This is a genomic window from Amycolatopsis sp. NPDC004772, assembly GCF_053601215.1.
Genome location: NZ_JBSGBK010000010.1, coordinates 1 through 164,392, shown reverse-complemented (window position 1 = coordinate 164,392; position 164,392 = coordinate 1). Strand labels below are relative to the sequence as shown.

The window sequence follows — 164,392 nt, the reverse complement described above, 5'->3', positions numbered from 1 at the left end:
CGCGCCGCCCGCAGGCGACCTTCCCCAGCCGGGCCGTCCCGGCGGGCCCGGCGCGCCCACGCCGCCGGAAGGCCTGCCCCAGCCGGGCGCAGTCCCTGGCGGGCACACCGCGCCCCCGGCAGGTGATTTCTCGCAGCCGGGCGGGTTTGCCGCACCGCAGGAGGCAGGCGACCTCTCGCAACCCGGTGGGCACAGCGCATCGCAGCCTGCGGGCGACTTCTTGCAGCCGGGCGCAGCACCTGGAGGCCACACCGCGTCGGAGCCCACGGGCGACCTCCCCCAGCCGAGCCATCTCGGCGGCCACACCGCATCGCAGCCGGGCGCAACCCCCGGCAGCCACGCCGCGCCGCCCGCAGGCGACCTTCCCCAGCCGGGCCGTCCCGGCGGGCCCGGCGCGCCCACGCCGCCGGAAGGCCTGCCCCAGCCGAGCCCTCGCTTCTCCGCGCCGGGGCAGGTGCCGTGATGACCCGAGCACCCGGGCCCGGGCCTGGCCCCATGCCCCGCGCCGGTGAACCCGTCGATGTCGCCGATGCCTCGGTCGGCGAGCTGATGTCCAACGTCATGAAGGACCTCTCCACCCTGGTGCGGCAGGAAGTCGAGCTGGCCAAGGCCGAAGTCAAGGCCGAGGCGGGCAAGGCCGCGAAGGGCGCCGGGATGCTCGGCGGCGCCGGGTTCGCCGGCTACCTCGTCGTCCTGTTCCTCTCCATCGCCCTGTGGCAGGGCCTGGCGAACGTCATGGATTCCGGCTGGGCCGCGCTGATCGTCGCGGTCGTGTGGGCGATCGCCGGCGCCGTGCTCTACGCGACGGGACGGCGTGAAGTCCGCCGCGTCAACCCGAAACCCGAACGCACCGTCGAGACCCTGCAGCAGGTTCCCGACGCACTGAAAGGCGAACGACCATGACCGAACCGGAGCGGATCCGCCGCGAAATCGAGAGTACGCAACGCCATCTCAGCACCGACGTGAACGCCCTCACCGAAAAGGTGACCCCGGGCCGGATCGTCGAACGCCGGATCGGCCGGGTGCGGACGGCGGTCGGCAATGCCCGGGACCGCGTCATGGGCACGGCGTCCGACCACGCGTCGACGGTGGGTGACAAGGCCGGCTCGGTCGCCTCGGCGGCCGGGGACAAGGTGAGTTCGGCCGCCGACGCCGTCGGCGAGGCACCGCAGTCGATCCGGCGCGGCACGCAGGGCAATCCGCTGGCCGCCGGCCTGATCGCCTTCGGTGCCGGCTGGCTCGTGTCGTCGTTGCTGCCGGCGAGCGAGCCGGAGCGCCGGCTGGCCGGTCAGGCGACCGACCTCGCCCGCGAGCACGTCGCCCCGGTCGCCCAGCACGCGGCCGAGGAGCTGAAGGAAAACCTGCGCGAACCGGTCCAGCAGGCGGCCGAGTCGGTGAAGTCGGAAGCCTCCGACGCGGCGTCCACGGTGAAGGACGAAGCGCGGTCGGCGACCGGCGACGTCACCGATCGCGCCCAGGAAGCCCGGGAGAACGTGCGCTCGCAGAGCTGAGGCCGCGGGGCGCGGCCGCCCGGCCGCGCCCCACCTCCCGCGAAAGGACGGCGATGTCCCCGTTCGACCCGCCCGCCGGCGACTCGCTGATGTTCGTCGGCACGGCGACCACGGTGCTCCGGCTGGGCCCGTTCACCCTGCTCACCGACCCGAACTTCCTCCACCGCGGCCAGTGGTCCTCCTTCGGCCAGGGCCTGTTTTCCCGGCGCCGCACCGAACCCGCGCTGCAGCCCGCCGACCTCCCACCGCTGACCGCGGTCATCCTGTCCCACCTGCACGGCGACCACTTCGACCGGATCGCGTCCCGCGAACTCCCCCGCGACACCCCGATCCTGACCACCGAGCACGCGGCGACTCGCCTGCTGCGCCGCGGTTTCCACGCACCGCTCCCGCTCCCGACGTGGACGGCGGAGACCTTCTCGGACGCCGGCGCGCGGCTGACGGTGACGTCGGTGCCCGCCCGGCACGCGCCGGGCCCGATGCAGCGGGTGCTGCCGCCAGTGATGGGCAGCGTCCTGGAGTACCGCGCGACGCCGGAGGCCGAGCCGCTGCGCATCTACCTCAGCGGCGACACGGTGATCCACGACGAGCTGCGGACCATCCGCACGCACTTCCCCGACCTCGACCTCGCCGTCGTGCACCTGGGCGGCACGCGCGCCGCCTGCGGCGCCCGAAAACGCGGGTGCAGCTGCTGCAGCGAGGCGAATTCCTGACGTTGTGACCGCGGTTCACGGCCACCCGCCCGGTTCCGGTGCAGCTCGGCGAACCAGTCGGCCACGGCCAGTCCTCAAAGGACCCCGGGTTCCCGTGACATTTTTTCCGGATACACCCGCCCGGAGCAGCCGGCCGCCCCGTGACTCACCGGGCGTCCCCGGGCCCGGGACCGATCGGGCGGCCCGGACCTCGCGGCCTTCCGCCGTTCAGTGACCGTTCAGTTCGCCTGCGTGCCGGAAAGCGCTGTCTCACCACGCTTTCCCGAGATCACGCGCTGGCCGGGCGCGGACGTGGCCGCGTATGGTCGGCCGGCACGAGCTTGGGAGCGCTCCCGAATCCGGCCCCGACGAAGGAGGACAGCGTGGTTCCCCGACGCAAAACTCTGCTCTCCCTGGTGGTGACGGCCTTCGCCGCCGTGCTGCTGGGCGGCGTGTTCACCGGCGTCGCCGACGCGCACGGCTCGGCCACCGACCCGCCGTCGCGCAACTACGGCTGCTGGAACCGCTGGGGCAGCGACTTCCAGAACCCCGCGATGGCGACGAAGGACCCGATGTGCTGGCAGGCCTGGCAGGCCGACCCGAACGCGATGTGGAACTGGAACGGGCTCTACCGCGAAGGCGTCAAGGGCAACCACCAGGGCGCCATCCCCGACGGGACGCTGTGCAGCGGCGGCCGCACGCAGGCGCCCCGGTACAACGCGCTCGACACGGTCGGCGCGTGGCAGACGGCCGACAAGGATAACCGGTTCACCCTCACCATCACCGACCAGGCCCGGCACGGGGCCGACTACCTGCTGGTGTACATCACCAAGCAGGGCTTCAACCCGGCGACCCAGCCGCTCGGCTGGGGCAACCTCGAACTGGTCGCCCAGACGGGCAAGCTCGCGCCCGCCGGGCAGTACCAGGTCGCGGTGAACGCCGGCTCCCGGACGGGGCGGCACGTCGTCTACACCATCTGGCAGGCGAGCCACCTCGACCAGTCGTACTACTTCTGCAGTGACGTGAACTTCTCCGGACGCTGACCGGCCCGGGCCGCGGGACGTCCCCGCGGCCCGGTTTCCGGCGTTAGATACGTTACAGCCCCTGGTCGTAACGCAAGGCGGAAGCTCGGGATATGGAACTCACCCTGCCGGGCGGCCCGGACTGCGGGCACGCCATCGAGGTCGCGACGGCCTATTCGTCGCCGTCCCTGCTGAACCATTCGATGCGGGTCTACGCCTGGGCCGTCGCGCTCGGCGACGTCCACCACGTCGCATTCGACGCCGAGCTGCTGTTCGTCGCGGCGATGCTGCACGACGCCGGGCTCGCGGCGGAGTTCGACAGCCACACCGTGCCGTTCGAGGTGGCCGGCGGGCACGTGGCCTGGGTGTTCGCCGCCGGCGCCGGCTGGCCGCCCGCGCGCCGGGCGCGGCTGGCGGAGGTGATCGTCCGGCACATGCACGCGGAGGTCGACCCGGCCGAAGACCCGGAAGGGTTCCTCCTGTCGAGGGCCGCGGCGGCCGACATCGCCGGGCGCGACGTCGCGGATCTGCCCGCCGGCTTCCGCGCGGAGGTGCTCGACCGCTACCCGCGGCTGGACCTGGTGGCGGAGTTCCTCCGCTGCTTCGGCGACCAGGCGGCCCGCAAGCCGGAGAGCTCGGCCGCGGCCGCGATGAAGAACGACCTCGCCACCCGCATGGCCCGCAACCCGCTCGAAGGGAACTGAAGTGCAAGCCGTCACCGTCGCCGATCGCACCGCCGAACCGGCCCTCACCGAACTGCCCTACCCGCACGCCGCCGAGAACGACGTCGTCGTCCGGGTGCACGCGGCCGGGTTCACCCCCGGCGAGCTGACCTGGCCGGCCACCTGGACCGACCGCGCGGGCCGCGACCGGGCGCCGAGCGTCCCCGGCCACGAGCTGTCCGGCGTCGTCGCGGAACTGGGCTACGGCACCACGGGCCTGACCGTCGGCCAGCGCGTCTTCGGCATGGCCGACTGGGCCCGCAACGGCTCCTTGGCCGAGTACACGGCGGTGGAGGCGCGCAACCTCGCGCCGCTGCCGGCCGACGTCGACCACGTCACGGCCGCCGCCCTGCCGATCTCCGGGCTGACGGCGTGGCAGGCGCTGTTCGACCACGGGCGCCTCACGGCGGGCCGGACCGTCCTGGTTCACGGCGCGGCCGGCAGCGTCGGCTCGCTGGCGGTCCAGCTGGCGCGCGAGGCGGGCGCGCGGGTGCTCGGCACCGGCCGCGAGGCCGACCGGGACACGGTGCTCGGCCTGGGCGCGGAGGCCTACTTCGACCCGCTTTCGCCGGACATCGGCCAGGTGGACCTGGTCCTCGACGTCCTCGGAGGCGAGGTCCTGGACCGGTCGGCGGCCCTGGTGCGCGACGGCGGCACCCTGGTGACGGTGGCCGAGCCGCCGCGCGGGCCGGGCATCTTCTTCGTCGTGGAACCGGACCGGGCCCGCCTCGCGGACCTGGCCCAGCGCGTCCGTGAGGGCCGCCTCCGCCCCCGGATCGACACGGTACGCCCGCTGGTGGAAGCCCCGGCGGCGTTCGGCACGCGCGGCAGGACGATCATCCGGACGGCGTGACGTACCGATCGAACCAGCTCCTGGCGGCGCGCAACGGGCCGTCGACCGCCGGGAGGTCGGGGTACCAGGCCTTTTCCCATTCGAGTGACACCCAGCCGGACCACGAACGCAGCAGATCACCGCATTCACCGAGCGGAACGGCCCCCTCCCCCGGTGGGACGGGGGTGGGTGCTTCGCGGCTCTGCACGTCCTTGACCTGGAAGTAGCCGAGGTAGGGACCGAGCACGGTTTTGGTGACGGCGGGGCGTTCGCCGGCCCGCCAGGGGTGAACGGCATCCCAGAGGACGGCGGCGAGATCGGGCGCACCGAACCCGTCGACGAGCGTCCGGGCGGCGGCCCCGGTGGGGTGCGAATCGTGGGTTTCGACGAGCAGCTTCACCCGGGCATCCCGGAGATCATCGAGGACGGCGGCGATGCGGGGTTCGGCAGTTCCGTCCCCACCGGGGAACACCCGGATTTGCGGGGCGCCGAGGCGGTGGGCGAGGGTGATGAGGGCTTTGAGCTCGTCGATGACGGGCCGGTCAGGTCCGGGAGCGGCGACTTTCGCGTAGCCGGCCAGGCAGGAGATGGCGAGGTTTTCGCCGTCGAGGAGGGATCGGACGGAGTCGAGGGAGGAGGCGGAGAGTCCCAAGTGGACTTCTTCGTCGGGGTGGACGCGCAATTCGAGGCCGGCGCAGTGGTGGGCTTTCGCGGTGCGCGCCGCTTCGCGGAGGGGGATGCCGGGCAGGCCCAGCGTGCTCACCGCGAACTGCCACCCCATCGACGACCTCCCCGCTCGGCTGGTGGCGAGTGTAAGCGCTTTCCGCCGCGGTGGGAGCGGCCGGTGGCGGATGGCTGCGGGCCTTGGCCGCGGCTGCGACCATTCGCGCCGGGCAACGGCACCCGACCTCGCGGACAGGTCTCCGCACCCCCGCCGTTCCCCGGCTCACCACACCCCCGCCGTTCCCGAGCTCACCACACCCCCGCCGTTCGCGGGCAGGCCGGTGCCCGCGCCCGTGATCACCTCGGGCGCGGGCACCGGCTCCCGGCTTAGTGGGCCTTGTTCTGGCCGCGGGCCGCGGGGGCTCGGCCGTTCGCACCGTCGGCGGCCTTGGCCGCCTGCTGTGCCGGCTTCTCGGTCGACGCCGGCTTGGCCGGAGCCGGGGTCGCAGGCTTGGCCGGAGCCGGAGCCGCCGGCGCAGCCGAAGCCGGCTTGGCCGGGGTCGAAGCCGCAGTCGGAGCCGGAGCCGAAGCCGCCGAAGGCTTGTCCGACGGCTGCGAAGCCGGCGTAGCAGGCGTCGCCTTGTCCGCCGTCGATCCCTCCGAAGCGTTCTTCTCCGCCTCGGCGAGCGGGTTCGGCCGCCGGATCTGGACGACCGCCACGATGGCCGCCGCCACCGCCCCCAGCGCCACCAGCCACGGCCAGCGGGCTCGCTTCGAGCGCTCCCCTCGGGCCACGCTCTTGGCCTCCTGCAGCGCCACCGCCAAATCACGCTTCGCCGTCGCCACCGCCTTGCGGCGCTTGCGACCGGACTCGCCCGCCGAACTCACCACCGTCGCCACCGCTTGGGCCGCTTTGCGGCCCGGGTCGCGCAGCTTGACCGCGCGGGCCAGCACCTCGTCGCGGGCCGCGCCGGAATTGGCCAGCACGTCGCGGCGGGACGACCGGGTGCTCTTGTCGAGGTCCTTGGTCGCCGCCCGGCCGACCTTCGCGAGCTCGTCCTTGCCTTCGGCCAGCTTCCGATCGGTGATTTCGACCGCTCGCGCGGCTGCCGCCGCCCCGACCCGCGCGGCCTCCGCGGCGAGGTCCCGTACGCCGGCCGCCGCCGTCTTCACCGATCGCCCGACCGGGGCGTCGCCCTGGCTCATGTGATCACCTCTCACTCGTCGCAGCAGGCATCACCTGCTCACCTCACACCCAGGGGCTACCCAGTGAGAGCGCATCCGGAACATCAGGCCCGTTCCACGTCCAGGGGCAGGTGCCGCACGCTGACGATCACCGACGGGTTCTGGAACACCACCGGCGCGTCCGTGGCGACCGCCAGGTCCCGGTACCGCGAGAACAGCACCTCGAACGCGATCCGCCCCTCCAGCCGGGCCAGCGGCGCCCCGAAGCAGAAGTGGATGCCGTGGCCGAACGTCTGGTGCGGGTTGGGCGTCCGCCCCGGCTCGAACGCGTCCGGGCGGTCGAACACCGCCGGGTCGCGGTTGGCCGACGCCAGGTCCGCCATCACGATCGAGTTCTCCGGGATCCGGTGGCCGCCCAGCTCGACCTCGCGCGTCGTCCGGCGGCCCAGCTCCGGGAACGGCGGCAGCAGCCGGAGCACCTCCTCCAGCGCCGCCGGCACGCTCTCCGGCGCGGACCGCAGCGCCGCCGCGGCCGCCGGGTTCCGGTCGAACGTCACCACCGCGTTCCCCAGCAGCGCGGTCGTCGTGATGTGCCCGGCGATCAGCAGCAGCGCGACGAACCCGACGATCTCCTGGTCCTCGAGGCGCTCCCCGTTGAACTCCGCCTCCACCAGCCGGCTCGTCAGGCCCGGGCCGGGGTGGGCGCGGTGGTGGCGGATGTGGTCGAGGATGTAGGCGTTCATCTCGCGGATCGTCGGCGCGATCGCGTCCAGCGCGCGCTGGATGTCCGCCATGTCGGCCGACTCGCCGAGCTGGTCGCCGCTGAAGAGGACCTGGGCCCAGCGGGTGAACAGCGGGCGGTCCGCCACCGGCACCCCGAGCAGCTCCGCGATCACGATGATCGGCAGCGGGTACGCCAGCGCGTCGACGACGTCGAAGCGCGGCAACCCGGCGACCTCGTCGAGCAGCTCGCCGGTGATGGCCCGGATCCGCGGTTCGAGGCCGGCCACCACCCGCGGGGTGAACGCCTGGCTGACCAGGGTGCGCAGCTTGCGGTGGTCCGGCGGGTCCATCCCGACGAAGTTGCCCTTGCGGAACGTCTCGAAGTCCTCCTGGACCGGGGTGAGCCCGCTGAAGTCCGACGAGAACGCCGCCGGGTCGGACAGCACCCGCGAGACGCCCGCGTGGTCGAGCACCCGCCACAGCCCCCGCTCTTCGTCGTGGTGCACCGGGCCGCGTTCGCGCAGCTCGGCCGAGCGGGCCAGCAGCTCCTCGAAGGCGAACGAGACGCCGGATTCCTGGGTGGTCATGACGTTTTCTCCTCGGTCGTCGGCTGGGGTTCGGGGACGAGGGTGTCGGCGCGGGGGAACCGGCGCAGGGTGGGGCTGACCGTGACGACCAGGGTCACCAGGGCGATCCCGGCCGCGCACAGCAGCACGGCGTTCGTGCCGGGGAACGTCTGCACCACCAGGCCGCCGAACGCGGGCCCGGTCGCCGCGGACACCCCGCCGATCACGCCCATCACGCTGGTCAGGCGGCCGCGCAGCCGGTCGGGGGTGAGCAGCAGCTGGTAGGTCCCGATCGTCGTGTTGGCGGTCGGCGGGAGCAGGGCCATCGCGACGAACAGCGCGCCCAGCAGGTAGCCGCCGTGGATCACGGCCGCGAGTGGCGTCAGCAGCGTCAGCACCCAGAACACGCTCATGATCGACACGTAGGGGCTGAGCCGCCGCTGCAGGTAGGGCGCGATCAGCGACCCCACCACGCCGCCGACGCCCAGCATCGCGGCCATCACGCCGATCTCGCCCGAAGTGACGCCGCGGTCCTTGGCCAGCACGATGATGACGATGTAGTAGGCGCTGAAGAAGAAGTTCAGGCTGACCGCGCACGCCACCGTGACGCGCACGTGCCGTTCACTCCACACCCAGCGCAGCCCCTCGGCCATCTCCTTAACGAGGTGCCCGCCCTCGACCGGCGCGGCCTCGCGGCGCGGCGCCCGGACGAAGGTCAGCGCGACCAGCGAAACCAGGTGGACGAGCACGTCGAAGGCGAACGGGACGGCCCGCCCGAGGCCGTAGAGGAACCCACCGACCGCGGTGCCCGACAGTTGCCCGAGCGCGCCGCGCGCGGAGTTCATCGCCACCGCCGTCGGCAGGTGGACCGGGGGCACGACGCCGGCCAGCATCGCGCCTTCGGCCGGGCCGAACAGCGACCGGCAGCAGCCCATCACCGCCGCGACCGCGATGAGGTGGGGGACGCCCACGCTGTCCCAGAAGATCGCCGCGGCCAGGCTCCCCACCGCCAGCGCGTACACCGCCTCGCAGCCGAGCAGGATCTTCTTGCGGTCCCACCGGTCGGCCAGCGCGCCCGCGGGCAGCCCGGCGACCAGCTGGGCCATCGCGTCGACGCCGAGCACCAGCCCGGACAGCGCCGGCGAGCCGGTCACCGTCAGGACCAGCAGCGGCAACGCGATCATCGAGGCGCTGAACCCGGCTTCGGACAACGCCTGGCTGCCCCACAGCAGCTGGTAGTTGCGGTTGCGCGACAGCCGCGTGGTCACCGCCGCTCCTTCCGGCGGGCCGGGGCCTGGCTGTCGGCGGCGATCTGCCGCAGCGCCGCCGCGAAGTCGCCGGCCAGCGCTTCGGCGGTCCGCCGGTCGTGGCGGGCGGGCTGGTAGATCAGCGAGAACACCAGCTCGCCGTCCTGCACCGCGCCGACCAGGTCGAGCAGGTGCGGGTGGTGCTCGGCCGGGTCGTGGTCGCGGCCGAGCGAACCGCGGACGGCCGCGTAGAGGCTCTCGGACGTCGCCGGCCCGCCGGCCCCGTCCCATTGGCCGAGGTAGTTGAACGAGATCTGCGGGGTGCGGCCCGCCAGCCGCTCCCGGACGTCCGGTGCGCCGAGGTGGCGGAGGGCGCCGTAGCCGAACCCGTTGCCGGGCACGGCCCGCAGCTGCTTGCGGACGGATTTGACGAGCGTCCGCCAGTCCGCGCCTTCGCTGTCCTCTATGGACAGTGCCACCGGGAACAGGGTGGTGAACCAGCCGACGGTCCGGTTCAGGTCGACGCCGTCGAGGACGTCCTCCCGGCCGTGGCCTTCGAGGGCGATCGCCACGTCCGGGCGGCCGGTCCACCGGGCGAGCGCCCAGGCCAGGGCGGTGAGCAGGACGTCGTTGACGCGCGTGCGGTAGGCCGCGGGGGCCGAGCGCAGCAGGGCGTCGGTGTCGTCGGCGTTCAGCACCACGGTGACCTCGGCGGTGCCGGCGCCGGTGGCGTCGTCGTCCAACGGCAGCGCGCCCGCGGCGGGCAGGCCGGCCCAGTACTCGAGTTCGTCGTCGAAGCCGCCGCCGCGGACGTGGTCGCGCAGGCGGTGCGCCCAGTCCCGGAACGACGTCGTCCGCGGCCCGAGGTCGATCGGGACGCCCCGGGCGGCCTGGCGGTAGGCGGTGTCGAGGTCGTCGAGCAGGATGCGCCAGGAGACGGCGTCGACGACGACGTGGTGCGCGGCCAGGAACAGCCGCGGCCGCCACCCGGGATCGGCCGTCACCAGGACGGCGGCCAGCAGCGGACCGCGGGTGAGGTCGAACCCGGCGTGGACGGCGTCGGCGATCCGTTCCAGGGCGGCCGGGCGATCGGCCTCGGCGGTGAGGTCCGCGCGGCGGAGGTCCGGCACCGGCTCGACGTCGGCGTTGTGCTGGCGCCAGCCGTCTTCGGTCCGGGTGAAGCGCATCCGCAGGGCGTCGTGGTGGGTCCAGACCGCGGCGAGGGCTCGCTGGAGGGCGGCGGCGTCGAAGCCGTCGGCGAGCTCGACGAGCATCGACTGGTTGAAGTGGTGCGGGTTGACGGTGTGGGTGGCGAAGAACCAGTCCTGGATCGGGGTCAGCGGCACCGGCCCGACGACGGGGCCGTCGGCTTCGGTCGATTCGGCCACCGCGCCGGCTTCGGGCGCGAGGGCGGCGATGGTCTGGTGCAGGAAGATGTCCTTTGTGGATAGTCGAAGGCCGGCTTGGCGGGCGCGCGAGACGACCTGCATGCTGAGGATGGAGTCGCCGCCCAGCTCGAAGAAGTTGTCGGCGGTGCCGACCCGGTCCAGGCCGAGGACCTGGGCCCAGATTTCGCAGAGGGCCCGCTCGGCCGGGGTGACCGGTTCGACATGCCGGCCGGCCGGCTCGGCGGCGGAGGTGACCACGGGAAGAGCGCGGCGGTCGACCTTGCCGCTCGGGCTGAGCGGCAGGGCGGGGAGTTCGAGCAGCGCCGAGGGGACGAGGTGGCCGGGCAACGACCGGGCCAGGAACTCGCGCAACTCGGCGGCACTGACCGAACCGGCCGCCGGCTCGGTGGGCGCGGGGTGCGGCTCGAGCCCCCGCCCGGTGGGCGGCGCGGTGCGTGGCTCGATCTCGGGCGCGGTCCCCCGGCCAGGCCCCGGCGCGATCTGCGGCGCGGCCTCCGGCTCGGCTTGCCGCGCGGGGTGCGGCTCGCACTCCGGCGCGGTCCCCCGCTCGGCCCCCGGCACGATCGGCGGCGGGGTCTTCGGGTCGGTTTGCGGCGCGGCCGCCATCGCGACCCCCGCCCCGGTCACCGGCGCGGTTCCCGCCCCAGCCTCCGGCAGCGCCCCCGACCCGTTCCCCGGCCCAGGCGCCGGTGCGGCGACGAAGCAGGCGACCAGTCGCTTGTGCCCCGACTCGTCCTGCTGGACCGCCGCCACCGCGGCCGCCACTCCCGGGTGGCGGGTCAGGGCCGCCTCCACCTCTCCCAGTTCGATGCGGAAGCCGCGGACCTTGACCTGGTCGTCCGCTCGGCCGGTGAACTCCAGGTGGCCGGCCGCCGTCCAGCGGACCACGTCGCCCGTTCGGTACATGCGGTCGCCCGGTGCGGCGAACGGGTTCGCCGTGAACCGGTCGGCCGTCAAGCCCGGCCGGTCGAGGTAGCCGCGGGCCAGGCTCGGCCCGGCGACGTACAGCTCGCCGGCCACTCCGATCGGGACCGGCTGGAGGGCCGCGTCGAGGACATACACCCGGGTGTTCGGGATGGGCCGGCCGATCGGGGGCGGTGTTCCGGGGGCCAGGGGCTCGCTCCAGGTCGCGACGATCGTCGACTCGGTGGGCCCGTACGCGTTGATCATCCGCCGCCCCGGGGCCCACCGGCCGACGAGCTCGGCCGGGCAGGCGTCGCCGCCGACGACGAGGGTGCTCAGGTGCGGCAGGTCCGTTGCCGGGACCGTGGCCAGCGCGGCCGGCGGGATCAGCGTGTGGGTGATCCGGTGGGTCGCCAGGAACTCGGCGAGCGGCTCGCCGAGCAGCGGCTCGGGCGGCACCACCACGAGCGCCGCACCGGACGGCAGGGCCAAGCAGAGTTCGAGGATCGAGGCGTCGAAGCTCGGCGAGGAGTACGCGAGGACGCGATCCCCCGCCGCGACCCGCAGGTGCTCGGCCTCGGCGGCGGCGAAGGACGCCAGCCCGGCGTGGGTGACGACCACGCCCTTGGGCCGCCCGGTGGAGCCCGAGGTGTAGATGACGTACGCGGGGTGCTCGGGACGCACCGGGACCGCCTCGGCGGGCTCGCCGGCGAGCGCCGCCGGGTCGTCCAGCGAAAGCACCCGCACCCCGTCCGGGACCGGCGGGGCCAGACCGTCCAGCGTCAGGACCAGGGCCGGACGCGCGTCGGCGAGCATGAACGTGATGCGCTCGATCGGGTAAGTCGGGTCCACCGGGACGAACGCCCCGCCGGCCTTCCACACCGCCAGCTGCGCCACCACGATCTCCACCGACCGCGGCAGCGCCAGCGCCACGATCCGCTCCGGCCCGATCCCGTACCCGGCCAGCACCGACGCCAGCCGCGACGCCCGCTCCTCCAGCTCGGCGTACGTCAGGGACTCGCCCCCGAGCACCGCCGGCGCGTCCGGCGTCCGCCGGGCACAAGCCGAGATCAGTGCAGGCAACGCAACCGGCCCCACCGGGACAGCCGTGTCGTTCCACGCCTCCACGACCAGCTCGCGTTCGGCCGCCCCGATCAGCGGCAGCCGGGCCAGCGGCCGGTCCGGATCTTCGGCCACCCCCGCCAGCAGGACGCCCAGGTGCGCCGCCAGGCGATCGATCGTGGCCGCGTCGAACAGGTCCGTGTTGTACGTCAGCGCCGCCCGCAGCTCTCCCCCGTCCGGCTGGAACTCCAGGGTCAGGTCGAAGTTCGCCGCCGTCGCCGGTTGCGGGAGCTCCTCGGTCTCCAGGCCGGGCAGGTGCGCCGTCTCGCGGGGACCGTTCTGCAGCACCACCATCACCTGGAACAGCGGTGTCCGGCTCGGGTCGCGGCCCGGCTGGACCGCGTCGACGACCCGGTCGAACGGCAGGTCCTGGTGGTCGAACGCCGCCCGCACCCCGGCCGCGACGTCGTCGAGGAACGCCGTGAACGCCGCCTCCGGGCGGACTTGCGACCGCAGCACCAGCGTGTTGACGAAGAACCCGACCAGCCCCTCGAGTTCCGGCCGCTCCCGGCCGGACGTCACCGTGCCGACCGCCACGTCGTCCTGGCCGGCCCAGCGGCCGAGCAGCACCTGGCACGCCGCGACGAGCGTGGTGAACAGGGTCGTCTCCCGCTGCCGGCTCACCTGCTCGAGCCGGGCGGTCACCGCCGCCGGGACGACGATCTCGTGCGTCGCACCGCGGGTGGTGCGCACCGGCGGGCGGGGCCGGTCGGTGGGCAGCTCCAGCGGCGTCAGGTCGCGCAGGCGCTCGGTCCAGTAGTCGGTCTGGCCGGCCAGGACCCGCTCGGCGAGACGGCCGCGCTGCCAGGCCGCAAAGTCCGCGTACTGCACCGGCAACGGCGGCAGGTCCGCCGGTTCGCCGCGCAGCGCCGCCGCGTAGAACGCGCCGACCTCTTCGGCGATCAGGCCGTTCGACCAGCCGTCGGTGACGATGTGGTGCACCGCCACCGTGAGCACGTGCTCCCGCGGCGCGAGCCGGATCAGCTTCGCCCGCAGCAGCGGTCCTTCGCTCAGGTCGAAGGGCTGTCCGGCGTCGGCCCGCAGGATCTCCGCGAGCTCCTCCTCGCGGGCGTCGACGACCGGCAGCGGCACCGGCGACGGCGGGTGCACGAGCTGGACGCCGTGGCCGTCGGCCGAGCCGAACGTCGTCCGCAGCGGCTCGTGCCGGGCGACCAGCGCGGTGAACGCCGCGGCGAGCGCGTCGACGGCCAGTTCGCCGCGCAGGCGCACGGCCGAACTCGTGACGTACTCGGTGCCGCCCGGCTCGAACTCGTCGAGGAACCACAGCCGCTGCTGGGCGAAGGACTGCGGCAGCTCGCCGTCGCGCGGGACGGCCGGGATCGGGTCGGCCGCCGTCGCCCCGACCGTTTCGATCGCGGCGGCGAGCCGGGACACCGTCGGGTGGGCGAACACCGCCCGCGGCGACAGCGACACGCAGCATTCGGCCAGCAGCCGGGACACCAGCCGGATGCTGAGGATCGAATCGCCGCCCAGCTCGAAGAAGTTGTCCTGCGCCCCGACGCGCTCGACGCCGAGCAGCCGCTGCCAGATCCCGGCGACGGCCCACTGGGTCGCGGTCGACGGTTCGACGTACGGCCGCTGCGACGGCACCGGGCCCTCCGGCGCGGGCAGCGCCCGGCGGTCGACCTTCCCGTTGCGGTTCAACGGAAGCGCGGCCAGCACCAGTACCACGGCGGGCACCATGTACTCGGGCAGCGCCGCGGCGGTGTGCGCGCGGAGTTCGTCCGGATCGGCGGCGCGTCCGAGGACGACGTGCGCGATCAGCCGCCGCGTGCCGGCCGGGTCGGTGTGGATGCTCGCGACCGCCTGGGCGACCGCCGGGTGCGCGGCCAGCACGGCCTCGACCTCGGCGAGCTCGATCCGGAACCCGCGCAGCTTGACCTGGTCGTCGGACCGGCCGAGGAACACGAGTTCGCCGTCGGCGCCGCGGCGGACGACGTCGCCGGTGCGGTACATCCGCTCCCCCGGCGCGCCGAACGGGTCGGGCACGAACCGCTCGGCGGTCAGGCCGGGCCGGCCGAGGTAGCCGCGCGCCAGGCCCGCGCCGGCCAGGCACAGCTCCCCGGGGGCGCCGGCGGGCAGCGGGCGCAGCTCGGCGTCCAGCACGTACGCGCGCATGCCGTCGAGCGGGCGGCCGATCGGCACCGGCTCGGGAACCGGCTCGCCGGCCATCCGGAAGGAGGTGGCGAAGGTGGTCGTTTCGGTGGGGCCGTAGCCGTCGACCACGACGAGGCCGGGGCACGCGGCCTGGACCGCGCGCACCACGGCGGGCGGGACGACGTCGCCGCCGGTCCACACCTCGCGCAGGCCGCGCAGGCCGTCGGGGGCGTCCTGGGCGAGCAGCCGGAAGAGCCCGGCGGTCAGCCACGCCGACGTCACGCCGTGGGCGGAGATCGCGTGCCGCAACGACTCCGGCGTCAGGTCCGGCCCGTCGGGCAGGACCGTCGCGCCGCCGCCCAGCAGCGGCACCCACAGTTCGTAGGTGGAGGCGTCGAAGGCCAGCGGCGAGTGCGAAAGGACCCGCGTGTGGGCACCGCCGGCGAACCGGCCGTCCTGGGCCAGCGCGGTGATGTCGCGGTGGCGCACGGCGACGCCCTTCGGCACCCCCGTGGAACCCGAGGTGTACATGACGTAGGCCAGGTTTTCGGGTCCCACAGCGGAGTCGGGCGCGGCGGCGGACCGCTGCTCGCCGATCGTCAGCACCGGTCCACTGTGGACGGCTTCGGCGGCGGGCACCCAGGTGTCACCGGCCACCACGACCGACACCCCGGCCTCGGCGAGCACGGCCCGCAGCCGCTCGTGCGGCGCCCGGGTGTCCAGGGGCATGTAGGCCGCCCCCGCCTTGAGCACGGCGAGTTCGGCGACGACGTGGTCCACCGAGGGTTCGAGCAGCAGCCCGATCCGGTCCTCGACCGCGACGCCGAGCCCGGTCAGCCGCCCGGCCAGGTGGTTGGCCCGTTCGTCCAGCTCCCGGTACGTCAGGGTCCGGTCGGTGGCGAGCACGGCGGGGTCGCCGGGGCGGCGCGCGACCTGGTCGGCGAACAACGCGAGCACCGTGGACGGGGTCCCGGCGGCGCCCGGGCCGTGGGCGTCGGCGAGCACCCGGGCGCGTTCCGCGACCTCGACCCACGGCACGCGGGCCAGGGGCCGGTCCGGGTCCGCGGTGACGGCGTCGAGCAGCCACCCCAGCCGGTCGGTCATCGCCGTGACGGTCCGCGCATCGAAGAGCGCCGGGTCGTAGGCGAGGTCGAGCGCGAGGCCTTCGTCGAGGGACGCGCGCAGGCACAGCGGGAAGTTCGTGGCGTCGGCCGAGGCGACCTCGACGACCCGGGGCGCGCCCGCGGTGGCGGGCTCGCTGATCGGGTAGTTCTCGAACACCACCATGCTGTCGAACAGGTTCTGCCCCGCCGGGACGTCGCTGAGCGGGCGCAGCCGGGCCAGCGACACGAAGTCGTGGTCGCGGGCCTCGCTCTGGGCTGTCTGCAGCTGCCCGAGCCACCGCGCGACCGGCTGGGTGCCGTCCACCCGGACGCGGGTGGGGATGGTGTTGATGAACAGCCCGATCATGGTCTCCACGCCGGCCAGGTCGGCCGGGCGGCCGGAGACCGTGGTGCCGAAGACGACGTCCCGGTCGCCCGACAGCAGCGCCAGCAGCAGCGCCCAGCCGCCCTGCACGACGGTGTTGACGGTGAGGCCGTGGGTCCTGGCGAACTCCCGCAGCCGTAGGGTCGCGGCCGGCGGCAGCTCGATCCGGACCGAGTCGGTGGAACGGGACTGGTGGGCTTCGGCCGGCGGGCGGTCGTAGGGCAACGCCGTCGGCGCGTCGAAGCCGGCCAGGGTGCCCGCCCAGAACGCGTCGGCGGCGGCCTGGTCGCGGCCGGCCAGCCAGCCGAGGTAGTCCCGGTACGGGCGCCGGGTGACCAGGGCGGGCCGGCCGCCGGCGGACGCGGCCGCGTACTCCTCGCAGGCTTCGGCGAAGACCTGCGCGGAGCTCCAGCCGTCGAACAGGACGTGGTGGGACGTCCAGATCAGGTCGACCTCGTCGCCGGGGAGGGCGGCGATCGTCAAGCGGGTCAGCGGGGCCCGGGTCAGGTCGAATGGGACGGCCCGGTCGGCCGCCAGGGCGGCCTCCAGCGCGGCTTCCCGCTCGGCCGCGCCGAGGTCGCGCCAGTCGTGGTGGGTGACCGGCAGGGTCGCCGCCCGGGCCACCACCTGCACGGGCTCTTCGACACCGGTCCAGACGAGCCGGGTGCGCAGCACGGGTGTCCGGTCGACGACCCGCTGCCAGGCCGCGGCGAGCCCGGCCGGGTCGGCGACCCCCGCGAGCCGGATGCGGACCTGTTCGAAGTAGGCCGGGGACCCGTCGTCGACGAGGGTGTGGAACACCATCCCGGCCTGCAGCGGGGTGAGCGGGTAGACGTCCTCGACCGCCCGGCCGTCGCCGGCCACGGTGTCCAGTTCGGCGGCGCTCAGCCGGGCCAGCGGGAAGTCCGACGGCGTGCGGCCGCCGGCGCCCGGGGTGGCGCAGTGCGCGACGATCTCGCGCAACGCCGTCAGGACCTGCTCGGCAAGGCCGCGCACGGTGTCTTCGCGGTGGACGCCGGGGGCGTAGGTCCAGCCCAGTTCGAGACGGCCGCCGTCGACGATGCCGACGACGTCGAGGAGGGCGGTGCGCGGCCGCGCGGGGTCGACGTCGTCGCCGAGGTCGCCGCCCCAGCCCCGGTACAGCCCCTCGGCGTCGCCACCGGCGGTCCACTGTCCGTGGTAGTTCAGGGAAATCTGCGGCACCGGGTCGCCGTGCCGCCGCAGCGAGCCGTAGCCGAGGCCCTTGCCCGGGACGGCTCGCAGCTGCTCCTTGACGGCCTTAAGCGTCGGTCCCCAGCCGTCGGCCGCCGGGAGGCTGAGCGCGACCGGGTACTCGGCGGTGAACCAGCCGACCGTGCGGGAGAGGTCGAGGTCGTCGAAGAGCTCTTCGCGGCCGTGGCCTTCCAGGGAAACCAGGACGCGGTCCCGGCCGGTCCAGCGGGCCAGCACCCGGCCGAGCGCGCTCAGCAGGACGTCGTTGATCTGCGTGCGGTAGACCTCCGGCACCCGGCGCAGCAGGGCGTCGGTGGTCTCGGCGTCCAGGCGGACGGTGACCGTGCGGGCGCTTCCGGCGGTGTTCTCCCCCGTCGCGTCCACCGGCAGGGCGGGGTCGACGCCGTCGAGCACGCCGGTCCAGTACGGCAGCTCGGCGTCGAAGCCGTGCCCGGCGAGGCGATCCGCCCAGCGGAGGTAGCTCGCGGGGGCCGGGCCGAGGTCGACCGGCTGCCCCGCGGCCACCTGGCGGTAGGCGGTTTCGAGGTCTTCCAGCAGGATCCGCCACGACACGCCGTCGATCACCAGGTGGTGGACGACCAGCAGCAGCCGCGGTGGCTGTCCTCCGGAGGTGATCAGCACGGGCGCGACGAGCGGCCCGTCGCCGACCCGCAGGGTGGCGCGCGCTTCGGCGGCGACCACGTCCGCATCGGACGATTCGACGTGCCGCAGCGCCGGGATCTCCCGTTCCGGAGCGAACTCCTGCCGCCACCCGGAATCGGTGCGGGTGAACCGGGTGCGCAGGGCGTCGTGGCGGGCCAGCACCGCGCCCAGGGCGGTTTCGAGAGCGGGCACCGAGACGTCCGGGTCGAGCTCGGCGAGCGTGGACATGGTGAAGTGGTCGTGGTGGCCGGTTGCGAAGAACCACCGCTGGATCGGCGTGAGGGGCGCCGCACCGGTGAACCCGGCCTCGGCTGCACCGGACTCGGTGCCGGCGACGAGGGCGAGCTCGGCGATGCTCTGGTGGCGGAAGACGTCCCGGGACGTCAGCCGCAGGCCGTGCCGCCGGGCCCGGGCGACGACCTGGATGCTGAGGATCGAATCCCCGCCGAGGGCGAAGAAGTTGTCGTCCACCCCCGGCTCGCCGACGCCGAGGACGTCGGCCCAGATCTCCGCCAGCAGCCGCTCGGCGTCGGTGCGCGGGGCGGTCCGGCCTTCGGCCGGGGCCGGGTGGACGGTGGGCGCGGGCAGCGCGCGGCGGTCGACCTTGCCGCTGGTGGCCAGCGGCAGCCGTTCGAGGGGGACGAACACCGACGGCATCAGGTGCTCGGGCAGGGTTTCCTTCAGCGCCGTCCGCAGCCGCGCGGGATCCGCCGCGGAACCCGGGACGACGTAGGCGACCAGCCGGCCGTCACGGGCGACGACCACCGTGTCGGCGACGCCGGGCAGGGCTCGCAGCGCCGCCTCGACCTCACCGGGCTCGATCCGGAAGCCGCGGATCTTGACCTGGTCGTCGACGCGGCCGAGGTACTCGAGGTGACCGTCGGCGGTCCAGCGGGCACGGTCGCCGGTGGCGTACATCCGGCTGCCCGGCGGGCCGAAGGGGTCGGCGCGGAAGCGGTCCGCGGTCAGCCCGGGCCGGTTCAGGTAGCCGCGGGCCAGCTGGACGCCCGCCAGGTGCAGCTCGCCGGGCACGCCGATCGGGGCCGGACGCAGCCGGTCGTCGAGGACGTAGGCCCGCACGTTCCCGGTGGGACGGCCGATCACTTCGCGGTCGGTCTCGCCGATCCGGCAGAGGGTGGCGTCGACCGTGCACTCGGTCGGGCCGTAGAGGTTGAACGCGGTGACGCCGTCGAGGTCGCTCAGGTCGCGCCACAACGCCTCGCCGACGGCCTCCCCGCCGACCAGGAGCACGGGCGGGCAGTGACCCGCTTCCAGCAGGTGCCGGACGAACGACGGTGTCGAGTTGACCAGATCGATCTCGTGCTCGGCGACGTACCCGGCGAGCAGGACCGGGTCGAGCCGGGTGTCGCCGTCAATCACGTGCAGTTCGTGCCCGGCCGTGAGCATCAGCAGCACGGTTTCCCAGGACGCGTCGAAGGAGAACGCGGCGGTCAGCGCCACCCGCAGCCGGTCCTTCCCGGCCGCGGCGGTGAACCGATCCGCGTGGTCGACGGCGAAGTTGGCCAGGGCGCGGTGGGTGACGAGGACGCCCTTCGGCGTTCCGGTGGAGCCGGAGGTGTAGATCGCGTAGGCCGCGTGGTCCGGCGCGGGCCGGTCGGGGGGATTCGTGTCCGCTCCCTCGGCGGCAACGGGTTCGGTGAGCACGAGGGCCGGACGCGCGTCCGCCAGCAGCGCCTCCCGCCGCCGTTCGGGAAGCTCGGGGTCCAGGGGCAGGTGGACGGCACCGGCCTTGAGGACGGCGAGGATCGTGACCACGAGTTCGGCCGAGCGCGGCAAGGCGACCGCCACCAGCCGCTCGGGCCCGGCACCCCGGGCGACGAGGACCCGCGCGACCTGGTTGGCGCGGGCGTTCAGCTCCGCGAAGGTCAGCGCAGTGGTACCGCTGACGAGCGCGGTCGCGTGCGGGGTCCGGGCGGCCTGCGCCTCGAACAGCCCGACGACGGTCGTCTCCGGCTCCGGCCGGCCGGTCGCGTTCCACGTCCCGACGACCAGTTCCTCTTCGGCCGCGGGCAGGGGCAGGGTGTCGACGGGCCGGTCGGGCTCGGCCGTGACCGCGGCGAGCAGGACCGTGAGCTGCTCGGCGAACCGGCGCACGGTCGCCGCGTCGAACAGGTCGGTGTTGTAGTTCAGCAGCCCGCGCAGCCCGTCCGGGCGCTCTTCGAACTCGACGCTCAGGTCGAACCCGGCCGTGGTCATCGGCAGCGTCAGCTCGCCGGCGGTGAGGCCGGCCAGAGCAGGCAGGCGGTTGCCGGCGTTCTGCAGCGTGACCAGCACCTCGAACAGCGGGGTGCGGCTGGGGTCGCGGTCGGGGCTCAGCTCGTCGACGATCCGCTCGAACGGCACGTCCTGGTGGGCGAAGGCGTCCAGGACGGTCCGGCGGACGGTCCCGAGCAGTTCCCCGAAGCCCCGCCGTCCGTCCACTGAGGACCGCAGCACGACGGTGTTGACGAAGAGCCCGACCAGGTCCTGGACCTCCGGGTGGTCGCGACCGGAGGTGACCGTGCCGACGGCGACGTCGTCCTGGCCGGACCAGCGGCGCAGCACCAGCTGGCAGGCCGCGACCAGCGCCGTGAACAGCGTCGTGTCGCGGTCCCGGCCGAGCCGCCGCAGCCCGGTGAGGGCCTCGGCGCCGAGGGTGAACTCGTGCTCGGCGCCGTTGGCCGTCCGGGTGGCCGGACGCGGGCGGTCGGTCGGCAGGTCGAGGGGGCGCAGGCCGTCGAGCTCCCGGCGCCAGAAGCCGAGCTGCTCGTCGAGGAAGTCGCCGGTGAGGCGCTCGCGCTGCCACGCGGCGAAGTCCGCGTACTGGATCGGCAACGCCGGGAGTTCGGCGCGCTCGTCGCCGTAGAGGGTGGCCAGTTCGCCGATCAGGACACCCATCGACCAGCCGTCGGTGATGATGTGGTGCAGGGACAGCACCAGGGCGTGGTCGTCCGGAGCCACGCGGACCAGCCGGGCGCGCAGCAGCGGGCCCCGGGCGAGGTCGAACGGCCGGGCGAGGTCCTCGGCCAGCAGCCGCCGCAGCTCCTCCGGGCCGGCGACGTCGGTGACCGGCAGCGCGAGCTGCCACGGCTCCCCCACGACCTGGCGGGGACGCCCGTCGACGGCCGGGAACGTGGTGCGCAGCGACTCGTGCCGGGCGATCAGCGTGGTGAGCGCCCGGGCGAGCGCGTCGGGCCGCAGGTCGCCGCGCAGCCGCACGCCGAAGACCGTGACGTGGTCGGTGCTGCCGGGCGCGAAGTCGTCGAGGAACCACAGGCGCTGCTGGGCGAAGGACAGCGGCAGCTCGCCGTCGCGGCCCACCGGCGTGATCGCCGCGGACAGCGGCGTGGCGGACGCGGTGGGCAGCGCGGCGGCCAGGCCCGCCACCGTCGGGTGGTCGAACACCGTCCGCGGGGACACGTCGACGCCGAACGCCTCGCGCAGCGCGGAGGTGAACCGGATGCTGAGGATGGAATCCCCGCCGAGTTCGAAGAAGTTGCCGTCGGCGCCGACGCGCTCCAGGCCGAGCGTCGCGGCCAGGACCGCCGCCACCGTGCGTTCGGTTTCGGTGCGGGGTTCGGCGAACTCGGCGGGCTCTGCCGTGGCCGCGGCCGGGGCCGGCAGCGCCCGCTGGTCGAGCTTCCCGTTGCGGGTCAACGGGAGTTCGCCGAGCGTGACGAACGCCGAGGGCACCATGTAGTCCGGCAGCGACCGGCCCAGGTGCTCGCGCAGCCGCGCGGTGCTCGGCGGCGCGTCCGGTCTCGCCGGGACGACGTAGACGACCAGCCGCTTGCGGCCGGGCTCGTCCTCACGCGCCAGCACCGCCGCCGAGCCGACGTCGGGCAGGGCCAGCAGGGTCGCTTCGATCTCGCCCGGTTCGATCCGGAAGCCGCGGATCTTGACCTGCTGGTCGGCGCGGCCGTGGTAGCGCAGGGCGCCGTCGTGGGTGCGGGACACCCGGTCGCCGGATCGGTACATCCGGGACCCGGGCGCGCCGAAGGGGTCGGCCACGAACCGGGCCGCGGTCAGGCCGGGGCGGCCGAGGTAGCCGCGGGCCAGGCCGTCGCCGGCCACGTAGAGCTCGCCGGGCACCCCGGCCGGGACCGGGTTCAGGTCCGCGTCGAGGACGTACCCGCGCAGGTCGGGCAGGGCGGTGCCGATGACACCCGGAGTGTCCACCTCGGACCGAAGGTCGTGTTCGGTGACGTGCACGGTGGTTTCGGTGATGCCGTACATGTTCACCAGCCGCGGGGCGCGGTCGCCGTGGCGGGCGAACCAGCCGGCCAGCCGGCGCGTGTCGAGCGCCTCGCCGCCGAAGATGACGTACCGCAGCGCGAGCCGGGCGCCGGGGTCGTCTTCGTCGGCCCGGACGAGCTGGTAGAACGCCGACGGCGTCTGGTTGAGCACGGTGACCCGCTCGTCGGCCAGCAGGCGCAGGAACTCCCGCGGCGAGCGGGACACCGCGTGCGGCACGACGACGAGCCGGCCGCCGTGCAGCAGCGGGCCCCAGATCTCCCAGACGGAGAAGTCGAACGCGTAGGAGTGGAACAGCGTCCAGACGTCGTCGCGCCCGAAGCCGAAGCGCGCGGTCGCGGCGAACAGGCGGGTGACGTTGCGGTGCGGGATCACCACGCCCTTGGGCAGCCCGGTCGAGCCGGAGGTGTAGATGACGTAGGCGGGGTGGTCCGGCGTGCAGCGCGGCGGCGGATCGGTGTCCGGCCCCTCGGCCACGTCGACGTCGTCGGGGCCGAGGACGGCGACGGGAGCGGTGTCGGCGCACATCCGCTCGACGCGTTCGGCCGGGGTGGCCGGGTCGATCGGCAGATACGCGGCCCCGGCCTTGAGGACGGCGAGGATCGCGACGACCTGTTCCGGCGAGCGCGGCAGGCGCAGCGCGACGAACCGTTCCGGCCCGGCGCCGAGCGCGATCAGCCGGTGGGCCAGGCGGTTGGCCCGCGCGTTCAGCTCGGCGTAGGTGCAGTGCCTGCCTTCGGCGGTGAGGGCGACCGCGTCCGGGTGCGCCGCGACCTGGGCGGCGAACAGCTCGGTGAGGGTCGGCGCGGGCAGCGACGGGAGCGGCTCGATGGTGAGCCGGGCGCGGTCGGCGGCCGACAGCCACGGCAGCCGGGCGATCGGGCGGTCCGGGTCCTCGGCGAGCCCGAGCAGCAGGGTCTCCAGGCGGGCGGCCAGCGCGGTGGCCGTTTCCTCGTCGAATAGCGCCGGGTCGGTGGCCAGCTCGAAGCCGAGCTGCCGGTCGGCGTAGGCGCGCAGGGTGACCGGGAACGTCGTGGCGTCGAGCGCGGTCACCTCGCGCAGGGTGACCCCCGCCTGCGCGGCGGCGTTCTCGTCGAAGGGGTAGTTCTCGAACGCGACCATGCTGTCGAACAGGTTCTCCCCCGGCGGGACGTCGCTGAGGGCGCGCAGCTTCCCGAGCGCGAGGAAGTCGTGGCGGCGGGCCTGGTTCTGCTCGTCCTGCAGCCGCCGCAGCCACGCCAGGACCGGCTCGCCGCGGTCGATCCGCGTGCGGGTCGGGACGGTGTTGATGAACATCCCGATCATCGTCTCCACGCCCGGCAGGTCGTCGGGGCGGCCGGAGACGGTGGTGCCGAACACGACGTCGGACTCGCCGCCGGAGTGGGCCAGCAGCAGCGCCCAGGCGCCCTGCACGAGCGTGTTGACGGTGAGACCGTGGCGCCGGGCCACGGCCCGCAGCCGAGCGGTGTCCTCTGTGGACAGCGACGTCCGGATCGTGCGCGACGAGCGGGTCCGGTGGGCCTGGGCCGGGGGCCGGTCCCACGGCAGCGGGGTCGGGGCGGCGAACCCCGAAAGCACGTCACGCCAGTGGTTTTCGGCCGCGGTGACGTCCTGGGCGGCGAGCCAGCCGAGGTAGTCGCGGAACGGCCGGTGCGCCGGCACGCGCGGGACCCGGTGCTCGGTGATCGCGGCGTACTGCTCGCACACCTCGGTGAAGATCTGGGCGAGGCTCCAGCCGTCGAGCACGATGTGGTGGGAGGTCCACATCAGCAGCACGCAGTCGTGGGTGAGCGCGACGACGGCCAGCCGCATCAGCGGCGCGGTGGTGAGGTCCAGGCCGCGAGCGGCGTCTTCGGCCGAGAGCCGGTCCAGCTGTTCGGCCTGCTCGGCTTCGGAAAGGCCCCGCCAGTCGTGGCGGGTGATCGGGACGGCCGCCCGGTGCCGCACGACCTGCAGCGGTTCCTCGAGGCCGTCCCAGACCAGCTCGGTGCGCAGGACCGGGGTGCGGTCGGCGACCTGCTGCCAGGCCTGCGCGAACGCGTCGGGGTCGCGGACGCCGTCCAGGAGCATCCGGGCCTGATCGACGTAGGCATCGGCGGTGGGGTCGAGCAAGCTGTGGAACAGCATGCCCGCCTGCAGCGGAGTCAGCGGGTAGATGTCGTCGACGTCGCGGCCGTCCCCGGCCAGCCGGTCCACCCCGGCTTGGTCGAGGCGGGCCAGGGGGAAGTCCGACGGCGTGCGGCCGCCGCTGCCGGGCTGCGCGCAGTGCGCGACGATCTCCCGCAGGCCGGCCAGCATCGCCTCGGCCAGCTCGCGGACGGTGTGCTCGTCGTTGACCTGGTCGGAGTAGGACCACGTCAGCGACAGCGCGCCGGACTCCACCACCCCGGTGACGTCCAGCTGGTAGGTGCTCGCCTCCTCCGGGGCGATGTCCGCGCCCGGGCTGTCGTGCCGCCCGCGGAACAGCCCCCGGTCGCCGGCCTGGGCGTCCCATCGGCCGTGGTAGTTGAAGCAGACCTGCGGCAGCGGGAACGCCTGCAGGGCGTGGCCCGGCGCGTCCGGCTCGCCGAGGTACCGCAGCGCCTCGTAGCTCAAGCCGCGGCGCGGGACGGCCCGGAGCTGCTCCTTGACCGCCTTGAGCGTGGCGCCCCAGTCCCCCGACGGCGGCAGGTCGAGCGCCACCGGGAACTGCGTGGTGAACCAGCCGACCGTCCGGGAGAGGTCGACGCCGTCGAGGACGTCCTCGCGCCCGTGCCCCTCCAGGGCGATCAGGACTCCGGCTTCCCCGGTGCGGTCGGCGAGGGCGCGGCCGAGCGCGCTCAGCAGCACGTCGTTGACCTGGGTCCGGTAGGTCGCGGGGACGCGGTGCAGCAGCGCGTCGGTGTCTTCGGCGCCGAGGGTCACGGTCAGCGTGCGGGTGGAGCCGGTGGTGCCCGCGCCCGCGTGGTCGGCGGCCAGCTGCGCCGGGACCCGGCGGGCCACCCGCGTCCAGTGCTCGAGGTCGTCGGCGAACCCGCCGTCGCGGACGTGCTGTTCCAGCAGGTGCGCCCACTGGGTGAACGGCGTGGCGCTTGCCGCGAGCCGGATCGGGGCACCGGAGACGACCTGGCCGTAGGCGGTTTCGAGGTCGCCGAGCAGCAGCCGCAGCGACACGCCGTCGGTGACGACGTGGTGCACGGCCAGGAACAGCAGCGGCGGCCGGGTGCCGCGCAGGAGCAGCGCCGCGCCGGCGAGGGTGCCGGTGGTGAGGTCGAGGCCGGCGCGCACCTGCGCGGCCGCGGCCTCGATACCGGCGCGCTGCCCGGCGTCGCCGAGGGAGGACAGGTCCCGGATCCGCAGGACGCCGGTCGGCGGCGTCGGCGTGACCTCCTGCCGCCAGTGGCCGTCGACGGTGAAGAACCGGGTGCGCAGGGCGTCGTGGTGGGCGACGACCGCGTCGAGGGCGGTCCGCAGGGCCTGCTGGTCGACGTCGGCGGGCAGTTCGAGCAGCTGCGACATGGTGAAGTGGGCCAGGGGCCCGTGGGTGGCGAAGAACCAGTGCTGGATCGGCGTGAGCGGGGCCGGGCCGGCGACCGGTCCCGCCGCCGGGGCGAGCACCGCGGCGGTCTGCACGGCGGTGGCGAGGCCGGCGATGGTCTGGTGCAGGAAGATGTCGCGCGAGGTGAGGCGCAGGCCGGCCTGGCGTGCCTGGGCGACCACCTGGATGCTGAGGATCGAGTCGCCGCCGAGGCCGAAGAAGTTGTCCTCGACGCCGATGCGGTCGTTGCCGAGCACCTCGGACCAGATCGCCACCAGCTGGTGTTCGACGGCGGTGCGCGCGGGCACGTAGGCCTGGCCGTCCGTCGGCGCGTCCGGGGCGGGCAGCGCCCGCCGGTCGACTTTGCCCTGCGGGGTCAGCGGAATCGCGTCGATCGGGACGAACGCCGAGGGCACCAGGTAGTCGGGCAGCGTGACCCGCAGGGCGGCGCGCAGGCCGTCCGGGGTGACCTCGGCGGTGCCGACGACGTAGGCGACCAGCCGGGCGTGCCCGCCTTCGGGCCGGTTGGCGACGACGACGGCGGCGGAGACGCCGGGCAGGCGCACCAGCGCGGCCTCGACCTCGCCGGGTTCGACGCGGAAGCCGCGGATCTTCACCTGGTCGTCGAGGCGGCCCAGGTACTCCAGCTGCCCGTCGGCGGTCCAGCGCACGCGGTCGCCGGTGCGGTACATGCGCATCCCCGGCGCGCCGAAGGGGTTCGCGACGAAACTGCCGGCGGTCCGGCCCGGCCGGCCGAGGTAGCCGCGCGCGAGCTGCGCCCCGGCGAGGCACAGTTCGCCGGGCACGCCGGCGGGCACCGGCCGCAGGTCCTGGTCGACGACGTAGGCGCGGGTGTTGGCCAGGGGACGGCCCAGCACCGGGCGGGCCGTTTCGCCGACCCGGCACGAGACGGCGTCCACTGTGTACTCGGTGGGGCCGTAGAAGTTGTGCGCCACGGTGACTTCGGCGCCGGAGAGGTCCCGCCAGAGCGTGTCGTCGAGGGCTTCGCCGCCGAGCATGAGGATCTTCGGGCGGTGGCGCGGGTCGGTCAGCAGCCCGGCGGGGATCAGCCGGCGCAGGTAGGTCGGGGTGAGGTCGAGGAAGTCGATCCGGCGCTCGGCGATGTAGTCGACGAGCGCGTCCGCGTCGAGCCGGGTGTCCTCGCCGATCAGGTGCAGCTCGTGGCCGTCGGCCATGAGCAGCGGGCCTTCGAGGGAGGTGTCGAAGGAGAGCGTCGCGGTCAGCGCGACCCGCAGCCGGCGGCCGGGTGCGGCGAAATCGGTGCGGTGGTTGAAGAGCAGGTTGGTGAGGTTGCGGTGCGGGACGGCCACCCCCTTCGGGCGGCCGGTCGACCCGGAGGTGTAGATGACGTAGGCGGTGTTGTCCGGCCGCAGCGGCGCGATCCGGTCGGCGTCGGTGAGGTCGGTACCGGGGTGGTCCCGGTCCGCGACGTCCGCCGGCCCGAGGACCAGTTCGGCACCGGAGTCGCGCAGCAGCAGCTCTTTCCGGTCGGCGGGCAGGGCGGGGTCGATCGGCAGGTACACCGCCCCGGCCTTGAGCACGGCGAGGAAGGCGATGATCGCGTCGGCGGTGCGCGGGAGGGCGAGGGCCACGACGCGCTCGGGGCCGGCGCCCAGCGTGACGAGGTGGCGGGCCAGGCGGTTGGCCATCGCGTTGAGCTCGGCGAAGCTCAGCGCGATGTCCCCGGCGACGAGCGCGGTCTCGTCCGGGCTGCGCTTCGCCTGGGACTCGAACAGCTCGGTGACGGTGGCCGCGGGCACGTCCAGCGCGGTGGCGTTCCACTCGGTGAGCAGCCGGGATTCCTCGCCGGCGGTGAGCAGCGGCAGGTCGCCGACCGGGCGCCGGGCGTCGGCGGCGATCGCGGTCAGCAGCACGGTGAGGTGCTCGCCGATCGCGACGGCGGTCCGCGCGTCGAACAGGTCGGTGTTGTACTCCAGGGAGCCTTCGAGGGCGCCGCCGGCCGGCTGGAATTCGACGGTGAGGTCGAAGTTGGCGGCCCGGCGGGCCACCTCGACCGGCTCGGCCGTCAGCCCGGCGAAGTCCACCGGGCCGCCCGCGCTGCCGTGCAGCAGGACCATCGCGTCGAACAGCGGGGTGCGGCTGGCGTCGCGGTCGAGGCGCAGTGCTTCGACGAGCTTCTCGAACGGAGCTTCGGCGTGCTCGAAGGACTCCAGCACGGTCGTGCGGACCGCGTCGAGGAACGTCCCGAACGGGGCGGTGCGGTCCACAGTGGACCGGATGACGACGGTGTCGACGAAGAAGCCGACGGTCCGCTGCAGCTCGGGCCGGTTCCGGCCGGAGACCACGGTGCCGACGGCGATGTCGGTGCGCCCGGTGTAGCGGGCGAAGAGCACCTGGCAGGCCGCGACCAGGACGGTGTAGAGCGTGGTGTCGTGGGTCCGGGCCAGGTCGGCCAGCCCGGCGGCGACCTCGGCCGGGACGCGGAAGTGGTGCACGGCGCCGGCGGTGGTGCGCACGGCGGGCCGCGGCCGGTCGGCGGGCAGGTCGAGCGGTTCGACGCCGGCCAGCTGCGTCGTCCAGTAGGCGAGGTGCCGGTCGAGAGCGGGCCCGGCGAGGCGGTTGCGTTGCCACACCGCGAAATCGGCGTACTGGACGGCCGGTTCGGGCAGGTCCGCGGCCTCGCCCCGGACGGCGGCCGCGTAGAGCGCGCCGAGCTCGCCGACGAGGATGCCCATCGATTCGCCGTCGGTGACGACGTGGTGGGCGGTGATCAGCAGGACGTGGTGCTGCGGCTCGGCCCGGACCAGCAGCAGCCGCACCAGCGGCCCGCGGCGCAGGTCGAAGGAGCGGCTGTACTCGGTGCCCAGCACCTCGTCGAGGTCGGCGGGCCGCAGCGCGGGGTCGCTGGTCAGGTCGACGGTCCGGAGCGGGACGTCCAGGGTGTCGTGGATGACCTGGACGGGGGTGCCGCCGGCGTCGTCGATGGTGGTGCGCAGGGCTTCGTGGCGGGCCACCAGCTGCTGCAACGCGCCGGCGAGCGCGCCGGTGTCGAGCGGCCCGGTGAGCCGCAGCGCGACGGCGCTGTTGTATTCGGCGTCCCCGGGGCGGAACTCGTCGAGGAACCACAGCCGCTGCTGCGCGAACGACAACGGCAGGGCGTCCTCCCGCGGCGCCCGGCCGATGACATCGGTCCGCTCCGCCCGCCCGGCCAGCCGGCGCTTGAGCGTCTCCCGCAGCTCGGCGGGCAACGCATCGATGCGGCTCTTCCTCGAGGTGGTCATCGCTTTCGTTTCCTCACAACGCAGTTCGGGTGGTGGGAGTTCAGGAGGCGCGGCGGCGCCGCCGGGCGACGCGGCCGCCGGCCTGCATGGCGCTGACCGTCCCGGTGGCCGGGTCGGTCAGGAACCGGCCGCCGATGATGCGGCGGCCGGTGGCCGGCTCGCGGACCGAGAACGACCCGTCGCGCAGCAGCGCCAGTTCCGGGTACACCTCGCCGTCGACCACCAGCACCGCGTCGCCGTCCGCGCGGACGTCCACCTGGTACTCCAGGTCGCCGTTGGTGTAGTGCCCCGACAGGTCCGCCGCCGGGCGGGCGGCCCGGTCGAGGTCGCGGGGCAGCTCGTAGTCGCCCACCGGCAGGCCGTCGGCGCGCAGGGCCGCGACCAGGTCCGTCCACAGGGCCGCACCCGTGTTCCCGTTGGTGGTCAACGCGACGATCCGGCCGTGTGCGGCGTCGATCCGCAGGTGGCACGAGGTGCCGTCGGCCGTGCCGTCGTGGCCGGTCCAGTCCGCGTCGGCGCCGCGGTAACCCGCCAGGCCGAGCCCCCAGGTGTCGGCCAGGCCGAACGGCTCCGCCCCCGGGACCGGCCGGCGCATGAGCTCGGCCAGGTCCGCCGGCAGCGGGCCGTCGCCGCCGCAGAACAGGCCGCCGAACGCCGCCAGGTCCGACGCGCTCAGCGCGAGCGCCCCGGCCGCGGCCTCCGCGGGCGTCAGGGTCTGCGCCACCGGCCGGGCGCGGCCGGTCGCCGCGTGGACGGCGTGCCCGCTGACGTGCGCGCCGGTCCGGCGGCGAGCGCCCGGCTCCACGACGAACGCGGCGTCGATGCCGAGCTCGTCGAGCAGCAGTGTCTCCACCGCCTCCCACCAGCTCATCCCGGTGATGGCCTCGATCACGTACCCGGTCAGCACGTAGCCGACGTTGGAGTAGGAGAACCCCAGGCCGGGCGGCTGGACGAGCCCCGCCTCGCGGCAGGCGCGCAGGTAGCGGCGGGCCGAGCCGCCGTCGGCCGCGGCGCCGAGCGCGGCCGGCAGCCCGCCGGTGTGGCTGAGCACCTGCCCGACCGTCGGTCTGCCGACCTGCGGGCCGAGGCCGTCCAGGTGCTCGCCGAGCGGGTCGTCCGGGTCGAGGTCGCCGTCGGCGACGAGCAGCATCGCCACGGCCGCGGTGAACGCCTTGGTGATCGAGCCGGCCGGGACCTTCGCCTCGGCGGTGATCCCACCGGCCGTGACGGCGTCCGTCCGGCCGCCGTCGGTGACGACCAGCTGGGCGGCCGGCACGCCGTGCTTGTGGGCCAGCCCGGCGAGCAGCCGCTGCAGCCGGCCGTCGGCCGCGGGTACCGGCACCCGCAGGGTGGCCTGGGTGAGTGTCGTGGGTGTGGGCATGGGGTGGGGGCCTTCCGCGTCGGGTCGAAGGAGCCGGTCGTGAGTGGAAAGGCGGGTTCTAACCCGCTTTTTCACTCACGACGGGCCGCGGCAGGCTCGGCGTCGGCGGCCATCTGCCGCTGCAGGCTCAGCGGCCGCATGTCGGTCCACACCTCGTCGACGTGGTCCATGCACTCCTGGCGGCCGCCGCGGAAGCCGTCGGCACGCCAGCCCGCGGGTACCTCGTTCGCGACCGGCCACAGCGAGTACTGGCCCTCGTCGTTCACGAGTACCTGGAATTGGGCGTCGTCCTGCATGGGATTTTCCCTTCCTCTCAGCGGTGTTTTCAGTGGTCTTGGCCGGCGGCGAGCCGTTCGAGGTCCTGCAGGACCCGTTCTTCGACGAGCTCCGCCAGCGCCAGCACGGTGCCCGCGGTGAGCACGTCCTTGGGCGTGATCTCGACGTCGAAGGCGGACTTCGTCATCGACGTGATCCGCAGGCTGCGCAGCGAATCCCCGCCGAGGGCGAAGAAGTTGTCCTCGACGCCGACCCGGTCGAGGTCCAGGGCCTCGGCCCAGATGGCCGCGAGGACCTCTTCGGTCTCGGTCTCCGGAGCCGCGTACTCGCCGGCCTCCGCCGGCGCGGCCGGCGCCGGCAACGCGCGCCGGTCCAGCTTTCCGTTGGCCGTCAGGGGAAGGGCGTCGAGCCGGACGAACGCGGCGGGCACGAAGTGGGCCGGCAGCGCGGCGGCGACGTGCTCCCGCAGCCCGGCCCCCGCCTCGCCGACCACGTAGGCGATCAGCCGCTGCCCGTCCGCGACGACGGCGGCGTCGCGCACCTGCGGGTGCTTGCGCAGCACCGCCACGATCTCGCCGGGCTCGATCCGGAAACCGCGGATCTTGACCTGGTCGTCGGCGCGGCCGAGGAACTCGAGGGTACCGTCGGCGCGCCACCGCACCAGGTCGCCGGTGCGGTACATCCGCTCCCCCGGCGCCCCGAAGGGGTCGGCGAGGAACCGCGAGGCGGTGAGCCCCGGCCGGTCGAGGTACCCGCGGGCGAGCCCGGCCCCGGTGACGTACAGCTCCCCCGCGGCCCCGATCGGCACCGGCCGGAGCGCGGCGTCGAGGACGCGGACGCGGGTGTTGCGGATCGGCCGGCCGATCGGCGGGGTGGCGCCGGGTTCGAGCGGGTCGCTCCAGGTCGCCACCACCGTGGTTTCGGTGGGCCCGTAGGCGTTGATCATCCGGCGGCCCGGCGCCCAGCGGGCCACCAGGTCGGCCGGGCACGCTTCGCCGCCGACCACCAGCGTCCGGAACGCCGGCAGCGCGACGTCCGGCACGCTCGCCATGGCCACCGGCGGGACCAGCGCGTGGGTGACGCCTTCCTCGCGCAGCACCGCGGCCAGGTGCTCGCCGAGCAGCGGCCCGGGCGGCGGCACGACCAGCGCGGCCCCCGCGGGCAGCGCCATGCACAGCTCCAGCACCGACGCGTCGAAACTCGGCGAGGAGAACTGGAGCACGCGGTCGCCGGGCCGGACGTCGAAGTGGGCGATCTCGGCGCTCGCGAAGCTCGCCAGGCCGGCGTGGGTGACGACGACGCCCTTGGGCGTGCCGGTCGAGCCCGAGGTGTAGATGACGTACGCCGGGGCGGTCAGCGGCACGGACCGGCCCAGCGGGGTGGCCGGGCCGTGGGCTTCCGAGCCGTCGAGGACGAGCGCGTCGCCGACCGGCAGCGCCGTCCCCGGCTTGGTCACCACGACGACCGGCTTCGCGTCGGCGAGCATGAACGCGATCCGCTCGGCCGGGTAGTCCGGGTCGACCGGCAGGTAGGCGGCGCCGGTCTTCAGCACGGCCAGCTGGGCGACGACGATCTCCACCGAGCGCGGCAAGGCGAGCGCGACGATCCGTTCGGGACCGGCCCCGCGCGCGGCCAGCAACCGGGCCAGCCGGTCGGCGCGCACGTCGAGTTCGGCGAAGGTGAGCCGCTCCTCGCGCGAGACCACCGCGACCGCGTCCGGCGTGCGCGCCGCCTGGGCCTCGATCAGCTCGGTCAGGGTGACCGCCGGGACCTCGTGGTGGGTGTCGTTGAACGCCACCAGGACCTGGTCGCGTTCGGCGACGTCGAAGTCCCGCAGCGGCCGGGCCGGGTCTTCGGCGATCGCGTCCAGGAGGTGTTCGAGCTGCCGGGCCAGCCGTTCGACCGTCGCCGCGTCGAACAGCGCTGTGTCGTAGCCCAGGCCGAGCGACAGGCGCGGGCCGGGGGCGGCCACGACGGTGAGCGGGTAGTTGGTCGTCTCCATGGCCTGCAGCTCGCGCAGCCGCACCCCGTGCCCGGCGACATCGTCGGCCGTGACGGGGTAGTTCTCGAACACGACCAGGCTGTCGAACAGGTTCCGGCCGCCCTCGACGCCGCTCCACGCCTGCACCGCGGTCAGCGGGACGTGCTCGAACCGGCGTGATTCGGCCTGGGCGGTCTGCAGGCCGCGCAGCCAGCCGGCGACCGGGGCCGCCGGGTCGGCGGTGACCCGCACCGGCAGGGTGTTGATGAAGATGCCGGTGATGTCGTCGACTCCGGCGAGCCCGGCCGGGCGGCCGGACACGGTGGCGCCGAAGCAGACGTCGTCCTCGCCGCTGTGCCGGGCCAGCAGGAGCGCCCAGGCGCCCTGCACGACGGCGTTGACGGTGAGCCGCTCGCGCCGGGCGAACGCCGCCAGCCGGGCGGTCGCCGCCTCGCCGAGGTCGCGGCCGACCCACGTCGCCGAGCTCGATTCGTGCGTGGCCGCGGGAATCCGGTCGTAGGGCAGCGGGGTCGGCTCGGTGACGCCGGCGAGTTCGCGGCGCCAGTACTCCTCGGCACCGTCGGCGGTCTGGCCGCGCAGCCAGGTCACGTAGTCGCCGAACGGGCGGCGGTGCGGCAGAGCGGGCACGGTGCCGTCGCGCAGGGCCGCGTAGGCCGTGCAGACGTCGGAGAGCACCTGGAAGACGCTCCAGCCGTCGAGCAGGACGTGGTGGAAGGTCCAGACGAGCTGGACGGCGTCGTCCGGCAGCCGGGCCAGGGTGACCCGCAGCAGCGGCGCCGTCGCCAGGTCGAACGGCGTCTCACGGTCGTCGGCGAGCAGCTCGCGCAGGGCTTCCTCGCGGTCGCGGTCCCGCCAGTCGAGCTCGGTGACCGGCACTCGCGCGGCGCGGTGGACGACCAGGAGCGGCTCGGGGACGTCCTCCCAGACGACGCTGCCGCGCAGCACCGGTGTCCGGTCGACCACGTGCTGCCAGGCTTCGGCCAGGAACCGCGGCTCGGCCACGCCGTCGAGGACGGCGGTGACCTGTTCGAAGTAGACGCCCTGGGCTTCCTGGGACAGCCCGTGGAAGACCATGCCCGCCTGCATCGGCGTCAGCGGGTGGATGTCGGCCACGCCGCGGCCGTCGCCGGCGATCCGGTCCACCTGCCGCTGGTCCAGTGTGGACAGCGGGAAGTCGCTCGGGGTGCGGCCGCCGGCGCCGGGCTCGGCGCAGTGCGCGACGGCTTCGCCCAGCGCGGCCACCAGTTCGGCGGCCAGCCGTTCCACCGTGGCGGCGGTGTGCGTGTCGCGGTAGTAGGACCAGGTCAGTTCGAGGGTGTCCCGGTCCACCCGGCCGACGACGTCGAGCAGGTGCGCCCGGCCCGCGCCTTCGCCGACCGCCGAGTCGAGGCTGCCGGCCGCGCCGTCGAGCCGGCCCAAGTAGTTGAAGCTGATTTCGGGCTGCAGTGCGGGCGCGGTCCCGGTCAGGTACCGCAGGGCGCCGAAGCCGACGCCGCGGCGGGGCACGGCCCGCAGCTGTTCCTTGACCGACTTGAGCAGCGCGGCCCAGTCGTCGTCGATCCGCAGCGCGACCGGGTACAGCGAGGTGAACCAGCCGACCGTGCGGGACAGGTCGACGTCGTCGAACAGGTCCTCGCGGCCGTGGCCCTCCAGGTCGATCAGCACGCCGCCGCGGCCGGTCCACCGGGCCAGCACCCGGCCGAGCGCGGCCAGCAGCACGTCGTTGACCTGCGTCCGGTAGACGCCGGGGACGTCCTGCAGGAGCGCGCGGGTCAGCTCGGCGTCCAGGCGCGTGGTGACCGTGCCGGTGCCCGCTTCGGCGGCGTCGGCGTCGATCGGCAGCGACCCGTCGACGGCGAGCGCGGTGCGCCAGTAGGGCAGTTCGTCGTCGAAGCCACCGGCTTCGGCGTGGCCGGCGAGCCGGTTGGCCCAGTCGCGGAACGACGTCGTCTTCGGTGGCAGCGGCCCCCCGCGGTAGGCGGTGTCGAGGTCCTCCAGGAGGATCCGCCACGAGACGCCGTCGACGACGAGGTGGTTGACCGTCAGCAGCAGGACGGCCGGCTCCAGGAGTTCGGCGGTGAGCAGCGGCCCGCGGGTCACGTCGATCTCCGCGCCGAGGAGTTCGGCCGGTCCGGCCGGGGCATTTTGCTGGCCGGCGACGGTGAACCGCATCCGCAGGGCGTCGTGGTGCCCGGTCAGCGTGGTCAGCGCCGCGCGCAGCGTCTCGACGTCGAACGGCTCGGGCCGCTCGATCCGCACCGACTGCGTGAACCCGTTCGGGTCCCCGAAGTGGCCGGCGAAGAACCAGAGCTGGATCGGGGTCAGCGCGGCGGCGCCGGTGACCGGCCCCTGCTCGGCCACGGTCACCGCGGCCGACCCCGCCGCCACGGCCAGTGCGGCGACGGTCTGGTGCGCGAACAGGTCCCGCGGGGTGAGCGCGAGACCGTGCCGCCGGGCCCGCGAGACGACCTGGATGCTCAGGATCGAGTCGCCGCCGAGCTCGAAGAAGTTGTCCTCGACGCCGACACCGGGCACGCCGAGCACGCCGGCCCAGACTTCGGCGAGCACGCGCTCGGTCTCGGTGCGCGGCGGCACGTACCCGGCCACCGGTTCCGCGGCGGGCTCCGGGAGCGCCGGGCGATCGACCTTTCCGTTGGCGCTCAACGGAAGCGCGTCGAGCGTCACGAAGGCCGACGGCACCATGTAGTCGGGCAGGTCCCGCTGCAGCCAGGCCCGCAGGTCCGGCTTCCCGGCCGTGACGACGTAGGCGACGAGCCGCCGGTCCCGCGCGACGACCACCGTCTCGGTGACGTCCGGGTGCGCGGCCAGGGCCGTCTCGATCTCGCCCAGTTCGATCCGGAAGCCGCGGATCTTCACCTGGTCGTCGGCGCGGCCGACGAACTCCAGCACCCCGTCGCCGGTCCAGCGCACGACGTCCCCGGTGCGGTACATCCGCTCGCCGGGCGACCCGAACGGGTTGGCCACGAACCGGTCCGCGGTGAGGCCGGGCCGGCCGAGGTACCCGCGGGACACGCCGGCGCCGGCGATGAACAGCTCGCCCGTCACGCCCGGCGGGACCGGCCGCAGGCCCTCGTCCAGGACGTAGGCGGCCATGTTGTCCAGCGGCCGGCCGATCGGCATCGCGTCCGGGACCGCGTCTTCGGGGGCCAGGAAGAACCGGCTGGCGAAGGTGGTGGTCTCGGTGGGGCCGTAGCCGTCGACGACGGTCAGCCCCGGGCAGGCGTCCCGCACCTGGCGGACCGCGGCGGCGGGGACGACGTCCCCGCCGGTCCACACCTCGCCGACACCCCGCAGGCACCCGGGATCCTCCTGCGCCAGCAGCCGGAACAGCCCGGCGGTCAGCCACAGCGCACGGACGCCGTGCCGCGTGACGACCGCACGCAGCACTTCGGCGTCGACGTCGCCGGGCGGGGCGACGACCACCCGGCCGCCGTTGAGCAGCGGCACCCACACCTCGTACGTCGAGGCGTCGAACGCCTGCGGCGAGTGCAGCAGCACGGTCCGGTGGGCCTCGCCCGCGAACGAGCCGTCGGAGGCCAGGGCGACGATGTCGCGGTGGGTCACCGCCACGCCCTTCGGCTTGCCCGTCGACCCGGACGTGTACATCACGTACGCCAGGTTTCCCGGCCGCACCCGGACTTCCGGCGCACCTTCCGGACCGGGCTCGTCCACCCGGACCGTAAGTCCACTGTGGACGTCCTGATAGGACTCCCCGGCGATGACGACGGAGACGCCGGCCTCGTCGAGGACCAGGCACATCCGGCTCGCCGGGGCACGGAGGTCGACCGGGACGTAGGCGGCCCCGGCCGTGAGCACCGCGAGTTCGGCGACGACGAGGTCGGCCGACCGCTCCAGCAGCAGCCCGACCCGGTCCTCGGCCCGCACGCCGAGGGCGATCAGCCGGGCCGCGAGCCGGTCGGCGCGGGCGGCGAGCTCCGCGTAGGTGAGGTCGTCGACCGCCGGCGCGTCCGGGGTCCGGCGGACCTGGTCGGCGAACCGGCTCACGACGGTGGCCTCGGGCACCGGGTGCGCCGTGTCGTTGAACGTCCGCAGCACGCGCTCGCGGTCGTCCTCGGTGAGCAGGTCGAGCTCGCCGACCCGCGTTCCCGGGTGCGCGGCGATGCGGTCCAGGGCCAGCAGCAGCTGCCCGGCGAGCCGGTCGACGGTGGCCCGGTCGAACAGGTCCGGGTCGTGGTCGAACGACACGGCCAGGTCCTCCCCCGGCGTGACGACGACGCTGAGCGGGTAGTTGGTCGGCTGCAGTTCGCCGTCCTCGTGCAGGCCGATCCCGTGCGCGGCCACGGCTTCGGTGTCGAACGGGTAGTTCTCGAACACCAGGATGCTGTCGAACAGCGTGCTGCCGCCCGCCCAGGTCTGCAGCTGGGCCAGGGACACGAAGTCGAACCGGCGTGACCGGGCCTGGGCCGTCTGCAGGTCCCGCAGCCACTCGGCCACCGTCAGTCCATCGTGGACGGTCACCGGCGCGGGCAGGGTGTTGATGAACAGCCCGGCCATCGCTTCGACGCCCGGCAGGTCGGCCGGCCGCCCCGACACCGTGGTGCCGAAGACGACGCCGGATTCGCCGCTGTAGCGGGAAAGCACGAGCCCCCACGCGCCCTGGACGATCGTGTTGAGCGTCAGGCCGGCGCGGCGCGCCAGCTCGCGCAGCCCGCCGGCGGGCGCCGACACCCGGACCGACGCCGCGGACCGCGCGCGGTGGGCTTCCACCGGACGGCGGTCGCAGGGCAACGGCGTCGGCGTCCGGAACCCGGCGAGCTGCTCGCGCCAGTGGATTTCGGCGGCCGTGGTGTCCTGCTCACCGAGCCAGCGCAGGTACTCGCGGAACGGCGGCCGGTGCCCCGGCACGGCGGCCCCCGCGTACCGGGCGCACACCTCGCCGAACACCTGCGCGGCGCTCCAGCCGTCCAGCAGCACGTGGTGGAACGTCCACACCAGCAGCACGTCGCCGCCGGGCAGCCGCGCGAACGCCAGCCGCAGCAGCGGCGCGGCCGTCAGGTCGAAGCCCTCGGCCCGGTCCGCGTCGAGGAACCGGTCCTGCTCGCGGGCGCGCTCGTCGTCGTCCAGCGTCCTCCAGTCGAGGTGGACGACCGGGACGGTGACGTTCCGGTCGACGACCTGCACGGGTTCGTCGAGGCCCTCCCAGACGACGCGGGTGCGCAGCACCGGCGTGTCCGCGACCACCTGCTGCCACGCCCGGGCGAGGCGCTCGGGGTCGCCGATGCCGGTCAGCCGCAGGCGCACCTGGTTGAGGTAGGTCCCGGCCGCGCCGTCGACGAGGCTGTGGAAGACCATGCCCGACTGCATCGGGGTGAGCGGGTAGATGTCCTCGACCGTCCGGCCGGTGCCGGCGAGGCGGTCCACCGCGGCCTGGTCGAGCCGGGGGAGGGGGAAGTCCGACGGCGTGCGGCCGCCGGCGTCCGGCCGGGCGCAGTGCCCGACGATCCCGGTGAGCGCGGCGAGCAGGGCGTCGGCCAGCCGGCGCACGGTCGCCTCGGTGTGCACACCCGCGGAGTAGTGCCAGGTCAGTTCCAGCTCGTCGCCCACGACCGCGCCGACGACGTCGAGCTGGTGCGCCCGCGTCTGGCCGGGGTGCGCCGCGCCGCCCAGACCGCCGCCGTGGTCGAAGCGGCCCAGGTAGTTGAAGCTGATCCGGGGTTCGAGGCGCGGGGCGGTGCCGGTGAGGTAGCGCAGGGCGCCGTAGCCGAGGCCGCGGCGGGGAATCGCGCGCAGCTGTTCCTTGGTCGCCTTCAGGGCTTCGCCCCAGTCCTCGCCGGACGACGTCAGCTCGACCGGGAAGATCGAGGTGAACCAGCCGACCGTCCGCGAGAGGTCGAGGCCGGAGAACAGGTCTTCCCGCCCGTGGCCTTCGAGGTCGACGAGCACGCGGTCGCGGCCGGTCCAGTCGCGCAGGACGCGGCCGAGCGCGGTCAGCAGGACGTCGTTGACCTGCGTCCGGTACGCCCCCGGCACGTCGTGCAGCACGGCCCGGGTCGGTTCCGCGGGCAGCCGCACGACCACCGAACGGGCCGAGCCGTAGGTGTTCTCACCGGCCGCGTCGACCGGGAGGGCCGGGTCGGCGTCGATGGCCGCCCAGTGGTCGAGTTCGTCGTCGAAGAAGCCGTCGGCGGTGTGACGGGCCAGGGTGCGGGCCCAGTCGCGGAACGACGTCGTCTTGGGCGGGAGCTCGCCGCCGGCCAGGAGGGTTTCCAGGTCCTCCAGGAGGATCCGCCACGACACGCCGTCGACGACCAGGTGGTGCGCGGCCAGCGTCAGGGTCGTGCCGGACAGCTCGGCGCGCAGCAGCGGCCCGTTCTCCAGGTCGATGGTGGCGCCGAGGACGTCCTGGGCGCCGGGTGCGTGGCGCGGGCCGTCGGGGGTGAACCGCAGGCGCAGGACGTCGTGGTGCAGCTGGAGTTCGCGCAGCGCGCGCGGCAGCGCTGTGGGGTCCACGGTGTCGGGCACCTCCACCGAGACCGACTGGACGAACTGCTCCGGGTGCACCGGCCGCGGGGCGAGGTACCAGTGCTGCACCGGCGTCAGCGGCAGGTCGCCGGTCACCGGCCCGGCGTCGGCCGCGACGGGCGCGGCCGGGGTGGCGGCGAGGGCGAGCGCGGCGACGGTCGGGTGGTCGAAGACCTGGCCGGGCATCAGGCCGAGGCCGGCCCGGCGGGCCCGGGACACCACCTGGATGCTGAGGATCGAGTCGCCGCCGAGCTCGAAGAAGTTGTCGTCGGCGCCGACGCGGCCGACCCGCAGGACCTCGGCCCAGATGCCGGCGAGCAGCCGCTCGGCGTCCGTCGCGGGCTCGCGGTACCCGAGCCCGGACACGAAGCCGGGCGCGGGCAGCGCCCGGCGGTCGACCTTCCCGTTGTCGTTGAGCGGCAGGGTTTCCAGGGGCACGAACACGGCCGGGACGAGGTAGTCCGGCAGCGTCCGCAGCAGGAACTCGCGCAGGTCCGGCGTCCCGGTCGCGACGACGTAGGCGACCAGCCGCTTGGCCCCGCCGTGCACGGCCGCGACGACGACGGCTTCGGTCACGTCCGGGTGCGCGGTCAGCGCCGTCTCGATCTCGCCGAGCTCGACGCGGAAGCCGCGGATCTTCACCTGGTCGTCGGCCCGGCCGGCGAACTCCAGCACGTCGCCGGGAGCCCAGCGGACCAGGTCGCCGGTGCGGTACATCCGCGTGCCGGGCGCGCCGAAGGGGTCGGCCAGGAACCGTTCGGCGGTCAGCGCCGGCTGCCCGAGGTAGCCGCGGGCGAGACCGGTGCCGGCCAGGTACAGCTCGCCGACGGCACCCGGCGGCACCGGCCGCAGCCCGTGGTCGAGGACGTAGGCGGCCATGTCGTCCAGCGGCCGCCCGATCGGCACCACGGCGGGTACCGGCTCGTCCGGCCCCACCACGAACCGGGTGGCGAACGTCGTGGTCTCGGTGGGGCCGTAGCCGTCGACGACGGTCAGGCCCGGGCAGGCGGCCCGCACCTGGCGGATCGCCTCGGCGGGCACGACGTCCCCGCCGGTCCACACCTCGCCCGCCCCGGCCAGACAGGCCGGGTCTTCCTGGGCGAGCAGGCGGAACAGCCCGGCGGTCAGCCACACCGCGGTCACGCCGTGCGCGCCGATCTGCCGGCGCAGCACGTCGGCGTCGACGTCGCCCGGCGGCGCGACGACCACGCGGCCGCCGTTCAGCAGCGGCACCCACACCTCGTACGTCGAGGCGTCGAAGGCCGGCGGCGAGTGCATGAGCACGGACCGGTGCGCCGGGCCGGCGAACGACCGGTCCCGGGCCAGGCCGACGATGTCCCGGTGGCTGACGGCCACGCCCTTGGGTGTCCCCGTCGAGCCCGAGGTGTACATGACGTAGGCCAGGTTCGCGGGCCGGATCGGGAGGTCCGGCGCCTCGGCCGGTTCGCCGCCGAGCTCGCCGGCCGACAGGATCGGTCCACTGTGGATCTCGGTGGCGAGCGCCCGGCCGGAATCGTCGGTCACCAGGACACCGACGTCGTCGAGCAGCGCGGTCAGCCGGCTGCGGGGCGCGCGGGCGTCCAGCGGCAGGTAGGCGCCACCGGCCTTGAGCACCGCCAGTTCGGCGACGACCACGTCGGCCGAGCGGCCGAGCAGGAGGCCGACCAGGCCGTCCCGCTGCGCGCCCAGGTCGAGCAGGCGGCGGGCCAGCCGGTTCGCCCGCGTGTCGAGCTCCGCGTAGGTCAGGGTTTCTTCGCCGGTGACGGCGACCGCGTCCGGCGTGCGGCGGACCTGCTCGGCGAACAACGCGGGCACGGTCGTGTCCGGGCCCTCCTCCGGGGCGCCGGTCCCCCGGGCCAGGACGGCGCGCTGCTCGGCGTCGGTGAGCATCCGCAGCCGGGAAAGGGGCTCCTGCGGCCGGGTCGCAAGCTCGGACAGCACCGTCCGCAGGTGCCCGGCGAACCCGGCGATCGTCTCGGCGTCGAACAGCTCGGGGTCGTAGCCGAAGAGGAACTCCAGGCGCTCTTCGCCGGGGTAGGCGACAATGCTGAGCGGGTAGTTGGTCGTCTCGACGCCGCGCAGGTCGCGCAGCCCGAGTTCCGCGGTGACCGGGTAGTTCTCGAAGACGAGCAGGCTGTCGAACTCCCCGCCCCAGCTCTGCAGGCGCGCCAGGGACAGGTGGTCGAACCGCCGGGCCTCGGCCTCGGCGTCCTGGAGGCCGCGCAGCCAGTCCACCGCCGTGGCCCGCTCGTCGACGTCGGCGACCACCGGCAGGGTGGTGATGAACATGCCGGTGATTTCGCCGGCCCCGGGCAGTTCCGCGGGCCGCCCGGCGACCGTGGTGCCGAAACAGACCTCCGGCCGGCCGGTGTGCCGGGCCAGCAGCACCGCCCAGGCGCCCTGGACGAGCGTGTTGAGGGTGAGGCCGTGGCGCTGCGCGGCGGCACGCAACGGCCCGGCGGGCAGCTCGATCCGCAGCGAGGCCGTCGATTCGACCGGGTGCCCGCCGGGAGCGCGGTCGGTGCGCAGCCGGGCCGGCTCGGGCCGGCCGGAAAGCCGGGCGCGCCAATAGGTTTCCGCGGCCGGGGTGTCCTGTTCGGACAGCCACCGGACGTGGTCGCGGAACGGGCGGCGGGTCGGCAGCGGGCGCCCGGCGTGCGCCGCCGCGACGTCGGAGAGCACCTGGAAGAGGCTCCAGCCGTCGAGCAGCAGGTGGTGGAACGTCCAGACCACGCGGACCTCGGTCGCCGAGACCCGCGCGAGCAGCAGCCGCATCAGCGGGAGCTCACCCAGGTCGAGGCCGGTGTCCCGGTCGGCAGCCAGCACGGCGTCGAGGTCGGCCGGTTCGGTCGTCCAGTCGCGGTATTCGATCGGCAGGGTGACCTGCCGGTGGACCACCTGCACGGGCTCGTCGAGGCCGTCCCAGACCACCCGGCTGCGCAGGACCGGGGTCCGGTCCACCACCCGCTGCCAGGCGCGGCCCAGCGCCGCGGGGTCGGGGACGTCGCTCATCACGAACGTCACCTGCTGGAGGTAGGCGTGCCGGCCGCCGCCGGTGAGCCGGTGGAAGAGCATGCCGGCCTGGGCCGGGGTGAGCGGGTAGAGGTCCTCGACGTCGCGGCCGTCGCCGGCGAGCCGGTCCACCGCGGCCTGGTCGAGGGCGGCGAGGGGGAAGTCCGACGGCGTGCGGCCGCCGGCGTCCGGCCCGGTGCAGTGCGCGACGATCCCGGCGAGGCCGTGCACGAGGTCGTCGGCGACGGTCCGGATCGTGGCCTCGGCGTGGAGCTGGTCCGAGTAGAACCAGGTGATCTCCAGGCGGCCGTCGGTGACCCGGGCGACGACGTCGACGGCGTGCGCGCGGACGTCATCCGGGTGCTGCTCGAGTTCCAGCTGCCGCTCGAGGCCCCGGTACAGCTCGCCCTCGGCCTCGAAGCGGCCGAGGTAGTTGAAGCTGAGCCGGGGCCTCACCGCGGGAGCGGTCCCGGCGAAGTGGCGCAGGACGCCGTAGGACAGGCCGCGGGCCGGGATCGCGCGCAGCTGCTCCTTGACGGACTTGAGCACGTCCCCGGCGCCGGTGTCGGGGACGTCGAGCGCGACCGGGAACATCGACGTGAACCAGCCGACCGTGCGGGACAGGTCGACGTCGTCGAACAGGTCTTCGCGGCCGTGGCCTTCGAGGTCGACGAGCACACGGCCGGCGCCGGTCCAGCGGCGCAGGGCCCCGCCGAGGGCGGCCAGCAGCGCGTCGTTCACCTGGGTGCGGTAGACACCCGGGACGTCCTGCAGCAGGGCCCGGGTCAGCTCGGCGTCGAGCCGGGTGGTGACCGTGCGGGTGCTCGCCACGGTGCCGGTGCCGTCGGTGTCCAGGGGGATCTGGGCGCCGTCGACCGCCTGCCAGTACGGGAGGTCGGCGGCGAAGTCGTGCTCGGCGAGCCGGTTCGCCCACTCCTGGAAGGACGTCGTGCGGGCGCTCGGCGCGCGTCCGTGGTAGGCGTGGTCGAGGTCCTCGAGGAGGATCCGCCACGAGACGCCGTCCACCGCCAGGTGGTGCACGGCCAGGCGCAGGGTCGTGCCGGCCAGTTCCGCGCGCACCAGCGGGCCGTGTTCGACGTCGATTTCCGCGCCGAAGACGTCGGCCTCGCCGGGCTCGGCGTGGGTTTGCGTCCAGCCTCCGGCGGTTTTGCGGAAGCGCAGCCGCAGGGCGTCGTGGTGGGCGACAACCGTGTTCACCGCCGCGCGCAGGCGGTCCTCGTCGACGTCGTCGGCGAGGCGGACGCTGAGCTGCTGGACGAAGTGGGCCGGGTCGGCCGGGTCGGTGTCGAGGAACCAGTGCTGGATCGGGGTGACGGGCACCTCGCCGGTCGCCGCGGGCCGCTCGGCCGCGGGCTCGGCCACCCCGGCCGCCGCGGCGAGGGCGGCGATCGTCTGGTGCCGGAAGACGTCCTTGGTGGTGATCCGCAGTCCGGCCTTGGCCGCCTCGGACACGAGCCGGATGCTGAGGATCGAGTCGCCGCCGAGCTCGAAGAAGTTGTCCTCGACGCCGACTTCGGGCAGGCCGAGGGCGTCGGCCCAGATGGTCGCGAGGAGCCGTTCGGTGCCGGTGCGCGGCGCGACGCGGGTGGTGCCGCCGGTCCAGTCCGGGGCGGGCAGCGCGCGCCGGTCGAGCTTGCCGCTCGGGTTGAGCGGCAGCCGGTCGAGCGGCACGAACGCCGAGGGCACCAGGTGGGCGGGCAGCGAAGCGCCGAGGAAGTCCCGCAGGTCGGCGGGCGCTTGGGGCACGACGTAGGCGACCAGCCGCTGGTGCCCGCCGTCGGTGCGGGCGACGACGACCGCCTCGGTGACGTCCGGGTGCTTCCGCAGCGCGGCCTCGACTTCGCCGGGCTCGATCCGGAAGCCGCGGATCTTGACCTGGTCGTCGGCGCGGCCGAGGTACTCCAGTTCGCCGCCGGCGGTCCAGCGCACGACGTCGCCGGTCCGGTACATCCGGGCGCCGGGCGCGCCCGCGGGGTCGGCCACGAACCGGCTCGCCGTCAGCCCCGGCCGGCCGAGGTAGCCGCGGGCCACCCCGGCCCCGCCGAGGTGCAGTTCACCGGGGACACCGACGGGCACCGGCCGCATGCCGCGGTCCAGGACGTACGCGCGGATGCCGCCGATCGGGCGGCCGATCGGCGGCGTGCGGTCGGTGTCGTGGTACCAGGCGGTGGCGTACACAGTGGACTCGGTGGGCCCGTAGATGTTCGCGATCCGGCTGTCCGGCAACGCTTTCCGGATGTCGAGCAGTGCGTGCCGGGTCAACGCCTCGCCGGCCAGGACCACAGTGGACGGCCGCACCGTCACCGCGCCCTGGGCCAGCAGCTGCGCGAACGCCGAGGGCACGCCGCTGACCAGGCCGACCGGCCGGCCGTCCTGCTCACCCTCGCCGAGGGCCAGCACGTCCCGGACGATCTCGACGGTGGCGCCGGTCATCAGCGGCGCGAAGATCTCGAACACCGAGACGTCGAAGTTGAGCGACGTCGACGCGACCACGGTGGCCCCCGGCCGGAAGACGTCCGCGAAGTCCGTGCGCGCCCAGGCCATCAGGTTCGCGGCGCTGCGGTGGGCGACGACGACGCCCTTGGGGCGGCCGGTCGAGCCGGACGTGTGGATCACGTAGGCGGGGTGGTCGGGGTTCGTGGCGCGGTCTCGCTGGGCGGGAGCGCCCTCGAACAGGGCGGGATCGTCGAACGCGAGAGCCGGGACGGACCCGGGGCCGCGGCCGTCCGGGGTGAGCAGCAGCGCCGGGGCGGCGTCGTCGAGGATCAGTTCCTGGCGGTCGGCCGGGTAGGCGGGATCGACCGGGAGGTAGGCGGCGCCGGACTTGAGCACCCCGAGCAGCGCCACCAGGATCCGTTCCGTGCGCGGCAGGGAGACGGCGACGAACCGTTCGGGTCCGGCTCCGCGTTCGGCCAGGACCCGGGCCAGCCGGTCGGCTTGCTCGTCGAGCTCGGCGTAGGTGAGCGAGTGGCCCTCGCAGACGACCGCGACCGCGTCCGGCGTGCGGGCCGCCTGGGCCTCGAACAGCTGCGGCAGCGTGGCTTCCGGCGCGTCCAGGACCGGCCCGCGCGAGAGACCGGCCAGGTGGGCCAGCTCGGCGTCGTCCAGGATCGGCAGCTCGGCCACCGGCCGGTGCGGCTCGGCGACCACCGCTTCGGCCAGCACCCGCAGGTGCCCGGCGAAGCGGTCGATGGTGGCGGCGTCGAAGAGCGCGGTGTCGTACTCGATCGCGACACTGCGGGCCTGCGGCTGGAATTCCAGCACGAGGTCGAACCGGGCCCGGGGGCGGGGCAGATCGTGCTCGCCCAGGCGGAGGGCGCCCGCCTCCCGGGGCCGGACGAGGTCCTGCTGCAACACCAGCAGGACCTGCACCAGCGGGGTCCGGCTCGGGTCACGGGCCGGCCGCAGGTCGTCGACGACCTGGTCGAAGGGCACTTCCGCGGCGGCGAAGGCCGCCAGGGTCGTTTCCTTGACCCGGCCGAGAAAACGGTCGAACGGTTCCGCCGCGTCGACCGCGGACCGCAGGACGAGGGTGTTGACGAAGAACCCGGCGAGCCGTTCGAGCTGGTCGTGGTCGCGGCCGGAGACCGCGGTACCGACGGCGACGTCGTCCTGCCCGGTGTAGCGGGCCAGCAGCACCTGGACGAGCGCGGTCAGCGTGGTGAACAGCGTCGCGCCGGTGTCGTGGCCCAGTGCCGTGAGGTTTTCGGCGAGCTCCGCCGGCAGCTCGTACCGGCGGATCGCGCCCTCGGTGGCCCGGACGGGCGGGCGCGGCCGGTCGGTGGGCAGGTCGAGGGGTTCGAGGCCGGCGAGCTGCGTGCGCCAGTAGGCGAGCTGCCGGTCCCGCAGGCCGGCCAGCCGGTCGTGGTGCCAGCGGGCGTAGTCGCGGTAGCCGAGGTCGAGCGGGGCGGGCTTCTCCCCCGCGTAGAGCGCGGCGAACTCGTCCACGAGCAGGCCGACCGACCAGCCGTCGGTGATGATGTGGTGCTGGCACAGCAGGAGCAGGTGGTCGTCCGGGCCCCGGCGGATCAGCGTGGCCCGGGTGAGCGGCCCGGTCGTCAGGTCGAAGGCGCGGTCCAGTTCGGCCGCGAGCTGCGCGTCGAGGTCCGCTTCGGCAGCGGTTTCCCGCAAGGGGATGGTGCCCTCGTCGGCGACGACCTGGACGCCCTCGCCGTCGACGGTCCGGAACGTCGTCCGCAGCGACTCGTGCCGCGCGGCCAGCCCGTCGAGGGCGGCGCGCAGGGCGTCGCGGTCCAGCGGGCCGGTGAGGGTGAGGCCGACGCCGGCGTTGTATTCGGTGCTGCCGGGGTTCTGCTGGTCGAGCACCCAGAGGCGGCGCTGGACCGGCGAGAGCGGGACCACGGCGTCGTGGGGCGCGGGCTCGATCCGGCCGGCCGGGGCACCGTCGTCGGGCAGCAGCTCGGCGAGCTTCGCGATGGTTCGGGCGTCGAACACCACCCGCGGCGACAGGTCGGCGCCGAAGCGCGCGCGGATCCGGGCGAGCGCGCGGGCGCCGAGGATGGAGTCGCCGCCGAGTTCGAAGAAGTCCGCGTCGACGCCGACGTCCGGGACGCCCAGGACGTCGGCCCAGATTTCGGCGAGCGCGTGCTCGGCCGGGGTCCGGGGCGCGGTGTGCGTGGCGCGGACCTGGGCGGACCAGTCGGGTTCGGGCAGGGCGTCACGGTCGAGCTTGCCGTGGTGGGTCAGCGGCATCGCGTCCAGGCGGACGAAGGCGGCGGGGACCATGTACGGCGGCAGCCGGTCGGCCGCGGCGGCGCGCAGGTCGGCGGGATCGGCGTCCCCGGCGACGTAGGCGACCAGGCGTTTGACGCCGGGCTGGTCCTCGCGGGCGACGACGACCGCCTCGCGGACGTTCTCCTGCCCGAGCAGCAGTGCTTCGATTTCGCCCGGTTCGATCCGGAAGCCGCGGATCTTGACCTGGTGGTCGGCCCGCCCGACGAACTCCAGCTCACCGGTTTCCGTGTGGCGGACGACGTCCCCGGTCCGGTACATCCGCGCGCCGGGTGCGCCGAAGGGGTCGGCGACGAACCGGCTCGCGGTCAGGCCCGGCCGGTCGAGGTAGCCGCGGGCCAGGCCGGGGCCGGTGACGTAGAGCTCGCCGGTGTCGGCGGGGCGCAGCGCGTCGTCGAGGACGTACGCGGTGGCGTCCGGCAGCGGGTGGCCGATCGGGGGCGTGCCGCCGGGGACCAGCGGGTCGCTCCAGGTGGCGACGACGGTGAATTCGGTGGGGCCGTAGGAGTTGATCATCCGGCGCCCGGGCGCCCAGGTCCGGACCAGTTCGGGCGGGCAGGCGTCACCGCCGACGATCACCGTGCGGAAGTCCGGCAGCGGGTGGCCGGCCGGCAGCGTGGCCAGCGCGACCGGCGGGATGAGCGCGTGGGTGACCCGGTGCTCGGCCAGGACGTCCGCGAGCCGCTCGCCCAGCAGCGGGCCGGGCGGCGGCACGACGAGCGCGGCCCCGTGCGGCAGCGCCATGCCGAGTTCGAGGACGGAGGCGTCGAAGCTCGGCGAGGAGAACTCGAGCACCCGGTCACCGGGCCGCACGTCGTACTGCTCCCGCATGGCGGCGCAGAAGCCGGCCAGGCCGCGGTGGGTGACCAGGACGCCCTTGGGGACGCCGGTCGAGCCGGACGTGTAGATGAGGTAGGCCGGGTGGTCGAGGTGCGGCGGCTCGGTCTTTGTCTCGCCGGCTGTTTCGCTGTCGGTCTCGCTGCCGGTCTCGCTGTCGGTTTCGCTGTCGGTTTCGTCGAGGTCGAGGGTGGCTGCCGCGTGCCCGCGGCCCACGACGAGCACGGGCTGCGCGTCGGAGAGCACGAAGGCGATGCGCTCGGCGGGCTGGTCGGGGTCGACGGGCAGGAAGGCGGCCCCCGCCTTGGCGACCGCCAGCTCGGCGACGACCAGGTCGGCCGACCGGGGCAGCAGCAGCGCAACGACCTTTTCGGGGCCGGCGCCACGTCGCACCAGCACGCGCGCCAGCCGGTTCGCCCGCGCGTCGACGGTCGCGTAGGTCAAGGTGCCATCGGCGCCGGTCAGGGCCGGTGCATCGGGGGTGCGGGCGACTTGCGCCTGGAACAGCCCGGCGAGGGTACGCGCGGGCACCGATCTGTCGTCGTCGGCAGCAGGAACCGAGACGTCGTATCGCGGCATTGCGGAAACCTTTCGAGCACGGATGAGGTCAGCGCAGGGCCGTCCAGGCGCTGGCGGAAGACAGGCAGAAGGGGCCCGCGACCAGGGAAATCGGCAAAAGACTTCCGTCCGGGCAACCGGGTATTTGCCACTCGTTCAACAAATCGGCCCGGCGTGCCACACACCGGGCGAACCCGCAGGAACGAGCGCGAGACACATTGATCCTTTCCAGCGTGACAGCCGCGCGGCAACCCCCGGAAACAGTTCCGATTTCGACGGCACCCCCGCCGTGCCGATTAGGCACCGGCGACCGCCGAACGCGCGCGACAACCAGCGTTCTTGGTGCAGCAGGTCGGTCACCCGGCAGTCGAGTACCCCCAAGACCAGCCGGATTGGCATCACGCTACCCAGTGAACGCGTAGCTCGTACCGCCGAACGGAGCATTGGCGAAAATGTCCAGAAATCGCGGAGCTTTCCCCGGACAGCGAGTAGTACAGCGACAGTTTTTGTTCACTCTTCTGCCGGAAAATGTTACCTCGATTGGGAGGTTTGACTTTACAGCAGAGCGCTCACCAGCGAAGACACCGCGTCACTCGGGTGACGAAGCCGGGTGACGCCGGAAGTATGCCGGTTTCGGGAGTTGTGGTTCAGCTTACGGGACGTCACCCGATTGGCGGGTAACACGGAAGAGAGAGCCGCATCGGCGAAATGATCGATAGAAGAAGGGGCGGCGGAGGGCGGGACGCAGATCCTTGGCGGGTCCCGCCCAGTGGGCCGAGTTGACGCGGGAATACCGGGGTAGCGGATTGAGCGGAGGGTGAACGGCGTTCACCCTGCCGGGGAGGCGGCGGGGGTTGGTCGAGGCGGGCTGCCGGCGGTGATGGCGGCGAGCGGCACCGCGGGTTTGCGGGCTTGCGGGTTCGCGGGCTCGCGGCTTGCGGGCCTGCGGGCTCGCGGCATCGCGGGACTCGCGGCTTCGACCAAGCCCGGCGGCGCGGGGCTCCCACGGCGGCCGGCGACCCAATGGACGTGGGGCTGCCCGCCGCTCACGGCGACCCCGCGCCCACCGGCCGGGCCACAGCCACCCAGCACCGGCGCCGGCGCAGCCGGCACCGGTGCGCCCGGCACAGTCAGGGCCCGCGCCTCGCCCCGCACTCGCCGACCGCGCCACAGCCAGCGCAGCGCACCCCATCACCCCAACAGCCAGCACCTTGCCCCAGCCGACCCCGCCACGGCCGGCACCCAGCGGCACCGCACCTCGTTACCGGCCAGCCCCGCGCACCCTGCACCGAACCGCAAGCGGCGTCCTACGCCGCAACCCCGCATGCAGCCAAGCCGCCCCCGCCACCCAACGCCCGCCGATCCCCACCCAGCCCACCGATTCGCCGTGGCCGGCACCCACACCTGCCACCCCAGCTGCAGCGAGCGCACCCGCCCCCGGCCCGCCTCCCCCCGCCCCGACTCGCCTTCCCACCCGCGCCCATCCGCCCCGAGCCGCATTCCCGGCCGATCCTCGCCCAGCCCGCCAATCTCGCCGCAACCGGCACCCACGTCCGCCACCCCAGCTGCAGCGAGCGCCCCGCGCCCGCCCCGACTCGCCTTCCCACCCGCACTCACCCGACCGAGCCGCATTCCCGGCCGATCCCCGCCCAGCCACCGACTTCGCCCCAGCCGGCACCCACCCCTGCCACCCCAACCGCGGCGAGCGCCCCGCACCCACCCCGACCCACATTCCCACCCACGTCACCCACCCGAGCCGCATTCCCGGCCGATCCCCGCCCCCGGGCCGCAGGCACCCGACAACACCCGCCCACCCGCCCCCTTTGATCCACAACCACCGGAATTGCGCCCGGCGTGGTCACGCCATCCCCCACCGAAGCCCCACCCGGAACCACTTCACCCCCGACCCGGAAACCGCCGGACGACCCACGCTCCGCCGTCCGGAAAGGACGTCCACAATAGACCCCTCCCGGGCCATACCGGGCGAACTCAGCCTCTTCGCCCGCCGCGACCCCGCCCACCCCCGCCCACCGAAGTCGTTCTTCACCCATTGAGGCGACACCCACCCCATTCCCACCCCCGGCTCCTTGGCGCTTCGCTCCGGGCAATTACGCCGAACGGACCCGCCCCCGTTTTACCCGCGAGTTGAATTCCCTTTCGCGCCGGTTGTGGATACACTTCCCCGGGAACGCGGGCGCTTTTCGCTGTTCGCGTTCTCGAGCGCACATCCACCGGAGGAGCACCCAAGTGGCCCAGAAAGTCTCCGTCGAGATCCTCGACGACATCGACGGCAGCGCCGCCGCCCAGACCGTGCAGTTCAGCCTTGATGGCGTCACCTTCGAAATCGACCTTTCCGACCGGAACGCGGCCGCCTTGCGTGACGAACTGGCCCGCTACATCGGCGCCGGACGGCGGGTCGGCGGGCGGAAGGTGCGCGTCGCCACCGGGCAGTCGACCACCGCCTCCGATCGCGAGCGCAACCAGCGGATCCGGGCCTGGGCGAACGCGAACGGCTTCGACGTCTCCGAGCGCGGGCGGCTCTCCTCCGAAGTCGTCGCCGCCTTCGAACGGGTGCACGGGGACGACGCGGAATCGCCCGTTCCGTCGCCGCGCAAGCGCGCTCCGCGCAGGAAAGCCGCCGCCTGACTCCCGAAAACGGGAAGAAACATTTCCCGGCCCTCTCGCCGGCGCGCGCCGGAATAACCGGCCGCGCCGCGGTAATGCCTGATCGGCCCTTGTGGTCCAGACCCGCCCGCCCTACGGTCGGCGAGGTCCGGGCCGTCACGGGGAGGAGCCGAAAAGGTGCTGGGAACCGTTCTGGCGAGCGCACTTCTGCTGACCGGCGCCGCTCCGGCCGTCGCCGACGCCGGCTGGACACCGGTGCCGATCGTCTGGTCGGCGTGCCCCGATGACCCGGACAGCCCCACGCCGCCGGACGGCGAGTGCGGCACGGTCCGGGTGCCGCTGGACTGGAACTCCCCGCACGGACCGTCGATCGACCTCGCCGTGGCCCGGCACCGGGCCACGGATTCCGCACACCGCCTCGGGGTGCTGCTGGCGGATTTCGGCGGCCCCGGCTCGTCGAACACGGAACTCGCCGTGACGCCGGCCGTGTTCAGCCCGGAGATCCGGGCCCGGTTCGACGTCGTGGGCTTCGACGTGCGCGGCACCGGCCGCAGCCACTTCATCGAGTGCGAGAACACGGGCGCGCCGCGCAGCGACGAGCCGGCCGGGCCGGCCGAGTTCGCCGCGCTGCGGACCTACAGCGAGAACCGAGTCTCTGCCTGCCGCGCCCGCAACCTCCCCGTCTTCGACCACGCCGACACCGGCCTCAACGCCCAGGACATGGACGCGGTCCGCCGCGCGCTGGGCGAAGCGCGGCTCAGCTTCTTCGGCATCTCCTACGGCACGCTGCTCGGCCAGCAGTACGCCGAAAAGCACGGGGACCGGGTTCGGGCGCTGGTGCTCGACAGCACCATCGACCACAGCGCCGGCCTCACGCGGTTCCTCGGCGACCGGGCCGCCGCCGCGGACGACGCGTTCCGCCAGTTCGCCGCGTGGTGCGACCGGACGACGACCTGCGCCCTGCACGGCCAGGACGTCTTCGCCGTCTGGGAGAAAGCCCTCTCGGTGACCGCCGCGGAGCCGCTGGCGCAGAACGAGCTGCGCGACCGGGTGCTGAAGGACATGTACCGCCCCGACTACGCCGACCTGGGCGAGGTGATCGCCGAAGCCGCGGCCGGCCATCCGCCGATGACGGCCCAGTTCTCCTTCAACTACGACTCCATCCGGCTCGCCGTCATCTGCCAGGACTTCGACCTCCGGATCCGGAGTTTCGCGCAGTACTCGGTGCTGCACGCCGAAGAGCTGCGCCGCGGGCCGATCATGCGCGGCAGCACGTTGAGCCACAGCGAAGCGATGGCGTGCCTGGGCGTCCCGGGCCCGCCGTCGAACCCGCCGCACCGGCTGAGCATCCCGCGCGCGCCGCAGGTCCTCCTGCTGAACTCCCTGCACGACCCGGCGACGCCATACGCCTGGGCCCTCGCCATCCACCGCCAAGCCCCGGCGAACACCACGTTGGTGACGTACGAAGGCGCGGCCCACGGGGTCTTCGACAAGAACACCTGCACCCGGTCCGCCGTGGCACGCTACCTGCTGGCGCTGGAAGTGCCGGACCGCGACATCAGCTGCCCGGCCTGACCCCTACCCCCACAGGAGGCGTCGCCGGGCCGGTCACCAGCGGTAGTTGCGGCGCAAAGCCCGCTTCACCACTTTCCCGGTCGCGTTGCGCGGCAGCTCCTCCACGAACACGACGTCCCGCGGCACCGCGAACCGCGCCAGCCGCTCCCGTACGTGCGACCGCACCGTGTCCGCGTCCAGCTGGGCGCCCGGGACCAGGACCAGGTAAGCCGCCAGGCGCTGGCCGTACTTGGCGTCGCGGACTCCGACCACCGCCGCCTCGCGGACCTCCGGGAGGCTCAGCAGCACTTCCTCCACCGGGGCCGGGGCCACGTTCTCGCCGCCCGAGACGATCATCTCGTCTTCGCGGCCCTGGACGAACAGCAGGCCGTTCGCGTCCACGTAGCCGCGGTCGCCCGTGTCCATCAGGCCGTCGCGGACGTCCAGCTGCTCTCCGTCGGTGTACCCGTCGAACAGCAGGCGGTTGCCCACGTACAGCCGGCCCGTCGCGCCCGGTGGGACCGGGGTGCCCGCGCGGTCCAGGACGCGGATCGCCGTGCCGATCGGCGGGCGGCCCGCCGTTCCACGGGCCGCGCGAAGGTCTCCCGGGCCGGCGATCGCCGCCCACGACACCTCCGTCGAGCCGTACAGGTTGTAGAGGATGTCGCCGAACGCGTCCATGAACTCCTCGCCCAGCCGGCCCGGCAGGCCCGCGCCGGAGCTGGCGACCACGCGCAGCGACGACAGGTCGTAGCGGGCCCGGATCTTCTCCGGCAGGTCCAGCAGCCGCCGCAGCATCGTCGGCACCGCGAACAACGCCGTGCAGCGCTGCTTTTCGATCATCGACAGCGTCGCTTCGGGGTCGAACCGCCGGGGCAGCACCAGCCCGGCCCGCAGCGCCATGGCGAGCTGGAGCGCGGCCAGGCCCCAGGTGTGGAACAGCGGCGCGGCGACCAGGATCGGTTCCCCGGCCCGCAGCGGGATCTCCGAGAGCACCGCGGCGGCGTCCGCGACGTTGTTCGGCGTCGGGCGCCGGGCGCCCTTCGGCGGGCCGGACGTGCCCGAGGTGAGCACGACGAGCCGGCCGGGCTTGGCCGGCGGGGCGAGCCGGGTGGGCTCCTGCGCTTCGATCAGCCCTTCGATCGTCGGGCCGTGCCACCCGTTGCCGGGCGGCCAGGTCCACAGCTGCGGGATGTCGGACGGCAGCTGCCCGCGCAGGGCCGCGAACTCGGCGTCGGCGAGCACGAGCTGGGAGCCGTGCCGCAGGGCGAACTCCGCCGCCTGGCCCAGGGCCAGCCCGGTGTTCATCAGGGCCACGTCCGCGCCGAGCTTGCTGCAGGCGATCATCGCCTCGACCATCGCGTTGTGGTTGCGGCACATCAGGAGGACGCGCGATCCCTCGGTGATGTCGTAGCGCTTCAGCACCGCCGCCAGCCGGGTGGTGCGGTCGTCGAGCTCGCCGAAGGTCCGCTCGGAACGCTCGTCGCACAGCGCGAGGGACTCCGGCGCACGGCGGGCCACCGCCTCGTAGCCGCCGGCCAGGGTCGAGCCCCAGCGGCCCACCGCCCGCAGCTGCCGCAGCGTCCCGGCGGGCTGGGCCGGGGTGAGCACGCCGGCCTTGACGAGGATCCGGGCGAACTCCCGCTTCGTCGGGCGGGGCGGCAGCGGATCGGCCGCGGGGACGCCGCCGAGGTGGTCGCCGATCGCCGCGACCGCGTCCAGGATCCGCTGCCGGATCCGCGGGACCGCCGGCGACCGGCCGTCGAGCAGCGTGAGCAGGAGGGTGATCGCGCAGCCTTCGGGCACCGGGCGCAGCACGACGGACATCCGGTGCCGCCGGCCGGACCAGGCCAGGTGCTCGTCCCGGCGGTGGACGAAGATTTCGGCCTCGCCCTCGCCGCCGGCGCGGTACCGGTAGCGGGCGCCCCGGCCGGTCGCCTCGGAAACCGGCTCGCACGCGGTGATCCCCCGGACGAACCGCGGGTACAGGTGCGGGCTGCCCACGATCGTCCACACCGCCGCGGGCGGGTGCGGCAGGGTGACGGTGATCTCGAGGAGTTCGGGCTCCATCAGAACACGGCGGGAGGCGCCGGCACGGTGGTCATGACTCGGCTTTCTCCCTTTTGTCGATCCGGGGGTTCGGCCTTTCGGCCGCTCTGCCGAGCATCCGTTTGCGCCGGCCGTCGTGTCAACACGCGGTCGCACGATTCGATGTATTCAATCGTGTGGAGCGCGCAAAAACCAGCGAACCGCGGAGTGCTTCACAGCTTTCTCACGCCGCGGCGGATCACCACGGCGGCGGGGCGGTGCTGCCCCGGACCACCAGGGACACCGGAACCCGTTCGAGCGTCGCCGACCGGACTTCGCCGAGCAACGTCCGCACCACCCGGTCGCCGAGTTCGGCGAACGACTGCCGGACCGTGGTCAGCGGCGGCCAGAAACTGGCCGCCTCGGCCATGTCGTCGAACCCGACGACACTGACTTCGCCGGGCACCGAGCGACCGGATTCGTGCAGCGCCCGCAACAGTCCCAGCGCCATCTGGTCGTTGGCCGCGAAGACGGCGGTGACCGCCGGGTCGTGGGCCAGCACCCGGCCGAGCGTGTAGCCGGACTCGGCCGTCCAGTCCCCGACCACCGGTACCGGAACCGCGCGGTCGAACCGCGTCAGCGTCCGCCGCCACGCGCGTTCCCGGTGTTCGGCCGCGAACGAATCCGTCGGGCCCGCGATGTGCCACACGGTTTCGTGGCCGAGGGTGAGCAGGTGCTCGGTCGCCAGCACCGCGCCCTGCGCCTGATCGGTGTCCACGGTCGGATATCCGGCGCGCGCGTTGGAATCGACGACCACCACCGGGATGTCCTCCGGGAAAACGATTCCCGGCCAATCCAGGGCGTATTCCTCGACCAGCACGACCAGCCCGTCGACGGCGTGGTTCCGCAGCTCCCGGAAGGCGTCGGTGACCGCGTCGCGGCTCGGTTTGCCCAGCGGCATCAGCTTGATCGCGTACCCTTCGGCCGCGGCCGACCGCGCGACGGCGTCGAGCGTGCGGCTGTTGCCGAGCGTGGCCAGCGTCGAGGTGAGCACGCCGATCGAGCGCGCCGGGTCCGGCAGCACGACGGCCGCGCCGCCGCAGAAGTCCCCTCTGGTCCGTTCCCGCACGCCGCCCACCCCTCATCGGTCGCCCACACGACGACTCCCGTCGCTCCGAGGTCACCACAGCGACGGGCGATGTTCACCTTGACGTGGGCAACACCGCTGTTCGCGACGCTCGTCAGCCACTCGCCATCCGCCGTGAGAAGCGGCTCCGACCTGGGCATCTGCGCCGCCGGGAGGCCCTGGCGGCCGACGGCCGTCCCGGGCGGCTCGTGAACAAGATCACTAAGCGACCGCTCAGTAACAGGCTGGCACCGGGGCGAGGACCGGCCGCGAGCGGTGGTGTGGCGGGGTGACGAATCAGCGCTTTCGACGGCGACCTCTCCCCGCTGGGCCACGGCTTCCCGTTCACGCGGCCGTGCTCGCCGGCCGTGGCTAGGCTGGGTCAGCCTGACCGAACGAAGGAGTTCCGCCTCGCGAAAGGTCCCCGCCATGTCGCAGCAGGTGCAGCACGACACTTCGGCCGACGGTGGGGTGAACCGGCGCCGGGTGCTCGCCGGCCTCGCCGGTTCCGTCGCCTCCGCCTCCGTCGCCTCCTCCGGGCTGCTCGCCCCCGCGGCCGAAGGGCAGACCGCGCGCCCCGAGCGGAATCCGCGGGTCGAAGCGCTGCTCAAGCAGATGACGCTCGCCGAGAAGATCGGCCAGCTCCAGCTCGTCGGCGACGAAACCACCGCCCGCGCCGCCCTCGCCGGTGGCCGGCTCGGCGGCGTCTTCTCCGTCGTCGGGGCCGCGAAACTCAATGCCCTGCAACGCATCGCCGTCGAACAGACGCGCCTGAAGATCCCGCTCGTCTTCGGCCTCGACGTCATCCACGGGTACACCACCAACTTCCCGATCCCGCTCGCCCAGGGCGCGAGCTTCGACCCGGCCGTCGCCGGCACCGACGCCGCCGTCTCGGCCAAGGAAGCGCGCAGCAGCGGCATCCACTGGACCTACGCGCCGATGATGGACGTCACCCACGAGCCGCGGTGGGGGCGGATCGCCGAGGGATACGGCGAAGATCCCTACCTGGCCACGCAGTGCGCCGTCGCCAAGGTCCGCGGCTACCAGGGCGACGACTACTCCGCGCCGGACCGGGTGGCCGCCTGCGCCAAACACTTCGTCGCCTACGGCGGCGCCGAAGGCGGGCGGGACTACAACACCGTCGACGTCTCGCTGCAGCGGCTGCACAACCTCTACCTGCCGCCGTTCAAGGCCAGCGTCGAAGCGGGCGTCGCCACTGTCATGGCGAGCTTCAACACCATCAGCGGCGTCCCCGCGCACGGCAACGGCTACGTCCTGCACGACGTCCTCAAGGGCGCCTACGGCTTCCGCGGCTTCGTCGTCAGCGACTACACCGGTATCGAGGAACTCATCCTGCACGGCCTGGCCGGCGACGGCGCGGACGCGGCGGCGGCCGCCCTGCCCGCCGGTGTCGACATGGAGATGGTCAGCACCAACTACGCCCGCTTCGCCGAACGGCTGCTGGCCGAGCGCCGGATCACCCGCGACCAGCTCGACGACGCCGTCCGCCGGATCCTGCTCGTCAAGGTCCGGCTCGGCCTGTTCGAACGCCCGTACGTCGACGAAGCCACCGAGGTGAAAGCGCCTTCTCCGGCCGCGCTGGCCGCGTCGCGGCAGGCCGCCGGGCGGTGCATGGTGCTGCTCAAGAACGACGGGCCGGTGCTGCCGCTGGCGAAGTCCGTCGGCTCGGTCGCCGTCGTCGGGCCGCTCGGCGCGGCGACCTACGACCTCAACGGGACCTGGGCGGGCCTCGGCACCGGCGCCTCGACGACGCCGCCGGTGACCGTCGTCGACGGGATCAAGGCCGCGGCCCCCGGCGCCACCGTGACCTACAGCCCCGGCTGCACGGTCGACGGGACCGACACCGGCGGCTTCGCCGCCGCGCAGCAGGCGGCGCGCGCCGCCGACGTGACGGTCGTGGTGGTCGGCGAAACCGCCGCGATGAGCGGCGAAGCGGCGGCCCGCAGCAACATCGACCTCCCCGGCGTGCAGCAGCAGCTGGTGGCCGCGATCAAGGAGACCGGGAAGCCGTTCGTGGTCGTGCTCGTCAACGGCCGCCCGCTGACGATCCCGTACCTGCACGACAACGCCCCCGCCATCCTCGAGGCGTGGGCCCCCGGTGTGCAGGGCGGCCACGCGATCGCGGACGTCCTCTTCGGCGTGGTGAACCCGGGCGGCAAGCTGCCGGTGAGCTTCCCGCGCGCGGTGGGCCAGATCCCGATCTACTACAACCACGAAAACACCGGGCGCCCCGCCGACCCGGCCAACAAGTACACGTCGAAGTACCTGGACCTGGCGAGCGGACCGCTCTACGAGTTCGGCCACGGCCTGTCCTACACGACGTTCCGCGTCGACACCCTGCGGCTTTCGGGCACCCGCCTGCCGGCCCGCGGCGGCCGGATCGAGGTGAGCGCCACCGTCACCAACACCGGCGGCCGCGCCGGCGACGAGGTCGTCCAGCTCTACCTGCGCGACCCGGTCGCGAGCATCGTCCAGCCGGTCCGGCGGCTGCGCGGCTTCCGCCGGGTGACCCTGGCCGCGGGCGCGTCGACGACGGTGTCGTTCACCCTCACCCCGGACGACGTCGGGTTCTACGACAACACCGCCCGCTTCCGCGTCGAGCCGGGGAAGATCGAGGTCTACGTCGGCACCAGCTCGGCGGCTACGCTGTCGGGGAGCTTCACCGTGGTCTGACCCGCTCAGCCGGCCGGTGCGGGGACGGCCGGGAGGTGCAGCCACGCGCGCGTCGTGGTTTCCTTCACGGCGGCGAACACCGAGGTGTAGCTCCCGGGATCGCCGAGCTGGATGTGGCGGATGACCTCTTCGTAGAACCAGTTCGACGTGATGACCGCGATGTCTCCGTCCGAGGCCGACAGGGCGTCCTTGACCGCCCGGGAATCGAGGAGCCGGAACGCGTGGATGATCGCCGAGCCGGTGAAACCGTAGGCGTCGCGGGTGATTTCGCCCGCGTGCAGCGCCATCCGCAGCCGGATCCGCTCCTCGGCCGCGTGGGCGTCGTTGTGCGCGAGCAGGTTCTTCGCGAGTTCCTGCGGCACCCGTTCCCCGAAGACGGCCTTCGGATACGCTCCCGGGGCCAGCAGGAGCACGCCGTCGCCGAGGTCGCTCCGGTGGCAGCCCTGCCACCGGACGCCCGAGGCGGCCAGGGCCTCCTCGACCGCTCGGTACAGCCCGGACCGGACGACGACCCGGTGGAGATTGGTCCGTTCCGGAGCGTTGAAGCGTTCCACGTCGACGGCGAGGATCGTGTAGTGCATGGCGTCCGCGATGGGCTTGATCCTTCGCTCGGTGGTCGGCTGGGGGGCCGGGGTCTTCCGGTAGGGCATCTGTTCTCCAGGTGGGGCGTGGGTGTGGCCGATCAAGATCCCGGCAGCCCGGCCATGAGCACGGTCGTGACGTTGAACGGCGTGGACAGCATCTTCTGGCTCAGCATCAGATCGGCGACGCGCTGGAGGTCGCCGAGATCCACGTAGGCGGGGTAGCTGCCGACGCGGACCTCACGGGCGGTGCCGGCGTCGATGCCCAGGTACTGCTGGAACACCTGCTCGCGGACATCGCGGTTCTGCACGTCGCCGACGCCACGGGCGAGCGCCCGCTGAAAGGCGCCGATCACCTCCGGCCGGCTCGCGGCGAAACTCGCCGGAGCGACCCAGCCGGACATGGGGATCTCGAAGTTCAGGTCGAGCCCGAGATCGAGCAACTGGACCGCGCCGGCTTCGGCGGCCCTCGTCACGAACGGTTCGGCGACGACGGCGCCGTCGAGCTCGCCGCGCTGCATCGCCGGCACCATCGCCCGCATGTCCATGGTCTTCCAGTCGATGCCGGCGGGATCGCCGCCGGCCTGCCGGATCTCCGAGATCGCGAGCAGGTCCGAGATCGATCCCCGGCTCGTGACCCCGATCCTCTTGTGCGCGGCCTGGTCGGGCCGGGTGAAGGACCGGTTCGGCGCACCGACGAGCATCAGGTGGCCGGGTTTGGCGACGTAGGCCGGGGCGATGACCTTCAGGTCCGCCGCGTGGGTGGCCTGGGCCATGAACATCCCCGGGTAACTGCTGAAAGCGATGTCGAGCCGGCCCGTCCGGAGCCCGCGAACCGCCTCGGGACCGCTGGCCACGGTGGTGACCTGGACGTCCAGGCCGGCCGACCGGAAGTACCCCTGGTCGACGGATCGGTAGAAGGCGGCGACGTCGACGAGGGGCAGGACGCCCACGTGGACCGTGATCGGTGGCGGCGCCGCCGGTTGCCCGGACCCGCGGCTCCACGAGAAGCCTCCGACGACGGCCGACACGACCAGCACCACCGTCAAGACGACCGCGGCCGTCTGCCGGCGCTTGCCGGAGGCCCGGTTGCGGCCCGCGTCGAGGCCGTCCGGGCCGCGGCGTCCGGCTTTCCGGCGCGACCCCACCAGCCGCAGCGGCACCGCGACGGCGCCCGGGTGCGCGTCCGGGCCGGTGCCGCTGATGGCGAGCAGCTCCCGGCCACCGGGCCTGCGGCGACGCGCCGGGTGGCCGGACCCGGTACCACCCCGTTCCGACGGCGCGGAGCCCAGCGCCCGGCGAAGATCCGCCAGGCGCCGGTCGAGCTCGACGTCGTCGATCTCGCCGGCCGTTCGGCCGAACCATCCGAGAACCATGCTCCCCGCTCCTTCGCTCGTTCTGTCCATTGCGCTCAGTCGGCTCACGTGCTCTCAGCGGTGGGGCGTGCCGAGAGCCCGCCGGAGCCTTTCCCGGCCTTTCTTGTAACGGCGCTGCGTCATCCGCAGGCTGATTCCCAGGATCTGCGCCGTTTCCGGTAGGGAAAGTTCGTCCAGGCAGACCAGCGTCACGACTTCTTGCAGGTCGCCGGGCAGCGCGCGGAGTGCGTCGAGGGCGTCGATGATCTCGGCCCGCCGGTCCGCGAAATCCTCCTGCCGCAGGGATTGCACGGTGATCAGGCTCTCCGACGGCAGCAACACCTCCCGGCCGTCCGTCCGCGACTGGTCGATCACGAGATTGCGGGCGATCGTCAGCGCCAGCGGAACCAGGCTCGCCGCCTCGGCACCGGGGTTGCGGTCCAGGTGCTGCTGAAGCCGCAGGACGGTCTCGGCGACGATGTCGTCCGGATCCGCCCGGCGGGCGTGCGCGCAGGCATATCTCCTGATCTGTGGACCGACGAGTGCGAAAAGTTCGGTGAGGTACGGTCTCCCTTGATCGGCGGGCCGGGTTTCCCGATCACTGGTCACCCTCACTCGCTTTCGGCGAGCCGGCGACCAGTGGCCCGGAATCTCCCCGGACCGCAAGTACGCCCCCGGACCATGCGCTCCACGGGTGATTCCTGATCGATGGCGTCGACGCTCATGCTCAGGAAGACGAATCGATCACGCCACCGCGACAGATATCACCCGATCGGGTGGTATCGATTGAGTGACGGAAAAGTAATGCATTGACGCAACGTGGTCCTTCGAACTCCGCAGGAATGAGCGGATCCGGCCGCGGAATCGCCCGCGAGTTCAGCCGCCGACACCGACCGCACGGGTTTGCAAGCGTTTGCGCCATTCCCGCCGCACGTACGGGAGGCCGTTGAGGTGGACCACCGGCACCGACCCGTCGCGCCACGCGGTGGCGCCGAGCACGATCCGGTCGGTGCCGGCGTGCGGGCCCCACGGCGGCGCGCCCGGGCCGTGGCGATCGGCGCTGCGCCACACCGCGCGCTGGTGCGGCACCAGCACGGTGCGATCGCGGTCGGCCGTCAGCTCCAGTTCGGCGCCGCCGGTCACCGTCAGCGTCGGCGCCCCGGTCCGGACGTACTCGCCGTGCACGGCTTCGGTTTCGACGGCGAGCCCGAAGGCGCCCCCGGCCGCGTCGGTGCGGCCGAGCCCGTCGAACAGCTCGCGCAGCAGCCGGTAACGCTCTTCGCGCAGCTCTTCGCCGCGGTTGTCCAGCCACACCACGCCGCGGCCGGCGGCGGGGTCGATGACGAGCTTGGCCCACATCCCGCCGAAGAACCCTTCGTGACCGATCTGGCGGATGCCTTGCACGGCAGGCGAAAGGGAGCAGCCGAGGCCGTAGCGCAGGTCGACGTCCAGCCGCGGGTCCGCGTGCGGCAGGTGCATCTGGGCGAGCTCGGGGCGGGCACGCAGGTGGTGCGCCCCGAGCCGGGCCAGGTCGAGCGCGGTGGAATAGCACAGCGACGACGGCTCGTGCTTGGCCCCGGCCTTGGCGCCGTGGTCGACGCGCAGCCCGTCGCCGCCCGGAAGGTGGTGCTGGGCCAGCGGGTAGGTCATCGCCACAGCCGGGTCGTGGGTGCTGCGTGCCATGCCGAGCGGCTCGAACACGTGCTGCCGGACGACTTCGGCGAAGGGCAGGCCGGTCACCTCCTGCGCGACCAGGCCGGCCAGGCTGACGCCCAGGTTGCTGAACCCGTAGAACTCCCCCGCCCGCGCCAGCACCGGCGTCCGCGCGAAGTCGTGGCGCACCGCGGCCGCGAGCCCGCCGGGGTCCCGGCTCAGCCCGTCGTGCAGCACGGCGTCCGGGAGCAGCCCGGACCGGTGGCTCAGCAGGTGGCGCAGCGTGGTGCCGTCGCTGCCGGTCCCGGTGCGGCGGCGCAGGCCGCCCAGGTAGCCGTCGACCGGCGCGTCGAGGTCGAGGACGCCGTCGGCGGCCAGCGACACGATCATGGTGGCGGTCACGAACTTCGCGACCGAGTAGACCCGGAACACCGTGTCCGGGGTCATCGCGTGCTGGGTCTCGGCGCTGGTCACGCCGTCGGCGACGGCGATCTCGGGCCCGGCGGCGGTGAAGGTGCACACGACGACCCCGGGAACGTCGTGCTTGCGGCGGAAACGCCGCAGCGCGCGGCGGACGACTTCGGTCACGGAACTACCCCTCAGTGCACGGCGAACAGGGAACCGCGCCCGCTTTTTGAGCGCCGAGAGCGAAAGTCAGCTGGTGGCGACCAGCGTGACCCCGAGGCCGACCAGCGCGGTGCCGGTCACCCGGTCGAGGGCCTTGCGCGGGCCACTGCGGCGCATCAGGCCGGACAACCGGGCGGTGAGCAGCACGAACAGCGCCCACCACAGGACGCCCAGCGCGATATCGAGGGTGCCCAACACGAGCACCTGCGCGGCGGCCGGGCCCGCGGGGTCGAGGAACTGCGGCAGGACGCTGACGAAGAACAGCGCCGCCTTCGGGTTGAGGACGTTGGACAGGAAGGCCTGCCGGAACACCCGAGCCGGCCGGAGTTCGGTGTCCGGCTCCTCGGGCGGCGGTTCGGCTTCCTCGGTGCCGCGGCGGCGCCGCCACGACTGCCACAGCGCCTGGGCCCCGAGGAACACCAGGTAGGCGGCGCCGACGAGCTTCAGGACGGTGAACAGGACCGGGCTGTGCAGAAGAGCGGTGGACACCCCCAGCGCGGCAGCGGCCATGTGCACGCACAGGCCGCACTGCACCCCGGCCGCGGCGAGGAACCCGAAGCGCCGGGCCCGGGCGGCGGCGCGCAGGACGACCATCCAGTCCGGGCCGGGGACCACGTAGGCCACCATGACGACGCCGGCGAACGCCAGCAGCACCCCGATGCTCATGTCCCGCCCTCCCGCGGTACCGGATCCGACACGGTCCGTAATCGATTACCCACGTTCCCGGATCTCAATCGCGCGGTTCGGCGAGCGGGAACCGGTAGAGGACTTCGGGATCGTGCGCGCCACCGAGGTCGGCGCTCTCGAACAGCGTCGACACCTCCGGGGTGCCGCCGTGGTGGCGCGCGAGCTTGCGGATCAGCATGATGACCGCCCGGTTGCCGGGGTTGACGGTGGTTTCGAACCAGCGGGCCCCGGCCCGCCGGGCCCGGCCGGCCACCTCGGTCATCATCGCGAACGCCAGCCCGGGCCGGGTCAGCGCGGGATCGACGGCCGACTGCCAGGCGAAGTAGGTGTCCGGATCCCGCGGCGGCCGGTAACCGGTGACGAACCCGGCCAGCCGGCCGTCGTGCCGGGCGACCACGGAGGTTTCGGCGAAGTCCCGGCACCAGACGAGGTAGGCGTAGAGAGAGTTGACATCGAGCGGCGGAGACCGCACGACGAGCTCGTGGATCGCGGCCGCATCGGCGATCGTGGGCGGGCGCAGCTCGAAGCCGGGCAGCGCCGGGGTGCGGAGGTCGGGCGTGGTGGACACGGGGGTCACCTTTCCGGTGGTAGGGGTTCGGGCAGACCGCGCGGGCGATGGTGGTTGGCTGTGGCGACCTTCGCCGACGGCCGCCGAGACGGAGCCCATCGCGCGCAGCGGTGGCGGTGGCGAACCGCGCGAGCGGCCGCCCAGTGGGCCGCCAAGGCGGAGCCCATCGCGCGCGGCGGTGGCGGTGGCCAGCCACGCCAACGGCCGCCGAGCCGGGCCGCCCAGACGGGGCCATCGCGCGCGGCGGTGGCCAGCCACGCTCAACGGCCGCCGAGGCGAGGCTGTCGCGTGGCGGTGGCGAGCTTCGCTCAACGGCCACCGAGGCAGGCCCTCGCGCGCGGGCGGCGGTCGTGACGAGTGCCAGCCACACCAACAGCCACCGAAGCGCGCCGCCAAACGCGCGGCCGTGGCACTGGCCAGCCACGCTTATCGGCCGCCGAGGCGGGCCGTCATGCGCTTGGCCAGTCCGTCGAGGGCGTGCTCGGCATTCCAGCGGACCGCCCGGTCCAAACCGGTCGCCAAGCCCTCTTCGTGCGGCGCGTCGAGCTCGCGCTTGAGCTGCGCCAGCACCGCGCCGGGCTGGGCTCGGACGCGGCCCGAGAACGCCGTCAGCTCGGCCGTTCCGCCGTTCACCAAGCCGATCCGCTCGGCGCGGGCGGCGCCGATCCGGCCGCCGCCGAGGAGCAGTTCGCGGACCAGGCCTTCGCCGAGCAGGCGGGGCAGGCGCTGGAGCCCTCCGAGGTCCGCGACCAGCCCCAGCTCGGCCTCCGGCAGTGAGAACCAGGCGCGGGCCGAGGCGTACCGGACGTCGCACGCGCAGACCAGCTCCAGGGCCGCCCCGGTGCACTCGCCGTCGATGTCGGCGATCACCACGCGGCCGCTGCGGGCCAACCCGGTGATCGCGTCCTGCAGGCGCCTCGCGTCGGCGGCGAGCACGTTGCCGCCGCGCCGGGCCGCCCGGCGCAGCCGGGTGACGTACCAGCGCAGGTCGAGGCCGCGGGAGAACACGCCGCCGTGGCCGCGCAGGACGAGGCTGCCCGGCCGGTCGGTGGCCTCGGCGAGCGCCACGACCTCGGCCAGCTCGGTCCAGAACGGGCCGCCGAGGACGTTGCCCGCGCCGGTCCCCCGGATCGTCACCCGCAGGTCGCCGCCCGGCGGCCAGGTGACGTCCAGGGTCTGCCACTCCCGCGAGGCCGGCGCCGCGAGCGCGACGCTCACCGGACGCCCGCCCGGTCGACGATCGCGGCGAGGTCGCCGACGCGTTCGAGCGTGTCGAGGTCCTCGTCCTCGACGACGCAGCCGAACCGTTCCTCCAGCTCCGAAAGCAGGTCGACCACCTGGGCCGAGTTCAGCCCGAGGTCGTCCTCGAGCCGGGACTCGGCGGTGATCCCGGCGGGCGGTGTCCCGTCGAGATGGCGGGCGAGCAGGTCCGCCACCTCGGTCACAGCTGTCGTCATGTCGTCCTCCTCGGGAGTCAGTCGCTCGCACCGGCGGCCACGAGCACGGCACCGGTGAGGGCTTGGGCGGCTTCGTGTTCGCGCTCGGCGAGTTCGGTGAACGCCGCGCGCACGAGCGTGGGCCGGGCTCGGCCGCGCCGGGCCGACGTCGCGGCGAAGCGCAACGTCCGCGGCAGCTTTTCCCAGCACTTCACGGCTTCTTCGAGCGCCGAGCGCCGCTGTTCGCTCGTGGTCCGGAACCCCAGGTGCCGGCCGAGGCGCCGGTGGCTGCAGACGTGGTGCTGCGCCGCGGCCCAGCAGTCGTCGACGACGTCGGGGTCGCGGACCAGCGCGTCGCTGTCGGCCAGGTGCGTTCCCAAAGCGCCGAGGGCCTTGACGGTCCCGGTCACCCAGTGCGCGGGCAGCGGGTTCGGGTGCACCGGCCGGGACTTCCGACGCAGCAGCAGGTGGCGGCAGCCCGCCGGGGCCGGGTTCTCGAAGCCGAACGCGAGGGTGTTGCGCAGGTGGTGCTTCGCCGGTTCCGGTCCGTCCCGGCGCGTCAGGCGGTCCAGGTCGGGCTCGCCGATCCAGCCGGTGAACGGCTCCTGGTGCTGCCCCGACGTCATCAGGCCGGTGAACCGGTCTTCGACGTGCCAGCGGCCGTCCTCGCAGCCGTCGACCAGCAGGAAGTGCGGGGCCGCGGTCCCCTCCCGCTGCGCCGCCCAGGGCAGCTGCGTGCTGTAGCCGACGACCAGGGCGCACCCGTAGTCCCGCAGCTCCCGGTGCAGGTCGGCGCGGAACCCGGCGAAGCCGTCGTGGCCGCGGTAGGTGAGCCGGGTGCCGTCACCCATCCGGTCCAGCGGGCGGTCGTGGTGCGAGACCGCGACGAGCCCGTCCGGCCGGCGCAGGTCGACGGCCAGCCGCACGGACACGGCGATCGCGTCCGCCGCGCCCGGGGTGCCGTGGTGTTCCAGGTAGGCCGCCAGGTTGGCGGTGTAGCAGCTCAGGCCGTCGGTCATCGCCCCTCCGTTCGATCGGCGTAGGCGCAGCACAGGGCGAAAGCGCTGGCGCGGTCCCGCAGCTGCGTCCACGTGAGGTCACGCCAGCGGCCGGACGCGGCGGCCGCGGTGACGGGAATGCGCCAGGGCCGGCCCGCGATGCCCTGCCCGGTCGCCTTGACGCAGGCCTCCTGGGCGGCCCATACACGGGCGAAGTCCCGTCCGCCCGACGCCGGCTCGGCCGCCATCCGCCCGGCTTCGCCCGGGCAGCACCGCCGCAGCATCGCCGGCCCGGGCAGGCCGGCCTCCTGCACGTCGACGCCGACGTCCCGGCCGCGGGCCAGCGCCACCGCGACGACGTCGTCGGAGTGCGCCAGGCTGACGTGCAGGTCCGGGCGGCCGGGCACGACCGGTCTTCCGCGGTCCGTGCGGTCCAGCGGGTGCGCCGAACCCTCCACTTCGGACACCAGCCGCACGTACAGCGCCCGCACGGCCAGGTATTCGCGGGCCCGGCGCGGTGCCATGGCCCGGGCCTCGCGCACGGCCCAGGCCGGCACGGGCAGCTCCGCCAGCGCCGCATCGGCCGGCGTCGCCGCCAAGTGCACGCCGGGCGCCACCTCGACGCCGGTCACGACACGGCCTTGAGCTCGCGCCGGTGCACCAGCAGCGGGTCCCGGTCCTCGCGGATCTCCGTCCAGGTCGGCGCGCCGACCAGCAGGACGTGGTCCGCGTACGGCAGCTCGTCGTCGAGTTCGCAGGTCAGCGCCGCCACCCCGCCGGTCGGCAGCGGCAGCCCGTCGACCTCCCGCAGCTCGGTCGCCGAGAAGCGTTCGGTCAGCGGCAGCCGCGCGAAGTCGGCGCACAACCCGGCCTGGGCGGAGCTGAGCACGGTGATCGCGAAGCGGCCCGCCCGCCGGATCGCCGCCAGCGTCGCGCTGCGGGCCAGCAGCGAGACGACCACCAGCGGCGGACTGTCCGAAAGGGACATCAGGGCGCTGACCGTGCAGCCGGCCGGGCCGGTGCCGTCCGAAGTGGACACGATGGTGGCGCCGGTCGGCCACTGGGCCATCAGGGTCCGGAACGCGAGCCGGTCGCCCGCCACCGCGGTCACGGCCGGCCCGCCCAGGCCAGCGTGACGCCCCGGTCCAGCAGCGCGATCGCCCCGTTGGCGTCGTAGAGCCGGTCGTTCGCGTAGTTGAGGCTCGCCGAGCGCAGGTCCCGGTGGACGCGTTCCAGCGGCAGCGCGGAGTCCCGCATGTACCCGTGCCGCAGGCCGGTGAGCTCGACGAGCTCGTCGACGACGGCGGCGCAGCGTTCCGCCGCGTGCACCTTCAGGCCGTTGAGCCGCAGCTGGACGTCCGGTGCTTCGGCGTCGGGTGCGTCGGCCGCGTCGCGGATCACCTGCGCCAGCAGCGCCGCCACGGTGTCCAGGTCGAGCCGGGCCCGGGCCAGCCGCCGCCGCAACAGCTCCGACGTCGGGTCGAACGACCCCCGCGTGCGCGGGTCGCGGATCATGCCCAGCACCGAGCTGAGCGCGCCGCGCGCGGCGCCGAGCCAGCAGGCGGCCCAGCCGATGTGCCCGGCCGGCACGAACGTCCGCGTGGCCACCGTCCGGAACCCGCCGGGTTCGCCGACGAGCTGGTCCGCCGGGACGTCCCCGGTGATCCGCAGCGGAACGCTGTGCGTGCCCCGCATGCCCATCGGGTTCCAGCTGCCGCGGCCGGGCTCGGCGGTGACCTGCCCGCGGTCGGCGTAGACGAGCGAGACGTCGTCGTAGCCGGCCTCGGGCGAGGCCCGCATGGTGATCAGGAACCCGTCGGCGACCGCGCCGCCGGTGACGATCGGGGCGTCGCGGTCGATGCCGAGCCGGTCGCCGTCCGGGCGCAGCGGCGCTTCCGCGGTGAGCAGGTGCCCGCCCTTCCCGCGCTCGCTGGTGACCGAGGCGACGTAGACCTCGCCGCGGGCGATCCGCGGCAGCAGGTCCGCACGCAGCCGCGGCCCGGCGTGCGCGGCGATCGCGGCGACCTGCTGGCCGTGCATCGCCCAGATCATCGCCGTCGACAGGCACGCGCCGCCGAGTTCCGCGGCGGTCCGGGCCAGGTCGGCCAGGTCGCCGCCGAGGCCGCCGTGCTCCACCGGCACCAGCAGGCCCATCAGCCCGCTTTTCCGCAGCGCGTCGAGGGACGCGACCGGGAACGTGGCGCTGTCGTCGACCGCCCGGGCGTGCTCGGTGAGCACGTCCACGACCCCGGCCGTGCGCTCGGCGAGCGTGGGCGCGGCGGTGGCCAGCGCCGTCACCGCGCACCCGCCGTGGTGTCCTGGGCCTCCCGCACCCGGTCCAGCAGGGCGTCACGGGTGGCGAACGTGTCGTCGGTCATCGCGTCGTCGGGCAGTTCGACGCCGAATTCGTCCTCGAGGTCGAAAAGCAGGTCGATGGCGCGCATCGAGTTCAGGCCGAGGTCCTTGAGCCGGGCGTCGGCGGTCAGCTCCTGCTGCGGGGCGAGGTTCTTGAGGTACTTGCGCAGGATCGTGTCGAAGCGTGCGGTGTCCATGGTTTTTCCCTTTCGTCAGAGCGGGTTGCGGGTCACGTGCAGCCGGGACGCGGACTCGAGGCGGCCGCCGTCGACGACCGCCTCGGCGGGTGCCGGGTGGCCGAGGAACGCGAGCAGGCCCGCGGTCGGGCCGTAGGCGCCGGCGTTGGGCACGCCGACGAGGTCCCCGATGCCGGTGCTCGGCAGCCGGGCACCGCGGGCGAGGACGTCGAGCGGGGTGCACAGCGGGCCGGCCACCGTCACCGGCTCGTCCTCGACCTCGCCGGAAGCCAGCACGTCGGCCGAGATCGACGGGATCCGGCGCAGGCCGGACATGCCGCCGAGGTGGTGCACGCCGGTGTCGAGCAGGACGTACCGGGTGCCCTTGGACTCCTTGACGTCCACCACCCGGCTGAGCAGCACCCCGCAGTCGCCGACGAGGTAGCGGCCCGATTCGAAGGACACGCGGGGCGCCCCGTCCCGCCACCCGGGCAGGCGGTCGTCCAGCAGCGTCTCCAGCGCCGCCGCGAGCCCGGTGAACCGCGGCCGCTCCCCCGCCCGCGCGTACGGCAGGCCGAACCCGCCGCCGAGGTCGATTTCGCCGAGGTCGGGGAAGAGCACGGCGAGCTTCTCCGCGATGCCGATCCCGACCTCGAACTGGGCCAGCAGGTCCTTCTCCTCGGTCAGGTTGGTGCCCATGTACAGGTGCAGCCCGGTGACGCGGGCGTGCCCGAACCCGGTGAACCGCGGCGTCTCGGCCAGCACCCACGACAGGTCCGCGCCGAACTGCGACGACGTCCCGGTCATGCTGAGCCCCGCGCCGGGCACCGGCTCGTCGGCGTTGACGCGCAGCGCGCACCGGGCTTCGGTCCCGGACCGGCGCGCGAGGTCGTCGACGCGGGCGAGGTCGTCGGGCGAGTCGACCGAGAAGCGCGTGACCCCGTGGGACAAGGCGTGCGCGACCGTTTCCGGGGTCTTGGCCGGGCCGGTGAGCAGCACGGCCTCCGGCGGCACCCCGGCGCCGAGCACGGCGTCGATCTCGCCGGTCGAGCTGACTTCGGCTTCGCAGCCCAGTGCGTGCAGCAGCGCGATGATCCGCGGGTGCGGGTTGGCCTTCACCGAGTAGTACACAGTGGACGGAGACGGCAGCGCGGCAGTCAGGTCGGCGTGGGCGCGGCGGACGGCGTCGAGGTCGTAGACGAACGCGGGCGTGCCGTGCCGGTCCGCGATCTCCTCGTGCAGGGGCGTGATCACAGGGCGGCCTCCAGGGCGCGCTTGTCGATCTTGCCGTTGACGCCGTGCGGGAGCGCGTCGACGACTTCGATCCGGTCGGGGATCTTGTGCGGTTCCAGGCGTTCGGCGAGCCCTTCGCGCAGCTGCCCGGAGTCGAGGGTGCCGGTGACCGCGAGCACGGCCGGCCGGTCTCCGGCGGGCGGGAGCACGGCGGCCTCGGTGACGCCGTCGACGTCGGCCGCGGCGCCTTCCACCTCGACCGCGCTGACCCGGAAACCGTCCTGCTTGTACTGGTCGTCGTCGCGGCCTTCGAAGTACAGGTAGCCCTCTTCGTCGACGCGGCCGCGATCGCCGGTCAGCAGGGTCGCGCGGCCGTAGGCGTCCCGCGGGAAGCGGCGCGCGGTCTGCTCGGGCGCCCGCCAGTAGCCGGCCATCACGTTCGGCCCGCGGACGGCGAACTGGCCCACCTCGCCGGGCGGCAGCTCGGCGCCGTCGTCGTCGAGGACCAGGACCTCCGTGCCGGGCAGCGGCCGCCCGACCGAGCCGGGCCGGTCCAGGTACGCGTTCGGCTCCTCGATGGAGACGCGCTTGCACTCGGTCAGCCCGTACATGGCGACGACGTCGAGGCCCGGCGAGAACTCCCGCAGCCTGGCCGACAGCGCGGCCGGCAGGGCCGCGCCGGTGTTGGTGACCAGGCGCAGCGCGGCCGGGAACCGCCCGGCCCGCGCGGCCAGCCGGGCCAGGGTGGCGCCGAGGCCCGGCACGAGCGGCAGCACGGTCACCCCCTCGCGCTCCACAGTGGACAGCAGGGCCGGCCCGGCCGCGGCGTCGTCGCCCAGCACCAGGCAGGCGCCCGCCTCGGCGGCGAGGAACACCTGGTAGAGGCCGTAGTCGAAGGACAGCGGCAGGCAGCAGAACACCCGGTCCTCGGCGCGGTAGCCCAGCCGCTCCGCGATGGCGGACACCGCGAACAGCACCTGCTCGTGCGTCGAAACCACGGCCTTCGGCATGGCTGTGCTGCCCGAGGTGTAGATCAGGCTGAGGATGTCGACGCCGGTAACGGGGGACGCGGGGACCTCGGCATCGCCGGTGGCGGGAAGCTCGCTCAGCTTGTGCACCTTCGTCGTGCTGCGCGAGACGGTTTCGGCCGCGGCGTCGGCGGCCAGCACCAGCTTGGGTTCGCTGTCGGCGAGGATGTGGTCGAGGTGGAACGGCCGGATCCGGTCGCTGACGACGACGTAGGCCGCGCCCAGCCGCGAAACCGCGTAGAGCAGCGCCACCGTGTCGGGGTCGTGCGGCGCGGCGACCAGCACCCGGTCACCGCGGCCGACGCCCTGGCCGCCGAGCCAGGCGGCGAGCGTCCGCGACCGGCGGGCGAGGTCGGCGTAGGTCCAGCGCAGGTCGTCGCGAGCCAGCGCCGGGGCGTCCGGCGTGGCGGCGGCGCGCCGGTCGAGCAGTTCGTGCAGCAACCGCGGGATCACGGGCGGGCTCCTTCCGGGAGGGCGGTGCCGAGCAGCGACCGCAGGGCGGTGAGGCTTTCGAAGGCCTCGGGCACGATCTCCTCGGCCGGCACCTCGACGCCGAGGTCGTCTTCGAGGCGTTCGAGGACCGAGACGATGGCGATCGAGTCGAAGCCGGGCAGGTCGAACAGGGAATCGGCGGACAGGACGTCGGTGGCGGGAACGCCGAGCACGTCGGCGACGGTCCGGGCGAGGGTGTCGGTCATCGCGGGTCTCCCTCGAGCGTTTCGGCCAGCACGCGTTTCGCCGTCTTGCCGGTGCTGGTGGTGGGCAGGGCCGCCAGGACGTGGACCCGGGAAGGCACCATGTAGTGCGGCAGCCGGGCGCGGCAGTGGCGGAGCAGGTCCGCGGGCAGCGTCTCGTGGTCGGTGCCGGCGCGCGGGACGACCGCGGCGTGCAGGCGGTGGGTGGTGGCCGGGTCGGGCAGGGCCACGACGGCGACGCCGTCCACGCCGGGGTGCGCGGCGAGGTGGGCTTCGACGTCCCCCAGTTCGACGCGGTAGCCGCGGGTCTTCACCAGCCCGTCCGCGCGGCCCAGCAGGTGCAGCGTGCCGTCGGCGTCGCGGCGGGCGATGTCGCCGGTGCGGTAGCAGCGCAACTGTCCGGAGTGGACGATCGCGGCGCCGGTCAGGTCGGGCCGGCCGAGGTAGCCGGGGGTGACGCAGTCGCCCGCGACGACCAGCTCGCCTTCCCCCTCGCCGTCGAAGTCGACGTGCCCCTCGGTGTCGCGCAGGCCGATGACGGCGCCGGTGACCGGCCGGCCGATCGGGAGGCGGCTGTCCGGGTCCGGCGGGCCCGGGAGCCGGTGCGCGGTGACGACGTTCGTCTCGATGGGCCCGTACAGGTTGGCCGCGGCCGCGCCGGGGACCAGGGCCATCAGCTCGGCGAGCGCGGCCGTCCGGAACTCCTCGCCGGCGAACAGGAGCTGCCGCAGGTCCGGCAGGTCGCCCGCGGCGAGACCGCCGCGGCGGGCGAGGGCGGCCAGCGCGGTCGGGACGGCGTAGATGCTGGTGATGCGCCGCTCGCGCAGCAGCCGGGCCAGCGCCGCCGGGAAGAGCGCGGCCCGCTCGGGCACCAGGTGCAGGGCGGCGCCGCCGCGCAGGCCGGCGTAGAGGTCGTAGACGGGCAGGTCGAAGTGCAGCGGCGCGTGCACCGCGACCCGGTCGCGCGGGGTGAGCGGGAAGGCGGCGGCGGCCCAGTCGGTGAACGCCGCCGCGTTGCGGTGGGTGATCACGACGCCCTTGGGGGTGCCGGTCGAGCCGGAGGTGTAGAGGACATAGGCCTCGTCGTCCGGGCCTGCTGCCGCCGGCTCGCCTTCCGGCTTTCCTTGCAGTGCTTCGAAGTCGTCGAGGTCCAGGAGCGTTTCGCAGCCGGCGTCGGCGAGGACGAAGTCACGGCGGTCGGCCGGGTGGGCGGGGTCGATCGGGACGTAGGCGCGGCCGGCCCGCAGGCAGGCGAGGAAGGCGACGACGGTGCCGATCCGCTTGCGGCTCACCACGGCCACCCGGCCGGGCCGGTCGCGGAGTTGCCCGGCCAGCCCGGCGGCGGCGCGGGCGAGCTCGCCGTAGGTGATCGACGGACCGTCGTCTTCGACGATCGCCACGGCGCCGGGCGTGCGCCGGGCCTGGGCGAAGAAGTGCTGGTGGATGAGCATCAAGCGCGTCCTTCCGGGAGGTCGAGGGAGGTGCCGGCCAGCTCGGCTTCGGCGGCCAGCGCGGCTTCGAGGGCCGCGTGGACGGCCGGCGGCGCCGAGCGGCCGGCTTCGACGCGGCGGATCGCGACGTAGGTGAGTTCCTGGAGCTTCTGCCAGCGCGGGAGGACCGTTTCGTCGAAGGCGCGGGAGAAGCCGGGTGCGGGGGTGCCGGGCAGTTCCCGCAGCCAGAGGCCGTGCAGCTGCCGGTCACGGGTGATCAGCCAGCTCTGCAGGGCCAGCCGGTGCAGCGCGACCGCGTCGGGCTCCCGGTACTGCCCGGCGAAGGCGGCCGCCGTGCCGTCGGCGTGGGAGGCGAGAATGGCTTCGCAGTTGGCCCGGACCTCGCGTTCGGCGTCCAGTGGTTCGGCGGGCCCGCACGGTTCGAGCACCGCCCAGGCACCCTGGTCGAGGGCGTGGCCGAGGTCGCCGAGGACCACCTTGGTCGTGGTCGGCCGCGCGTGCCCCCACCGGGTCCGGTTTTCATAGGGATCCACGACGTGCAGGACGGATTCCCGCCCTCCTTCGACACCCTCGACGACGAATCCGTGTTCCATGTGCTCATTTCCGCAGTACGGAAGCCACGGCAGGAAAAAGGCATCCGCGGTGACGGCGACGGCGTTGCCCCGGCCGATCTCGGCCGCCCACGAATTGACGCATTCCGCCGCCGTCCCATTGGCCGTCCATTTCGGACGAAATCCGGTGAAGCGCGCCACGGACCGATCCCGCGCCCGCGGCGGCAGGTCGGGCTCGAGCACCCCGTCGATTCCGCCAACGACCCGAAACGCCCACTGGTAGGCGAAAGGAGTACGCACATCGGCCACCCCGGCGTGCGCCAGCAGCAGCGCCACGACGTCCGACACGCAGTCCATGCAGGCGGAATCGACCCGCCCCATGAGACGGGCACAGGAAACGAAGGCGTGACGATTCGACACGGATCCCCCCAGGAGGCAGCGATGGTCAATTCCATTCATTCGCCATTGGCGAAGCGGTGTGTAATAACTTTCTACCGCACCGCAAATTGCCGGGCAACGCGGCCCATTTGCCGGTCAACCGGCCGGAACCGAGGTGGATCCCCACTCCCCGGAAGCCCCAAACCCGGGCAACCGCACCAACCCGGGCGGCAAACGGAGTAATTCCGCGACGCTGTCCGGCTCAATGGAGTTCCAGAGTTCACCCGCTCGGCGGACGCTCCGCCGGAGGTGTACACGTCAGCGCTCCGACGACGTTCACGCGTCCGGCCCAGCCCTTCGGTGACCGAGCCGGCACACGCTCACGCCGACGAGCGGGCGCGTTCTCTTCCCACCGAGATCGCCGATTCGCCGGAGCAGCACTTCGGCCCGTCCTACTGGTCGAGGTCGTAGAGGTAGGCGACCCGGCCGGCGCCGTGGGGCGTTCGGCGAACCAGATCATGCCGATCTCCCGGTCACCGTGCCGCGCGGTGCAGGGGTGGCGGCCGGGGGTGGCCACGCCATCGGGCAAGAGTTCGGCGTACTCGTCGACGGATCGAACCGGACCGCCGTCATGGCCGCCTCTTCTCGCGCTACAAGCCGCGGACAACGTATCCGTACCCGCCGGCCACCTTTCCGGACACTATGTCCGGACACAGTGTCTTGACAGCACGTCCGAACGAGCCCATCCTGGTCGGGACCGACCGGGAGGCGGCTATGAATTCTGTGGAATTTCGTTGCACGACAGGAGAAGCCCGGTGAACGCGGTGCTGTGGGTGCTGCTCGGCCTGGCTTGGGTCGCGTTCGCGGGCACCACGTGGCTCTGGATCCACCTGGCACGGCAAAGCCGGCGCGGGAACTCGGCAGCCGACATGATGGCGCTCAGCCTGTCGCCCTTGTGGGCCGTCGACTTCCTGCTCGCCGTACTCGGCACGGCTGCGGGCGGCTGGCTCGCCATCCGGCTCGACGGTCTCGGCGCCCGGCTGACCGCCGGCATCGGCGCCGCGGTGCTGCTGGCCCGCATCGCGCTCGGAGCGGTGCAGACGTGGCGGGCTCGGTCGGCCGGGTGACTCGCCGCGCCAACGTCACCGCGGCAACGTCCTCATCTGCCGATGACAGCATGATCGGCTCATGCGTATTTCCCTCGCAATGGAGCGGCCTGCCGCGCCATGGTGCCCGGGTGCGGACGCGGTGGGATGGTTCCCCGTGGGTGGCGATCGTCGAGCGACGGCTGAGGCCTGCGGACGCTTCGTCACGCGTCAGGGACTGCCGCCTTCGGCCCTCCGGGCGAGTTGCTCCAGTTCGGCGGTGCACATCATGAGCGTGCGCGTCGGAAGGTGCCGGAGGTAGTGGTCCACATCGGCACCCAGCACGAATACGTGCAGTGACAGCCCGGCCTCGTGGCACGACTCGATGGCCTGGCGAAGCGCGGCCAGCACGGCCGGGTGCCGGGTTTGGTACGAGGAGGCGACCAGGTGGTTGCCGCGATCCGCCGCGAGGTAGAACTGGATCAGATCCTTGGTGCCGACGAACAGTTCACTGGCTCCCGAAGTGCGGAACTCGGCCGTCGAGTGCACGGCCGCCGGTGTTTCGAGGAAAACGCCGAGTGGCGTGTCGCCGGTCAGGCCGAGGTGCTGCCGCAGCCGCAGGAACTCTTCCTGGTCATTGATGAACGGCACGGCGAAGCCGACTCGATCCGCGTCCCAGCCGAGGCGGACCCGCAGGTAGGCGCGGAGTGCCCGGAACGCGCGCGGATAGCGATGATCCGCCAGCAGCCACCGGGTGCCGTGGAGGCCGAGCTCCGGGTTGGGCTCGTCCTCCACCGCCACCCCGGTCGTGATCCGGGCGGCATCGTCCGAACGGAGGTCGAGCAGTCTCATGACCAGGCGTTGACCAGGAAGGAGTTCCTTCACCATCGAGCACAGCTCCGAGGCGATGGCTTCGCCGTAGTGCTCGGCCTCGCGATCCCCGGCCCGAAGCGAGTCGACCGGGCTCAGATCGGCGGCGAAGCAGACGAACTCCTCGCGGATGAAGTAGCAGGTCACCTGTTCGACGCGCGGCACTATGTCATTCGTGGACCGGATGTCGGCGGCGTTGGCGATGACCACGCAGACCGACTCGAGGTCGTCGAGGCCGGCACCTGCGAGTGGCACCTGCTGCCGCGTCGTGTCGACGCCGCCGAGGATGACTGACTCGCGATCGACCCGGACGGTGACTTCGCCCACCAGCACGTCCGGCTCGAACGAATCGACGCGCAGGACGGGGATTCCCCGCGAGCGGCAAAGCGACTGCATGTGGCCGGTCCGGCCGCCTCTGGCGCAGATCACGGCGGATGAGGCGACGATGGCGTCGTAGTAGTCGGGGCCGAGTGTCTCGACCACCAGAACGGCGCCCTCGATCGGTTCCCTCGTGCGATTGCAGATGCCGCGAACGCTCGCTCGCGGCGAGCCGACGAGCAAGCGTGGTCCCGGCTCGTGCCTGGCCTCGCCTATCAACCGACGTGTTAGCAACCCGCCGAGGCGCCGTATGTGGAAAATCCCATTACCCAAGGCCGGCTTATCGAGGTCAGTCCCAACTGACGGTCTTATCGACTGAGCGTTCACGGCATGAACATCCGCTCATGCCGCTGAGCGCGACGGGCCGGGTATCGGCGTTCGAGCCGGGTAAAGAGACTGATGCCACCGAGGAAACGGTCACGAAAGTACATCTGGATCGGCAGCCTGATAGCCGGCGCTCTGATCATCGCCGCGCTGGGCAATGCCCTGCTGTCCGGGCTGTGTTCATGGTCAGCCGTCATCATGGTCATCGTGGCGGCCGTGAAGTCATCGCCGAAGCCGGCGGCACGAGTCGCTGACCGTTATTCCGCCCGGCCCGACTACGACAGCGATGCGCTGCGCCGCCGTGAGCGGACCCGGGACCGGCGCCGCGAAGAGCAAGAGTGGTACCAAGCCTGCTTCGACGCCGAGCAGAGAGCGCGAAGACCGCGGCGAGGTCTAGCGCCACATCAAGCGAGGTCGGGCGTTGGCTCTAACGTGATATCTCTCAACGACCTTCGCCGTCGATCGAGCGCAACGCCTCGAGCGGTGTACGCCCTGTTGCTTCGGCCAAGGCGGTGACGGCTGCTGCTGCCAGCGCGGTCAGATTCAACGCCGCCGTCACCGCGTTCTCTTGGACGGCGGCGTCGGTGATGTTGTAGACATCCGCGTCCTCGTCGGCAAGGTAGGCAGCCACCCCTTCGACCGCGGCCCGGCGCGTGGCTGCTCGCTTACTTCGTTCGTTGCTCGACACTTCGCAAGTATCCTTGCCGACGTCCGCTCATGCCGAATAGCGGTTGGCACCCTGGAATGGCAGCCCGAGGCCGAGGTGCTCGCGTATCTCCTCAATCCGGCACCACGCCTTGTGCTGCCGCTCCGAGCCACCACACGGCGGTAACTCGGTCACGCGGGGACGGACGCCTCCGGTCACACATACCGCAGGTCAGCGACGAAAGACGGCACGACCGGAGACGCGACCTCACCTGCTCGCCGGCCAGTGGCAGCAAGCCGTCACTCTCCGCGCCTCGCGGCTGTTGCCGTTGCCTGCGCCGAATGCTTGCAGATCGCTGCACTCGTCGGCCTGTCCGGGCGAGCGCGCTGTATTCCGTTAGGCTGAATCGAGGGTTCCGGACACGGACACTTGGAGGGGATGTGCGTCGGCGACCATCATCGGGGGCAGTAGCAGTAGCCGCCGGCACTGCCACGGCGGCGTCGCTCCTGGTCGGTGTGGTGGGCAACCTGGCCACCAACACCATCGACGACATCAGCGCTGGGTGGAAGGTCACCATCTGGATTCTGCTCGGTGTGCTGGCATCGGCGATGATCTTCGCAGCAGTCCGCAACGCCCTGAAATCCATGCCTGATCCGGCCGTTGTCGAGGTGAAGCCACCGACTCCCGTGGTCATACCACAACCGTCGCCGGCGAAGCCGCCGCCGGAAGGAGGTTTTGAGGAGTCCTGGACCGGCGAAGAGAATCCAGACACGATAGGCAAGTATGAGTGGTCTCTCCCGGCTATGCTCCTGTTCGGCGGGAGCGGTCTCATGCTTTTGGTCTCGGCCGTATACCAGTACACGACCCTTCCCACACGGCTCAGCACCGGGACCGACTGGCCGATTCTGGCACAGGCTGGGATGGGCTTCGCGTTCTTCTGGGCTCTGTCGTTCGACGAGTGGTTATCGCTCCGGTCCATGCAAAAGCGGAAACCCGTCCGCGCCCGCACGCTCCGCATCGACGACGAAGGCATCACCAGCACAGACGTGTCGGGCCCTCAGCTCATCCCATGGTCCGCGATCGAACGGGTAGCCGTCGGCTACAACACCTACAAGGAGACACACTCGGGTTACCTGCGACTGCTCACGCTCCAGGTCAGGATGGACAAGAGTGCCCGGCCGATGCTGTACCGCCCTGCCGGATGGCCGGAGAACGTCAAACTCCCAGACGTCTGCCGTGGTCCGGGCCACCCGAAAGAAGGCGACTGGGTGCCCATCTGTGTGCTCGGCCCACTTGCCGAGCCGCGCAGGCTGGACTTCACCAACGCGGTCACCACCTACACGAAAGTGCCGCTGTACAACGTGGAAGCCAGGGACTGGTAGCGGGATAAGTCCCGACTTGCTTGTCGCATGCTTCTCGGCTGTTCATGAAATCTGTGCTGGGTGAGGAGACAGCCAAGCGACGTGTTGTTGAGCCGGCCGTGGCGACCGCGTCGGCGATGATCGCGGCCGTCAGCAGTGAGCTTACGGACCCGGAGAGCCGACCCGGCTGGGTCGCCCACGAGCGACGCGGGAGGCCGCCGGGCATTTCAGTAGTGCCCCAGCTGCGCGCGGTCGCGACCAGTGCGGCGCAATGGGTGGCTCGCGAACTGGGGAACCACCCGTTCGGGCGAGCCAGGCCGACGCCTGCGCCGACCAGGAGACGAGCGTGCCCCCGAGCCGGGCGATGTGTGAGCAGGTTTCGATGACGCGGTTGTCCAGTTGATGACCGAGGTGATGCCGAGCAGGCGGCGGAGCTTCTTACCGGCTCTTTGCACGCTCGTCGTCCGCGGCCACTCGGACGTCCCGGAAGTCCAAAACGGCCGCTCGAGAGATTCGGATCAGCCGCGCGAGATCACCGTCCGCCAGCAGCAGCTCCAGCAGCAGGCGATGAAGGCGTTGAGGTCTGCGTCCTGGCGCGGCCGACCTCGTCGCAACGGTCGAGGAGCATGGTCATCACAACCAGCTCAAGGTGTACCTTCACACGGGCCAAGCTCGGGGCACGCAACGCAGCCAGTCCGACCGAGTGCGCGTCCACGGGATCGGTCTTGCAGCCGCCGACCGCGCCGTCCTGCGGGGCATCGCCGGCACTTTGCGGCCAGGCGGACGGCTGACCATGGACCTCGACAACCTCCCCGCGCTTCTCGCCGCGTATTCGCCTTCGCGGGTCGTGGCCGCCCGCGACGAAGGCAACATGCTCGTCGACCGCTACCGGCTCGACCCCGTGACCGGCCGGCTCGTGGCAGAGCGCACGATCGTCCGCCACGGCCGGCCCCGCCGGACACACTTCGTCAAGCGGCTGTTCGGCTTCCCCGAACTTCGTGACTGGCTACTCGCCTCAGGATTCGCCGCGGTGTCCTGCTACGGCGAAGACGGACGGCCGCTGACCGCGGACCACCGACGGATGATCGTCGTCGCCGCCCTACCGGCGTAGACACAGGGGCGCCATCCGTAGCCGATCAGCGGATAACAGATACACGCGATCACTACGCGCGTAGGTTCAGCGACCTCATTCGAGTACCGGGGGAAGTTGATCTCGTGTCGGAGGACGAACTGTCAGCGCTGTGGCAGCAGCAGTGGCTCGAGTACCCTCCGTTCGCCGGTGAGCTCAAGCTGGCCTATCGCGACCGATGGGCGCGTTTTCACAGCCTGCCCGAATCGCAGAACTATCCCGAAGCCGAGTACGATATCGTGCTCCATCGCTACAACACGGTCTTGGACGAACTGTTCCACGACCGAGAAGTTCGGATCATCACCACCGACTGGTCCGACTCAAGCGAACCCCCGACGCTGTCCGCACAACACGCACGCTGGAACCCAGACGCCGACCACTGGGCGTCCCTGCTCACCGACGAGGACGAAACCGACCCGGACTACATCAGGTACATCCACCTCTACGTCAGCTGCCGACCCTGGCAACCCGGCCTCGTGAACGAACTGCTCCGCGCCGCCGCCGTCTACGACACCGTCGGCGTGATGATCACCAGCCTCGCCTTGGACCGCGTACATCACCCATACGACGGAGGCGCCGACATCATGCTGTCCACCACCGCCGAACGCGACGCCCTCAAACGCCGCCACGCCGACTGGCTCTCCGATCACACTTCCGGCTACTGAGCATTCGAAGTTCGCGCGCGCCGCCGACCACACCGCGTGACGCACGCTCATGCCGCCGATCGCGCGGAATTCCGCGACGACTGCGCACCGGCGATCATCGGCCGGTGAGGCTGTGAGATGTAATGAACGTCCAGTCCCCGGCGACTTCGTCCTCGTGTCATATGGTGCGCTTCCCGGTGAGCCGGGTCCGGTCCCGGTCGACGCGACGCGCTGGGCAGCCGGACTCCCTCCCGGCACCTGGCCGGCCGGCTTCGCCACGAGCGGGAACGTCTGCCGCAACGATGTCTTCGCCCTCGCCGAACGCTGGCGTACGCAGGAAGTCTCGAGCACGCAGCTCGCGGCCGGGGTACTGGCCTGGGGACACGGGCTCCGCGGGTACGGGCCCTTCCGCACCGGCGGCATCCTCGCCCAGCCACAGGCTGGCGAGCGGCTGGAAGCCGCGCTCGCCGGCCTGCGTCCGGACGCCGTCACCCCGACCGTGCTCGAGCACTGCTACGAGCGGTTCACAACCACCTCGAAACTCTCCGGTCTCGGCGCGGCCTTCTTCACGAAGCTGCTCTACTTCACCGGCTACCACCGCGGCAAAGAAGGGATCCAGCCGCTGATCCTGGACCGGGTCGTGGCGGGCCGGCTGCCCACATCGGCGGGACCGGCCAGGAAGTACCGGACGGCGTGGTGGACCAGCACCTGGCTGGCCTACCTGCACTGGGCAGCAGACCAGGCCACCCGTCCCGAGTTCGGCGGCGAACCCGACCGCGTCGAGATGGCACTCTTCACCGGCTCCTGGACACCGTGAGCCGAGATCATGAGCTGTGACGATGGCCGGTCCGTGCGGATGAAAGCGTGAGGCGGGAACCCCGACACCTCCCGTCGAAGCGTGAGTTCCCCGGACCTGGCCCGGCTCGAACAGGCTGCCGCCCTCACCATCCGACGGGCAGAACCACACCTCTACCGGGTAGATGCACTTTGGGCCTGCTCATCGTGTTGGCAAGTCGAAGCCACCTGCCGCGGCGACGGGGTTTCCCCGTGATGGTCCACGGCTCATACCGCTGACCTCACTACCGAGACGCGCGCTCATGCCGACGACAGCGCGTTCTGGCCAACCGTGAACGGCCAGCAGTCGATGTCAGCTGAGTACCCACAGGCTGTCGACCTCCTCGGTCGGCTGCGGCCTGGCCTGGGCGGTACGTACTAACGCGAGGCGCCTGCACGTGCCAACAGCTCGGTGGTCGCCTCCCACAGGCGCTGCTCGCGGTCGCGGGCGACCGGCCGCACCTCTGTCAGCGTGGTCTTGACTACGAACGCGCCGTCACGCAGGTGTGCCCACTTGTCGTCGAGCGCCATCGCGGCCAGCAGCGGCCCCGGGCGCCGCGGCGTCGACACGCCCGGCATCCAGCGCGGTTCGATCATGTAGACCGCGCTCACCGCGAGGAACGCGAACGGCAGCAGCACGGTGCCCAAGGCAGCCGGTGCGCGGGCCTCGGCGGCTCAGGTGCGACGCAGGCCCCCGAGCACGACGCGCGCCAGCACGTCCGGGCGCAGGATCGACGTCGGCGGTTGCAGGAGCCCGATGGTGCGGATGAACGCGGCGGCGGCCACGGGGTCGTGCGCGGCGACGCGTTGCAGCCGGGCCACGTATCGGTTCAGCGTCTTGGTCGACAGCGAGCGGTGGCCGGGGATCTCCGGCAGCGCCAGGTCTCCGAGCGCGTTGAGTTGCCACACCGGGTCGATGATCTTGGCCGCGGCGCGGAAGAACCGCGTGGACAGGTCCGCGTCGCCGGTCACCAGGCACCGCCGCAGGGCCTCGGACTCCAACGCCGCGACGGTCATGCCTTGGCCGTAGATCGGATTGAAGCTGCACATCGCGTCACCGAATACGAGCAGACCCGGCGGGAACTGCCGCAGGTGCTCGTAGCGGCGGCGCAGGCTCGCCGGGAACCGGTGCGTGCGGATCTCGCTCACCGGTTCGGAGGCGGCCACGGCGTCCTGCACATCCGGTGGCGCGGACCGCTTGAGGAACGCCAGGAACCCCGCTTCGTCGGTCGGCGGGTGGTCACCTGCCATGCCCACCTGGGTGACCATCCAGTCGCCGCCCTCCTGCGCGGCGAACGCGAACCCGGTCGGCCGACCGGGCACCGGACCGACCAGCACCAGCTTGTCCTGGAACGGTGTCTCCGGCCGCACGAGCCTGCTGGCGTACATCATGTTGACGTCGATCCGGTCCTCGGCGGGCGTCGGCAGGCCGACCGACGCGAGCCACGACCGGGCCCGACCGGACCGGCCCATCGCGTCGATGACGAGGTCGGCGGCCAACACCTCCTCCGCACCGCCGCGGTCGACCCGGACACCGGTCACCCGGTCGCCCTCGAACACCGGCCCGACCACGTCGCAGCCGGGCACGATCCGCACGCCGGGACAGGTCGCCACCCGCGCCCGGACCGCGCCCTCCAGCATCGGCCGGGTCGCCTGGATGTCCGCCGCGCCGGTGTCCGAGCGCACCATCGGGTGACCCGCCAGCACGAACCGAGCGTCCACATTGAACCCCACCGGCACCGCGCCCGCCGCGACCAGCTCGGCCGAGAAACCGGGGAACATCTCGTCGAGCGCATCCTTGCCGCGCAGCAGAATGGTGTGGAAATGCCTGGCCTGCGGCACCCCCCGCCGGTGCACGACGTCGGCCGCCAGGGCATCCCGGTCGACCACCGTGATCCGATCGTAGGAGCCGACCAACGCCCGCGCCGCCAGCAGTCCACCCATGCTCGCGCCCAGCACCACCGCATGCGTCATGGGGCGACTGTGACAGGTTTCCGCAGCGGTGCGCTTATTCACCTGTGCTGACCTGCTCGGTCAAACGCCGAGCAGATCAACCACCCGGCCCACCTGGTGGTCGAACACCAGGAAGCCACGCACCAGCAGGTCCTCGCCGATCTCCGGCCCGAGATTGTCCCGCAACACGGCGACCGGCCCCCGCCACCGACGGCGGCCCTTCGCGTTGTACTCCACCAGCAACCACGGCCAGAAAATTCGATCAAGGCCTAACTAAACGTCCGCTTCTGCCGAGGGTCGGTCGACAGTAGAGCGAGTCGGCGCACACACGCCGACAGGCGGACGCCGGTACGGCTACGGTCGGTGCACCAGCTACGACTGTATTGGCCCCTCCGTCGGGCATCACCCGATCCGCCCAGGTACTGCGGAGATCAAGTCTTCGACACCGAGCCTCTGTGCGGCGAGACCACGTCGATTCCAGTCCTGGTGGTACCCCACCTCAGCTACCCAAGTGAACTGCAACGCGCCTTGCGAGCGGCGTTGACCAGCCGGCCGCAAATTGGACACAAGGTCGTCGCGCACGTCCGCCAACTTATGGATCTGCTACTGGTAGTCACAGCTCCGAAAGAACTCCCCGCACATCCGTCTTCGTCGATGCGAAATCGCTTCATCAACAGAACCGTTCATGAACTACTACCAAGATCGCGCCCGCGATCACCGACGTTCACCCAGACCCGCCCTCCGCATTCAGCTCGGTCGCCCAGGAGCGACTGTCCGGCCACGCCTGTTTCTGGCTACGACATGGCCAACGGAGCGGATGCAGACGCATTGCGCAACGCACGCTCGGACGCCACCGGCCGACGAGCCGGCCTGTCGGCGAGGGCTCGACTGATTGAACATTGAGGACAAGGAAGCAACTTCCTGTACGTTGGACGCGATTGCCCCGTCGCGGAGGATAGTTGATCGCTACGTAAACGAGCTCGACGCGAAAGGATCAGCGTTGACTGATCATCATAACAATGTTAACGGCAGCTCAATCGATGCAGTAGTACAAGCGGGCACCGTCACCGGCGGACTGCACATTCACAGCTCCCCCAGCGCGCGGCCAGTGCCTCGACAGCTACCGGCGGCACCGAGGGTGTTTGCCGGCCGAGCCAACGAGTTGGCCAAACTTAACCACATGTTGGACTACGAGTCACAGCACTCGGCGCCGACGATGGTGATCTCAGCGATCGGCGGAGCTGGCGGAATTGGCAAGACTTGGCTTGCCTTGCGCTGGGCCCACCAGAACTTAAACCGATTTCCAGACGGTCAGCTCCACGTCAATCTGCATGGATTCAACCCACGCGGACGCGCGGTTTCTACAGCGATTGCGGTGCGGGGATTTCTCGACGCGCTTGGGGTCAGACCGGCCGAGATCCCCCTGGACACCGACGCGCAAACAGCTCTCTACCGAAGCCTTGTTTCAGGAAGAAGAATGCTAATTTTTCTGGACAACGCGGCCAGCACCGCCCAGGTTGAACCCCTCCTCCCTGGTAGCCCTGCCTGCACAGTGTTGGTCACCAGCCGCAATCAGCTGCCCGGCTTGATCAGCTGCCACGGCGCTCGTCACTTACGTGTTGACACTCTATCCGCCGACGAGGCACGCGCATTACTGGATGCCCAAATCGGTCCAGAGCGAGTCGCCACCGAATCCGTCGCCGTCGACGCAATCCTCGAATTTTGCAACGGCTTCCCGCTAGCTTTGAGTATCGTATCCGGCCAAGCTTCTACTCGTCCAGATCTATCCCTTACTTCCCTAGTCGATGAACTCTGCGAACTTCGACTGGACGCGCTGACAAATGAGGACTGCACCGCAAGTTTTCCAGAAGTAATGTCATGGTCGTACCGCTCCCTTACTGGCGCGCAGGCAAATATATTCGCTTTGCTTGGAATCGCGCCCGGCCCAGACATCAGCCTGTCAGCCGCAGCAGCTCTCGCAGGAATCAGCTCGGCCAAGGCGAGGATACTGTTGCGTTCATTACAACATTTATCACTGCTAAGTCAAACGGCATCAGGCCAATATCGCATGCATGACCTCGTGCGTCTTTACGCTGCCAGCAAGACGGCCCCACAGGAAAACACAATGGTCGCTTTGCGCAGAATAACCGACTTCTACCTCCATACCGCCCACGGCGGCGATCAACTTCTTGATCCACATCGCCCAGCCATCCAACTTGATCCGCCAGCGCCGGAATGCTACCCGGTGAAATTAAAGAACTTATCAGCAGCGATAACTTGGCTTGAGTCCGAACACGCTTGCCTGCTCGCAACACAGCAATCAATCATCTCTCACGGTTGGTATCATGCCACGTGGCAGTTCGCATGGGTTTTGGATACTTTCCATTACCGCAAGGTTCGATCAAGCGATCGTATTAACATGTGGCAAATTGGCCTTGAAGCCACTTTAAGACAGGAGGACATATCAACCCAGGCTTTGGCTCAACGCTGCCTCGGTGACGCCTATGCGGTACGACAACAGATCACTAAAGCAGTGGACCATATCGAAGAGTCTTTGACTTTGGCAAATTCCATCAACGATGTCAATAATCAAGCTCATGCCCACCTGGCGCTCACCTGGACATTCGAAATGGGCGGAGCATGGCAGAAGGGTTTCGAGCACGCCACCCACGCACTAAAACTTTTTCGAAGTCTCGACTCTCCAGCTTGGGAAGCTCGAACACTTGCCGAACTTGGACTGTGCGTTCGCGAACTCGGCGAAATAAACGAAGCTTACAATTATTGCAAGGCCGCACTCATGTTACATGATGATTGCCAAGACCTTAACGGGGAAGCGTACACCTTGGGAATACTTGGCAATATCGCCTTTGAGGTAGGCCACAATGAACAGGCGGCCGGATACTTCAGAAATTCACTAACACTGCATCGGAAGCTTGCGAATACTTTTCTTGTAGCGCCGACCTTATATGGACATGGGCGTACCTTGTTAGCTCTTGGCCGTATCGATGAAGCTCGCGAATCGTGGCAAGAGGCTGTCGTTGAATTCAGGGCGCAGAATCGAATTCGCATGACCGAACGTGTCATGCGAGACCTCGACGATTTGAGTAGGATCGACCACAGACCATCGACCTCCGGCTCCGCGCATCCGGTTAGACCTTCACACTTTGCCGATTTGGAGTGAAAGGAAACTTGAAGCACCAAGCCTTCTTACAGGATGCGTCCGGTTCCTGTCTCCACAATGCCACGTTGATCCGGGAGGCAACCACGGGCTCCTCCCTCCTCGGACTCGACACCGGCGACTTGGATGTCGTGTCTTCGGCTGGCAAGGGCTGCTCACTGCCGACGTGGCACCTCCAGACGCCGCACCACCACATCGAGACAGTGACCATCATTGGCTGCTCATGGCCCTCGCCGATGAATCCCTCCTCCGACCCGGACCTTCGATCATCGCGTTGGCTCAAGCGAGCAGCTGCTGCGACAGCCGCCGGAAAGCATGTACTGACCAACGCACTCTCATGCCGCTGACCGCATAGCTACGCAGCGATCACATCACTGAGGTCTGGCTGGTCTGCCGATGAGCACAAACCGACGCCGGTTGGACCCGCGCAAGGCAGGATCAGGCGGTCACGGCTCCGGGTTCGGGCCCGACGGACGCCACCAACCCGGCGCCTGACCGGCGTTTGCTGCAGGAGAGAGGGCGTACATGGTCGGGGACCGGCGCACCGGCTGCGGCAGCCTCGACGTACGCCTTGGCGCCTTGCGCTCCGAGGTCGGGTGCGGACGCCCGCACAAGCCGGAGTGTGTCAAGGCGCTGACCGGAGTCGAGCAGGTCTCTGACCCGAGACCGCAGGAGGTCATGGCGTTCGAGCCCGCGAACCTGCTCCACCTGGAGCTCAGTCCCCCAGAACCGCCCTCGAACGCACGCTCATGCCGCCGAGCGTCACTACGCTCCCCCGATCCAAAAGAGGGCGAGATCGACGTCACGGGCCAGCCAGCTGTCATCGTGTCGGTGAGCCAAGACGAGCAGTTCATCGATCAGCTGCATGTAGCGCCCATATCGACCGGGCGACGAGGACAGGGTCTCGCCTAGCAGTTCCAAGCCACGATGGGCTCGTCTGTCGTATACGGCCATGCGGCGCGGGGCGGCGGCGACCAGCACCGCGGAGGCGAGAGCGTCTCCTGTGGCGAATCCCGGAAGCGAAGCCAACAGTCGGCGCCCCTCGCTCGCTGCGGCCGGTGCCGACACATGAGGGTCGCGGACTGCGCCCAAGACCCGCGCTGTAGTGGCGCGTACCTCGACATCCGGCACGCTCATCAGTCGGCGCGCCCATGGGGTGTCTGCGCGAAGTCGCTTCCACAGGAGAAGCGCACCAATGTCTGATTTGCCGATACTTCCCTCGGACCGAACACGCTCCGCCACCTCGAGCAGCACCTCGTCGTAGGCGGACGCCACCTGCTGCTCGTACGCGGTGCGCGCCGTAGTCAGCTGTACCCACCTCTGGTCACTAGCGCCATCAACTTCAGTCACATCGACAGCATGCTGGACCGCACCCAGCAGTTCGACAGCCCAGACCCAATCGGAATCCACGTCACCGGCCTACGTCTCCTCGCCCCGGCAACGGCGACGCGACCCCTCACCGCCGCCCGCGGACCGGAACTCCGCCCAAGTCCGATCTCGGAGGCCCCGGTCGGCTACTGCGGGCGTGCCGGGAAGTCGGCGAGGAACGTCGCGGGCACAGCACGCGGACGGCGGGGGCCCCAGCCCCCGCCGGCGAACAGGACGACGCACGAGCGGCCCGTGCCACCGACCCACCCGGACTGCGTGCGATCGAACGCCGACTGCGGAGGGCGGTGCCAGAAGCTGGCCCCACCCCGCAAGCGAGCACCTTCGCCGTTGCCGTACCGAACGACGTAGTCGAGCTTCCGCTCGGGATCGACCGATGGCCCGGGGACCGCCGCGAGGGCGGCGGCGAGGACCCCTGCCGGTTCGCTCGCGATCACTGCCTGGACCGTCACGGCTCGCCAGCCGGTGCGCCGGACCGACTCGTAGCGCATCCACCACAGCACCGCCCCCGGCACAAAGCACACCGACGCCGCGATCACCACAAACGCAACGACCGGCAAGATGCCGCTGCTGTCCGAAATCAGGAGGATCACCAGCGCGACCACCCAGGCCAGGCCGCACGCCGTCGCCCTCAGTGCGACCGCCCCCACCCGCTCCAGCTCGCGAGCCAGTTCCGCCTCCATTCACGCCAGCGTACCGACCTCGCCGAGGTGAAAGCCGCCACGAAATTCCCGGCCCAACAGCCGGACGGCCGCCGTCAGCGTACCGTCGTACCCGGTCCTCTCCAGGTGCCGCAGCGGGTACTGCGTCCCTAGAACAACGTCGCGGGCTCCACCGGCTCCGGCTCCGGCAGCGCCGCGACACCAGGCACCAACGCCCGCACCTCATCATGGAACCGACGCGCCAACTCCCGCGCCTCGTTGTTGTCCGGCGTGTGGACGAACACCGTCGGCGAGCGGCCCTCGCGCAGCCACTCCGCCACCACCTCCGTCCACGGCTGCCACCCCTCGACCGTCTCCGCCACCGCGTCGCGGCCCAGGTAACGGACGATCGGACGGTCGGTCAGCGCACGCGTCCGGCGGGGCAGGCGCGGCTTCTTCGCCCATGCCTCCTGCTCCGCCTCGCTGACCGGCGGGCTCCGGAAGAACGCCGTCGTGTCGAACGGGACCCACTCCGCGTCCGCCACCCCGAGGGCCCGCTCCAGCAGCGCTGTCGACGCCGCCTCGGTGAAGAACTCCGGGTGCCGCACCTCCACCGCACGCCTCAGACCGGGCGGCAAGCGGCGCAGGAACCGGACCAGTGCCTCGACGTCCGCGGGGGCGAACGAGCCCGGGAGCTGGGTCCACAACACCGCCCGGTCGGCGAGTGGCTCGATCGCGTCCAGGAACGCCCGCATCTCCGTCTCGACTCCGGCGAACCGGCGCTCGTGGGTGACCAGCTTGGGCAGCTTGACCACGAACCGGAAGTCCGGGCCGGTCTGCTGCGCCCACGTCTCGACGGTCGCCCGAGCCGGGGTCGCGTAGAACGTCGTGTTGCCTTCGACCGCGTTGCACCAGCCGGCGTAGGCGCGCAGCCGCTCGCGGGCCGGCACCGAGGGCGGCAACGGCCACGCCTTGTGGGTCCACATCGCGCACCCGACGTGCAGGGTCATGCGGAAAACCTACCGGGTCGGCACATCGGGATCGACCAGGCCGAGCAGCCACGCGCTCCACGCCGTGTCGGCGCGCTGCTCCGGCAACTCCAGCGCCATGGACACCGTCTGGACGAGGCCCGTCGCGAAGAACGTCCGCACCCGCAACGCATCCGCGCCCGTCAGCCGCGCGATCGTCGCCATCAACGCCAGGTGCCGGCGGCGGACCGCCTCCCGGACCGGCTCGTCCGCCGACGCCGCGTAGCCCTGCAGCACCACCAGGCCGACCGTCGGATCGCTCTGCAGGAGCCGCACATACGCCACGCCAAGTGCGGACAACGTCGGCTCGGCGCCGGCGAAGGCCGCTTCGATGCGGTCGTACGCCGCGTGCAGCACCTCGAGGAACAGCTTTCTCTTGGAGCCGAACATCTGCACGATCCGCGGGTGCGAAATCCCGGCCCGGCCGGCGATGGCCTCCAAGCGGGTGCCCGCCAGGCCGTTCGCGGCGAACTCGGCGTCGGCCGCCTCGATGATGCCCGCCCGGCGGGCCGCGGCGGGCAGCCGGGCCGGGCTCGCGTCACTCACCGAGCTGGCTCAGCACGAACTTGTTGTCGTACAGGCAGCGGTACGCGTGGATCAGCCCATCGTCGCCCAGTTCCAGCCGGTCGTCGCCGTGGAACTCGACGACCTTGCCGGTCTTGGCGAACGTCCCGGTGAAGCGCCACGCGACGAGCACCGCGCGGCGGGTCACCTCGGTGTAGAGCCCCACGCGCGCGAACGAGTAGTCCGGGTAGGCGCGCGCCATGCGCGTCACGAACCGGCGGATCGACTCCGGCCCGTGGGTGGTGTGCCCCAGCGCGGGTTCGTCGTAGACGAGGTCGTCCGCGCACAGCGCGGCGACCGCGTCGGCGTCGTGGCCGTTCCACGCCTTCTCCCACTGGGCGCTCAGCGCCTCGGCCTCGTCGGCCGTGAACGTCGTCATGCGTTCTAACTTACAAGTAAGTAAGAGCGCAGGACAAGACATCACATGTCTCCTCATCGAAACTGGTGAATCAGTCATCGTTACGCAACAACGATGCCTCCTTAGCACACATACATCATATGACTGTTAGACTGATTCCGTAGACGAGGAGGGCCATGGCGAAGTCGCTGACCGACGAAGCGATCGACCGGATCCGGGAGTTCGTCCGGTCCGGCCGGTTCCCGGCGGGCGCCAAGCTGCCCCCCGAACACGAACTGGCCACCGAGCTGGGGATCTCCCGCAGCCCCACGCGGGAGGCCGTGAAGGCGCTCGCGCTGGCCCGGGTGCTCGAAGTCCGCCGCGGCGACGGCACGTACGTCACCAGCCTCGCGCCGAGCCTGCTCCTCGAAGGCCTCGGCAACGCGGTCGCGCTCATGCAGGGCGGCAGCGTCCTCGAGCTCACCGAGGTGCGCCGGCTCCTCGAGCCCGCGGCCACCGGCCTGGCCGCCACCCGGATCACCGACGCGCAGCTGCGCACCGTCGGCGAGCTGCTCGACGCCATGCACGAAGCGGTCGAGGACGTCGAGCGCCTCACCGTCCTCGACGCCGCCTTCCACCGGGCCGTCGTCACCGCCACCGGCAACGAGACCCTCACCGCGCTGCTGGACGGGATCTCCTCCCGCACCCTGCGCGCGCGAGTCTGGCGCGGCACCGTCGAACGCGGCGCGACGCACGTGACGCTGTCGCAGCACAAGGCCATCTACGACGCGCTCGCCGACCGCGACCCCGCGGTGGCCACCGCCGCCGCGCTGATGCACGTCGACACGTCCGAACGCTGGCTGCGCGCGCACCTGGCCGAGGTCCGGGAGCTCGACGGCGGCGCGCCGTGACCGGAGCCCGGTCACGGCGCCCGGGAACCCGTCAGGCAACGGAGACCGACCAGCGGAGGTTGGGACTGCCGTCGTCGTTCCACACCTTCAACGGCGAACCCGACGGCACGTTCCCGCCGCCGTCGAGCACGAGCCCGGTGACCCGGTTGGCGAGCACGAACACGCCGCCGCCGGTGTCGGTGACCGACCACTGCTGGCTCGCCGCGCCGGTGTAGGCCGACTGCACCGGGTTGCCGCCCGCGGTGGTCGCCCCGGCCCCGTCGATCACCAAGCCGTTGGTGCGGTTGGTGAGCTTGACGAACCCCTCGCCGACGTCCTCGATCCCGAACTGCAGGTTCGGGCTGTCGTCCGGGGTCCAGATCTTCAGCTTGCTGCCCGCCGCGACCGCTCCCCCGCCGTCCACGGCCAGGCCGTTGGTGACGTTGACGATTCGGAACCACCGGGCGGGGTCGAACGCGACGCGCAGCGAGACGATGGCGGACGGCGGCACGTCCGGGGTGGCCACGGCGAACCGGCTCGGCGTCCCGGTGAAGTCGTCGGCCGGGTAGCCGAGGGCCTGGTAGCCGTCCCCGGGCCAGATCGCGGAAATCGGCGCGGCCAGCGCGCTCTTCAATCGGGCCGCGGGGTAGCTGCCGACCCCCAGTGTCGCGCTCGCCCCGCCGTAGTTCCGGTCGGCGAACACCTTGGCGCCGGACGCGGGACCCACCACCGGGATCTTGCCCGCGAACGTCAGCTTCAGCACGTACGCGGGCGAGTCGTACGGCTTCGCCGGCAGCGTGACGCGCAGGGCACCGGCGTCCTGCGAGTACTTCAGCGCACCGGGAGCGCCGAGCAGTTCGACGCGCCGCAGGCTGCTCAGGTCGATCCGCTTGCCGGACAGCGTGGTGAGCTCCGCGGTGGCGCCGGGCCAGGCCAGCACGGTCGCGTACAGCACCCGGCTCGCCTTGTCGCGGGTGAACCGGAAGTCCTTGGCCGTGCCCACCTTCGGCGAGACGAACGAGCCGCCGCCCATCTTGGTCGGGCCCTCGCCGTAGACGTCCCAGACGCGCGTCGAGTAGATCGACTCGCCGACGCGGCCGAGGTAGGTCCCGAAGTCGGCGAGCACCGCCCGCTGTTCGGCGGGGATGGTGCCTTCGAGCGTCGGGGAGATGTTGAGCAGCATGTTGCCGCCCTTGCTGACCCGGTCGATCAGCGCGTGGATCATCTGCGTGCTCGAGTAGTAGCCGATGCCCTGGGTGTAGCTCCAGCTGCTGCTGGAAATCGCATCGTCGGTGAGCCAGTACGGCGTGACGATGTCGGCCGGCCCGCCGCGCTCGTAGTCCGCGACCTCGCCGCTGGTGTTGAACCCGTGGTCGAAGTGCTTGAACGTCGAGACGACGTCCTTGCCCCACTTCTGCGCCTGGTTGTAGTAGTAGGCCAGGAATTCGAGGCGCTGCCGCTCCCCCACCGCGCACGGGCCGCTGTTGATGCAGTAGCCCGGCGAGTTCAGCGAGAAGTCCTGCCAGAGGACGTCGGGCTTCGCGCGGTCGATCACCTCTTTGAGCTTGGCCAGCCAGAGCGCGTCCTCCTCGGCGCGCGGCAGCTGGCCGTACAGCTTGCGCAGGGTCGGGGTGTTCTGCGGCGGGGCGAAGTCGTAGAAGCCGTTGTAGTTGAACGCGTGGTGCATCGCGACCAGCAGCTTCAGGCCCTGCCCGCGGATCGCGTCGGAGAACAGCTTCAGCAGGTTCAGCCGCGGCCCGCGCGCCACCGAGTTCCACTCGTTGACCCTGCTGTCCCACATCGAAAACCCGTCGTGGTGCTCGGCGACCGGCCCGGCGAACTTCGCCCCGGACGCCTTGACCACCCGCGCCCACTCCTCCGGGTCGAACTGCCCGCCCCGGGAGACCGGTTTCGGGGCGAACTGCACGTGGTTGCCGGCGGTGTCGGTGCCGCCGTCGATGAACCGGTCGTAGCCCCACACCGCCGGGTCGCCGTAGGTCGCCTTGTGGTGTTTGTTCTCGCCGCTGTCCGGGATGTACATGTTCCGGCCGTACCACTCGCTGCCGTACTCCGGTGTGGTGAAGGCGCCCCAGTGCCAGTAGATGCCGAACTTGGCGTCCTGGAACCACTCCGGCGCGGGCGGGTGCCGGTCGACCGACGGCCAGGCCGGCTCGTAGCACCGAGCGGCGGCCGCTGCCGGACCGGCCAGCGCGGGCGGGACGGCGGCCGCGGCGAGCCCGGCGGCCGCGAGGGCACCGAACTGCCGGCGCGACAACGGATTCTGGGCAGGGGGCGTCATGGCACTCTCCAGGGGTGACGGGGAGTTAACAGGAAACCAATCGGGACAACAGCTCCGGCGGGACCTCGCGGCGGAAGGCGGCGAGGTTCGCCCGCACCTGTCCGGCGCTCGTGGCGCCGACCAGGACGGAGGTGACGGCCGGGTGCGCGGCGGCGAACGCGAGCGCGCACGCGGCCAGGTCGTACCCCGCCGACGCGGCGACGTCGCGCATGCGCTGCGCGCGGCCCAGCAGGTCGGCCGGCGCCGGGGCGTAGTCGAACCAGGCACCCGGCCGGGGGTCGATGAGCAGACCGGAGTTGAACACCCCGCCGAGCACGACGTCCACCCCGCGTTCGCCGCAGAGGTCGAGCAGGCGCTCACCACCGCGGTCGAGCAAGGTGTACCGGCCGGCGAGCAGGACGACGTCGACGTCGAGCCGTTCGACGAACCGGGCGGGCATCTGCCACTGGTTCATCCCGACGCCGATCGCGGAGACCACGCCTTCGTCGCGCAGCCGGCACAGTTCCGGCCACGCCTCGGTCGCGGCCTGCTCCTCGTGGTCGTCGGGGTCGTGCAGGTAGACGACGTCGACGCGGTCGCGGCCCAGGCGGTCGAGACTGCCCTCGAGCCCCCGGCGGACGGCGTCCGCGGAGAAGTCGAAGCGGCAGCCACCGTCGATGAGCGTCCGGCCCACCTTCGTCGACACCACGAACGGGCCCGCGGGAAGCGCCCGGCCGAGCCGGCGCTCGGCCAGCCCGAAGCCGTAGTACGGCGCGGTGTCGAAGGAACGCACCCCGGCGCCGGCCGCCGCGGTGACGATCTCCGCGGCGGCTTCGGCGCCGACCTCCCCGAAGACGTTGCCCAGGCCCGCGGTGCCCAGGCCGAGGTCCGCCATCAGGTCTGCCGCTTGCCGCTGGTGATGCGGGACATCACCAGCGCGATGAGGATGATCGCGCCGTTGAGCGCACCGATCCACTGGGCGGGCACGCCGGCCAGGGTCAGCACGTTCTGGATCATGTACAGCAGCAGGATGCCGGTGAACGCGCCGAAGAGCGTGCCGCGGCCGCCGTTCAGGCTCACGCCGCCGATCACCGCGGCGGCGAACACCGTGAAGATGTAGCCGTTGCCCTGCGCCGCGGCCACCGACGCCAGCCGGCCCGAGAGCAGCAGCCCGCCGAGCGCGGCCAGCACGCTGGCGCCGATCAGGACGATCCACACGATCCGGTCGGTCCGGATGCCCGCGGCCTTCGCCGCGTCCTCGTTCCCGCCGATCGCGTAGAGGCTGCGGCCGAACCGGGTGTAGCCGAGCAGGACGATCCCGCCCGCGAACAGCAGGACGCAGATCCAGATCGACGCCGGGATCCCGGCCCACAGCGTCGTCCCGAGGTAGAGCATCGAGTCGGACATGCCGAAGAACGTCTGGCCGCCGGAGATCCCGGTGAGCAGGCCGCGCAGCACGATCAGCATGCCGAGGGTGACGACGAACCCGCTCAGCCCGAACCGGACGATCAGCAGGGCGTTGAGGGCACCGACCACGACCCCGACGAGGAGCACGATGGGGACCCCGGTCCAGGACGGCAGCAGCCCGAGCGAATGACCGCCGGTGATCGTCAGCCAGGCCGCCACGCCGGGCGCGAGCCCGAACGTCGATTCCAGCGAGAGGTCCATCTTGCCGACGACCAGGACCATCGTCTGGGCGAGCACCAGCAGGGCGATCTCGGACATCGTCTGCAGGATGTTGATCACGTTGTCGTACTGGAGGAACACCGGGTTCACCAGCTGGCCGACGACGGCGATCGCGATGATCCCGGGCACCAGCGCGAAGTCGCGCAGGCGGGCCAGGGCGATGCGCCGGGGCGCGGCGGCCGGTCCGGTCCGCGGCGGGGCGCCCACCGCGGCGGGGCTTTCAGGCATCGAGGTCGACTCCTTCCATGGCGGCCACGACCTCGCGGTCCTGCCAGCCTGCGGGCATTTCGGTGGTGAGCCGGCCGTGCACCACGACCAGCAGCCGGTCGCACAGGCGCAGGTCGTCGAGTTCGTCCGAGGCGATCAGCACCGCGGTGCCCGCCGCGGCGGCCTCCGCGACCTTGCCCAGGAGGAACTCCTTCGACCGGACGTCGACCCCGGCGGTGGGCGTGATCAGCACCAGCAGCCGGGGGTCGCCCGCTAGGGCACGGGCCATCACGACCTTCTGCTGGTTGCCTCCGGACAGCGCGGACACCGGCAGCTCCGGGCCCGGCGTCTTCACCGCCAGCCGGTCGATCATCTTCCCGGCGAGCCGGTCACGCAGGCCCGACCGGACGAAGATGCCGGGACCGAGCCGGTCCATGACGCTCATCGTCGTGTTGTCCGCAATGGACATCTCCGGCACGAAACCCTGGTGGTGCCGGTCTTCCGGGACGAATCCGACCCCGGCGGCCAGCGCGGACGGGACGTCGCCGGGCCGCGGCCGCCGGTCGGTGACGAAGACCGTGCCGGACGTGGGTTTGCGCAGCCCGGCCAGTGCCTCGGCCAGCTCGGTCTTGCCGCTGCCCCCCGACCCGGCCAGCCCGACGATCTCGCCCGGGGCGACGTCGAACGACACGTCCTCGAAGAACGGGGCGAGGCTCAGGTCGTCCACGCGGAGGACGGGTTCGTCGCCGTGCCGGACCGAGGACGCGCGTTCCTGCACCGTGACCGCGTTCTCGCCGGTCATCGCCGCGACGAGGTCGGCCTTCGGCAGCTCGGCGACCGGCGCGGTGAGGACGTGCCGGGCGTCCCGGTACACCGTCACCGTGTCGCAGATTTCGTAGACCTCCTGCAGGTGGTGGCTGATGAACAGGAAGGTGACGCCTTGCCGCTGCAGCTCGGCGACGTGCCCGAACAGCCGGGTGATGGCGGCCCCGTCGAGCTGCGCGGTCGGCTCGTCGAGGATGACGAACCGGGCGCCGAACGACAGGGCCCGCGCGATCTCCACGAACTGCCGCTGCTCCACGCTCAGCTCCCGGGCCGGCCGGTGCACGTCGACGTCCACCGACCAGCGTTCCAGCAGCTCGGCGGCCGAGCGGCGCAGCGCGGCCCAGCGGACGAACCCGCCGCGGGTCTCCTGCCGGTTGAGGAACAGGTTCTCCGCCACCGACAGCTCGGGGATGATCGTCGACCGCTGGTACACGCAGGCCACCCGGGACCGCCAGGCGTCCCGGTCGGCCAGGGCCGGGGCCGGCTCCCCGTCCAGCCGCACGGTCCCGGCATCCGGCTCGGTCAGTCCGGTGAGGACGGACACCAGGGTCGACTTGCCGGCCCCGTTGCGGCCGACCAGCGCGTGCGTCTGTCCGGGTAGGACGGTCAGGTCGGCGTGGTCGAGCGCCACGGTGGCGCCGTAGCGCTTGACCACCCCGTGCGCCTCGACGACCGGCACGGTGCTCATGTTCGCTTCCTCTCGCCAACCGGATCAGCTCTTGCTGTTGCCCCACAGGGACTGGTCGTCGACCTTGACGCTGCTCACCGGCCCGAAGGTGGCACCGTCCGCGGTGACCAGCGGTGCGGCCAGCTGGTCCTCCATCAGGCCCTCGCGGACCTGGATGATGGTGCTGTCGTGGTCGGTCTTGCCCGCGGCCGGCGTCTTCCCGTCGATGGCGTCCTTGACGTACTGCAGGGCGTACTTGGCGAACAGGTCCGCGGGCTGGGACACGGTCGCGTCCATTTCGCCGGCCCGGATCTTGGCGAGCTCCTCGGGGATACCGTCGTTGGACACGATGAACACGTGCTTCGGGTCGCTCGCCGGGACCGCCAGGCCACGCTGCTTCAGCAGCTGCAGCGTGCCGGACAGGGCGAAGCTGGACTGCATGTAGACGCCCTTGATGTCCGGGTTCGCGGTCAGCCGGGTCTGCAGCTTCTGGGCGGCGGTGTTGGCGTCCCAGTTCGTCGCCTCGCCGAACACCGTGATGCCCGGGAAGTTCTTCTTCATGCAGTCGTTGAAGGCTTCGGTGCGGTCGCGGCCGTTGATCGAGGCGAGGTCGCCCTGCAGCATCACGACCTTGCCCTGGCCGCCGAGCTTGGTGCCGAGGAACTGGCAGGCCTTCTCGCCGTACGCGCGGTTGTCGGCCCGCACGACCATGTAGACGTTGCCGTGGTCGGGCCGGGTGTCGACGGAGACGACCGGGATCTTCTTGGTCGCGAGCTGCTGCAGGGTCGGGATGATCGCCGCGGTGTCCTGCGGGGCCATCACCACGCCCTTGACGCCCTGGCTGATCATCGTCTGCACGTTGGCCGTCAGGTTGGCGACGTCGTTCTGCGAGTTGGTGGTCTTGAGGTCGAGCCCGAACTGCCCGGCGAACTGGGGCACGTACTTGATGTAGGCGTTCCAGAAGTCGGTGTCCGAGCGGGGGTAGTCGACGCCGACGACGGTCTTGCCGCCCGAAGCGGCGGTCGTGCCGCCGCCGCTGCAGCCGGCCAGTGCGGCCGCGGTCAGGACGCCGGCGGTGACGACGACGGCGGCGCGCAGGTGCGGGAACTTCATGACCTCTCCTCGTTGACAGGTTTCGGGCGGAGACGGAGGCCGGACATCCCGCCGTCCACGGCGAGATCGGTGCCGGTGGTGGCGCCGGACTGCGGGCCGGCCAGGTAGCAGATCGCCGCGGCGACCTCGTCGGCGGTGACGAGCCGGCCGGTGGGCTGGCGCGCGGCGAGCGCCGCCAGCTCGGCCTCGGGATCGTCGGCTTGCGAGAGCAGCCGGTCGATCCACGGGGTGTGCGCGGTGCCGGGGTTGACGCAGCACACGCGGATGCCTTCGGCCAGGTGGTCGGCGGCCATCGCGCGGGTGAGCGCGAGGACCGCGCCCTTCGTGGCGCTGTAGAGCGCTCGTTGCGGCAGCCCGGCGGTGGCCGCGATCGAGCAGGTGTTCACGATCGCCGCCGCGGCCGACTCCCGCAGGTGCGGCAGCGCCGCGCGGGTCACTCGCACCATGCCCACGACGTTGACGTCGAAGACGCGGTGCCACTCGGCGTCGTCGTTGTCGGAGACCGTGCCCTGCGCCCCGATCCCGGCGTTGTTGACCAGGACGTCCAGGCCGCCGAGGTGCTCGACCGCGGCGGCGACCGCGGCCCGGACCGAGCCGTCGTCCGAGACGTCGGCCCGCACCCCCGTCAACGGTTCCCCGACCCGGTCGTTGAGGTCGAGGCAGACGACCCGGGCGCCGCGCCCGGCCAGCATCCGCGCGGTGGCGAGCCCGATCCCGGACGCGCCGCCGGTCACGACCGCCCGGACGCCGTCGAACTCCCCGCCGCTCACGCGACCACCACCGCGTCCCGCTGCCAGACCGGGCCGTCGGGGAACCGGTACTGCGCCACGGATTCCGCGTGCAGCCGCGCCCCGAGACCCGGCTCGCGCGGGGCCAGGTAGCGGCCGCGCTCGATCCGCACCGGGTCGACGAAGTGCTCGTGCAGGTGGTCCACGTACTCGATGACCCGGTCCTGCTGGGTCCCGCTCACCGCGACGAAGTCGAACATCGACAGGTGCTGGACCATTTCGCACAGCCCGACCCCGCCGGCGTGCGGACACACCGGGACGCCGAACTTCGCGGCCAGCAACAGGATCGCGATGTTCTCGGTGACCCCGGCGACCCGGCTGGCGTCGAGCTGGAGGACGTCGATCGCCTCCGCCTGCAGCAGCTGCTTGAACATCACCGCGTTGTGTGTGTGCTCGCCGGTGGCCACCTTGATCGGCGCGACGGCCCGGCGGATGGCCGCGTGGCCGAGCACGTCGTCGGGCGAGGTCGGCTCCTCGATCCAGTACGGGTCGAACTCGGCGAGCGGGCGCAGCCATTCGATGGCCTGCCCGACGCCCCAGGCCTGGTTGGCGTCGATGGCGATCCGGACGTCCGGGCCGACGACGTCCCGCGCGAGCCGCAGCCGGCGGACGTCTTCGTCGAGGTCGGCCCCGACCTTGAGCTTGATCTGGGTGAAGCCGTCCTCGACCGCCTCCTTGGAGAGGGCCGCCAGCTTCTCCGGCGAGTACCCGAGCCAGCCGGGAGTCGTGGTGTAGGCGGGAAAACCGGACTCCAGGAGTTCGGCCTGGCGGGCCGCGCGGCCGGGTTCGGCGCGGCGGAGGATGTCGAGGGCTTCGTCGCGGGTCAGGGCGTCCTGGAGGTACCGGAAGTCGACGAGACCGACCAGCTCTTCCGGGGGCATCTCGGCGAGCAGGCGCCAGACCGGCTTGCCTTCGCGGCGGGCGCGCAGATCCCAGGCCGCGTTGACGATCGCGGCGGCGGCCATGTGGATCGCGCCCTTGTCCGGGCCCAGCCACCGCAGCTGGCTGTCCCCGGTGAGCCGGCGGGAGAACACGCCGAGGTCGGCGAGCGCGTCGGCCACCGGCATCCCGATGACCAGGGGCACGAGCGCCCGGACCGCGGCGACCTCGACGTCGTTGCCGCGGCCGACGGTGAAGGCGAGCCCGTAGCCCTCGTCGCCGGCACTCGTGCGGATGGTCACGTACGCCGCCGAATAGTCGGGTTCCGGGTTCATCGCGTCGGACCCGTCCAGGCTCAGCGAAGTCGGGAAGCGCACGTCCACGGCGTCGATGGCGCTGATCACTTCGGCCAACGGGGCCACCTCTCCTTCGGGGCAGACAACATATGTATGGCTACGCGTCGGCTCACGGAATGTCCAGAGTCGATCCGTAACACGGCAATAACTTGGACTCTGAGTAGTTACTGACTACTTTCCGCACTTTTACATATGATGACTGGCCGAAGCTTTGAACAAGACATCATATGTCTGCTACCGTCCCCGGCCATGCGCTTCCAACGCCTCGGCGACCCCGGCCGCGAGATCCCCGTCGTCCTCGACGCAACCGGTGCGGCGCGGGACCTGCGTGCGCTGACCCCGGACGTCGACGGCGCCTTCTTCGCCGCCGACGGCGTCGCCCGGGCCCGGACGGCGTTGCGCGAAGGCACACTGCCGCTCCTGGATTCGGCGGGCCTGCGCATCGGCGCCCCGGTGGCCCGGCCCGGCCTGCTCGTCTGCATCGGGCTGAACTACTCCGACCACGCCGCGGAAACCGGGGCCGAACCGCCCGCGGAGCCGGTGGTGTTCCTCAAGGCCACCAACACGATCGTCGGCCCGGACGACTCCGTGCTCATCCCGCGCACCAGCACGCGCACCGACTACGAGGTCGAACTCGCCGTCGTGCTCGGCGGGCGCGCGCGGTACCTGTCGTCGCCGGAGGAAGCCGACGCGGTCATCGCCGGGTACGCCGTCTCGAACGACGTCAGCGAACGCGAGTTCCAGCACGAACGCGGCGGCCAGTGGACCAAGGGCAAGTCCTGCGAGACGTTCAACCCGCTCGGCCCGTGGCTGGTCACCCCGGACGAGGCCGGCGACCCGCAGGACCTCGCCCTGCGGCTGGGCGTCAACGGGCAGCCGCGCCAGGACGGCACCACGAAGAACATGCTCTTCGACGTCCGCCACCTCGTCTGGTACCTCAGCCAGTTCATGGTGCTCGAACCGGGCGACGTCGTGAACACCGGCACGCCGGCCGGAGTCGCCTTCGGTGCCAACGACTTCCCCTATCTGTCCGAAGGGGACGAAGTCACCGTGGAGATCGACGGCCTCGGCCGCCAGCACCACCGGATCGGCCGGGCGTGACCGGCCGGCGCGTCGACGCGCACCACCACCTGTGGCAGACCTCCGTCCGCCGGCACGCGTGGCTGGACGGCGACGGCACCGCGGCCCTCCGCCGCGACTTCACCCCGGCGGACCTGCGCGCGGCCGCCGCGGGGATCGACGCGACCGTGCTCGTCCAGGTCCTGCCGGATCTCGAGGAGTCGGTCGAATTCCTCGCGATCGCGGCCGCGGAGCCGCTCATCGCCGGCGTGGTCGGCTGGCTCGACCTCACCGATTCGCCCGCTCGGGACCTCGAACGGCTGCGGTCGGCCCCGGGCGGCGAGCTGCTGACCGGTATCCGCCACCTCGTCCAGGCCGAGCCCGACCCGCGCTGGCTCGAACGCGACGACGTCCTGGCCGGGCTGGCGGCGGTGCGGGACGCCGGGCTGGCGTACGACCTGCTCGTGCTGCCCCAGCAGCTCCCGGCGGCCACCGCGGCGGTCCGGGCCCTGCCGGATCTCACCTTCGTCCTGGACCACCTCGCGAAACCGCCGATCGCGAGCGGGGACCTGGAACCCTGGGCGAGCGAGCTGGCCACCCTGGCCCGGGAACCCAACGTCGTCGCCAAGCTGTCCGGTCTGGTGACCGAAGCCGGCCGGCCGTGGCGGGCCGAGGATCTGCGGCCGTACACGGACACCGCGCTCACCGCGTTCGGCCCCGACCGGCTGATGCTCGGGTCCGACTGGCCGGTGTGCCTGCTCGCGGGCACGTACGCGGAGGTCATGGACACGGCCGAGAGCTTGCTCGACGGTTTGACAACGGCCGAGCAGGACGCCGTCCGCGGCGGGACCGCGACCCGCGTGTACGGGCTGGCGTCATGAGAGTCCGGCTCGCCTACGGGGAAACCGGCCTCGACCTGACCATCGACCCGGCGGTCACCACCGTGGTGACGCCGGTGCACCACCCGGTCACCGAGCCCGCGGACGTGCTGCTGCGCCGCGCGTTGCGCGAACCGGTCGCCGGGCCGCCGTTGCGGGAGCGGGTGCGGCCGGGGCAGACGGTCGCGATCTCCGCGTGCGACGGCACCCGGCCGCAGCCGCGCGAACTGATGATCCCCGCCATCCTCGCCGAACTCGACGGCGTCGTCCGCCTCGAGGACGTCGTCATCCTGGTCGCCACCGGCACCCACCGCGGCAACACCGACACCGAGCTGCGCGCGATGTTCGGCGACGAAGTCGTCGACACCGTCCGGATCGTCAACCACGACGCCCGCGACCGCGCGAGCCTCACCTGGCTCGGGCGTCACGGCGACGACGTCCCGGTGTGGCTGAACAGCGAGTGGGCCGCCGCGGACGTGAAGATCACCACCGGGTTCGTCGAACCGCACTTCTTCGCCGGCTTTTCGGGCGGCCCCAAGCTCGTCGCGCCGGGGCTGGCGGCCCTGGAGACCGTGCTGGTGCTGCACGACGCCCGCCGGATCGGGCACGCCAACGCCACCTGGGGCATCACCGAAGGCAACCCCGTGCACGACGACGTCCGCGCGATCGCCGCGGCCACCGGCGTCACCTTCGCCTTCGACGTCATCCTCAACCGCGACAAGGCGGTCATCGGCGCCTTCGGCGGCGACCTCCTCGAAATGCACGCGGCCGCGACCCGCGCCGCCCGCGACGTCGCCATGCGGCCGGTGCCGGCGCCGTTCGACGTCGTGGTGACCACCAACTCCGGCTACCCCCTCGACCAGAACCTCTACCAGGCCGTCAAAGGGATGTCGGCGGCCCACCGGATCACCCGGCCGGGCGGCACGATCGTCTGCGCCGCGGAGTGCCGGGACGGCTTCCCCGACCACGGCTCCTACCGGGAAGTCCTCGCTTCGGCGAGTTCCCCGGCCGCGCTGCTCGCGGAGATCGCGGCCCGCCCGGTGACCGTGCCCGACCAGTGGCAGGTGCAGATCCAGGCGAAGATCCAGGACGACTGCCGGGTCGTGGTGCACACCGACTTCCTGACCGAGGCCGACCTCGCGACGGCCCACCTGACCCGGACCACCGACATCGCGGCGACCGTGGCCGAGGCGCTCGACCGGGCCGGGCCGGGCGCGCGGGCCTGCGTCCTCCCCGAAGGTCCCCTGACCATCCCGTACCTGGCATGAGTGCGGCCGACCTCGGGTTCGCGCGCGTCGACCTCGACCGCGAACGGCGGCAAGGACTTCCGGAAGTCGTGTACGGGCCGGGGAAAACCCCGGCGCAGATCGCGGCCATCGTGCGGACGCTGATCGCGCACAACACGGGTCCGGTGCTGGTGACCCGCGTCGAAGCCGAGCCGGCCGGTGCGGTGCTCGCCGAAGTCCCCGGCGGCCGCTACTCCCCCGGCGCACGGCTCCTGGTCTGGCGCCCGGCCACCGCGACCGCGTTCACCGTCGCGGTGGCCGCGGCCGGGACGTCGGACGGCCCGGTCGCCGAGGAAGCCGCGGAAGTCGCCGCGGCCATCGGCCTCACGGTGCGGACGGTCACCGACGTCGGGGTCGCCGGCATCCACCGCCTGCTCGCCGAGCGCGACCGGCTGCACGAGGCGGACGCGATCATCGTCGTCGCGGGCATGGAGGGCGCGCTGGCTTCGGCCGTCGGCGGGCTGGTCGCCGGCCCCGTGATCGCCGTCCCGACCTCCACCGGGTACGGCGCCGGCCTCGAAGGCGTCACGGCGTTGCTGGCCATGCACGCCTCCTGCGCGGCGGGCATCACCGTCGTCAACATCGACTCCGGGTTCGGCGCGGCGATGGCCGCTTTCCGGCTCGCCCAGGTGCTGCGGAGGACCCGGTGACGATCTGCGTCATCTCGCCGTTCACCGGCTTGGCCGGGGACATGCTGCTGGCCGCCCTGGTCGACGCCGGCGCGCCGCTCGAGCGCATCCGCTCCGCCGTCGCCTCCAGCGGGCTGACCGGGTGGGAGCTGCGCGTCCAGTCCCTGCTCACCCACGGGCTGATGGCGGCCCGCGCGCTCGTCGACGTCACCGACGAGGCCACGAGCCGTTCGGCGGCCGAGCTGATCGCCATGGCCGGGCGGGTCGAGCCCGCGCCGGTCGCGGACCGGGCGGTCGCCGCGGTGCGGGCGATCGCCGAGGTCGAAGGCCGGCTGCACGGGGAAGATCCCCGGCGCGTCCACCTCCACGAACTCGGCGGGCACGACACGCTGGTCGACGTCATCGGCGTCTGCGCCGCACTGGACGCCCTGGAAGTGTCCACTGTGTACTGTGGCGCGCTGCCCCTCGGCACCGGCACCGTCCGCACCGCGCACGGGATCCTCCCCTGCCCCGCCCCCGCGACCGCGGCGCTGCTGGCGGGCGCGCGGACGGTCGGGAGCGACCTCGACGGCGAGACGGTCACGCCCACCGCGGCCGCGCTGCTGAAGGCCGTCGAGGCCCGCTTCGAGCCACCGCCGGAGTCCCGGCTGCTGGCCACCGGCTACGGCGCCGGCACCCGGTCGCTGCCGGACCGGCCGAACATCGCGGTCGTGCACCTCGGCGAGCCGGTCGGCGCCGGGCCCCGCACGCTGGTGGTGCTGGAGACGAACCTCGACGACGTCACCGGCGAAGTGCTCGGGCACGTCGTCGGCGAGCTACTGGCGGCCGGCGCGCTCGACGCGTGGATCAGCCCGGTGACCATGAAGAAGGGCCGGCCCGCCCACGTCCTGCACGTGCTCGCCGAGCCGGACCACGCCCCTCGGCTCGCGGACCTGGTGCTCGCCGAGACCGGCAGCCTCGGCGTCCGCGAATACCCGGTCCGCCGCACCGCGCTGGCCCGGGAAACCGAAACGGTCGACGTCCTCGGCATACCGGTGCGCCGCAAGCGCGGGCCACACGGCGCGAAGCCCGAGCACGACGACGTCGTGGCCGCCGCCCGCGAACTCGGGCTCCCGGCCCGGGTCGTCGCGACGATCGCCGCGGGACGCTGATGGACGGCACGCGGCTCGTCAGCCACCTGGCCGGGCTCGGCCGGCTCGCGGTCGCCTTCTCCGGCGGCGCCGACTCGGCGCTGGTCCTCGCGTCCGCCGTCCGCGCCCTCGGCCCGGCGGACGTCCTTGCCGTGACGGCGGACTCGGCCAGCCTGGCCGCGGTGGAACTGGCCGCCGCGCGGCGGATCGCGGCCGAGCTCGGGGTCCGGCACCTCACCCCGCCGACCGCCGAACTGGCCGAGCCCGGCTACGCGGCCAACGGGCGACGGCGCTGCTACTTCTGCAAGACCACCGTGCTCACCACGATCGCCGAAGTGGCGTCCGCTCACGGGTTTCCGGCGCTGGTCACCGGCACCAACGCCGACGACGCGGCCGACCCGTTCCGCCCCGGCATCCGCGCGGGCGACGAACTCGGCGTGCACACCCCGCTGCGCACCCTCGGTCTGTCCAAAGAGGACGTCCGGGCGATCGCCCGGCACTGGGGACTGGCCTGGGCGGACAAACCGGCGGCCCCCTGCCTGGCGAGCCGGGTCCGGTACGGCATCCCGATCACCACGGCCACGCTGGCCCGGGTGGAGCAGGCGGAATCGGCGGTGCGTGCGGCCCTGTCCCGGCGTGGCCTGCACTCCCACGACGTCCGGGTCCGCGACCTCGGCGGCACCGCCCGGATCGAACTCGACCCCGCCGTGGCCACCCGGCTCCACGACGACCCGCGGCTGCTCGAGGCCGTGCGGGCGCTGGGGTTCGCCGAGGCCACCGTCGCCCCCTTCCGCTCCGGCGGGCTCAACCACGAACGGGACTGACCGATGCTGCGCTACCCGCTGATCCACCCCCCGCTGCTGCGCGCCGTCGCGGCGACCGGCCACGGTTCCCGCATCCTCATCGCCGACGCCAACTACGCGCACGCGACCAACGTCTCGCCCGGCGCCGAGCTGATCCACCTGAACCTGCGGCCCGGGCTGGTCACGGTCGACGACGTCCTCGAGCCGCTGCTGACCGCGATCCCGGTCGAATCGGTGACGGCGATGCTCCCGGACGGCGGCGACGCACCCGCGTGCTGGCGGGGCTACGAACGGCTGCTCGGCCCGGAACTGCCGATGCGGCCGGTGGAAAGGTTCGAGTTCTACCGCACGTGCCGCGAGCCCGAGGTGGCCCTGTGCATCGCCACCGGCGACGACCGCCTTTACGCGAATCTCCTGCTGACCGTGGGTTTCCTGCCGCCGGCGGGGTGAGCCGCGGTCAGCCGGGGTCCGCCGCGCGGGTGGCCCGGCCGGCCAGGTCGGCGAAGGCCGCCCGCAGTTCCGGCGGCCCCACCACCTCGATCTCGCAGTCGAACCGCAGCAGGCCGGCGGCGAGCGCCGCCCACGACCAGGATCCGGTGACGAGCCGGGTCTTCCCGGGCGCGGCTTCCTCGGCCACACCGTCGCCGGCGAACGGCGCCACGCCGGCCACCGGCCGGTCGAGGACCACCTCGCCCCGGCACGGCCAGGCGTCGGTGCCGGAGCCCTTGAACCGGGCGGAAAGGAACCGCGCGACGTCGCCGCCGGGCACCTCCCGCGGGACGAACCGCGGCCCGTTCGGCACCCGCAGCGTCATCCGGTCGACGCGGTAGGTCCGCCAGTCCGCCCGGACGGCGTCCCACCCGAGCAGGTACCACCGTCCACTTCGGACGACGAGGTGGTGCGGCTGCACCCGCCGCGGCGTGCCGTCCGGCGGCCGCGACGGTGTCTCGTAGTCGAACCGGATCTCCTCGGTGGCCCGGATCGCCGAGCTCAGCGCGAGCAGGACGGCCGTGTCCACCTGGACGGTGCCGCCGCCGGCCGCGGCGATCTCCAGCACGTCGACGCGCTGCCGCAGCCGGGACGGCATCACCTGCCGCACCGTCGCCAGCGCCCGCGCGGCGGCTTCCTCGATGCCCGCCCCGGTTTGGACGGCGATCCGCAGCGCCACGGCGAGGGCGACCGCCTGCTCCTCGTCGAACAGCAGCGGCGGCATCCGGCTGCCGGCTTCGAGCCGGTAGCCGCCCTCGGGCCCCTTGACCGCCTGGACGGGATAGCCGAGTTCGCGCAGCCGGTCGACGTCCCGGCGCACGGTCCGTTCGCTGACGCCCAGCCGGCCGGCGAGCAGCGCGCCCGGCCAGTCCCGGCGGGCCTGCAGCAGGGACAGCAGCGAGAGCAGGCGACCCGAGGTCGCCGTCGAGGAAGCGACCGGCACGACTTTCATGGTGCCACGAGAAGCGGACGTTCCCTGACCGCTACTGCTGACAGCGTGGCTCTCGACGGATCACCCACGAAAAGGACCAACCATGTCGCTCAGCGCTGTCGCCCACCTCAACTTCACCGGCCAGGCCCGCGAAGCCCTGGAGTTCTACCGGTCGGTCTTCGGCGGCCAGGCCACGATCGTCACCTACGGCGACTTCGGGATGCCCGCCGAGCTGCCCGACGCGGCCAAGGTGGTGTTCGGCCAGGTCACCGCGGACACCGGCTTCAGCGTGATGGCCTACGACGTCCCGGGCACCGACGGCCCGGCGCCGGCCGCACCCGCCACTCACCGCTCGAACGGCACCACGATCACGAAGGAGAAGTTCTTCCTGTCCGTCCGCGGGACGACGGTGGACGAGGTCTCGCCGGTGTGGAAGGGCCTCGCCGAAGGAGCCACGGTGATCGAGGAGTTCGGCCCGGCCCCGTGGGCGCCGGCGTTCGGGATGCTGACCGACCGCTTCGGCGTCACCTGGATCATCGACGTCGCGGCCGAGTACCCGGCCTGATCCCGGCGGGGTGCGGCCGGCCGCACCCCGCCGGTCACCGCGACCGGAACGTCTTCCGGTACGCGCTCGGGCTGACCCGCACCGTCTGCGCGAACTGCACCCGGAAGTTGCTCGGCGAGGGGAACCCCACCTGCCCGGCGATCCGGTCGATCGTGTGGTCGGTCAGCTCCAGCAGCTCCTGGGCGTGCCGGATCCGCACCCCGGTCAGCCACTGGATCGGGCTCTGCCCGGTCTGCGCGTGGAAGTGCCGGGTCAGCGTGCGCGTGCTCATGCCCGCCGCGTCGGCGATGTCGGCCAGCGTGAGCGGGCGGTGGGCGTTCTCCTCGATCCAGCCGAGGGCCTTCTCCAGCGTCGCGGTCCGGGACGTCGGGCGGTTGCGCAGGATGTACTGCCCCTGTCCGCCCGTGCGCTGCAGCGGCGCGACCGCCAGCCGGGCGGCGTCGGCGGCGACCGCGGCGCCGTAGTCGCGCTCGACGATGTGCAGGCACATGTCCAGGCCGGCCGACGCGCCCGCGGACGTCAGGGTCTGGCCGTTGTCGACGTAGAGCGCGTCCGGGTCGACCTCGACGGCCGGGTACCGGCGGGCCAGCTCGTCGGTGGCGAGCCAGTGCGTGGTCGCCCGCCGGCCGTCGAGCAGGCCGGCCTCGGCGAGGGTGAACGCGCCGACGCAGATCGAGGCGACCCGCGTGCCGCGCGCCACCGCGGCCCGCAGGAACTCCACCACGCCGTCCGGGACCGGCCGGTCCGGGTCGTTCCGCCCGGGGACGACCACGAGGTCGGCGTGCGCCACCTCGTCGAGCCCGGTCTCGACGGTGAGCCGCAGCGGGCCGGCCCCGACCACCGGGTCCGGCCCGGCGACGACGAGCCGGTAACCGCCCCGGCCGTCCGGCAGCCGGACCCGCCCGAGCGTCTCGATCGGGGTGGCCAGATCGAACGCGATCACGTCGTCGAGGGCCAGCACCGCCACGGTGTACATGTCCCCAACGTACGCCGGGTGGCGTGATCCAGTCGTTCGGCTAGCTTCCGGCCATGCGCCGGCGGACGGTGCGTTCGAGGATGCCGAGGGTGGCCTTGAGAGCGGACGCGGGCACCACCGGGAAGGTGAGGCGCCGCTTCCACTCCTCGCCGATCTCCGACCAGTCGTAGTAGGACGTGACGCGGGTACCGCCCTCGGCCGGCTCCAGCCGGTAGCCGTAGAGGTGGCGGACGTGCGTCCCGGTCCGGCCTTCGACGGTCCAGGCGATCTCCTCGCCCGGGACGAGCTTGGTGATGACCACCTCGACGTCGTACTTGCCGAGGGGCACATCCCCGAGCGCGTCCCGGTCCATGTGCACCAGGAACCGGTCGCCCGCCTGCCGCACCGGTTCCCCTTCGGCGGCCATGAGCATGCCCGACGCGTCGATGTCCACGTGCCCTTGCGGGTCGGTCAGGACCGCGAAGACGGCGCCGGCGGGCGCCGGGACGAACCGGGAAACCTCGAGGCGTTCGGCGCCGGGGGTTTCCGCCGTGGCGGTCAGGACCGCACGGCCGAGGACGTGCCCGGCCATGGTGAAGCCGAGCACGGCCGGGGTGGCGTCGGCCGCGACACCGATCGAGGCGACGTCGAGGGCGTGCACCACGAAGAAGTAGCGGTGCGGGCCGTGGCCGGCCGGCGGGGCCGCGCCGACGAAGCGGGCTTCGCGCGTGTCGCCCGGGAGCTGGAAAGCACCTTCCGGGAGACCCGAACCCGCCGCGTCGCCGGCGCCTTCGGGCAGCTCGGTGACCGTGGCGGGGATGTCGGCGACCGCCCAGTGCCAGAACCCCGAGCCGGTCGGTGCGTCGGGATCGTAGACGGTGACGGCGTAGCTCTTCGTGCCCACCGGAGCGCCGCTCCAGGACAGCTGCGGTGAAACGTCCGGCCCGGACCGGTGCTCGGGCGGCAGGGCGGCGCTATCGGCGATCGTGGTGCTGGTGACGGTGAAGGAAGCCACCGCGGGCAGGCGGGCGAACGGGTCGTTCATCGGATCACTTGTCTCCCGGTCGGAACGTGGTCACCATCGACCATAGCACCAATAATCGATTATCTGACCGATCGTCTATGCTGACCGGGTGACCGAGACGGCCCCACCGGGGCGGCAGATGCTGTCCGAGCAGGTCCACGCGCACCTGCGGGACGCGATCATGCGCGGGCAGTACTCCCCCGGCGAAGCCCTCAAACCGCAGGACCTGGCCCAGGACCGCGGCGTGAGCCTGGCCGTCGTGCGCGAGGCGCTCGTGCGGCTGGTCGGCGAAGGCCTCGCCGACCGCCTGCCCAACCGCGGCTTCGCGGTCCCGGCGGTTTCCGACCGCCGCTGGCAGGAAGTCGCCGAGGCCCGCCGGACGGTCGAACCGCTCGTGCTGCGCCTGTCCCTCGAGCGCGGCGACCTCGCCTGGGAAGCCCGGGTCCGGGCCACGCACCACCGGCTGGCCCGCACCTCCCCCGGCGAAGGCCGCCACTACAGCGCCGAATGGGCCGAGGCCCACCGGATCTTCCACCGCACCCTGCTGGAGGGCTGCGGCAACCCGGTGCTCCTGGAGACGTTCGACCGGATGTGGACGGCGAGCGAGCTGGCCCGCCGCTGGTCGGCCCACCACACCCCGGGTCGCGACCACCTGGCCGAGCACGCCCTGCTGGAACAGGCGGCGCTGGCCCGCGACACCGACGCCGCGACCGAGGCCCTCACCCGGCACCTCACCTTGACCGCGACGGCCTTGAGGGGCGCCCCGGCGCGGGAGTGAGACCGGCTCTCAAAGGAGACTGGCGTCCATCGGGCGGACCGGGATCGCGTCGAGCGCGGCCAGTGTCTCGGCGTCGAGGGTGACGTCCGCGGCGGCGAGGTTGGCTTCGAGGTGCGTCGCGCTCGCGGTGCCCGGGATGAGGTGGACGTTCGGGGCGCGGTGCAGCAGCCACGCCAGGCCGACCTGCGCCGGCGTGCGGCCCAGGGCCTGCGCGGCCGCCTGCACCGCGGGCTCGTCGGTCACCTTCGGCAGGCCGGGGAACGCGCCGCCCAGCGGGAAAAACGGCACCCAGGCGATGTTCTCCGCGACGCACAGCTCGAGCATGTCCTCGTCCTCGCGGCCGACCAGGCTGTAGGCGTTCTGCACGCAGGCGATCCCGGCCGGGAGCGCGCGGCGCAGGACGTCCGAGGTCACCGCGCTGAGCCCGAGCGCGCCGATCTTGCCCTCGTCGCGCAGGGCCGTCAGCACGGCGAGCTGGTCGTCGAGGTCGACGAGCTGCTCGCCCTCGGCGACCAGGCCGGGCCGCCGGTCGCCGCGGCGCAGGTTGACCAGCGGGATCCGGTCGAGCCCGAGCGCGCGGAGGTTGTCCTCGACGCTCGCGCGCAGCTCTTCCGGGCGTTGCGCGAGGCGGAGCGGGATCGGGCCGCCGGGGTCCGGGTCGGCGCCGACCTTGGTGGCGATCAGCACGTCGTCACCGGATCCGAGGGCCTCACGGAGGACGTCGTTGACGAAGCCGCTGCCGTAGAACTGGGCCGTGTCGACGTGGTCGACGCCGAGGTCGATGGCGTGGCGCAGCAGGGCGACGGCCGCCGCGCGGTCGTCGTGCAGGCGCTCGAGCTGCATCGCCCCGTAGCCGACGCGGCAGACGGTGCGGCCGGCGAGCGCGCCGCGTTCGGGAGATGGCATGGGTGTCCCCGTCCTTGTGCGATGATGACTAAGCGGAGGAGCCTCCGCTAAAGCCGACCGTAGCACAACCGGAGGTGCCTCCGCTTTGCCTTCGCCCGACCCTGCCCGGCCCGTGCGTTCCGACGCGCGCCGCAACCGGGACAAGCTCGTCGCGGTCGCCCGGGCCGCCTTCGCCACCGGGCCCGTCGCCCTCGAAGCCGTCGCCCGGGAGGCCGGCGTCGGGATCGGGACGCTCTACCGGCACTTCCCGACACGCGAGGCGCTCGTCGAAGCCGTTTATGCCGCGGAACTCGACGACGTCACGGGAAGTGCACCGGCGTTGCTCGAAGCGTTCTCACCCGAGCACGCGCTTCGGGCGTGGATGGACCGGTATGCGGCGTTCGTGGCCACCAAACGGGGAATGGGAGATGCGTTCCGGGCCAGTGTCGCGTCGGGGCGGATTGCGACGCCGGCGACCCGGCAGCGAATCACCGCCGCGATCGGCTCCATCCTCGACGCCGGAGCGAAGGAGGGCACACTTCGCGCCGACGCCGATCCGGAGGATGTGACGGTGCTGCTGCTCGGGGCCTTCTTGTCCACAGTGGACGACTCCGACCCGGAGCGGACCGGGCGGCTGCTCGACCTGATCGTCGACGCGCTGCGGGCGGACCGGTGACCAGCTGCAGTGTCCGTCACGTGGATCAGGGCGGCCGACTGCAAGATCCGCCAGATCCTCCGCCTTCAACAGGAGCCGCTCCACCTCGAGCACCAGAGTGCCAATCCCGAACACACCCACAGGTCCCCCGGCACACTGCCCAGGCTCCCCGCCTTCCGCCCGGACGCGAACAGCCCGACTGCACCGATGAAGTTCCGCACCGCATCAAACACGCTACCGGCGTGCGAACAAGTTCCCCCACGGCAGCGGCGTTCCAGCCCCGACTCGGCGACACCTAGCCGATCATTTTCCTCATACTTTCAATCGTCATAGATTTTCCGTCAAGGACAACCAAGTCGCCGCGCATTCCAGAGCCAAGCTTGCCCAGCGCAAAACTACTCCTGGTAAATCGAGCTCCGTTCACTACAGCCCCGTCCAGCAGCGTATTTTGGAGATACGCACTCGACAGATCGGAACCTGTTGAGATCACTTCTCGGAAGTCAGCGATATTTTGTGCCTCAAAGACGCCATCACGATCCTTATCGCGCTTGGCAACAGACGGATCTACTTCGCCTCGACGGTTACTTACGCTCGCGAATGACCAGCCTCCACTGAAGTCGATCCCACGAAGGCAGGTATTGCGAAGATCGATCGGATACTGCATCTTCTCAGGCGGCTCACCACGCCGTGCGAGAACCGTTATTGCGGCCTGAATATCGGTGGCCGGCGCCTCGTGCTGCTCACAGCTCGAAACGGGCGCCCGCTCGCGAACATATGCAGATAATACCTGTACGATCGTTGCAAAGTCACGCGGGGAATCCAACATTAATCTCTCGAGTCCGTAGATTCCACCCAGCCTGGTCGGCGCTTCCTTAGCCCCCAGTTGCTCCATCGCGTTCTTGAACCTGTCGGCAACCTGACCTTGTTCCGCCAGCCCCAACTGAGATCGCGTGGCGTCGAGAGATTCAGCAGTGAAAAACAATGCAATTGTTGCAGCAAGGCCTGGTAACGCTATCACAAAGCGGTCCCAACTCAGTTTCGAGCGAGCCTTGTCAGTGAACGGTTTTCGCCTCGGCGGCGCCAGTCTAATACTGGCACGACGACCGATTCGTCCGGATCGACGCACTCTTCCAGTTGCCATGCAAGCCCTCATGAGTACCTAGAGAATGACATATCACTTTATGCTAGTACCATACACTACGCCTTTGAGTAAGCCACAGCGGAGATGCGCAAGGGACACCACCCGACGAGCTAGCACACAGAAGAATACACACCGCACACCAGAACCACCCTGCCAGTATTTCGACATATCAATAGCAGGGTTCATCTGCAATAAACGCGAACCGTAGCACCTGGTCCACATTGCCGCACATAAGCGCCCCGCAGGGGATGCCATGCAAATCCACTTCTTGTCGGCAAACTCTGCGTCTTCGCCACGATACCTTCAACATTGACCAAAACGTCGACAATTAGAGAACCAGACCAGACTTTTCGAATGAAGCAGTCCCTCAAAACGGTCGACTGCGCCGCGACGAACGATTCACAGCCAACCACGACACCGGCTGACACCGGGCCGGGCCTCGCGGCCCGGACCCGACACCAGCCGGGATCGACGGAGAAGTCGACGCGCTGCGGCCTCAGGAGGCTGACACGGAATAGCTGTTGGACGCGAAGTTCAAGCCACCCGAGGCCGAGGTGATCTCGAAGCCGAACTGCACCTCGCCCAGGGTCACGTCCCCGAACCAGCCGCGGGCCTTGATCCAGTTCAGCACCGCCAGCACGTCCACCGTTCCGGCGTTCGTGTTCGACGTGCGCAGGAACGAGAACACCGCGTTCGAACCGTTCGATCCCTTGTAGACGTCCCACGTGTGGCCGCCGACGCTCACCGTCGTCTGCTTGGTTCCGATCGGGCCGACCGCGCCCTGCTTGTTGACCCACAACATGATTTCGTACGCGTTGTTGTTCGCCCAGATGTCATAGGCGGTCTCGTACGCCCCGCTGCCCGGGCGGCTCACGTTGAAACTGCTGGACACCTGGCGCAGCGAACCGAGCGTCCGGCCGACGTTCTTCGCCGAGTGGGGGTACGACTTGACCCCGCCCGTGTTCGGGTGGTCGGCCCACACCCCCCAGTTGCTGTAGGAGTTCGCCCAGATCGTCTGCGGGCCGGCGCCACCGCCCCAGACGTCGTTGCGGACGGTGTAGCCGCCGTTGGACCAGGTCGCCCACTTGTCCGAAGACGACCAAGTGGCCGCTTCGGCCACGCCGGCGGTGGTGGCCACGACGGCGGCCGCGGTGAATGAGACGAGCAGGGAACGCACCACGTTGTGCATCGATTCGTCCTTTCCCGGTTGACTCTTTGTCGAATCGTTTCGACGACTATTCGCCGCTGCTGCGGCGTGAACGGGAGTGGGACGACTATCGCAGGCGAGTTGCGTACCGGTCAAGATACGGTGGGTGATTCACCGGCATTCGACCAGCATCGATCAAATCGCAGGCGACAATACTTCGATGATTTCGACCTGCGCTGATGTTTCGATTCTGTCGAATCGCGGCCCGTTTTCGCACGCCACCAGGAGTTCGCCGCGAGCATGCCATTGTCGATGCGGTTCGACAAGGTGCGCCCATCCGGCTTGACGCGTGTCAGGTTCCTGACATACCGTGGTCCATGTCAGGAACCTGACACGCAGAGAAGGAGCAGCAACCCATGCCCGTCACCGGCCCCGACTTCGTCTCGCTCCAGGCGCGCGACCTCGCCGCTTCGCAGGCGTTCTACGAGCAGTACCTCGGCCTCGTCCGCTCGCCGGCCGGGCCCCCGCACGCCGTCGTCTTCGAGACGAAGCCGATCGCGTTCGCCCTTCGGGACGTCGTGCCCGGCACCGACCTCGACTCCGCGGCGCACCCCGGTATCGGTGCCGCGATCTGGCTGCACGCCACCGATGTCCAGGCCATCCACGACGCGCTCGCCGCCGACGGGCACCCGATCGTCTCCGCGCCGATCGACGGCCCCTTCGGCCGGACGTTCACCTTCGCCGACCCCGACGGCTACCACGTCACGCTGCACGACCGCACCTGACGTGCGGTGCGCCGCCTACCGCCGCGAACGCTCTTCGGCGTCGCCGGCGAGCACCAGGTAGGCGGCGGCCGTCCACGTGTAGGCGCGGTCGCGCAGGCCGTCTCCGGTCAGCGCGTCGAAGTTCTCGGCGAACCCGGACTTCTCGCACACCGCGCGGAACCGGGCGCTGACGCGGTCGGCGAGCTCCGTGGCGCCGGCGCGGCGGAGGCCGTCCTCGATCAGCACGGTGACCGGCGCCCACACCGGGCCGCGCCAGTAGCCGTCGGCCTCGTAGAACGGGGATTCCGGCCGCTCGGTCGCCAGCCCGATGTCGGTCAGGTGCGGCTCCAGGCCGGCCACGACCCGGTCGCGGACGTCCGGCGGCAGGTGTTCGCCGAGCACGATCGGCATCAGCTCCAGCAGGCTGGCTCCGGCGTGCGCCTCCCCGGTCGCGGCCACCCGGCTGACGAACTTCGTACCGTCCCACAGCTCGCCCAGCAGGGCCGCCAGCATGCCGTCCGCTTCGGCCTCCCACCGCGCGGCCGCGCCCGGCTCCCCCTGCTCGGTGGCCAGCACGGCCAGTTCCTTCAGCTGCAGCACCAGGAACGCGGCGAGGTCGGGCGTCTGCACGAGCCGCCGCCGCGCGAACGGCGTCGCGTTGTCCCATCCGCTGTCATTGCCGTGCTCGTAGTGGGCGAACGGCCCGCCGGGCACGCGGCGGTGCTCGAGCCAGAACGTCGTCCACGCCGCCAGCTGCCCGTAGGTGCGCCCCGGCTCGGGCAGGCCACCCGGCAGGCGGCGGCGCAGGCGGCCGAGCGCCCAGCCGTGGATCGGCGGCTTGACGAAGTTGCGCAGCACCTCGGCGTGGGTGATCGAGTCGGGCAGCGCGCCCCGGTCGTCCTGGTGGTCGAACACGACCTGGACCTGGTGCCAGGCCAGCTCGGGCCGCCCACCGGCCAGCGCGAGCGCGGTGAAGCAGTGGTCCCAGCTCCACACCTTGTCCATCCAGTGCTTGGACATCAGCACGGCCGGACGGCCGACGAACCCGGCGGGCGCCACGATGGCCGACCAGAGCACGTAACAGGCGAGCTCGGCCGCCGGCGTGTGCTCGCCGCGCCACGGCGCCACGGCGTCGGCGAACGCGGCGAACTCCGCCCGGGCGGCGGCGACCACGTCGTCGAACGCCGACGCCGCCGAGTACGGTTCGCGGGCGCCGGGAACTTCCTCGATCGCCACCTCCCAGGTGTCGCCGCTCACGACGACGGCCCGCTCGGCCGTCCCGAGCGCTTCGGCGCCGACGTGGCGCGTGTGTCCGGAAAGGACGGTGACGCGGTAGCGGTGGCCGGTTTCGTAGGAGGTGAAGACGGCCGAGCCGTCGACCGGGTCGGCGAAGAAGTACGTGCCGGTGAACGGGGTCAGCGTGAGCTCCGCCGCGCGGATCCTCAGGTCGAGGCCGCGCCCCGCGATCCGGAGCACGTCCGGCCCCGCGAAGGCCGCGGTGATCCGCCGGTCGCCGGTCCCCCAGGTGAGCTCGGACGGCGTGGCGGCGGCCGGGACGTCCGCCCGCTGCCCGCCGCTTTCGGGGACCAGCGCCAGGACGGCGTGCATGCCGTGGCGGTGGGACACCAGGTGCAGGTCGCCGGCGTAGGTGGCCTGGGCCACCACCGGGGAGACGTCGAACCACGATCCCGGGTGGCTGAACGGGATCTCCCGCAGCGAAAATTCGCCCGTGGGCACAGAAGCGTCCTTTCCGAGAGGGGGCTCAGTCCTTGACGGCGCCCGCGGTGACGCCGGCGGCGACGAACCGCTGCGCCAGCACGAGGAGCACGGCGGCGGGTACCGAGGCGACCACCGCCGTCGCCATGATGGAGTTCCACTCCTGGTTGTTGTTGCCGATGTAGCGGTAGATGCCCAGGGTCAGCGGCCGCAGCGAGCCGCCGCCGTCGAGCGTCGCCGCGAAGACGAAGTCCGACCAGGCCCACAGGAACGAGAACAGCCCCGCGGTGACCACGCCGTTGCGGCTCGCGGGCAGCACCACCGACCAGAACGTGCGCAGCGCGCCCGCGCCGTCGATGGTGGCCGCCTGGACGAGCTCGTCCGGCACCGAAGCCATGAACGAGGTCAGGATGAGCACGGCGAACGGCACCGCGATCGTCGAGTCGGCGAGGACCAGGCCCCAGGCGGTGTTGGTGATGCCGAGGGAGACGTAGATGCCGTAGAAGCCCAGCGCCATGATGATGCCGGGGATCATCTGCGCGACCAGCAGCACGAACCCGAGCGCCCGGCCCCCGCGCGGGCGCAGTTTGGCCAGCGCGTAGGCCGAAGGCGCGGCCAGGGCCAGCGTCAGCGCCACGGTGCCCAGCGCGACGAACAGGCTGGTGGCGAAGTACGGGAGCTGCTCGCGCAGCACCCGTTCGTAGCCTTCGAACGTCGGCGCGGCGGGGAACCAGTCGGGCGGCGACTTGCGCATCCGCCCGGCCGGGGTCAGCGACACGTTGACCATCCAGTAGACGGGGAACAGCATCACGGCGGTGAGGACCAGCCCCACCGCGGTGCGCCAGCGGCGGATCACGCTACCCCCTGCCTGCGCTGGGCGCGGATGTAGAGCAGCCCGGCGACCAGGGCCAGCAGGATGAGCACGTTGCCCACAGCCGCGCTCGGCCCGAAGCGCGGCAGCAGGCTGCCGAAGCCGAGCTGGTAGGACCAGGTGGCCAGGGTGGTCGACGCCCCGCCGGGCCCGCCCTTGGTCATGATCCAGATGACGTCGAACACCTTCAGCGTGTAGACCAGCCCCAGCAGCAGGGTGATCGCCGAAACCGGCCGCAGCAGCGGAAACGTGACGTGCCGGAACCGCTGCCACGCGCCGGCGCCGTCGAGCGACGCCGCCTCGTACACCTCGGCCGGGATGTTCTGCAGGCCGCTGTGCAGCACGACGAGGTTGAACGGCACGCCGATCCAGATGTTGGCGATGATCACCGAGACCAGCGCCCAGGACGGTGACGTCAGCCAGTCGATCCGGCCGGCGCCGAACCAGCCCAGCACCGCGTTGACCACGCCGGATTCGCTGTTGAGCAGCCACGCCCAGGTCGAGCCCGAGACGATCAGCGGCAGCAGCCAGGGCACGAGGAACAGCGCGCGCAGCGTCGGGCCCAGCCGGAAGTGGCGGGCGAAGAACACCGCCATCGCCAGTCCGATGCCGTACTGGAAGAGCAGCGCCGCGGCGGTGAAGACGAACGTGTCGAGCAACGCCGTGCGGAAGGTCGGATCGGTGAAGACGCCCGCGTAGTTGTCGAACCAGACCAGCGGCGCCCCGCCGTGCACGAAGGTGCGGACGGTGTAGTCGCGCAGGCTGAGATCGATGTTCGTGACCAGTGGATAGCCGTAGCACAGCACGAGGTAGGCGACGAGCGGCGTGAGGAACGCCCACGCGAGCAGCTGCGGCCGGCGGCGCCGCCGGGCCCGTCCGGGTGCTCGCGCGGCCGGACGGGCGGTGGCCGTCTGACGGGTGTCCAGCACGGGCGGGCCTACTTCGCCGACGCGGCGGTCGCCTGCGCGGCCGCCAGGGCGACGTCCGGGGCCTTCGCACCGGTCAGCGCGGCCTGCACGGCACCCCAGAGCGGTTCGGAGATCCGCGGGTACCGGGTGCCGAGGTTGTCGCCGGTGCGGCCCTTCGCCACCTTGACCGCGTCGACCCACACCTTCAGCTCCGGCTGGGCGGCGACCTGCTTCTCCTGCACCGACGGCACGGCGGAGACGTAGGTCAGCGCGGTGTCGGAGTCGAGCACGTTGGCCGGGCTGGTCAGGCAGGACGCGATCTTGCCCGCGGTCTTCTCGGCGTCCGGGCTGCTCTGGGCGGGCACGGTGACGAACTCGCCGCCGGTGGGCGCCGGAGCCGCTCCCCCGGTGCGCGCCGGGATCGGGAGGACGCCGTACTCGAAGCCGGCCTTCTTCGCGTTCTGCAGCTGCCAGGTGCCGTTCTCGGCGAAGGCGTACTCGCCGGTCGCGAACTCCTGCCAGCTGGTGGTCTGCGTGTTGCCGACCACCGAGTTGGGGGCGTACTTCTTGTCCAGCCACGACTTCCACTGCGCGAGCGCGGCGACGGCGTCGGCCGAGGCGAGGTCGGTCAGGTTGGCGCCCGAGCCCCAGAACCACGGCAGGAACTGGAAACTGCCCTCTTCGGTGCCGATGGCGGAGAACGTGATGCCCTTCTTGCCCGCGGCCTGCACCTTGGCGAGCGCCGCGTCGAGACTCGCCCAGTCCCGCACCGACGCCGGGTCGACGCCGGCCGCGGTCAGCACGGCCTTGTTGTAGTAGAGGGCAAGGGTGTTGGCCCCGATCGGGACGCCGTAGACCTGGCCCTTGACGTCGCCGGCGGCGAGCAGGTTCGGGGCGACCTGCGCGGTGTCGAGCCCGGTGTCCGCAGTGGACTTGAGCACCCCGCCCTCGGCCAGCGTCGAGACGACCGGGTTGTCGACCACGAGGACGTTCGGCGCGGTGTTCTGCTGGGCGGCGAGCAGCACCTTGTTGGTGAGGTCGGTCGTGTCGAACGCCTGCCGCGCGATCTTGACCCCGGCGTCGGCACCGCACTTGTCGACGACCTTCGCCCACGCGGAGCTCGCGTCGAACTGCGGGTAAGGGTCCCAGACGGTGAAGGTGCCCCCGGCCGAACCGGGCGCCGGGCCGGAGGAGCAGGCGGCCAGTGTCGTCGCGGCGACGGCCACCGACAGCAGCCGGATGAGGGGGTGACGCTTCATGGGAGGTCCTTCCTGTCGGCACCGGCGACGACGGCTCCGCCGCCATCGAACCGGTTCGACGCAGGCGGCGGGCGTCACCGTAAACCGCGAGAGCGCTCCTGCGCAATACTGCGTGTACTACGATCGAACCGGTTCTGGGCACCGGGGTCAGGAGCAGCATGAACATCGGGGAGATCGCGCGGCGCGCGGGGGTTTCGCGCAGCACCGTGTCGTACGCGCTCAGCGGCAAGCGACCGGTGTCGGCGGCCACCGTGCAGCGCATCAACGACGTCATCGCCGAGCTCGACTACCGGCCCAACGCCAGCGCCCGCGCCCTGGCCGAGGGCCGCACGCGCACCCTGGGCCTGGTGGTGCCACCGGCCAGCCGCCGGTTGACCGACGTCCAGCTGGGCTTCGTCGGCAGCGTGGTCGACGCGGCGGCCGCCCACGACCTCGACGTCCTGCTCTCCCCCAGCGGCGGCGACCACGACCGGTCGTTCGAGCGCATCGTCAACGGCCGGCGCGTGGACGGCGTGATCCTGATGGAGATCCTCCTGGAGGACCCCCGGGTCGAGCGGCTGAGCCAGGCGAGCCTGCCGTTCGTGACGATCGGCCACGTCGAGCACCCGGGGGCGTCCTGGTGGGTCGACGTCGACTACGGCGCGCTGATCACGCGCTGCGTCCACCACCTGGCGGATCTCGGCCACGAAGAGGTGGTGCTGATCAACCGGTCGGCCGAACTCGTCGCGGCGGGCTACGGCCCGGCCCTGCGCTCGACGACCGGCTTCCTCGACGCGACGGCGGCCCGCGGCCTGACGGCCCGGACGGTGTGCTGCGCCGACGAAGCGGCGGCGGGCCTGGCCTGCTTCGAGCAGATCCGCACCCAGTGGCCTTCGGTGACGGCGGCGGTGACGATCAACGAAGCGGCCCTGCCGGGCGTCCAGCGCGCGTTGCACCGGGCCGGACTCGAGGTGCCGCGCGACTTCTCGCTGACGGGCGTGATCGCGGAGCGCCTGGCGGAAGACTTCCACCCGCCCCTGACGGCGGCGGACGTCCCCGCGGTGGAGCTCGGCCGGCTGGCGGTGGACCTGCTCCTGGCCCAGATCGCGGACGCGGGCGCGGAACCGCGGCACGCGCTGCTGGAGCCGCCGATCTCGCTGCGGTCGAGCACGGGGACCCGGCGCCGCCACTGACCGGGCAGCCCTCCGGGTCGAACCGGTTCGACAGGCTTACCGCCGGAGATCGCGCCGCTCAGAGGCGTCGCTACGCGGTGCCGGAACGCCGGCCGGGCGGGGACTTCGGACCCCGCCGGCCGGCCTGCTGCGGGGCGGGACGGCGCTCCTCGGCCCGGGCCCGGCGGGCGCCGATGACGGTGACGATCAGGTGGTCGATGGGCGACATCGAAGCCTCCCCACGAGAGTCGGGCGAGCCCCCTCCGGCGTGCCAGGTGCCCGCGGTGCGTGCGCCCGAAACCCGGTGGGAGCGCCCCACCGGGTCCCGGATCGCTCAGCGCGCGAACACCTTGAGGTCGATCGAATCCCCGAGCCGCCGGTCGCCGGCCGCGTTCGGGTGGTAGCAGTCGGTGCGCCAGTCCGCGCGGATCACCGTCGGGTCCGCCGGGTCGCGCAGCACGGCGTCGAAGTCGAGCACCGCGTCGAACGTGCCGGACGTGCGGATCCACGCGTTGACCGCGAGCCGTGCCTGTTCCTTCGGGCTGCCGGCCGCGTTGCACATCGGCAGGACCGTCGCGCCGACGATCCGGCGGCCGGTCGCGTGCACCCGCTGGACGATGGTGCGCATGGCGTCGATGACCTGCGCAGCCGGCGCCGGTGCCGCGTTGTCGCCGCCGCCGAGGTCGTTCGTGCCCTCCAGGAGCAGGACGTACCGCACGCCGGGCAGCGACAGCACGTCCCGGTCGAGGCGGACCGGCGCGGGCGGGCCGCAGCATTGGCCGGTGGGGTCGTACGGGTTCGGCTGCACGCTGACGGTGTTGCCGCTGATCCCCGCGTTGGCCACCGACAGCCGCCGCGACGGCGGCAACGTCCCGATGCGCTCGGCGAGCACGTCGGTCCAGCGCGGACCGCCGCCGAACGCGTTGTAGCCGTCGGTGATCGAGTCGCCGAGCGTGACGATCGTGCCGCGAACGGGCGACGCGGCGCTGATCGCGTCGGCCCACCACAGGACGCCGGGCGCGAAGGGCCCGTACGCGCTCCCGGATTCGTCCGCGCCGGCGTCCCCGGGCCCGGCCGAGGTGAACGACCCGGGCGTGTAGGTCTCCGGCGGCGGGAAGGTGTGGTCGTTGATCGGGGCACCCGGCGCGTAGATGCTGACCGCGACGTGGTCGCCGCGCCGGACCGAAAGCGGCAGCGGGTCGGTCCACACGCTCTTGCCCGGCGGGATCGTCACCGCGTGCCGGAAGCCGAACGTGGCCCGCCGGTTCGATCCCGGCACGAGCGCGGGTGAGTTCGTCGACGGCTGCTTGCCGACCCACACCGACCGCACGGTCATCACGGTGCTGCCGAACGGGTTGCTCAGCCGCACCCGCAGCGCCGCCCCGGTGGCGGTCACCGTGAGCACGTTGCGGACGGTGACGTCGGGGGCGGTGCCGTGCACCCCTTGGAGGGCGGACTCGGTGAGCGTCACCCAGCCCGGTGGGGCCCCGCCGGACGGCAAGGCGTCCGCGGTCGCCGGGGTCAGCAGCGACGCGGAAACGGCCAGGACCACAGCGGTTCGGCGGAAACGCATCCGGGAAGTCCTTTCTCCGGGGTACCGGTGGAGCAGGCGGCGGGCACGGCTTGGCGGCCCGGCCCGTGGATGCTCCCGTGATCGGCCGGAACTCCGGTACCGCCGCCGGAGTAGTCGCTGTCACGTGCCCTGCCCGAAGGCGGGGCACGTGACAGCGATGGCGATCAGGACGCCCACGGTGAGCTGACGAGCCAGCTCACGTCATCGCTGTAGGCGTTGGCGTTGTCGAAGGTGTTCGACCCGCCGTTGGCGGCGATGTAGACGATGTTGTCGTAGTGGCGCACGTACCGGTCGGGGAAGTTGAGCGATCTCAGCGAGGCACCCTGGCCGTTCCGGCCGGCCTCCGGGCAGAAGGTCGCGTCCTGGGCGAACAGCGAGCTTCCGTCGTTGGCCTGCAGGTACAGCCGGTAGTTCTGGTGCCGCAGGTACTGCCCCGCCACGTTCTTCGACTCGAACGACACGCACGAGCTGCTGCCGAGCCCGGCGCGGACGGTCCAGGACGCGTTGCCCTTCTCCGTGGCCGAGCTGCCGCTGCCGATCACCACGCTGTCCACAGTGGACCCGGTGTGGTGGATGTAGCGGTCGGTGTAGCCGGGGGTGGTGGCGCGCAGCGAGACGGACGTGCCCGGTGTCAGGCCGGTGCCCGCGGAAGTCGTGGCGTAGCCGGCCGCGGTGATGTTGGCCTGCACCGCGTTTTCCGTGGCGTCCGAGGGATAACCGGACGTCATCACGCCTTCGTAGAAGGTGCCGCGGGCGCCGACGCTGTTGTCGCCGCCGATGCCCAGGATGATGGCGCCTTCCTTCTTCATCGGGTTGTAGCCCGAGACGTTCGGGCGCACGCCGTCGTAGAAGGTGGACACGCCGCCGGACTGGGCGTTGCCGCCGCGGATGGCCCACTTGTTCGGGCCGCCCTTGACGATGGCGGTCAGGAACCGGTGGCTGATGCTGGGGTCGCCGGCGTTGTAGTGCTGGTTGACGCCGGAGAAAAGGCCGTTTTCGAGGTCGGCCATGATCCACGGGCCGTTGCCGGCGCCGTAGCCCCAGACCTTGTTGTTGCCGAAGTAGATGGCTTCCATCGTGCCGTTGCCGTTGTCGCGGCTGTTGCGCTCGGCGTTGCCGTAGTCGAAGCAGCAACCGCCGTTGTAGTGCGTGCCGTCGAAGATCGCGTACATGCCCTCGGGCTGATCGCCGGTCGCGATGCCGTTGGTGTTGTTGTTGCGGTAGCCCGTTCCGGGCGCCACGTAGACGCCGTAGGCCTTGTGGCCGCCGACGCTGATCGGCGCCGCGGTGGCGTTGGCGAGGTTGTCGTAGCCGCCCGCGGCCGGCCCCTGGAACCCGCCGGGCGGCGCCTGCGTGAGGCGGTTGTTCCGGCCGGACTGGTCGTAGATGACCGTGATCAGGCAGGTGGTCCCGGCGCAGAACGAATCCTGCGTCGCGGCGTTGGCGACACCACCCGCGGCCAAGGGGGCGATGTCGCGCGTGGTGTTGTCGGAAGCGCGCCGGACTTGGTACAGCGGCCCGGTGTAGGCGCCGTACAGGGCCCGGGTCGTGGAATGCGCGGCGACGCAAGGAGTTCCGCCGGCCGCGTAGATGTCGCACGGACCTTGGGTGGCCGCCTGGGACGTGCCGCCGGCGGCGAGCAGCCCGGTGACGAGCGTGCCGGCGGCGAGCAGGGCCTTCGCGATGGGGACATATCTCGGCTGTCGTGCCATGGTGATCTCCCGCTGGGGTACGGAAATCGTCGAATCGACAGGTGCGCGGGCCGGCGACGGTGCCAACCTCCTCCTCGATCACCGACACGCAGGAACGGCACAAGCGGAGCGATTGTGAGCGCTAACATAACCCTCGGGCCGACGGAGTGCAATGGCCGGTTTTCCCGCCGCGGCCGGACCCGGGCACCCGGAATCCCTTGGACCCCTTGCCGTCCGGGGCGGTAAGAGTTCGGTAATCGCCGGACGGCCGCGGGGACCGATACCGTCGGGCGATGCTTCGCTCACGCTGGACGCGCGCCGCCGGTTACGCCGCGCCCGCACTGGTACTGGCCGGCTTCGGCCTGGCGCACCCACTCGTGCTCGGCGCGGCGAGCGCACCGTGGTGGACCACCCTCCACATCGTCCTCCTGCCGGTGTTCCCATTGCTCGCGGTGGCCCAGTGGCTGCTGCTCTCGCCGGCCCCCGCGGCACTTCGCCGCCCGGGCCGGCTCGCGGCCTTCGGGTTCGCGGCGTTCTACGGCGGACTCGACGCCGTGGCGGGCATCGCGGCGGGGACCGTGGTCCACACCCAGCACGCCGTCACGCCCGTCACCGGAGCGGTGTTCGGCATCGGTGACACACTCGGCCAGGTCGGCGCATTGTGCTTTCTCGCGGCCAATGTCGCCGTGGTCGCGAGCGTCGCGCGGGAAGCGTCGTGGCGTGCCGCACCGGGCGCCGTGGTGCTGCTCGCGGCCAGCGTTTCTTTCTTCGACAGCCACATCTTCTGGCCCCGCGGCGTGCTGACGATGCTCGGCATCGCGACGGGCATGTTCCTGCTGGGCGCGCTCGCGAATCCCGTGCCCGCGGCCCGCTAGCCCGTCACGCGCTCGCGGTTTTTGCGGCGTCGTAGCGGGCCTGCGCCGCCACGACGTCGGGCACGCCGGCCTCGAGGACTTCGATCAGCCCCAGGAGCCGCCGCGCGACCTCCTGCCCCGAGGGCGTGAGGCTGTACTCGACGTGCGGCGGGATCGTCGGGCGCGCTTCCCGGTGCACGAAGCCGTCGCGCTCCAGCGCCTGCAGTGTCTGGGCGAGCATCTTCTCGCTGACGCCCTGCACCCGGCGGCGCAGGGCGTTGAACCGGAACACGCCGTCGTTCAGCGCGACCAGGGCGAGCACGCCCCACCGGCCGGTGACGTGCTCCAGCACGGCGCGGGACGCGCACGCGGCACTGAACACGTCGGCGACCAGCGCTTCGTGCTCGGCGTCAGCTTGTTGTCCGTCCACGCCACGATACTACCCGAGAGTTTGCACGATGGATGTGACTGCACTAACAATGAGTTGGCACTTTCTAAAAGTTAGTACATCCTTCAGGGCACTAGGTACTTGAACCTTCAAGGAGTCCTCATGATCGTCGTCACCGGCGCCACCGGCCACCTCGGCAAGCTCGTCGTCGAAGGCCTGCTCGAGCAGCTCCCCGCCGACCGGGTCGTCGCCGCGGTGCGCACCCCGGAGAAGGCCGCGGACCTGGCCGAACGCGGGGTCGAGGTCCGTCGCGCGGACTACACCGACCCGGAAAGCCTGGTCACCGCGCTCAAGGGCGCCGACAAGGTGCTGCTGGTTTCGAGCAGCGAGGTCGGTCAGCGCGTCGCGCAGCACGCGGCGGTCGTCGAGGCGGCCAAGCAGGCCGGGGTCCGCCACCTCGTCTACACCAGCGCGCCGCGGGCGACGACGTCGAAGCTGGTGCTGGCCCCGGAGCACAAGGCGACCGAGGAGCTGATCGAGGCCTCCGGCCTGGCCGCCACGATCCTGCGCAACAACTGGTACAACGAGAACTTCGCCGACACGATCAAGCAGGCCGTCCAGACGGGCAGCTTCGCCGGCAGCGCGGGCGACGGCCGGGTCGCCAGCGCCACCCGCGCCGACTACGCAGCGGCCGCGGTCGCCGTGCTGACCGGCGAAGGCCACGAAGGCAAGATCTACGAGCTCGCCGGGGACGTCGCCTGGACCTACGCGGACCTCGCGGGCGAGATCGCCAAGGCGACCGGCCGCGAAGTCACCTACGCCGACCTGCCGGCCGACCAGCACGCCGAGGTGCTCACCCAGGCGGGCCTGCCCGAGCCGGTCGTCGGCCTGCTCGTGACGCTGGACGCCGACACGAAGGCCGGCCTGCTCGCCGAGACCACGGACGACCTCCGCGCCCTGATCGGCCGGCCCAGCACGCCGATCGGCGCGACCGTGGCCGAGCTCGCCGGCTGAACCGTGGCGGGGAGCCTCCTCGCGGGGCTCCCCACCGGAGTCAGCCCGGCCGGCCGGGCTTCCGCTGCGAAACGCTGTTCTCCCGCAACGGCGGCTGCCACACACGGGGTTCCGGGGACGCGGCGTCGTCACCCGGCTGGTCGAGCGGGTCGGTCCCGTTCTGCCAGCGAGCCCAGTGAGCCGCGCACATCCTCCGCCAGAGGGCCGGCTCTTCGCACTGGTACCGCCGGCAGGCCGGCACCCGCTCCTGGTGATCGCTCACGTATCGCTCCACTCGCCATCGAACGTTCCGCGTTCAACTACCACAGCGACGGTGGCGTTGTCGATCCTCCGCCGTCCGGCCCGAGTCGCCGAGGATCCGGTTGGTTAACCCTCCGCTAACCGGGAAAGCCCCTTCCGACCGCCACCCGGACGACGGAAGGAATGTCGTGTTCCGTCACACGAAGCTGCTTCAGTTCGAAGCCAAGCCCGAAAAGCCCGACCCCGTGTACGCCCACAAGCTCCAGGAACTCATCGGCGGCGCCTACGGCGAAATGACCGTCACCATGCAGTACCTGTTCCAGGGCTGGAACTGCCGCATCGAAGGCAAATACAAAGACCTGATCATGGACACCGCGACCGAAGAAATCGGCCACGTCGAAATGCTCGCCACCATGGTCGCCCGCCTCCTCGAAGGCGCCCCCGCCACCGCCACCGCCGAAGCCGTCAAAGACCCGGTGATGGCCGCGATGATCGGCGGCATGGACGTCCAGCAGGCCATCGTCGCCGGCGGCGGCGCCCTGCCGGCCGACAGCAACGGCTACCCCTGGAACGGCAAGTACATCGTCGCCTCCGGCAACCTGCTCGCCGACTTCCAGGCCAACGCCGCCGCCGAAGCCCAAGGCCGCCTCCAGACCGCACGGCTCTACAACATGACCGACGACCCCGGCGTCAAGGCCATGCTCAAGTTCAACCTCGCCCGCGACACCGTCCACCAGAAGCAATGGCTGGCCGCCATCGAAGAACTCAAGGCCGACGGCCTCGAAGGCGACATCGCCCCCAACGCCCTCTTCGACGAAGAAGACCAGACCCACAACCACACCATCTGGCACCTCTCCGACGGCCCCGACGGCGCCAAGGGCACCAGCTGGACCACCGACGCCGGCATCGAATACCTCATGGACCCCGAACCCCTCGGCGGCCCGGGTACCGCCCCGAAGCCCGACCCCGCCCTCTACGGCACCTACTCGCCGCTGCAGGACGCGAAGGGCACCGCCAAGGGCAAGGCCAAGGAAGTCAAGAACAAGCTCACCTGACGCCGTGGCCGGGGTCGCTGCCGGCGGCCCCGGCCGGGCGTCCGGGTGAGGAGGCGCGCGTCACGGATTCGGCCGCCGCCCGGCCGGGTATCCGGACGGAGTTCCCTCGCGCCCCTGTGGAGGCCCAGTGCAGCCTTGGCCCGGTTCCCCCTACCCGCTCGGCGCCGACTACGACGGTGTCGGCACCAACTTCGCGCTCTTCTCCGAGGTCGCCGACCGCGTCGACCTCTGCCTGTTCGCCCCGGACGGAACCGAGACCCGGATCCGGCTGCCGGAGGTCGACGGCTTCGTCCACCACGGCTACCTGACCGGCATCGGCCCCGGCCAGGAGTACGGCTTCCGCGTCCACGGGCCGCACGACCCAGCCCGCGGGCTGCGGTGCAACCCCGCCAAGCTGCTGCTCGACCCGTACGCCAAGGCCGTCACCGGCCGGGTGGACTGGGACGAATCCGTATTCGGCTACCGGTTCGGCCGGCCCGAGGAGCGCAACGACGACGACTCGGCGGCGCACACCGTCCGCGCGGTCGTCGTCAACCCGTACTTCGACTGGGCCAACGACCGGCCGCCGAAGGTGCCGTACAACGAGACCGTCGTCTACGAAGCCCACGTCCGCGGGCTGACGAAGCTCCACCCGGACATCCCGGAGGAGCTGCGGGGGACGTACTCCGGGCTGGCGCACCCGGTGATGATCGAGTACCTCAAGACCCTCGGCGTCACCGCCGTCGAGCTGATGCCGGTCCACCAGTTCCTGCACGACCACGCCCTCACCGAGCGCGGCCTGGCCAACTACTGGGGCTACAACACGATCGCCTACTTCGCGCCGCACAACGAGTACGCCGCCTCGATCATGCCGGCGACCCCCGGCAGCGAGGTGCACGAGTTCAAGGCGATGGTGCGGACGCTGCACGAGGCCGGGATCGAAGTCATCCTCGACGTCGTCTACAACCACACGGCCGAGGGCAACCACCTCGGGCCGACGCTGTCCATGCGCGGCATCGACAACCAGGCCTACTACCGGCTGGTCGAAGACGATCCGCAGTACTACATGGACTACACCGGTACCGGGAACTCGCTGAACGTGCGCCAGCCGCACACCCTGCAGCTGATCATGGATTCGCTGCGCTACTGGGTGACGGAGATGCACGTCGACGGCTTCCGGTTCGACCTCGCCGCCACGCTCGCCCGCGAGTTCTACGACGTCGACCGGCTGGCCACCTTCTTCGACCTGGTGCAGCAGGACCCCGTGGTGAGCCAGGTGAAGCTGATCGCCGAGCCCTGGGACGTCGGCCCGGGCGGGTACCAGGTGGGCAACTTCCCGCCGCTGTGGACGGAGTGGAACGGCGCCTACCGCGACACCGTCCGCGACTTCTGGCGCGGCGAGCCCGCCACGCTGGGCGAGTTCGCCTCGCGGATCACGGGGTCGTCGGACCTCTACCAGAGCGACGGCCGCCGCCCGTTCGCGTCGATCAACTTCGTCACCGCGCACGACGGCTTCACGTTGAACGACCTGGTGTCGTACAACGAAAAGCACAACGAGGCCAACGGCGAGGACGGCCGCGACGGCGCCGACGACAACCGGTCGTGGAACTGCGGCGCGGAGGGCCCGACCGAGGACGAGAAGGTCCTCGACCTCCGGGCGCGGCAGCGGCGGAACCTGATCGCCACGCTGCTGCTCTCCCAGGGCGTGCCGATGATCCTGCACGGTGACGAGTTCGGCCGCACCCAGCAGGGCAACAACAACGCCTACTGCCAGGACAACGAGCTGTCCTGGGTCGACTGGTCGCAGCTGGAGCACCACCGCGATTTGTACGAGTTCACCTCGGCGGTGGTGGACCTGCGCCACCAGCACCCGGTGTTCCGCCGCCGCCGCTTCTTCGCCGGCCGCCCCATCCGCCGCGGCGACGAACTGCGCGACATCGCCTGGTTCACCCCGGCCGGCGAGGAGATGACCGACCAGGACTGGGAGTCCGGCTTCGGCCGCACCATCACGGTGTTCCTCAACGGAACGGCGATCCCGGACCTCGACGCGCGCGGCGAGCGCGTGGTGGACGACTCGTTCCTGCTCTGCTTCAACGCCCACGACGACGACATGACGATGACCGTCCCCGACGGCGGGTACGGCGAGGAGTGGGCGATCGTCCTGGATTCGGCCACCGGCGAGGTGTTCCACCGATCGGTCGGCGGCATCCTGGTCGGCGGCGTGGCGGGCGACCAGCTGGCCACCCCGCGGACCGTGCCGGGCGGCGGAACGCTGGTCGTCGGCGGCCGGTCGCTGACCGTGCTGATGCGCACCAAGGAAGACTGACCCACCGCAGCCGGGTCGCCCTGCGGCGGCCCGGCTGCGCGGTCGTCGGTCAGCCGAGGCCGGGACCCCGGGCCGCGTGCGGCCCCGCACCGGTGCGGCCCGCGCGGGCCGTCAGCAGGCCGAGGGCGATCATGCCGACGCCCAGGCCCAGGTGCAGCCAGTTGTCGGCGGTGTTGACGGGCACGAAGTTCGCGTCGCTGCCGTGGTCGATGAGCAGCCCGTAGAGCCAGAGCACCAGGTAGACGACCCCGCCTGCGATGAGGTACGTCCGGGCGCCGCGCGCGGTGCGGGCCGACGCGAGGCCGACGACGCCGAACAGCAGGTGGACGATGTTGTGCAGCACCGAGACCATGAACACGCCGAGCAGCATGGCCATCGAGTCGTGGCCGGCGAAGCTCAGCTGGTCGTAGTCCGTCGTGATGCCCGGCACGAAGCCGAGCACGCCGACCAGCAGGAAGACGACCGCGACGACCGCGGCGGCGACCTGCACGGGTGTCCGGGTGCGGGCGGGTGTGGCGGTGGACATGGCAATTCCTTTCGGCAGGTGAAGCCCGAGGCTTACCCGGCCGGACCCGGACCAATCCCCGGCCCGGGTCTCGCTCCGGTTGCAAAGCCCGCCCATCCGGCTGATCCCCGGATTCGGGGGTGTAGCCGCGCCCGGCCCCGGGTACGCGCGCGGGAAGAGCTCGTTCCCCGGCGGCGACAGGTGAGAGTCCGATGACCGACACGGTGACACGCCCGGCTCCGATCCCCCACCGTCCGGTGTGGCGGGGTCCCCGCGGTGCCACGCTCCTGAAGACGATCCGCACCACCGACCACAAGACGATCGGCGTGCTGTACCTGACGACGTCGTTCGGCTTCTTCCTGATCGGCGGCCTGACCGCGTTGCTCATGCGGGGCGAGCTCGCCCGGCCCGGCCTGCAGTTCCTCTCGCCGGAGCAGTACAACCAGCTCTTCACCATGCACGGCACGATCATGCTGCTGCTCTACGCGACCCCGAACCTGTTCGGCTTCGCCAACTTCGTCCTGCCGCTGCAGATCGGCTCGCCGGACGTCGCGTTCCCGCGGCTCAACGCGTTCTCCTACTGGCTGTACCTGTTCGGTGGGCTGGTCGTCCTGTCGGGGTACCTCACCCCGGGTGGCCCGCCCGACTTCGGCTGGACCGCCTACACACCGCTGTCCAACGCCATCCACTCCCCCGGCGTCGGCGGCGACCTGTGGATCGCCGGCCTGATCGTCACCGGGCTCGGCACGATCCTCGGCGCGGTCAACATGATCACGACCGTGGTGTGCCTGCGGTGTCCCGGGATGCTCATGTGGCGGATGCCGATCTTCACCTGGAACATCCTGTTCACGTCGGTGCTGATCCTGCTGGCGTTCCCGATCCTCACCGCGGCGCTGTTCGCGCTGCTGGCCGACCGGCACCTCGGCGCGCACGTGTTCGACCCGGAGAACGGCGGCGCGATCCTGTGGCAGCACCTGTTCTGGTTCTTCGGCCACCCCGAGGTCTACGTGGTCGCGTTGCCCTACTTCGGGATCGTCACCGAGATCGTGCCGGTGTTCAGCCGGAAACCGCTGTTCGGCTACAAGCTCATGGTGTTCGCGACGATCGGGATCACCGGGCTGTCGGCGGTGGTGTGGGCGCACCACATGTTCGCCACCGGTGCCGTGCTGCTGCCCTTCTTCTCGATCATGACGTTCCTCATCGCGGTGCCGACCGGGATCAAGTTCTTCAACTGGATCGGCACGATGTGGCGGGGACAGCTGACCTTCGAGTCGCCGATGCTGTGGTCGGTCGGCTTCATGGTGACGTTCCTGCTCGGCGGCCTGACCGGGGTCATCCTCGCGTCCCCGCCGCTGGACTTCCACGTCCACGACAGCTACTTCGTCGTCGCCCACTTCCACTACGTGCTGTTCGGCACGATCGTGTTCGCCACCTTCGCCGGCATCTACTTCTGGTTCCCGAAGATCACCGGCCGGATGCTCGACGAACGACTGGCGAAGTGGCACTTCTGGACGACGTTCATCGGCTTCCACACGACGTTCCTCATCCAGCACTGGCTCGGCGACGCGGGCATGCCGCGCCGCTACGCGGACTACCTCTCGAGCGACAACTTCACCTGGATGCACATGGTGTCCACGATCGGCGCGTTCCTGCTGGGCCTGTCGGTGCTGCCGTTCATCTGGAACGTCTTCAAGAGCTACCGCTACGGCGCCCCCGTCGTCGTCGACGACCCGTGGGGCTTCGGCAATTCGCTCGAATGGGCCACGACGAGCCCGCCGCCCCGGCACAACTTCCTCGAGCTGCCCCGCATCCGCTCGGAGCGCCCCGCCTTCGAGCTGCACTACCCGCACATGGTCGAGCGGATGCGCGCCGAAGGCCACGTCACCCGCGGCCACCCCGGCGACAAGGCGTCGCCGGCCGAGGTCGCCGCGGGTGCCATCCAGCCCAGCGACCAGGGCGACAGTGACGACCCCCGCGGCCGCTGACCCGGGTCCGCCGCTGCAGGCGTGGGAACGGCGGCGGCTGCGCGGGATCGAGCGGGGCCTGGAGGCGGGCGCCCGGCGGCGGCTCCGGTGGTGCCTGTGCTTGGACGCCGTCGCATTGTCGTTGCTGGCGGCGGGGATCTTCCTGGCGTTGCCGTGGCTGTTCCCGGCGTGCGTCGCCGGGAACCTCGCCGTCTGCGCGCACCTTCAGCGGCGCTGAGCGCCGGTCACAGGATCGGCGCGCCACCCGTCACCGCGACGCGGGCGCCGGAGACGTAACTGCCGTCGTCGGAGGCCAGCAGCACGTACACCGGCGCCAGCTCGGCCGGCTGACCGGCACGGCCCAGCGGCACCTGCTCGCCGAAGGACTGCACCTGCTCCTCCGGCATGGTGGACGGGATGAGCGGCGTCCAGATCGGCCCCGGTGCGACGCTGTTGGCCCGGATCCCCCTCGGTCCCAGCAGCTGCGCGAGCGCCGCGCACATGTTGGCGATGCCCGCCTTCGTCACGTCGTAGGGCAGCAGCTGCGGCGTCGGGTTGTCGGAGTTCACCGACGAGCTGCCGATGATCGACGCCCCGGGCTTCATGTGCGGCACGGCCGCCTTGGCGAGGTGGAAGAACGCGCTCAGGTTGGTGGCGAGGGTGTGGTCCCACTCCTCGTCCGGGATCTCCTCCAGGGTCTCGTGGGTCATCTGAAAGGCGGCGTTGTTGACCAGGACGTCGATCCGGCCGAACTCCTCGACGGTGCGGGCGACCAGGGCCCGGCAGTGCGCGGGATCGGCGACGTCCCCGGGCACGACGACGGCCTTCCGCCCGGCCTCTTCCACCCAGCGCCGCGTCTCTTCGGCGTCCTCGTGCTCGTCGAGGTAGGAGATCAGCACGTCGGCGCCTTCCCGGGCGTACGCGATCGCCACCGCGCGGCCGATCCCGCTGTCCGCGCCGGTGATGAGCGCCGCCTTGCCGGTCAGCTTGCCGGAGCCGCGGTAGCTGTGCTCGCCGTGGTCGGGCCGCGGCGTCATGGCGGCGGTGGTGCCGGGCGGGGTCTGCTGCTGGGCGGGCTGCTCGGGCACGGTGGCTCCTCCGGGACGGGAATGGATCTCCCGCCCCGTGTTCCCGGTGACGCCCGGCTCACACTGTCATCTTGAGGATGACTTCCTACTTGTCATCGTTTGGATGACATGCTAGAACAGTGGTGCGTGTTGACACCCACCGTCGAAGCCCAGAAGGAGGACACCGATGTTGATGCGCACCGACCCGTTCCGTGAGCTGGACCGCCTGACCCAGCAGGTCTTCGGCACCGCGGGAACCTGGTCGAAGCCCACCGCGATGCCGATGGACGCCTACCGCGCCGGCGACGAGTTCGTGGTCTGCTTCGACCTGCCGGGCGTCGCTCCGGACGCCATCGAGCTCGACATCGAGCGCAACGTGCTGACGGTCAAGGCCGAGCGCCGCCCCCTCCCCGGCGGCGACACCGTGGAGATGCAGGTTTCCGAGCGGCCGCTGGGCGTGTTCTCCCGCCAGCTGTTCCTCGGCGACAGCCTCGACACCGACCACATCGCCGCCGACTACGAGGCGGGCGTCCTGACCCTGCGCATCCCGGTAGCCGAAAAGGCCAAGCCCCGCCGCATCGAAATCGGCGGCGACCGATCCGGCCGCCGCGAGATCCAGGCCTGATGGAGGAGAGGTGTCACGCCGCGGCGGAGAGGATCTTCGCCGCGGCGGCGGACCTGGGCACCACCCGCCAGGAGGCGATCCTCGTGACCCGGGCGGTTCACGCGGTCAAGAAGGGCCGCCCGACCGAGGTCGCCTTGACGGACACCCCGCAACACCGCCGCCGCAGGCTGGCCCACGTGGTCGGCACGGAACTGTGGCAGCCGGGCATCAACCCGGACGAGCTCCTGGCGGCCGTAATCAGCGCGGGCCGCACGGCCCCGAGGCGCCAACAACCGCCGGCGGCTGCTTGACGCCGGGCAGCAGGCGGCGGCCGGTTGGGTGGCCGAAACTGTCGGTGGTCGCCGGTAGAGTGGAAAACGGGGGGCGCCCCGGCGGCCTTCCCGCCTCGGCAAGCCACCAACCCTCACCCAGGCCGCCTTCCGCGGCCTGGCAGCGCTCCGGCAAAGCCGGAGTGCCTTTCACCTACCTCACCGCCCCCAACCGGCACGCGGCCCCCAGACCGGCACCCCACCCAGACCTCCCCACCACCCCGATCCGAAGCCCAAACACGGCCGGTGGGGCCGGGTCAAGGCACGCTTTCCCGCCTTGACGCGGTACCACCGGCCGTAGTGACAATTCAGGCTTCGGGGTGGTGGGCACCGAACAACGCTCCACCGCAACAGCGACCAACTTGGGGCCGGCACCGCAGAAACCCGCACCCCCAAGCAAACCAACCCGCTACCCGTCAGCCCGCCGCACCGTAACCGCAGGCCCATCCCCCGACCCGGACAACGGCGTCGCCCCGAACCAGTCCAGGCACACCACCATCGCGTCGTCCTCCGCCTGACTACCGTGCCGCCGGGTCGAAAGCTCCCGCAGCATCGCGCCCGGCACGTGCGCCGCCGGCAGGTCGGCCGTCGCCGACACCGCCTCGGCGAGTTCCCGGTCGCCGTACCGCTCGCCGTGCGAGCCGAGCGCGTTGTACACGCCGTCGCTGACGAACACGAACCGGTCGCCGTCGGCCGCCTGGAAGCTTTCGAGCGTGTAGATCGTGCCGTCGAACGTGCCGAGCGGAAGCTGCTCGTCGAAGAGGATCCGCTCGGCCTTGCCGTCCCGCAGCCGCCACAGGCGCGGCGAGCCCGCGTCGACCACCTGCACCGCGCCGGTGCCGAGGTCGAACTCCAGCAGCAACGCGGCCACGTGCTCGGCGCCGCGGTAGTGCGCGTACAGCGCCTGGTCGGCGAGTTCGGCCTGCGCGTCGAGCGCGATGCCGGCGCGCCGGGCGTTGCGCAGCGCGTTCACCGCGAGGTTCGTCAGCAGCGCCGCCTCGCTGCCCTCCCCCATGCCGTTGATCAGCGTGACCGCGAGCTTCCGCGCGGAGGCCGACCAGTCGAAGCAGTCCCCGTAGATGGCGTAGGCCGGCTCCAGCTGACCGCCGAGCGCGAACTCGGCGCGGGTGCAGGCCCGCCCCGGCAGCAGCTGCCACTGCATCTCCGCGGCCAGCGTCAGCCGTGACGAGCGCCGGGCCTGGATGTAGAGGTCGGTGTCCCGGTCGGCGACGAACAGCTCGTGGGCCACCGCTTCGGCGAACCGCTGGAGCTCGGCCCACACCGGCGGCTCCGGTTCGCACGGCAGGGTGACGGCCAGGACGCCGAGCCGGTCACCGCGGACGCTGACCGGCAGGTAGCCGGTGACGCGGTCGCCGTCGCGGGAAAACGTCGCCGCCTGCGTGAGGAACGCCGCCCCGGGGATCGTGCCGTCGACCGGGACCGGCTCCGTCGAGTAGGGCTGCTCGCCCACCTGGCACAGCTCCGTGAGGGCGTAGTCGGCCATCAGCAGCTCGACCGCTTCGGCGCCGAAGTGCTCGCCGAGTCCCGAGCGCAGCGCGCCGGGCAGGTCGTGCGGTGGTACGTCACGGAGGAGACGCTCCACCGCCAAGGATCTGTCCAACGCCTGCCTCCTGCTCACGCACCCGTGCCGGGATGGTTCTGTCGAGTCTGCGCCGCTCCGGCGCGCCGGTCCACGGCGAGTCGCGTTGGCTGTGCTGCCGGTTCAGCATAGGGATGCCAGAGTGGACGCCGTGGATCGATCCCGCGAGCAGGCCGCCCCGGACGGGCCGGCCGCCGTGCCGGACCTCGCCCGCCTCCTCGAGTCGGTGGTCGAGGGAGAGCGGGACGTCTCACCGCGCCCGCTGTCGATCTCGCAGCTGCGCGCGGTCGTCGCGCTGGATCGCCACGACGGGGTCAACCTGCGGCAGCTGGCCGAGCAGCTGGGCTCGACGCCGCCGCTGGTCAGCAGGCTGTGCGACCGGCTGGAGGCGGTCGGCTTCCTCGAACGGCTGCCCAGCGCGCGCAGCCGGCGGGAGCTGACGCTGCGGCTGTCCGACCGCGGGCGGGCCTACCTGCAGGACCTGCGGTCCCGGCGCCGGGACCGCGTCCAGGCGCTGCTGGCGAAGATGAGCCCCGCGGGCCGGCTCGCCCTGGCCACCGGGCTGCAGGAATACCGGGCACTGGCCGAGGCCGCCGGTGACCTGCCGGATTTGCGTTCCTGATTCAACTGTTGTTATATGACAATCACTCGGTCGGCGTACAGCAGAGCGCGCCTCGAACACGGAGGAGGGCGTCGGTGCTGGGCACGGACGACAGCCAGGTCCGCTCGGTCCTGGCGCGGATGCTGGAGGAAGACCGGTCCTCGCTGGCCCGCGACTGGGCCGGGCAGGAGCCGCACGACGGCGACCGGAACGGGCAGGACCTGCGCCGCGAAGCCGTCGAGCTGCTGGAAGCCCTCCGCAACGCGCTCAGCAGCACGCTTCCGGTGTCCCGGATCGTCGACCAGGACCCCGCCGTCCGGGACGCGCTGACGTCGCTGTCGGAGCGCCGGGCCCGCGCGGGCGCCCAGCCGTCGGCCACCGCCATGGCGATCCTCGCGCTCAAGCGCACGATGCTGAGCGCGATCGAGCGGCACACCGACGATTCCGCGCTGCGCTACCGGGCCGCGCTGCTGGTCAACGAGCTGCTCGACAGCGCGGGCGTGCTGACGTTCGAGGTCTACTCCGCCGGCCGGGAGCGGATCATCCGCGAGCAGCACGACCAGATGCTCGAGCTGTCCACGCCCGTGGTGCGGCTGTGGCGCCACGTCCTCGCGGTGCCGCTGATCGGCACCCTCGACAGCGCTCGCACGCAGGTCGTGATGAACAGCCTCCTGGAGGCGATCCAGGCGAACGAGGCGCGGGTGGCGATCATCGACATCACCGGCGTCCCGACCGTCGACACCGCGGTCGCCCACCACCTGCTGCAGACGGTCAGCGCCGTCCGGCTGATGGGCGCGGAGTGCGTGATCAGCGGGATCCGGCCGTCGATCGCGCAGACCATCACCCAGCTGGGCATCGACCTCTCGCACATCGTCACGCGCGGCTCGCTGGCCGACGCGCTGGCGACCGCGATGCAGCTGCTCGGCGACAGCGCCCGCCCGGGCGCGGTGACCGGGTGAACGCCGGGCTGCCGATCCTGCGGCTGGGGGACATCCTGCTCAGCGGGTTGCTGAGCGACCTGGACGACAAGACGGCCCTCGCCTTCACCGACGAGCTGACCACGCGGATCGCGAACGAGGGCATCCGTGGGGTGATCATCGACATCTCCCGGCTGGAGATCATCGACTCGTTCGTCGCGCGCGTGCTCATGGAGCTGGCCGGCACCGGGCGGCTGCTCGGGACGCGGATGATCGTGGCGGGGATGCGCCCGGCCGTCGCGCTGACCCTGACCGAGCTGGGGCTGCAGCTCACCGGCGTCCGGACCGCCCTCAACGCGGAACAGGCGATGGAGCTGCTGGGCTGGCGCCGTCCCGCCGAAGAAGCGCCCCATGCTTCCTGACGAACGGACCGCCGCTTCCGGTGAGCACCCGGTCCGGGTGGAGGAGGACCTCCTCGCGGCCCGGCACGCCGTGCGGGCGGCCGCGGTCGCCGCCGGGTTCACCATCGTCGACCAGACGAAGATCGTGACCGCGGCCAGCGAGCTGGTCCGCAACGCCTACATCCACGGCGGGGGCGGCACGATGACCGTCGAGACCGTGCGGGACCCGGCCGGGCGCCTCGGGCTCCGGCTGCGGGTGCGCGACGAAGGGCCCGGGATCGCCGACGTCGCCCAGGCGATGACCGACGGGTTCAGCACCGGCGCGGGGCTCGGGCACGGCCTCGGCGGCACGCGGCGGCTGGTCGACGAGTTCGACCTCGACACCGCGCCCGGCCGCGGCACGACCGTCACGGTCGTGCGCTGGAAGCCATGACCGCGACCGTCGCCGGGCTGACGCGCCAGATCCGCGTCGACCACCCCAGCGCGGGGTACGCCGCCGCCCGCGTCGCCCGCGAAGTCGCGCACGAGGCCGGGCTCACCGGCGTCCGCGCCGACCGGGCCGCGGTGGTGGCGGCCGAGCTCGCGGGCAACATCGACAAGCACACCGGCGGCGGTGCGGTGTTCGTGCAGCGGGCGCTCACCGGCCGCGGCGTCGACGTGCTGGCCGCCGACGACGGTCCCGGCATGGCCGACCTCGACCACTGGCTGCTCGACGGCAACACGACGACGGCCACCCTCGGCACCGGCCTCGGCGCGGTGAAGCGGATGGCGGCCGAGTTCCGGATCACGTCCTCGCCCACGGCCGGCACGCTGGCCGCCGCCCGCCTGCTCGACCCCGCCGCGCCGCCGGGCCGTCGCGCGATCGGGCACTTCCGCCTGCCCCGCGACGGCGAGGAGTACTGCGGGGACGCCGTCGCGCTGGCCGACGTCACGGGCAGCCGGACGGCCGTCGTCGCCGACGGGCTCGGCCACGGACCGGACGCCGCCGAAGCCGCGGACACCGCGCTGCGCGTGTTCACCGAGAACCCGGACCGCCCGCTGCCGCACCAGCTCACGAACATGCACCGCGCGCTGCGCACCACCCGCGGCGCGGCGGTCGCGCTGGTGCGGATCGCGCCGCGGCGGCTCGAGTTCTGCGGCGTCGGCAACGTCAGCGGCGCGAGCCTCGGCGACGGCCCGTCCCGGCTGCTGCTCAGCACGCCCGGCATCGTCGGGTTCACGCTGCCGTCGGCGCCGGTCCGGCACCTGACGCTGGCCGACGACGACGTCGTGGTCCTGCACACCGACGGCGTCGGCACCGGCTGGCGCGTCCCGGGCCGGGCCCCGGACCTGCTGCTGCTCGCCGCGGACCTCGCCCACCGGCACCGCAACGCCCGCGACGACGCGGCGATGCTCGCCCTGAGTGCGGACCGGTCCGCCTGATGCGCCCCGATCTGGCCCGGATCCGGCGGCGCCTCCGCAAAGCGTGCACCGAAGCGGGCGTGCCCGCCGACGAACGCGGGCGGCTGGTCCTCGCCGTCACGCTGCTCGCCGAACCGGCGCTCACGGCGGGCGAAACGGTGAATGTGGCCACGGCGGCCTCGGACCGGCGCCTGGCGGTCACGGTGCGGCTCGAGCACCCCGTCAGCCAGGGCAGCCGCGACGCCCTGCCCCTGCTGCCCGAGCGCGGCGACGACCCGACGCTGACCTGGCACCTCGCCGGCGGCAGGCCCGCGGCCCCGGCCGCCCCCGACGACGACCGGGCCACCCGCGAAGAGATGCTGGCGCTGGTGGCCCGCACCGACACGCTCGCCAACGAGCAACGGGACCTCAAGCACGAGCTCGCGGAGACCAACAGCGGCGTGCTGGCGATGTACGTCGAACTGGAGCAGCGGGACGAGCAGCTCCGCCGTGCGCACGCGGCGATCTTCCGCGAGCTGGAGGACGCGCTGCGCCCGCGGCCGCCGGTGGTGCCGGGCCTGGAGCTGGCCGTCCACTATTCGCCGACCGACCAGGACTCCCCCACCGGCGGCGACCTGTACGACTGGTTCGTCCTCCCCGGCGGCGAGGTGCACGTGACCCTGGTCGACGCGGTCGGCCACGGCGTCACCTCGACCCGCCACGCCCTGACCGTGACGCACGCGATCCGCACGCTGGCCCTGGAGGGCCACCCGTTCCGCGACCTGATCGCCCACGCCTCCCACACCCTGGCGGCGATCGAGCCGGCCCTGATGGCCACGGTCCTCCTGGCCCGCCTCGACCCGGCCACCGGCCACACCCGCTTCGCGAGCGGCAGCCACCCGGAACCGGTGCTCGTCACCGCGGCCGGCGCCGCACGCCTGCTGCCCCCGCCGGCGCCGGGCCGCGGAGTCGGTTTCCCCGACCCGGGCAGCCGGGAGCTGGTCGACGTGGTCCTCGACCCGGGCGACACGGTCCTGCTGTACACCGACGGCCTGGTGGAGAGCCGCAAGGACATCGACGAGGGCCAGGCCCGGCTGCTGGCCCTGGCCGGGCGGCTGTGCGCCCACCCGGTGGCGGACCTGCCGCGCGAGCTGGTGACCCGGATGCACGACGTCGTCCTGCATGCGGACGACACGGTGGTGCTGGCGCTGCGCCGGACGCCGTTCGCCGAAGGTTAGGCGCACCGGCCCCGGGTATGCCGACGCCCTGCCGGAGGGGAGTCGCTGTGCGTGCGATGGTGTACCGCGGGCCGTACAAGATCCGTGTCGAAGAGAAGGACGTCCCCGCGATCTGCGGCTCGGACCTGCACCTCTACCACGGGATGATGCCGGACACCCGCGTCGGCACGACCTTCGGCCACGAGTTCATCGGCGTGGTCGAGGAAGTCGGCTCCGGGGTGCGGAACCTCGAGCGCGGCGACCGGGTCATGGTGCCGTTCAACGTCTTCTGCGGCACCTGCTGGTTCTGCGCGCGGGGGTTGTACTCCAACTGCCACAACGTCAACCCGAACGCCACGGCCGTCGGCGGCATCTACGCTACTCCCACGCATGCGGGCGTCGGAGCGGCCGCCGATCGCCGAATCGAGCGATCGCCTGCGCGCGCGGATCCCGGGCTGGGGCGCGGACCTGGACCCGGCCGACCGGCCGTCGGAACCGAAGCTGCGGTGGCAGGCCGACCGCGGTGGCACCCACTGGGACTTCCCCGAGCGACAGCCCGAGAAATGGCCGCGGAACGCTCGATCGAGCACGCGGTCCGGAAGCTGGTGCGGCGCCGCCGTTCTTCTACTGCGGCCCGTTGGTCAGCGAAAGGTTGAACGTGTACCGGGACGCCCGGTACACGTGCCATCCGTACTCGACCACCCGACCCGAGTCGTCGTAGGTCGTGCGCTGCATCGTGAGCAACGCGGCCCCCGGCTCCTCCCCGAGCAGTTCCGCGTCCTCCTCGGTGGCGAGCCGGGCGCCGATGTTCTGCTCGGCCGCGTGCAGCCGCACCCCCGCCGACCGCAGGAGCTGGTAGAGGCCGCGCTCGCGCAATTCGTCGTCGCCCGGGTCGATGACGCCGTCGGGCAGGTAGTTGTTCATCAGGGCGAGCGGCTCGCCGTCGGTCGACCGCAGCCGCTTCAGCCGCCGGACGCGCGTCAGCCCGGGGGCCTCCAGCAGCTCGGCGACGTCGGGGCCGGCCTCTTCGACCTCGTTGACCAGCACCGCCGACTCCGGCTTGCCGCCCAGCCCGGCGAGGTCGTCGAACAGGCTGCTCAGCCGCAGCGGCCGGGCGACCTTCGTGCGGACGACCTGCGTGCCGACCCCGCGCCGCCGCACGAGCAGGCCCTGGTTGACCAGCGTCTGGATCGCCTGGCGGATCGTCGGCCGCGACAGGCGCAGGCTCGCGGCGAGGTCGACTTCGTTGCCCAGCCGCGCGCCCGCCGGCAGCCTGCCGTCCTCGATCGCGGCGTGCAGCTGCCGGGACACCTGGAAGTACAGCGGTTCCGGGCTGCCCGGGTCCAGGACGATCTCGCGCCCCGCGTCCCAGGCCGGGAAGGCGGCGTCCAGCTTGCTCATCCGCGGAGCGTACCGCCTCAGGGCCACCTGTTGGGATGACCTGTTGTCCATATGTCTTGACAAAGTCTCGGCCCCCTGGAATCGTCGCCTCCAGGAGCACGAAGGCCGTGCCCCGTCAGACCGGCTGGGAGCGAACCGTGACCGACGTGCTGCGCCGCATCGTCGCCCGACGCGTGCACGATCCGGGAGCGATCGCCGAGGCGGCCGCGAACCGCGTCCGGGCCGAATCGCCCTTCAACGACAAGGGCCGCACGATGATCATCGCCGCGGACCACCCCGCCCGCGGCGCGAACGCCGTCGGCGGCAACCCCTCGGCGATGGCCGACCGCGGCGAACTGCTGGAGCGGCTGTGCCTGGCGCTGGAGCGGCCAGGGGTCACCGGCGTCCTGGCCACCGCGGACGTCATCGACGACCTGCTGCTGCTCGGCGTGCTCGACGGCAAGACCGTGCTCGGGTCGATGAACCGCACCGGGCTGGCCGGGTCGAGTTTCGAGATCGACGACCGCTTCGCCTGCTACGACGCGGAAACGATCGAGCGGATGCGCTTCGACGGCGGCAAAGCCCTGACCCGGATCTGCCTCGACGACCCGGCCACCCCGAGCGTCCTGGAGAACACCGCGAAGGCGATCAACGAGCTGGCCGACCGGAAGCTGATCGCGCTGGTCGAGCCGTTCCTGTCGAGGTGGGTCGACGGGCGCGTGCAGAACGACCTCTCCCCCGACGCCGTGATCAAGTCGATCACGATCGCCGCCGGCCTCGGCCGCTCGTCGGCCTACACCTGGCTCAAGCTGCCGGTGGTGGACGACATGGAGCGCGTGCTGGCGTCTTCGACCCTGCCGGCCGTCCTGCTTGGCGGCGAAGTCAAGGATCCGGACGCGGCCTTCGCCGCCTGGCAGCGGGCCCTGACCCAGCCGACGGTGCAGGGCCTGGTGGTCGGCCGCTCGCTGCTCTACCCCCACGACGGTGACGTCGCCAAGGCCGTCGACACGGCGGTGGGCCTGCTGTGAACCCGCATTCCCGCACGAACCGAAGGAATCCCGTGAACACCATCGAGCACTGGATCAACGGCACGGCCACCCCGGCGAGCTCCACCCGCACGGCGCCGGTCTACGACCCGGCCACCGGGCGGCAGCAGGCGTCGGTCCTCCTCGCCGAAGCGTCCGATGTGGACACCGCGGTCACGGCCGCGGCCAAGGCTTTCGAGTCGTGGGGCAATGCGTCGCTGTCCCAGCGCACCAAGGTGATGTTCGCCTTCCGCGAGCTGCTCGTGCAGCACGAAGACGAGCTGGCCCGGATCATCTCCGCCGAGCACGGCAAGGTGATCGAGGACGCCCGCGGCGAGATCGTCCGCGGCCGCGAGGTCGTCGAGTACGCCTGCGGCATCGCCGACGCCCTCAAGGGCAGCTTCTCCGACCAGGTGTCCCGTGACGTCGACGTGCACGACTTCCGCCAGCCGCTGGGCGTGGTCGCCGGGATCACGCCGTTCAACTTCCCGATCATGGTGCCGCTGTGGATGCACCCGATCGCCATCGCCACCGGCAACACGTTCGTCCTCAAGCCGAGCGAGCGCGACCCGTCGGCCTCGAACTTCGTCGCGCGGCTGTATGCGGAAGCCGGTCTGCCCGACGGCGTCTTCAACGTGGTGCACGGCGACAAGACGGCGGTCGACGCGATCCTCGACCACCCGGACATCGCGGCGGTGTCGTTCGTCGGCTCCACCCCGATCGCCCAGTACGTCCATGAACGCGGAACGGCGGCAGGCAAACGCGTCCAGGCACTCGGCGGTGCGAAGAACCACGCGGTCGTCCTGCCCGACGCGGACCTCGAATTCGCCGCCGACCACCTCACGGCGGCTGCCTTCGGCTCGGCGGGCCAGCGCTGCATGGCGATCTCCATCGGCGTCGCCGTCGGCCCGGCCGGCGACGAGCTGGTGGAGATCCTCGAGCGCAAGGCCCGCGAAGTGAAGGTCGGCCCGGGCACCGACCCGGCCAGCGACATGGGCCCGGTCGTCACGGAGGCGGCCCGCGAGCGCGTGGAGCACTCGATCGCCCGCGGCGCCGAGCAAGGCGCGAAGGTCGTGGTCGACGGCCGCGGCCTGAAGGTCGAAGGCCACGAGGAAGGCTTCTTCGTCGGCCCGTCCCTGCTGGACGACGTTACCCCGGAAATGGACGCGTACCAGCAGGAGATCTTCGGCCCGGTGCTGGCCATCGTCCGCACCCGAACGCTCGACGAGGCCATCGCGGTGATCAACGCCAACCCGTACGGCAACGGCACGGCCATCTTCACCGCCGGCGGCGAAGCGGCCCGCAAGTTCCAGCGCGAGGTCAAGGTCGGCATGATCGGCGTCAACGTGCCCATCCCGGTCCCGATGTCGTACTACTCCTTCGGCGGCTGGAAGGACTCCCTCATCGGCGACAGCCCCATCCACGGCCCAGCAGGAGTCCGCTTCTACACCCGCGCCAAGGTGGTGACCACCCGCTGGCCCCACTCACAGGCGGCATTCACCTTCCCCACCTCCCACTGAAGGGTGCGGGGCGGAGCGCCCGGACGCTCCGCCTCGCACCCACTCGGCAGTCCCCGGCCAAGCGGCGGCGACCCCGCCGACCAACGCAAGGTCCCGCCCCGGACCGGCGTTAGCCCTCGCCGCCCGCCCGCCGCACCACCACGGCCCCGCCGGCCGCCATTCTCCGCCGCCCCGCCCGCCGCACCACCGCGGCCACGCACCCCCACCGGCCGCCATCCTTCGCCGCCCCGCCCGCCGCACCACCGCGGCCACGCACCCCCACCGGCCGCCATCCTTCGCCGCCCCGCCCGCCGCACCACCGCGACAGCGCATCCCCACCGGCCGCCACTCGTCCTCACCGCACCACCGCGGCAGCGCACCCCCACCGGCCGGCGTTTCCCCTCGCTGCCCCGCCGCGGCAGCGCACGCCCCAGCGAACCACCGGCCGCCCCCACAACCGGAACACCTTTCTCCGTTTTCCGGTACCGTGGCAGCAGCCCACCCGAAGGAGGCCGCCGTGGGGTACCGAGGTCCGCTGCCGAAGAACGCAGTCGAGCGCGTCAACACCTGCGTTGGCGCGCTCCGGACATCACCTCGCTGGGGGTCGCTCGTCCGGCGGCACCTCACGCAGGTCACCTACACCGGCCGGCGGTCGGGGCGGACCTTCAGCACGCCCGTCGGCTATCGGCGGGCGGGCGATGTCGTCACCATCGGCGTGCGGTTGCCCGATGCCAAGTCGTGGTGGCGCAACTTCACCGGCGACGGTGCTCCGCTCACCCTCGACCTCGACGACACCACGCGCACCGGGCACGCGGTCGCCCGCCGCGACCCGAGAGGCCGGGTCACCGTCACCGTCCGGCTCGACAACGAGGCCTAGCCGCGTTGTGCGGCCAGCCCGTGCCACAACAGGTCGGCGAGGTCGGCCGCGTCGCGGCGCCAGTCGCCGTTCGGGTCGAGCCACAGGAGGCCGCCCATGCCTCTCATGACCAGCTCCGGGGTCAGGCCCGGGCGGACCGTCCCGGCCGCCACGTTGGCTTCGAGCATCGCCGCGACCGCGCCGAGCATGTCCTCGTACGCGTCGCCCGGCAGCTCGCCGCGGGCCGCCGTTGCCGTGCGCAGCGCGTCGGCCAGGCCCTTCTTCGTCATCATGTAGTGGGCCACGTGGTCGGTCACCCACACGCGGAGCGCCTCCTCCGGGGCGTGCTTCTCCAGCAGCACCGGCACCACCTCCACGATGTGCCGGACCTCCCGCCGGTAGACCGCCAGGATCAGCGCCTCCGGAGTCGGGAAGTGCCGGTAGACCGTGCCGACGCCGACCTCGGCCTGCTTGGCGATCGCGTTGAACGAGACCTCGCCCGTGTCGGCCAGCGACGCCGCCGCTGCGATGAGGATGCGCTCGTGGTTGCGCCGCGTGTCCGCTCGGCGCGGGCTGACCGATCCGGTCGTCATCGTTCCTCCCGGTGGTCGTGCCGTCCCGCTGAATCTAGCCGAATCCTGGAGCTGCTCCAGCCTGCCCGGCTCGTTGCCAAGCGGATTGTAATCCGCTAGCCTCGCGACCGAGTGAAGCGGATGACTATCCGCTCCCGCCTTCACCGCCCCACCACACCGTCGGGCAGCCGCCCGGCTCCGCGGAAAGAGACCAGTGGACATCTCACTCGAAGTCAACGGCACCACCGAACACCTGGACGTCGATCCCGGCGTCACGCTCCTGGACGCGCTGCGCGAGCGCCTCGCCGTCACCGGCCCGAAGAAGGGCTGCGACCGCGGGCAGTGCGGCGCCTGCACCGTGCACGTCGGTGGCCGGCCCGTGCTGTCGTGCCTGACCCTCGCCGCCACCGTCAAGCAGCCGGTGACGACCGTCGAAGGACTGTCCACGGAGGACAGACTGCACCCGGTGCAGCAGGCGTTCGTCGACCAGGACGCCCTGCAGTGCGGGTTCTGCACCTCCGGGCAGATCATGTCGGCGGTCGCCGCCGTCGAGCAGGACGTCGAGGACGTGCGGGAGTTCATGTCCGGCAACCTCTGCCGGTGCGCGGCCTACCCGAACATCGTCAAGGCCGTCGAGCAGGCGAGGCGGGCCGATGCGTCCCTTTGAGCTGACCGCACCCACCACCGTCGAGGCGGCGGTCACCACGCCCGGCACCTACCTCGCCGGCGGGACGACCCTGGTCGACCTCATGAAGCTGGACGTCCTGACGCCGCAGCACGTCCTGGACATCAACGAAGTGCCGCTGCGCGGCATCGACACTGACGACGGGCTGCGCTTCGGCGCGCTCGAGCGGATGAGCGCCATCGCCGCGCACCCCGGCGTGTACCCGGCGATCTCGCGCGCCCTGTTGCTGAGCGCGTCCCAGCAGCTGCGGAACATGGCCAGCATCGGCGGGAACCTGCTGCAGCGCACGCGCTGCTCGTACTTCCGCGATGTCGCCATGCCGTGCAACAAGCGCGTTCCCGGCAGCGGCTGCCCCGCGCTCACCGGCGCGAACCGGATGCACGCGATCCTCGGCACGAGCGACTCGTGCGCGGCCACGCACGCCAGCGACGTCGCCGTCGCCCTGGTCGCGCTCGACGCCCGCCTGCGGCTGGCCGGCGAATCCGGTACCCGCGAGGTCGCGCTCGGCGACTTCTACCAACTGCCCGGCGACACCCCGGCCGTGGAGAACGACCTCCGCCCCGGCGAACTGATCACCGAGGTGATCGTGCCGCGGCTGGACTGGGCCGCGAACTCCACCTACGTCAAGGTGCGCGACCGGCAGTCCTACGAGTTCGCGCTGTGTTCCGCCGCCGTCGCGCTGGACGTCCGGGACGGGATCGTCGCCGACGCCCGCGTCGCGGCCGGCGGGGTGGGGACGGTGCCGTGGCGGCTGCCGTCCGTCGAAGCGGCCCTGCGGGGCGGCCCGGCGACCGAAGCCGCCTTCGAAGCGGCCGCGGCGGTGGCCGCCGACGGCGCGCGGCCGTTGTCCGAGAACGCGTTCAAAGTGCCGCTGTTGCAGCGGACCATCGTCCGGGCCCTGCTCGAACTGACCGACGGGAGCTCCCGATGATCACCCGGCTGGACGCGCCGCTGAAGGTCACCGGCGGCGCCAAGTACGGCGCCGACCACACCTTCCCCGGCATGGTCTACGGCTACGTCCTGCTCAGCACGATCGCCCACGGCGAGCTCGAGGCCATGGACGTCACCGCGGCGAAGAGCGCGCCCGGCGTGCTCGAGGTGTACACGCCGTTCGATCCGCTGGCGCTGAACACGCCGAGCCTGCCGATCTTCGGTGACACCTGGGTTCCGCTGCAGGACAAGGAAGTCACCTACTACGGCCAGCCCGTCGGCTTCGTGGTCGCGGAGACGTTCGAACAGGCCAGGGACGCCGCGGCGCTCGTCGCGGTCACCTACCGCGAGCGGCCCGCCCGGACCTCGCTCGCCGAGCACCTCGACACGGCCGAACCCGCGCCGCCGGCCATGGACGGCGCTCCCCCGGAGATCGAGGTGCTCGAAGACGGCGTCGAGTCCTTCGAAGCCGCCCTGGCCGCGAGCCCGGTGGTCGTCGAGGCGACCTACTCGACCGCGACGCAGAACCACGCCGCGATGGAACCGCACTCCGCGGTCGCGGTGTGGGACGACGGCGAGCTGACCGTCTACAGCGGGAACCAGGCGTCCCACATGCAGGCGGCCGAGCTGGCCATCGCGCTCGGCCTGGCGCCGGAGGCCGTCCACGCGGTCAACCCGTTCGTCGGCGGCGCGTTCGGCGGCAAGGGACGCACCTCCACGCCGGCCTTCCTGGCCGCGGCGGCGGCCCGCGCCCTCGGCCGGCCGGTGAAGGCCGCGCTCACCCGCGAACAGGTCTTCACCGCCACCGCCGGCCGGGCCGCGACGGTCCAGAAGCTCACGATCGGCGCCGAACCGGACGGCACGCTGGTCGCCCTGCGGCACGACTCGTGGTGCCACACCGACACCGCGCGGTCGTTCGTCGAACCGACGTCGCACGGCACCTCGCGCGAGTGGTACGCGACGCGGAACCTCTCGATCAGCCAGAAGATCGTGCCGTTGAACGTCCCGCCGACGACGTTCATGCGGGCCCCCGGCGAGGCGCCCGGCTCGTTCGCGCTGGAGAGCGCGATCGACGAGCTCGCCGTGAAGCTGGGCATGGACCCGATCGAGCTGCGCGTCCGCAACAACTCCACCGCCCCGCCCGGCCACGACCTGCAGTGGTCGAGCAAGCACCTCGACGAGTGCTTCCGCGTCGGCGCGGACCGCTTCGGCTGGGCACACCGCCCGGCGGGCTCCCGCACCGACGGCGACTGGCTCGTCGGCATGGGCGTCGCCACCGCGGTGTTCCCGGCCCTGCGCTTCCCGGCCACCGTCGGCATCACGCTGCGGGCGGACGACACCGCCGTCGTCGCGACGAGCGGTGCGGACCCCGGCACCGGCCTGCTCACCGTGCTCTCGCTGGTGGGCGCCGAATCGCTGGACATCCCGGCGGACCGGATCACCCCGCGCCTCGGCGACTCGGCCCTCCCGCCGGGCGGCATGTCGGGCGGCTCGACGGCGACGGCGAGCGCGGGCACGGCGATCATGCTCGCCGCCACCAAGGCGATCGACGAGCTGACCGCGCTCGCGTCCGATCCCGGTGCGCCGTTCGCCGGCCGCCAGGTCACCTACGCCGACGGCCGCGTCTTCGCCGACGGCGACTCGATGACCTTCGGCGACCTGCTGCGGGCGGTGGGCCGCGAAACGCTCGAGGTGACCGGGACGTCGGCGCCGGGCGAGGAGCTGACCAAGCACTCGTTCGCCTCGTGGGGCGCCCAGTTCTGCGAGGTCCGGGTGCACAAGTGGACGCGCGAGGCGCGGGTGTCCCGGATGCTCGGGGTGTTCGACGCCGGCCGGATCATCAACGACAAGGCGGCCCGCAGCCAGATCATGGGCGGCATGATCTGGGGTGTCTCGGCCGCGCTGCACGAGGGCCTGGAGATCGAGGCGAACGGCCGGCTCGCCAACGGCGACTTCGCGAGCTACCTGCTGCCGGTCAACGCCGACATCCCGGAGGTCGGCGTCCACTTCGTCGAGTACCCCGACACCCTCCACAACGCGGTGGGCGCGCGCGGCCTCGGCGAAATCGGCACCGTCGGCATGGCGGCGGCGGTCGCCAACGCCGTGTACAACGCCACCGGCATCCGCGTCCGGCACATCCCGATCACCATCGAGGACCTCCTCGAAGGCTGACCGAGCGGGCAGGGCGTTCCCGGACGCCCTGCCCGCACCGCACCAGGAATTCACGGCGTCGCCCGGCATCCGGTCACTCCGGGCCCGGCGCCGTTATCCATCCGCGACAACCCCGGAGACGGAACGCCCATGACGGCGGCCCGTCCGCGGTCCTAGGCTGACGGGCGCTTCCCCCGACAGTCCACGAAGGGACCCCCGCATGACCGACCCCGTCGTCCCCACCACGTCCGGCGCGGTCCGCGGTCAGGTCACCCCCGCCGGCGTGGTGCTCTTCCGCGGCATTCCCTACGCCGCCGCGCCCGAAGGCGAGCTGCGCTTCGCCGAGCCCGTCCCCGCCCCACCGTGGGAGGGCGTCCGCGAGACGCGGAGACCGGGGCCGACGGCGCCGCAGCGCCGTCACGACGTGCCCGGCCTCGACCTGACCCCGCTCACCGGCACCGGCTGGCGGCCGGGACCGGAGTACCTGACGGTCGACGTCTGGACCCCGCAGCCGGGCGCCGCTTCCCTGCCGGTGCTGGTGTTCGTGCACGGCGGGGCGTTCCTCGGCGGTGCCGCCTCCGCCGCGGTCCACGACGGCACGGCGTTCGCCCGCGCCGGCGCGGTGCTGGTGACGGTCCAGTACCGGCTCGGCATCGACGGTTTCCTCCCCCTGGACGGCGGCGCGACCAACCTCGGCCTCCGCGACCAGCTCGCCGCCCTGCACTGGGTGCAGGAGAACATCGCGGCCTTCGGCGGCGACCCGGCCAACGTCACCCTCTTCGGCGCGGCCTCGGGCGCGGTCAGCGTCGCCTGCCTGCTCGGCTCGCCCCTCTCGACCGGCCTGTTCCGGCGCGCGATCGTCCAAAGCGGACACCCGGACATGGTCCGCGACGGCGTCCAGGCCCGGCGGCTGGCCAAGGTCGTCGCCGACGAGCTGAAGGCGGAACCGACGGCGGAAGCGTTCCGCAAGGTGTCGACCGAGCAGCTGCTCGACGCCCAGGACGCGGTCCTCCGCCCGGGCGGAGCCCCCGACCTCCGCGACGCGCTGGGCTACGACCGCGGCTACGGCTTGAGCCCCTTCCTCCCGGTGACCGGCGACGACGTCCTGCCGCACCACCCGGCCAAGACGATCAAGGCGGGCGCGGGCCGCGACGTCGACCTGATCGCGGGCAGCTGCAGCGAAGAGATGCGGCTCTACCTGGTCCCGACGGGCGCGCTGGAAGCGGTCACCGACGACCAGGCGGTGGCCTCCCTGGCAGTCTCGCACCCGGACCCGGCGGGCGTGCTGTACGCCTACGGCCTCGGTTCGGACCGCACGGCGGGCGAGGTCCTGGTCGAGGCCCTGACGGACCTGGTCTTCCGCGACGGCGTGCGCGACCTGGCCGAGAACCACACCGGCCGCACCTTCCGGTACGAGTTCGAGTGGGGCTCGCCCCTGCTCGAAGGCCGGCTGGGGGCGTGCCACGGGCTGGAGCTGCCGTTCGTGTTCGGGGCGTTGGACACGCTTTCGGGACCGCGCGGCCTGCTGGGCGAGAACCCACCGGTCGAGCTGGCGGCCGAGCTGAACGGCGCGTGGCTCCGCTTCGCGACGACGGGCTCGCCGGGCTGGGCGGAGTACACGGGCGAGGACACGATGTTCCACGCGTACTGACCGCGGCACGGCTGCGGTGCGCCCACCACTCCTCTCCGTGGGCGACCGGTAGATCACGAAGCGGTCGAGGGCTTTGCTCCAGCGGGCTGGCTCCGGGCCGGAACGGTTGACGGCTCCCCTGCCCCGCTGCCAGGCTCAGGCCGCCCGGACGGCCGGATGAATGGGGACCACCGATGCCCGAGGCGGGCTCCGCCGCACCGCCGCGCGCCTTCGTCCGCACGCTTCTGCGCAGCGGCACACCCGCGGAACCCGCCGACCCCGTGGGCGACAGCGGCGACCTGACCGCCGTCGGGGACGCGACGCTCGCCCGTGCCTCGCGCTACTGGGTGGCCGTTCCGCTGGCCTACCGGGCCGCCGCCTTCGTCAAGGTGTTCATCGGGTTCACCGCCTCGAACGGCGTGCTGGGGCTCGGGCCGGTGCTCGGGGCCACCGCCTTCGCCGTCGCCGCCAACACCGCGGCCGTCATCTGGGTGCTGCGCGCGGGTGGCCTGCGGGCCCGGCTCACCGGGCGCGCCCTCGGTCTGGACCTTTCCCTCGGTGTGCTCCTCAACCTCGTCGTCGCGATGACGGCGCCGGCCGAGATCCAGCCGTTCGCCGTCGACGTCTCGTGGACCTGGCTGGTCGGCTCGGTCGCCATGTGGGCCGGCACGTCCGGGCTGCCCGCCGCGCTGTGGCTGTTCGCCGCGGCCGTTCCGTTCCGGGCGCTGCTGACCCTGGCGGGCGGGCTGCCGCTGAGCAACCAGCTCGCCCTGAACCGGTCGATCGGCTGCATGGTGGCGCTGGCGGTGGCGATCGTGCTCGCCGTGGCGATCCTCATCCTGCTCGGCGTCGGCACGCGGTTCGCGGTGGACATCGGATTGCGGCGCGGGCGCGAGGCCGAGCGCCGCCGGACGCGGCGCATCATGCACGACAGCGTGCTGCAGACCCTCGAAGCCCTCGCCATTTCGGCCCCGGGCGACGACGCCCAGGCCGTCACGCGGCTTTCGGAGCTGCGGTCGGTCGCCAAGGCGGAGGCGGCCGAGCTGCGCCGCCGGATCACCGAGCCCGTGCCGACCGGGCCGACGCGGAGCTTCGCCGTCCAGCTCGCCGACGTCGCCACCGATCTGGCGCGCGACGGCCTGCGCACGCAGCTCGTCGCCGCGGACTTCGCCGATGACCACAAGGTCTCGCAGGACCGGCGCACCGCGTTGTGCGAAGCCGTCCGGGAAGCGTTGCGCAACACGGTGAAGCACTCGGGGACGAAGCAGGTCGTGTTGCGCGTGGAGGAACGCGACGGCGGGATCGCGGTGGTGGCCCGCGATCAGGGCCAGGGCTTCGACGTCCGCGACCGGCCCCCGGGCTTCGGTATCAGCCAGTCCATCATGGCCCGGCTGGCCGAGGTCGGCGGGCACGGCACGGTGGACTCACAGCCGGGCCGCGGCACCCGCGTCACCATGTGGGTGCCGGGCTGAGCCACGCTCTCAAGCAGCGTGGCGGGCGGCGCGCTCGGCGGCGAGGCTCGCGCGGCAGGCCGCGGTCAGCCGGGTGGTGGCGGCGCTGCCGCCGGCACCGCAGCGCGGGCAGGACATCGTCACGGCCAGGGCCAGCTCGTCCACCGCGACGGCCAGCTCGGTCCGGCAGCCGCGGCACCAGCGGTGCCGGGTGACCGGGCTGACGTGCGCCGGCGAGGCGACGCACTGGTGGATCCACCGGCCGTGCACGTGGCAGGTCAGCCGGCCGTCGGGCGCCAGCAGACCCATGTCCTCGGCGTCGTCCTCGGTGGCGAGCAGGACCGGCAGGCTCCGGACTCGGTTCGAGGTTCTGGTCATGGCGGTCATCGTGCTCCCCTTCCCGTCACCGGAGCGTCGATCCGGGCGGCCCCGGATCGACATCGCGCCGCGAGATGGCCGGATCCCGGCGATTCCTGGCGATCCCGCCACTCCTCCGGAGCCGCGAAGATCGCTAACTTCGGGCGCGTGTCGAAAATCCTGCTTTCGATCCACGTCCTGGCGGCGATCCTCGCCGTGGGCCCGGTCGCGGTCGCGGCCAGCATGTTCCCCGCCGCGGTCCGCCGCGACGACGTCAAGGCGGCGACCCTGCTGCACCGGATCTGCCGCGTGTACGCCTACGCGGCCATCGCGGTGCCGGTGTTCGGCTTCGGCGTCGCGGGCACGATGCACGTCATGGGCGACCCGTGGCTGCTCGTGTCGATCGGCCTGACGGCGGTCGCGGCCGCCGTGCTCGCGCTGCTGATCCTGCCGCGCCAGAAGCGGCTGCTGGCCTCGGAGTCCACATCGGACACGCTCGGCCGGCTGGCCATGCTGACCGGCGTGTTCAACCTGCTGTGGGCGGTGGTGACGGTGCTGATGATCGTCCGGCCCGGGTCGTCGACCGGTGCCTAGACCGCGACCGCGAGCGGCACGCGCACCGCCACGAAGTCCGGCCGGCGCCGCAGCGCGAACCCCAGCGAGAGGTAGAGGCGGATCGCCGAGGTGTTGCTCGCGGCCGCGTGCATCATCGGGATCTCGCCGCGCTCGCGGATGCCCGCGGCCACCGCGAGCACCAGGCGCGTCGCGAGGCCTTGCCCGCGGTGGGCCGGGTCCGTGCAGACCGCGCTGATCTCCGAGTAGCCCGGCGGGTGCAGGCGCTCGCCGGCCATCGCGACGAGCGCGCCGCCGCGCCGGATGCCGAGGTAGGTGCCGAGCTCGACGGTCCGCTTCCGGAACGGCCCCGGCCGCGTCCGCTCGACGAGGTCCAGCATCTCCGGCACGTCCGCGGGGCCGAGCCGGACGGCTTCCGGCTCGGGCGCGGCCGCGACCCCCTCGTCGACCAGCTGCACGCCGCGGACCTCGTCGAGCACCTCCCAGCCGGATGGCGGCCGGGCGACGGTCGCGGCCAGCACGACGACCGCACCCGGCCCGGCCAGCTCGGCGACGTCCAGCCAGTCCTGCTCACCCGGGTCGTCGGGCAGGGCCAGGAAGGGCGCGATGTCCTCGGGGTAGCGCAGCACGCGCCCCTGCCGTTCCGCGAAGTGGGCGTGCGGTCCGGCCAACGACGCCCAGGTCGGGTTGTCCAGCGGAGAAGCCATGGCCCCAGCATGCTGATCGGGGCCCGGTGACGGCCGCCACTCCCACATCCTGGGTAGGGGCGCACGATCGGCGCTCAGCCGACGGTGGTCAGCTCCTCGTCCGAGAGCACGCCGGACCCCGCCGACACCACCAGCCTGCCGCCGCCGACCCGGTAGCGGTAGTCGCCGTTGACCGCCACGAAGCCGTCGCCCTCGGCCTGGGCCGGCAGCATGATGTGGGTGTCGTCGGAGGCGGGCTGCCCGCGGGCCTGGCCGTCGTAGAAGATCCGGCCGTCGGGGGTCCGGCAGATCGTCACCAAGGACTTCGCGGTCTGCGCCACGAGCAGCGCGGTCCCCGTGCCGCCGGGCAGGTAGCGCGCGGCGTCCTGCGGGCACGGTTTGTCCGTCGCCGTGCTCGTGGACGGCGTGACGGGCGGGGTCACGCCGTTCGCGGTCGTGACCACGGTCTTGGTGGTCGGCAGCGCGGGTGTCGTGTACTCCGGGAACGGCCCCGTCGCGGACGGCGGAGGCCGCGAGCGCCCGGTGTAGAGCAGGACCCCGCCCACCGCGACGCCGGCGACCACCATCAGGGTCAGCAGCACCCACAGCGCCCGGGCACGGGCCCGGCCCGGCGCCAGGCCCGCGCACCGGGCGCAGCGCCGCGCCGCGGGGTCGTTGACCGCGCCGCACTGCGCACACGTCCAGGGAAAACCCGCCATCGGGCCTCCTTCGGCCCGGCGCCACGCCACGCCGGCTCCCCCATCGTCACCGACGGGGGCACCGGCTGCAACGGCTCGTGGCTAGCCGTGCACGACGTTGACCATCCAGGGGATGCCGAACTTGTCGACGCAGGCGCCGAATTCGTCGCCCCACATCTGCTTTTCGAACGGAACCGTGACGGTACCGCCCTCGCTCAGCCTGTCCCAGTAGCCGCGCAGGTCGCCGGCGTCGTCCCCGCTGAGGCTGACCGAGATGTTGGTGCCCGGGTTGTGCTCCATCCCGGCCGGGGTGTCCGCCGCCATCAGCGTGAAGCCGTTCTCGGCCTCCAGCTGGGCGTGCATGACCTTGTCCGCGTCCGCTCCTTCGGGTGAACCGAATTCCCCGAACGTGTTCAGGGTGAGCGTGCCGCCGAAGACACCCTTGTAGAACTCCATGGCCTGCCGCGCGTCGTCGCGGAAGCGCAGGTACGGGTTCAGACGAGAAGCCACGGCCATCTCCTTCGATCGGACGAGAGCAGCATCCTCGCAGAACACCGCGGCTGCGCCAATCGGCGGATTTTCAGGGGCGCGGTTCTTCGGGGCGGCTCAGAGCACGAACCGCCGCTGCGCGACCGGTTCGAGCGGCAGCGCGCCGTGCAAGGCCGCCCGGGCGCGCAGTTCCAGGGCCCGGTCCAGCCGGCGGGCCCCGGGTGCCGCGGTGTGGAACGTGCCGCGGTCGAACAGGTAGACCAGGGCCAGCTTCCCCTCGCGGCGCCCGGCCGGCTCGCCGAACTCGACGGTCGCGAACCGCAGGGACCCGCCGTACCCCGCCCTGGCCAGCCGGTCCGCGACGTCCACCAGGTCGCCGGTCAGCACGCGCAGGTCACGGTTGCGCCGCCAGCACCGGACCGTGGACCGGCCCTGGAGGTCCTGCGTCACCAGCGGGTGCACCGGCAGCCGCGCCGACGTCGCGGCGATCAGCTCCGCCTCGGTGCGCGCCAGCGCGTCCCCCGCCACCTTGAAGTCGACCGTGCCGCCGCCGGTGGGTGCGAGGCCGAGGGCGGCGCGCACCCGCGGGGCGGCCGCGGCGAGGGTGTAGAGGGACTGCAGGTGCGGGCGGGAGGTCCAGCACCGGACGAGCTTGCTGTCCAGCAGGGTCACGACGAACGTTCCTATCCTCATCTCGGAGGCCGCCGGACCGGGCGCACTGGCAGTGTCCACTGTGGACGTCAGGCGCGGGGACGCGGGGCCGGAAAGGACAGCATGCGCCCGCGCCGGGAGTTCCGGCCCCGAACCGGCCGGGCACGCGGCGAACGGCAGCACTTCGCCGCCGAACGGTCACGCCCGGTCAGGTTCCACCGATCAGCGGTATCCCTTTCAGCCGCGAGCAATCGTGATCACGGCCTGACCGAGGCCGGCTCGCCATCGGCTGACAACGCGTCGGAGGCACTTTCCTCCTTTCCTCACCAACCGGACATTTAGCGTTGCTAATAGATCTGAGGCAGAGCTACCTTCGAAAGCATGACCGAACTCGCCGACCGGCTGCTGGGGGCCGTCCAGGGCATCCGGCGGGTGGTGCGCCGGCGGGTGCGGGCCGACGTGCCGGGTAGCCCACTGCCCGGCGCCCAGGCCGAGCTTCTGCGCGTGGTGGCCGACCGCCCCGGCATCGGCGTCGCCGCGGCCGCTCGCGAGCTGCACCTGGCCAACAACTCGGTCAGCACGCTGGTGAACCAGCTCGCCGATGCGGGCCTGCTGCGCCGCGAGGCCGACCCCGCCGACCGGCGCGCGGCGCGGCTGGAGATCACCGCCGCGGCCGCCGAGCGGATGGCCGCCTGGCGCCGCGCCCGCACCGGGCTCGTCGCCGATGCCCTCGCGAAACTGTCCGAAGAGGACATCACCGCGATCGGGCAGGCGTTGCCGGCACTGGAAAAACTCACGGGCATCCTGAAGGAGCAGCCATGACCGAACCCGCGGCGGTGCGCTGCACCGGCCTGAGCCACTCGTTCGGCACGACCCGCGCGGTGGACGGTGTCGACCTCGAAATCCACCCGGGCGAGGTGTTCGGCCTGCTCGGCCCGAACGGCGCCGGCAAGACGACCACCCTCCGGATGATCACCACGCTGCTGCCGGCCGGCCCGGACCGCATCACCGTCTTCGGCGTCGACGTGGCGCGCCGCCGGATGGCCGTGCGCCGGCTGATCGGGTACGTCCCGCAGCAGCTGTCCGCCGACAGCGCGCTGACCGGCCGCGAGAACGTCGCCCTGTTCGCGCGGCTCTTCGACGTGCCGCGCCGGGAGCGGGCCGACCAGGTGCGGCTGGCCTTGGAGCTGGTCGGGCTGGCCGCCGACGCCGACCGCACGGCCAAGACGTACTCCGGGGGCATGATCCGCCGGCTCGAGCTCGCCCAGGCCCTGGTCAGCTCGCCGAGGCTGCTCATCCTCGACGAGCCGACGATCGGGCTCGACCCGGTCGCCCGCTCGTCGGTGTGGGACCGGATCGCCTCGATCCGCGAGGCGACCGGCATGACCGTGCTCGTCACCACGCACTACATGGACGAGGCCGAGCAGTACTGCGACCGCGTCGCCCTGATGCACGCCGGCCGCATCCGCGCGCTGGGCACCCCCGCCGAACTGGAGGCCGGCCTCGGCCCGGAGTCCACTTTGGACGACGTGTTCCGCGCGGTGACCGGGGACCGGATCGACCACGAAGAAGGAGGGATCCGCGGTGTCCGTGCCACTCGCCGTACCGCCCGCCGTCTCGGCTGACGAGGGCCCGCTGCGCCGGCTGCGCGTGCTCGGCGCCCGCGTCGGCGCGATGTGCCTGGTGGAGCTGCAGAAGCTGCGCCGCGATCAGACCGAGCTGCTCACCCGGGCGATCCAGCCCGCGCTGTGGCTGCTGATCTTCGGCGAGACGTTCACCCGGCTGCGCGCGATCCCGACCGGCTCGACGCCGTACCTCGACTTCCTGGCGCCGGGCATCCTGGCCCAGTCGGCGCTGTTCATCGCGATCTTCTACGGCATCCAGATCATCTGGGAGCGGGACGCGGGCGTGCTCGCCAAGCTCCTGGTGACCCCGACCCCGCGTGCGGCGCTCGTCGCGGGGAAGGCCTTCGCGGCCGGGGTCCGTGCGCTCGTGCAGGCGCTGATGGTGCTGATCTTGGCCGCGGTGCTCGGTGTCGGGCTGACCGCGAACCCGCTGAAGCTCCTCGCGATGGCCGTCGTCCTCGTGCTCGGTTCGGCGTTCTTCTGCTGCCTGTCCATCGTGATCGCCGGGATCGTGCTGTCGCGGGAACGGCTGATGGGCATCGGGCAGGCGATCACCATGCCGCTGTTCTTCGGCTCGAACGCGCTGTACCCGGTGGACCTGATGCCGTCGTGGCTGCAGGTGCTCAGCCACGTCAACCCGCTGAGCTACCAGGTCGACGCGCTGCGCGGGCTGCTCATCGGGACGCCCGCCCACCTGGGGACCGATTTCGCCGTGCTGGCGGTGGCGACGGCGGTGGCCGTTTCGGTCGCGTCGGCCCTGCTGGGCAGGTTGGCCCGGTGAGGCACATGTCTCACCGAACGGAACCTTTATCGCCCGATGCCTAATCTCGAATTCGTGAAACGTCGCGGGGGTGTGGTCCCTTTTGTCGGTTTGTGTCTGCTCGCCGGAATTCTGGTGGCCGGAACGGTGGCGCCCGCCGCCATCGGCGCGGGCCTGTTGTCGAATCAGGTCAGCGATTCGGTGGACGCCATTTCCGCCCAGCTCGCCGCCGCCGATCCGCCGCTGGTGACCACGGTCACCGACCGCGACGGCACCCCGATCGCGACGCTGTACGCCCAGTACCGCCTGCCCGTCACCGCGGCCGGGATCGCGACCACGATGAAGGCCGCGATCATCGCGGTCGAGGACCGCCGGTTCTACACCGAAGGCGGCGTCGACATGCAGGGGATGCTCCGCGCGGCGGTCAACGACAGCACAGGCGGGGCGCTGCAGGGTGCCTCGACGATCACGCAGCAGGAGGTCAAGAACTACCTGATCAACGTCGTCGACCGGAACGACCCGGCCGCCCAGCAGGCCGACCGCGAGGACTCGCTCGCCCGCAAGCTGCGTGAGGCGAAAATGGCCGTGCAGCTCAACGCGACCATGAGCAAGGACGACATTCTGGCGAATTACCTCAATGTGGTCGAATTCAGCGGAACCGTGTACGGGGTCGGCGCGGCGGCCAAGGCGTATTTCGGGACGACCCCGGACAAACTGACCGTTCCGCAGGCGGCGCTGCTCGCCGGAATGGTGAACAACCCCAGCATCTACAACCCGTACACGCACCCGGACAAGGCGCTGCAGCGCCGCAACCTGGTGATCGACGACATGGTCACCAACGGCTCCATTCCGGCCTCGTACGCGACGACGGCGAAGGCGGCCCCGCTCGGGCTGCTGCCGAACGGCCCGGTCACCCCGTCCGGCACCTGCCTGGGCGCGGCCCCGGACGCAGGCTTCTTCTGCGCCTACGCGGAGAGCTACCTGGTGCACGCCGGGTTCACCGCCGACCGGCTGGCCACCGGCGGGTACACGATCAAGACCACCCTCGACCCGCGCGTCTCGCAGGTGACCAAGGACGCCGTCGACGCGAACGTGCCGACCACCCAGGACGGCGTGGCCAACACCTTCGCCGTCGTCCAGCCCGGCCAGGACGGGCACCAGGTGCTCGCCATGGTCGCCAACCGCAACTACGGCACCGATCCGGCGCAGGGCGAGACGTCGACCGACATCGTCGCCGACGCGAGCAACGAGTTCGGCGCGGGCTCGTCGTTCAAGATCTTCACCTCGGCGGCGGCGCTCGTCTCCGGCAAGGCGGGCCTCGACACCCCGCTGCCCAACCCGGACAGCCAGTGCTTCCCGGTGCCGGACGCGCACGCCTCGTGCTACACCGTCCACAACGACGGTCACTACGCGGACCCGATCAGCCTGGCCGACGGGCTGGCGACGTCGCCGAACGTCGCGTTCGTCGGGCTGGAGAGCCAGGTCGGGATGCCCGCCGTGCTGGACATGGCCTACAAGCTCGGCCTGCGGAACACCCTCGCGACCAACGACGCCGGCCGCACGCCGGACCCGAAGTCGGGCAACCCGCAGTTCAGCGAGCCGCAGTCGCAGTACTTCCAGAACCTGCTGTCGTTCACCCTCGGCAACAGCCCGGTCAGCCCGCTGGAGATGGCGAACGTGTCGGCGACGCTGATGAGCGGCGGCGTCTGGTGCCCGCCGAACCCGATCCTGTCGGTGACCGACCGGAACGGCAACGCCGTGCCGGTCACGCAGCAGGCGTGCGAACGAGTCGTCCCCCAGGGCGTGGCGGACACCCTGGAAGCGGGGCTGAGCAAGGACACCACGAGCGGCACGTCCGCCGAAGCGGCCCACGCGGCCGGCTGGACCCGGCCCGACATCGGCAAGACGGGTACGACGCAGTTGAGCGAATCGGTCGCCTTCGTCGGAGGTGTCGACGACTACGCGGTGTCGTCGATGGTGTTCGCCGACGGGCCGCACCCGCGGGAGATCTGCCCGGGCACCCCGGTGCACCTCGGCAACTGCGGCCACGGCGCGTTCGGCGGCACGGTCGCCGCGCCGCCGTACTTCCACGCCATGAGCCGGCTGCTGGCCGGGGTGCCGGACAAGCCGATCCCCGCCGCCGACCCGGCCTACCTGACGGCGCGGTCGTGACCTACCGCGGTTCGAGGAAGACGAGCGGGATCTCGCGCTCGGTCTTCGTCTGGTACTGCGCGTAGTTCTTGAAGTCGGCGGTGATCTTGGGCCACAGCCGCGCCCGCTCTCCGGCGTCGGCGACCCGGGCCCGCATCGGCCGCTTCGGGCCGCCCTTCAGCGAGACCTCGACTTCGGGGTGGTCACGGAGGTTGAGGAACCACGCGGGGTGCGTGTCGTCGCCGCCCCGCGACGCCACGACGACCCACGTGTCGCCGTCCTGGTGGGGCGAGGTCAGCAGCACCGACCGCGGCTGCCCGCTCTTGCGGCCGACGGTGGTGAGTTCCAGGACCGGCATGGCGACCTGCCAGCCCACCCGCCCACCGGTGAGCTTGATCAGGCCGCGGTGGACGGCGTTCATGGTCTTCAGGGCGAAGTCGCTCGGCATGATCCCAATCTAGTTGTCCTCGGCCACGGCGTTGGGTACGGGCCGAATGTCCGGTTCGCCCGATGCCGGTGCCTGTGGGATCGGCGAAACCGCCCCGGCGGGCGGCCACGGTGTGCGAGGCTGCGCGGCGAAGGAAGAACCGAAAGAGAGAAGAACGATGCTGATCTGGGGCTGGCGTACCCGCATCTACGTGCTGGCGATGACGACGTTCCTGTGCGGCCGGTGCGGCAATCCGGCTTCGCACGCGGTGCGCAAGGCGGTCACGAAGTTCACGCTGTTCTTCATCCCGCTGTTCCCGATCAGCGTCAAGTACACGGCGCAGTGCACGTTCTGCGGGATCGAGAACCGCATCCCGAAGGAGGACGCGGTCCGGCTGCAGGCCCAGGAAGAGCAGGGCCAGGCCCAGCAGCAGGCCGCGTCGGGCTACCCGCCGCACCCCTCGCAGGGCGTTGCGCCGCAGGGGTTTCCGCCGCACCCTTCCCAGCCGCAGGGCTTTCCGCAGCAGGGGCAGCTCCCGCAGGGGCAGCAGCCGGGGCAGTTCCCGCAGCAGGGCCGGTAGGCGCGGGTCGTTCTGCTGGGCCCTGTTTCCGCGGCAAAGGCCGGTAGGCGCGGGCCGCCGCCGGACCTGGTTCCCGCGGCAAGGGCCAGTAGGCGCAGGCCACCGCCGGGACAGGTCACGCAGCAGGGCCGGTAGGTGCGGGCCGTTGGCGGCGGGCCGGGCCGTCGCCCGGTTTGCGCGGGCCTCGCCTGACGTAGGGATTAAGCCTTCTCTGTTGAGTTGTCAAACATCCGCCGGTCGCCGGGTCAGGCGGCCGATTGCTGGTCGGGGGCGATGAGGGCCTGGCCTGCGGGGGTCAGGACCGCCGGCACCAGCTCGCCCGGGCGGCCGGGGCGGGCCGCGCGGATGAGGCCCTGGTGGGCCAGTGCGTGGGCCGCGAACTGGTCGCCGCACGAGAGGCCGTCGATGAACAGGTCCGGCTCGCTGCTCCACGACACCCGGGCGCGGCCGGCGCCGACCGCTCGGAGCATCGCCCGCATCCGGTGGTTGACCTCCGGGTGCGCGGCCGGTGAGCCGGTGTTCTCGTTCCCGTCCATGTCGGTCCCTCCCGCTCGTGGTTCGGCCTCTGCTGCTGCGTCGAATCGGCACGCGGGATTTCGACATCGGGTCCGGCCGGAGCGTCCCCTCATCGTCACCGCAGGCGATCCAGCACGGGTCGAAGCCCCGTCGACGAGCGTTCGGAGGCCGGTCGCGAACGGATGGGAGTCAGAAGGGCGGCTTCCCCGCCCCCACCGGTTCCGGGGTCCAGGAACTGCTCCCTTCGCCGCCCGTGGCGCGGACGGCCTTCGTCACCTTGGCCGTGGCGTACCGCAGGGACGGCCCGATTTCCTCGACCTCCAGCTCCACGACGGTGCGCTTCTCGCCCTCCTTCGTGTCGTACGACCGCTGTCTCAGCCGGCCGTGGGCGATCACGCGGGCACCACGCACGAGCGACTCGGCGACGTTTTCCGCGTGCTCCCGCCACAGGCTGCAGCGCAGGAACAGCGCGTCACCGTCGCGCCAGGAACCGGATTCGCGGTCGAACACGCGTGGGGTGCTCGCGACCGTGAAGTTCGCGACCGCCGAGCCGCCCGGGGTGAAGCGCAGATCGGGGTCGCTCGTGAGGTTGCCGACCACGGTGACCATCGTTTCGCCTGCCATCGGTCTCTCCTTGTCCTCCGGGTGCGGGGTGCACCGCTCTTGCCGATGAGGAGAGCACGGGGGTCCGACAATTCCGGATGCCGACACCCGGGCGGGGTGGTTTCCTGCCGCCATGCCGACGGCGTTTGAGAAGGAGCTCGTGACGCTCGCCCACCGGCTGGCGGACCTGGGCGACCTCGTCGCGATCGCGCTCGAGGAGGCCACGCGCTCGGTCCTGGAAAGTGACCACACGCTGGGCGGACGTGCGCGGGAACAGGCCGCCGCGGTGGCCGCGCTCGGGGCCGCGTGCGAGGACCAGGCGTGCGCGCTGCTGGCCCTGCACGCGCCGCCGGAGGCGGGGGTGAAGGCGGTGGTCGCGGCCGCGCACACCGCCGCGGATCTCACTCGGATGGGTGGACTTGCGCGGGAGGTTGCCGAGGCGCGGGGGCCGGTGCCGTCGGACCTCCGGCCCGCGGTGGGACGGCTGGGTGGGCATGCGGTGGCCGCGGCGCGGGCGCTGCGTGAGGTGCTGGTCGGCGGGGACGAGGCGCCGCTCGGTGACGCGGTTGCGCTGGTGGGAACGGCCGAGCGGGAGGTGCGGGCGTGGGTGGACGGCCGTACGTGGCCGCTCGGGGCCGGAGTGGCGGTCGATCTGGGGTTGCTGGCCGCGGTCTACGGGCGGTTCGCCGCGACGGCGGTCCGGGTGGGACGCCGGGCCGCGGGGTTCGCGCCGGTGGGGGCTTAGCGGCTCCGGCGCCCCGGCTCCGGCGCCCCGGCCGCAGGCATCCCGCCGCAGGCCTCGCGGCTCCGGCGCCCCGGCCGCAGCCGCCCGGCCACAGGCACCGCGGCCACAGCCGCCCCGGCTGCAGGAGCCCCGGCCACAGCCACCCCGGCCACAGCCACCCCGGCCACAGCCACCCCGGCCACAGCCACCCCGGCCACAGCCACCCCGGCCACAGCCACCCCGGCCACAGCCACCCCGGCCACAGCCACCCCGGCCACAGCCACCCCGGCCACAGCCACCCCCGCCCCCCCCACCCCCGCCACCGCCCCCCCCGCCCGCGGCA

Annotated in this window: 131 protein-coding genes and 1 pseudogene; 59 read left to right on the top strand and 73 right to left on the bottom strand. The window is 72.2% G+C overall.

Annotated features, from left to right (window positions below; all coding sequences use genetic code 11):
- The first annotated feature begins 495 nt into the window (after positions 1–495).
- The 6 genes and pseudogenes from ACWEF6_RS09475 (at position 496) to ACWEF6_RS09450 (ending at position 4,800) form a co-directional block, all read left to right on the top strand.
- Positions 496–903, top strand: coding sequence for a phage holin family protein (locus ACWEF6_RS09475; RefSeq protein ID WP_449682468.1), 408 nt, complete (start codon positions 496–498; stop codon positions 901–903).
- On the top strand, positions 900–1,511 hold the full coding sequence (locus ACWEF6_RS09470) for a DUF3618 domain-containing protein (RefSeq protein ID WP_449682467.1): 612 nt from the start codon (positions 900–902) through the stop codon (positions 1,509–1,511). The genes ACWEF6_RS09475 and ACWEF6_RS09470 overlap by 4 nt, the downstream gene beginning before the upstream one ends.
- 53 nt (positions 1,512–1,564) lie before the next feature.
- A pseudogene (locus tag ACWEF6_RS09465) lies at positions 1,565–2,167 on the top strand (MBL fold metallo-hydrolase); the annotation flags it as partial.
- Positions 2,168–2,586: 419 nt separating this feature from the next.
- Positions 2,587–3,246, top strand: a complete 660-nt coding sequence (locus ACWEF6_RS09460) for a lytic polysaccharide monooxygenase auxiliary activity family 9 protein (protein WP_449682466.1) — start codon at positions 2,587–2,589, stop codon at positions 3,244–3,246.
- A gap of 92 nt (positions 3,247–3,338) precedes the next feature.
- Positions 3,339–3,929, top strand: a complete 591-nt coding sequence (locus ACWEF6_RS09455; protein ID WP_449682465.1) for an HD domain-containing protein — start codon at positions 3,339–3,341, stop codon at positions 3,927–3,929.
- Position 3,930: 1 nt separating this feature from the next.
- The gene (locus tag ACWEF6_RS09450; RefSeq protein ID WP_449682464.1) at positions 3,931–4,800 is read left to right on the top strand and encodes an NADP-dependent oxidoreductase; all 870 of its coding nucleotides are present in this window, start codon (positions 3,931–3,933) and stop codon (positions 4,798–4,800) included.
- Here ACWEF6_RS09450 and ACWEF6_RS09445 read toward each other — a convergent pair.
- The 8 genes from ACWEF6_RS09445 to ACWEF6_RS09410 form a co-directional block, all read right to left on the bottom strand.
- On the bottom strand, positions 4,784–5,560 hold the full coding sequence (locus tag ACWEF6_RS09445) for a sugar phosphate isomerase/epimerase family protein (RefSeq protein ID WP_449682463.1): 777 nt from the start codon (positions 5,558–5,560) through the stop codon (positions 4,784–4,786). The genes ACWEF6_RS09450 and ACWEF6_RS09445 overlap by 17 nt on opposite strands.
- A gap of 269 nt (positions 5,561–5,829) precedes the next feature.
- Complete coding sequence (locus ACWEF6_RS09440; protein ID WP_449682462.1) at positions 5,830–6,648, bottom strand: hypothetical protein; 819 nt, start codon at positions 6,646–6,648, stop codon at positions 5,830–5,832.
- An 83-nt stretch (positions 6,649–6,731) separates the two neighbouring features.
- On the bottom strand, positions 6,732–7,937 hold the full coding sequence (locus ACWEF6_RS09435) for a cytochrome P450 (RefSeq protein WP_449682461.1): 1,206 nt from the start codon (positions 7,935–7,937) through the stop codon (positions 6,732–6,734).
- Complete coding sequence (locus ACWEF6_RS09430) at positions 7,934–9,184, bottom strand: MFS transporter (protein ID WP_449682460.1); 1,251 nt, start codon at positions 9,182–9,184, stop codon at positions 7,934–7,936. The genes ACWEF6_RS09435 and ACWEF6_RS09430 overlap by 4 nt, the downstream gene beginning before the upstream one ends.
- Positions 9,181–29,112, bottom strand: a complete 19,932-nt coding sequence (locus ACWEF6_RS09425) for a non-ribosomal peptide synthase/polyketide synthase (protein ID WP_449682459.1) — start codon at positions 29,110–29,112, stop codon at positions 9,181–9,183. Before ACWEF6_RS09425 ends, ACWEF6_RS09430 begins: the two co-directional genes overlap by 4 nt.
- Before the next feature lie 40 nt (positions 29,113–29,152).
- Positions 29,153–30,493: a serine hydrolase domain-containing protein gene (locus ACWEF6_RS09420; protein WP_449682458.1), complete on the bottom strand. Its 1,341-nt coding sequence runs from the start codon at positions 30,491–30,493 to the stop codon at positions 29,153–29,155.
- Between the two features lie 71 nt (positions 30,494–30,564).
- Complete coding sequence (locus ACWEF6_RS09415) at positions 30,565–30,789, bottom strand: MbtH family protein (protein ID WP_449682457.1); 225 nt, start codon at positions 30,787–30,789, stop codon at positions 30,565–30,567.
- Positions 30,790–30,818: 29 nt separating this feature from the next.
- Positions 30,819–48,476: a non-ribosomal peptide synthase/polyketide synthase gene (locus tag ACWEF6_RS09410; protein ID WP_449682456.1), complete on the bottom strand. Its 17,658-nt coding sequence runs from the start codon at positions 48,474–48,476 to the stop codon at positions 30,819–30,821.
- Positions 48,477–50,702: 2,226 nt separating this feature from the next.
- On the opposite strand from ACWEF6_RS09410, the gene ACWEF6_RS09405 reads away from it, so the two are divergent.
- The gene (locus ACWEF6_RS09405) at positions 50,703–51,101 is read left to right on the top strand and encodes a histone-like nucleoid-structuring protein Lsr2 (protein ID WP_449682455.1); all 399 of its coding nucleotides are present in this window, start codon (positions 50,703–50,705) and stop codon (positions 51,099–51,101) included.
- Between the two features lie 156 nt (positions 51,102–51,257).
- Complete coding sequence (locus tag ACWEF6_RS09400) at positions 51,258–52,655, top strand: alpha/beta hydrolase (RefSeq protein WP_449682454.1); 1,398 nt, start codon at positions 51,258–51,260, stop codon at positions 52,653–52,655.
- 33 nt (positions 52,656–52,688) lie between these two features.
- Here ACWEF6_RS09400 and ACWEF6_RS09395 read toward each other — a convergent pair whose 3' ends face one another.
- Both ACWEF6_RS09395 and ACWEF6_RS09390 read right to left on the bottom strand, forming a co-directional pair.
- Positions 52,689–54,704, bottom strand: coding sequence for an AMP-binding protein (locus ACWEF6_RS09395; protein ID WP_449682453.1), 2,016 nt, complete (start codon positions 54,702–54,704; stop codon positions 52,689–52,691).
- Between the two features lie 217 nt (positions 54,705–54,921).
- Complete coding sequence (locus tag ACWEF6_RS09390; RefSeq protein ID WP_449682473.1) at positions 54,922–55,746, bottom strand: substrate-binding domain-containing protein; 825 nt, start codon at positions 55,744–55,746, stop codon at positions 54,922–54,924.
- A 471-nt stretch (positions 55,747–56,217) separates the two neighbouring features.
- Between ACWEF6_RS09390 and ACWEF6_RS09385 the strand changes: the two genes are divergently transcribed.
- Positions 56,218–58,482, top strand: coding sequence for a glycoside hydrolase family 3 N-terminal domain-containing protein (locus ACWEF6_RS09385; RefSeq protein ID WP_449682452.1), 2,265 nt, complete (start codon positions 56,218–56,220; stop codon positions 58,480–58,482).
- 5 nt (positions 58,483–58,487) lie between these two features.
- Here the strand turns inward: ACWEF6_RS09385 and ACWEF6_RS09380 are convergent, their stop codons facing one another.
- The 18 genes from ACWEF6_RS09380 to ACWEF6_RS09295 all read right to left on the bottom strand — a co-directional run bounded on the left by ACWEF6_RS09380 (position 58,488) and on the right by ACWEF6_RS09295 (position 74,224).
- Entirely contained in the window at positions 58,488–59,132 is a 645-nt protein-coding gene (locus ACWEF6_RS09380; protein WP_449682451.1) for a hypothetical protein, read from the bottom strand.
- A gap of 32 nt (positions 59,133–59,164) precedes the next feature.
- The gene (locus tag ACWEF6_RS09375; protein ID WP_449682450.1) at positions 59,165–60,439 is read right to left on the bottom strand and encodes an ABC transporter substrate-binding protein; all 1,275 of its coding nucleotides are present in this window, start codon (positions 60,437–60,439) and stop codon (positions 59,165–59,167) included.
- Positions 60,440–60,493: 54 nt separating this feature from the next.
- On the bottom strand, positions 60,494–61,084 hold the full coding sequence (locus ACWEF6_RS09370; protein ID WP_449682449.1) for an RNA polymerase sigma factor: 591 nt from the start codon (positions 61,082–61,084) through the stop codon (positions 60,494–60,496).
- A 210-nt stretch (positions 61,085–61,294) separates the two neighbouring features.
- Positions 61,295–62,659 (bottom strand): serine hydrolase domain-containing protein, encoded by a 1,365-nt coding sequence (locus ACWEF6_RS09365; RefSeq protein ID WP_449682448.1) that lies wholly within the window; start codon positions 62,657–62,659, stop codon positions 61,295–61,297.
- A 66-nt stretch (positions 62,660–62,725) separates the two neighbouring features.
- Entirely contained in the window at positions 62,726–63,364 is a 639-nt protein-coding gene (locus ACWEF6_RS09360; RefSeq protein ID WP_449682447.1) for a LysE family translocator, read from the bottom strand.
- Positions 63,365–63,428: 64 nt separating this feature from the next.
- The gene (gene ectA, locus ACWEF6_RS09355; protein ID WP_449682446.1) at positions 63,429–63,953 is read right to left on the bottom strand and encodes a diaminobutyrate acetyltransferase; all 525 of its coding nucleotides are present in this window, start codon (positions 63,951–63,953) and stop codon (positions 63,429–63,431) included.
- Positions 63,954–64,379: 426 nt separating this feature from the next.
- On the bottom strand, positions 64,380–65,171 hold the full coding sequence (locus ACWEF6_RS09350; RefSeq protein ID WP_449682445.1) for an enoyl-CoA hydratase-related protein: 792 nt from the start codon (positions 65,169–65,171) through the stop codon (positions 64,380–64,382).
- The gene (locus ACWEF6_RS09345; protein WP_449682444.1) at positions 65,168–65,410 is read right to left on the bottom strand and encodes an acyl carrier protein; all 243 of its coding nucleotides are present in this window, start codon (positions 65,408–65,410) and stop codon (positions 65,168–65,170) included. Before ACWEF6_RS09345 ends, ACWEF6_RS09350 begins: the two co-directional genes overlap by 4 nt.
- Before the next feature lie 17 nt (positions 65,411–65,427).
- A complete protein-coding gene (locus tag ACWEF6_RS09340; RefSeq protein WP_449682443.1) occupies positions 65,428–66,408 on the bottom strand; it encodes a hypothetical protein in 981 nt (326 codons plus the stop codon).
- A complete protein-coding gene (locus ACWEF6_RS09335; protein WP_449682442.1) occupies positions 66,405–67,019 on the bottom strand; it encodes a 4'-phosphopantetheinyl transferase family protein in 615 nt (204 codons plus the stop codon). The genes ACWEF6_RS09340 and ACWEF6_RS09335 overlap by 4 nt, the downstream gene beginning before the upstream one ends.
- Positions 67,016–67,498 carry a flavin reductase family protein gene (locus ACWEF6_RS09330; RefSeq protein WP_310976908.1) on the bottom strand — a complete coding sequence of 161 codons (483 nt, stop codon included), beginning with the start codon at positions 67,496–67,498 and terminating at the stop codon, positions 67,016–67,018. Before ACWEF6_RS09330 ends, ACWEF6_RS09335 begins: the two co-directional genes overlap by 4 nt.
- Positions 67,495–68,685: an acyl-CoA dehydrogenase family protein gene (locus tag ACWEF6_RS09325; RefSeq protein ID WP_449682441.1), complete on the bottom strand. Its 1,191-nt coding sequence runs from the start codon at positions 68,683–68,685 to the stop codon at positions 67,495–67,497. The genes ACWEF6_RS09330 and ACWEF6_RS09325 overlap by 4 nt, the downstream gene beginning before the upstream one ends.
- Positions 68,682–68,939 (bottom strand): phosphopantetheine-binding protein, encoded by a 258-nt coding sequence (locus ACWEF6_RS09320; RefSeq protein WP_310976904.1) that lies wholly within the window; start codon positions 68,937–68,939, stop codon positions 68,682–68,684. Before ACWEF6_RS09320 ends, ACWEF6_RS09325 begins: the two co-directional genes overlap by 4 nt.
- 15 nt (positions 68,940–68,954) lie before the next feature.
- Positions 68,955–70,172, bottom strand: coding sequence for a type III PLP-dependent enzyme (locus ACWEF6_RS09315; RefSeq protein WP_449682440.1), 1,218 nt, complete (start codon positions 70,170–70,172; stop codon positions 68,955–68,957).
- Positions 70,169–71,632: a class I adenylate-forming enzyme family protein gene (locus ACWEF6_RS09310; protein WP_449682439.1), complete on the bottom strand. Its 1,464-nt coding sequence runs from the start codon at positions 71,630–71,632 to the stop codon at positions 70,169–70,171. The genes ACWEF6_RS09315 and ACWEF6_RS09310 overlap by 4 nt, the downstream gene beginning before the upstream one ends.
- Positions 71,629–71,877 carry an acyl carrier protein gene (locus ACWEF6_RS09305; protein WP_449682438.1) on the bottom strand — a complete coding sequence of 83 codons (249 nt, stop codon included), beginning with the start codon at positions 71,875–71,877 and terminating at the stop codon, positions 71,629–71,631. Before ACWEF6_RS09305 ends, ACWEF6_RS09310 begins: the two co-directional genes overlap by 4 nt.
- The gene (locus tag ACWEF6_RS09300; RefSeq protein ID WP_449682437.1) at positions 71,874–73,325 is read right to left on the bottom strand and encodes an amino acid adenylation domain-containing protein; all 1,452 of its coding nucleotides are present in this window, start codon (positions 73,323–73,325) and stop codon (positions 71,874–71,876) included. The genes ACWEF6_RS09305 and ACWEF6_RS09300 overlap by 4 nt, the downstream gene beginning before the upstream one ends.
- Positions 73,325–74,224 carry a hypothetical protein gene (locus tag ACWEF6_RS09295; protein ID WP_449682436.1) on the bottom strand — a complete coding sequence of 300 codons (900 nt, stop codon included), beginning with the start codon at positions 74,222–74,224 and terminating at the stop codon, positions 73,325–73,327. The genes ACWEF6_RS09300 and ACWEF6_RS09295 overlap by 1 nt, the downstream gene beginning before the upstream one ends.
- Positions 74,225–75,069: 845 nt before the next feature.
- On the opposite strand from ACWEF6_RS09295, the gene ACWEF6_RS09290 reads away from it, so the two are divergent.
- The gene (locus ACWEF6_RS09290) at positions 75,070–75,381 is read left to right on the top strand and encodes a hypothetical protein (protein WP_449682435.1); all 312 of its coding nucleotides are present in this window, start codon (positions 75,070–75,072) and stop codon (positions 75,379–75,381) included.
- A 189-nt stretch (positions 75,382–75,570) separates the two neighbouring features.
- Here the strand turns inward: ACWEF6_RS09290 and ACWEF6_RS09285 are convergent, their stop codons facing one another.
- Positions 75,571–76,770 (bottom strand): putative PEP-binding protein, encoded by a 1,200-nt coding sequence (locus tag ACWEF6_RS09285; RefSeq protein WP_449682434.1) that lies wholly within the window; start codon positions 76,768–76,770, stop codon positions 75,571–75,573.
- A gap of 161 nt (positions 76,771–76,931) precedes the next feature.
- On the opposite strand from ACWEF6_RS09285, the gene ACWEF6_RS09280 reads away from it, so the two are divergent.
- Positions 76,932–77,165 carry a hypothetical protein gene (locus ACWEF6_RS09280; RefSeq protein ID WP_449682433.1) on the top strand — a complete coding sequence of 78 codons (234 nt, stop codon included), beginning with the start codon at positions 76,932–76,934 and terminating at the stop codon, positions 77,163–77,165.
- Between the two features lie 188 nt (positions 77,166–77,353).
- Here ACWEF6_RS09280 and ACWEF6_RS09275 read toward each other — a convergent pair whose 3' ends face one another.
- A complete protein-coding gene (locus ACWEF6_RS09275) occupies positions 77,354–77,599 on the bottom strand; it encodes a hypothetical protein (protein WP_449682432.1) in 246 nt (81 codons plus the stop codon).
- A 476-nt stretch (positions 77,600–78,075) separates the two neighbouring features.
- On the opposite strand from ACWEF6_RS09275, the gene ACWEF6_RS09270 reads away from it, so the two are divergent.
- From ACWEF6_RS09270 to ACWEF6_RS09255, 4 genes are all read left to right on the top strand, one after another.
- On the top strand, positions 78,076–78,939 hold the full coding sequence (locus ACWEF6_RS09270; protein ID WP_449682431.1) for a hypothetical protein: 864 nt from the start codon (positions 78,076–78,078) through the stop codon (positions 78,937–78,939).
- A gap of 682 nt (positions 78,940–79,621) precedes the next feature.
- Positions 79,622–80,029 (top strand): hypothetical protein, encoded by a 408-nt coding sequence (locus ACWEF6_RS09265; protein WP_449682430.1) that lies wholly within the window; start codon positions 79,622–79,624, stop codon positions 80,027–80,029.
- A 104-nt stretch (positions 80,030–80,133) separates the two neighbouring features.
- The gene (locus tag ACWEF6_RS09260) at positions 80,134–80,712 is read left to right on the top strand and encodes a DUF3885 domain-containing protein (RefSeq protein ID WP_449682429.1); all 579 of its coding nucleotides are present in this window, start codon (positions 80,134–80,136) and stop codon (positions 80,710–80,712) included.
- 154 nt (positions 80,713–80,866) lie between these two features.
- Complete coding sequence (locus ACWEF6_RS09255) at positions 80,867–81,508, top strand: 8-oxoguanine DNA glycosylase OGG fold protein (RefSeq protein ID WP_449682428.1); 642 nt, start codon at positions 80,867–80,869, stop codon at positions 81,506–81,508.
- A 395-nt stretch (positions 81,509–81,903) separates the two neighbouring features.
- On the opposite strand, the gene ACWEF6_RS09250 is transcribed toward ACWEF6_RS09255, so the two are convergent.
- From ACWEF6_RS09250 to ACWEF6_RS09240, 3 genes are read right to left on the bottom strand one after another with little or no spacing between them, the layout of a single operon-like run.
- Positions 81,904–82,164: a hypothetical protein gene (locus ACWEF6_RS09250; RefSeq protein WP_449682427.1), complete on the bottom strand. Its 261-nt coding sequence runs from the start codon at positions 82,162–82,164 to the stop codon at positions 81,904–81,906.
- Between the two features lie 36 nt (positions 82,165–82,200).
- The gene (locus ACWEF6_RS09245) at positions 82,201–83,499 is read right to left on the bottom strand and encodes an FAD-dependent oxidoreductase (protein ID WP_449682426.1); all 1,299 of its coding nucleotides are present in this window, start codon (positions 83,497–83,499) and stop codon (positions 82,201–82,203) included.
- Positions 83,500–83,559: 60 nt separating this feature from the next.
- Positions 83,560–83,715: a hypothetical protein gene (locus tag ACWEF6_RS09240; RefSeq protein ID WP_449682425.1), complete on the bottom strand. Its 156-nt coding sequence runs from the start codon at positions 83,713–83,715 to the stop codon at positions 83,560–83,562.
- Positions 83,716–84,658: 943 nt separating this feature from the next.
- Between ACWEF6_RS09240 and ACWEF6_RS09235 the strand changes: the two genes are divergently transcribed.
- Entirely contained in the window at positions 84,659–86,659 is a 2,001-nt protein-coding gene (locus tag ACWEF6_RS09235) for an ATP-binding protein (RefSeq protein WP_449682424.1), read from the top strand.
- Positions 86,660–87,421: 762 nt separating this feature from the next.
- On the opposite strand, the gene ACWEF6_RS09230 is transcribed toward ACWEF6_RS09235, so the two are convergent.
- The 5 genes from ACWEF6_RS09230 to ACWEF6_RS09210 all read right to left on the bottom strand — a co-directional run bounded on the left by ACWEF6_RS09230 (position 87,422) and on the right by ACWEF6_RS09210 (position 90,654).
- Entirely contained in the window at positions 87,422–88,066 is a 645-nt protein-coding gene (locus ACWEF6_RS09230) for a hypothetical protein (RefSeq protein ID WP_449682423.1), read from the bottom strand.
- Positions 88,067–88,170: 104 nt separating this feature from the next.
- Entirely contained in the window at positions 88,171–88,725 is a 555-nt protein-coding gene (locus ACWEF6_RS09225; protein ID WP_449682422.1) for a hypothetical protein, read from the bottom strand.
- A 128-nt stretch (positions 88,726–88,853) separates the two neighbouring features.
- On the bottom strand, positions 88,854–89,669 hold the full coding sequence (locus ACWEF6_RS09220; protein ID WP_449682472.1) for a DUF72 domain-containing protein: 816 nt from the start codon (positions 89,667–89,669) through the stop codon (positions 88,854–88,856).
- A gap of 33 nt (positions 89,670–89,702) precedes the next feature.
- Positions 89,703–90,257, bottom strand: coding sequence for a TetR/AcrR family transcriptional regulator (locus ACWEF6_RS09215; RefSeq protein WP_449682421.1), 555 nt, complete (start codon positions 90,255–90,257; stop codon positions 89,703–89,705).
- Complete coding sequence (locus ACWEF6_RS09210; RefSeq protein ID WP_449682420.1) at positions 90,250–90,654, bottom strand: nuclear transport factor 2 family protein; 405 nt, start codon at positions 90,652–90,654, stop codon at positions 90,250–90,252. The genes ACWEF6_RS09215 and ACWEF6_RS09210 overlap by 8 nt, the downstream gene beginning before the upstream one ends.
- A 155-nt stretch (positions 90,655–90,809) precedes the next feature.
- On the opposite strand from ACWEF6_RS09210, the gene ACWEF6_RS09205 reads away from it, so the two are divergent.
- Positions 90,810–91,523 (top strand): FadR/GntR family transcriptional regulator, encoded by a 714-nt coding sequence (locus tag ACWEF6_RS09205; RefSeq protein ID WP_310976880.1) that lies wholly within the window; start codon positions 90,810–90,812, stop codon positions 91,521–91,523.
- 31 nt (positions 91,524–91,554) lie between these two features.
- Here the strand turns inward: ACWEF6_RS09205 and ACWEF6_RS09200 are convergent, their stop codons facing one another.
- The 7 genes from ACWEF6_RS09200 to ACWEF6_RS09170 are packed head-to-tail and all read right to left on the bottom strand — an operon-like array spanning position 91,555 to position 100,367.
- Positions 91,555–93,801, bottom strand: coding sequence for an alpha-L-fucosidase (locus ACWEF6_RS09200; protein ID WP_449682419.1), 2,247 nt, complete (start codon positions 93,799–93,801; stop codon positions 91,555–91,557).
- 25 nt (positions 93,802–93,826) lie between these two features.
- Positions 93,827–94,675 (bottom strand): aldo/keto reductase, encoded by an 849-nt coding sequence (locus ACWEF6_RS09195; protein ID WP_449682418.1) that lies wholly within the window; start codon positions 94,673–94,675, stop codon positions 93,827–93,829.
- Positions 94,675–95,694: an ABC transporter permease gene (locus ACWEF6_RS09190; protein WP_310976876.1), complete on the bottom strand. Its 1,020-nt coding sequence runs from the start codon at positions 95,692–95,694 to the stop codon at positions 94,675–94,677. The genes ACWEF6_RS09195 and ACWEF6_RS09190 overlap by 1 nt, the downstream gene beginning before the upstream one ends.
- Positions 95,687–97,186 (bottom strand): sugar ABC transporter ATP-binding protein, encoded by a 1,500-nt coding sequence (locus ACWEF6_RS09185; protein WP_449682417.1) that lies wholly within the window; start codon positions 97,184–97,186, stop codon positions 95,687–95,689. Before ACWEF6_RS09185 ends, ACWEF6_RS09190 begins: the two co-directional genes overlap by 8 nt.
- A 24-nt stretch (positions 97,187–97,210) precedes the next feature.
- Entirely contained in the window at positions 97,211–98,278 is a 1,068-nt protein-coding gene (locus tag ACWEF6_RS09180) for a sugar ABC transporter substrate-binding protein (protein WP_449682416.1), read from the bottom strand.
- Positions 98,275–99,048 (bottom strand): SDR family NAD(P)-dependent oxidoreductase, encoded by a 774-nt coding sequence (locus ACWEF6_RS09175; RefSeq protein ID WP_449682415.1) that lies wholly within the window; start codon positions 99,046–99,048, stop codon positions 98,275–98,277. The genes ACWEF6_RS09180 and ACWEF6_RS09175 overlap by 4 nt, the downstream gene beginning before the upstream one ends.
- Complete coding sequence (locus ACWEF6_RS09170; protein ID WP_449682414.1) at positions 99,045–100,367, bottom strand: enolase C-terminal domain-like protein; 1,323 nt, start codon at positions 100,365–100,367, stop codon at positions 99,045–99,047. Before ACWEF6_RS09170 ends, ACWEF6_RS09175 begins: the two co-directional genes overlap by 4 nt.
- Before the next feature lie 183 nt (positions 100,368–100,550).
- Between ACWEF6_RS09170 and ACWEF6_RS09165 the strand changes: the two genes are divergently transcribed.
- Genes ACWEF6_RS09165 through ACWEF6_RS09135 form a run of 7 tightly spaced genes read left to right on the top strand, consistent with a single transcriptional unit; the run spans position 100,551 to position 106,536 of the window.
- Positions 100,551–101,402, top strand: a complete 852-nt coding sequence (locus ACWEF6_RS09165; RefSeq protein WP_449682413.1) for a fumarylacetoacetate hydrolase family protein — start codon at positions 100,551–100,553, stop codon at positions 101,400–101,402.
- Positions 101,399–102,241, top strand: a complete 843-nt coding sequence (locus tag ACWEF6_RS09160; RefSeq protein WP_449682412.1) for an amidohydrolase family protein — start codon at positions 101,399–101,401, stop codon at positions 102,239–102,241. The genes ACWEF6_RS09165 and ACWEF6_RS09160 overlap by 4 nt, the downstream gene beginning before the upstream one ends.
- Positions 102,238–103,506: a nickel-dependent lactate racemase gene (gene larA / locus ACWEF6_RS09155; protein WP_449682411.1), complete on the top strand. Its 1,269-nt coding sequence runs from the start codon at positions 102,238–102,240 to the stop codon at positions 103,504–103,506. Before ACWEF6_RS09160 ends, larA begins: the two co-directional genes overlap by 4 nt.
- A complete protein-coding gene (gene larB, locus ACWEF6_RS09150; RefSeq protein WP_449682410.1) occupies positions 103,503–104,174 on the top strand; it encodes a nickel pincer cofactor biosynthesis protein LarB in 672 nt (223 codons plus the stop codon). The genes larA and larB overlap by 4 nt, the downstream gene beginning before the upstream one ends.
- Positions 104,171–105,304: a nickel pincer cofactor biosynthesis protein LarC gene (gene larC / locus ACWEF6_RS09145; RefSeq protein WP_449682409.1), complete on the top strand. Its 1,134-nt coding sequence runs from the start codon at positions 104,171–104,173 to the stop codon at positions 105,302–105,304. The genes larB and larC overlap by 4 nt, the downstream gene beginning before the upstream one ends.
- Positions 105,304–106,107 carry an ATP-dependent sacrificial sulfur transferase LarE gene (larE, locus tag ACWEF6_RS09140; RefSeq protein ID WP_449682408.1) on the top strand — a complete coding sequence of 268 codons (804 nt, stop codon included), beginning with the start codon at positions 105,304–105,306 and terminating at the stop codon, positions 106,105–106,107. Before larC ends, larE begins: the two co-directional genes overlap by 1 nt.
- Positions 106,108–106,110: 3 nt before the next feature.
- Positions 106,111–106,536: an RbsD/FucU family protein gene (locus ACWEF6_RS09135; protein ID WP_449682407.1), complete on the top strand. Its 426-nt coding sequence runs from the start codon at positions 106,111–106,113 to the stop codon at positions 106,534–106,536.
- A gap of 7 nt (positions 106,537–106,543) precedes the next feature.
- Here the strand turns inward: ACWEF6_RS09135 and ACWEF6_RS09130 are convergent, their stop codons facing one another.
- Entirely contained in the window at positions 106,544–107,518 is a 975-nt protein-coding gene (locus ACWEF6_RS09130) for a helix-turn-helix transcriptional regulator (protein WP_449682471.1), read from the bottom strand.
- Between the two features lie 91 nt (positions 107,519–107,609).
- Here ACWEF6_RS09130 and ACWEF6_RS09125 point away from each other — a divergent pair, with 91 nt between their 5' ends.
- Positions 107,610–108,071, top strand: coding sequence for a VOC family protein (locus ACWEF6_RS09125; protein WP_449682406.1), 462 nt, complete (start codon positions 107,610–107,612; stop codon positions 108,069–108,071).
- 34 nt (positions 108,072–108,105) lie between these two features.
- Here the strand turns inward: ACWEF6_RS09125 and ACWEF6_RS09120 are convergent, their stop codons facing one another.
- Complete coding sequence (locus tag ACWEF6_RS09120) at positions 108,106–109,047, bottom strand: GlxA family transcriptional regulator (RefSeq protein ID WP_449682405.1); 942 nt, start codon at positions 109,045–109,047, stop codon at positions 108,106–108,108.
- Between the two features lie 40 nt (positions 109,048–109,087).
- On the bottom strand, positions 109,088–110,071 hold the full coding sequence (locus ACWEF6_RS09115) for a YbhB/YbcL family Raf kinase inhibitor-like protein (RefSeq protein ID WP_449682404.1): 984 nt from the start codon (positions 110,069–110,071) through the stop codon (positions 109,088–109,090).
- 118 nt (positions 110,072–110,189) lie between these two features.
- Between ACWEF6_RS09115 and ACWEF6_RS09110 the strand changes: the two genes are divergently transcribed.
- A complete protein-coding gene (locus ACWEF6_RS09110) occupies positions 110,190–110,828 on the top strand; it encodes a GntR family transcriptional regulator (RefSeq protein WP_449682470.1) in 639 nt (212 codons plus the stop codon).
- 9 nt (positions 110,829–110,837) lie between these two features.
- On the opposite strand, the gene ACWEF6_RS09105 is transcribed toward ACWEF6_RS09110, so the two are convergent.
- Entirely contained in the window at positions 110,838–111,734 is an 897-nt protein-coding gene (locus tag ACWEF6_RS09105; RefSeq protein ID WP_449682403.1) for an aldo/keto reductase, read from the bottom strand.
- 85 nt (positions 111,735–111,819) lie between these two features.
- Here ACWEF6_RS09105 and ACWEF6_RS09100 point away from each other — a divergent pair, with 85 nt between their 5' ends.
- Entirely contained in the window at positions 111,820–112,389 is a 570-nt protein-coding gene (locus ACWEF6_RS09100) for a TetR/AcrR family transcriptional regulator (protein ID WP_449682402.1), read from the top strand.
- Between the two features lie 274 nt (positions 112,390–112,663).
- Here the strand turns inward: ACWEF6_RS09100 and ACWEF6_RS09095 are convergent, their stop codons facing one another.
- Positions 112,664–113,386: a pentapeptide repeat-containing protein gene (locus ACWEF6_RS09095; protein WP_449682401.1), complete on the bottom strand. Its 723-nt coding sequence runs from the start codon at positions 113,384–113,386 to the stop codon at positions 112,664–112,666.
- 619 nt (positions 113,387–114,005) lie between these two features.
- A complete protein-coding gene (locus ACWEF6_RS09090) occupies positions 114,006–114,698 on the bottom strand; it encodes a glycoside hydrolase family 12 protein (protein ID WP_449682400.1) in 693 nt (230 codons plus the stop codon).
- A 374-nt stretch (positions 114,699–115,072) separates the two neighbouring features.
- On the opposite strand from ACWEF6_RS09090, the gene ACWEF6_RS09085 reads away from it, so the two are divergent.
- A complete protein-coding gene (locus tag ACWEF6_RS09085) occupies positions 115,073–115,441 on the top strand; it encodes a VOC family protein (protein ID WP_449682399.1) in 369 nt (122 codons plus the stop codon).
- A gap of 15 nt (positions 115,442–115,456) precedes the next feature.
- Here the strand turns inward: ACWEF6_RS09085 and ACWEF6_RS09080 are convergent, their stop codons facing one another.
- The 4 genes from ACWEF6_RS09080 to ACWEF6_RS09065 are packed head-to-tail and all read right to left on the bottom strand — an operon-like array spanning position 115,457 to position 120,174.
- Entirely contained in the window at positions 115,457–117,157 is a 1,701-nt protein-coding gene (locus ACWEF6_RS09080; RefSeq protein WP_449682398.1) for an amylo-alpha-1,6-glucosidase, read from the bottom strand.
- Positions 117,158–117,182: 25 nt separating this feature from the next.
- Entirely contained in the window at positions 117,183–117,992 is an 810-nt protein-coding gene (locus ACWEF6_RS09075) for a carbohydrate ABC transporter permease (RefSeq protein WP_449682397.1), read from the bottom strand.
- A complete protein-coding gene (locus tag ACWEF6_RS09070) occupies positions 117,989–118,936 on the bottom strand; it encodes a carbohydrate ABC transporter permease (RefSeq protein WP_449682396.1) in 948 nt (315 codons plus the stop codon). The genes ACWEF6_RS09075 and ACWEF6_RS09070 overlap by 4 nt, the downstream gene beginning before the upstream one ends.
- An 8-nt stretch (positions 118,937–118,944) precedes the next feature.
- Positions 118,945–120,174 carry a sugar ABC transporter substrate-binding protein gene (locus ACWEF6_RS09065; protein WP_449682395.1) on the bottom strand — a complete coding sequence of 410 codons (1,230 nt, stop codon included), beginning with the start codon at positions 120,172–120,174 and terminating at the stop codon, positions 118,945–118,947.
- Between the two features lie 158 nt (positions 120,175–120,332).
- Between ACWEF6_RS09065 and ACWEF6_RS09060 the strand changes: the two genes are divergently transcribed.
- On the top strand, positions 120,333–121,346 hold the full coding sequence (locus tag ACWEF6_RS09060; RefSeq protein ID WP_449682394.1) for a LacI family DNA-binding transcriptional regulator: 1,014 nt from the start codon (positions 120,333–120,335) through the stop codon (positions 121,344–121,346).
- Positions 121,347–121,416: 70 nt separating this feature from the next.
- On the opposite strand, the gene ACWEF6_RS09055 is transcribed toward ACWEF6_RS09060, so the two are convergent.
- The 3 genes from ACWEF6_RS09055 to ACWEF6_RS09045 all read right to left on the bottom strand — a co-directional run bounded on the left by ACWEF6_RS09055 (position 121,417) and on the right by ACWEF6_RS09045 (position 124,610).
- Positions 121,417–121,554, bottom strand: a complete 138-nt coding sequence (locus tag ACWEF6_RS09055) for a hypothetical protein (protein ID WP_449682393.1) — start codon at positions 121,552–121,554, stop codon at positions 121,417–121,419.
- 105 nt (positions 121,555–121,659) lie between these two features.
- Positions 121,660–122,898, bottom strand: a complete 1,239-nt coding sequence (locus ACWEF6_RS09050) for a GDSL-type esterase/lipase family protein (RefSeq protein ID WP_449682392.1) — start codon at positions 122,896–122,898, stop codon at positions 121,660–121,662.
- A gap of 164 nt (positions 122,899–123,062) precedes the next feature.
- A complete protein-coding gene (locus ACWEF6_RS09045; RefSeq protein WP_449682391.1) occupies positions 123,063–124,610 on the bottom strand; it encodes an alpha-L-arabinofuranosidase B in 1,548 nt (515 codons plus the stop codon).
- 272 nt (positions 124,611–124,882) lie between these two features.
- Here ACWEF6_RS09045 and ACWEF6_RS09040 point away from each other — a divergent pair, with 272 nt between their 5' ends.
- Complete coding sequence (locus ACWEF6_RS09040) at positions 124,883–125,464, top strand: hypothetical protein (RefSeq protein ID WP_449682390.1); 582 nt, start codon at positions 124,883–124,885, stop codon at positions 125,462–125,464.
- Positions 125,465–125,468: 4 nt separating this feature from the next.
- On the opposite strand, the gene ACWEF6_RS09035 is transcribed toward ACWEF6_RS09040, so the two are convergent.
- Complete coding sequence (locus ACWEF6_RS09035; protein ID WP_449682389.1) at positions 125,469–125,873, bottom strand: winged helix-turn-helix transcriptional regulator; 405 nt, start codon at positions 125,871–125,873, stop codon at positions 125,469–125,471.
- Between the two features lie 120 nt (positions 125,874–125,993).
- On the opposite strand from ACWEF6_RS09035, the gene ACWEF6_RS09030 reads away from it, so the two are divergent.
- Complete coding sequence (locus ACWEF6_RS09030) at positions 125,994–126,845, top strand: SDR family oxidoreductase (RefSeq protein ID WP_449682388.1); 852 nt, start codon at positions 125,994–125,996, stop codon at positions 126,843–126,845.
- Between the two features lie 40 nt (positions 126,846–126,885).
- Here ACWEF6_RS09030 and ACWEF6_RS09025 read toward each other — a convergent pair whose 3' ends face one another.
- A complete protein-coding gene (locus ACWEF6_RS09025) occupies positions 126,886–127,107 on the bottom strand; it encodes a hypothetical protein (RefSeq protein ID WP_449682387.1) in 222 nt (73 codons plus the stop codon).
- Between the two features lie 166 nt (positions 127,108–127,273).
- On the opposite strand from ACWEF6_RS09025, the gene ACWEF6_RS09020 reads away from it, so the two are divergent.
- Together ACWEF6_RS09020 and glgX are read left to right on the top strand one after the other, a co-directional pair.
- Positions 127,274–128,140: a manganese catalase family protein gene (locus tag ACWEF6_RS09020; RefSeq protein ID WP_449682386.1), complete on the top strand. Its 867-nt coding sequence runs from the start codon at positions 127,274–127,276 to the stop codon at positions 128,138–128,140.
- A 127-nt stretch (positions 128,141–128,267) separates the two neighbouring features.
- Positions 128,268–130,445 (top strand): glycogen debranching protein GlgX, encoded by a 2,178-nt coding sequence (gene glgX, locus ACWEF6_RS09015; protein ID WP_449682385.1) that lies wholly within the window; start codon positions 128,268–128,270, stop codon positions 130,443–130,445.
- A 49-nt stretch (positions 130,446–130,494) separates the two neighbouring features.
- Here the strand turns inward: glgX and ACWEF6_RS09010 are convergent, their stop codons facing one another.
- On the bottom strand, positions 130,495–130,971 hold the full coding sequence (locus tag ACWEF6_RS09010; protein ID WP_449682384.1) for a DUF4383 domain-containing protein: 477 nt from the start codon (positions 130,969–130,971) through the stop codon (positions 130,495–130,497).
- 191 nt (positions 130,972–131,162) lie between these two features.
- Between ACWEF6_RS09010 and ctaD the strand changes: the two genes are divergently transcribed.
- On the top strand, positions 131,163–132,935 hold the full coding sequence (gene ctaD / locus ACWEF6_RS09005; protein ID WP_449682383.1) for an aa3-type cytochrome oxidase subunit I: 1,773 nt from the start codon (positions 131,163–131,165) through the stop codon (positions 132,933–132,935).
- The gene (locus ACWEF6_RS09000) at positions 132,913–133,152 is read left to right on the top strand and encodes a hypothetical protein (protein ID WP_449682382.1); all 240 of its coding nucleotides are present in this window, start codon (positions 132,913–132,915) and stop codon (positions 133,150–133,152) included. The genes ctaD and ACWEF6_RS09000 overlap by 23 nt, the downstream gene beginning before the upstream one ends.
- Before the next feature lie 7 nt (positions 133,153–133,159).
- On the opposite strand, the gene ACWEF6_RS08995 is transcribed toward ACWEF6_RS09000, so the two are convergent.
- Positions 133,160–134,002, bottom strand: coding sequence for an SDR family oxidoreductase (locus ACWEF6_RS08995; RefSeq protein ID WP_449682381.1), 843 nt, complete (start codon positions 134,000–134,002; stop codon positions 133,160–133,162).
- Between the two features lie 166 nt (positions 134,003–134,168).
- Here ACWEF6_RS08995 and ACWEF6_RS08990 point away from each other — a divergent pair, with 166 nt between their 5' ends.
- Both ACWEF6_RS08990 and ACWEF6_RS08985 read left to right on the top strand, forming a co-directional pair.
- Positions 134,169–134,606, top strand: a complete 438-nt coding sequence (locus ACWEF6_RS08990) for an Hsp20/alpha crystallin family protein (protein ID WP_449682380.1) — start codon at positions 134,169–134,171, stop codon at positions 134,604–134,606.
- Positions 134,606–134,896, top strand: coding sequence for a hypothetical protein (locus tag ACWEF6_RS08985; RefSeq protein WP_449682379.1), 291 nt, complete (start codon positions 134,606–134,608; stop codon positions 134,894–134,896). The genes ACWEF6_RS08990 and ACWEF6_RS08985 overlap by 1 nt, the downstream gene beginning before the upstream one ends.
- A 427-nt stretch (positions 134,897–135,323) precedes the next feature.
- Here ACWEF6_RS08985 and ACWEF6_RS08980 read toward each other — a convergent pair whose 3' ends face one another.
- Positions 135,324–136,535 carry a PP2C family protein-serine/threonine phosphatase gene (locus ACWEF6_RS08980; RefSeq protein ID WP_449682378.1) on the bottom strand — a complete coding sequence of 404 codons (1,212 nt, stop codon included), beginning with the start codon at positions 136,533–136,535 and terminating at the stop codon, positions 135,324–135,326.
- A 175-nt stretch (positions 136,536–136,710) separates the two neighbouring features.
- On the opposite strand from ACWEF6_RS08980, the gene ACWEF6_RS08975 reads away from it, so the two are divergent.
- The 7 genes from ACWEF6_RS08975 (at position 136,711) to ACWEF6_RS08945 (ending at position 141,686) form a co-directional block, all read left to right on the top strand.
- Complete coding sequence (locus ACWEF6_RS08975; RefSeq protein WP_449682469.1) at positions 136,711–137,136, top strand: MarR family transcriptional regulator; 426 nt, start codon at positions 136,711–136,713, stop codon at positions 137,134–137,136.
- Between the two features lie 74 nt (positions 137,137–137,210).
- Positions 137,211–138,074, top strand: a complete 864-nt coding sequence (locus ACWEF6_RS08970; RefSeq protein WP_449682377.1) for an STAS domain-containing protein — start codon at positions 137,211–137,213, stop codon at positions 138,072–138,074.
- A complete protein-coding gene (locus ACWEF6_RS08965; RefSeq protein ID WP_310977324.1) occupies positions 138,071–138,454 on the top strand; it encodes an STAS domain-containing protein in 384 nt (127 codons plus the stop codon). The genes ACWEF6_RS08970 and ACWEF6_RS08965 overlap by 4 nt, the downstream gene beginning before the upstream one ends.
- Positions 138,444–138,866 carry an ATP-binding protein gene (locus tag ACWEF6_RS08960; RefSeq protein ID WP_449682376.1) on the top strand — a complete coding sequence of 141 codons (423 nt, stop codon included), beginning with the start codon at positions 138,444–138,446 and terminating at the stop codon, positions 138,864–138,866. The genes ACWEF6_RS08965 and ACWEF6_RS08960 overlap by 11 nt, the downstream gene beginning before the upstream one ends.
- Positions 138,863–139,855, top strand: coding sequence for an ATP-binding protein (locus ACWEF6_RS08955; RefSeq protein WP_310977326.1), 993 nt, complete (start codon positions 138,863–138,865; stop codon positions 139,853–139,855). The genes ACWEF6_RS08960 and ACWEF6_RS08955 overlap by 4 nt, the downstream gene beginning before the upstream one ends.
- Positions 139,855–141,051 carry a PP2C family protein-serine/threonine phosphatase gene (locus ACWEF6_RS08950; protein WP_449682375.1) on the top strand — a complete coding sequence of 399 codons (1,197 nt, stop codon included), beginning with the start codon at positions 139,855–139,857 and terminating at the stop codon, positions 141,049–141,051. Before ACWEF6_RS08955 ends, ACWEF6_RS08950 begins: the two co-directional genes overlap by 1 nt.
- Before the next feature lie 17 nt (positions 141,052–141,068).
- Entirely contained in the window at positions 141,069–141,686 is a 618-nt protein-coding gene (locus ACWEF6_RS08945) for an alcohol dehydrogenase catalytic domain-containing protein (protein WP_449682374.1), read from the top strand.
- On the opposite strand, the gene ACWEF6_RS08940 is transcribed toward ACWEF6_RS08945, so the two are convergent.
- Positions 141,655–142,431, bottom strand: coding sequence for a GntR family transcriptional regulator (locus tag ACWEF6_RS08940; RefSeq protein ID WP_449682373.1), 777 nt, complete (start codon positions 142,429–142,431; stop codon positions 141,655–141,657). The genes ACWEF6_RS08945 and ACWEF6_RS08940 overlap by 32 nt on opposite strands.
- A gap of 137 nt (positions 142,432–142,568) precedes the next feature.
- Between ACWEF6_RS08940 and ACWEF6_RS08935 the strand changes: the two genes are divergently transcribed.
- The 3 genes from ACWEF6_RS08935 to ACWEF6_RS08925 all read left to right on the top strand — a co-directional run bounded on the left by ACWEF6_RS08935 (position 142,569) and on the right by ACWEF6_RS08925 (position 145,811).
- Positions 142,569–143,438, top strand: coding sequence for a Cgl0159 family (beta/alpha)8-fold protein (locus ACWEF6_RS08935; protein WP_449682372.1), 870 nt, complete (start codon positions 142,569–142,571; stop codon positions 143,436–143,438).
- Between the two features lie 32 nt (positions 143,439–143,470).
- Positions 143,471–144,955: a CoA-acylating methylmalonate-semialdehyde dehydrogenase gene (locus ACWEF6_RS08930; RefSeq protein WP_449682371.1), complete on the top strand. Its 1,485-nt coding sequence runs from the start codon at positions 143,471–143,473 to the stop codon at positions 144,953–144,955.
- A 496-nt stretch (positions 144,956–145,451) separates the two neighbouring features.
- Positions 145,452–145,811, top strand: a complete 360-nt coding sequence (locus ACWEF6_RS08925) for a hypothetical protein (RefSeq protein WP_449682370.1) — start codon at positions 145,452–145,454, stop codon at positions 145,809–145,811.
- Here the strand turns inward: ACWEF6_RS08925 and ACWEF6_RS08920 are convergent.
- On the bottom strand, positions 145,808–146,383 hold the full coding sequence (locus ACWEF6_RS08920) for a TetR/AcrR family transcriptional regulator (RefSeq protein ID WP_449682369.1): 576 nt from the start codon (positions 146,381–146,383) through the stop codon (positions 145,808–145,810). The two genes, ACWEF6_RS08925 and ACWEF6_RS08920, sit on opposite strands and share 4 nt — an antisense overlap.
- Before the next feature lie 193 nt (positions 146,384–146,576).
- Between ACWEF6_RS08920 and ACWEF6_RS08915 the strand changes: the two genes are divergently transcribed.
- From ACWEF6_RS08915 to ACWEF6_RS08895, 5 genes are all read left to right on the top strand, one after another.
- Positions 146,577–147,029, top strand: coding sequence for a (2Fe-2S)-binding protein (locus tag ACWEF6_RS08915; RefSeq protein ID WP_310977333.1), 453 nt, complete (start codon positions 146,577–146,579; stop codon positions 147,027–147,029).
- Positions 147,016–147,978 (top strand): FAD binding domain-containing protein, encoded by a 963-nt coding sequence (locus ACWEF6_RS08910; RefSeq protein WP_449682368.1) that lies wholly within the window; start codon positions 147,016–147,018, stop codon positions 147,976–147,978. Before ACWEF6_RS08915 ends, ACWEF6_RS08910 begins: the two co-directional genes overlap by 14 nt.
- Positions 147,975–150,149, top strand: coding sequence for a xanthine dehydrogenase family protein molybdopterin-binding subunit (locus ACWEF6_RS08905; protein WP_449682367.1), 2,175 nt, complete (start codon positions 147,975–147,977; stop codon positions 150,147–150,149). The genes ACWEF6_RS08910 and ACWEF6_RS08905 overlap by 4 nt, the downstream gene beginning before the upstream one ends.
- Before the next feature lie 199 nt (positions 150,150–150,348).
- Positions 150,349–151,779 (top strand): carboxylesterase/lipase family protein, encoded by a 1,431-nt coding sequence (locus tag ACWEF6_RS08900; RefSeq protein WP_449682366.1) that lies wholly within the window; start codon positions 150,349–150,351, stop codon positions 151,777–151,779.
- Between the two features lie 173 nt (positions 151,780–151,952).
- Positions 151,953–153,230 carry a sensor histidine kinase gene (locus ACWEF6_RS08895; RefSeq protein ID WP_449682365.1) on the top strand — a complete coding sequence of 426 codons (1,278 nt, stop codon included), beginning with the start codon at positions 151,953–151,955 and terminating at the stop codon, positions 153,228–153,230.
- A gap of 9 nt (positions 153,231–153,239) precedes the next feature.
- Here the strand turns inward: ACWEF6_RS08895 and ACWEF6_RS08890 are convergent, their stop codons facing one another.
- Positions 153,240–153,587, bottom strand: a complete 348-nt coding sequence (locus ACWEF6_RS08890) for a hypothetical protein (protein ID WP_449682364.1) — start codon at positions 153,585–153,587, stop codon at positions 153,240–153,242.
- Between the two features lie 147 nt (positions 153,588–153,734).
- Here ACWEF6_RS08890 and ACWEF6_RS08885 point away from each other — a divergent pair, with 147 nt between their 5' ends.
- The gene (locus tag ACWEF6_RS08885; protein ID WP_449682363.1) at positions 153,735–154,160 is read left to right on the top strand and encodes a hypothetical protein; all 426 of its coding nucleotides are present in this window, start codon (positions 153,735–153,737) and stop codon (positions 154,158–154,160) included.
- On the opposite strand, the gene ACWEF6_RS08880 is transcribed toward ACWEF6_RS08885, so the two are convergent.
- From ACWEF6_RS08880 to pspAB, 4 genes are all read right to left on the bottom strand, one after another.
- Entirely contained in the window at positions 154,157–154,846 is a 690-nt protein-coding gene (locus tag ACWEF6_RS08880; protein WP_449682362.1) for a GNAT family N-acetyltransferase, read from the bottom strand. The two genes, ACWEF6_RS08885 and ACWEF6_RS08880, sit on opposite strands and share 4 nt — an antisense overlap.
- Before the next feature lie 74 nt (positions 154,847–154,920).
- Positions 154,921–155,544, bottom strand: a complete 624-nt coding sequence (locus tag ACWEF6_RS08875; protein WP_449682361.1) for a hypothetical protein — start codon at positions 155,542–155,544, stop codon at positions 154,921–154,923.
- Positions 155,545–155,625: 81 nt separating this feature from the next.
- On the bottom strand, positions 155,626–156,033 hold the full coding sequence (locus ACWEF6_RS08870; protein ID WP_449682360.1) for a VOC family protein: 408 nt from the start codon (positions 156,031–156,033) through the stop codon (positions 155,626–155,628).
- Positions 156,034–156,129: 96 nt separating this feature from the next.
- Positions 156,130–156,684, bottom strand: coding sequence for a PspA-associated protein PspAB (gene pspAB, locus ACWEF6_RS08865; RefSeq protein WP_449682359.1), 555 nt, complete (start codon positions 156,682–156,684; stop codon positions 156,130–156,132).
- Positions 156,685–157,044: 360 nt separating this feature from the next.
- Here pspAB and ACWEF6_RS08860 point away from each other — a divergent pair, with 360 nt between their 5' ends.
- From ACWEF6_RS08860 to ACWEF6_RS08845, 4 genes are read left to right on the top strand one after another with little or no spacing between them, the layout of a single operon-like run.
- The gene (locus ACWEF6_RS08860) at positions 157,045–157,485 is read left to right on the top strand and encodes a MarR family winged helix-turn-helix transcriptional regulator (RefSeq protein ID WP_449682358.1); all 441 of its coding nucleotides are present in this window, start codon (positions 157,045–157,047) and stop codon (positions 157,483–157,485) included.
- Positions 157,482–158,288 carry an ABC transporter ATP-binding protein gene (locus tag ACWEF6_RS08855; protein ID WP_449682357.1) on the top strand — a complete coding sequence of 269 codons (807 nt, stop codon included), beginning with the start codon at positions 157,482–157,484 and terminating at the stop codon, positions 158,286–158,288. The genes ACWEF6_RS08860 and ACWEF6_RS08855 overlap by 4 nt, the downstream gene beginning before the upstream one ends.
- A complete protein-coding gene (locus tag ACWEF6_RS08850) occupies positions 158,248–159,069 on the top strand; it encodes an ABC transporter permease (protein WP_310977346.1) in 822 nt (273 codons plus the stop codon). The genes ACWEF6_RS08855 and ACWEF6_RS08850 overlap by 41 nt, the downstream gene beginning before the upstream one ends.
- A gap of 36 nt (positions 159,070–159,105) precedes the next feature.
- The gene (locus ACWEF6_RS08845; protein ID WP_449682356.1) at positions 159,106–161,220 is read left to right on the top strand and encodes a transglycosylase domain-containing protein; all 2,115 of its coding nucleotides are present in this window, start codon (positions 159,106–159,108) and stop codon (positions 161,218–161,220) included.
- A gap of 1 nt (position 161,221) precedes the next feature.
- On the opposite strand, the gene ACWEF6_RS08840 is transcribed toward ACWEF6_RS08845, so the two are convergent.
- Positions 161,222–161,647 (bottom strand): nitroreductase/quinone reductase family protein, encoded by a 426-nt coding sequence (locus ACWEF6_RS08840; protein ID WP_449682355.1) that lies wholly within the window; start codon positions 161,645–161,647, stop codon positions 161,222–161,224.
- A gap of 157 nt (positions 161,648–161,804) precedes the next feature.
- Between ACWEF6_RS08840 and ACWEF6_RS08835 the strand changes: the two genes are divergently transcribed.
- The gene (locus ACWEF6_RS08835; protein ID WP_449682354.1) at positions 161,805–162,206 is read left to right on the top strand and encodes a zinc-ribbon domain-containing protein; all 402 of its coding nucleotides are present in this window, start codon (positions 161,805–161,807) and stop codon (positions 162,204–162,206) included.
- Positions 162,207–162,451: 245 nt separating this feature from the next.
- Here ACWEF6_RS08835 and ACWEF6_RS08830 read toward each other — a convergent pair whose 3' ends face one another.
- Both ACWEF6_RS08830 and ACWEF6_RS08825 read right to left on the bottom strand, forming a co-directional pair.
- Complete coding sequence (locus tag ACWEF6_RS08830; protein WP_449682353.1) at positions 162,452–162,742, bottom strand: hypothetical protein; 291 nt, start codon at positions 162,740–162,742, stop codon at positions 162,452–162,454.
- 169 nt (positions 162,743–162,911) lie between these two features.
- A complete protein-coding gene (locus ACWEF6_RS08825) occupies positions 162,912–163,346 on the bottom strand; it encodes a single-stranded DNA-binding protein (protein ID WP_449682352.1) in 435 nt (144 codons plus the stop codon).
- A gap of 112 nt (positions 163,347–163,458) precedes the next feature.
- On the opposite strand from ACWEF6_RS08825, the gene ACWEF6_RS08820 reads away from it, so the two are divergent.
- Positions 163,459–164,070 (top strand): PhoU domain-containing protein, encoded by a 612-nt coding sequence (locus tag ACWEF6_RS08820; protein WP_449682351.1) that lies wholly within the window; start codon positions 163,459–163,461, stop codon positions 164,068–164,070.
- Positions 164,071–164,392: the final 322 nt, after the last annotated feature.

Excerpts from the sequence above, each read along its gene's own strand:
- ACWEF6_RS09475 (WP_449682468.1), top strand. The coding sequence starts at position 496 with ATGCCCCGCGCCGGTGAACCCGTCGATGTCGCCGATGCCTCGGTCGGC.
- ACWEF6_RS09470 (WP_449682467.1), top strand. The coding sequence starts at position 900 with ATGACCGAACCGGAGCGGATCCGCCGCGAAATCGAGAGTACGCAACGC.
- ACWEF6_RS09455 (WP_449682465.1), top strand. The coding sequence starts at position 3,339 with ATGGAACTCACCCTGCCGGGCGGCCCGGACTGCGGGCACGCCATCGAG.
- ACWEF6_RS09445 (WP_449682463.1), bottom strand. The coding sequence starts at position 5,560 with ATGGGGTGGCAGTTCGCGGTGAGCACGCTGGGCCTGCCCGGCATCCCC.
- ACWEF6_RS09440 (WP_449682462.1), bottom strand. The coding sequence starts at position 6,648 with ATGAGCCAGGGCGACGCCCCGGTCGGGCGATCGGTGAAGACGGCGGCG.
- ACWEF6_RS09435 (WP_449682461.1), bottom strand. The coding sequence starts at position 7,937 with ATGACCACCCAGGAATCCGGCGTCTCGTTCGCCTTCGAGGAGCTGCTG.
- ACWEF6_RS09425 (WP_449682459.1), bottom strand. The coding sequence starts at position 29,112 with ATGACCACCTCGAGGAAGAGCCGCATCGATGCGTTGCCCGCCGAGCTG.
- ACWEF6_RS09420 (WP_449682458.1), bottom strand. The coding sequence starts at position 30,493 with ATGCCCACACCCACGACACTCACCCAGGCCACCCTGCGGGTGCCGGTA.
- ACWEF6_RS09415 (WP_449682457.1), bottom strand. The coding sequence starts at position 30,789 with ATGCAGGACGACGCCCAATTCCAGGTACTCGTGAACGACGAGGGCCAG.
- ACWEF6_RS09410 (WP_449682456.1), bottom strand. The coding sequence starts at position 48,476 with ATGCCGCGATACGACGTCTCGGTTCCTGCTGCCGACGACGACAGATCG.
- ACWEF6_RS09395 (WP_449682453.1), bottom strand. The coding sequence starts at position 54,704 with ATGGAGCCCGAACTCCTCGAGATCACCGTCACCCTGCCGCACCCGCCC.
- ACWEF6_RS09385 (WP_449682452.1), top strand. The coding sequence starts at position 56,218 with ATGTCGCAGCAGGTGCAGCACGACACTTCGGCCGACGGTGGGGTGAAC.
- ACWEF6_RS09380 (WP_449682451.1), bottom strand. The coding sequence starts at position 59,132 with ATGCCCTACCGGAAGACCCCGGCCCCCCAGCCGACCACCGAGCGAAGG.
- ACWEF6_RS09375 (WP_449682450.1), bottom strand. The coding sequence starts at position 60,439 with ATGGTTCTCGGATGGTTCGGCCGAACGGCCGGCGAGATCGACGACGTC.
- ACWEF6_RS09360 (WP_449682447.1), bottom strand. The coding sequence starts at position 63,364 with ATGAGCATCGGGGTGCTGCTGGCGTTCGCCGGCGTCGTCATGGTGGCC.
- ACWEF6_RS09345 (WP_449682444.1), bottom strand. The coding sequence starts at position 65,410 with ATGACGACAGCTGTGACCGAGGTGGCGGACCTGCTCGCCCGCCATCTC.
- ACWEF6_RS09340 (WP_449682443.1), bottom strand. The coding sequence starts at position 66,408 with ATGACCGACGGCCTGAGCTGCTACACCGCCAACCTGGCGGCCTACCTG.
- ACWEF6_RS09320 (WP_310976904.1), bottom strand. The coding sequence starts at position 68,939 with ATGGACACCGCACGCTTCGACACGATCCTGCGCAAGTACCTCAAGAAC.
- ACWEF6_RS09305 (WP_449682438.1), bottom strand. The coding sequence starts at position 71,877 with ATGACCGACACCCTCGCCCGGACCGTCGCCGACGTGCTCGGCGTTCCC.
- ACWEF6_RS09300 (WP_449682437.1), bottom strand. The coding sequence starts at position 73,325 with ATGCTCATCCACCAGCACTTCTTCGCCCAGGCCCGGCGCACGCCCGGC.
- ACWEF6_RS09280 (WP_449682433.1), top strand. The coding sequence starts at position 76,932 with ATGCCGCTGAGCGCGACGGGCCGGGTATCGGCGTTCGAGCCGGGTAAA.
- ACWEF6_RS09245 (WP_449682426.1), bottom strand. The coding sequence starts at position 83,499 with ATGACGCATGCGGTGGTGCTGGGCGCGAGCATGGGTGGACTGCTGGCG.
- ACWEF6_RS09235 (WP_449682424.1), top strand. The coding sequence starts at position 84,659 with ATGTTGGACTACGAGTCACAGCACTCGGCGCCGACGATGGTGATCTCA.
- ACWEF6_RS09225 (WP_449682422.1), bottom strand. The coding sequence starts at position 88,725 with ATGGAGGCGGAACTGGCTCGCGAGCTGGAGCGGGTGGGGGCGGTCGCA.
- ACWEF6_RS09220 (WP_449682472.1), bottom strand. The coding sequence starts at position 89,669 with ATGTGGACCCACAAGGCGTGGCCGTTGCCGCCCTCGGTGCCGGCCCGC.
- ACWEF6_RS09210 (WP_449682420.1), bottom strand. The coding sequence starts at position 90,654 with ATGACGACGTTCACGGCCGACGAGGCCGAGGCGCTGAGCGCCCAGTGG.
- ACWEF6_RS09205 (WP_310976880.1), top strand. The coding sequence starts at position 90,810 with ATGGCGAAGTCGCTGACCGACGAAGCGATCGACCGGATCCGGGAGTTC.
- ACWEF6_RS09200 (WP_449682419.1), bottom strand. The coding sequence starts at position 93,801 with ATGACGCCCCCTGCCCAGAATCCGTTGTCGCGCCGGCAGTTCGGTGCC.
- ACWEF6_RS09195 (WP_449682418.1), bottom strand. The coding sequence starts at position 94,675 with ATGGCGGACCTCGGCCTGGGCACCGCGGGCCTGGGCAACGTCTTCGGG.
- ACWEF6_RS09190 (WP_310976876.1), bottom strand. The coding sequence starts at position 95,694 with ATGCCTGAAAGCCCCGCCGCGGTGGGCGCCCCGCCGCGGACCGGACCG.
- ACWEF6_RS09185 (WP_449682417.1), bottom strand. The coding sequence starts at position 97,186 with ATGAGCACCGTGCCGGTCGTCGAGGCGCACGGGGTGGTCAAGCGCTAC.
- ACWEF6_RS09180 (WP_449682416.1), bottom strand. The coding sequence starts at position 98,278 with ATGAAGTTCCCGCACCTGCGCGCCGCCGTCGTCGTCACCGCCGGCGTC.
- ACWEF6_RS09165 (WP_449682413.1), top strand. The coding sequence starts at position 100,551 with ATGCGCTTCCAACGCCTCGGCGACCCCGGCCGCGAGATCCCCGTCGTC.
- larA (WP_449682411.1), top strand. The coding sequence starts at position 102,238 with ATGAGAGTCCGGCTCGCCTACGGGGAAACCGGCCTCGACCTGACCATC.
- larB (WP_449682410.1), top strand. The coding sequence starts at position 103,503 with ATGAGTGCGGCCGACCTCGGGTTCGCGCGCGTCGACCTCGACCGCGAA.
- larE (WP_449682408.1), top strand. The coding sequence starts at position 105,304 with ATGGACGGCACGCGGCTCGTCAGCCACCTGGCCGGGCTCGGCCGGCTC.
- ACWEF6_RS09135 (WP_449682407.1), top strand. The coding sequence starts at position 106,111 with ATGCTGCGCTACCCGCTGATCCACCCCCCGCTGCTGCGCGCCGTCGCG.
- ACWEF6_RS09125 (WP_449682406.1), top strand. The coding sequence starts at position 107,610 with ATGTCGCTCAGCGCTGTCGCCCACCTCAACTTCACCGGCCAGGCCCGC.
- ACWEF6_RS09120 (WP_449682405.1), bottom strand. The coding sequence starts at position 109,047 with ATGTACACCGTGGCGGTGCTGGCCCTCGACGACGTGATCGCGTTCGAT.
- ACWEF6_RS09115 (WP_449682404.1), bottom strand. The coding sequence starts at position 110,071 with ATGAACGACCCGTTCGCCCGCCTGCCCGCGGTGGCTTCCTTCACCGTC.
- ACWEF6_RS09110 (WP_449682470.1), top strand. The coding sequence starts at position 110,190 with ATGCTGTCCGAGCAGGTCCACGCGCACCTGCGGGACGCGATCATGCGC.
- ACWEF6_RS09105 (WP_449682403.1), bottom strand. The coding sequence starts at position 111,734 with ATGCCATCTCCCGAACGCGGCGCGCTCGCCGGCCGCACCGTCTGCCGC.
- ACWEF6_RS09090 (WP_449682400.1), bottom strand. The coding sequence starts at position 114,698 with ATGCACAACGTGGTGCGTTCCCTGCTCGTCTCATTCACCGCGGCCGCC.
- ACWEF6_RS09085 (WP_449682399.1), top strand. The coding sequence starts at position 115,073 with ATGCCCGTCACCGGCCCCGACTTCGTCTCGCTCCAGGCGCGCGACCTC.
- ACWEF6_RS09065 (WP_449682395.1), bottom strand. The coding sequence starts at position 120,174 with ATGAAGCGTCACCCCCTCATCCGGCTGCTGTCGGTGGCCGTCGCCGCG.
- ACWEF6_RS09060 (WP_449682394.1), top strand. The coding sequence starts at position 120,333 with ATGAACATCGGGGAGATCGCGCGGCGCGCGGGGGTTTCGCGCAGCACC.
- ACWEF6_RS09055 (WP_449682393.1), bottom strand. The coding sequence starts at position 121,554 with ATGTCGCCCATCGACCACCTGATCGTCACCGTCATCGGCGCCCGCCGG.
- ACWEF6_RS09050 (WP_449682392.1), bottom strand. The coding sequence starts at position 122,898 with ATGCGTTTCCGCCGAACCGCTGTGGTCCTGGCCGTTTCCGCGTCGCTG.
- ACWEF6_RS09045 (WP_449682391.1), bottom strand. The coding sequence starts at position 124,610 with ATGGCACGACAGCCGAGATATGTCCCCATCGCGAAGGCCCTGCTCGCC.
- ACWEF6_RS09040 (WP_449682390.1), top strand. The coding sequence starts at position 124,883 with ATGCTTCGCTCACGCTGGACGCGCGCCGCCGGTTACGCCGCGCCCGCA.
- ACWEF6_RS09030 (WP_449682388.1), top strand. The coding sequence starts at position 125,994 with ATGATCGTCGTCACCGGCGCCACCGGCCACCTCGGCAAGCTCGTCGTC.
- ACWEF6_RS09010 (WP_449682384.1), bottom strand. The coding sequence starts at position 130,971 with ATGTCCACCGCCACACCCGCCCGCACCCGGACACCCGTGCAGGTCGCC.
- ctaD (WP_449682383.1), top strand. The coding sequence starts at position 131,163 with ATGACCGACACGGTGACACGCCCGGCTCCGATCCCCCACCGTCCGGTG.
- ACWEF6_RS08990 (WP_449682380.1), top strand. The coding sequence starts at position 134,169 with ATGTTGATGCGCACCGACCCGTTCCGTGAGCTGGACCGCCTGACCCAG.
- ACWEF6_RS08985 (WP_449682379.1), top strand. The coding sequence starts at position 134,606 with ATGGAGGAGAGGTGTCACGCCGCGGCGGAGAGGATCTTCGCCGCGGCG.
- ACWEF6_RS08960 (WP_449682376.1), top strand. The coding sequence starts at position 138,444 with ATGCTTCCTGACGAACGGACCGCCGCTTCCGGTGAGCACCCGGTCCGG.
- ACWEF6_RS08955 (WP_310977326.1), top strand. The coding sequence starts at position 138,863 with ATGACCGCGACCGTCGCCGGGCTGACGCGCCAGATCCGCGTCGACCAC.
- ACWEF6_RS08950 (WP_449682375.1), top strand. The coding sequence starts at position 139,855 with ATGCGCCCCGATCTGGCCCGGATCCGGCGGCGCCTCCGCAAAGCGTGC.
- ACWEF6_RS08945 (WP_449682374.1), top strand. The coding sequence starts at position 141,069 with ATGCCGACGCCCTGCCGGAGGGGAGTCGCTGTGCGTGCGATGGTGTAC.
- ACWEF6_RS08940 (WP_449682373.1), bottom strand. The coding sequence starts at position 142,431 with ATGAGCAAGCTGGACGCCGCCTTCCCGGCCTGGGACGCGGGGCGCGAG.
- ACWEF6_RS08920 (WP_449682369.1), bottom strand. The coding sequence starts at position 146,383 with ATGACGACCGGATCGGTCAGCCCGCGCCGAGCGGACACGCGGCGCAAC.
- ACWEF6_RS08910 (WP_449682368.1), top strand. The coding sequence starts at position 147,016 with ATGCGTCCCTTTGAGCTGACCGCACCCACCACCGTCGAGGCGGCGGTC.
- ACWEF6_RS08905 (WP_449682367.1), top strand. The coding sequence starts at position 147,975 with ATGATCACCCGGCTGGACGCGCCGCTGAAGGTCACCGGCGGCGCCAAG.
- ACWEF6_RS08900 (WP_449682366.1), top strand. The coding sequence starts at position 150,349 with ATGACCGACCCCGTCGTCCCCACCACGTCCGGCGCGGTCCGCGGTCAG.
- ACWEF6_RS08895 (WP_449682365.1), top strand. The coding sequence starts at position 151,953 with ATGCCCGAGGCGGGCTCCGCCGCACCGCCGCGCGCCTTCGTCCGCACG.
- ACWEF6_RS08890 (WP_449682364.1), bottom strand. The coding sequence starts at position 153,587 with ATGACCAGAACCTCGAACCGAGTCCGGAGCCTGCCGGTCCTGCTCGCC.
- ACWEF6_RS08880 (WP_449682362.1), bottom strand. The coding sequence starts at position 154,846 with ATGGCTTCTCCGCTGGACAACCCGACCTGGGCGTCGTTGGCCGGACCG.
- ACWEF6_RS08875 (WP_449682361.1), bottom strand. The coding sequence starts at position 155,544 with ATGGCGGGTTTTCCCTGGACGTGTGCGCAGTGCGGCGCGGTCAACGAC.
- ACWEF6_RS08860 (WP_449682358.1), top strand. The coding sequence starts at position 157,045 with ATGACCGAACTCGCCGACCGGCTGCTGGGGGCCGTCCAGGGCATCCGG.
- ACWEF6_RS08855 (WP_449682357.1), top strand. The coding sequence starts at position 157,482 with ATGACCGAACCCGCGGCGGTGCGCTGCACCGGCCTGAGCCACTCGTTC.
- ACWEF6_RS08845 (WP_449682356.1), top strand. The coding sequence starts at position 159,106 with ATGCCTAATCTCGAATTCGTGAAACGTCGCGGGGGTGTGGTCCCTTTT.
- ACWEF6_RS08840 (WP_449682355.1), bottom strand. The coding sequence starts at position 161,647 with ATGCCGAGCGACTTCGCCCTGAAGACCATGAACGCCGTCCACCGCGGC.
- ACWEF6_RS08835 (WP_449682354.1), top strand. The coding sequence starts at position 161,805 with ATGCTGATCTGGGGCTGGCGTACCCGCATCTACGTGCTGGCGATGACG.
- ACWEF6_RS08830 (WP_449682353.1), bottom strand. The coding sequence starts at position 162,742 with ATGGACGGGAACGAGAACACCGGCTCACCGGCCGCGCACCCGGAGGTC.
- ACWEF6_RS08825 (WP_449682352.1), bottom strand. The coding sequence starts at position 163,346 with ATGGCAGGCGAAACGATGGTCACCGTGGTCGGCAACCTCACGAGCGAC.
- ACWEF6_RS08820 (WP_449682351.1), top strand. The coding sequence starts at position 163,459 with ATGCCGACGGCGTTTGAGAAGGAGCTCGTGACGCTCGCCCACCGGCTG.